General features: G+C 43.4%; 198 protein-coding genes, 3 tRNA genes, 14 pseudogenes and 1 riboswitch (2 of these 216 cut by a window edge). Of the genes and pseudogenes, 126 read left to right on the forward strand and 89 right to left on the reverse strand.

The genetic code is table 11. The annotated features are described in order from the left end of the window. From ACSJJG_RS06680 to ACSJJG_RS06690, 3 genes are all read right to left on the reverse strand, one after another. On the reverse strand, window positions 1–3,547 hold the 5' portion of the coding sequence (locus tag ACSJJG_RS06680; RefSeq protein WP_282885482.1) for a DUF637 domain-containing protein. 1,580 nt of this gene lie to the left of the window's left edge; 3,547 of the gene's 5,127 nt are visible here — the first part of the coding sequence; its start codon is at window positions 3,545–3,547; its stop codon lies off the left edge, out of view. A gap of 27 nt (window positions 3,548–3,574) precedes the next feature. Further along, window positions 3,575–5,272, reverse strand: a complete 1,698-nt coding sequence (locus tag ACSJJG_RS06685; RefSeq protein ID WP_189759318.1) for a ShlB/FhaC/HecB family hemolysin secretion/activation protein — start codon at window positions 5,270–5,272, stop codon at window positions 3,575–3,577. Window positions 5,273–6,035: 763 nt separating this feature from the next. After that, window positions 6,036–6,173, reverse strand: a complete 138-nt coding sequence (locus ACSJJG_RS06690) for a hypothetical protein (RefSeq protein ID WP_189759317.1) — start codon at window positions 6,171–6,173, stop codon at window positions 6,036–6,038. Window positions 6,174–6,788: 615 nt separating this feature from the next. Here ACSJJG_RS06690 and ACSJJG_RS06695 point away from each other — a divergent pair. Genes ACSJJG_RS06695 through ACSJJG_RS06725 form a run of 7 tightly spaced genes read left to right on the forward strand, consistent with a single transcriptional unit; the run spans window position 6,789 to window position 15,159 of the window. Continuing rightward, the gene (locus ACSJJG_RS06695; RefSeq protein WP_189759316.1) at window positions 6,789–8,000 is read left to right on the forward strand and encodes an aspartate aminotransferase family protein; all 1,212 of its coding nucleotides are present in this window, start codon (window positions 6,789–6,791) and stop codon (window positions 7,998–8,000) included. Window positions 8,001–8,023: 23 nt separating this feature from the next. Further along, on the forward strand, window positions 8,024–9,052 hold the full coding sequence (gene astA / locus ACSJJG_RS06700) for an arginine N-succinyltransferase (RefSeq protein ID WP_399478001.1): 1,029 nt from the start codon (window positions 8,024–8,026) through the stop codon (window positions 9,050–9,052). 58 nt (window positions 9,053–9,110) lie between these two features. Continuing rightward, a complete protein-coding gene (astD, locus tag ACSJJG_RS06705) occupies window positions 9,111–10,622 on the forward strand; it encodes a succinylglutamate-semialdehyde dehydrogenase (protein WP_189759314.1) in 1,512 nt (503 codons plus the stop codon). Continuing rightward, window positions 10,609–11,952, forward strand: a complete 1,344-nt coding sequence (astB, locus tag ACSJJG_RS06710) for an N-succinylarginine dihydrolase (RefSeq protein WP_189759313.1) — start codon at window positions 10,609–10,611, stop codon at window positions 11,950–11,952. Before astD ends, astB begins: the two co-directional genes overlap by 14 nt. A 12-nt stretch (window positions 11,953–11,964) precedes the next feature. After that, entirely contained in the window at window positions 11,965–12,972 is a 1,008-nt protein-coding gene (gene astE, locus ACSJJG_RS06715; RefSeq protein WP_189759312.1) for a succinylglutamate desuccinylase, read from the forward strand. A 35-nt stretch (window positions 12,973–13,007) separates the two neighbouring features. Beyond that, the gene (locus ACSJJG_RS06720; RefSeq protein ID WP_189759311.1) at window positions 13,008–14,432 is read left to right on the forward strand and encodes an amino acid permease; all 1,425 of its coding nucleotides are present in this window, start codon (window positions 13,008–13,010) and stop codon (window positions 14,430–14,432) included. Window positions 14,433–14,481: 49 nt separating this feature from the next. After that, entirely contained in the window at window positions 14,482–15,159 is a 678-nt protein-coding gene (locus ACSJJG_RS06725; RefSeq protein WP_189759310.1) for a hypothetical protein, read from the forward strand. A 113-nt stretch (window positions 15,160–15,272) separates the two neighbouring features. On the opposite strand, the gene pta is transcribed toward ACSJJG_RS06725, so the two are convergent. Next, window positions 15,273–17,417, reverse strand: coding sequence for a phosphate acetyltransferase (gene pta, locus ACSJJG_RS06730; RefSeq protein ID WP_481088860.1), 2,145 nt, complete (start codon window positions 17,415–17,417; stop codon window positions 15,273–15,275). A gap of 100 nt (window positions 17,418–17,517) precedes the next feature. Further along, a complete protein-coding gene (ackA, locus tag ACSJJG_RS06735; protein WP_481088861.1) occupies window positions 17,518–18,720 on the reverse strand; it encodes an acetate kinase in 1,203 nt (400 codons plus the stop codon). A 263-nt stretch (window positions 18,721–18,983) separates the two neighbouring features. Here ackA and yfbV point away from each other — a divergent pair, with 263 nt between their 5' ends. The 3 genes from yfbV to ACSJJG_RS06750 all read left to right on the forward strand — a co-directional run bounded on the left by yfbV (window position 18,984) and on the right by ACSJJG_RS06750 (window position 22,182). Beyond that, window positions 18,984–19,439, forward strand: coding sequence for a terminus macrodomain insulation protein YfbV (yfbV, locus tag ACSJJG_RS06740; RefSeq protein WP_481090395.1), 456 nt, complete (start codon window positions 18,984–18,986; stop codon window positions 19,437–19,439). 77 nt (window positions 19,440–19,516) lie between these two features. Next, entirely contained in the window at window positions 19,517–20,176 is a 660-nt protein-coding gene (locus ACSJJG_RS06745; protein ID WP_481088862.1) for a sugar phosphatase, read from the forward strand. 176 nt (window positions 20,177–20,352) lie between these two features. After that, window positions 20,353–22,182 (forward strand): SLC13 family permease, encoded by a 1,830-nt coding sequence (locus tag ACSJJG_RS06750; protein ID WP_481088863.1) that lies wholly within the window; start codon window positions 20,353–20,355, stop codon window positions 22,180–22,182. A 62-nt stretch (window positions 22,183–22,244) separates the two neighbouring features. On the opposite strand, the gene yfbR is transcribed toward ACSJJG_RS06750, so the two are convergent. Together yfbR and ACSJJG_RS06760 are read right to left on the reverse strand one after the other, a co-directional pair. Then, the gene (yfbR, locus tag ACSJJG_RS06755; protein WP_481088864.1) at window positions 22,245–22,826 is read right to left on the reverse strand and encodes a 5'-deoxynucleotidase; all 582 of its coding nucleotides are present in this window, start codon (window positions 22,824–22,826) and stop codon (window positions 22,245–22,247) included. 235 nt (window positions 22,827–23,061) lie between these two features. Next, complete coding sequence (locus ACSJJG_RS06760; RefSeq protein WP_481088865.1) at window positions 23,062–24,276, reverse strand: pyridoxal phosphate-dependent aminotransferase; 1,215 nt, start codon at window positions 24,274–24,276, stop codon at window positions 23,062–23,064. A gap of 793 nt (window positions 24,277–25,069) precedes the next feature. Here ACSJJG_RS06760 and hexA point away from each other — a divergent pair. The 14 genes from hexA (at window position 25,070) to nuoN (ending at window position 41,729) form a co-directional block, all read left to right on the forward strand. Beyond that, window positions 25,070–26,053 (forward strand): transcriptional regulator HexA, encoded by a 984-nt coding sequence (hexA, locus tag ACSJJG_RS06765; protein WP_481088866.1) that lies wholly within the window; start codon window positions 25,070–25,072, stop codon window positions 26,051–26,053. 709 nt (window positions 26,054–26,762) lie between these two features. After that, window positions 26,763–27,227: an NADH-quinone oxidoreductase subunit A gene (locus tag ACSJJG_RS06770; RefSeq protein WP_481088867.1), complete on the forward strand. Its 465-nt coding sequence runs from the start codon at window positions 26,763–26,765 to the stop codon at window positions 27,225–27,227. A gap of 15 nt (window positions 27,228–27,242) precedes the next feature. Further along, window positions 27,243–27,917: a NuoB/complex I 20 kDa subunit family protein gene (locus ACSJJG_RS06775; protein WP_047769419.1), complete on the forward strand. Its 675-nt coding sequence runs from the start codon at window positions 27,243–27,245 to the stop codon at window positions 27,915–27,917. Between the two features lie 75 nt (window positions 27,918–27,992). Beyond that, a complete protein-coding gene (gene nuoC / locus ACSJJG_RS06780; protein ID WP_481088868.1) occupies window positions 27,993–29,792 on the forward strand; it encodes an NADH-quinone oxidoreductase subunit C/D in 1,800 nt (599 codons plus the stop codon). Between the two features lie 2 nt (window positions 29,793–29,794). Then, window positions 29,795–30,340 (forward strand): NADH-quinone oxidoreductase subunit NuoE, encoded by a 546-nt coding sequence (nuoE, locus tag ACSJJG_RS06785; RefSeq protein WP_481088869.1) that lies wholly within the window; start codon window positions 29,795–29,797, stop codon window positions 30,338–30,340. Further along, window positions 30,337–31,701, forward strand: coding sequence for an NADH-quinone oxidoreductase subunit NuoF (gene nuoF / locus ACSJJG_RS06790; RefSeq protein WP_481088870.1), 1,365 nt, complete (start codon window positions 30,337–30,339; stop codon window positions 31,699–31,701). The genes nuoE and nuoF overlap by 4 nt, the downstream gene beginning before the upstream one ends. Window positions 31,702–31,762: 61 nt before the next feature. Continuing rightward, the gene (gene nuoG, locus ACSJJG_RS06795; protein WP_481088871.1) at window positions 31,763–34,486 is read left to right on the forward strand and encodes an NADH-quinone oxidoreductase subunit NuoG; all 2,724 of its coding nucleotides are present in this window, start codon (window positions 31,763–31,765) and stop codon (window positions 34,484–34,486) included. Then, on the forward strand, window positions 34,486–35,463 hold the full coding sequence (nuoH, locus tag ACSJJG_RS06800) for an NADH-quinone oxidoreductase subunit NuoH (protein WP_481088872.1): 978 nt from the start codon (window positions 34,486–34,488) through the stop codon (window positions 35,461–35,463). The genes nuoG and nuoH overlap by 1 nt, the downstream gene beginning before the upstream one ends. Before the next feature lie 15 nt (window positions 35,464–35,478). Beyond that, on the forward strand, window positions 35,479–36,021 hold the full coding sequence (nuoI, locus tag ACSJJG_RS06805; protein WP_047769406.1) for an NADH-quinone oxidoreductase subunit NuoI: 543 nt from the start codon (window positions 35,479–35,481) through the stop codon (window positions 36,019–36,021). Between the two features lie 12 nt (window positions 36,022–36,033). Next, a complete protein-coding gene (gene nuoJ, locus ACSJJG_RS06810) occupies window positions 36,034–36,564 on the forward strand; it encodes an NADH-quinone oxidoreductase subunit J (RefSeq protein WP_481088873.1) in 531 nt (176 codons plus the stop codon). Then, window positions 36,564–36,866, forward strand: coding sequence for an NADH-quinone oxidoreductase subunit NuoK (gene nuoK / locus ACSJJG_RS06815; RefSeq protein WP_481088874.1), 303 nt, complete (start codon window positions 36,564–36,566; stop codon window positions 36,864–36,866). Before nuoJ ends, nuoK begins: the two co-directional genes overlap by 1 nt. Beyond that, the gene (gene nuoL / locus ACSJJG_RS06820) at window positions 36,863–38,725 is read left to right on the forward strand and encodes an NADH-quinone oxidoreductase subunit L (RefSeq protein ID WP_481088875.1); all 1,863 of its coding nucleotides are present in this window, start codon (window positions 36,863–36,865) and stop codon (window positions 38,723–38,725) included. The genes nuoK and nuoL overlap by 4 nt, the downstream gene beginning before the upstream one ends. Window positions 38,726–38,744: 19 nt before the next feature. Further along, window positions 38,745–40,265: an NADH-quinone oxidoreductase subunit M gene (gene nuoM / locus ACSJJG_RS06825; RefSeq protein ID WP_481088876.1), complete on the forward strand. Its 1,521-nt coding sequence runs from the start codon at window positions 38,745–38,747 to the stop codon at window positions 40,263–40,265. Window positions 40,266–40,271: 6 nt separating this feature from the next. Continuing rightward, window positions 40,272–41,729, forward strand: a complete 1,458-nt coding sequence (nuoN, locus tag ACSJJG_RS06830; RefSeq protein WP_481088877.1) for an NADH-quinone oxidoreductase subunit NuoN — start codon at window positions 40,272–40,274, stop codon at window positions 41,727–41,729. A gap of 206 nt (window positions 41,730–41,935) precedes the next feature. Here nuoN and ACSJJG_RS06835 read toward each other — a convergent pair whose 3' ends face one another. The 3 genes and pseudogenes from ACSJJG_RS06835 to ACSJJG_RS06845 form a co-directional block, all read right to left on the reverse strand. Next, a complete protein-coding gene (locus ACSJJG_RS06835; RefSeq protein WP_189759290.1) occupies window positions 41,936–42,253 on the reverse strand; it encodes a hypothetical protein in 318 nt (105 codons plus the stop codon). A gap of 7 nt (window positions 42,254–42,260) precedes the next feature. Continuing rightward, window positions 42,261–42,716 carry an EndoU domain-containing protein gene (locus ACSJJG_RS06840; protein WP_399494499.1) on the reverse strand — a complete coding sequence of 152 codons (456 nt, stop codon included), beginning with the start codon at window positions 42,714–42,716 and terminating at the stop codon, window positions 42,261–42,263. Beyond that, window positions 42,696–42,779, reverse strand: a pseudogene (locus ACSJJG_RS06845) (RHS repeat-associated core domain-containing protein); the annotation flags it as partial. The pseudogene ACSJJG_RS06845 and the gene ACSJJG_RS06840, both read right to left, overlap by 21 nt. Window positions 42,780–43,165: 386 nt before the next feature. Between ACSJJG_RS06845 and ACSJJG_RS06850 the strand changes: the two are divergent. After that, window positions 43,166–43,450 (forward strand): hypothetical protein, encoded by a 285-nt coding sequence (locus tag ACSJJG_RS06850; protein ID WP_481088878.1) that lies wholly within the window; start codon window positions 43,166–43,168, stop codon window positions 43,448–43,450. 346 nt (window positions 43,451–43,796) lie between these two features. On the opposite strand, the gene ACSJJG_RS06855 is transcribed toward ACSJJG_RS06850, so the two are convergent. Both ACSJJG_RS06855 and ACSJJG_RS06860 read right to left on the reverse strand, forming a co-directional pair. Next, window positions 43,797–44,318: a tyrosine-type recombinase/integrase gene (locus ACSJJG_RS06855; protein WP_481088879.1), complete on the reverse strand. Its 522-nt coding sequence runs from the start codon at window positions 44,316–44,318 to the stop codon at window positions 43,797–43,799. Window positions 44,319–44,512: 194 nt separating this feature from the next. Further along, window positions 44,513–44,653, reverse strand: a complete 141-nt coding sequence (locus tag ACSJJG_RS06860) for a hypothetical protein (RefSeq protein ID WP_481088880.1) — start codon at window positions 44,651–44,653, stop codon at window positions 44,513–44,515. 103 nt (window positions 44,654–44,756) lie between these two features. Here ACSJJG_RS06860 and ACSJJG_RS06865 point away from each other — a divergent pair, with 103 nt between their 5' ends. Further along, window positions 44,757–44,927: a hypothetical protein gene (locus ACSJJG_RS06865; protein ID WP_481088881.1), complete on the forward strand. Its 171-nt coding sequence runs from the start codon at window positions 44,757–44,759 to the stop codon at window positions 44,925–44,927. Window positions 44,928–45,125: 198 nt separating this feature from the next. Here ACSJJG_RS06865 and ACSJJG_RS06870 read toward each other — a convergent pair whose 3' ends face one another. From ACSJJG_RS06870 to ACSJJG_RS06885, 4 genes are all read right to left on the reverse strand, one after another. Further along, window positions 45,126–46,088, reverse strand: coding sequence for a hypothetical protein (locus tag ACSJJG_RS06870; protein WP_481088882.1), 963 nt, complete (start codon window positions 46,086–46,088; stop codon window positions 45,126–45,128). A gap of 177 nt (window positions 46,089–46,265) precedes the next feature. Beyond that, the gene (locus ACSJJG_RS06875) at window positions 46,266–46,442 is read right to left on the reverse strand and encodes a hypothetical protein (protein ID WP_481088883.1); all 177 of its coding nucleotides are present in this window, start codon (window positions 46,440–46,442) and stop codon (window positions 46,266–46,268) included. 143 nt (window positions 46,443–46,585) lie between these two features. Further along, entirely contained in the window at window positions 46,586–46,918 is a 333-nt protein-coding gene (locus ACSJJG_RS06880; protein ID WP_481088884.1) for a toprim domain-containing protein, read from the reverse strand. A 234-nt stretch (window positions 46,919–47,152) separates the two neighbouring features. Continuing rightward, window positions 47,153–47,659 carry a CHC2 zinc finger domain-containing protein gene (locus ACSJJG_RS06885; protein ID WP_481088885.1) on the reverse strand — a complete coding sequence of 169 codons (507 nt, stop codon included), beginning with the start codon at window positions 47,657–47,659 and terminating at the stop codon, window positions 47,153–47,155. 538 nt (window positions 47,660–48,197) lie between these two features. Between ACSJJG_RS06885 and ACSJJG_RS06890 the strand changes: the two genes are divergently transcribed. The 4 genes from ACSJJG_RS06890 to ACSJJG_RS06905 all read left to right on the forward strand — a co-directional run bounded on the left by ACSJJG_RS06890 (window position 48,198) and on the right by ACSJJG_RS06905 (window position 49,488). Continuing rightward, window positions 48,198–48,602: a SymE family type I addiction module toxin gene (locus ACSJJG_RS06890; RefSeq protein WP_481088886.1), complete on the forward strand. Its 405-nt coding sequence runs from the start codon at window positions 48,198–48,200 to the stop codon at window positions 48,600–48,602. Next, window positions 48,599–48,820, forward strand: coding sequence for an IS66 family insertion sequence element accessory protein TnpA (gene tnpA, locus ACSJJG_RS06895; protein WP_481088887.1), 222 nt, complete (start codon window positions 48,599–48,601; stop codon window positions 48,818–48,820). The genes ACSJJG_RS06890 and tnpA (ACSJJG_RS06895) overlap by 4 nt, the downstream gene beginning before the upstream one ends. A 91-nt stretch (window positions 48,821–48,911) precedes the next feature. After that, on the forward strand, window positions 48,912–49,328 hold the full coding sequence (gene tnpB, locus ACSJJG_RS06900; RefSeq protein ID WP_481088888.1) for an IS66 family insertion sequence element accessory protein TnpB: 417 nt from the start codon (window positions 48,912–48,914) through the stop codon (window positions 49,326–49,328). Then, window positions 49,321–49,488, forward strand: a complete 168-nt coding sequence (locus tag ACSJJG_RS06905; RefSeq protein WP_481088889.1) for a hypothetical protein — start codon at window positions 49,321–49,323, stop codon at window positions 49,486–49,488. The genes tnpB and ACSJJG_RS06905 overlap by 8 nt, the downstream gene beginning before the upstream one ends. 20 nt (window positions 49,489–49,508) lie before the next feature. Here ACSJJG_RS06905 and ACSJJG_RS06910 read toward each other — a convergent pair whose 3' ends face one another. After that, window positions 49,509–49,712 carry a hypothetical protein gene (locus ACSJJG_RS06910; protein WP_481088890.1) on the reverse strand — a complete coding sequence of 68 codons (204 nt, stop codon included), beginning with the start codon at window positions 49,710–49,712 and terminating at the stop codon, window positions 49,509–49,511. Between ACSJJG_RS06910 and tnpC the strand changes: the two genes are divergently transcribed. Then, window positions 49,699–50,817 carry an IS66 family transposase gene (tnpC, locus tag ACSJJG_RS06915; protein ID WP_481088891.1) on the forward strand — a complete coding sequence of 373 codons (1,119 nt, stop codon included), beginning with the start codon at window positions 49,699–49,701 and terminating at the stop codon, window positions 50,815–50,817. The genes ACSJJG_RS06910 and tnpC overlap by 14 nt on opposite strands. A gap of 127 nt (window positions 50,818–50,944) precedes the next feature. Here the strand turns inward: tnpC and ACSJJG_RS06920 are convergent, their stop codons facing one another. The 4 genes from ACSJJG_RS06920 to ACSJJG_RS06935 are packed head-to-tail and all read right to left on the reverse strand — an operon-like array spanning window position 50,945 to window position 56,048. Then, window positions 50,945–51,316, reverse strand: a complete 372-nt coding sequence (locus ACSJJG_RS06920; RefSeq protein ID WP_189761409.1) for a hypothetical protein — start codon at window positions 51,314–51,316, stop codon at window positions 50,945–50,947. A 10-nt stretch (window positions 51,317–51,326) separates the two neighbouring features. Continuing rightward, window positions 51,327–51,887, reverse strand: a complete 561-nt coding sequence (locus ACSJJG_RS06925; protein WP_481088892.1) for an RHS repeat-associated core domain-containing protein — start codon at window positions 51,885–51,887, stop codon at window positions 51,327–51,329. Beyond that, window positions 51,794–52,267 (reverse strand): hypothetical protein, encoded by a 474-nt coding sequence (locus ACSJJG_RS06930; RefSeq protein ID WP_481088893.1) that lies wholly within the window; start codon window positions 52,265–52,267, stop codon window positions 51,794–51,796. The genes ACSJJG_RS06925 and ACSJJG_RS06930 overlap by 94 nt, the downstream gene beginning before the upstream one ends. Further along, window positions 52,254–56,048 carry a DUF6531 domain-containing protein gene (locus tag ACSJJG_RS06935; protein ID WP_481088894.1) on the reverse strand — a complete coding sequence of 1,265 codons (3,795 nt, stop codon included), beginning with the start codon at window positions 56,046–56,048 and terminating at the stop codon, window positions 52,254–52,256. The genes ACSJJG_RS06930 and ACSJJG_RS06935 overlap by 14 nt, the downstream gene beginning before the upstream one ends. 887 nt (window positions 56,049–56,935) lie before the next feature. On the opposite strand from ACSJJG_RS06935, the gene tnpA (ACSJJG_RS06940) reads away from it, so the two are divergent. Together tnpA (ACSJJG_RS06940) and ACSJJG_RS06945 are read left to right on the forward strand one after the other, a co-directional pair. Next, a complete protein-coding gene (tnpA, locus tag ACSJJG_RS06940; protein WP_189761458.1) occupies window positions 56,936–57,364 on the forward strand; it encodes an IS200/IS605 family transposase in 429 nt (142 codons plus the stop codon). Between the two features lie 95 nt (window positions 57,365–57,459). Further along, entirely contained in the window at window positions 57,460–57,777 is a 318-nt protein-coding gene (locus ACSJJG_RS06945; protein WP_189761480.1) for an SDR family NAD(P)-dependent oxidoreductase, read from the forward strand. A 7-nt stretch (window positions 57,778–57,784) separates the two neighbouring features. Here the strand turns inward: ACSJJG_RS06945 and ACSJJG_RS06950 are convergent. Continuing rightward, window positions 57,785–58,482, reverse strand: a protein-coding gene (locus tag ACSJJG_RS06950; RefSeq protein WP_223281913.1) for an IS1 family transposase whose coding sequence is annotated in 2 segments (ribosomal slippage) — window positions 57,785–58,233 and window positions 58,233–58,482 — 699 coding nt in all. Because the reading frame shifts where the segments join, the coding sequence is not laid out codon by codon here. A 46-nt stretch (window positions 58,483–58,528) separates the two neighbouring features. On the opposite strand from ACSJJG_RS06950, the gene ACSJJG_RS06955 reads away from it, so the two are divergent. The 5 genes from ACSJJG_RS06955 (at window position 58,529) to ACSJJG_RS06975 (ending at window position 61,649) form a co-directional block, all read left to right on the forward strand. Further along, window positions 58,529–58,987 (forward strand): SDR family NAD(P)-dependent oxidoreductase, encoded by a 459-nt coding sequence (locus tag ACSJJG_RS06955; RefSeq protein WP_481088895.1) that lies wholly within the window; start codon window positions 58,529–58,531, stop codon window positions 58,985–58,987. A gap of 196 nt (window positions 58,988–59,183) precedes the next feature. Beyond that, on the forward strand, window positions 59,184–59,459 hold the full coding sequence (locus ACSJJG_RS06960; protein ID WP_481088896.1) for a PAAR domain-containing protein: 276 nt from the start codon (window positions 59,184–59,186) through the stop codon (window positions 59,457–59,459). A gap of 221 nt (window positions 59,460–59,680) precedes the next feature. After that, on the forward strand, window positions 59,681–59,989 hold the full coding sequence (locus ACSJJG_RS06965; protein ID WP_481088897.1) for a hypothetical protein: 309 nt from the start codon (window positions 59,681–59,683) through the stop codon (window positions 59,987–59,989). 489 nt (window positions 59,990–60,478) lie between these two features. Further along, complete coding sequence (locus ACSJJG_RS06970) at window positions 60,479–61,054, forward strand: hypothetical protein (protein WP_481088898.1); 576 nt, start codon at window positions 60,479–60,481, stop codon at window positions 61,052–61,054. Next, a complete protein-coding gene (locus tag ACSJJG_RS06975; RefSeq protein WP_481088899.1) occupies window positions 61,047–61,649 on the forward strand; it encodes a type II toxin-antitoxin system HipA family toxin in 603 nt (200 codons plus the stop codon). Before ACSJJG_RS06970 ends, ACSJJG_RS06975 begins: the two co-directional genes overlap by 8 nt. A 25-nt stretch (window positions 61,650–61,674) precedes the next feature. Here the strand turns inward: ACSJJG_RS06975 and ACSJJG_RS06980 are convergent, their stop codons facing one another. From ACSJJG_RS06980 to pgaA, 8 genes are all read right to left on the reverse strand, one after another. Continuing rightward, window positions 61,675–62,598, reverse strand: a complete 924-nt coding sequence (locus tag ACSJJG_RS06980) for an EAL domain-containing protein (protein ID WP_481088900.1) — start codon at window positions 62,596–62,598, stop codon at window positions 61,675–61,677. 387 nt (window positions 62,599–62,985) lie between these two features. Continuing rightward, on the reverse strand, window positions 62,986–63,474 hold the full coding sequence (gene yfiB / locus ACSJJG_RS06985; RefSeq protein WP_481088901.1) for an outer membrane lipoprotein YfiB: 489 nt from the start codon (window positions 63,472–63,474) through the stop codon (window positions 62,986–62,988). Further along, window positions 63,471–64,733: a diguanylate cyclase DgcN/YfiN gene (dgcN, locus tag ACSJJG_RS06990; protein ID WP_481088902.1), complete on the reverse strand. Its 1,263-nt coding sequence runs from the start codon at window positions 64,731–64,733 to the stop codon at window positions 63,471–63,473. The genes yfiB and dgcN overlap by 4 nt, the downstream gene beginning before the upstream one ends. 5 nt (window positions 64,734–64,738) lie before the next feature. Next, complete coding sequence (gene yfiR, locus ACSJJG_RS06995; RefSeq protein WP_481088903.1) at window positions 64,739–65,353, reverse strand: regulatory sequestration protein YfiR; 615 nt, start codon at window positions 65,351–65,353, stop codon at window positions 64,739–64,741. Window positions 65,354–65,577: 224 nt separating this feature from the next. Continuing rightward, window positions 65,578–66,000, reverse strand: a complete 423-nt coding sequence (gene pgaD, locus ACSJJG_RS07000; protein WP_481088904.1) for a poly-beta-1,6-N-acetyl-D-glucosamine biosynthesis protein PgaD — start codon at window positions 65,998–66,000, stop codon at window positions 65,578–65,580. Beyond that, on the reverse strand, window positions 65,997–67,328 hold the full coding sequence (gene pgaC, locus ACSJJG_RS07005; RefSeq protein WP_481088905.1) for a poly-beta-1,6-N-acetyl-D-glucosamine synthase: 1,332 nt from the start codon (window positions 67,326–67,328) through the stop codon (window positions 65,997–65,999). Before pgaC ends, pgaD begins: the two co-directional genes overlap by 4 nt. Then, the gene (pgaB, locus tag ACSJJG_RS07010; RefSeq protein WP_481088906.1) at window positions 67,321–69,357 is read right to left on the reverse strand and encodes a poly-beta-1,6-N-acetyl-D-glucosamine N-deacetylase PgaB; all 2,037 of its coding nucleotides are present in this window, start codon (window positions 69,355–69,357) and stop codon (window positions 67,321–67,323) included. The genes pgaC and pgaB overlap by 8 nt, the downstream gene beginning before the upstream one ends. 11 nt (window positions 69,358–69,368) lie before the next feature. Further along, window positions 69,369–71,852, reverse strand: a complete 2,484-nt coding sequence (gene pgaA, locus ACSJJG_RS07015) for a poly-beta-1,6 N-acetyl-D-glucosamine export porin PgaA (protein WP_481088907.1) — start codon at window positions 71,850–71,852, stop codon at window positions 69,369–69,371. A gap of 876 nt (window positions 71,853–72,728) precedes the next feature. Between pgaA and menD the strand changes: the two genes are divergently transcribed. The 6 genes and pseudogenes from menD (at window position 72,729) to ACSJJG_RS07045 (ending at window position 78,956) form a co-directional block, all read left to right on the forward strand. Then, window positions 72,729–74,402: a 2-succinyl-5-enolpyruvyl-6-hydroxy-3-cyclohexene-1-carboxylic-acid synthase gene (gene menD / locus ACSJJG_RS07020; RefSeq protein ID WP_481088908.1), complete on the forward strand. Its 1,674-nt coding sequence runs from the start codon at window positions 72,729–72,731 to the stop codon at window positions 74,400–74,402. Next, entirely contained in the window at window positions 74,399–75,169 is a 771-nt protein-coding gene (gene menH / locus ACSJJG_RS07025) for a 2-succinyl-6-hydroxy-2,4-cyclohexadiene-1-carboxylate synthase (RefSeq protein ID WP_481088909.1), read from the forward strand. Before menD ends, menH begins: the two co-directional genes overlap by 4 nt. A 12-nt stretch (window positions 75,170–75,181) precedes the next feature. Continuing rightward, window positions 75,182–76,038: pseudogene (gene menB, locus ACSJJG_RS07030) on the forward strand (1,4-dihydroxy-2-naphthoyl-CoA synthase). A gap of 12 nt (window positions 76,039–76,050) precedes the next feature. Further along, the gene (gene menC / locus ACSJJG_RS07035; RefSeq protein WP_481088910.1) at window positions 76,051–77,028 is read left to right on the forward strand and encodes an o-succinylbenzoate synthase; all 978 of its coding nucleotides are present in this window, start codon (window positions 76,051–76,053) and stop codon (window positions 77,026–77,028) included. Further along, window positions 77,022–78,443, forward strand: coding sequence for an o-succinylbenzoate--CoA ligase (gene menE / locus ACSJJG_RS07040; RefSeq protein WP_481088911.1), 1,422 nt, complete (start codon window positions 77,022–77,024; stop codon window positions 78,441–78,443). The genes menC and menE overlap by 7 nt, the downstream gene beginning before the upstream one ends. Window positions 78,444–78,497: 54 nt before the next feature. Beyond that, entirely contained in the window at window positions 78,498–78,956 is a 459-nt protein-coding gene (locus ACSJJG_RS07045) for a YfaZ family outer membrane protein (protein ID WP_481088912.1), read from the forward strand. Here the strand turns inward: ACSJJG_RS07045 and tyrP are convergent. The 3 genes from tyrP to ACSJJG_RS07060 all read right to left on the reverse strand — a co-directional run bounded on the left by tyrP (window position 78,928) and on the right by ACSJJG_RS07060 (window position 80,705). Beyond that, window positions 78,928–80,073, reverse strand: coding sequence for a tyrosine transporter TyrP (gene tyrP / locus ACSJJG_RS07050; RefSeq protein ID WP_481088913.1), 1,146 nt, complete (start codon window positions 80,071–80,073; stop codon window positions 78,928–78,930). The two genes, ACSJJG_RS07045 and tyrP, sit on opposite strands and share 29 nt — an antisense overlap. Before the next feature lie 462 nt (window positions 80,074–80,535). Beyond that, window positions 80,536–80,611: transfer RNA gene (locus ACSJJG_RS07055), tRNA-Thr, on the reverse strand. 6 nt (window positions 80,612–80,617) lie between these two features. Next, window positions 80,618–80,705 (reverse strand) — tRNA-Ser (locus ACSJJG_RS07060). 211 nt (window positions 80,706–80,916) lie between these two features. Between ACSJJG_RS07060 and rcsD the strand changes: the two genes are divergently transcribed. The 3 genes from rcsD to rcsB all read left to right on the forward strand — a co-directional run bounded on the left by rcsD (window position 80,917) and on the right by rcsB (window position 84,312). Continuing rightward, window positions 80,917–83,313, forward strand: coding sequence for a phosphotransferase RcsD (gene rcsD / locus ACSJJG_RS07065; protein WP_481088914.1), 2,397 nt, complete (start codon window positions 80,917–80,919; stop codon window positions 83,311–83,313). Window positions 83,314–83,429: 116 nt separating this feature from the next. Then, window positions 83,430–83,660, forward strand: a complete 231-nt coding sequence (locus tag ACSJJG_RS07070) for an Hpt domain-containing protein (protein WP_481088915.1) — start codon at window positions 83,430–83,432, stop codon at window positions 83,658–83,660. A gap of 1 nt (window position 83,661) precedes the next feature. Then, window positions 83,662–84,312: a response regulator transcription factor RcsB gene (gene rcsB, locus ACSJJG_RS07075; protein ID WP_047769369.1), complete on the forward strand. Its 651-nt coding sequence runs from the start codon at window positions 83,662–83,664 to the stop codon at window positions 84,310–84,312. 81 nt (window positions 84,313–84,393) lie between these two features. Here the strand turns inward: rcsB and rcsC are convergent, their stop codons facing one another. Both rcsC and gyrA read right to left on the reverse strand, forming a co-directional pair. Beyond that, window positions 84,394–87,231 carry a two-component system sensor histidine kinase RcsC gene (rcsC, locus tag ACSJJG_RS07080; RefSeq protein WP_481088916.1) on the reverse strand — a complete coding sequence of 946 codons (2,838 nt, stop codon included), beginning with the start codon at window positions 87,229–87,231 and terminating at the stop codon, window positions 84,394–84,396. Window positions 87,232–87,395: 164 nt separating this feature from the next. Next, window positions 87,396–90,020 carry a DNA topoisomerase (ATP-hydrolyzing) subunit A gene (gene gyrA, locus ACSJJG_RS07085; RefSeq protein WP_481088917.1) on the reverse strand — a complete coding sequence of 875 codons (2,625 nt, stop codon included), beginning with the start codon at window positions 90,018–90,020 and terminating at the stop codon, window positions 87,396–87,398. 209 nt (window positions 90,021–90,229) lie between these two features. Between gyrA and ubiG the strand changes: the two genes are divergently transcribed. The 5 genes and pseudogenes from ubiG to ACSJJG_RS07110 all read left to right on the forward strand — a co-directional run bounded on the left by ubiG (window position 90,230) and on the right by ACSJJG_RS07110 (window position 96,089). Beyond that, window positions 90,230–90,964 (forward strand): bifunctional 2-polyprenyl-6-hydroxyphenol methylase/3-demethylubiquinol 3-O-methyltransferase UbiG, encoded by a 735-nt coding sequence (gene ubiG / locus ACSJJG_RS07090; RefSeq protein WP_481088918.1) that lies wholly within the window; start codon window positions 90,230–90,232, stop codon window positions 90,962–90,964. Between the two features lie 429 nt (window positions 90,965–91,393). Continuing rightward, window positions 91,394–93,685, forward strand: coding sequence for a class 1a ribonucleoside-diphosphate reductase subunit alpha (gene nrdA / locus ACSJJG_RS07095; RefSeq protein ID WP_481088919.1), 2,292 nt, complete (start codon window positions 91,394–91,396; stop codon window positions 93,683–93,685). A 12-nt stretch (window positions 93,686–93,697) separates the two neighbouring features. Continuing rightward, window positions 93,698–94,829 (forward strand): annotated as a pseudogene (gene nrdB / locus ACSJJG_RS07100) (class Ia ribonucleoside-diphosphate reductase subunit beta). A gap of 1 nt (window position 94,830) precedes the next feature. Beyond that, complete coding sequence (gene yfaE, locus ACSJJG_RS07105) at window positions 94,831–95,097, forward strand: class I ribonucleotide reductase maintenance protein YfaE (RefSeq protein WP_481088920.1); 267 nt, start codon at window positions 94,831–94,833, stop codon at window positions 95,095–95,097. Between the two features lie 218 nt (window positions 95,098–95,315). Continuing rightward, complete coding sequence (locus ACSJJG_RS07110; protein WP_481088921.1) at window positions 95,316–96,089, forward strand: N-acetylmuramoyl-L-alanine amidase; 774 nt, start codon at window positions 95,316–95,318, stop codon at window positions 96,087–96,089. A 153-nt stretch (window positions 96,090–96,242) separates the two neighbouring features. Here the strand turns inward: ACSJJG_RS07110 and ACSJJG_RS07115 are convergent, their stop codons facing one another. Beyond that, complete coding sequence (locus ACSJJG_RS07115; RefSeq protein WP_399477654.1) at window positions 96,243–96,635, reverse strand: DUF6693 family protein; 393 nt, start codon at window positions 96,633–96,635, stop codon at window positions 96,243–96,245. 673 nt (window positions 96,636–97,308) lie between these two features. Here ACSJJG_RS07115 and ACSJJG_RS07120 point away from each other — a divergent pair. Then, window positions 97,309–97,743 (forward strand): lysozyme, encoded by a 435-nt coding sequence (locus ACSJJG_RS07120; RefSeq protein WP_481088922.1) that lies wholly within the window; start codon window positions 97,309–97,311, stop codon window positions 97,741–97,743. 151 nt (window positions 97,744–97,894) lie between these two features. Here ACSJJG_RS07120 and ACSJJG_RS07125 read toward each other — a convergent pair whose 3' ends face one another. After that, entirely contained in the window at window positions 97,895–98,290 is a 396-nt protein-coding gene (locus ACSJJG_RS07125; protein ID WP_481088923.1) for a VOC family protein, read from the reverse strand. A gap of 145 nt (window positions 98,291–98,435) precedes the next feature. Next, window positions 98,436–99,029 carry a lytic polysaccharide monooxygenase gene (locus ACSJJG_RS07130; RefSeq protein WP_481088924.1) on the reverse strand — a complete coding sequence of 198 codons (594 nt, stop codon included), beginning with the start codon at window positions 99,027–99,029 and terminating at the stop codon, window positions 98,436–98,438. A 442-nt stretch (window positions 99,030–99,471) separates the two neighbouring features. On the opposite strand from ACSJJG_RS07130, the pseudogene ACSJJG_RS07135 reads away from it, so the two are divergent. Next, window positions 99,472–99,915, forward strand: a pseudogene (locus ACSJJG_RS07135) (AAC(3) family N-acetyltransferase); the annotation flags it as partial. A gap of 332 nt (window positions 99,916–100,247) precedes the next feature. Here the strand turns inward: ACSJJG_RS07135 and ACSJJG_RS07140 are convergent. The 3 genes from ACSJJG_RS07140 to ACSJJG_RS07150 all read right to left on the reverse strand — a co-directional run bounded on the left by ACSJJG_RS07140 (window position 100,248) and on the right by ACSJJG_RS07150 (window position 102,397). Beyond that, window positions 100,248–100,324, reverse strand: a tRNA-Pro gene (locus tag ACSJJG_RS07140). 75 nt (window positions 100,325–100,399) lie between these two features. Then, a complete protein-coding gene (gene yejM / locus ACSJJG_RS07145) occupies window positions 100,400–102,139 on the reverse strand; it encodes an LPS biosynthesis-modulating metalloenzyme YejM (protein WP_481088925.1) in 1,740 nt (579 codons plus the stop codon). 30 nt (window positions 102,140–102,169) lie between these two features. After that, complete coding sequence (locus tag ACSJJG_RS07150) at window positions 102,170–102,397, reverse strand: YejL family protein (protein WP_481088926.1); 228 nt, start codon at window positions 102,395–102,397, stop codon at window positions 102,170–102,172. 276 nt (window positions 102,398–102,673) lie between these two features. Between ACSJJG_RS07150 and yejK the strand changes: the two genes are divergently transcribed. Beyond that, complete coding sequence (gene yejK / locus ACSJJG_RS07155; RefSeq protein ID WP_481088927.1) at window positions 102,674–103,681, forward strand: nucleoid-associated protein YejK; 1,008 nt, start codon at window positions 102,674–102,676, stop codon at window positions 103,679–103,681. 98 nt (window positions 103,682–103,779) lie between these two features. On the opposite strand, the gene rplY is transcribed toward yejK, so the two are convergent. Next, entirely contained in the window at window positions 103,780–104,061 is a 282-nt protein-coding gene (gene rplY / locus ACSJJG_RS07160; RefSeq protein ID WP_481090396.1) for a 50S ribosomal protein L25, read from the reverse strand. A 178-nt stretch (window positions 104,062–104,239) separates the two neighbouring features. Beyond that, entirely contained in the window at window positions 104,240–105,997 is a 1,758-nt protein-coding gene (radD, locus tag ACSJJG_RS07165; RefSeq protein WP_481090397.1) for a DNA repair helicase RadD, read from the reverse strand. Window positions 105,998–106,267: 270 nt separating this feature from the next. Between radD and rsuA the strand changes: the two genes are divergently transcribed. The 3 genes from rsuA (at window position 106,268) to ACSJJG_RS07180 (ending at window position 109,151) form a co-directional block, all read left to right on the forward strand. After that, entirely contained in the window at window positions 106,268–106,960 is a 693-nt protein-coding gene (rsuA, locus tag ACSJJG_RS07170) for a 16S rRNA pseudouridine(516) synthase RsuA (RefSeq protein WP_481088928.1), read from the forward strand. A 49-nt stretch (window positions 106,961–107,009) separates the two neighbouring features. Next, window positions 107,010–108,200 carry a Bcr/CflA family multidrug efflux MFS transporter gene (locus tag ACSJJG_RS07175; RefSeq protein ID WP_481088929.1) on the forward strand — a complete coding sequence of 397 codons (1,191 nt, stop codon included), beginning with the start codon at window positions 107,010–107,012 and terminating at the stop codon, window positions 108,198–108,200. Window positions 108,201–108,806: 606 nt separating this feature from the next. Then, window positions 108,807–109,151 carry a YejG family protein gene (locus ACSJJG_RS07180; protein ID WP_481088930.1) on the forward strand — a complete coding sequence of 115 codons (345 nt, stop codon included), beginning with the start codon at window positions 108,807–108,809 and terminating at the stop codon, window positions 109,149–109,151. Window positions 109,152–109,243: 92 nt separating this feature from the next. Here the strand turns inward: ACSJJG_RS07180 and mepS are convergent, their stop codons facing one another. After that, window positions 109,244–109,831 (reverse strand): bifunctional murein DD-endopeptidase/murein LD-carboxypeptidase, encoded by a 588-nt coding sequence (gene mepS / locus ACSJJG_RS07185; protein WP_481088931.1) that lies wholly within the window; start codon window positions 109,829–109,831, stop codon window positions 109,244–109,246. 344 nt (window positions 109,832–110,175) lie between these two features. Further along, complete coding sequence (locus ACSJJG_RS07190) at window positions 110,176–110,880, reverse strand: phosphatase PAP2 family protein (protein WP_481088932.1); 705 nt, start codon at window positions 110,878–110,880, stop codon at window positions 110,176–110,178. Window positions 110,881–111,344: 464 nt separating this feature from the next. Here ACSJJG_RS07190 and ACSJJG_RS07195 point away from each other — a divergent pair, with 464 nt between their 5' ends. Next, window positions 111,345–111,680 (forward strand): type 1 fimbrial protein, encoded by a 336-nt coding sequence (locus ACSJJG_RS07195; protein ID WP_481088933.1) that lies wholly within the window; start codon window positions 111,345–111,347, stop codon window positions 111,678–111,680. Between the two features lie 287 nt (window positions 111,681–111,967). Further along, window positions 111,968–112,279: a type 1 fimbrial protein gene (locus ACSJJG_RS07200; protein ID WP_074022102.1), complete on the forward strand. Its 312-nt coding sequence runs from the start codon at window positions 111,968–111,970 to the stop codon at window positions 112,277–112,279. 77 nt (window positions 112,280–112,356) lie between these two features. On the opposite strand, the gene yeiP is transcribed toward ACSJJG_RS07200, so the two are convergent. From yeiP to ACSJJG_RS07215, 3 genes are all read right to left on the reverse strand, one after another. Beyond that, complete coding sequence (yeiP, locus tag ACSJJG_RS07205; protein WP_481088934.1) at window positions 112,357–112,929, reverse strand: elongation factor P-like protein YeiP; 573 nt, start codon at window positions 112,927–112,929, stop codon at window positions 112,357–112,359. Between the two features lie 130 nt (window positions 112,930–113,059). After that, window positions 113,060–114,304: a tryptophan permease gene (mtr, locus tag ACSJJG_RS07210; protein WP_481088935.1), complete on the reverse strand. Its 1,245-nt coding sequence runs from the start codon at window positions 114,302–114,304 to the stop codon at window positions 113,060–113,062. A gap of 141 nt (window positions 114,305–114,445) precedes the next feature. Continuing rightward, window positions 114,446–114,865 carry a nucleotide triphosphate diphosphatase NUDT15 gene (locus ACSJJG_RS07215; protein WP_481088936.1) on the reverse strand — a complete coding sequence of 140 codons (420 nt, stop codon included), beginning with the start codon at window positions 114,863–114,865 and terminating at the stop codon, window positions 114,446–114,448. Between the two features lie 220 nt (window positions 114,866–115,085). On the opposite strand from ACSJJG_RS07215, the gene fruK reads away from it, so the two are divergent. Further along, a complete protein-coding gene (gene fruK / locus ACSJJG_RS07220) occupies window positions 115,086–116,024 on the forward strand; it encodes a 1-phosphofructokinase (RefSeq protein WP_481088937.1) in 939 nt (312 codons plus the stop codon). Here the strand turns inward: fruK and nfo are convergent, their stop codons facing one another. Next, window positions 116,025–116,867, reverse strand: coding sequence for a deoxyribonuclease IV (gene nfo / locus ACSJJG_RS07225; protein WP_481088938.1), 843 nt, complete (start codon window positions 116,865–116,867; stop codon window positions 116,025–116,027). Window positions 116,868–116,962: 95 nt separating this feature from the next. Next, on the reverse strand, window positions 116,963–118,045 hold the full coding sequence (locus ACSJJG_RS07230; RefSeq protein WP_481088939.1) for a YeiH family protein: 1,083 nt from the start codon (window positions 118,043–118,045) through the stop codon (window positions 116,963–116,965). A gap of 188 nt (window positions 118,046–118,233) precedes the next feature. Here ACSJJG_RS07230 and yieE point away from each other — a divergent pair, with 188 nt between their 5' ends. The 8 genes from yieE (at window position 118,234) to dld (ending at window position 130,097) form a co-directional block, all read left to right on the forward strand. Further along, the gene (gene yieE / locus ACSJJG_RS07235) at window positions 118,234–119,097 is read left to right on the forward strand and encodes a DNA-binding transcriptional regulator YeiE (protein ID WP_481088940.1); all 864 of its coding nucleotides are present in this window, start codon (window positions 118,234–118,236) and stop codon (window positions 119,095–119,097) included. A 138-nt stretch (window positions 119,098–119,235) separates the two neighbouring features. Further along, window positions 119,236–120,723 carry an amino acid permease gene (locus ACSJJG_RS07240; RefSeq protein ID WP_481088941.1) on the forward strand — a complete coding sequence of 496 codons (1,488 nt, stop codon included), beginning with the start codon at window positions 119,236–119,238 and terminating at the stop codon, window positions 120,721–120,723. A gap of 261 nt (window positions 120,724–120,984) precedes the next feature. Beyond that, window positions 120,985–122,085, forward strand: coding sequence for an ABC transporter substrate-binding protein (locus ACSJJG_RS07245; protein WP_481088942.1), 1,101 nt, complete (start codon window positions 120,985–120,987; stop codon window positions 122,083–122,085). A 19-nt stretch (window positions 122,086–122,104) separates the two neighbouring features. After that, a complete protein-coding gene (locus tag ACSJJG_RS07250; protein ID WP_481088943.1) occupies window positions 122,105–123,190 on the forward strand; it encodes a FecCD family ABC transporter permease in 1,086 nt (361 codons plus the stop codon). Continuing rightward, window positions 123,187–123,975, forward strand: coding sequence for an ABC transporter ATP-binding protein (locus ACSJJG_RS07255; protein WP_481088944.1), 789 nt, complete (start codon window positions 123,187–123,189; stop codon window positions 123,973–123,975). Before ACSJJG_RS07250 ends, ACSJJG_RS07255 begins: the two co-directional genes overlap by 4 nt. A gap of 155 nt (window positions 123,976–124,130) precedes the next feature. Beyond that, window positions 124,131–126,098 carry a ligand-gated channel protein gene (locus tag ACSJJG_RS07260; RefSeq protein WP_481088945.1) on the forward strand — a complete coding sequence of 656 codons (1,968 nt, stop codon included), beginning with the start codon at window positions 124,131–124,133 and terminating at the stop codon, window positions 126,096–126,098. Window positions 126,099–126,780: 682 nt separating this feature from the next. Continuing rightward, complete coding sequence (locus tag ACSJJG_RS07265; protein WP_481088946.1) at window positions 126,781–128,166, forward strand: APC family permease; 1,386 nt, start codon at window positions 126,781–126,783, stop codon at window positions 128,164–128,166. 185 nt (window positions 128,167–128,351) lie between these two features. Continuing rightward, window positions 128,352–130,097: a D-lactate dehydrogenase gene (gene dld / locus ACSJJG_RS07270; protein ID WP_481088947.1), complete on the forward strand. Its 1,746-nt coding sequence runs from the start codon at window positions 128,352–128,354 to the stop codon at window positions 130,095–130,097. Window positions 130,098–130,189: 92 nt separating this feature from the next. Here the strand turns inward: dld and sbcB are convergent, their stop codons facing one another. Further along, complete coding sequence (gene sbcB, locus ACSJJG_RS07275; RefSeq protein ID WP_481088948.1) at window positions 130,190–131,620, reverse strand: exodeoxyribonuclease I; 1,431 nt, start codon at window positions 131,618–131,620, stop codon at window positions 130,190–130,192. A 382-nt stretch (window positions 131,621–132,002) separates the two neighbouring features. On the opposite strand from sbcB, the gene tmaR reads away from it, so the two are divergent. Continuing rightward, entirely contained in the window at window positions 132,003–132,323 is a 321-nt protein-coding gene (gene tmaR / locus ACSJJG_RS07280; protein WP_074018717.1) for a PTS system regulator TmaR, read from the forward strand. A gap of 64 nt (window positions 132,324–132,387) precedes the next feature. On the opposite strand, the gene ACSJJG_RS07285 is transcribed toward tmaR, so the two are convergent. Together ACSJJG_RS07285 and rne are read right to left on the reverse strand one after the other, a co-directional pair. Continuing rightward, on the reverse strand, window positions 132,388–133,020 hold the full coding sequence (locus ACSJJG_RS07285; protein ID WP_481088949.1) for an SDR family oxidoreductase: 633 nt from the start codon (window positions 133,018–133,020) through the stop codon (window positions 132,388–132,390). A gap of 164 nt (window positions 133,021–133,184) precedes the next feature. Continuing rightward, entirely contained in the window at window positions 133,185–136,433 is a 3,249-nt protein-coding gene (gene rne, locus ACSJJG_RS07290) for a ribonuclease E (protein ID WP_481088950.1), read from the reverse strand. Between the two features lie 554 nt (window positions 136,434–136,987). Between rne and rluC the strand changes: the two genes are divergently transcribed. After that, window positions 136,988–137,944 carry a 23S rRNA pseudouridine(955/2504/2580) synthase RluC gene (gene rluC, locus ACSJJG_RS07295; protein WP_481088951.1) on the forward strand — a complete coding sequence of 319 codons (957 nt, stop codon included), beginning with the start codon at window positions 136,988–136,990 and terminating at the stop codon, window positions 137,942–137,944. Here the strand turns inward: rluC and ACSJJG_RS07300 are convergent. Further along, the gene (locus tag ACSJJG_RS07300) at window positions 137,938–138,531 is read right to left on the reverse strand and encodes a Maf family protein (RefSeq protein WP_481088952.1); all 594 of its coding nucleotides are present in this window, start codon (window positions 138,529–138,531) and stop codon (window positions 137,938–137,940) included. The two genes, rluC and ACSJJG_RS07300, sit on opposite strands and share 7 nt — an antisense overlap. Before the next feature lie 145 nt (window positions 138,532–138,676). On the opposite strand from ACSJJG_RS07300, the gene yceD reads away from it, so the two are divergent. The 19 genes from yceD (at window position 138,677) to umoD (ending at window position 154,868) form a co-directional block, all read left to right on the forward strand. Continuing rightward, complete coding sequence (yceD, locus tag ACSJJG_RS07305) at window positions 138,677–139,201, forward strand: 23S rRNA accumulation protein YceD (protein ID WP_481088953.1); 525 nt, start codon at window positions 138,677–138,679, stop codon at window positions 139,199–139,201. Window positions 139,202–139,213: 12 nt separating this feature from the next. After that, window positions 139,214–139,384 carry a 50S ribosomal protein L32 gene (gene rpmF / locus ACSJJG_RS07310; protein ID WP_004240653.1) on the forward strand — a complete coding sequence of 57 codons (171 nt, stop codon included), beginning with the start codon at window positions 139,214–139,216 and terminating at the stop codon, window positions 139,382–139,384. A 29-nt stretch (window positions 139,385–139,413) separates the two neighbouring features. Next, window positions 139,414–140,466 carry a phosphate acyltransferase PlsX gene (gene plsX, locus ACSJJG_RS07315; protein ID WP_481088954.1) on the forward strand — a complete coding sequence of 351 codons (1,053 nt, stop codon included), beginning with the start codon at window positions 139,414–139,416 and terminating at the stop codon, window positions 140,464–140,466. A gap of 6 nt (window positions 140,467–140,472) precedes the next feature. Beyond that, the gene (locus tag ACSJJG_RS07320; protein WP_481088955.1) at window positions 140,473–141,426 is read left to right on the forward strand and encodes a beta-ketoacyl-ACP synthase III; all 954 of its coding nucleotides are present in this window, start codon (window positions 140,473–140,475) and stop codon (window positions 141,424–141,426) included. Between the two features lie 18 nt (window positions 141,427–141,444). Further along, window positions 141,445–142,374 (forward strand): ACP S-malonyltransferase, encoded by a 930-nt coding sequence (gene fabD / locus ACSJJG_RS07325; protein WP_481088956.1) that lies wholly within the window; start codon window positions 141,445–141,447, stop codon window positions 142,372–142,374. 11 nt (window positions 142,375–142,385) lie between these two features. Then, window positions 142,386–143,120, forward strand: coding sequence for a 3-oxoacyl-ACP reductase FabG (fabG, locus tag ACSJJG_RS07330; RefSeq protein ID WP_481088957.1), 735 nt, complete (start codon window positions 142,386–142,388; stop codon window positions 143,118–143,120). A gap of 149 nt (window positions 143,121–143,269) precedes the next feature. Next, entirely contained in the window at window positions 143,270–143,506 is a 237-nt protein-coding gene (acpP, locus tag ACSJJG_RS07335) for an acyl carrier protein (RefSeq protein WP_012989255.1), read from the forward strand. A gap of 74 nt (window positions 143,507–143,580) precedes the next feature. Further along, the gene (fabF, locus tag ACSJJG_RS07340) at window positions 143,581–144,822 is read left to right on the forward strand and encodes a beta-ketoacyl-ACP synthase II (RefSeq protein ID WP_481088958.1); all 1,242 of its coding nucleotides are present in this window, start codon (window positions 143,581–143,583) and stop codon (window positions 144,820–144,822) included. A gap of 68 nt (window positions 144,823–144,890) precedes the next feature. Further along, entirely contained in the window at window positions 144,891–145,718 is an 828-nt protein-coding gene (pabC, locus tag ACSJJG_RS07345) for an aminodeoxychorismate lyase (protein ID WP_481088959.1), read from the forward strand. A gap of 39 nt (window positions 145,719–145,757) precedes the next feature. Beyond that, window positions 145,758–146,783 carry an endolytic transglycosylase MltG gene (gene mltG / locus ACSJJG_RS07350; RefSeq protein WP_481088960.1) on the forward strand — a complete coding sequence of 342 codons (1,026 nt, stop codon included), beginning with the start codon at window positions 145,758–145,760 and terminating at the stop codon, window positions 146,781–146,783. Then, window positions 146,780–147,412, forward strand: coding sequence for a dTMP kinase (gene tmk, locus ACSJJG_RS07355; RefSeq protein ID WP_481088961.1), 633 nt, complete (start codon window positions 146,780–146,782; stop codon window positions 147,410–147,412). The genes mltG and tmk overlap by 4 nt, the downstream gene beginning before the upstream one ends. Beyond that, entirely contained in the window at window positions 147,405–148,421 is a 1,017-nt protein-coding gene (gene holB, locus ACSJJG_RS07360) for a DNA polymerase III subunit delta' (protein ID WP_481088962.1), read from the forward strand. The genes tmk and holB overlap by 8 nt, the downstream gene beginning before the upstream one ends. Before the next feature lie 22 nt (window positions 148,422–148,443). Then, entirely contained in the window at window positions 148,444–149,229 is a 786-nt protein-coding gene (locus ACSJJG_RS07365) for a metal-dependent hydrolase (protein WP_481088963.1), read from the forward strand. A 53-nt stretch (window positions 149,230–149,282) separates the two neighbouring features. After that, window positions 149,283–149,633: a purine nucleoside phosphoramidase gene (gene hinT, locus ACSJJG_RS07370; protein ID WP_047767386.1), complete on the forward strand. Its 351-nt coding sequence runs from the start codon at window positions 149,283–149,285 to the stop codon at window positions 149,631–149,633. Between the two features lie 53 nt (window positions 149,634–149,686). Beyond that, a complete protein-coding gene (gene lpoB, locus ACSJJG_RS07375) occupies window positions 149,687–150,256 on the forward strand; it encodes a penicillin-binding protein activator LpoB (protein WP_481088964.1) in 570 nt (189 codons plus the stop codon). After that, the gene (locus ACSJJG_RS07380; protein WP_481088965.1) at window positions 150,240–151,118 is read left to right on the forward strand and encodes a phosphotransferase; all 879 of its coding nucleotides are present in this window, start codon (window positions 150,240–150,242) and stop codon (window positions 151,116–151,118) included. The genes lpoB and ACSJJG_RS07380 overlap by 17 nt, the downstream gene beginning before the upstream one ends. A 39-nt stretch (window positions 151,119–151,157) precedes the next feature. Beyond that, a complete protein-coding gene (nagZ, locus tag ACSJJG_RS07385) occupies window positions 151,158–152,168 on the forward strand; it encodes a beta-N-acetylhexosaminidase (RefSeq protein WP_481088966.1) in 1,011 nt (336 codons plus the stop codon). A 201-nt stretch (window positions 152,169–152,369) separates the two neighbouring features. After that, window positions 152,370–153,674, forward strand: a complete 1,305-nt coding sequence (locus tag ACSJJG_RS07390; protein ID WP_481088967.1) for an NAD(P)/FAD-dependent oxidoreductase — start codon at window positions 152,370–152,372, stop codon at window positions 153,672–153,674. 711 nt (window positions 153,675–154,385) lie between these two features. Then, the gene (gene umoD, locus ACSJJG_RS07395) at window positions 154,386–154,868 is read left to right on the forward strand and encodes a UmoD family flagellar biogenesis regulator (protein ID WP_481088968.1); all 483 of its coding nucleotides are present in this window, start codon (window positions 154,386–154,388) and stop codon (window positions 154,866–154,868) included. 135 nt (window positions 154,869–155,003) lie between these two features. On the opposite strand, the gene mfd is transcribed toward umoD, so the two are convergent. Continuing rightward, window positions 155,004–158,450 (reverse strand): transcription-repair coupling factor, encoded by a 3,447-nt coding sequence (gene mfd / locus ACSJJG_RS07400; RefSeq protein ID WP_481088969.1) that lies wholly within the window; start codon window positions 158,448–158,450, stop codon window positions 155,004–155,006. A 197-nt stretch (window positions 158,451–158,647) separates the two neighbouring features. On the opposite strand from mfd, the gene lolC reads away from it, so the two are divergent. The 5 genes from lolC (at window position 158,648) to pepT (ending at window position 164,040) form a co-directional block, all read left to right on the forward strand. Further along, a complete protein-coding gene (gene lolC / locus ACSJJG_RS07405; RefSeq protein WP_481088970.1) occupies window positions 158,648–159,850 on the forward strand; it encodes a lipoprotein-releasing ABC transporter permease subunit LolC in 1,203 nt (400 codons plus the stop codon). After that, complete coding sequence (lolD, locus tag ACSJJG_RS07410; protein ID WP_481088971.1) at window positions 159,843–160,547, forward strand: lipoprotein-releasing ABC transporter ATP-binding protein LolD; 705 nt, start codon at window positions 159,843–159,845, stop codon at window positions 160,545–160,547. Before lolC ends, lolD begins: the two co-directional genes overlap by 8 nt. Next, window positions 160,547–161,794 (forward strand): lipoprotein-releasing ABC transporter permease subunit LolE, encoded by a 1,248-nt coding sequence (lolE, locus tag ACSJJG_RS07415; RefSeq protein WP_481088972.1) that lies wholly within the window; start codon window positions 160,547–160,549, stop codon window positions 161,792–161,794. The genes lolD and lolE overlap by 1 nt, the downstream gene beginning before the upstream one ends. A 106-nt stretch (window positions 161,795–161,900) precedes the next feature. Next, window positions 161,901–162,731: a Sir2 family NAD+-dependent deacetylase gene (gene cobB, locus ACSJJG_RS07420; RefSeq protein WP_481088973.1), complete on the forward strand. Its 831-nt coding sequence runs from the start codon at window positions 161,901–161,903 to the stop codon at window positions 162,729–162,731. Between the two features lie 64 nt (window positions 162,732–162,795). Further along, the gene (gene pepT / locus ACSJJG_RS07425) at window positions 162,796–164,040 is read left to right on the forward strand and encodes a peptidase T (RefSeq protein WP_481088974.1); all 1,245 of its coding nucleotides are present in this window, start codon (window positions 162,796–162,798) and stop codon (window positions 164,038–164,040) included. A gap of 52 nt (window positions 164,041–164,092) precedes the next feature. On the opposite strand, the gene ACSJJG_RS07430 is transcribed toward pepT, so the two are convergent. The 8 genes from ACSJJG_RS07430 to rluE (ACSJJG_RS07465) all read right to left on the reverse strand — a co-directional run bounded on the left by ACSJJG_RS07430 (window position 164,093) and on the right by rluE (ACSJJG_RS07465) (window position 172,150). After that, on the reverse strand, window positions 164,093–165,214 hold the full coding sequence (locus ACSJJG_RS07430) for a ribosomal protein uL16 3-hydroxylase (RefSeq protein WP_481088975.1): 1,122 nt from the start codon (window positions 165,212–165,214) through the stop codon (window positions 164,093–164,095). Then, a complete protein-coding gene (phoQ, locus tag ACSJJG_RS07435) occupies window positions 165,199–166,752 on the reverse strand; it encodes a two-component system sensor histidine kinase PhoQ (protein ID WP_481088976.1) in 1,554 nt (517 codons plus the stop codon). Before phoQ ends, ACSJJG_RS07430 begins: the two co-directional genes overlap by 16 nt. Next, window positions 166,745–167,428: a two-component system response regulator PhoP gene (gene phoP / locus ACSJJG_RS07440; protein ID WP_481088977.1), complete on the reverse strand. Its 684-nt coding sequence runs from the start codon at window positions 167,426–167,428 to the stop codon at window positions 166,745–166,747. Before phoP (ACSJJG_RS07440) ends, phoQ begins: the two co-directional genes overlap by 8 nt. 373 nt (window positions 167,429–167,801) lie before the next feature. Beyond that, the gene (gene purB / locus ACSJJG_RS07445; RefSeq protein WP_481088978.1) at window positions 167,802–169,172 is read right to left on the reverse strand and encodes an adenylosuccinate lyase; all 1,371 of its coding nucleotides are present in this window, start codon (window positions 169,170–169,172) and stop codon (window positions 167,802–167,804) included. A gap of 97 nt (window positions 169,173–169,269) precedes the next feature. Then, window positions 169,270–169,896 carry a high frequency lysogenization protein HflD gene (hflD, locus tag ACSJJG_RS07450; protein WP_481088979.1) on the reverse strand — a complete coding sequence of 209 codons (627 nt, stop codon included), beginning with the start codon at window positions 169,894–169,896 and terminating at the stop codon, window positions 169,270–169,272. Between the two features lie 2 nt (window positions 169,897–169,898). Further along, window positions 169,899–171,002, reverse strand: a complete 1,104-nt coding sequence (mnmA, locus tag ACSJJG_RS07455; RefSeq protein ID WP_481088980.1) for a tRNA 2-thiouridine(34) synthase MnmA — start codon at window positions 171,000–171,002, stop codon at window positions 169,899–169,901. 73 nt (window positions 171,003–171,075) lie between these two features. Further along, window positions 171,076–171,528 carry an NUDIX hydrolase gene (locus ACSJJG_RS07460; protein WP_481088981.1) on the reverse strand — a complete coding sequence of 151 codons (453 nt, stop codon included), beginning with the start codon at window positions 171,526–171,528 and terminating at the stop codon, window positions 171,076–171,078. Continuing rightward, window positions 171,521–172,150 carry a 23S rRNA pseudouridine(2457) synthase RluE gene (gene rluE, locus ACSJJG_RS07465; RefSeq protein ID WP_481088982.1) on the reverse strand — a complete coding sequence of 210 codons (630 nt, stop codon included), beginning with the start codon at window positions 172,148–172,150 and terminating at the stop codon, window positions 171,521–171,523. The genes ACSJJG_RS07460 and rluE (ACSJJG_RS07465) overlap by 8 nt, the downstream gene beginning before the upstream one ends. 140 nt (window positions 172,151–172,290) lie before the next feature. On the opposite strand from rluE (ACSJJG_RS07465), the gene icd (ACSJJG_RS07470) reads away from it, so the two are divergent. Next, the gene (gene icd, locus ACSJJG_RS07470; RefSeq protein ID WP_481088983.1) at window positions 172,291–173,544 is read left to right on the forward strand and encodes an NADP-dependent isocitrate dehydrogenase; all 1,254 of its coding nucleotides are present in this window, start codon (window positions 172,291–172,293) and stop codon (window positions 173,542–173,544) included. Here the strand turns inward: icd (ACSJJG_RS07470) and ACSJJG_RS07475 are convergent, their stop codons facing one another. Together ACSJJG_RS07475 and ACSJJG_RS07480 are read right to left on the reverse strand one after the other, a co-directional pair. Next, the gene (locus ACSJJG_RS07475; protein WP_481088984.1) at window positions 173,545–173,952 is read right to left on the reverse strand and encodes an Hcp family type VI secretion system effector; all 408 of its coding nucleotides are present in this window, start codon (window positions 173,950–173,952) and stop codon (window positions 173,545–173,547) included. A gap of 125 nt (window positions 173,953–174,077) precedes the next feature. Further along, window positions 174,078–174,242 carry a hypothetical protein gene (locus ACSJJG_RS07480; protein ID WP_481088985.1) on the reverse strand — a complete coding sequence of 55 codons (165 nt, stop codon included), beginning with the start codon at window positions 174,240–174,242 and terminating at the stop codon, window positions 174,078–174,080. Between the two features lie 16 nt (window positions 174,243–174,258). On the opposite strand from ACSJJG_RS07480, the pseudogene ACSJJG_RS07485 reads away from it, so the two are divergent. The 3 genes and pseudogenes from ACSJJG_RS07485 (at window position 174,259) to ACSJJG_RS07495 (ending at window position 178,681) form a co-directional block, all read left to right on the forward strand. Next, window positions 174,259–174,953: pseudogene (locus ACSJJG_RS07485) on the forward strand (IS1 family transposase). Window positions 174,954–176,184: 1,231 nt separating this feature from the next. Continuing rightward, a complete protein-coding gene (locus ACSJJG_RS07490; protein WP_481088986.1) occupies window positions 176,185–177,639 on the forward strand; it encodes an alanine/glycine:cation symporter family protein in 1,455 nt (484 codons plus the stop codon). A gap of 211 nt (window positions 177,640–177,850) precedes the next feature. Next, window positions 177,851–178,681: an N-acetylmuramoyl-L-alanine amidase gene (locus ACSJJG_RS07495; protein WP_481090398.1), complete on the forward strand. Its 831-nt coding sequence runs from the start codon at window positions 177,851–177,853 to the stop codon at window positions 178,679–178,681. Between the two features lie 115 nt (window positions 178,682–178,796). Here the strand turns inward: ACSJJG_RS07495 and ACSJJG_RS07500 are convergent, their stop codons facing one another. Next, window positions 178,797–179,183 carry a helix-turn-helix domain-containing protein gene (locus ACSJJG_RS07500; protein WP_099118784.1) on the reverse strand — a complete coding sequence of 129 codons (387 nt, stop codon included), beginning with the start codon at window positions 179,181–179,183 and terminating at the stop codon, window positions 178,797–178,799. A 185-nt stretch (window positions 179,184–179,368) separates the two neighbouring features. On the opposite strand from ACSJJG_RS07500, the gene mgrB reads away from it, so the two are divergent. From mgrB to thiD, 4 genes are all read left to right on the forward strand, one after another. Further along, window positions 179,369–179,524 carry a PhoP/PhoQ regulatory lipoprotein MgrB gene (mgrB, locus tag ACSJJG_RS07505; protein WP_099131379.1) on the forward strand — a complete coding sequence of 52 codons (156 nt, stop codon included), beginning with the start codon at window positions 179,369–179,371 and terminating at the stop codon, window positions 179,522–179,524. Window positions 179,525–179,832: 308 nt separating this feature from the next. Continuing rightward, on the forward strand, window positions 179,833–181,197 hold the full coding sequence (locus ACSJJG_RS07510) for an amino acid permease (RefSeq protein WP_481088987.1): 1,365 nt from the start codon (window positions 179,833–179,835) through the stop codon (window positions 181,195–181,197). Between the two features lie 779 nt (window positions 181,198–181,976). Further along, window positions 181,977–182,186 carry a transcription antiterminator/RNA stability regulator CspE gene (gene cspE, locus ACSJJG_RS07515; protein ID WP_481088988.1) on the forward strand — a complete coding sequence of 70 codons (210 nt, stop codon included), beginning with the start codon at window positions 181,977–181,979 and terminating at the stop codon, window positions 182,184–182,186. 122 nt (window positions 182,187–182,308) lie between these two features. Next, window positions 182,309–182,401: riboswitch (TPP riboswitch) on the forward strand. Between the two features lie 46 nt (window positions 182,402–182,447). Then, complete coding sequence (gene thiD, locus ACSJJG_RS07520) at window positions 182,448–183,242, forward strand: bifunctional hydroxymethylpyrimidine kinase/phosphomethylpyrimidine kinase (protein WP_481088989.1); 795 nt, start codon at window positions 182,448–182,450, stop codon at window positions 183,240–183,242. A gap of 56 nt (window positions 183,243–183,298) precedes the next feature. Here thiD and fbaB read toward each other — a convergent pair whose 3' ends face one another. The 3 genes from fbaB to ACSJJG_RS07535 all read right to left on the reverse strand — a co-directional run bounded on the left by fbaB (window position 183,299) and on the right by ACSJJG_RS07535 (window position 186,854). Further along, complete coding sequence (gene fbaB, locus ACSJJG_RS07525) at window positions 183,299–184,348, reverse strand: class I fructose-bisphosphate aldolase (protein ID WP_481088990.1); 1,050 nt, start codon at window positions 184,346–184,348, stop codon at window positions 183,299–183,301. A 603-nt stretch (window positions 184,349–184,951) separates the two neighbouring features. After that, window positions 184,952–186,316 carry a prephenate-dependent tRNA uridine(34) hydroxylase TrhP gene (gene trhP, locus ACSJJG_RS07530; protein WP_481088991.1) on the reverse strand — a complete coding sequence of 455 codons (1,365 nt, stop codon included), beginning with the start codon at window positions 186,314–186,316 and terminating at the stop codon, window positions 184,952–184,954. A 193-nt stretch (window positions 186,317–186,509) separates the two neighbouring features. Further along, a complete protein-coding gene (locus tag ACSJJG_RS07535; protein WP_481088992.1) occupies window positions 186,510–186,854 on the reverse strand; it encodes a YegP family protein in 345 nt (114 codons plus the stop codon). A 243-nt stretch (window positions 186,855–187,097) separates the two neighbouring features. On the opposite strand from ACSJJG_RS07535, the gene ACSJJG_RS07540 reads away from it, so the two are divergent. After that, window positions 187,098–188,276, forward strand: coding sequence for an MFS transporter (locus tag ACSJJG_RS07540; protein ID WP_481088993.1), 1,179 nt, complete (start codon window positions 187,098–187,100; stop codon window positions 188,274–188,276). A gap of 55 nt (window positions 188,277–188,331) precedes the next feature. Here ACSJJG_RS07540 and baeR read toward each other — a convergent pair whose 3' ends face one another. The 7 genes from baeR to ACSJJG_RS07575 form a co-directional block, all read right to left on the reverse strand. After that, entirely contained in the window at window positions 188,332–189,039 is a 708-nt protein-coding gene (gene baeR, locus ACSJJG_RS07545; RefSeq protein WP_481088994.1) for an envelope stress response regulator BaeR, read from the reverse strand. Beyond that, on the reverse strand, window positions 189,036–190,424 hold the full coding sequence (gene baeS / locus ACSJJG_RS07550) for an envelope stress sensor histidine kinase BaeS (RefSeq protein WP_481090399.1): 1,389 nt from the start codon (window positions 190,422–190,424) through the stop codon (window positions 189,036–189,038). The genes baeR and baeS overlap by 4 nt, the downstream gene beginning before the upstream one ends. A gap of 18 nt (window positions 190,425–190,442) precedes the next feature. Next, window positions 190,443–193,541: a multidrug efflux RND transporter permease subunit MdtC gene (gene mdtC, locus ACSJJG_RS07555; RefSeq protein ID WP_481088995.1), complete on the reverse strand. Its 3,099-nt coding sequence runs from the start codon at window positions 193,539–193,541 to the stop codon at window positions 190,443–190,445. Next, a complete protein-coding gene (locus tag ACSJJG_RS07560) occupies window positions 193,538–196,699 on the reverse strand; it encodes an MdtB/MuxB family multidrug efflux RND transporter permease subunit (protein WP_481088996.1) in 3,162 nt (1,053 codons plus the stop codon). Before ACSJJG_RS07560 ends, mdtC begins: the two co-directional genes overlap by 4 nt. Beyond that, window positions 196,699–197,928: an MdtA/MuxA family multidrug efflux RND transporter periplasmic adaptor subunit gene (locus ACSJJG_RS07565; RefSeq protein WP_481088997.1), complete on the reverse strand. Its 1,230-nt coding sequence runs from the start codon at window positions 197,926–197,928 to the stop codon at window positions 196,699–196,701. Before ACSJJG_RS07565 ends, ACSJJG_RS07560 begins: the two co-directional genes overlap by 1 nt. A 243-nt stretch (window positions 197,929–198,171) precedes the next feature. Then, a complete protein-coding gene (locus tag ACSJJG_RS07570; RefSeq protein ID WP_189760568.1) occupies window positions 198,172–198,648 on the reverse strand; it encodes a DUF1240 domain-containing protein in 477 nt (158 codons plus the stop codon). A 12-nt stretch (window positions 198,649–198,660) separates the two neighbouring features. After that, the gene (locus ACSJJG_RS07575; RefSeq protein ID WP_282885472.1) at window positions 198,661–199,677 is read right to left on the reverse strand and encodes a hypothetical protein; all 1,017 of its coding nucleotides are present in this window, start codon (window positions 199,675–199,677) and stop codon (window positions 198,661–198,663) included. Between ACSJJG_RS07575 and ACSJJG_RS07580 the strand changes: the two are divergent. Beyond that, window positions 199,676–200,635: pseudogene (locus ACSJJG_RS07580) on the forward strand (IS630 family transposase). The gene ACSJJG_RS07575 and the pseudogene ACSJJG_RS07580 overlap by 2 nt on opposite strands. 383 nt (window positions 200,636–201,018) lie before the next feature. Then, window positions 201,019–201,498 carry an Hcp family type VI secretion system effector gene (locus ACSJJG_RS07585; RefSeq protein WP_189759180.1) on the forward strand — a complete coding sequence of 160 codons (480 nt, stop codon included), beginning with the start codon at window positions 201,019–201,021 and terminating at the stop codon, window positions 201,496–201,498. A gap of 49 nt (window positions 201,499–201,547) precedes the next feature. On the opposite strand, the gene mgtE is transcribed toward ACSJJG_RS07585, so the two are convergent. The 6 genes from mgtE to purM form a co-directional block, all read right to left on the reverse strand. Beyond that, on the reverse strand, window positions 201,548–203,011 hold the full coding sequence (gene mgtE, locus ACSJJG_RS07590) for a magnesium transporter (RefSeq protein WP_481088998.1): 1,464 nt from the start codon (window positions 203,009–203,011) through the stop codon (window positions 201,548–201,550). A 258-nt stretch (window positions 203,012–203,269) separates the two neighbouring features. Then, complete coding sequence (gene ppx / locus ACSJJG_RS07595; RefSeq protein ID WP_481088999.1) at window positions 203,270–204,802, reverse strand: exopolyphosphatase; 1,533 nt, start codon at window positions 204,800–204,802, stop codon at window positions 203,270–203,272. A gap of 3 nt (window positions 204,803–204,805) precedes the next feature. Further along, window positions 204,806–206,875, reverse strand: coding sequence for a polyphosphate kinase 1 (gene ppk1 / locus ACSJJG_RS07600; RefSeq protein ID WP_481089000.1), 2,070 nt, complete (start codon window positions 206,873–206,875; stop codon window positions 204,806–204,808). A gap of 38 nt (window positions 206,876–206,913) precedes the next feature. After that, on the reverse strand, window positions 206,914–207,492 hold the full coding sequence (gene speG / locus ACSJJG_RS07605; protein ID WP_481089001.1) for a spermidine N1-acetyltransferase: 579 nt from the start codon (window positions 207,490–207,492) through the stop codon (window positions 206,914–206,916). A gap of 190 nt (window positions 207,493–207,682) precedes the next feature. Beyond that, window positions 207,683–208,321 (reverse strand): phosphoribosylglycinamide formyltransferase, encoded by a 639-nt coding sequence (gene purN / locus ACSJJG_RS07610; RefSeq protein WP_481089002.1) that lies wholly within the window; start codon window positions 208,319–208,321, stop codon window positions 207,683–207,685. Between the two features lie 99 nt (window positions 208,322–208,420). Then, window positions 208,421–209,464, reverse strand: a complete 1,044-nt coding sequence (gene purM / locus ACSJJG_RS07615; RefSeq protein WP_481089003.1) for a phosphoribosylformylglycinamidine cyclo-ligase — start codon at window positions 209,462–209,464, stop codon at window positions 208,421–208,423. A gap of 223 nt (window positions 209,465–209,687) precedes the next feature. On the opposite strand from purM, the gene upp reads away from it, so the two are divergent. Then, the gene (upp, locus tag ACSJJG_RS07620; RefSeq protein ID WP_481089004.1) at window positions 209,688–210,314 is read left to right on the forward strand and encodes a uracil phosphoribosyltransferase; all 627 of its coding nucleotides are present in this window, start codon (window positions 209,688–209,690) and stop codon (window positions 210,312–210,314) included. 554 nt (window positions 210,315–210,868) lie between these two features. Next, window positions 210,869–211,576, forward strand: a complete 708-nt coding sequence (hda, locus tag ACSJJG_RS07625; RefSeq protein WP_074019532.1) for a DnaA inactivator Hda — start codon at window positions 210,869–210,871, stop codon at window positions 211,574–211,576. A gap of 83 nt (window positions 211,577–211,659) precedes the next feature. On the opposite strand, the gene arsC is transcribed toward hda, so the two are convergent. Further along, on the reverse strand, window positions 211,660–212,031 hold the full coding sequence (gene arsC / locus ACSJJG_RS07630) for an arsenate reductase (glutaredoxin) (protein ID WP_481089005.1): 372 nt from the start codon (window positions 212,029–212,031) through the stop codon (window positions 211,660–211,662). A gap of 10 nt (window positions 212,032–212,041) precedes the next feature. After that, on the reverse strand, window positions 212,042–213,505 hold the full coding sequence (gene bepA, locus ACSJJG_RS07635) for a beta-barrel assembly-enhancing protease (RefSeq protein WP_481089006.1): 1,464 nt from the start codon (window positions 213,503–213,505) through the stop codon (window positions 212,042–212,044). Between the two features lie 171 nt (window positions 213,506–213,676). Here bepA and ACSJJG_RS07640 point away from each other — a divergent pair, with 171 nt between their 5' ends. Both ACSJJG_RS07640 and ACSJJG_RS07645 read left to right on the forward strand, forming a co-directional pair. Further along, window positions 213,677–213,808: a hypothetical protein gene (locus tag ACSJJG_RS07640; protein WP_481089007.1), complete on the forward strand. Its 132-nt coding sequence runs from the start codon at window positions 213,677–213,679 to the stop codon at window positions 213,806–213,808. Between the two features lie 78 nt (window positions 213,809–213,886). Next, window positions 213,887–214,108: a hypothetical protein gene (locus tag ACSJJG_RS07645; protein WP_481089008.1), complete on the forward strand. Its 222-nt coding sequence runs from the start codon at window positions 213,887–213,889 to the stop codon at window positions 214,106–214,108. Window positions 214,109–214,293: 185 nt separating this feature from the next. Here ACSJJG_RS07645 and ACSJJG_RS07650 read toward each other — a convergent pair whose 3' ends face one another. Continuing rightward, on the reverse strand, window positions 214,294–214,671 hold the full coding sequence (locus ACSJJG_RS07650) for a hypothetical protein (RefSeq protein WP_481089009.1): 378 nt from the start codon (window positions 214,669–214,671) through the stop codon (window positions 214,294–214,296). Window positions 214,672–214,877: 206 nt separating this feature from the next. Further along, window positions 214,878–216,175, reverse strand: a pseudogene (gene icd / locus ACSJJG_RS07655) (NADP-dependent isocitrate dehydrogenase). Window positions 216,176–216,315: 140 nt separating this feature from the next. On the opposite strand from icd (ACSJJG_RS07655), the pseudogene rluE (ACSJJG_RS07660) reads away from it, so the two are divergent. The 11 genes and pseudogenes from rluE (ACSJJG_RS07660) to ACSJJG_RS07710 all read left to right on the forward strand — a co-directional run. After that, window positions 216,316–216,940, forward strand: a pseudogene (rluE, locus tag ACSJJG_RS07660) (23S rRNA pseudouridine(2457) synthase RluE); the annotation flags it as partial. Then, a pseudogene (locus tag ACSJJG_RS07665) lies at window positions 216,929–217,386 on the forward strand (NUDIX domain-containing protein). The pseudogenes rluE (ACSJJG_RS07660) and ACSJJG_RS07665, both read left to right, overlap by 12 nt. A gap of 72 nt (window positions 217,387–217,458) precedes the next feature. Beyond that, on the forward strand, window positions 217,459–217,659 hold the full coding sequence (locus ACSJJG_RS07670; RefSeq protein ID WP_481089010.1) for a hypothetical protein: 201 nt from the start codon (window positions 217,459–217,461) through the stop codon (window positions 217,657–217,659). Window positions 217,660–217,672: 13 nt separating this feature from the next. Further along, window positions 217,673–218,007 (forward strand): annotated as a pseudogene (mnmA, locus tag ACSJJG_RS07675) (tRNA 2-thiouridine(34) synthase MnmA); the annotation flags it as partial. A 114-nt stretch (window positions 218,008–218,121) separates the two neighbouring features. Beyond that, entirely contained in the window at window positions 218,122–218,262 is a 141-nt protein-coding gene (locus ACSJJG_RS07680; RefSeq protein WP_481090400.1) for a tRNA methyl transferase PRC-barrel domain-containing protein, read from the forward strand. 40 nt (window positions 218,263–218,302) lie between these two features. Continuing rightward, window positions 218,303–218,556: pseudogene (locus tag ACSJJG_RS07685) on the forward strand (aminomethyltransferase beta-barrel domain-containing protein). A gap of 2 nt (window positions 218,557–218,558) precedes the next feature. Then, window positions 218,559–219,190: pseudogene (gene hflD, locus ACSJJG_RS07690) on the forward strand (high frequency lysogenization protein HflD). 97 nt (window positions 219,191–219,287) lie between these two features. Continuing rightward, a pseudogene (purB, locus tag ACSJJG_RS07695) lies at window positions 219,288–220,662 on the forward strand (adenylosuccinate lyase). 368 nt (window positions 220,663–221,030) lie between these two features. Continuing rightward, window positions 221,031–221,731, forward strand: a pseudogene (gene phoP, locus ACSJJG_RS07700) (two-component system response regulator PhoP). A 40-nt stretch (window positions 221,732–221,771) separates the two neighbouring features. Then, window positions 221,772–222,053, forward strand: coding sequence for a hypothetical protein (locus tag ACSJJG_RS07705; RefSeq protein WP_481089011.1), 282 nt, complete (start codon window positions 221,772–221,774; stop codon window positions 222,051–222,053). Window positions 222,054–222,830: 777 nt separating this feature from the next. Continuing rightward, window positions 222,831–223,163, forward strand: coding sequence for an ATP-binding protein (locus ACSJJG_RS07710; RefSeq protein WP_481089012.1), 333 nt, complete (start codon window positions 222,831–222,833; stop codon window positions 223,161–223,163). Between the two features lie 290 nt (window positions 223,164–223,453). Here the strand turns inward: ACSJJG_RS07710 and bcp are convergent, their stop codons facing one another. Then, on the reverse strand, window positions 223,454–223,933 hold the full coding sequence (gene bcp, locus ACSJJG_RS07715; RefSeq protein ID WP_481089013.1) for a thioredoxin-dependent thiol peroxidase: 480 nt from the start codon (window positions 223,931–223,933) through the stop codon (window positions 223,454–223,456). A gap of 14 nt (window positions 223,934–223,947) precedes the next feature. Continuing rightward, window positions 223,948–224,505 (reverse strand): glycine cleavage system transcriptional repressor, encoded by a 558-nt coding sequence (locus tag ACSJJG_RS07720; RefSeq protein ID WP_481089014.1) that lies wholly within the window; start codon window positions 224,503–224,505, stop codon window positions 223,948–223,950. A gap of 244 nt (window positions 224,506–224,749) precedes the next feature. On the opposite strand from ACSJJG_RS07720, the gene dapA reads away from it, so the two are divergent. From dapA to purC, 3 genes are all read left to right on the forward strand, one after another. Then, on the forward strand, window positions 224,750–225,649 hold the full coding sequence (gene dapA, locus ACSJJG_RS07725) for a 4-hydroxy-tetrahydrodipicolinate synthase (protein WP_481089015.1): 900 nt from the start codon (window positions 224,750–224,752) through the stop codon (window positions 225,647–225,649). A 17-nt stretch (window positions 225,650–225,666) separates the two neighbouring features. Next, window positions 225,667–226,713 carry an outer membrane protein assembly factor BamC gene (gene bamC / locus ACSJJG_RS07730; RefSeq protein ID WP_481089016.1) on the forward strand — a complete coding sequence of 349 codons (1,047 nt, stop codon included), beginning with the start codon at window positions 225,667–225,669 and terminating at the stop codon, window positions 226,711–226,713. Between the two features lie 92 nt (window positions 226,714–226,805). Then, a complete protein-coding gene (gene purC, locus ACSJJG_RS07735) occupies window positions 226,806–227,519 on the forward strand; it encodes a phosphoribosylaminoimidazolesuccinocarboxamide synthase (RefSeq protein WP_481089017.1) in 714 nt (237 codons plus the stop codon). A gap of 98 nt (window positions 227,520–227,617) precedes the next feature. Here purC and ACSJJG_RS07740 read toward each other — a convergent pair whose 3' ends face one another. Beyond that, the gene (locus tag ACSJJG_RS07740) at window positions 227,618–227,968 is read right to left on the reverse strand and encodes a hypothetical protein (protein ID WP_481089018.1); all 351 of its coding nucleotides are present in this window, start codon (window positions 227,966–227,968) and stop codon (window positions 227,618–227,620) included. A 348-nt stretch (window positions 227,969–228,316) separates the two neighbouring features. On the opposite strand from ACSJJG_RS07740, the gene ACSJJG_RS07745 reads away from it, so the two are divergent. Then, complete coding sequence (locus tag ACSJJG_RS07745) at window positions 228,317–228,769, forward strand: DUF441 domain-containing protein (RefSeq protein WP_099118539.1); 453 nt, start codon at window positions 228,317–228,319, stop codon at window positions 228,767–228,769. 72 nt (window positions 228,770–228,841) lie between these two features. Next, window positions 228,842–230,686 carry the 5' portion of a tRNA(Met) cytidine acetyltransferase TmcA gene (locus ACSJJG_RS07750; RefSeq protein ID WP_481089019.1) on the forward strand. 291 nt of this gene lie beyond the right edge of the window, so only the first 1,845 of its 2,136 coding nucleotides appear in the window; the start codon lies at window positions 228,842–228,844; its stop codon lies off the right edge, out of view.

Below are 230,686 nucleotides of genomic sequence, written 5' to 3' on the forward strand. Positions count from 1 at the left end.
CTTGATTTTCAACTAAGGCAACCGCTGCCTGCGAAGTCAACCCTATCATGCCACTATAAGCCGCCCCATAAACTGCGCTCGCCGTAACACCTGTTGCCCCGGTCGCTCCCACCGCAGCTTCTCCCGCCCAGGCAGCCATACCAGAGCCTGCGGTTACCGCCGCAACGGCAATCGCAATCACAGCCCCCACAACCGGATTCAGGCTCTGGCTTTTCTTGTCCCAACTACTGTAAGCATCCTTAACCAGACTCCACTGAACATCATGACGATTGTGCAGATCTTTCAGCCATTCCGTCCCCGGGGTATTGCCGAGCCTCACCAACGCGTCTTCAAGTAACTGCCCCTCTTTGACTTTTACATCCGCACTGACACCTTGCCCTGACTCCACCGTCAATGTCCCGCCAACACGCACTGACGGTATGGACCATACCTTCTCACTACTGCCTTTATCACGGTGTGTAACAAAAAAACCTTCTGACACGGAGACAGTTCGTTCAAACGCGGTATTTGGCATCGCCCTGAAGTTTACTTTTCCTGTTTGGCTGGTAATTTTCGCGTTTTTGTTGGTGTCAATCCGGCTCGCTTCCAATGTCACATCGTCTTTTGCCATCAGGGTAATATCACCACCCGCAATAAACTCAGCCGGTTTGCTCGTTGAGTTATGTTTTATCCGGGTTGCTTCCTTACAGCTCCTGAAGATTAAAAAACCGCCACATTTCCTTTCCTTATCTTCCCATTTATATGACTCTTCCATCGCTTGCGCATAGAGAACGCCCCCTTTGGCAGCAATATCCATTGCCCCTTTAGCCATCAACGCGGTTGCCTGAAATAAAATACTGCCCTGGGCATGCATCGTTAATGCACCGCCACTCTTAAGCTGGCTAACACGTTGTGTGAAGCGTTCACTGTTGCCGTCTTCGATATGTTCCTGTACCGACTCGAAGCGGATATTTCCGCCCGTGGAGAGCGTCATATCACGACCGGATGTCAGGCTTGAGCCATAGGTTAATAAATTCCCGGCCGCAGAGAGGGTAAGATTCTGGGCTGCATTCAGGGTGCTGATGCCAGCAGCGTAGGATTTATAATCTGCTGCGTGGTCAGGCGAATATTTTTGTGCCAGGAAGACCACGTCTTGCCCCGCATTAACGGAGATATCCCCTCTGCTCGAGGTTAATGTAGCAAACCGGCCAACGATATCCCGGCCTGCACTCAGTTTCAGGTGATCGCCGGCAGTAATACGGGCGCTACCCGCCAAAATTCTGGCGCTGGCTTCATCTAAAGGCACATCTTCGGCATCATGTGCATGCATATCAATATCACGCCCTGCGCCCAACGTGATGTGTTGTCCGGCGTCGATCTCTCTTCTGAGTAACTTAATATCATTGCCCGCAAACAAATTAATACTGCCCGTCGTCTTCAATGGACCCACATTCCAATTCTGAAGTGTGGGGGTAACATCCAGGTTATGGCCGGCGCTTAATGTCAGGTCATAGGACGCATTGGGCTGAGTTGCCGTGTAGAAGTACAAATCTTTACCCGCCGACACCCGTAAATTGTGAGTGGCTGAAATGGAGGGGCCATGACCGTTGCCTAATGTGATGTTGCCTTCGCGCACGGCATATTCAACATTGTCCCCTTTCAATACCACGTTTTTGGTATTGATGTATTGACCGGTAATTAATGTCAGATCATGCTTTGCTTCCCATTCTGCGTCTTGTGCATCAATGATATTTCCCGCATTTAACGTAATGTTATTTGCCTGATTTGACCGAAGCCCAATGACCTCGAGATTGTTACCCGCTGATATCCGTAAATTGTTATCAGCCGCGGTCACACCATTTTTCACCGTGATGTTTCCAGCACGCGCAACAAGTTCAACATCGTTCTTCCCTGTCAGGGTTGCGGAGTCCAGCTTGATATTCTCGCCGGCAACCAATACCAGATTATTATCTGCATGCATCATTCCCTGGGAAATAGCCATGTTACGGTCAGCGATGACTGACAGTTCATTGTCCGCTTTCACTTTAAGGTAACCGGGACCGGCCATTTCACCGGCATGAAGCAGGATATTTCTCCCGATGATTGATGTCATGCCCGATAACAAATCGAACCTGTTTTTAAAATCGACAACAATATTATGGCCCTGGAGTGAGGTGAGTTGTTTGTATTCCGTCCAGTCACGATGGTTACCCGTGAAAAAGTTGTTACCCGTTAGAATAAGATTATTACGTGCGCTTAACTGACTGGTGTTTTTGTTGGTGAGATTAGAGGCATTGATATAAGCATTCGCCCCTGAAGCGAGAAGGCCCCCCTCAATATTACTGAATTCTTTTGTACGCATGACGATATCGCCATATTGGGTTTGCAGCGTTCCTCGATTGTTGTTAACCCTACTCGCTGGATTGCCCACCCAGTCTTTTTGCAGCCACAGGTTGCGATTGGCCTGAATCAGGCTAACCTCTCCCCCTTGATTATCCAAACGATCAACAAATAAACGCATATCCCCGGCTGAAAGCACCTTACCTGCATTGTTCAGGGTATTAGCCGCTAATGTGATATCTTTCCCTGCTTTGACCTGACTGTTTTTAACGATGTCAATGTCTTTACTACTCACATTAATATCGGTTTTGGCGTTGACATTCCCAAGGGTGATTTTGCCATCCACAGTCAAACGGATACCATCTTGGTGAGTGGTCAAATTGGCGAGATTAACGCCAACGCCGGTTTCCGTTCCCACCAGGCTGATTTTATTCGCATACATGCCTCCCATCGCCCGTGTATCAATGGCAAGTTTGGGAACTTCTCCTGTTCCTTTAACGGGAAAATTTCCATGTTCAAAGTCAAACAGGTTAGCCCCTTGTACCAACGACAGGTCTTTGGCTTTTATTACGCCGTTAAGGGTCGTCGCACGACTGATAATATCAACATAGTCTGCTGACTGTGCATCCAATCCACGCTCGCCAATAGTAATGTGTCCTTCTCTCACGCCGATGGCGGCCAGTGCCCCATTTTTATCAACCATCGGCTCCCCGGTCGTTAATGTCACCCCGGCAGTATTGATAAAACGACAACCATCACAGGTAATACCATTCCAGTTGGCAATGACAACCCGGGCTTTTTGCCCCGCCACTTCCAGAGGGCCTGCCAGCTCAGAAGGGTCGGGACCCATCACCTCATTAATAATCAGGTCTGCTCCTTTACCGTTAATCAGGTTCGGATTTGCCCGAATTCTCCCGGCCAGTTCGGTTTGTGTGTCCGTGTTCGCGTTATTTAATATCACTCCCATGCCCCCAGGCACCACAAAATTACCGTAATAAATATGGCTCACACCTGCCGTATTCGGTTTGGGGATATTCATAACATGAGAATACATTTGGCTGCCTGTTACCGGGTCCTCGTAATAGTACTTCTCAATATCCCCTTCCTGTAGCCCGCGAGCGTCAGGATTGGTTTTCCCTATCGCGGGATGCAGTGGATACACCGCTGTCAGATAAGTAATTAGATAAATCAGGCACTTCATTTTTGATGAGTTTTGTTGAGACATCATGGGTTACCTTTTCTTATCAGGGTTAACTTAAAATTCGAGTGAAACGCTGGCATAAAACGACCATGCATCAGGCTTTAGCGTGTGCGGGTAATACAGTGGCTTACCAATCATGAGCTGGGATGACATCACCTGTTGTGTCAGCGTGACACCAAGAGCACCGCCCAATAAATGCGCCTTTGCCACGCCATAACGAGGCTGCCCAACCCGATGGCCATAATCCAATGCCCCCATAAACGTCAGTGCACCAATCTGACCGACGTCAAATTGATGGGTGACCTCCTGTCTCCAGTAGAACCCCTGGTCACCACTCAGGTATTGGGTTTTGTATCCACGTACCGAGTACAATCCCCCCAGAGACAGCCGTTCAGGGGAAGGCAGATCATCAGGACTCAACTGCCCATAAAATGAGGTTAAATACGCGGTATTGGGGGAGAGAGGGTAATAGTAACTGCTGCTTAAGTTGAATTTACGGAAGGTATTTCGGGTTGCGAGAGGAGGGGATGTGACCGCGTTTCCATACTCAAAGGCGGGTCTGAAGGTAAAATAACCGCCACCCAATAGGGTACTGTACTGGGCGCCTACAGAAGCTGTTTTTATCACCGGACTGCTTAAAAAGAGTTTTTGATCGGCAATTGCGTTTTTCACTGCCTTATAGCGTCCGCCGGCTTGTAAACCGAATTTTTGCTTTCCATCCCGATAAAGTGTGCGGGTGATGTCAAGCTGATGTGTCTGGTTTTCACTGTCATAGGGATAATTTTTTCCCATGATCGCCAGTTTTTGCCGCGAGGTATGGTAAAAATAGTGATAACGTGCGGTCCAATAGCCATAAGGAACACTCATTGACAGCGCCAGACTACGGCTATGTCCCGCCGGCCTAAAATCCGTATCCTGTAGCCAGGAGAATGACCATTGTTCCCCCAGCCCCAAAGGGGCATCCAATACCAATCCGGCACTTGCCTGATATTCGCCTATCCCTTTTTGACCGCTGTTATCGACGCTGATCAATCCCCTGCCCGGAAAGCGACGGGCTTGCTGCCGAATATGCACTGTAGAGTACCCGGGTTGTGCACCCGGTTTGATCTCAATGGTGAAACGGGACGAAGCCAGACGATTAAGGTGCTCCAGTCCCTGTTCAATATCGCGCAAATTTAGGATCTTTCCCACTATCCCCGGAAACAGCATCTTTGCCATACGTGGCGGTTTTCCATCAATTTCAATGGCATCAATCCGGCCTTCTATTACCGTAATACGGAGTTTGCCATCAGAGAGGCTTTGTTCAGGCAGGTAGGCTTGTGAAGTGATATAGCCCTCTGTGATATAGGCGTTGGTGACTGCCCGCACTAACTGCTTAAGTTCAGTCAGCGTCACGCAACGATGGACATAAGGCTGGGTCACTGTGTGCTGTACAGATATGGATAAGGACTCTGCGCCTTGGAATAGGATTTCGTTAATGTTAACGCACTGAGTATCAATGGTCTGCTCACTCTCCATGGTTTGTTCGGGAATAATCGATTTTTTCCGCAAATCTTCCCGTTGTTGCTGGGCATCATCCAGCAATATTTTTTGCTGTTGACGCTGACTGTCCAGTATCGCTGGCGGGGATGCCAGGTGCGGTTCTTGCGCTTGATGATTAAAAGGAAGTTCATCGGCTTGTGCGATGTGTACAACAAAGATAGCCCAGCCCAATAACCCAATTTTTATTTGGTTGAATATTCCTATTGTCATAATTTAATTGGTTAATCAGTTAATAAATACTTATAAAAGGAGAGATAGCCTATTCTGATATCTATTCTCTGATTTTCAATATGGTCTAAATCACAAAGAAATATTTATAGGTTATAAAACCAAAAATAGATTAAAAGATAATATTTTTCCTATCGTTTAAACTTATTAAGTTTGGAAATAAGCGTATTTTCCTATTTTTCCATTAATAAATGATTTGCTTCCAAGTAATAGAAGGCCAAAGATTATGAATGGTAATAAAAAAGTTAATAGATATGTTATTTAATATAAATAGCGTTTCAAAATGATAGGAGTATTCCTTACCCTGCGCAGGGTAAGGAACTCCAATATCTGATACTATCAGTATTATGAAAATCTATTTATACCAATCCAACTTTAAAATGCGTGTGATTTTTCCCCGCTTAGCGGGGGAGAAATCAGGTTTCATATCGTGTTGTAAATTGCAATTTGTTAATAGTAATAACCCCCGAATAAACCAGCAGAAGTTGTTCCGGATACAATAAGTGATTTATTGACTCCAGCCCAAAGAAAAACTGTAATTTCCCGAGCCGATTTCCAGGCGATTTCTACGCGCTGAGATGGCGGGGTGGATCATGTCTTCGGGTATATTATCACCGTTAAGTTTCCAGTTTCCTTGGGTTTCAGGCAGTTCTGCCTCTACGATACAATTTGACGGAAATTTCACATCCCACAACAGGCAATCTTTATCAAATAGCTACCAGCCTGAACATGACCTCCTGCTTCCTCAATGGCGCGCAACAGATTTCACGCGGGTGGGTTCATCCAGCAATTTGTAACTGATCGCTATCAGAGATGCAGTCTGTGTAATATCCACGCCACCAAAGTGCTCATAAATTCGCCATGGCAGAATACAGGTTATCATGTATGTTGATTGGCCAAAGTTGCCCTGAGTATTCATTAAAAATGGGTGCGATTATTTGTAATTTATTGATTTAAATGATTATTTTGTTTAGTAGGATAAAAATCATCAATTGCAAATACATTTTTTAACTTATTGGTATAACTTATAACTCTTGTTTTGAATAATTATTGAACAGAAAGACATCACTTCCACTGTCCTCAATTCCATACCTCTTTTTATTTATTTTTTTATGCATAAACGATGCATAAACTGAGAATAAAGGCATTTTTATAAATTGTGAAAAACATCATAAAGTAAATTAATTGTGACTTTATTGTGTTGACTTTGTTAAATCTCAGGGGGATTATGAGGTCAATTCATGAACAAACAAGATCAAAAAGAACCTTGTAATAATGCCATTGAGAACTTATCGAAACAATGAATTGATAATTTAAATAAGCCCCATCATTAAAGGTTAAATTTAATAATATATACCAATCTCACTTCAATATGCGTGTGCGCGAAGCGGGGGAGAGATCAGGTTTCATAGAGCGTTGTAAATTGCAACTTGAAGTTTAATACGTATATAAAATGATTCCTTATTTTTTTATATTTTAATCATGTGAGGAAACACAAATGTTGAACACGATCCAAAGAAATTGGTTTGACCAGTATATGGTTCCCTGTTTTTCACCGGCAAATTTTATCCCTGTCGTCGCTAAAGGCTCACGTGTCTGGGATCAGAATGGTAAGGAATATATTGATTTTGCTGGTGGAATTGCGGTGAATTCACTTGGTCACGCTAATGATGAATTAAAGAATGTATTAAATTTTCAAATGGAAAATATATGGCATATTGGTAATGGTTATACAAATGAACCTGTTTTAAAACTGGCGAAATCTCTGGTTGAAAATACATTCGCAGATAAGGTTTTTTTCTGTAATTCGGGAGCAGAAGCAAATGAAGCTGCATTAAAAATTGCCAGAAAATATGCATTAGATAAATATGGAGATCATAAGAACGAAATTATTTCATTTGAGAACTCCTTCCACGGCAGAACATTATTTACTGTGACTGTCGGAGGGCAACCTAAATATTCTCAAGATTTTGCGCCATTGCCGCAGCAAATTACTCACCTGCCATTTAATGATATCGATACTATCAAGGCCCATATATCAGAAAAAACTTGTGCTGTGATTGTTGAACCGATCATTGGGGAAGGCGGGGTGATCCCTGCCGAGCCGGCATTTTTAAAAGGATTACGGGAATTATGTGATCAATATCAAGCGTTGCTGATTTTTGACGAAATCCAAACGGGTATAGGCCGCACTGGGTATTTGTATGCCTACGAGGGGATTGGGGTAGAGCCAGATATCTTAACCAGTGCCAAAGGGCTGGGTGGTGGATTCCCGATAGGTGCCATGTTGGTCAGGCAACATATCGCAGAGGCTTTCCAGCCGGGATCACACGGTACAACATTTGGTGGAAATCCGCTGGCGGCAGCCGTTGCTAACAAAGTCGTCGAGTTGGTGAACCAACCGAAGTTTCTTGCTGGGGTGCAAGAGCGTCACCATGAATTTATGAGGAGGATGTCCAAGCTTAATCAACGTTATCAAGTATTCAGTGAATTGCGCGGTAAAGGGTTATTGTTGGGCGCTGAGTTGGTTGAAAAATATCAGGGTAAAGCGAAAAACCTGACTAATATCGCTGCGGAAGAGGGATTGATTGCTTTGATAGCCGGTCCCAATGTGTTGCGTTTTGCTCCTGCATTAAATATCGAACAGCAGGATATCAATGACGGTTTCATCCGCCTTGAAAACGCCCTCAGGCGATTTGTTCAGGAATAAAGCCGATTTGAGGTGATATCATGATGTTATTTAGACCCGTTCAATATGAAGATTTAGGGGATATCCTCAATCTTTCGTCCCGTGCAGGAATTGGCCTGACAACATTACCCAATAATCAGGAATATCTGGCAGCACGGATTTCACGCAGTATTGATTCTTTCAACGATGCAAAGGGACGAGCACAACAAGGATTTTTATTTACCTTGGAAGATACGGAAAAGCATCGTGTTGTTGGTGTCAGTGCGCTGGAAGTTGCTGTTGGGCTGGAAGAGCCTTTTTACAATTTTCGCGTACATCGATCAGTGCGAGCTTCCCGTGAATTGGGTGTCTATAACACATTTGAAACGCTGGTTGTCGGGCAGGATTATACCGGATGCACTGAATTGTGTACGTTATTCCTTGATCCCGATTATCACGGCGGAGGCAATGGTGTTTTTCTTTCCCGAAGCCGCTTGCAGTTTATTGCCGCATTCAGGCCTCTCTTTCCAAAATGCATTTTTGCGGAAATGCGTGGCGTTGCGAATCAACAGGGTGAATCGCCATTCTGGGATGCTCTGGGGAAACATTTCTTTAATGTCTCCTTTGCTGAAGCTGACTACTTGACGGGCATTGGCTCCAAAACGTTTATTGCAGAATTGATGCCATTTCATCCCATTTATGTCCCTTTGTTACCAGAAGAAGCACGCCAGACCATTGGTCAGGTACATGAAAATACGCTGCCTGCCCGCGCTATTTTGGAAAAAGAGGGATTTGCTTATCACGATGCGGTCGATATTTTTGATGCGGGCGCTATCCTTGATGCCGAAATTGACAATGTACGGACAATCAGAGCCAGCCGGCTTGTGCATGTTAAAAGAAACGATCAGGTTTCCCGATCGCAGGGCGGCGTACAATGCATTGTCTCTAACCTGAATTTTCAATCGTTTAAAGCACTCCTGTTGTCTGTTTCTGAATCTTTGGATAGCGATGAATTGCTGCTTACCTCCGCAGAAATGGCAGTACTGCATGTGGATGATGGCGATCCGGTACGCTTCGTTTCTCTTTTCTCTTAGCGGTTTTCACCATTAAAAACGTTGTCATTAAGCGCTGTTGCAATTGAGGAATTTCACAATGAATCATCAAGCAAATTACATTGGCGGTGAGTGGATAGCAGGGAAGGGCCTGCCTGTTATTAAATATTCTCCTGTAGATCAGCGGATCTTATGGCAGGCGAACGGTGCTGCTGAGCATCAGGTAGTTGAAGCCTGCCAATCCGCCCGTAAAGCATTTCCTGCATGGTCTGGATTGGCGGTTGAAAAACGGATTGCGATTATTCAGACATTTGCTGATTTGCTGACTCAAGAAAAAGAAAAAATCGCGCAGGTGATCAGTGAGGAAACCAGTAAGCCTTTGTGGGAAACACGGACAGAAATTCAATCGATGATAGGCAAGGTTGCTATTTCAATTGAAGCATGGTTACAGCGAACCGGGTATTCCGAAACACCGATGCCAGACGGAAAAGCGATATTACAGCATCGTCCTCACGGAGTGATGGCTATCTTCGGTCCCTATAATTTTCCGGGGCATTTACCGAATGGACACATTGTCCCTGCGCTCATTGCCGGTAATACATTGGTGTTCAAGCCCAGCGAATTAACGCCGCTGACGGCGGAAAAAACCATGGAATTGTGGATTAAAGCGGGATTGCCTGTAGGGGTATTGAATTTGGTTCAGGGAGGCAAAGAAACCGGTGGTGCCTTGCTGGATAATCGCGAAATTGATGGTGTGCTGTTTACAGGCAGTGCAGCAACGGGGTTCCACTTTCATCGCCTATTGGCAGGTCAGCCAGAAAAAATGCTGGCTCTGGAGATGGGCGGCAACAATGCCCTGATTGTAGACGATTATGATGATATTGACGCCGCGGTTTACACCATTATCCAGTCAGCCTTTATCTCCGCGGGGCAGCGCTGCACTTGTGCCCGTCGGTTGTTGGTGAAGCAAGGAGAGAAGGGCGATGCGTTGATCCAACAGTTAGTTGATGCCGCAGGCCAGATTGTGCCTGGTCATTGGAATGCTGATCCTCAGCCTTTTATCGGCGGCGTCATCTCTTTAGCGGCGGTGGAGAGTTTGCTGGACGCTCAGAATAAGTTATTGGCCCTGGGGGGGAGATCTTTGCTCACCTTAACCCAGCCTGATCAGCATTCGACGTTTATGACACCCGGCATCATTGATCTCACCAATGTTAAAGATATTCCTGACGAAGAATATTTTGGGCCTCTGTTGACAGTTAAGCGCTATACCACTTTCGATGAAGCCATCTCAATGGCAAATGATACCCGATTTGGACTGGCAACCGGGCTAATTTCTCCTGATCCCGGCCTGTTTGAGAAGTTAATGCAAGCGGCGAGAGCGGGGATCGTGAACTGGAATAAACCGCTGACAGGCGCATCCAGCAAGGCTCCGTTTGGTGGTATTGGGGCTTCTGGTAATCATCGCCCCAGTGCTTATTATGCCGCGGATTATTGCGCCTGGCCGATGGCTTCCCTGACGACGGAAAGTTTAGTGTTGCCTGAAACACCGGCACCAGGACTTAATTTTTTCATCAATCAATCGGATGTCAGAGGTGGTTATGTCAGGAATTGAAGCAAATTTTGATGGTTTGATCGGCATGACACACCATTACGCCGGCCTGTCAACGGGGAATAAAGCGTCCATCAATCATCAAGGGAAAGAATCTAATCCGCGTAAAGCCGCACTTCAGGGATTGATGAAAATGAAGGCGTTGTCTGATATGGGGTTAGTACAGGGGGTTTTGCCCCCGCAACAGCGTCCTAACCTGCCCGTGTTGCGACAGATCGGGTTTACCGGCAGTGACGAACAGGTATTAAATAAAGTCGCACAATATTCTCCGTTGTTATTGTCTAATCTCAGTTCCGCCTCTTCCATGTGGACAGCAAATGCGGCAACGGTTTCTCCTTCAGCAGATAGTGCGGATCAACGTGTCCACTTCACGGTAGCAAATTTAAATAACAAGCTGCATCGTTCGCTGGAAAGCACCACGACTTCACGAGCTCTGAAAGCAACTTTCCCAGCGCAAAACTATTTTGTTCATCATGATCCTCTGCCACAACATGTGGATTGGGGAGATGAAGGTGCGGCAAACCACAATCGTTTTTGTGGCGAATATGACGAAGCTGGTGTGCAGTTATTTGTTTACGGACGCAAGGCATTGCAGGAAGGGATTGTACCTAAGCGTTATCCCCCTCGGCAGACACTGGAAGCTAGCCAGGCAATCGCCCGCCTGCATCAATTAGAGGACTCCAGAACGGTATTTGCCCAACAAAATCCCGTAGCCATTGATAGTGGTGTGTTTCATAACGATGTCATTTCAGTGAGTAACCGTCATGTTCTTTTTCATCACCAGCAGGCTTTTTTAAATCAGCAAGCAGTATTGACCGAGTTGGGGGAGAAAATGGCGCGGCTTGGGCACAACTTGGTGGCGATTGAAGTGCCTATGGAGCAAGTCACCCTTCAGGATGCGGTCGAATCTTACTTGTTTAACAGCCAGCTGTTGAGCCAGCCGGATGGCAACATGATGCTGATTTTACCGGAAGAGTGCCGCCAAAATCACAATGTTTCAGCTTACTTGCAAGAGTTGATTGCAAAAGGAAACTCTCCCATCAATAAACTCCACTTTTTTGACTTGCGAGAAAGTATGCGCAATGGCGGTGGACCGGCTTGTTTGCGACTCAGGGTTGTTTTAAATGAACAAGAGTTGGCAGCAGTCAATCCAGCTACCTTGATGACACCAAAATTGTATCAACGCCTGGCGGCATGGGTGGAACGCCATTATCGGGATTCCTTGTATGTAGCTGATCTTGCTGATCCGCAGCTATTGAGGGAGGTCTATTTTGCCCTTGATGAACTGACACAGATCCTTAAGTTAGGTTCGATTTATGAATTTCAGAATTAATCAGGAGATGAAATGGATTTACTGACTTTATTGCTTGAAAACAAGATCGAAAATAACTTGGTTTTTCCGCCAACGATTCAGTCATCATGGCTAGCGGAAGGGGTATTACAGTTATTACCGCAAAAACGACCACAAGTAACAAGGGCCTCTTCACAAGAAAAATCTGTCGATACGTTGATTATCTCCGCCGGAATTCATGGCAATGAAACGGCACCGGTAGAAATACTTATCCAGTTATTATCACAACTGGCTCAGGGAAAATTGCCATTGCAACATAATCTTCTGCTGGTATTTGGCAATTTACCCGCCATGCGGGCAGGGCAACGATATATTGATTATGATCTCAACCGTATGTTTGGTGGCCGTTATCAAAATTTTCCTTTAGGGAATGAATCGAAGCGGGCAATGGAATTGGAGTCTGCTATCCAGCGATTTTTTCATGAAACGGCGGTGATGGCATCAACGCAATATCGGCACCTTGATCTTCATACTGCAATCCGAGGTTCCTGTCATGAACAGTTCGCCCTATTGCCATACCAGGCACGTGAATATGCTGCGGATTTTTTACAATGGCTGGAAGATAGCGATCTCGATGCCTTGGTATTTCATAACACAGCAGGGGGAACGTTCAGTCACTTTACCAGCGAACATTACAATGTGGATAGTTGCACGCTGGAGATCGGTAAGGCGCTGCCTTTTGGACAAAATGATTTAACCAGGTTCAGCAATATTACCACGGCCTTGCAGGATTTGATTGCTGGATTGCCTTCAGGTAAACGCGTTAAAGCGGCGTTTAAACGCTATCGTGTGGTTGATGCAATTATCAAACAACATGACAGTTTTCAGCTCAATATCCCAGAAGATACAAAAAATTTCACTGAATTGCCGCAAGGTTTTGATATCGCCCATCAGCAATATCAATCCTGGAAGATTGAATCGCCTGCCAACTTTATCCTGTTTCCCAACGCTCATGTTGCTGTTGGGCTACGGGCAGGACTGTTGTTAGAAAAATTAACCTAATCAATTCATAAAACAGCAAGCCGTAGAGGTTATTGATGACGAGATCATTAAAAACACCGGTGGAACAATCAGCCGATGAGCAAAAACTGCACCGTGGATTGGGTAAGCGCCATGTTCAGTTGATCGCAATTGGTGGTGCCATTGGGACAGGATTGTTTATGGGAGCAGGGAAAACCATCGCAGTATCAGGGACTTCAATTATCCTGACTTATCTTTTGATTGGCTTTTTTGCTTTTATGGTCATGCGGGCAATGGGGGAACTGTTGCTCACCAAATTGGATTACAGGACGTTTGCTGATTTTGTCGCGGATTATCTTGGGGATAAGGCCAGCTATTTTCTGGGATGGACTTATTGGATGAGCTGGATCGTCAGTTGCATCGCAGATGTGGTGGTATGTGGTGGTTATATCCAGTATTGGTTCCCAGACAGTTGGCTTTGGTTAACGGCACTGTTTATTTTGGCATTGATGTGCCTGTGTAATTTCTTCTCAGTACGGCTGTTTGGTGAAACGGAATTCTGGTTTGCCATGATTAAAGTGGTGACGATAGTGGCTTTAATTATCGTTGGCATTGGTATGGTTTTTGTCGGCTGGACTTCTCCCAATGGTGTGACCGCTTCTATAAACCATTTGACGGAGCCTGAAGTCTTTCTGCCCAATGGCGTATTGGGATTTCTGGCGGGTTTTCAGATTGCGATTTTCTCTTTTACCGGTATTGAGCTGGTTGGCACTGTGACGGCTGAAACCAAAGAGCCAGAGAAAATCTTACCCAAAGCGATCAACAGTATTCCGATCAGGGTCATTATCTTTTATGTGCTTTCCATGATGTGCATTATTGCTGTTACCTCATGGCCACAGATTTCATCGGAAGTGAGTCCCTTTGTGACGTTGTTTGCATTGGCAGGGTTGCCAGCAGCAGCAGCGGTGATTAATTTTGTTGCCCTGACTTCGGCGATGTCCTCGGCCAATAGTGGGTTATATGCCTGTACCCGTATGCTTTATGGTTTGTCCACGGAAAAGCTGGCGCACCGCAAATTTGGGCAACTTTCAATCAACAGTGCCGTTCCCATATTTAGCTTGATATTTTCGGTGCTTTGTATGGCAAGTGGCGTATTCTTGCTATTTATTATCCCCAATGTCATGAAATTATTCACTATTGTTACGACTGTGGCAGCCATTATGGTGATTTATAGCTGGTGTATGATACTGATTGCTTATCTGGCTTATCGCAAGAAACGTCCTGACCTGCATAAAAAATCTATCTATAAAATGCCAATGGGCATTCCTATGACATGGTGTACCTTGCTATTTTTTGCCTTTACGGTGGTGATCATGGTGTTTGATTATGACACCCGTATTGCTCTATATGGTACGCCGGTGTGGTTTGTGATATTGGAAATGTTGTGGCGAATGAGAAAACATCGGGAAAAACAGAAAATTCAGCAAGAAATAGTAAATTGAATTAAACAGATCCTATGAAGATATTTTTTATATTATTGGGAGATAGATCATGATACTTGAATCCAAATTTTTTAGCATCTTGGACCCAGATATAACGGGACCATTGACGCGTAGTGAGTCAAATTTAATAAATATGTCTTCCAGGGGATCTAATATTAAAGATTTTATCACTATCAGAGAGGTTGGGCTTCAAGAGGCTTTATGTATTGCTAATCAAATAAGAACGAACATGATTAATGCTGATTGGTTGATAAGTGCGAATCAGAACAGACAATTAAGTCGGGAGCAGGAACGATGGAATTCGAGGTATAAGGCTAGCTATAGAATACTTTCCCACATCTCTTGTCTCTTAGAAAGTAATTTTGCCGGTGTTTCCGCTTCAATAGAGTATTATTCCTTTGTTATGTTTTTTCAAGGAACACCAATTGGTATGTTGATATTTTCTAACAACAAGGAAAGAGTCACAGAACCTTCTTCTATTATAGAGTTTGCTACCCATATAGGTATTAGAAATAGTGGGATTTTTCTAATGGAATATGCGGTAAACAAATCAAAAACACTGGGTAAAAATGGGAATATCAAACTAATACCAGAGCCTGCTGCGAGAAATGTTTACTTTCAATATGGGTTTGGATATCAAAGAGGTTACATGGTATTAGAACCAGACAAAAGTGATAAATGGGGATTTTGGCGGGGAGAATACTATTTTAAGGCAAGTTGTGTATAAACAGAAAGTTTCTGCCCCCCTGAACCATTGAAAAGAATTACTGATCATCAGCAGACAAAAAATAGCCCTATGCTAACAGCGTAGGGCTATCTCATGTTTATGCAGCGAGAAAATTACGCGTTTTCTTGCTGAGTTGCCTGAATTGCAGTCAGTGCAACGGTATAAACGATATCATCAACCAGTGCGCCACGGGACAGGTCGTTAACGGGTTTGCGCATGCCTTGCAGCATTGGCCCGATAGAGACCAGATCTGCTGAACGCTGTACCGCTTTGTAAGTGGTGTTACCGGTGTTCAGGTCTGGGAAGATGAACACGGTTGCCTGTCCTGCAACCGGTGAGTTCGGTGCCTTGGATTTCGCTACATCTGCCATGATAGCCGCGTCGTACTGTAATGGGCCGTCAATGATCAGGTCTGGGCGTTTTTCCTGTGCTAAACGGGTTGCTTCACGCACTTTTTCAACGTCGCTACCTGCACCAGAGTTACCGGTGGAGTAAGAGATCATCGCAACGCGAGGCTCAATACCAAATGCTTTCGCCGAATCCGCAGATTGGATTGCGATTTCGGACAGTTGTTCTGCGGTTGGGTCTGGGTTGATCGCACAATCACCGTAAACCAGCACTTGTTCTGGCAGCAACATAAAGAAGACAGAAGAAACCAGAGAGCTATTTGGTGCAGTTTTAATTAACTGCAATGGCGGACGAATGGTGTTTGCTGTGGTATGAACCGCACCGGAAACCAGACCGTCAACTTCGCCTTGTTCCAGCATCAGGGTGCCCAGAACGACGTTGTCTTCCAGTTGTTCGCGGGCAACAACTTCGGTCATGCCTTTGTTCTTGCGCAGTTCAACCAGACGTGGCACATAGCGTTCACGTACTGACGCAGGGTTAACAAGCTCAATACCTGCGCCCAGTTCAACACCTTGAGCCGCCGCTACACGACGAATCTCTTCTGGATCACCCAGCAGGATACATTCTGCAATGCCACGTTCAGCACAGATAGCCGCTGCTTTGACGGTACGTGGTTCGTCGCCTTCCGGCAGAACGATACGCTTGCCAGCCTGACGAGCCAATTCGGTTAACTGATAGCGGAAAGCAGGCGGAGACAGGAGATTTGGACGCTCTGATGCAGCCGCCAGAGAATCGATCCACTCGCTGCTGATGTGCTGTGCAACGTAGTTTTGTACTTTTTCGATGCGCTCGTGGTCATCGGCGGGCACTTCCAGACTGAAACTTTGCAGGTTCAGGGAAGTTTGCCATGTATTGGTCTTCACAGTGAAAACTGGCAGGCCGGTGTTGAATGCACGTTCGCACAGTTCACGGATAGAATCATCAATTGAGTAACCACCGGTCAGCAATACGGCACCAATTTCAACGCCATTCATGGCTGCCAGACATGCCGTGATCAGTACGTCAGGACGGTCAGCAGAAGTCACCAGCAGAGAACCCGGACGGAAGTATTCCAGCATATTAGGAATGCTGCGAGCACAAAAAGTCACGGACTTGATGCGACGGCTTTCGATGGCACCTTCATTGATGATGTCAGCTTTCAGGTGTTTAGCCATATCAATCGCACGGGTCGCGATCAGGTCAAAATTCCACGGGATGCAACCGAGAATGGGCAGTGAGCTGTTTTTGAAGATAGTTTTTGGATCGACGTTGGTCATCGTCGCTTTGGTTGATTCGTCAAAGATCTCGGATAAATCTGGGCGAGTACGACCTTGGTCATCAACCGGTGCATTCAGTTTATTGACGATAACACCGATAATATTTTGGTTCTTGTTGCCACCGTATTCAGCACGGCTTAGTTCAATTCTTTCTTTCAGTTGCTCTGGGCTGTTAGTCCCCAGGGCAGTCACGAACACGATTTCAGCGTTCAGTGTCTTGGCGATTTCATAGTTCAGGGATTGGGCAAACGGATGTTTGCGAGTCGGAACCAAACCTTCGAGCAGAACCACTTCCGCATCTTTGGCGTTTTCGTGGTAACGCGCCACGATCTCTTCCATTAATACGTCTTTTTTGTTAGTGGTCAGCAGTGACTCCACATACGCCATATCCAGAGGTTCAGCTGCATGGATGCTGGAGTGTGAACGGATAATGGAAGTAGTTTGATCCTGAGAACCAGTGTGACGTGGCTGTGCGATAGGTTTGAAAACGCTCAGACGAACGCCTTTTTGCTCCATGGAGCGGATAACACCTAGGCTGACACTGGTTAAACCAACGCTGGTGTCAGTAGGGATTAACATAATTGTACGGGACACGGAAACCTCTTTAACGGTTGCTCGTCAGTCAATAAATGTGACTCAGTGCGATATCTTCGTGAAAACCGCCAGCATTGCTGGCGGTTCTAAAATCATCTGATTATGCGGTCAGACGTGCTGAATCCTGAGCAATAACCAATTCTTCATTGGTTGGGATAACCAGAGCAGGGCGGCTGTTATCTGTCGTGATAACGCCTGATTTGCCGAAGCGAGCGGCAAGGTTACGCTCGTGATCATATTCAAAGCCCAGCAGCGCCACTTTCTTCATAGTCAGTTCGCGAACCAGCGCGGAATTTTCACCGATGCCGCCAGTGAAGATAATGGCATCCAGACGACCTTCCATCAATGCGCTGTATGCGCCGATGTATTTAGCCAGACGGTGGCAGTAAACATCCATAGCACGTTTAGCGTCAGCTTTAGTTTCGTAGTTGTCTTCTACATAGCGGCAATCGCTGGTGACTTCGGTCAGACCTAAGAAACCAGACTCTTTGGTCAGTAGGGTGTTGATCTGAGCGATACTCATGCCCATGGCATCGTGCAGGTGGAATACGATAGCGGGATCGATATCACCACTGCGGGTTCCCATGACCAGACCTTCCAGTGGGGTCAGGCCCATAGAAGTATCAACACACTGACCGTTGACAATGGCAGAAACAGAACCACCGTTGCCCAAGTGGCAAGTGATGACATTCAGTTCTTCAACGGGTTTGTTCAGCATCTTGGCTGCTTCACGGGAAACATAGAAATGGCTGGTACCATGTGCACCGTAACGACGGATGCCGTGCTCTTTGTACAGGTTGTAAGGCAGTGCGTACAGGTAGGCTTCTTCAGGCATAGTCTGGTGGAATGCGGTGTCAAATACGGCAATATTTTTCTCAACTAAATGAGGGAAGGCTTTTTTCGCTTCAGCAATACCGATCAGGTGAGCCGGGTTGTGCAGTGGTGCGAATGGAATAGCCGCTTCAATGCCTGCGATAACTTCATCGGTGATAACCACGGAAGAAGTGAACTTCTCACCACCATGAACAATACGGTGACCGATGGCTGAGATTTGAGCAGAGAGTTCTGGCTTTTCAGCCAAGATAGTATTAACAATGAAGTTCAGTGCTTCGCTGTGTGCTGCGCCGGCACCTAAAGCAGCTTCGTTTTTCGCGCCATCCATTTTCCATTTAATACGGGCTTCAGGCAGGCCAAAGCACTCTGCTAAACCAGAAAGATATTCTTCACCATTGGCAGGATCGATGATAGCGAATTTCAGGGAGGAACTACCGCAATTAAGAACCAGTACCAGCTTACTTGACATGGAAATACCTATTATCTTGTTGTGATCTAATCTTAAATAAGAACAATGTTAAAAATAAAATAATTTGTTAACAAACCGAACCCAATTGTTGCGAAAAAGGGCAAAATTCCTGTTTTGCTACTGCAACAACATAAAAGTCTGTGTAGGATACCGTTTGCTAGCAATAAAGACAAAATATACTTAATAGTATTAATACTACAAAAAAGATTTTATCTTTTGTAGGGATTTTTTAAAAACTATACCTTTAATTGATTGAGGTCATGATGAACACGACACCGCCTGTTAGCCAGGGTTGGTTCAAGCGTATGCAATTAGGACAGCAATATTTGAAAACCTGGCCACTGGAAAAGCAACTTGCGCCTGTTTTTCCTGAGAATCGTGTGATTAAGGCGACTCGCTTTGGTATTCGGTTTATGCCGCCATTGGCAATTTTTACTTTGACATGGCAAATCGCTCTGGGGGGGCAATTGGGGCCATCGGTGGCAACGGCACTGTTTGCCTGTAGTTTGCCGTTACAGGGATTATGGTGGCTGGGAAAACGTGCGGCGACACCATTACCGGAAAAATTATTGCATTGGTTTTATGAAATTCGGGAAAAATTTGCCCGGGCAGGTATTGCAATGGCACCAGTAGAAAGTGTCCCGACCTACTTTTCATTGGCTGAATTGCTTAAACGGGCTTTTAAGCAATTGGACAACTCTTTTATTGATGATATTTAATCCATAATAATCATGTGGAATAAGTGTTTTATTATCACATAATGATTAACAAATAATGATGTTTAAAGGAGTCGGATTTGGTTCTGAAATGTAGAGGTTTTTTATTCGATTTGGATGGTACTCTGGTTGATTCATTGCCTGTGGTTGAGCGAGCATGGATTCAGTTTGCCGATAAGATGGGTATCGATAGGGATGAAGTGCTGAACTATGTTCATGGCACGCCAGCGATATTATCTCTCCGGCATTTTATGCCAGATGCGAGTGAAGAGGAGATCGCTGGCACTTTCAAATGGATTGAAAAAATTGAAACAGAAGATACGGCAGACGTTACAGCTTTACCGGGTGCTATCGCCCTGATTGATAAGCTGAATACGCTGGATATTCCGTGGGCCATTGTGACATCGGGAACGGTTCCGCTTGCTTCTGCGCGTCATAAAGTAGCGGCGTTACCGGAACCTGCTCATTGGGTGACGGCAGAATCTGTTACAAATGGAAAACCAAATCCTGAGCCTTATTTGTTGGGGGCTAAGAAGCTGGGATTATTGCCGGAGGAGTGTGTGGTGTTTGAAGACGCTGCTGCGGGGATCCATGCTGGGCTGGATGCGGGCTGTCAGGTTGTTGTGGTCCACGATTCACCGGATATTCCACGCCGCGATGAAATCCATTTGACGATTAATAATCTGGAAAATATTGAAATTGTTAAATCAGGCGGTTATGTATCGATTTATACCGATTGAGACACACTAAATCAGACGCTTCCTTGATCAGAACGAGGGATTTTCTCTGAGAAACATGGCCTACTGACTTTGTTAACGTTTGTACCTGTAGGCTTTTGATAGACAGCCAATCTGCTCATTGGCAGATTGGTCGTGCGGATAGTCATATTTGAAAGGTATCGTTGATAGAGGCCAGAGTGAATAGCGAACTGTTGTGGGTATTAACCCTGCTATTGATAGCCATTGTGCTTTTCACCACCAATAAAGTCAGAATGGATGTTGTGGCTTTATTGCTGATCATCGCATTTGTCTTGAGTGGCACACTGACGTTAAGTGAAGCTACTGTCGGTTTTAGTGATCCCAATGTGTTGTTGATTGCTGCCCTATTTGTTATTGGCGAAGGGTTGGTGAGAACCGGGGTTGCTTATCAGATGGGAGACTGGCTGGTTCGTATCGCGGGTAACAGTGAAACCAAGATGTTGGTTTGGTTAATGTTATCCGTTGCCGGATTGGGGGCATTCATGAGTTCTACGGGGGTTGTGGCAATATTTATACCTGTTGTTCTGAGCGTGGCCGCCAGAATGAAAACCTCTCCGGGGCGATTGATGATGCCATTGGGATTTGCCGGTTTGATCAGTGGCATGATGACCCTGGTAGCAACGCCACCCAATATGGTCGTCAATAGTGAGTTGGTGCGCGAAGGTCTGCGGGGGTTTAATTTCTTCTCCATTACACCGATCGGCATATTAGTGTTAATGGCTGGCGTGGTTTATATGTTAGTCGCGCGTCGCTGGCTAGGAGGAGCAAACCACCAGACAGCGGACGAGCGTTATCATCGGACATTTCGTGGTTTGATACGTGATTATAAATTGTCTGGTCGTGCTCGCCGTCTGACTATCCGTCAAGGTTCACCTTTGGTTGGACACACATTGGATGAATTAGGACTGCGCGCCCGTTATGGTGCCAATGTCATTGGTATTGAACGTTGGCGTAAATTCCGTCGAGTGATGGTGGCTGCCACTGGAGATATGGAATTGCAGAGACAGGATGTCTTGCTGGTGGATATGTCGGATAGTGATATTGATTTGCGGGAATTTTGCCGTGAGCAACAGCTAGAACCGATGGTATTGCGTGGGGAATATTTTTCCGAGCACTCGCGTAATGTTGGCATGGCTGAGGTTTCAGTGCTCCCTGAATCCGAACTTTTGGGGCAATCATTGCGTGATATGAAATTTCGCACACGTTATGGTCTCAATGTAGTGGGGATCCGTCGCGGGGGAAAAGCGTTAGAAGGGAAGTTAGTGGATGAACCTTTGTTGCTCGGTGATACACTGCTGTTAATTGGCGATTGGAAATTGATCCACGCGTTAAAAACAAAATCCCCTGATTTTATTGTGCTAAATCTGCCGGTTGAAGTAGAAAGTTCGGCCCCTGCTGCCTCACAGGCTCCTCATGCTTTATTCTGCCTTGCCCTGATGGTTGCCATGATGCTGACCAATGAAATTCCGAATTTTATTGCCGCGTTAATTGCCTGCCTGCTAATGGGAAAATTCCGCTGTATTGATATGGAAAGTGCTTATCGTTCCATTCACTGGCCGAGCATTATTTTGATTGTTGGCATGATGCCTTTTGCGCTGGCATTGCAGAAGACGGGAGGCATTGATCTCATTGTCCGGGGATTGATGGATATCGCAGGTAATATGGGACCACGGGTGATGTTGGTGAGCCTGTTTGTACTTTGCGCCATGATAGGGTTGTTTATTTCCAATACTGCGACGGCCGTGCTAATGGCGCCGATTGCGATTGCGGCGGCGAATGAGATGGCTGTTTCTCCTTTGCCCTTTGCGATGATTATTGGTGTGGCGGCTTCGGCAGCATTTATGACACCGGTTTCATCTCCCGTTAATACATTGGTGCTAGGGCCGGGTGGGTATCAGTTTGCCGATTTCGTGAAACTTGGCGTACCTTTTACGTTGATTGTGATGGGGATTAGTGTCGCGGTGATCCCAATACTTTTTCCATTTTAATGTTTCTATCGGGCAGCTCCGCATGGCAGGGAGCTGCGTTATGATTATAGTCGGATAATAATCTATAAGCTGATTTCATCAAGGGAGAGGCTGAAACTCGGTACAAACACATCGATAAAATAATCCATTTCTTCACTGCGACGTTCTGCCAGTGTCTTATCCAATCGTTTTTTGGCTTGATTGAATTCAGTATTGCCTGCTGAGAGTTCCTCCAGACATTTCAAGTAAGCACATAATGCGTCAGCTTGCTTGATAATATGGATTTCTTCTTCACTATGGAGATGCTCATCCAGGATGGTGCGAAAATCATCCTGTAATTCAGTCGGTAACATATCCAATAATTTTTGTTGGGCTATTTTTTCTATTTTCTTATATTCATGGGCAATTTGGGGGTTGTAGTACTTAATTGGTGTTGGCAAATCACCGGTGATGACCTCGCTGGCATCGTGATACATTGCCAACAGGGCGATCCGTTCAGGATTGACATTGCCGTTGCATTTACGGTTTTTGATTATTGCCAAAGCGTGTGCGACAAAAGCAACCTGCAAACTGTGTTCTGAAACATTTTCTGTACGCACATTTCGCATAAGAGGCCAACGGCTAATTAATTTTAGGCGAGATAATTGGGCGAAAAAATGACTCATAATTTCCTCTTGTAGCCGATTAATTTGTAGCAAAATTGTAGCGGAATAATATGATTAATTGTGAGCGGAGTATCTATAACTTGAAAAACGACGGGAATATTCACTCGCGGAAAATTCATTTATGGAAAAATAGCGGTAGAAGCGGTAAATAAGAAATAAGTATTTATCTCAGAGAAGAGTCATCCCATTAATTTATTAATATTAATGGGATGGGCTTTAATGATAAAGGTTACGGTTATTGGCGATAGTTACCGATAAATCGGGCAAATTTTTCAATTGCCATTTGTAGGTCAGAGACATGTGGCAGCGTAACAATGCGGACATGGTCAGGATCTGGCCAGTTAAATGCGGTGCCTTGAACCAGTAAAACTTTTTCCTGTAATAAGAGATCGAGTACCATTTTTTGGTCATCATAAATATTGAAACGTTTGGTGTCTATTTTCGGGAACATATAGAGGGCACCCATAGGTTTCACACAGGAAACCCCAGGGATCTGGTTAATCAGTTCCCATGCACGGTTGCGCTGTTCATAGAGCCTGCCACCCGGGAAAATAAATTCACTGATGCTTTGATAACCACCTAATGCTGTTTGGATTGCGTGCTGCATTGGCACATTGGCACAAAGGCGCATCGATGCCAGCATTTCTAATCCTTCAATATAATCCCCGGCCTGCTTTTTAGGGCCGTTCAGGACCATCCAGCCTTGACGGAAACCGGCAACGCGATAGGTTTTGGACAGACCATTAAAAGTAACAGTAAAGAGATCAGGCGCTAATGCTGCAATGGAGTGATGCTGGGCATCATCGTACAGGATCTTGTCGTAAATCTCGTCAGCAAAGATAATCAGATTATGCTGGCGGGCGATTTCTACTATTTCCAGCAACAACTCTTTGCTATATACCGCGCCGGTTGGGTTATTCGGGTTAATAATAACGATACCACGGGTACGCGGGGTAATTTTACGGCGTATGTCGTCTAAGTCAGGAAACCAGCCCTGTTGCTCATCACATAGATAGTGGACGGCATTGCCGCTGGAAAGTGATACTGCCGCAGTCCAAAGAGGGTAGTCAGGTGCAGGAACCAACATTTCGTCGCCGGTATTCAACAAAGCCTGCATGGATTGAACGATAAGTTCAGAAACACCATTACCAATAAAGATATCTTCAACGGTAACATCCAGCATATTTCTGGCTTGATAATGCTGCATGATGGCCTTACGCGCTGAATACAACCCTTTTGAATCAGAATAACCCTGGGCTGTTGGCAGATTACGGATAACATCGACTAAAATTTCATCAGGTGCTTCAAATCCGAATGGCGCCGGATTACCAATGTTTAGTTTCAGTACCTTATTACCTTCTTCTTCGAGTCGTTTAGCTTCTTTGAGGGTATTCCCTCGAATGTCATAGCAGACATTATCTAATTTACTGGATTTATTAATGGAAAACATAGGGTGCTTCGACCTCTTTGGCAAAATGGATACTACCCGGCATAAAAAGTGTGATGATCAATGTACTCTTCTCAGTCTGTATTTTGAAGAGGCTTTGATATCTTTGGTTAAAATGGTTGTTTTAAGAATAGATGAATCAGTTTGCTCTCTGAATTATTGTCTTTTATTGGTGTTTTATTTCAATTATATGTGTTAAATTGGAATTAAAATTTGCATAATGGCGGGTTTTTAGTTGGCAGGAGATGACATTTTGACGAGGCTTTTGGGTACATTTGCCGTTTTTTCAGGGACCCCAAATTGTCAATAAAAGTAAGAAGATTTGTATAATGTATTCTTATAATTTATCGTTACCGACCTAAAGTTAATTTAGGTTTTTATCATAGGATACTTTGACAAATTTTTTGAGTTTTTATCCATAACATTTCTGGGTCTATTCAATGAAAATGTTAATTTATTAAAAATGCTAATACTATCTGATAATGTTAAGTGTTCCTAATTCAGATTAGGTTATTCTTTGAAGCAAGTCAGAAAAAGGGTATTTGTACTGGAAATTCGTGATTATGTGATGTAAATAGGGTTTTATCTCTGACTTATTTTGGGATTGCATAAATTTTGTTAAGAAAGGAGAAAATAAAACCCATGATGATTTAAATAGTAAAAAAAGGCAGTAAACCTTTGCCCTATTTAATAGAGTAGAGTAATGTCACAATCGGTATTATTTTATTTGATACTGCTGAAGTAAAAACACCAGGTTAGTTAGTAATTAAAATCAAAAAAAAGTGATGAATAAACAATGATAAATGCAAATCGTCAGATAATAAACCTCGATCTCGATCTGCTAAGAACTTTTGTTGCTGTTGCTGACTTAAATACTTTTGCAGCAGCAGCGGCAGCTGTTTCTAGAACGCAGTCAGCTGTGAGTCAGCAAATGCAGCGGTTGGAACACCTCGTGGGGAGAGAGTTGTTTGCTCGTCACGGCCGTAATAAGCTTCTGACCGAACATGGTCTTCAACTTCTTGGTTACGCACGCCAAATTCTGCGTGCCAATGACGATGCAACAGCATCATTAACCTACAATGATGCAGACGGTGAATTGAGAATAGGTGTATCAGATGACGCTGTTGATACACTGCTTCCTTTCTTATTGAACCGTATTGCCTCTGTCTATCCACGTGTGGCTGTTGATGTGCGCATTAAGCGCGCTCAATTTATCGAAAGCATGTTGGATAACCATGAGATTGATTTGGCAGTAACCACAGCAAAAATCAACCACCATCCTAAAACACTCTTACGTTCTTCGCCTGTCTTATGGCACTGTGCACCAGATTTCCAATTGCAGACAAACGAATCTGTACCGTTGGTTGTGATGGATGAAACTAATCCTTTCCGCCAGATCGCTCAGGAAACGCTGGATATGGCTGGCATTTCATGGTGTATTGCGTATGAAGCTGCTTCTTTGTCCGCTGTTCGCGCCGCTGTGAATGCAGAAGTCGGTATTACCGCTCGCCCTCTGGAAATGCAGAATGCGGACCTGAGAATTTTAGGTGAAATTGAAGGATTACCACGTCTGCCGGAAATCCAATTCTTCTTATATCGTAATAGTAACGAACAGAATGAATCTGTTTTGACTGTTTTTGATGCAATAGAAAATAAGAAAACACCTTATACTGTAACAACTGTTGAATCCGACGAAATGGACGAATCTATCGACGTTATTGAACCCATCAAATCAACTGAATCAGTTGATGACAATTCCGTTGAAAATATAGACGAATAAGTATTATGTGTTTTATAGGCTAATATTTCCATTTTATTTATGGAAGTATTAGCCTGTTGCTAATTACTTATTAATAATCCTCCCAAGTTTTCATTTCCATTTCTGATATTTCTAACAAGAAATATACCCTACTAATTTTCCTGTACCTTTCGAATTTTAGTTAAGAGAATGTTGCTGTGTTAACAAATTTCATTTTCCTAACTTGATAAAATAAAACCATTTTCAGAAATAGTTCGCTTATCGCACTTTAATCGTTCTTTTTAGAAACGATTTATTAAGAATTGAATAAATTACATTCAAGTGTTGAATATTTTTCAATGAAACTGTGCACTTGATCATAAAAATACCCCAAGCAGTGCAGTGGAAAGACAGGTTTTTCCTGCGATAATGGTGTAGTAAAGTCGAGTTATCGGTTAGACTAGTTATGTCGGTAAGATGTTTTTTTATACGACTGACACGTTTTAGCGGCATGTCAGCACAATCCGTTAATTAATGGTTTGTAGTTTGTAAATAAACATGTAGGTGTTTTTGCCGTTATAGCGAATTTTGTTGAGAGGAATAAAAACCAAGACGATTCGAGCTATAAGATACATTGATTAGCGTTGTTTCAGATTTGGTTGTTATCCCTTCCCATGAATCGATGTGGTGCAACACTGCCAGCAAAAAGAGCAGACACTTTGACACCACTTTTGATGAGTAAGCAACGAGTATGTCGACATCCACTGGAATTTTAGCCCATCACTGGGCATTCGCGGTTTTTCTAATAGGTGCTCTTGGCTTGTGCGCATTCATGTTATTGGGTGGGTACTTCATGGGGGGCAGGGCGAAAGCCAGGGCAAAACACGTACCTTATGAATCAGGTATCGATTCTGTCGGCAGTGCACGTTTGCGTCTGTCGGCGAAGTTTTATCTGGTTGCCATGTTCTTTGTTATCTTCGACATTGAAGTCCTTTACCTGTATGCATGGGCCGTCTCAATCAAAGAGAGCGGTTGGCTAGGCTTTGCCGAAGCAAGCATTTTCATTTTAGTGTTATTGGCAGGTTTGGTTTATCTGGCGCGCATTGGGGCGTTGGACTGGACACCATCACGTTCAAAACGTCAGGTCAGTAAACCGAGTGTTGATACTTATATCAACACTACTGGCAACCATACCAACAACAGTCACATGCAGTAATAGCGAGGCATAAAGATGGATTATACGCTCACCCGCATAGATCCGAACGGTGAGAATGACCGTTATCCCCTGCAAAAACAGGAAACTGTCAGCGATCCCTTAGAGCAGCATGTTCACCGAAGTGTCTATATGGGGAAACTGGAACATGCTCTGCATAATATGGTGAATTGGGGGAGGAAAAATTCCCTGTGGCCCTATAACTTCGGGCTTTCTTGCTGCTACGTGGAAATGGTGACGTCATTTACCGCTGTTCACGATGTTGCACGTTTTGGTGCAGAAGTATTGCGAGCCTCTCCCCGTCAGGCTGATTTCATGGTGATTTCCGGGACCTGTTTCGTCAAAATGGCGCCCGTCATTCAACGCCTGTACGACCAATTGCTGGAGCCGAAATGGGTCATTTCAATGGGAGCCTGTGCAAACTCTGGTGGTATGTACGATATTTATTCCGTAGTGCAAGGGGTTGATAAGTTTATCCCGGTCGATGTTTATATTCCTGGCTGCCCTCCTCGCCCGGAAGCCTATATGCAGGCACTGCTGCTGTTGCAAGAGTCCATAGGTAAAGAACGACGCCCACTGTCATGGGTAGTTGGCGATCAGGGGGTTTACCGCGCCAATATGCAATCAGAAAGAGAAAGAAAACGCGGTGAACGTATTGCAGTGAAAAATCTGCGTACTCCAGACGAAATTTAAGGCTTTTAGCCATATAGCGTAACCAGAGCAATGTGTTGCGATCACAAAAAACCTGATCAAGCGTTGTGGTGAAGAATGATGACAGATCAGATAGCGCAAGAAAGCGCCCGGCCTGCCTGGGCAACAGGAGATCATCTTGATGATCCTGTTATCGGCGAGCTTAATCGTCAATTTGGCCCGGATGCCTTTACCATCCAGCCGACCCGTACTGGTATGCCAGTTGTTTGGGTCAAGCGGGAACAGTTACTGAAGGTAATAACGTTCCTGAAACAATTACCCAAACCTTATGTCATGCTGTTTGACTTGCATGGCGTCGATGAGCGTCAGCGCTCTCACCGGGAAGGCTTGCCGACGGCTGACTTTTCGGTGTTTTATCACCTCCTTTCCATTGAGCGTAACCGTGACATCATGCTGAAAGTCGCGCTCGCTGAACAAGACCTGAATATCCCTACTGTCACGTCAATTTTCCCAAATGCCAATTGGTATGAACGTGAAACGTGGGAAATGTTTGGCATCACATTTAACGGCCATCCCAATTTGCGTCGCATCTTAATGCCGCCGACATGGGAAGGCCATCCGTTGCGCAAGGAGTATTCTGCGCGTGCCACGGAATTTGATCCTTTCGTCCTGACTAAGCAGAAAGAAGATCTGGAAATGGAAGCGCTGACTTTCAAACCAGAAGAGTGGGGCATGAAGCGGGGTACAGATAATGAAGACTTCATGTTCCTTAACCTTGGCCCAAACCATCCTTCTGCTCATGGCGCATTTCGCATTATTCTGCAACTGGATGGCGAAGAAATCGTCGATTGTGTTCCTGATATCGGTTATCACCATCGTGGTGCCGAAAAGATGGGGGAACGTCAGTCATGGCACAGCTATATCCCTTATACCGATCGCATCGAATATTTGGGGGGATGTGTTAACGAAATGCCTTATGTACTGGCGGTTGAAAAGCTGGCCGGCATTGAAGTCCCCGATCGGGTGAAAACAATTCGGGTCATGTTGTCCGAGCTGTTCCGCATTAATAGCCATCTGCTTTATATCAGTACATTTATCCAGGACGTTGGTGCGATGACACCTGTCTTCTTTGCCTTTACTGACCGGCAGAAAGTTTACGATGTCGTCGAGGCGATTACCGGGTTCCGTATGCATCCGGCATGGTTCCGAATTGGGGGGGTTGCCCATGACTTGCCACGCGGTTGGGACAAGCTCTTGCGTGAATTGCTGGACTGGCTACCGAAACGTTTGAATTCTTATGTCAAGGCAGCGTTGAAAAACAGTGTCCTGAAAGGGCGTTCTGTTGGGGTAGCGGCCTACAATGCCAAACAGGCTTTGGACTGGGGGGTGACTGGTGCGGGGCTGCGTGCCACTGGTATTAGTTTTGACGTACGTAAATGGCGTCCTTATTCCGGTTATGAAAATTTCGATTTTGAAGTACCAACGGGCTACAACGGTGATTGCTATGATCGGGTAATGCTGAAAGTAGAAGAAATTCGTCAGAGTCTGCGCATCCTTGAGCAGTGCCTGAAAAATATGCCGGAAGGTCCATTCAAGGCTGATCATCCACTGACCACTCCGCCACCGAGAGAGCGGACTTTGCAGCACATAGAAACCATGATTAATCACTTCCTGCAAGTGTCATGGGGTCCGGTCATGCCCGCCAATGAATCATTCCAGATGATCGAAGCGACTAAGGGTATCAACAGTTATTACCTGACCAGCGATGGTAGCACCATGAGCTACCGTACCCGTATCCGTACACCCAGTTTTGCTCACTTGCAGCAAATTCCCTCGGTGATCCGCGGCAGTCTGGTTTCTGACCTTATCGTCTATCTGGGCAGTATTGATTTTGTTATGTCTGATGTGGATCGCTAACGATGCAAAGTGAATTTAACGCAAACAAGCAAGCACGCCTTGATGTGGTTAACCTAACGGACGCTCAGACACCGGATGAGTTTGTATTGAGTGCTGACGAACGTAATGCCATTGAGCAGGAAAAACACCACTACGAAGATCCGCGTGCTGCGTCAATCGAAGCACTGAAAATTGTACAAAAGCAGCGTGGTTGGGTGCCAGATGACGCCATTTATGCCATTGCTGAGGTATTGGGTATTCCGGCCAGTGACGTGGAAGGGGTGGCGACGTTTTACAGCCAGATTTACCGGCAGCCAGTGGGACGCCACATTATCCGTTATTGTGACAGTGTCGTATGTCACATCACGGGCTACCAGGGTGTTCAGGCAGCGATAGAATCGTGTCTGAACATTTGTCCGGGGCAAACCACGGCCGATGGGCGTTTCACACTGTTGCCAACCTGCTGCTTGGGTAACTGTGACAAGGGGCCAACGATGATGATTGATGAGGATACCCACAGTTACGTGAAACCCGAAGAAATTGAAAAATTATTGGAGCAATATCCATGACAACGCATTCAGGAGTGAAAGAAATTATCCGCACAGCGGAAACTCATCCCCTGACATGGCGGTTGCGTGATGACCAACAACCTGTCTGGCTGGATGAATACCGAAGCCAAAATGGTTATAAAGGAGCCGAAAAAGCACTGAAGGGCATGGCTCCTGATGAAATTACCGCACTGGTTAAAGATGCAGGCTTAAAAGGCCGTGGTGGTGCGGGCTTCTCAACAGGCTTGAAATGGAGCCTGATGCCAAAAGATGAAAGCATGAATATCCGCTATTTGTTGTGTAATGCGGATGAGATGGAGCCAGGTACTTACAAAGACCGCCTATTGATGGAGCAACTGCCTCATCTGTTGGTGGAAGGCATGTTAATCAGTGCCTTTGCATTGAAAGCCTATCGTGGTTACATCTTCCTACGTGGTGAGTATGTCGAAGCCGCTGTCCATTTACGCAAAGCCATAGAAGAAGCTAAAGCGGCCGGATTGCTTGGCAAGAACATTTTGGGCAGTGGTTTTGATTTTGAACTGTTTGTTCATACTGGTGCGGGACGTTATATCTGTGGTGAAGAAACAGCCCTGATTAACTCCCTTGAAGGGCGCCGGGCAAACCCACGTTCAAAACCCCCATTTCCTGCGACAGCTGGCGTATGGGGCAAACCTACGTGCGTCAACAACGTCGAAACCTTGTGCAACGTTCCTGCAATTCTTGAACATGGAAAAGAGTGGTATATCGGTTTGAGTGCCGGCAAAAGTCAAGATGCCGGTACTAAGCTGATGGGCTTTTCTGGTCGGGTCAAAAATCCGGGTCTTTGGGAACTACCGTTTGGCACAACCGCCCGTGAAATTCTTGAAGATTACGCAGGAGGCATGCGGGATGGCTTGAAATTCAAGGCCTGGCAACCCGGAGGGGCAGGAACCGATTTCCTGACTGCTGACCATTTGGATCTGCCAATGGATTTTGAGCACATCGCCAAAGCGGGTAGTCGTTTGGGAACCGCGCTGGCAATGGCGGTGGATCATGAGATCAATATGGTTTCCCTGACCCGCAATCTTGAAGAATTCTTCTCTCGTGAATCTTGTGGCTGGTGCACACCATGCCGTGATGGCTTGCCGTGGAGTGTCAAAATCCTCCGGGCTATTGAGAATGGCAAAGGCCAGCCAGGTGACATTGAAACATTAGAACAACTCTGTCGTTTTCTTGGACCGGGCAAAACGTTTTGTGCCCATGCGCCAGGTGCTGTGGAACCTTTGCAGAGTGCTATTAAATATTTCCGTGAAGAGTTTGAAGCGGGAATTGTCACCAAAGATTACGGTAATACCAACCTGATTGCGGGTATTCAACCAAACCTGCTCAACCAGCGTTGGTAACAAACAGCGCTAATTTTTGATTAACGCCTGCCACGGCAGGCCATTGGGAAGCATGCTGACTATGGCTACGATACATGTAGACGGCAAAGAATATGATGTAAACGGGGCTGATAACCTGTTACAAGCCTGCCTCTCATTGGGGCTTGATATACCTTATTTTTGCTGGCATCCAGCGCTGGGAAGCGTTGGCGCTTGCCGCCAGTGTGCGGTGAAACAATATCAAAATGCGGAAGATACGCGTGGTCGTCTGGTGATGTCTTGTATGACACCTGCATCAGATGGCACGTATATTTCCATTGATGATGATGAAGCTAAACAGTTCCGTGCCAGTGTTGTGGAATGGTTAATGACCAACCATCCCCATGACTGTCCAGTTTGTGAGGAAGGGGGTAACTGTCATTTGCAGGATATGACAGTAATGACGGGGCATTCATTCCGAAAATACCGTTTTACCAAACGCACTCACAAAAATCAGGAATTGGGACCATTTATTGCTCATGAAATGAACCGTTGTATCGCTTGTTACCGTTGTGTCCGTTATTACAAAGATTATGCGGATGGAACGGATTTTGGCGTTTATGGTGCTCATGACAACGTCTATTTTGGTCGTCCTGAGAGTGGCACACTGGAAAGTGAATTTTCCGGTAACCTCGTTGAAATTTGTCCAACAGGGGTATTTACCGACAAAACACATTCAGAACGCTACAACCGTAAATGGGACATGCAGTTTGCGCCAAGTATCTGCCAACAGTGCAGCATTGGCTGTAACACCAGCCCTGGTGAACGTTATGGTGAATTGCGCCGGATAGAAAACCGTTATAATGGCACTGTCAACCACTACTTTATGTGTGACCGCGGGCGTTTCGGTTATGGCTATGTCAACCGCGACGACCGTCCTCGCCAGCCACAACAATTGCGTGGCGATCAGTGGATTTCATTGAATGCCGAGCAAGTCATGCAAGGGGGCGCAGACATTTTGCGTCAGGCGAAAAATGCCATTGGCATCGGTTCACCGCGCGCCAGTATTGAAAGTAACTTTGCCTTACGTGAATTGGTTGGTGCGGAAAACTTCTACAGTGGTATTTCAGCGGAAGAACAACATCGCCTTGATACGATGTTAGAAATTCTCCAGCAAGGTGGCGTCTATACGCCATCTCTGCGTGAAATTGAAGATTATGATGCGGTGTTGGTGTTAGGGGAAGACCTGACCCAAACGGCTGCTCGCATGGCGTTATCTGTGCGTCAGGCAGTGAAAGGCGAAGCGCGTGAAATGGCTGCTGCTCAGAAAGTGGCAGACTGGCAGATTGCGGCTGTGATGAATATTGGCCAACATGCCAAGTATTCTCTTTTCCTGACCAGTGTTGATGAAACCAGACTGGATGATATTGCCGCATGGAGTTACCGTGCACCGGTTGATGATCAGGCTCGCTTAGGCTTTGCCGTGGCACATGCCCTGAACAATATCGCTCCTGCGGTTGATGGCCTGCCGGATGAACTGAAATCGAAAGTGGCAATCATTGCACAAGCATTACGTGATGCGAAAAAGCCATTGATTATCAGTGGCAGCAATTCAGGCAGTGATGCCTTGATTCAGGCTGCCGCTAATATCGCATGGGCGTTGAAAGATAAAGGCTCAGATGTCGGTCTTTCTTATGTTGCCGCGTATGCCAATAGTCTGGGGCTGGCGATGATGGAAGCGCAGCCATTGGATGTTGCTTTGCAGCGTATTGCTAAAGGAGATTCAGACACCGCCATTGTGATGGAAAACGATCTCTATCGTCATGCGCCGGCGGATAAGATAGATCGCGCGCTGGATAGCCTGAAAAACCTGATTGTCGTGGATCACCAGCGCACCGCCATCATGGATAAGGCGCATTTGATTCTGTCAGCCTCCAGTTTTGCAGAGAGTGACGGTACGTTGGTGAATCAGGAAGGTCGTGCCCAGCGCTATTTCCAGGTTTACGAACCTGCATTTTATGACAAATCTATCGTTATGCTGGAAAGCTGGCGCTGGATGCATTCCCTATATACCACTTATACACAGTGCCAAACCGACTGGACACAGCTTGATCATGTGATTGCCGCTTGTGTCAAAGTGATGCCGCAATTCAAAGGCATCGTAAATGCGGCACCCGATGCAACATTCCGTATTCGTGGGCAAAAATTGGCGCGTTCACCTCATCGTTACAGCGGCCGTACCGCAATGTTGGCTGATGTTAGTGTCCACGAGCAGCGCCAACCACAGGATATCGATACCGCATTTGCTTTCTCAATGGAAGGGAACAACAGCCCATATGCACCACGTCAGCAAATCCCATTTGCATGGGCACCAGGCTGGAACTCACCACAAGCGTGGAATAAATTTCAGGCGGAAGTCGGTGGCAAGCTGCGTTTTGGCGATCCGGGGGTTCGTTTGATTGAAACGGTTGATGGTGGATTAAACTATTTTGACGCGATCCCGACTGCATTCACTGCGCAAAAAGATCAATGGCATGTTGCGCCCTATTTCCATTTGTTCGGTAGTGAAGAACTGTCCCAACGTTCTGATGTAATACAGGAGCGTATGCCTGAGCCGTATGTGATGATCAATCATAAAGATGCGGAGCATTTGAATGTGAAAGAAGGTGCTGTGATGGCATTTGAGTGTGAAGGGCAACAGTTGCGTTTAGCCGTGCGCTTGAGTGACAATCTGGCTCAAGGGCAAGTCGGCTTGCCACTGGGAATACCGGGTATACCTCCGGTTCTGGCTGGTAAATCAGTCAATAACTTACGGGAGGTTGCATAATGAGCTGGTTTACTCCCGAGGTGATTGAAATCCTGATTGCTGTCCTGAAAGCGGTTGTCATTCTACTGGTCGTGGTTATCTGCGGGGCATTCATGAGTTTCTTTGAACGCCGTATCCTTGGCCTGTTTCAAAACCGTTATGGGCCAAACCGAGTTGGTTGGGGCGGTTCATTGCAGCTTGTTGCAGACATGATCAAAATGTTCTTTAAAGAAGACTGGGCACCACGCTTTTCTGACAGGGCCATTTTCACCTTGGCTCCTGTCATTGCATTCTGCTCAATGCTTCTAGCCTTTGTTATTGTACCAGTAAGCCCAACATGGATGGTTTCAGACCTGAACATTGGCATCTTATTCTTCATGATGATGGCGGGTCTGGCGGTTTATTCCGTGCTATTTGCTGGTTGGGCGAGTAACAACAAATATGCCCTGCTGGGTGCGATGCGTGCATCCGCACAGACATTGAGTTATGAAGTTTTCCTCGGTATGTCCATGATGGGCGTTGTGGCACAAGCCGGCTCCTTTAACATGGTGGATATCGTCAACTCACAGCAATATGTGTGGAATGTTATTCCTCAATTCTTTGGCTTCCTGACTTTTGCCATTGCGGGGGTAGCGGTATGCCACCGTCATCCCTTTGACCAACCGGAAGCAGAGCAAGAACTGGCTGACGGCTATCACATTGAATATTCCGGTATGAAATTCGGTCTGTTTTTTGTCGGGGAATATATCGCGATTGTGACGGTATCTGCTTTGATCGTCACGCTGTTCTTTGGTGGCTGGAATGGACCTCTCTTGCCGCCATTCGTCTGGTTTGCGCTGAAAACAGCATTTTTCATGATGATGTTCATCTTGATCCGCGCTGCCTTGCCGCGTCCTCGTTATGATCAGGTGATGTCGTTTGGCTGGAAAGTTTGTCTGCCGTTAACGTTACTTAATATGCTAGCGACAGCCGCAGTTATTTTATACAACGCTCAATAAAGGGGTGATTGAACCATGACATTGAAAGAATTAGTGGTCGGTTTCGCCACCCAGGTACGCAGTATTTGGATGATAGGGCTTCATGCCTTCCATAAACGCGAAACAAAAATGTATCCTGAAGAGCCAGTTTATCTGCCACCCCGTTACCGTGGGCGCATCGTCCTGACGCGTGATCCTGACGGTGAAGAGCGTTGTGTTGCGTGTAACTTGTGTGCAGCGGTATGTCCGGTAGGATGTATTTCACTGCAAAAAGCCGAGCATAAGGATGGGCGCTGGTATCCTGAATTTTTCCGCATTAACTTTTCGCGTTGCATTTTCTGTGGCCTGTGTGAAGAAGCGTGCCCAACTACCGCTATTCAGTTGACACCGGATTTTGAACTGGGTGAATTCAAGCGTCAGGATCTGGTGTATGAGAAAGAAGATCTGCTGATTTCAGGGCCGGGTAAATATCCTGACTATAACTTTTACCGTAAGACAGGTATGGCGATTGACGGCAAAGATAAAGGTGAAGCCGACAATGAGGCCAAGCCTATCGACGTTAAAAGCTTGTTGCCATAAGGAGCGATATTCATGGAATTTACATTTTATGTCGCAGGGCTGGTTGCTATTCTGGCAACACTCAGGGTGATAACCCATACGAATCCAGTACATGCACTGCTGTATCTGATTATTTCCTTGTTGGCATTGTCCGTTGTGTTTTTTTCAATGGGCGCCTATTTTGCAGGTGCTCTGGAGATCATCGTTTACGCGGGCGCTATTATGGTGTTGTTCGTCTTCGTCGTGATGATGTTGAATTTAGGAAAATCAGTTGTCGAGCAGGAACAGCGCTGGTTACAACCCCGAGCCTGGATTGGCCCGTCAATCCTGTCTATCGTGCTGTTAATTGTGCTGGTTTATGCCATCAGTACACTGCCATCCGCTGAAATCAGTGGTGAAGTGGTCAGTGCCAAAGAAGTGGGCATTAGCCTGTTTGGCCCTTATGTATTGGCGGTCGAGCTGGCATCTTTGCTGTTGTTGGCAGGATTGGTAGTGGCTTACCACATCGGTCGTGAAAATCGGCAAGGGGAAGTGATCAGCAATCGTACGGAGGACCAACAATAATGATAGCGTTACACCATGGCCTCATTTTGGCGGCTATTCTGTTTATATTAGGCTTCACCTGCCTGATTATCCGCCGCAATCTGTTATTTATGCTGATCGGGTTGGAAATTATGATCGATGCTTCAGCGCTGGCGTTTGTCGTTGCTGGCAGCTATTGGCTCCAGCCTGATGGTCAGGTGATGTACATTCTGGCCATTACTCTGGCAGCCGCCGAGGCGAGTATCGGTTTGGCACTGTTACTACAGTTGCACCGTCGTCGCCAAAACCTGAATATTGATACAGTCAGTGAGATGCGCGGATGAACTTACTCTATTTAACCATTCTGCTGCCACTGCTGGGATTTTTGCTATTGGCATTTTCCCGTGGCCGCTGGTCTGAAAATATGTCAGCCACCATCGGGATTGGTTCTGTTGGGCTGGCAGCATTAGTCGCATTCTGGGTAGCGCTTGATTTTCTTGCACAGGATGGGGCAGGGGGGCTGGTTTACAGCCAAACGTTGTGGAACTGGATGGCAGTGGATAATTTCAGCATTCCGGTTAATCTGGTGCTGGATGGTTTGTCACTGACGATGCTCAGTGTGGTGACAGGTGTTGGTTTTCTGATCCACATCTACGCGTCTTGGTACATGCGTGGTGAAGAGGGATACTCCCGCTTCTTCGCCTATACCAACCTGTTTATCGCCAGTATGGTGGTATTGGTACTGGCAGATAACATACTACTGATGTATCTCGGTTGGGAAGGTGTAGGCCTGTGCAGTTACCTATTGATCGGTTTCTACTACAAAAACCCTGCCAATGGCGCGGCAGCAATGAAAGCCTTCATTGTGACCCGTGTTGGTGACGTATTCCTTGCCATTGGTATGTTTATCCTTTACGACCAGCTTGGGACGTTGAGTTTCCGCGAATTAGCGGTATTGGCTCCACAACATATTGAAGTCGGCTCTGGCGCGATCACCTGGGCAACCTTGATGATTCTGGGGGGGGCTGTCGGTAAATCCGCTCAGTTGCCATTGCAAACATGGTTAGCCGATGCGATGGCTGGTCCAACACCAGTTTCTGCTCTGATCCACGCCGCGACGATGGTTACCGCAGGTGTTTATCTGATTGCCCGCAGCCATGCATTGTTCTTGATGGCGCCTGATATTTTGCATTTGGTCGGTATTATTGGTGCGATCACCTTGCTGCTGGCAGGTTTCGCGGCACTGGTACAGACAGATATCAAACGCGTACTGGCTTACTCCACCATGAGCCAGATTGGCTACATGTTTCTGGCATTGGGCGTACAGGCGTGGGATGCCGCAATCTTTCACCTCATGACCCATGCGTTCTTCAAGGCATTACTGTTCCTGGCTTCTGGCTCAGTGATTCTGGCCTGCCACCATGAGCAAAACATCTTCAAGATGGGGGGGCTGAGTAAGCGTATTCCATTTGTTTATCTCTGCTTCCTGGTGGGTGGCTCTGCGTTGTCGGCACTGCCATTACTGACAGCAGGTTTCTACAGTAAGGATGAAATCCTGTGGGGCGCGTTGGCAAACGGTCATATGAATCTGATGCTGGCGGGGCTGATTGGGGCATTGATGACATCACTGTATACCTTCCGCATGATCTTCATCGTGTTCCACGGTGAAGAAAATACCCGTGCTCATTCAGTCAAGGGCATTACCCATACCTTGCCATTGTCAGTATTGCTGGTGTTGTCCACTTTTGTGGGCGCGCTGATTGTGCCACCGCTGATGGGCGTCTTACCTGAGAGTGTTCTATCAGAAAACAGCGTGGCAGGGCATGATGGCAAAATGACATTGGAAATCGTTTCTGGTGTGGTTGCCGTTGTCGGTATCTTGCTGGCGGCTGCTTTGTATCTGGGCAAACGTGGTGTGGTCAATGCCACAGCGAACAGTGCTGCGGGGCGTTTCTTCTCCACATGGTGGTTCCATGCCTGGGGATTTGATGCGCTGTATGACTGGGTATTTGTAAAACCATTCAAGGGCATCACCCGCCTGTTGCAAAGTGATCCTTTGAACTCACTGATGAACATTCCAGCCATATTGTCACGTTGGGGCAATAAGGGGCTTCGTTGGAGTGAGAACGGACAAGTCCGTTGGTACGCTACCTCTATGGGGTTGGGTGCAGTGCTGGTTTTAGCTCTGCTGCTTTTGGTTTAATTAAGGGACACATTGCGCCATGCTACTACCTTGGCTAATTCTTCTGCCCTTCATCGGAGGCTTGCTGTGTTGGCAGGTCGAGCGCTTCGGCACCCGTATGCCGCGTTGGATAGCGCTTCTGGCGATGGGGCTGACGCTGTTACTCGCCCTGTACCTGTGGTTACAGGGCGGTTATACACTCACCAACCCACAGGGCATACCACAGTGGCAATCCGAATTCTTGCTTCAGTGGATCCCACGTTTTGGCATTAGCATTCATCTGGCACTGGATGGTTTATCCTTGCTGATGGTGGTGCTGACAGCACTATTGGGTTTGATGGCGATCCTCTGTTCATGGAATGAAAACCAGCCATACCAGGGCTTCTTCCACCTGAACCTGTTGTGGATACTGGGTGGTGTGATGGGGGTTTTCCTTGCCATCGACCTGTTCTTGTTCTTCTTCTTCTGGGAAGTGATGCTAGTACCCATGTACTTCCTGATTGCTCTGTGGGGACACAGAGGCTCGGAAGGGAAAACCCGTATTACTGCGGCAACAAAATTTTTCATCTATACCCAGGCCAGTGGCTTAGTGATGCTGATTTCGATTCTGGCACTGGCTTTCATTCACCATGATGCAACCGGCGAATGGACATTCAGTTATGAAAAACTGTTGCATACGCCGATGTCACATACCATTCAATACCTGCTAATGCTGGGTTTCTTCATTGCATTCGCGGTGAAAATGCCGGTTGTTCCTTTACATGGCTGGTTGCCAGATGCTCACAGTCAGGCACCAACGGCCGGTTCAGTTGACCTTGCCGGGATTTTGCTGAAAACCGCAGCATATGGCTTACTGCGTTTCAGTTTACCTCTGTTTCCACAAGCTTCTGCGGAATTTGCGCCGATTGCCATGTGGCTGGGCATCATTGGTATTTTCTATGGTGCGTGGATGGCATTCAGCCAGACTGATATCAAGCGCTTGATTGCCTATACCAGTGTTTCTCACATGGGCTTTGTGCTTATCGCCATTTACACAGGCAGCCAATTGGCTTATCAGGGAGCGGTGATACAGATGATTGCACATGGCCTGTCAGCCGCGGGTCTGTTCATTCTATGTGGTCAGTTATATGAACGCCTGCATACCCGAGACATGCGCCAAATGGGCGGATTGTGGGGAAGAATTCAACTCTTGCCTGCGATATCCCTGTTTTTTGCGGTAGCCACATTGGGTATGCCAGGAACTGGTAACTTTGTCGGGGAATTTATGATCCTGTTTGGCAGCTTCAGTCAATTTACCCTGGTTACTACGGTATCCGTGTTCGGTTTGGTTTTTGCCTCCGTTTATGCACTGTACTTGATGCAGAAGGCTTATTACGGTACGCCAAAAACTGATAACCCCTTACAGAGAATGGATATGCGTGAAATTTCCATTCTGTTGTTGTTGGTCGTCTTGCTGGTGATTCTGGGTATTTACCCGCAGCCAATCCTTGATACCTCAGCCGCAGCAATGGGTAACATCCAGAATTGGTATTCAGCTTCACTTTTAACTACAAGGCCGTAATTCGCCATGACAATAACTTCTGAACAATTGATCGCACTGTTGCCGCTATTGATCGTCGGATTGACGGTGGTGGTTGTGATGTTGTCCATTGCGTGGCGACGCGATCATTTCACCAATGTCATCCTGACGGTAATTGGTCTAAACCTGGCTCTGTTCTCTCTCTATTTTGTGGGACAGCAGGAGCCAATGGATGTCACACCATTGATTCATGTAGATCGTTTTGCAATGTTCTATACTGCCCTTGTGCTGATTGCGAGCCTTGCAACAACGACATTTGCCTACTTATGGTTGGAAAATTATCCCGATAATAAAGAAGAATTTTATCTGTTAGTGTTGATCGCGGCGGCTGGGGGAATTCTGCTCTCTTCTGCCAACCATATGGCATCACTGTTTATCGGAATTGAATTGATCACCCTGCCGCTATTTGGTTTAGTGGGTTATGCATATCGCCAGAAACGTTCGTTGGAAGCAGGCATCAAATATATGTTGCTGTCCGCGGCAGCATCTTCATTCCTGCTGTTTGGTATTGCATTGCTGTATGCAGAATCCGGTGATTTATCTTTCGCATCACTCGGCAAGAGTTTGAGCGATAGCAAACTGCATGAACCGTTAGTTCTGGCTGGCTTGGGGATGATGATCGTAGGACTGGGCTTTAAACTTTCTCTTGTGCCTTTCCAACTGTGGACGCCGGATGTTTATCAAGGTGCGCCTGCACCGGTATCGACCTTTCTGGCAACGGCAAGTAAGGTAGCGATTTTTGCAGTGATCATGCGCTTATTCATTGAAGCACCTGTGGCTGAAAGCACAACCTTACGTATTCTGCTAACTGTGATTGCTATTGCATCTATCCTGTTTGGTAACTTGCTGGCATTAACACAAAGCAATATCAAACGACTGCTGGGTTACTCATCCATTGCTCATTTGGGATATTTGCTGGTGGTATTGGTTGCCATCAAAGATCATACTTTGGCAGAAGAGACGGCAGGGATTTATCTGGTCGGTTATTTGCTCGCCAGTATCGGGGCATTTGGCGTGGTCAGCTTGATGTCTAGCCCATACCGAGGGCCAGATGCGGATTCACTGTTCTCCTATCGTGGCCTGTTCTGGCATAAACCGATCCTGTCAGCGGTAATGACTGTCATGATGTTGTCATTGGCGGGAATACCATTAACATTTGGTTTCATTGGCAAATTCTATGTTATCGCGACAGGTGTTGAAGCAAGATTATGGTGGCTGACTGGTGCAGTTGTCGTGGGTAGTGCCATCGGTCTTTACTACTATCTACGCGTGATGGTGAGCCTGTACCTGCCGGCACCGAAAGCACTGAACCGTGATACACCACGTAATTGGGCATTTACCTCTGGCGGGATTGTGGTGTTGCTCACTGCGTTACTGGTGTTGATCTTTGGTATTTGGCCACAACCGCTGATTGATATTGTTCAGCAGGCGAAAAGCGTTCTGTAAACAATAATCTAAAGAAACTATTTTAAAAACCCAGCCATCGTTGTCTGGGTTTTTTGTTGTAAATGTCTGACAGCAAGACCAGCTCAGTGAAATTGAGCTGAGAATGTGGGAACTGATTGGGGAGTATCAAAGCCGCTAAGAGCAAGGACTGAGCGGCCCTTAAAAAAAAGCCGGAAGATCTTGGGATCTTTCCAGCTCTTTAATGTTTATTCTCTACTTAGAAGTAATTCTTTCCATTTTTCAAGATAACCTTTGAATTCTTCTATGGTTGCGAGCTTAAGACTTTCTTCTGTATATTCGTTAAATATTTCGACACCATCCGGTTTAATGGTAACAGTATGAGCATTGCCAGTACCTTCCCATAGTGGTAATACGCCATTTTTGATAGATTCGCATAAATCAATAAGTTCGTTCACGCTATAAATACTACCCTGAATATCACCACTTAAAAAATCAGCTAATACATGGCGATCATAATCAATATCGACTGCTGGATATCCATCTTTATCAATAAAAAATTTCATATTTCCTCTACTTAGTGTATATAGGGTATGCGGTATTTATCTTACCCGAAGCGTCAAGCCATCCTTCTATTCTAACTCCGCTAGGTGCTTTTCCAGACCATTTCCCATTTGGCTGTATTGTGGCATTTTGATAAGCACCTTTAATCTCATCTAGAACTTTTTGCTGACTCCATGATTTTGGATAAAATGATGATTCGCGTTCTTTGGGTATCCATTGACCTGTCTTCGCATCGCGAATTTCTACTTTACCTGTATAAAAGCCCTGTGAATTAGGTGGATTTGTCATTTGAACAATTCGCGCTTTACCGTGATGATCTCCTTCATGATGAAATCCAACCGCCTTCCCTCTCCTGTTAACTTCACCGTGGAAAACATGCTCATCATTTATCGAAGGAACAGCTCTTTTGGAAGCCTGCTTAAGCAGTTTATCGCAATCTTCTCCTGCTAATCCCAGTGGATCGATCCATCTTGTGGGATTATGCACATATCCGTAAGGATTCAACCCGCCCGCCAGCCCAATGGGGTCTTAGGAACGATTCCGGTGCGGTCATACTGTTTTAAGCGATTTTTTCTTTGACTATCAGCTTGTTAAAGAACCATTTTTACCTGTTCCGTCCATCCCCGCGAACCTAAAACGCCGATGTGCACTTTTGGCCTGTTTTGCGATGTTGCCCCGGTGCGCTTTTTGCCCTGCTACCGCCGCAAGCCGTGGTGCAGTATAGCGCCCCTTTTCCCTTGTGATTGACTGAACAGCCGGTTTTTGTGCGGTTTTTCACTTTCGGCAACGGGCGAACGCGGCCCAACTTGTTGGGCGGCGGGCGGACGTTCTGCGGGTGCGGGTGGCATAGAGCCCGCAAGCGGCGCCTTGCGACGCTCTGATGCACGAAAGCCTAAGCAGGTGCTCGGTTTTGCTTGAGGGCGCCGGGTTTCCAAGGGAAGCCCCCTGCGGGGGCTGCATGGGGCGAAGATGGCGAGCACGGTAACGAGCGAGGAGCCCAGCGACTGCGAGCCGGGCGCAGTCAGTCGCAGCGGGGTTGGGGCGGGGGAGGTAAACGCGGAGGCCGCAGGCCGACTTGCCTACAGGGTTGTTGGCCTGAGCAAGGCAGGCCGCTAAAGAAGAAGGTGTTTTTGCCTATCGTCTGGCTCGGTGCTCAGGGTCTGGCGCGGTGTTTGGCAGGCATGGGTTCCGGCGGTTAGAGCAGAAGGCGCAGCCTTGTGCGGTGCACCTTGCGATGCTGATAAGCGGGGGCGCCAGACATAATGTAATTATACGTTGCGAGCCGCTTAACGAGCCGCTGGCTGGACGGTGTGGCTGCCCGGTGAGTGGCGTATAATCCCCCTACATTATGTTGAGTGGGCTTTGGGCGGCCTGCACTGACTGAATGGGGACACCATAGCCCATGCTGCCCATTGCCCACGTACCCCCGCGAGCACCGGGGCTAACGGGCAGTCCGGTCACGGTCTGCCCCCGCACCGATCCCAGCGAACTCAACGGGGACTGCCGGGCTGTCCGGTGTTCTGTGGCGTCGGTTCGGCATCCGGCTCACTGCTGGCACGGGCTGAGCGGCTCTGTTCTGGCATCACGCTCTGCCGGGTGGGTCTGTTTATGCACTTCTTTTAAGTGTCCGACGGCAACATGGGTATAAATTTGCGTCGTTTCCAGACTGGCATGACCCAGTATCGCCTGAATGTGCCGTGTATCTGCCCCATTTTCTAACATCTGGGTCGCCATGCCATGCCGGAACAGGTGACACGCGCCCGGTTTTTCAACCTGACGATGAAGCGCATTGCGGACTATTTGTGTCAGGCTGCCATCGGTCAACCCCTTACCTTTATTGGAGACAAACAGATAACCCGGATCTTTTTCCCACACCAGACGCGGGCGCACTTCCTCCAGATAGCTCTGTGTCCACTGCTGCGCCGATTTACCGAACGGCACAACCCGATCTTTGCGTCCCTTACCCAGCCGGATAAACAACACGCCGCGCCCGAAGTCCACATCACCCACCTGTAACCGCTGTAGCTCTGAACGCCGGATGCCGCTGCTCCATAACATTTCCATCATGGCCCGGTCACGCAGACCCAGCGTCGTTTACTGTTTGTCATAGTTCAGGATACGGGCGGTTTCTTCTTCACTCAGGATATGCCCCGGTAACCCTTCTCACCTGTCCGGTAGCTCCAGATCCCGCGCCGGGTTATACAGCAGGTATCTGCCGTTTTACCAGCCAGCCGAACAGAGGCGCACGTTCGTCAGTTTTTTCACAATGGTGCTGGCAGCAACGGGATAACCCTGCGGATCTTTTGCGCTGACAGATAACGTTGCCAGCTTTCCAGTTGGGCGAAGCTCACCTGTTGCGCGGTGGTGATCCCCCGTTCTTCACACCAGCGGACGAACTGCATCAGATTCGACTGATACGCGTGTAGCCGGGTTGTTCCCAGCGTATCTAACGCAAGGTATCAAGGTGTTCAATGTAATTTTGGATATGTTGTCTGAGAGTAATCGATGCCGTGGATAATCCTGTCTGTGTGGCAGCTATTGGCAGTACGGTATTACGGGGATAAATTAATGTGGTGCGGAACCGTGTTTTTTGAGGTTGTCCGACCGCTTTTTGGTGAAGCCTTGCTGTATCTGCCCTTTGCGATGATTTTGCTATGCCGACCGCCCGCCGACTGAACCCGACTGAGGGACGACTTGCGCTGTTATTAACTCCTACCTCAGTAAGTCATACCTGCCCTGTCACGGCACGATAAGGCCGCACAGGTACGCGGTGTCGCTGTCGTCACCATCAAACAGCAGTTCATAGGCGCACGTCAGCCCGCGCCGTGTGCAACAGCAGATATTCCATTTCAACCAGCCGCGAGAGATGGATTTTTAACTGGGTATCGCCCCACTGCACCGTACCTCGCGTAACTGTTTGCGGGTAAAAATCATCTCATTGCTCGTGGCTGACCGCTGTCCTGTATCCATGCCGCCCTGTATCAGCAGCAACAGCTTGCGCGTCTGCGGCGGCATTTCGTCGAGTGTCCGGCCTAAGATTTCATGCGCCAACTGATTGGCAAGCCGGATATCGTCTTTGGTCACTTCGATGTATTCAAGTCGTCTGCCGCGATGTTCGGCAGTCTTGATTTCCCGCTGGTACTGGTGCAACAAGGCGATACTCTGGATCAGGGTGAGATATTTCATATGATCGCGGCGGGTGCGGGTCTTATCGCTCATAAAGGTGAGCTGGCTGGCATACGGATTCACGACATTTAATGGTTTCAGCAACCGCTGGGCATTTTGATGAAGCTGCGTCAGATAATCGCGCTCGTTCTCAGCCAGCAAGCCTTCGAGTGTCTGCTTCTGGCGCTGTAACGCATGGATCGCTTCGGTCTGTTCGCGGGATTCGTTGACGGTCAGCACCAGACAACGATTGAGCAGTTCTTCGTCAATATCGATGGCCGTTGTGGTGAGCATCAGCATCACCGGGCCTTTGACGGTATAGCTTTTGGTGACCAGATTCCCCGTGGCTTCATCCTTGCCCGTGCTCGCCATCGTCAGCTCGCCGTCTGACTGCAACAGCTTGAGCGCATAGGCCGCCTGCCGCACCCCTTCTTCTTCCGCGATGGCTAAAATCTTGTGCTGGAGATGGGTTTCACCGAGATAAAACAGGCTCTGCCCGGTCATGGCGCTGTACTGGATACGCTCTTCTTCGGGGATCAGGTTTAGCACGGCATCCATCAGGCTGCTCTTGCCGGCGGCGCTGCTGCTCTGGATCAGGACGGCTAAGGGTTTGGGTAATTTTCGGCTCACCGCCGCCAAAAAGGCGGCCAACAGGTTGGTGGATTCACCCACCACGCCACAGGCGGCTAAGTCCGCCGTGATACGGCCTCACCAGCGCCGGGATTCTGCAACAAGTCCAGCGCGGCCGGCCGTTCATCGGCATTCAAAGACTCGGCGGCGTGTTCCGTTTCTGCGGCGACCCATGAATGTCCCTTGTTCCAGTACCAGATAGCGCCAGCTCACGCTTGATCAGCGTATCCGTAATGCCAGTTCCTGTGCGGCTTGACGCACGAACCCTGTCCGCGCACGGGCGCTCAGGATATCGAGACTGTCCACGAACAATGCCCCGCTCGTTTTTTTATCCAGCAACTGCACGTTGATTTTCATGACCGCACCGATTTTCGGCGGCACACCCGCGCTCGCCACTCCTGCCCGTCTTGCTAACAACGATATCCCCGTTGGCCTCCAGCGTTGTCACCACGCCCGGCTCTGGCACTAAGGGCCGCCGGAGAGACGGGGACGGCAACGGCAGCACTTGGGTCTGACAGCGGCTGTTTTCGTTGGTTTACTCAGCCATTGCGCGGATTCAAATACGTCACCGAAAGCCGTTTCCGGGTTTGCCACGTCGCAAAACGATCGGCATCACTGCCTTCCGGGAACACCACCCGCCAGACATCCAGCCCCATTAACTGCAACTCTGCCGCCAGTGCTGCGGCGGCTTCATTGTCTGCCTTGTCATTGTCATAGGCGATATGCACCTGCCGGATCTCATACTGCTGGATGCTGCCCGGTGTGCTTCGGTAAAGCCGTGAACCCCATACGAACAGCGTGACATTGCGATAACCCGCACACCAGAAGGACATGGCATCAATCAGAGATTCACACAGGATCACCGAGGGCACGCCACCCACCAGCCCGGCTTCATTCCAGACGCCGCCATGTTCCCCGGTAAATACAGATGCCGCGGTGTGCCTGCCCGCCAGCATCGGTGATTTTACGCCCGTACATTTCCTGCATTTGCCCGTCTAGACCGATCACCGGCACAACCAGCGAGCCGTTAAGTGTTCGTGCCCGCTGTCCCGCAATAGGCCAACGGCCTGCAACTACGGCGGATCTCCGCCCCGGCCTTGGTTTTTTTACTCCGGCAAGCCATAACCGAGTGTGCGGTTGGCAAAGCCCAGTTTAAAATGGCTGACCAGCTCAGGATGATCAAGGCGGCGTTTTTTCAGGTAGGCCAGCGCTTCCGGCGCATTCAGCAGTGTCTGGTGATAAAAGTTGATCACCCGCTGACAGCAGCGCCTGCCGCCCGTTCCATCACGGGCACCGCGGCCCGCTGCCAGCGGCTCCACCGCCGGATTGTGCCCCAGCACGGCCTTTAAGCGTTCGGCGGCATGGCGCAGGCTTAAATTCTCCGTTTTCATCACCCAGTCGAGCACCGACCCGCCCGCATCGCAGCCAAAGCAGTGATAGAGATTTTTCGACGGGGTAATGACCATCGAGGGCGTTTTCTCTTCATGGAACGGGCACAGCACGGTCATGTCTTTGCCGCGCTTAAACAACTGCCGTCCTTGCTGCTCAATAACGGCAACTAAGGAGACAGCGGATTTCAGGTGCTGTAATTCTGCGTCGGGAATGCGAGCCATTTCATAGTCCTTTAAAAACCTGTCAATAGATCATTGAAGTCATTATTAAAGTACTATTATGTATACATCGTCAAGGGTTTTTTAGAGGCAGGGTTACCATGACCGTATCATTTCAAAATTGGTTAAGTGAGAACGGTATGGAAGTCTTTTCAACTCGCCTCCGGAAGCAAGAGAAGTACGCAAGATGACTCAGGCACGATCTGGCGGATTTATTGGCAGTAAAAGGCTTATAATGAGCGTGGCTCATCAGTACCATACTTGATACGGTGGTAAAGATTGCTCAGGTACTCCAGATAGTGTTGATTTTTGATTATTTGAGAATTGAGCAACACAACCCTAAGATAACTATTTAACCCTAGAGTTTCGCCTTTGAGCAATTATTAGCTTTCACAAACAAGCGCTGGTGTTTTAATGGAGAGCTTGGTAACAAGGGCAAAAATGGAAAAACTGGCAAGTAGGACAATGAGATAATTTCGCGGCGATGGTGTGCTGGTAACACACCAACGCCGCTCACCACAACCAACTAATTAGGAGTTGAATGATGGCTAAGGCGCATTCTAAGCAAAACCGTGCAGTAAATAAAGCGACAAAAACAGAACGTTATTACACCGTGGGATACGTGCCGCAAAATAACAAGGCCACCGCTCCGCCTGCGATACACCTGAAAGGCCAGTGGCTTAAGGCGGCTGGGTTTGATAAAGGTTGTACCCTCACCGTCAAGATTATGGACGGCTGTTTGGTGCTTATTCCTGACAGTGACGACACCCGCACCATCAAGCAACAGTACCAGCGCCAGCAAGACCAGCTCAGTGAGATTAAGCTCAGAATGCGGGAACTGCTTGGCGACTACAACAGCGTAACCGCGCAATTAACCCCACAGACCCGGCGCATTAATCTTTTGCTCATAGTGCTTTTCTCTATTGAGAAAGGAAAACCACCATGACATTGACTGAAAACAACAACACTGGGCAGCGGTTATCGAATACCCAGAAACAGAGCGGACTGACGGTGACCGCGTTTTGCCAGCACCATGAGATTAATCTCGCCACCTTTTACTATTGGTCCAAAAAACTTCGGCAACAGCCTGAACCGCAGCGCCTGCATCCCGTCGTGCTTGATGAGTTCCCGGACAACCGCACATCCCGTCATACTCCTGCCTAACGGATTCGGGTTGAGTTACCCGCGGCGTTATCCACTGTACAGATGCCCACCACCGGCAAGAATACTCCCGCCACTGGATTGAGGCGCTGCGATGATACCGTCGTGGCACGATTATATAGTGTCCGGTCACACCGACATGCGAAAATCTATCGACGGGCTGGCGGGGATTGTTGATGCCCTCGGCCTCGATCCGCTCAGTGACGCCGGATTTATTTTCTGCATCCGCCATCGCGATAAACTCAAGATTTTATTCTGGGATACCAACGGCTTCTGGCTTTACTATCGCCGGCTGGAAAGGGGCCGCTTTCAGTGGCCTGCACCGAAAACCGACGGGACGGTGCACATTACGCGACCGCAACTGAACTGGCTGTTATCGGGGCTCACCCTCTCGCCTCCCCCTGCGCCATCAGCCCTTACGGGGATTAAAAGTGTGATCCGTGACCTTGATTTTACCGCCGGTTTGGCTGTCACACTCCGGCCTTTCCCCGAGAGCCTGAATAATGACTGACCTGCCGGATGATATTGACCAACTGAAAGCCCTCGTCTGCCAGCCTTCAGGCCGCGAATCAGGCGCAGGCGGTATTGTGGCTGAATCTGCGTGTTCAAATCAAACAACTGCTCGAACAGCTCAACCTGAGCAAATCGAAACGCTTTGGCAAACAAAGTGAAAAAACCGACAAAGGCACGTTCAACCGAGGCGGAACAGCAGGATGCCCTGCCCATCATAAAAAGGGCCGTCAGCCGCTGCCCGCCGGGTTAGAACGGGAAGTTCAGCGCCATACCCTGAATGCCCCGCATTGCGACTGTTGCGGGCGCACCGAGCCGCACACCTGCGGCGTTGACGCAGAAACCCTGACAAATCGTCCCGCAGAAAGTGAGTGTTATTCGTCACGAACGCAACTCAAATACGCCTGCCGGCAGTGCGAAAAGACGCAGACGCACAGCAAAATTATCACCGCCCCGGCACCGCCCAGTTTGTTGCCCCGCACAATAGCCAGCCCGGACCACAGGCCGCCATTGTCACGGCCAAATATGTCGATGCGCTGCCCCTGTACCGGCAAACCGATATTCTGGCGCGTTCCGGTATTGAGATCAGCCGCAGCACGCTGGCGAACTGGTGTGTGCAGCTCGGTCGCCAGGTCCATGTGCTGGTCAGGCTGATGCGGACTCACCTGCTTAATGGATCGCTGATTTGTGCGGATGAAACGCCGGTACAGGTACTCAACGAAGCGGATCGACCGGCGCAAAGCCAATCCTACATGTGGGTGTATCGCAGCGGTGAATTCGCGACGCAGCCGGTGGTGATTTTCGACTACCAGCCGAGCCGCAGCGGGCGTTGCGTCGCCGATTTTTTAGGCGATTATGCGGGCTATCTGCTGACGGATGGCTACGCCGCTTACGATACGCTGAAATCGGTTAAACACGCCGGGTGCATGGCACATGCCCGGCGCAAATTTACCGATGCCCAGAAAGTGCAACCGGGGAAAAAAGCCGGGCGGGCTGAGCAGGCCCTGACATTTATCGCTAAACTGTACGCTGTCGAGCGGGAAGCCCGGTTACTCAGCCCGGATGACCGACGACGATTACGGCAGGAAAAAGCCACACCGATACTCAAAAATTTCCATGACTGGCTAACCGAGGCCAGCCAGACAGCCTTGCCGAAAAGTGCCATCGGTACGGCGATCAGCTATACCCTGAACCAGTGGCCGAAACTGCTTGTCTATCTGGAGGACGGGCAGATCAGCATTGATAATAATGTCACGGAGCGGGATATCCGGCCGTTCACCACGGGGCGCAAAAATTGGATTTTTTCCACGTCCGCTGCCGGCGCGTTTGCCAGTGCTAACCTCTACAGTCTGGTGATGACCTGCCGGGCCAATGATCTCAATCCGTATTTTTACTTCCGGCATATTTTTACGGAACTCCCCAAACGTCAAGCCGATGATCCTCTGCATGATCTACTGCCGTGGAACGTGAGTATCAGTGATATGAGGTAAATTACACGGGTTAATTGGCCGCTTACACAACAGCAACTAAGGGCAGGGATTGAGCTGCTCTGAAAAAGAACAAAGCCGGAAGATCATGGGGATCTTTCCGGCTTCATATTTGTAAGCTATTTTTTACTTAACTTGGATATATTCTTCTCCAATGTTCAGAGTCTTCTAATTTTGACCAAGTTGCATATCGCCATTTTATTTTTCCGTCTTTTAGAATAGAGGTTATTTTATTTTCAAATTCAAAATTAAAGTATTTATCAGAGTCAACAATTATATACATAACATGATAATCATCACATAAAAAATCACCTAACTGGTCAATTCTATCAACAAGTTCAATATCAAATTCTTGCAATTTTGCTTTTGCAATATAACGTCCTTTAATATCTTTATAAGGCAAATTAATATTGAACGCCTTCTCTAATTTAGGTATTAACTCTTCGAAAGGAATATCTTCCAATAAAACAAAATTTAACTGTCTGGTTTTTTCTGTGTACATGTTTATCAACCTATTTACACTTAACTATCTGTTGAACATCGCCTTTTCTTGCCAGCTCATCTAGCTCATGAGATTTGAAGATTCTAAACCCGAAAGGCTCATCCCTTAATCCAGGAAGTGCAGCTCTCAATTTTTTATCTATAGATGCTTCTATTTGTTTCATTCCTTCAATTTTATAAGCATCACGACGTCTATTATCAAACACAGGGTTGTAAGCCAAATAATCAGACTTAATAAACGCATCTACATCAAAACTTTTTAAATTAACAGGTCTGGCTATGCTCGGATCATGAGCCTTACTAATCCCACTCGCTACACTACCTCGATAGCCAATTTCCGCATTTGGATCTATTTTGCGTATTTCCGGTAAATGCTCACGAAGTATTGCGTTGATCTTCTCCTGAGTCGCAATTAATTCTGAATTCAGTCCAAGTGGGTCAACACGCCCAACCGGATTATGCACATACCCGTAAGGATTTACCCCACCCAATAATCCAATGGGATCACTCGAGATGTACTGCCCGGTCTCCGGCGAGTAATAGCGGTACCGATTGTAGCATAACCCCGACATTCCTCATCGAAATACTGGCCCAAAAACCGGAAGTTGCACTGGACATGGTGATCAGGGTGATGGGACGGCACACCGCCCCGGTTTTCGGCTTTGCCCCAGGTGCTCAGCCGTTGGCTCCAGATCAGTTCGCCCTGCTCATCTAAAATCTCCCGTACCGTACCCTGATGGTCACTGATGGCGTAGTGCAGTTTGCCCCGCTCAAAACGCGCCGATGGTGTTAATGAACCGGGTTCATATAACCAGCGGACGCGTTTGTCTTCCCGCCTCGTACCGTCAAGCTGATACGGCACTTCCTCAATCAACTGATCACCGCTCCACAGGTAATCATAGCCGCCCAGCGCCTTCGGGTTGTCGGGTAAATCAGGCTTACCCGAAGCCACAACTGTAAATTCTCTGCGACCCGTTTTCCATCGTGGGGTTTTTTTGTTTCTGGATACGCCGCCCGAAAGGATCGTATTTGTACTGCCAGCGCGAGCCGTCCGGGGTTTCTAAATGGGTGAGCTGGTTTTGCGTATCCCAGCGGTAACGCCAGACCTGGGGACGAAAACCGTCACACTGCTCGATTTTTTCGATGAGCCTGCCGTTATCATCATAGTGATAATGCGAATCACCCCGTTGCACAACCCGTCCGGCCTGCTGGCGTTGCATGAACTGTTCCATCGCGCCCTGCGCATCGGTGGGCAAATGTTGGCGCAGGTTGCCGTTGGCATCGTAACTGAATTGCTCTTCATTTGAGCGGAACCCACTGAATTGGGTGTTCAGGATCTGGTCGTTGGTATTGTAACGATAACGGGTTTGCCCCCAGCGACTGTCGTCAATGACCAGGACGTTACGGGCACGGTCATATTGCCAGCTCCGGTTAACGGCAGTGGCCTGTGGCGGGAAGTGCGGGTCGTTTTGAGCCAGCGCTTCCCGGAAAAAGGCACTGTCCCGCCCGGCTGACTGATGGGCCAGCAAGCCGGTTGCGGTGTAGCGGCTGGCGAGGATAAACCCGTTGGCACTTTCGCGCACCGTTTCCTGTCCCAGCGCATCATGCCGGAGTGTCAGCGGCGCATGCTGGCTGAACTGGAAATGATTGAGTGCCCCCGATAGAGGGTGATAGCCGAAGTGCAGGGTGTGACCATCCAGGCTTTCACTGACCGGGCGCCCCGTCAGGCTGTCCCATTCGCGGGTGATTGCTCGCCCGTTGATACGCTCACAGGTCGGCAGGCCGGTAGTCTTGTCATACTCATATTCCACCACCGCATCGGCATTGGTGGCTTTCACCAGTTGATGCCGTGGGTTGTATTCGTAAGTGGTGGTCGCTTTCAGTACCCACTGATGCTCTTCCGGCTGCCAGCTTTCCTGTCTGACCAGCAAGCCGGCAGCGGAATAGTGCCAGCGGAGTTGCTGACCATCGGGATACTGCACTTGCGTGCGACGCCCCAGTTTATCGTACTGATACTCAAGGATACGTCCGGTAAAATCGATTTCGCGGGTAATCTGCCCGGCGGCATCCCGCTCATAACGGTAAGTTTCGCCGGTGGAGGCCGTCACTGAGTTTAAGCGGGTCAGGCGGTCATAGCCAAAGTGCAGCGTCGTGCCATCCGGCCGGGTCACCTGGGTCAGCAGGTCAAAGGCGCCGTAAGTGTAGCGTGTGGTGCGCCCTTCGCCGTCAGTCACCGCCACCACACGCCGTTCACTGTCATAGGCCAGTTGCTGCGTGGTGCCATCCGGCAGGGTGATTTCGGTCAGGCTGCCATTGAGACTGGCATGGTCGTCGCTGTAGCGGTAGCGGGTCTGTTGTTTCAGGGCATCAGTGAGTTGGCGCAGGCGACCCAGTTCATCCAGTTGTAAGCCGGTAGTCTGGCCGTCCGGCGTGATAACTGCGGCCAGCCGTTGTTGTTTATCGTAGGTATAGTGCCACTGGCGACCATCCGGCAGTAGGCGCTGGCGTAATTCGCCATGTGTACCGTATTGGTATTCCTCCCGGTGCCCCAGTGGATTGGTCAGCGCCGCCAGATTGCCCTGCTTATCATAGTGGAATTTCCAGCGCTCGCCGGTCGGCAGCACACTTTCGATAAGCTGCCCATGTTCATCATAACCGTAAGCAAAAATTTCACCTGTTGGCGACTTTACTTCCGTCAGCGCACCATCCGGGTTGTAACCGAAGGTGGTGACATTGCCAGCGGGATCTTCTTCCCACATTTTCTGGCTGTTGTGCCACTGTCGACGGGTGATCCTGCCTAATGGATCAATTTCACGGAAAACCAGTCCATGGTGATCGTAATGGTGCTGAGTTTCCCCGCCCTCAGCATCCCGGTAGGTCGTGATACGCAGCCGATCATCATAATAAAAACTGTCGCACCAGTAACCACTGGCCGTACTCGTTGTCAGCACCCGCCCCTGTTCATCATAAGTGAGGTTAACATCAGTCTGGTCGGTGTCATGCCAGCGGATCATCCGCCCCTGAACATCATATTCATGCCACAGGTGATGGTGCTGGAAGGCATCACATTCATTGAGATAGCCTTGCGGATCATAATGACAGGTGACTAATCGCTGCGGTTTCTGCGGGTCGAGATAATCGACCGTCTGGAGTTGCTGCCTTTGATAGCCCAGCCTTAACCGGAAACCATCCGTACGGGTAATTTCGATGAGTTGTGAGTGTTCATCATAGATAAACTGGATAGCGTTTTGGCGACGATCGGTGATCGCAGACAGCTTGCGGAGAGAGCCGATCGCGTAATTGAAATGGTAAATCAGTTGCGAGCGGCGATCGGTCAATTGCAGTTCGCCGTTCAATTCCCCCGTCAGCACGTAATGAGGAATATGCCGGTTACGGGCGAGCACGGTGTTATCCGGGGTGCTGAAATCGTAGAGCACGCCGTCCGCATCGGTGAAATTCACTTTGCCCTCGGACAAGGCTAACTGGCGTGACCAGTCATCCGCCCATTTCGGCCCAAACAGGCCGTTGTACCTGGCGGTGGAGCGATAGGTGCGGGTCAGGGTGATGGGCAATAATCCGGGAATGGCAATCACTGGCCAGACTTGCAGGAAGTCGCCGGTGGCCATATCGACAGGCTCACCTTTTGTACTGCACGTCCCGGTGCAACTGCCTTCCTTATTGCTGGACTGGTTGTCAACGGTCTCTTTTTCGGCATTTTTGGGTTTTTCAGGCGTGGGATTAGCCCTTTCCTGAGACTGGCCTTTGATTTTAGCCCCCGATGTTTCGGCGGCTTTGGCTTTTTCCCTCAACACTTTGCTTTCAGCTTTGGCTGTTGCTTTTGCGGTGCCTTTTGCTGCCTCTTTAAGTATCCCTGCCCCTCCCATCGCTATACTACCGATATCGAAAGCGAGGCCTCCCCCTTTTTCGGCATCGCTTTTCATTTCCAGCTTAATCGCATCAGTATTGACCGCCTCCACGGCTTTTTGCTGCATTTCAGCCATGCCGACAGGCGCGACCCCCATATACCCCAATACCTTTTCGGCTGTAACGGCGGGAGAGGTCGCGGCAATCACCATCCCCTTGCCAGCCAATTCCGCCATTTCAGGGACGGTATTCCAGAGCGCTTTTCCTGCCCCGATAGCGGCTTCGCCGGGATTGTCCCAGGCTGCTTTCAGATTGTGTTTACTCTCATCAAGCCAGTTGTTGACGTCATCGGTGGTTTCCTGAAACCAGTCAACGGTTTTATCCCACAGGCCCTTTTCTGCCGGCGTTTCTGCGGTTGGAATGGGATTGGCGTCTGCCGCTGACACTTGTGCCGGGGCGGACTGAGCGACAATTTTGCCCAGGGTATTCCCTTCCCCGGTCGGGCTGTCATCACGAACTTTGGCGGGTAAAGGGGAATTGGGCTGAGGATAGTCAGGTGCTTCTGTTTTTTCCTTTTCTTCCCACGCTTTCAGCGGAAACTCGCCGCTGTTGAATTTGTCAACGGCATCCTGTGCCGCTTTTTTAAAAGACTGCGCTTCGAATTGGGCGTCTTCGTGATTGTAGTATTCATCTAACTCCGGATCGTCTCCGTAAGCGCCATAATATCGGCGGCTTTGTGGATAGAGCGTATCGACCCTGCTCAGTGCGGTTTCCGCCTCAGCCTGGGTCCGAATATGAAACTCCTCACAAAATTCCTTGCCTTTATAAACCGTGGGCGTGACAACCAGCGTCGAAGATTTTTCTGCCATCGTTTTTTTCCTTATGCCCCGTTCATCCAAAACTCATCCCCGTGGCGCAGCATCAGTTTGTTGCCAGCGCGCACGGTCTGGGTGTGTGCTTTCGGGTGGCATTTGCCGCCCACGGTGCCGCTTTTGACGCCATTGGCTATTAGCCGAATATATCGGCTCATTCGTGGTGAATAAAATGAGGGAAATAATAAATAATGAAAAAGTAAAAACAAAATGAAATCCAGTGAAATAAAAAGTAACTTCTGACAATCACAGGATGAAAAATTAAAATCATTGCTTAATTAGCGTAATGCGCGGTGTTTTTATATATAGTTAACTTATTATTTCGCATAATTTAGCTGGCAGAAAAATAGTATTTAATTAACATATTGATTTAAATATGAAAATGAAAAAGCTGTTGCCTTTAAAATGATGATCATTTTAATTTTGTGATCATGATCGCAAAAATTATGTTTGAATGAATGGCTATGCGGGCATTCTATGGATACGCCAGATTCGACCGCCGCCTGATATCAAGTTGCAATTTACAATACGATATAAGACGCATCTTGAAAGATGATTGGTATAAAATACATGGCAAAAAAAGCAGAAAAAAATGGTTGAAATAATATTGATGATATCTTTTTTATGAATTAAATGCATTTTGGTTCTGATTATTTTTAACATATAAAATATAAGGATTTAGGCATAATATTCAAAATGTTCACTGTAAGAACAGATGAAAGTTTTATTATGGGAAAACGTCCATTCTAATTACAGTTGTGGTGTGTGGTAATTTGAAAGGATGAGGTGAAGTTAATTATTTATTCTTCCATATGAAAGGTTAAAACCACCGACTTTAGTCGGTCAGCTTTAGCTGCAATACTGTGTTGTACTGGAGGTGCAACATGGATTACAGATACGGCAGTCACACAGTATTCCAGATTGAATATCATTTTGTGTGGGTAACAAAATACAGGTACAAAGTGCTGACAGGTGAAGTGGCTATACGGGTACGGGAATTAGTCCGTCAGACATGTGAAACGTTTGAAATCAGGATATTAAAGGGCGTAGTAAGCAAAGACCATATTCACATACTGGTGAGTAGTCCTCCGACATTAGCGCCCTCAGAAATCATGAGGAGACTGAAGGGAAGGACAGCGAGTAAGTTGTTTGAAGAATTTTCGCATCTGAAAAAGCGATACTGGGGTCAACATTTTTGGGGTAGAGGCTATTTTTGTGCCACGGTGGGTCAATTAACGGATGAGATGATAAGGGCCTATCTGGAGCATCATTTTGAACCGAACCCGGATGATAATTTCAGAATGGACGATTGACGCGTCGTTTAGCCGACGCGTATCCGGACTTTCAGTCCGTTAATCACTAACCCACCGACTTTAGTCGGTGGTTGTTCAGTTAAAGGGGATAGGTTATGAATGCATTTGAAAATAAGGTGGTATTAATTACGGGAGGAACGGCAGGAATAGGATTGGCTACTGCTATTGAATTTGCGAAAAGGGATGCAACAGTCCTTTTGGTAGGGCGAAATGTTGATAAAGGCAGTAAAGCAATAGCACAAATGCCACATAATGCTAATTGCGCGTTTTATTCTGCTGATATGAGTAAACGTTCAGACATTAAACGGCTATTTGCATATATTAAAGCGTATTATGGTCGTTTAGATATTGCTGTTAACAATGCCGGAATGTTTGGTGCTTCGTTTACAAAAATAACCGAATATCGGTCATGATTCCAATTTATTGATAGTGACGAATGTTCAAATAATACCCAATGACTCTGTCATGCATTTCTATGGATTTTGAAAAAGATAAGGTCTTGCGAGTCAGTCTTGCCAAATGCTGACGAAGATTCAGGTTATGCCTCTCTATGCGTTGTGTATAACGCTTGCTGACCACATGCAGTTTACCGGCCAGTATTTTTTCATAACTTCTCCAACCATCTGTCATATAGACCACTATGTTAAAAGGCGCCAGCAAAGCCATCAGACGCCCCAAGGTCCTCTTTGTTCTCGGGCCAAAAACATGGGCGATCACTTTTCGTCTTATCCTGTCGTAGGCATAAAAGAGCCAGCGGGGCTGATTCTTTGACTTCACGTACGACCACTGCTCATCCATTTCACAGCAGACAATCACTTCAGTGCCAGGAGCAATGGTTTCGGTTACCGATTTGGGTTTGAGCTTTTTAAATGGCGAAGAACGGTATTCAGGCCAATTCCCATCACTCGTGCTGTCGCCCGACATCCCATGCCATTCATGGCCATATCGACGATTTGTTTATGTGTACCGGGACGACAAGCGGCATAAGTGAATTCGAGTTGCCAGGAGTGACGGCAGGATTGGCAAAGATAACGTTGCTGACCAGAACGTGAGCGCCCATTACGGTGGATCCCTTTAACTGCACAACAAGAGGGACAGGTCACATCAATCTTTGCCATCTGAATGTTCTCCAAATAGGCATACTATACATGATTCAATAAATTGATGTCACGACCCGAATATCCAGATGAAGTATGGGATGAGGTCATTGCGACGAATGTGACGGGCGTGTATCAATGTATGAAGTATGAGATACCGTTAATGGAGCAATCAGGTGGAGCAATAGTAAATGTCGCATCAGTTTCAGGTTTAAAAGCGAATTATGCAGGAGGATGTGCCTATACTGCTAGTAAACATGCGGTGGTTGGATTGACAAAGTCTGCAGCTTTAGAGATGGCAAAGTTAAATATTCGGGTTAATTCTGTGTGTCCAGGATTAATCAGGACAGATATGTCAGTCAATGTTTTTGGAGATAATTTAGATGCGTATGGTGACTCCCACCCAATTGGACGGATTGGGGAAGTGGAAGAAGTGGCTAATGCCATCGTGTGGTTATCTAGTAACAGAGCGGAATTCATTACAGGTTGTTGTTTACCCGTTGATGGTGGTTTAATGGTAAAATAAACTTTAAATACCGCTCTCTTGAATTGATACATAATAATATCCGTGACGGACAGGATAAGGTAGATTGATGTTTTCGGAAAATAATGCGTATAATAAATATACTGAAAAATAAAGATTATCTACAATATTTAAGTATTGAGTTAAACTATAATAAGTTATTTCACTATAAATTTAATCTAAAACAAGGGGAAATAAGATGGCAAAAGGAAACTTTTTGACAGTCGGCGACAAAACGACGTGTGGCGGTGCTATTCTGACTGGAACCCGCAATATTCAATTTTATGGAAAACAGGCAGCAATTGAAGGTTCTGCTGTGACTTGCGGGAGATATTCGGGAAATTATACTGTTGTTGGTGGAGTTAGCTCTTTCTTGGATAAAGGAACGAAATTAGCAGGGACTTTGGATAGCCGGACTACTTGTCCTTGTAATGCTGGCCTTATCCATTCTATTCCTGATACTTACCAAAAATAGGCCTAAAAATTTAGCGATTCAGTAGCAGTAATTTTGCAGTGATAACTCACCTTTTGATATTATTAGGAAATAGTAAGGGAAGCTATAAAAATTACATTATGGATAGGGCTGACTTGATGTTTCACTCTATTATTGGTGGAGGGTTGATTTTACTAAATTATGTCTGATTTGCACAAGAAAGTAGATTTAAATTTATAATAAAGATAGAGGCCTGGGATAGAATGGGTGATTCTGAAATATTAGAACTCATCAATTTAAAAGAATATCTTTGCAGTGATGTTTTTATAATTAATGAAGATTTTTATATAAAGGATGAAGTCTATTTGATGGATGCAAATAATCTTGATGATTTTGTTGGGAATTATTTAAAATTGAACTCTGTTTTTTTCGATGGTGATACATTTTTTATATCTCCTTTAAATAAGGTTCTGATTGGGTTTCAACATGATGGTTATGTATTTTTGCATAAACTCCCTATTTTGTTGAATAAGCATGGTAAGGCTAAGATTTTAAATAAGGCCGTGGATTAAAATAATAGGATGATTTGTTTAAAAATTACACAAAAATACTTGATGAATTACCATGCTTGTCTGTATTCACCATTATGCATCTTGAATTGCTATTATTGTGACAATTTTGCATTATAATTGCTAAATATTGTTATAATAGTAACATGGGTAACACCAATGCTTTCTCTCTACACCCTCTGTTGTGCAGCATGAAAAAAAAGATATTATCACGGGACAACACGAACAACAAAAAAAATATGTTGTAGACATAGAGCCACGGTTCCGTGTTTTGTGTAGAACACCATCGAGAATTTAGGGTACAGGGAAAAATTCCTTTCAGGAGGGTCTTATATTATTTTGGACGAGATATGTGTTATATCCGCTATCATAAATGACCAAAAGGAGTATAGGGGGGGGCAACCCAAGATGGTTGAGAAAGTAAAAAATACTAAATACTCCATTGAAGGAAAAAAGAAAATTTTTTGATGGAAGTACCTTCTTGGTAGGGCAGTGGGTAATAGAGAGGGCGTTTATTTTCAATATGATGAGTCATATCTTGCCATTCATCCGAAATCAATCTCTCCTTTTTTGATTAAAGCGGATACTTCATTACAAAAAGCCCCCAAAGAGCCTCATTATGGGTTACATGGTGTTTTTGGTGACAGTTCACCTGATGGTTGGGGGTTGTATTTAATGGATCGTGTGTTTCGGGCAAATAGCTATAATCCCACCATGGTGACCGCCTTAGAACGGTTAGCTTATATTTTTGAAGGATGTTGTTGGGGTGTTTTTTATGAGGCCCCAATATTTTTTTCTTATTTTATTAAAGGAGAGATGATTCTTTTATTGTTTGGCAAGAAGGAGATAAAGAATTTGAGGATTGGGGGTGATGATCTTTTTTGCCCTCTTTGTGTTATTGGTGCTTGTGGTGCTGGTCCTCCACTCCATAAAATAAAGTGTGGAGATGGGGGATTATTAACACATCAAAACAATATTGGGGGAAAAGAGTATATTATTGAGGTGGGGGCGGTTTTTTTTGTGTTGAATGTAGGGGGTCGTGTTATATGCCTACATGAAAATGGCTAGAAATGTTGGAATTGAAGTTCCTGATTTTGACTTATTGGAGGCAGGAAATGGACGTTTTTGGTTACAGCAAACTCGGTTTGATTGTTCGGAACGAGGTCGTTACCACATGATTTCAGCTTGTGGATTACTGGATGCATCATTTAGAGAGCCTTCTTTGGATTATATTGATTTGGTTAAAGCGACAAGACTCCTGTGTGGTGTAGAGGAAGCACAAAAATTGTTGAAACGTGCTTTGTTTAACTATCTCACCGTTAATCAGGATGATCATGCCAAAAATTTTGCTTATTTGGCTGATGATACTGATAACTGGCGGCTTTCACCTTTTTATGATGTGGTATATATGCCATCGCCTTATAACGAACATATGACCTCATTTAACGGTAATGGTAAAGTGATTACTCCTACAGCGCTGGAGAAATTGGCAGGGCAGGCGGGCTTCTCTAGCGCTATCCCTTTGATCAATATGCTTGAAGAAATTTATGACGAAACTTGTCGTTTTCAATCGATTGCTAAAGAGTTGGAAATCGATAAAACATTAGCAGCTACCATTGGACAGCATATGGACCAGAAATGGTCAGAGCTAAAGACCTCGTAAGGCGTTTTTGCAGGGAGAATTCTTATCATAACCATTTTTTGACAAACTCTTCCAACGGCATCGGACGGTCAAAGTAATACCCCTGCAAATAATCGACAGAATAGTTCGTCAACTGATTAACCTGTTTTTGGTTTTCAATTCCTTCTGCCACAATTTCCAGATGCAATCGCAGGGCAAGGTCAATGATATTTTCCACAATATTTTTTGAAATCATATCGGTATTCATTTTGCTAATAAAGTTATGCCCTATTTTCACTAAGTTAATATTAATTTTTTGTAAATAATTGTAATTAGAGAAATCTGTACCAAAGTCGTCTAATGCAATTAATACGCCTAATTCATACAATTTATTGAATAAACTAATAGTATGATTATCGAGTTCCAATACTTCTCGTTCGGTAATTTCCAAAATCAGTTTGATGGAATCTGCTGGAAATGATTTCAGAAACTGATGACAATCATCAATTAACCTAATATCTTTATAATGTTTTGCACTAATATTGAAATTAAAATGGAAATTTGTCGGTAATTGATGAGCAATAGGCGCAAAATAGTCTCTCACTTGGGTGATTAGGTTATGCGTTAAGGGAATAATCAAATCTGATTTTTCAATTTGTGCGATAAATTTATTTGGCGTCAATAAGCCATGAATGGGGTGTTGCCAGCGAACAAGGATTTCACATCCAATGATTTCATTGTTTTTACTACAAATAATGGGCTGTATATAGGGAATGAATTGCTTGTTTTTAATCGCTTTTTTCAAACGATATTCTGGGATAGTAATGGTTTTGGTATGTTTATAAAAAAACACCGCTGATATGAGTGTAAGCAGAGACAATAAAATAAATATACATGCAGACTCTACATCTGGTTGGATATTATCCTGATAATTGGAAAATAATCTCCAAAATATAAAGCCTGTATTGACAGTGATGGTGATGAATAACATCACAAACATCCGATACAGGGATCGGTATGATTTCAGATTCAGCTCCATCATATCTCCTTTCTTGATAAAGCCCATTACTTAACAGTAGGCTTGTTATCCAAACTATGCAAAATTTTATTAACTTATTGATTACAAAAAAAGAGGCTCTTTTTTGCGAAAACAACTTCGGCTATGTTACAGGAAGAATTTAAAGACGGGAAATAACTATATGACTATATGGCTAAATTGGGAGGGATTTTTTTATAATTGCTGAGGATGATCAAGATAAACAAATATTACTGCCATCCGTGGCTAAATTATTATTTGATTTATATCAATATATTATCAGGTTGCCCGTAATAAACCGGGCTGTTTTAAAACCCATATTGTCTGCTTCATGATATAGCTCTATTGCGGTGTCGTTATCACAATGGCAACCCGACGATTTTCTGCCCGACCTTTTGAGCTTCGGTTATCGGCGATAGGTTGGCTTGGCCCTAATCCACGAGTTGTCAGATTAGTGCGCTGCATACCTCCCTGTGTCAGTGCATCTGCAACGGTGTTGGCTCGTTTCAATGATAATTGATTGTTGTAACTCACTTCTCCGTAATTGTCAGTGTGACCATCGAGGCGTGCGTGGTGGATACCAACTTTGGATAAAATACTGGCGAGTTGTTTTAATTTTGTTTCACCTTCTGGGCGTAAGTGAAATTGGTTATTACCAAACAACACCTTTTCTGATATACCAAATAACCAACCTTCATCGGTTTGTTGAAATCCCTGTTGCTTAAGTGCGGCGATTTGTGCGGCTGTCAAAGCCTCTTTATTCTGGCAGGCGCTGAGGAAAAGTGCGCCAATAAACGCAAAGATAAATACACAATAACGATTTCTGCTCATAGAGGGTTCCTTGATAGATAGTTTAGTTTTGTTGTATCAGCGGAATACCAGCCACCGCCTCGCTGTTTTATGTGATACATCGCCGCATCGGCTTCAGAGAGTAGTTGTTCTGCCGTTAGTTCACCATTGGATAATGCAATACCGATGCTGAGTGTGATACGTAGGTGTTGTCCGTTGGGAAGGAGAATCGGGGTATCCATGGCATGAATGATATTTTTGGCAACGCGTTCTGCATCTTCTCGATTGGCGGAGGGCAACAGGATAGCAAATTCATCTCCGCCAAGTCGGGCAACGGTATCTGTTTTTCTTACCCTTCGTTTTAAGGTGGCGGCGATAGTGACAAGCACGTGATCGCCGGCAGCATGTCCATAAACATCGTTGACATATTTCAGCCTGTTACCATCAATAAATAATATCGCTGCACTTTCACGCATAAATTTATCGCTCATGACGGTTGAAAGAACACGTTCAAAAGTTGCCCGATTTGGTAAGCCGGTCAGGGAATCATGTTGTGCTTGCCAGGTTAAAGCGGCTTTTTCTGTTTGCAGATGGTGTTGCCACTCTTCCAGTTCTTCTAGCAGGTGATTGAAAACCTGGCTTAACTCATGCAGTTCAGCAATATGGGCAGAGGGCACGCGCCGGGAAAATGTCCGCCGTTGCCGCACATCATGGGCGACGGCCGTAATGTTTTGCAGAGCTCTGACAATACCATCATGCATACGCAACGAGAGGTAGAGTGAAATGACGGCGCTGAACAGCAGACAGACAAATAGCACCAGCAGGGCTTGATAAATAAATTTGATGATGTGGCAACTGTTACCAATTAACCAGACTGAGCCTACTTTTTGCTGATGGTGGTAAATTGGCAGGGTGAAAGGTTCAGGAAATAGCCAGTGCTTGATCAATTTCTTGAAATTGCCAGTACGGGTCTCTTGATTGGCTTGCCAACTGGCTAACACCTGTTGTTTAGCATCAAAAATCTTGGCTTCTGTAAAGCCATCGTGAACGGCAATCATTTCCAATATTTCGTTTGCTGCGGTTTTATCCTGAAAAACCACTGCTGCCTGTGCGGTATGGGCAATGGTCGTGGCAATCAGTTTTAAACTGTTTTCGGCATATTTCTGCATGGCAAGCAGTGCCAGCAACGATAAAAACAAGCCGACTACGGATAATATGATAAACGTAATGACCAAATGGATCCGGTGGAAAGCATGACGTAAATTCGGGCGTGATGGCATCCGTGAATAATGTTTTTTCATATAGATTATTCCACTTTACGAGCCAATTGCAGGACATTCGGATGTACGCGCACGCCGCTGCGCGTCAGAATATCAAGATTGAGGCTAAATGTTGCCGGAGTGCTGTTAATGTTGAGGCAAAATGCGCTGCCAATTTCACAGTTCAGATTATTTTCAGCAATGGTAAGCAATGGCTTGTCATTTTTCAGGTTGATCACCTGGTGTTGAAGTTGTGGATCAACTTGACCATAGTAAATGACATCACATCTTTCTATGAGTTGTTCTACGTTGAAATTTAGTGTTTCAACTTGCAGTTCTGTGTGATCAGAAATCATATCAATGTGAGTTAAGGCGCTAATGTAATTGGATGGAGGAACCAGACATAAGTGCAGAATAGTAGGTGTAATAGGCCAGTGGGTATAACTGATAATTCCAGAAACTACCCGCGCAACATTTTCGTTGCGTGCTGTTTTTTCATTGATTATTCGTTTTTCATTGGTGTCAGGCATAGCCATTACTGCTGAATTACATGTGACGGTGATTAAGCATAAGGTCATCAATACCCGTAGAAATACTCTGGAGACACAACGTTTAAAAATAGTGCGTTTACAAAGATGATGAATCCGTTCAATCACGTTCATATCGGGTTCCAGTATTTATTTTTCATCCAGTATTTGTTTTGCATATTGTAAATGGTCGTGTTGAAGTTATTGATAAAATCTGTTCTCAGCCAAGACCTATCTCATTCAGTGTTATTTCCTTAATGAGATAGGTTGTAAAATTGTTGCCTGCCAAATAAGATTATTGGCAATCTAATTTATACCTTAAAGGTATAATTTCATTATTAGTGAATAAATGGCTATTTCTATATTGAAACATCTTCATTGATTCCTATTATATGTCCATGATTGTCATAAGTGATACTGGAAACTTTGCTTTGCCTTAAGGTATCAAACAACCTTTGCTCCAAAGTAAAACTCTGCGCCACCTCAGCGTGGGTTAATGCAGGTCGATGACGACGACGTTCGATCCTAAATCGACGTTGGTTGTATTTTGCCCAGCCAATAAGCAAAAATGCATTAAATATGGCAATGGCAATATAAAGGGTGATGACGCCCAGTTCTGAAGTAAATAATGTCGAAGTAAAAGGCCTGGGACCATTATGGGAGGCGTAAAATAATCCCACCATGAATAAATAGATAAAACCTGCCCAAGCCAGGATGGTCAACAGAATATCAATTAAACGAGGCCATAACCTTTGTTCGGTAAAAATCAATGGTTCTTTCATGATTCGATTCTCTCTATTCCCCTGTCAGGGCTTTCCCAGCGAGCGCGTTTTCTGTGTACTTTAAGCATCACTTTGGGAAAAGATACCAACGTCGTAAATAGGTTCAGCATCCAATAAACCATTGGATACCAAATTACCCAGAACAGCGATGAGGCAACGTGTTTTTCATAGCGTCGCTCAATCACTAAACTGACGGTAAACTGGATCAGGCAGGTAGCTGCCAGAACTAACCCCGTATACCCAGGTGGAAATAAGGTATAGATGCGAATGCTTTCCGGTAATGTGATGAACATGCCGAGTAAAAATAAAATGATGGAAAGGGCAAATGTAAATGACCAGATAACGGAGCAGCAGAATTCAGCAAATAACCCCCACATGCGGCGATATTGCCATGACCACAATTGACGCAGGTTTTTCAGGAAAACTTCGGCTCCACCCTGTGCCCAACGTAACCGCTGCTTCCATAATCCCCGCAAGGTTTCAGGCATCAAAATCCAGCAGAGTGCGCGGGGTTCGAAAAAGATAGACCAATGGTGTAACTGGAGTTTCCAACTCACATCAATATCTTCTGTGATCATGTCATTACTCCAATATCCCACGTCGGCCAGTGCCCGGCGATTAAAGGCTGCAACAACCCCTGACACGGTAAAGACCTGACCATAAACCCGTTGGGTTCGTTTGATTAGGCCAATGATGGAAGAAAATTCCCCAACCTGAATGCGCCCAACTAAAGTGGATCGTGTGCGAATGCGGGGATTACCGGTAACAGCACCAACACGGGGATGATCAATCATAGGCTTGACCAGCCAAACAGCCGCATCGCGATCTAACAGGGCATCGCCATCAATACAGACCAGATAATCACTTTTCGCGGCAGCGGCACCTGCTTGAAGTGCAGTGGCTTTGCCTTGGTTCTGTTTTAGGTGTATCACTCTCAAGGCTGGATATTGTTTCGCCATCGCATTGAGTTCATCCGCGGTGCTGTCGGTTGAACCATCATTGATAGCGATCACTTCAATATTGGGATAGCGCTGGTTCAAGGCGGCCAGCAGTGTCTCGCGAACATTTGGCCCTTCGTTGTAGCAAGGGATCAAAATTGAAATTAGAGGTTTTCCTTCAAGATGCGGAGCTTCTTCGTCAACGATTTTCCAATGTCTTTCCCGATAGAGCCAGAAATAGATCCCGCCTGAGATCCAGATGGCCGACATGAACAAAGGCCAGAAAAAAACAAAGTTCAGCATGACTTCCCCGGTAAAGGTGATAGCAATACCGAGGGGGATGCTCAATACCAGGCAGAGCACGATAAAAGCAATAATACGATCAATCATGAAGTGGATACCATTCAGGAGAAAGAACAGGGCGAATCTCATTCATTTCTGGTTGATTGTTAAGAAAGTCATCAGGGTAGTAACCGAAGCTCTGCGCGCCATTGAGCTGCAATTGACGCATCCACTCTGCTAATTGGTGCCCTGGGATCGCTCTTTTATCCAGTGGCTTGCGCCAATCTACGGATTGCAATTCAAAAACAGTTTTGTCCAGTGCTTGTGGGCGTTGTGCAATGATTTTCACCAATCGGGATAACCACTGATTGCTTTTTGCTAGTGGCACATTTTCCATCAATGGCATTGCCATTGGGGCAACCCAATCGTAGTGAGCGAGGAAGTCATCCAGATTTTGGGCAAACCACGCTTCGCTGTCCGGTTCCAGAATGGGCAGGGCAAAAATATTACGCGCAGTTTTGATCTGATAACCCCGTATTGACTTGAGTTCTCTGGTTAACTCATGAGTGAAATCAATCAGGTATTGGCTTTTAAAGCGTGTCCAACGGGCGAATTGTTCTGTATCTTGCCGAATTTCTGCAATGGAAGCAGATAAACCTGCGGCCTGATAAGCTTTGATGGCATCTGTGCCAGCATCTTCAAAATCGGACATGATTGCATCATCGTGATACAGGATGCCCTGAAAAACGGCATGAGAGGCCAAATCTTGATAAATCTCTTTGATCCTGCGGCGATTTTCTGGGTTATAGGGCGATAAACGTCGATATTGTGTCGGGTTTACAATCAGTTTGTTATGACTTGCGTCATAGCTCATCACCCGCGGGAGTGAAGACTCCAGTTCAAAGGCCAGAACGGGCATCCACGCATAAACTTCAATGTTCAGGCGGCTGTGCAGTTGCCAGGCAACACGGTTAAAGAGATCAGCCCGCATCGGTAGCCAGCGATTAGGAAAGTAGAGTTCCCGTATATTGCCATCCCCTTTGGGATCAGCAAAGGCTTGCAGGAAAACGGTATTGACGCGCAGATCGGCAATGCGCTGGACCAGCTTGTCGAGATTATGGGCTTGTTGAACGGGGTCTGGATCATAAACATAGTCCAGATCAATATGGGCAATCCGTAAGATCGGTTTATTTTGTACCTGAATTACCTGCTCGGCGAACTCTTTCAGGGAAGGATTATGTGTGAGCAATATACGTGGCACATTATCAAGATTGTCGACGTTTGCCAGCCCATTATCCAAGGTCAGTGCCATTTTATAGCCGTAGCGTTTGGCTATTTCCAGCGTAACACCGTTATCGATACCATATGGCCAAATCCAGACCCGTGGCTGCTTGCCTGTGGCAGCGATAATTCTTTGGGTAATAGTGGTAATATCCTTTTCCATCCGCTGGCGAAACGCCTGCTCACTTTCATAGTTACCTGTTTTCGGATCGTAAATGCGAATGGCCGCGGCCGGCTCGGTATTGCCTTGTGGATTGGCGATAGCACCATAGTGATGCTGATAAGTATGGGAGCCTATTTCCACTAAACCAGAACGAGACATCTCAGCCACCTGTTGCCAGGTAGTGAAGCGCTCCCGCGCGACCATCAACCCACCAAAATCAACGGGTTTTTCGGCTGGTGCATCAACCCAGATCCCAACGGGAGCCAGAATGGCAGGCCAGTTATAAGCTTTCAGCAGCGGAAATACGCGATGGTAGAAACTGCTATAGCCATCATCGAAAGTCAGTAATACAGCCTTGGGCGGCAATGGCGTACCGCCCTGATTGGCAGTAAGAATTTGGTCGATGGTAACCGGCTGGTAGCCATTTTCCCGCAACCAGGCAAACTGATCGTTTAATGCGCTGGTACGGACTGACATAAAACGCTGATCTGCACCATCATCTTCGACATCATGATAAGCCAGAACTACAAAGCCATTTTTAGGCCAGGGGCGTTCATTCATGGCAAGCGGTCGTTGCGCTGGTGGAATAAAATCAGGTTTTTCTGCATATGCCAGCATGCCAAACTGGGGGATCAACAAGCTAATCAGCAGTGCTGATACCATCAACCAATGACGAAAAACAGTGTGTATCATAAAAAAATCCTTTAGAACCGATAGATTAAATCAAAAGCAGCTTGCAGATTACTCTCTCGTTTACCGTCATAAGGACGTTTATCCAGCGTGAGCCTTACCCCTGCGTCAATAACATCATTCCATTTAATACGCTGGCCATATCCCACCATTGTGATTAGGCCACTGCCGTATCCTTGCTGCCAATATTGCCCAATACCCGCCACAACTTGCTGGCTCCAGACGGTTTGATAGTGCCGGTATATGACATGGTCTGCTTCCAGCTCAGGCAGGAAGGTAAAGTCGCTTTTGGGATTGAAATAGGGTGTATTTTGCCGGGTATTGTGAGTTGTGCTCAGTTCCAACTGCCCATCAAGTTTGAGGTAAGGAGCGGTATATAGGCGTTGAAGACCGTCAATGCTATATTCAAAACGATGGTTGCCATCTGAAAAGAATGCAGGGGTAAAACGAGTGCTCCATTGGCTGCGTTCACTGTATCTCCAGCGGGCATAAATTTGTCCACCATTGGCATGAATATTATTGCTCAACGCCCGCAGGGGGGTATTACGGGTAAGACGTTCTGCGGAGCCACCCAGTCGCCATTGATCATTGAAGTCATACCAGGCTGCGATCCGTAATCCCACCTTGCTGCCATGACGATAATGACGCGCAGAAACTTCACCTTCTAGCCAAAGATCCCGCGAACGCCACTCTACACCGCCGCGTAAATCACGGTTCAACCCCCGGCCTTCTGAAAATTGGCCGCGATTGTAAGCACCACCGGCAAATAAGCGCCAATTATCCTCAAAGGGAGGGCTATAAAGTACTGTGTCAATATCTGAACTGTGTTTGCCACTTTCTGGATTATCTGAATTAAGGCCTTGATTGACCCTAATTTGCAGTTCTGACATATGATGCACATTACGCAGACGGTTAAGGCGTTTAACGAGCGAGTCTTCTGGTGCGCGGGTAATGACATCATCGGTCAGCAAGTTCAGCTGTCGCCATTCTTGCAAAGCCAGAGCGGTATAACCTTGCTGGATTTCCAACGCCAGATTACGGTGATCGAGTCCTTCAATTTGCTTTAATTCACTCTCAGCACGACGTGGCCAACCACGATCCAGCCAGATAGCCGCCAGGTCAATCCGTAATTTCTGGTTGCCAGGTGCTGTGCGGGCTAAATGGGTAAAGCGTTTTTCTGCTTCGGCAAGATCTTCACGTAATTGTGCAGACTCCGCTAAAAATTGCTGCCCTTGTAGCCAGTCATCATTCGGAACACGAATGGGAGACCCAAAGACATTAAGCATATAAGGGTTGCGTTGTTTGATATCGGTGGCAAGTTGTTGAGCGGCATCCAGACGCTCACTTTCCACATTCGCATAAAAAAGGACGATATCATCTTCAAGGGGAATATTGGGCGAGGATATTTTCCCTGACGACGAAATATTTTCATCAGGGTAATTCAAAGAGTGCAGAATATCCCGCGCTTTTTCTGGCTGGCGCAGATTAAGGTAGGCTGCTGCTGCCCATTTCTGTGCATATCCCGGGATAGGTATACCTTGTTTTTGCAACGTCTGGTATTCATCAATGACTGCTTGCATCCGATGGCGGGAAAGAAAAGCACCAAGCCGATCAATGCGCGCCCGTTGATAATCTTGTTGTGCATCGGGTAGGTTGTGCCATTGATAAAGCATATGTTCGTAGCGTGCAAGTGCCCTGTCAGCAATGTCAAAGCGCTCTTTTTCATTGCGATTAGGGATCATTGACAAGCGAACCAATTCTGCTGCGGCGTCAGCTTCCAGCCTGCGCAGTTGCGCCGTGGTTAATTGTGTAGCGTGCTGTTGTCCCAGGCGCCATGCAGGATCACTGACTCGATTGTTTTTGAGGCTGAACAGATAGTCTTGGGTGACTTCCTTATTGTCGGGAAACCGTTTATGTGCGATAGAAAGCACTTGCATGGCATGCCATATCCGGCCGGCAGCCTGGTCAACGTAGGCCAGCAAACGGTAATTAGCGGCGTCGGGTTGACGAGCCAATAAATCTTTTGCCAAACGACGGGCTTCTGCGTCTTGTTTGGCATCGGCGAGTGTCATGATAAAGCCAGCTTTGATGTCTCTGTTCTGCTTGTCCAGGGTCAGGGCTGTGCGCCATAGCTGTATTGCTTGTGACCATTGACGTTGGTTGCGATAGGCTCGGGCAACAGCCGCGATCCCTCTGGCAGGCATAACCATTGAGCGATAGCGTTTCCAGAGCGAAATGACTTCATCATCATGTCCAGTCCAGCTTGCAATTTGCAACCAGTCAGCAACTTGCGAGGAAGAAAGACGATGTCGTTTCTCCTCCTGACGAATATATTCGAGCATAGGATTGGTATTGCCATTTCTGGCTTGTTGAATTAATGCATCGTAATCTGCCTGAGCGGATTCCGTTGTGATTAAACAACTTAATGAAATAAATAACGATAACAGCTTATACCGATATCTATGAAAGCCTATCGGACGGAAATAAAGATATGACACGCTATCCCCTTTTTATACTGCTTGTTGGTTTTACAAATAGCAGGACCAGACGGAATTTAATTTAATTTAGATTAAGATGAATTTTTGCATTCTTCATTTTTGAAGAGGCAGAATAATACGTATTGCGTGAATTTATATCAATGGGAAAATTTTATGAAATAATTAAAGCTATTTGGTTTTATATTAGAACTATCTCTATATAAAATAATATATAAATATGATATTTATGTTTCGAAATTATTTTATTTGTTTTAGATCAATTGGTTATGTTTTTATTCCTCTGTCGTAAAAATGTTTTGAAAAATAAAGATGAATATTGGGATTGATTTCAATGAAAAAAACTTAGACTGAGTGTAAATATTTTTTATTACCGAAGACTGAATGTTATTGGTTGTTGGAACTTTTATTTTAAATAAATGCGTTAAAGTGAGATTAATTTGTTTTTCAGTATAAAATTGGGGTTTGTTAATCGTAATATGACTATATTTCAAAATTAAATACTATTTTTAATCACCATACCGAAAATGTTAGCGAAATTGACATTCGGTCATTCTCTTTTGTGTGTGAATTTCAAACAATATAGTATGAGTTATTTACATTAGTAATTATATGGATATTGTTATCATTTGTAGATAACGTTAGATGATCGTATTCAGATTTGTCTGAGAAGGTATTAGTTCAATCACTCATTAATTTTCAGTTTTGTTATCAATGGATTTTATATTTCTCATTTATAGCTGAAATATCGCCAATTAAATGACAATTCCTTGAACTAAGATAAGGAAATTGTTTTTATCCGCATTAAGATCAAGAGCGTCTTATATAATTATCTCTTATTCTTTGGCCTCATTTTTGAAAGAACTTTTTGGGCATTACATGTCAAACAGCGCACTCAACCGCCGCTGGGCGGAACTTTTATTGGAAGCATTAACCCGCCACGGATTGCGTCATATCTGCATTGCTCCCGGCTCTCGTTCAACATCATTGACATTGGCTGCCGCAGAAAATCATAAGTTGATCTGTCATACTCATTTTGATGAGCGCGGGTTGGGCTATTTGGCTTTAGGGTTGGCAAAAGCGGGCAAAGAGCCGATTGCGGTTATTGTGACGTCTGGAACGGCAGTTGCCAATTTGTATCCTTCTCTAATTGAAGCAGGATTGACGGGAGAGCGATTGGTATTTCTCACCGCGGACAGGCCGTCTGAATTAATCGATTGTGGTGCCAATCAGGCTATTCGTCAGGTAGGCATTTTTGCCTCTCATCCCGCGCAAACTTTAGCCCTGCCACGACCAACCAGAGAGATCCCTGCCAGTTGGTTGATTTCTTCCATCGATAATGCAATGTCAAACCTGAAACAAGGTGCTCTACATATTAATTGCCCGTTTGCGGAGCCTTTGTATGGTAATGAGATGACAGCGCATCAAGATTGGTTGCAAACATTGGGGGATTGGTGGCAAGGGAATGAACCGTGGTTGACCCTGCCAGAAATGCATACCACCATCAAGGCAGTTGATTGGGATATCTGGCAGAAAAAACAGGGAATTGTACTGGCAGGGAGAATGAGCGCAGAAGAGGGCAACTATGTTGCCCAGTGGGCAAAAGAGATGGGATGGCCGCTTATTGGTGATGTGTTGTCTCAAACGGGGCAGCCTTTGCCATGTGCAGATTTATGGCTGACTCACTCCCGCACTCAGGAGATTCTGGCGCAAGGGCAATTGGTGATCCAATTTGGCGCCAGCCTGACAGGTAAGCGACTGTTGCAATGGCAGGCTAAATGCCAACCTGAGCAGTATTGGATTGTCGATCCCATTGCCGGCAGGCTTGATCCTGCAAACCATAGAGGGCGCAAATTTACTTGCAGTGTGACTGATTGGTTACGGGAACATCCCGCATATTCACGAGTACCTTGGGCAGATGAATTGAATTCATGGTCAAAAAGCGCGTTTAAGTGTGTTGAAACAAAGTTGACGGGAGAATTCAGCGAGGCAGCGGTTGCGCATCAACTGCATCAATTGCTGCCAGGACAGGGACAATTGTTTGTCGGAAATAGCTTGATTGTGCGCTTAGTTGATGCTTTGGGGCAGCTTCCCGTGGGTTATCCGGTTTACAGTAACCGAGGTGCCAGTGGTATAGATGGCTTGATTGCGACCGCAGCAGGCGTACAGCGGGCGACAAATAAACCGACACTCACGATTATAGGTGATATCTCGGCCCTCTATGATCTAAATAGCCTGGCTTTATTACGCAATCTTTCTGAACCGATGTTATTGATCATAGTGAATAATAATGGCGGGCAGATTTTTTCTCTGTTACCAACACCGCAGGAAGAACGCCAGCGTTTTTACTGTATGCCGCAAGATGTCAATTTTGATCATGTTGCTGCCATGTTCGGCTTAAACTATGCGGCACCACAAAATTGGCCGGCATTAAAACGGTGTGCCCAACAAGTATGGGATCGTAAGGAGACGACATTGGTTGAGTTAAAAGTTCCAGGCAATGCCGGAGTGGTCTGCCTGCAAGAACTGCTCAAACAGGTGGCGTCTTTGTGAAACTAAATTTTCGGACATTTCATACACATAACCAAGGGACATGGTTAGTTTGGTTGCATGGATTATTGGGAACCGGCGACGATTGGTCTTCTGTCGTGGATGCTTGTGATCGATATCCTTCACTGGTTATTGATTTACCCGGGCACGGTAATTCTGCTGATGTAGCCTTAACCGGCGGTTTTGCTGAGATGAGTGAATTGTTGGGAGCAACCTTAGCGGAGTGTCCAATCAATGAGTACTGTTTGATTGGCTATTCACTGGGAGGACGAATTGCCATGTACCATGCGCTCTATGGCAAACAAAATGGCTTGCGCGGATTGCTGGTGGAAGGCGGAAATCCGGGTCTGTTTTCCCAGCAGGAGCGTGATGTGCGATTACGCAATGATCAGCATTGGGCACAGCGTTTTCGTCAGGAGCCAATGGCGTCAGTCTTGCCTGATTGGTATCAACAACCGATATTTGCTGATTTAACGACGGCACAACGTGAGCAACTTATTCATCTGCGCAGTCAAAACAGGGGAGATCGTATCGCAGATATGCTGGAAAATACCTCTTTAGGCCGCCAACCTTGGCTGGTTTCTGCTTTACAGCACATATCTATTCCTTTCTCTTACTTATGTGGGGAAAATGATCGTAAATTCCAGAGCATAGCGCAGCAATATACACTGCCATTAACAACTATTCCTCAAGTTGGACATAATGCTCATTACGGCAATCCTGCGGCTTTTACCAGTGCAGTGAACTGTTTTTTATCACTTTTTGGTTAAGGAAACACAATAATGCGTTACCCAAGCGAAGAAAAATTGTATGCCTCTATTGAATGGCAAGATTGTTCCCAAGGGTTTGAAGATATTCTCTACCATAAATCCACAGACGGCATTGCCAGAATTACGATTAATCGCCCGCAGGTACGTAATGCGTTCCGTCCCCTGACAGTCAAAGAGATGATTCAGGCGTTGGCAGATGCCCGTTATGACGAGGAAATTGGTACGATTATTCTGACGGGAATGGGGGAAAAAGCGTTTTGTGCTGGAGGCGACCAAAAAATCCGTGGCGATTATGGTGGCTATAAAGATGACAGCGGAGTACACCATCTGAATGTATTGGATTTTCAGCGGCAGATCCGTACCTGTCCAAAACCTGTCGTTGCCATGGTTGCTGGCTATGCCATTGGCGGTGGCCACGTCCTGCATTTGATGTGTGATTTGACCATTGCAGCGGATAATGCCATTTTCGGTCAAACAGGCCCTAAAGTCGGTTCCTTCGATGGCGGTTGGGGGGCATCGTATATGGCGCGGATCGTAGGACAGAAAAAGCGCGCGAGATCTGGTTCCTGTGTCGCCAATACAATGTCAAAGAAGCCTTGGATATGGGACTGGTTAACACCGTCGTGCCTTATGCCGAATTGGAAAAAGAAACTGTGCGCTGGTGTCGTGAAATGCTGGAAAACAGCCCAATGGCGTTGCGTTGCCTGAAAGCGGCATTGAACGCAGATTGTGATGGTCAGGCGGGTTTACAGGAGTTGGCGGGCAACGCTACCATGCTGTTCTACATGACCGAAGAAGGGCAGGAAGGGCGTAATGCGTTCAACGAAAAACGCCATCCTGATTTCAGTAAGTTCAAGCGTAATCCGTAAGTTGTCTCCATTATGCGTAAAGCCACGTTGTACCTATTCAGCCTGCCCATGGAGGCAGGCATTATTCTGCGTTATCAGCGCCTGAAAACCCGTGACGGTTTTTTGGTGCACTTGCAGGAAAATGGACAAGACGGTTGGGGTGAAATTTCCCCATTGCCTGAATTTAGCCATGAAACGCCTGAACAAGCTAAAGCGTCGGCGGTGGAATGGCTGCAACAATGGTGCCTGGGTACACAGCCAGAAGAGAGCGATCTTCCTTGCGTTGCGTTTGGCATAAGCTGTGCACTGGCTGAATTACAGGGAGCGTTGCCTGAAACAGCCAATTATTGCAAGGCGCCGTTATGTACGGGCGATCCCGATGATGTGATTCTGCGTTTGGGAAGTATGACAGGCCAGAAGATTGCCAAAGTGAAAATTGGGCTGTATGAAGCCGTACGGGATGGCATGGTCGTCAATGTAATGCTCGAGGCGGTGCCTGATCTCCGGTTGCGATTAGATGCTAACCGCAGTTGGACACGCACAAAAGCAGAGGGTTTCGCTAAGTATGTCAATCCAGATTATCGGCACCGAATTGCTTTTATTGAAGAACCCTGCAAAACCCGTGAAGAATCTCTGGCGTTTGCTCGTGAAACGGGCATCGCCATTGCATGGGATGAAAGTGTCCGAGAAGCCGGTTTTACAGTAGAAGCTCAGGAGGGCGTCTCTGCTATTATCATCAAACCGACATTGACAGGCAGTATTGACCGTTGCTGTCAATTAATTACCGAGGCACATCAGTTAGGGTTAGAGGCAGTGATTAGCTCCAGCATTGAAAGTAGCTTTGGTTTGACACAATTGGCTCGTCTTGCTCAATGGCTCACACCTGATTCACTTCCGGGCCTGGATACTTTGGATCTTATCCAGTCACAACTTATCCGTTGTTGGCCTGATAGTCATATTCCATGTGTCATGCTGGATAAGCTGACTATGGTGTGGAGTCATAAATGTTAGTAAGAGAGTGGACTCAATGGCCGTGGCAGCATTGGGCTGCGGCCTTACCTGAAAAACAGGCCATTCAGTTAGATGATGAGCAACTAACCTGGCATCAATTAACGCAAAGAATCAATGCTATTGCTGTCCATTTCCACCAACAGAGCGTTGTGGAAGGTAGTGGTGTGATCCTGAGAGGCAAGAACAGCGCGGAACTTCTGTTATGTTACCTGGCTGCCCTGCGATGTGGTGCCAGAGCGTTACCTCTTAATCCTCAGTTACCTGATCGGTTGCTGGCGGAGTTATTGCCTCATCTCAATATGGATTATGGGGTGGATTTCACGGACTCACCTTCGCATGTTATGCCAGTTAAGATACTTGACTGGCAACAAAAGTTTCCGGTCCAATATGATTGGCGGGCAAAAAACAACCTATTGGTGGAGTGGGAAAGTCAACGTCCTGCCAGCATGATCCTGACCTCTGGCTCTTCTGGGTTGCCCAAGGCTGCGGTACATTCCATTGGTGCTCATCTGGCCAGTGCACAAGGCATTCTTTCCCGCATGGACTTTCAGCCAGATGATAGTTGGTTACTGTCATTGCCCCTGTTTCATGTTTCAGGTCAGGGGATCCTTTGGCGTTGGTTACAAACAGGAGCAACATTAGTGCTGCGGAATTTATATCCGCTGGATCGCGCGCTGTCTGGTTGTACCCATGCATCACTTGTGCCTACTCAACTGTGGCGTTTGCTGGAACAACCCCATAAATATCCATTGACATTAAAAGAAGTGTTATTGGGAGGCGCTATGATACCAACGTCGCTGACTCAACGAGCTGAGGAACTGGGTATTCGTTGTTGGTGTGGCTATGGACTGACAGAAATGGCATCAACTGTTTGTGCAAAACGCGCTGATGGGCTGCCTGGGGTAGGCAATCCACTTCCTGGAAAATCCATTCGCTTAGTCGATGAAGAAATTCAGATCCGCGCTGATAGTATTGCGAATGGCTATTGGTTTAACGGGGAATTGCAGCCATTGGCAGATAATGAAGGATGGTTTTCGACACGGGACCGAGGCGTATTTGAACGGGGGGAATTACGGATCTTAGGGCGTCTCGACAACCAATTTTTCAGTGGGGGTGAGGGTATCCAGCCAGAAGATATTGAGCGGATCATTAATCAACACCCTCAAATTGAACAAAGTTTTGTTATTCCTATTCCTGATATTGAATTCGGTCATCGGCCAGTCGCGGTAATTGAAACTCAATATCCTGCGCTAACAGAAACAATGATTGATTGGCTTGCGGATAAAACTGCGGCTTTTCAGCGGCCTGTTGTCTGCTATGTGTTACCTGCACAACTGAAAAATGGAGGAATAAAGGTTTCGCGCCAACAAGTTAAGCAATGGATAACGGAAATAAATAGTAAATATCATAAATAGTAACGTTATTTACATATCTTTATAAATCTAAACATTTTCTTGCTTTTGTGATCTATGTCACCACGTTGGTTTGAGTACAATATCTTAGCCCATATGGGCAGTTACCAATTAAAGGACAAGATGATGAAAGGCTTTATTACTATTGGCGCCGCGAGTTTGCTTTTTATTGCTGACTCAGCAAATGCTCTCTCTATAGATGCTCAGCTGGGAAAACACAGCACAAGCACATCAGTGGGGATTGGTGATAAATATGCCGGTCTGTCTCTGACAGGTAACTGGACTCGCAGTGATCACAATGGCCAGCTAGGTAGTTTAGGTTTAGGCTTCGGTCTGCCATTTGGTCCATTAGCTGCAAACGTCGGTGCGAAAGGGCTTTATTTCCGATGGTTTTTATGTTGGTGCCGGTTTGCGTTTTTAATTAGACGAAAATGTTGCAAGGTTATCCGCATTAATATTGATGCGAATAACCTCAGACAGGATAACGTTACCCCACGTTTGGCAGTAGACCTGTGACAATGCCAATTTGAATGGCAATAACGGCGAGTCCACACAGGAAAACAAAGACTAATGCAGGTTTACCTCCTTTGACACGATAACCTTCCTTATTTTCTTCACGACTACGCCAAACCAACAGGGACGGCAATAATAGCGCGAGAATGGAGAGCGCAACCGCCGCAAATGTCAGTGCCATAACAAAATTAGGGTAATACAGAGCACATATTAGTGGTGGAACAAAAGTCATTAACCCTGTTTGTAAACGCCCTTTGGCGTGATTGCGGCGCTTAAAAAGGTCAGCAAGGTAATCAAATAACCCCAGGGCAACACCGAGAAATGAGGTGGCTAGCGCAAGATCGGCAAACAGATGAACGGCAAACTCTACTTTAGGTGCAGCGACAATTTCTCTGACTGCTTTCAATAATCCATTCAGGCCAGATTCCTGCGCAAGAATGCCAACAAACGTATTTGAAGAAATAGCCCCGAGCGTTACTAATTGCCACAGAATATAGGCTAACAGGGGAATGGCACTACCGATAACAAAGATTTTCCGTAGCTTGTTGGTATCTCCTCCCATATAGGCAACGATACTTGGCACACTACCGTGAAATCCGAATGAAGTAAAAATGACCGGGATGGCAGAGAGTGCTAATCCTTGCTCAATGGGCATGGAGATCAGGTTGATTTTATCAACATGAGGCATCATTACGCCGAGTACGATTATCAGAAAAACAATTTTAGCAGTAAACAGCAGGCGGTTAATAAAATCGACAGATTGGGTTCCAATACAGACTATCCCACCACCAATAATAGTAAAAATGCTGATCCCGGCAGAGACAGAAACCGGTTTATCCAACCAAGAAGAAAGGGAAGTCGCCAGTAACTCACCCGCACCACTAATATAAGCTGTTGTCAGGGCATACATAAGGAAAAGCATACTGAAACCAGTCAACACCTGCCCACCTAACCCAAGGTAGCGTTTTGCGATAGTTCCTAACCCAGTATTACATTTATTATGTTGATACACTTCCACGAGCAAGAGTGCTGTATAGCTCATTAAAGCCCACAGGATGACTAACATAGCAAATGTAGTTCCAAATCCCACACCTGCCGTTGCCAATGGCATTGCTAACATCCCTGCACCAATCGTCGTTCCAGCAACGATAAAAATACTGCCAATAGTGCGATTTTTCACGCGATCCTCATTTCTGAATATGTTGAGAAAAAGTTATAAGACTCGCAGGTTAAAGGATTGATTTATGTCTGTCAAATCTATGGTACACATAATGTAAATAAATAATTACACATTGGATGGCGCTTATAATTTGTTACTAAAATGTATTATTTATGTAATTCTAAGAGAAAATAGAAACATACTAAGTTAAAAAACAATCAGAAACTTCTTTGTCTGGTAACATGATTTATTAGTATGTTAAATAACTTTATAGCTTGGGTATGAGAGGTTAGTTAATCAGGTCAATAAAGGAGAAAATTGAGAAGATAGAAGGGGAATATATGCGGAAGATTTTAAATTGGGTATATAAAGTAAAAACCCGCTATTTCACCGGTTGGTTACGGGAAATAACGGGTTCTTGTATGGTGCCGGCTACCGGAGTCGAACTGGTGACCTACTGATTACAAGTCAGTTGCTCTACCAACTGAGCTAAGCCGGCGAAATTTGGCGGAAGGATAGAGATTCGAACTCTAGGATGGTTTCCCATCGGCGGTTTTCAAGACCGCTGCCTTCGACCGCTCGGCCATCCTTCCATGGCGCGAGATTATGCCTATATCATTTTGATGTGTCTAGCCCCTAAAGAAAAAAAATCGTGTTTTTTTACTGTTTGCTCAATCTTCGATCTGTAATGGCCTTTTCATTCGCTAACCTGCTAATATTAAGCGCAGTACACTGGCTTATTTATCGACGGGTTGATGTCGCATTGACCAAAATATATTCATACTAAAGGCAACCATCCAAAGAATGTATAAACAACCACCTATCAAGCCATCTGCTATTCCTCGTTTTTACGCGTTATTTTTTACTTTGCTTTTTACGTCTCTATTTTTATTCGGGTATAACTATTTTGATATTTGGCTGATGGAGAAAAAATATGCTATCAGTAGTGTAACCGCTAAGATGAGATTGCAGATTAAAGATTATCGTTACCATGCAAGTCATATTTTTGAACAGTCAAATACGCTGCCAATCTCCTCTCAGGAGAATATGCCCTTGTTTAAATTGCGTCCCGATGTCTATTGGCTAGAAAATCGTTATCAAACTGTTGATGCCATTATTTTTGGTCAATATAACGACTCGAGTGTCCAACTTGCTGAGCATTTATCTAGCTATTTGGATATTCTCTGGGGTGCTCATAATGAATACTTATCCATGTACTACCTCAATGGGCAGGATAATAATTTGTTATTGATAACAACCTATCCGATTCTAAAACCAGAAATCAGGTTCAAAGAGAGCTATCTGACTCTGAATTCTGAAACCAAACGCACCGAGATGTTGGATCAATCTTCTGCTTTGGAGGAAAAAGAGAGCATTTCCTCTATTAATGTATTACGTGGTGAAAATATTTATTTCTACACCTATAAAGCTGCATTTAATGCAACAGGGCAATTAACCACCATTATTGCTTTTGATTTACCCATTAATAACCTTTTGCCGGTTGATATGCCACCCGCAAACTTCCGTGTGAATGCGATCAACTTACATGAGCCTGAAGCTTCCGATAAAGCTGAGGTTTCATTAAACGGCTTTTGGCTAGAATTTTCTCAGCCTCTTGATGTCATGCCGTATAAATTGATTTATCAAGTCCCACTGAAGGTACTGATTGTAGATTTGTTGTTCAGGAATGTATGGCTTTTGCTTTCAATATTGTTTTTCTTTCTGTTTTCTTTAAGCGGGTTGTTTTATATTCGTAGGCGATATATTGCACCGAATGCTTCTATGGATCATGAACTGAAAATTAAGAATGCCCTAAATAGTGATATTATCTCCAATGTTCCTGTTGGAGTCGTGGTTTATGATTTTGAATCAAATCAGATAATGATAATTAATAAAATTGCGGAGCAGTTAATACCCTATCTGGATTTGAATAAAGTCAGAGCGGTGGCACAACAACATCATGGTGTAATTCAGACATCCATTGACGAAGCGGTTTATGAAGTAAAAATGTATAACAATAGCTTATTACCAGAAACTTACCTATTTTTACTACAAGACAAAGATCAGGAAGTCATGGCAAATAAACGATTGCAATTTGCTCATCGTGAATATGATAAAAGCATTCAGATTAGGCGTTCTATGCTTTCAAATATTAATAATGAAATAAAATATCCTATTAGCAATATTAATGATATTACCAACCAATTGAAGCAATTATCACAAGATGAAAATGGGCAAAAGTTATTAGATAGGTTATTAGATAAATCAAAATATATCACCGAATGGGTTGAAAATATTTCATTACTCAATGAGTTGGAGCTGGGCGATTGGCAGCCGGAAAGTGAAATATTTTCCCTATCTTCACAATTGGAACATATTTTGAAAATCTCTTTACCTATATTAAATGCCAAAGGTTTGAGAGTTTATTATCATTTTAATATTTCTCGTGAGTCTTTATTCATCGGGGATAGGGTAGCATTAAGTAAAATTGTTACATTGTTGTTTAATTATGCAATAACGATGACCAGCTATGGTAAAATATCATTGGTTGTTAATGGTTCAGGTAAATATGATAACCATATTCAGATTGAGTTGATAGATAGTGGCGTTGGTTTAAGTGAAAGAGATTTAACCAGCTTAACTTATCCTTTTCTGAACCAATCCGTGGAAGATAAGTACTCTACAAATTCTGGCATGACTTTTTATTTATGTAATCAGTTGAGCAAAAGAATGGGAGGAAGCCTTGATATTAAAAGTAAGTTGGGGTTGGGAACACATTATGTTATCAATCTGCCCCTATTGCAGCATGAAGATGAAAATAGCGAAACGCCCCCACTTTTGGAAGGGATCACGATTTTAATTGATATTAATAACCCTGAGATCAGCAAAATCGTCCATACTTATCTCAATAATTATGGTGCTACATACTTTGATAAAAGAAAAGAAGGCACTACGGAAGAATACGATATTATCCTTACGGATAAGCTGTATAAAGAGGAAAAGCGGTACAAACATGAAAAACCAACTATAATATTAGTGGGAAGTTTAGCAGGATTGAAGCAGTTGAAGCCGGGAATGGTTCAGTGCAATTACAATCTTGCTGATGATATTATCAATGCAATATCGTTTCTGATCGAAGAAAATTTCAGTTTAGATGAAATCAGGGAAATTCCTGAATTTCTAAATCAGCAGGTGATTTAGCTAAAGGTGTTGATTTATTTGAGAATGTTGATAGCAGTATTTGCAATATCCTCAAAATTTATCAAACGCAGTTGGCAGACAGTGACTACAGGAAATTGTTTATAGAGACAGTACCTATGGATATCACCAGACTGTATACAGATATAGAACGACATGATTTGATATCACTTTCGCAAACGGTACACCGCCTTAAGGGTGCGTTTGCTGTGTTGGATTTAAAATTTCTTAGGTCATCATGTGAGGCGTTGGAAAAACACATAGCAGACAATAATGAAGTAGAAATCAAAAGTAGCATCAGCCTCATTGATTCCTTTGTCACAAAGCTGTTGCAGCAAGGTAACCAATAATATGAATAACCTTAATGTCATTATTGCCGATGACCATCCCATCGTTTTGTTTGGCATCCGTAAGTCACTTGAACAAATTGAGTGGATTAATGTAGTCGGTGAATTTGAAAATTCAACGACGCTCATTAATAGCTTGCCACATATAGAAGCAAATGTTCTCATAACAGACTTGTCAATGCCTGGGGATAAATATGGTGATGGTATCACCCTGATAAAATATATTAAACGTCATTACCCAACATTGGCAATCATTGTTCTTACAATGAACAATAATCCGGCTATTTTAAGTGCTATACTTGAGCTTGATATTGAGGGAATCGTGTTAAAGCAAGGAGCACCAACAGATTTACCTAAAGCACTTTCTGCTTTGCAAACGGGGAAGCAGTTTACGCCTGAAAGTGTTTCTAAGTTACTTGAAAAGGTTAATGCTAATGGATATGGGGATAAGCGTTTATCTCCTAAAGAGAGTGAAGTCCTGCGTTTATTTGCTGACGGTTTTCTTGTTACTGATATTGCCAAAAAACTTAATCGTAGTATTAAGACAATTAGTAGCCAGAAGAAATCCGCCATGATAAAACTGGGGGTCGATAACGATATTGCATTGCTTAACTATTTATCTTCTGTCACTATCGATAAAGATATTGGTAACTAACCAATGTGTTATCTTTTCTAATGGAAAATCGGTAACTGCTGCTACCGATTTTCCATCATTCATAGCTCAATATGTATGAGTTTAAATATCGCTGTATTTAATTAATGTTTCTTTTAATATAGCCAATGTTACAGGTTTTGACAGGCAGTCATTCATGCCCACATTAGTACAACGCTGTTTTTCTTCTGCCAGTGCATTGGCAGTAATGCCGATAATGGGTTTGGTATAACCTTTGTCCCTTAAGTATTGGACAAGTTCATATCCATCCATATTTGGCATGTTAACATCCGTTAGAATAATATCTGGTGAGTTGTTTTTAAGATATTCAATGGCTTCAATACCATCATTAACCATTGATGCACTAAACCCTATTGAGTTTAATTGGTCGGCCAGTAAGTTCTGATTAATAGGGTGGTCATCAACGACCAATACTTTAACTGTATTTAAACAAATATCAGTTTGGACTGTTTTATCTGTAACAGGGATTGTTGATACAGAAATACCTGGCAAGAGAGCCTGTTCTGCCAGGAGATTATCCAGCATATTATCCAGTTCATTCAGTTCATAAGTGTTATATAACCAATAATTTTCTCTAATTTGTTCTGGCAAACCGATATGTTCCTCTGATATTTCTATAAAGTAACATACAGAAATGTTTGGTTTATTAGCTCGATCGCTAATTAGTATTTCTGTGCCATTTACTTGGCTTTCGTCATAGAGGGCAACTTGGAAATGATTTTGTGTAAGAAAATTTTGTAGATATTTTTCCAGAAAATCATTGCAAATATTTAACAGAATCCTCTTTTGTGTCCGCTGGTTGGATAATTGTTTGGCATGGTATTTCACACCATATAAAGGGAGACGGATAGTAAAGATACTGCCAACATATTTTTGTGAGATGAATTCAATATCACCATCCATCAAATTAATAAGTTTTTCACAAATAGCCAGCCCTAATCCTGTACCTTGTGAGGAACTTTCTTTATTGGCACTGATTTGGAAGAAAGGCTCGAATAATTGAAATTGTAATTTATCCTCAATTCCAAGCCCGGTATCTTTAATGCTGATATATAGATAGCCATGCCTTGAGCTGATTTCAATGACAACGTAGCCAGATGCCGTGAATTTGATCGCATTGTTCAGTAAATTGGAGATAATTTGTTGTAACCTTACAGGATCATTACGGATGATATCAGGGATATCTGGTTCAATATAACAGTACAAGCCTAAGCCTTTTTTGACAACCAGGGGAAGGTAGTTTGAAATCACATGTGACAGGATCTCTTTGCAACTGAAATCCTTGGGTTCAATTTTCAATTGCTTGGATTCTATCTTCGAGAAATCGAGAATATCACTGATGATTTTCAGCAATAGTGATGATGAATTATTCATTGTTGCCAGCAATCGGGTAGATTCTGGTGGTAATGTATGAGATTGCATCAGCTCTAGATTACCAATAATGCCATAAAGTGGTGTCCTCAGTTCATGGCTGACTGTGGCAAGAAACATTGATTTTGCCTGGTTAGCTTGTTCTGCTGCTGAGGCCATTTCCTGCAAAGATTTTTCCATTTTTACACGAGCGCTGACATCTATCAGTACACAGATTGCGACTTCTTCATTACGATAACGTGAGTGTACGAAACTAATTTGCAAGTGATTATTGTTACTGGTGACGACATCAATATAGCTACTGGTTTTATCACAAATGATATCGACAATGCGTTTTTGATCTTCATGCGTCAACATTCGAGTGTAATTATGTGCTAACTCATTACTCAAGATGTTAACGCCATCACTGATCCTTAAAATACTTATCCCCACAGGTGCAGAGGCGACAATTTTATGGTTAAACTGCTCATGTTCTTCAAGGCGAATAGCATTCTCTTCAGCTGGAGAAAACATTTTACGTTCAAACAGCCAAACGAAAAAGATAATCGCAATCGCAGAAATAATATTCAAGATGATACCATTAATTACACTGACTTTTAGTTCATCGTAAATATGTTTTAGCGGTATCGAATAGATAATGCGTAATGAAGAGGGGGATAAATTCCGCATTAAGACCAGGCTGGTAAAATTTTCATCGTAACCAAAATACATCGGTTGCGAATGCGGATTTATAACGAGGGGTTTATTATTATTTTTTATCGAAAATTGCAATTCGGGATGGCTTGATTCGTTTAACATCATGACGGTGACAGGTCGATCCCTTCTTTGTAAAAAAGTTTCTAATCTGATAGATTTTTCGATACCTATAATCCCTGTCATGTGACCATTAATATAAATGGGCGTAAAAACATAAAGATTACCCCCATCCGCTTTTGGGTTAGGCTGGATCCAAAAGAGCGTTCTTTCATTGTTTTGTTCCCTCATGTTGATCAACCTGCGAGTATTCTCGTCGATCATTTTTTTTAGTGCATTAGGCTCTATGATATTGTTATGAGGGAAAAAATTCACCATGCATTTGCTTTTTACTCCAATGAAAAAAGCCTGATTTACACTGCGTATAGCGGCAATATTATCTCGCCAAAAAGCGATCAACTGATCTAATGAATATAAATTATTATGGGTGGTTTTATGTAATAGTTCACAATCGGAATTTTCATTCAAAGGAATGTACGAGAGGACATCGTTATTATGTGATACGATGGTTTGATTCTTATCATTGTCTTGTGATAAATGTTTTTCCGCCATAAATTGAATATCTCGCAGGATATTGGCGATATGTCGTATGTGAGAAAAGGCTATATCATAGTTGGCATTATATTCTTGACGAATATCTGATTTGAGTGCATTAAAAAGATTTGTTAAATAAAAGCTGGTTAATAAGGCTCCAAGCGCCCATAGCATAAATCCAAGCACCCGAAAAAGATAACGTGATATCTTTAATGACGTCCGAAAAGAAGATAGATATCTCAAGAGATCGCCTGATGAAATATATGATTAAAAATAACTGTTCACAGCATATACTAGTGTAGCAGGGAATACAAAGCAGCATTTGTATCTTGCTAATTCTTCGTCAAAAAATTGAACAAAAAAAGCAGGCACTTAAATGCCTGCTTCTCTTTTAACTCACGGTCTTTTTATTCGCTGTTCCGTTCATCAGAAGGCACCGCTACATTGTCATTTTCATCATCGTCATCTGGCTCAGCTACGCGCTGCAAGCCAACGACTTGTTCGTTTTCGGCTGTGCGGATTAGGGTGACACCTTGCGTATTGCGGCCAACAACACTGACCTCAGAAACACGGGTTCGTACTAATGTTCCTGCATTCGTAATCATCATGATCTGATCAGTTGGTTCTACCTGAATTGCGCCGATCACATTGCCATTACGTTCGCTGACTTTGATGGAAATGACCCCCTGGGTAGCCCTCGATTTCGTCGGGTATTCGCTTTCGGCAGTACGCTTGCCATAACCATTTTCAGTGACGGTCAGGATTTCTCCTTGCCCACGAGGGATGATCAGGGAAACAACTTTATCACCTTCACTGAGTTTGATACCACGAACCCCAGTTGCGGTGCGTCCCATTGCACGTACACCTTTTACGCGAACCGTACCGTCTTCCAGCGTTTCTTCCTCTTCTTCAAAGAAACGAACCACTTTACCCTTTGCAGAGAACAGCATGACCTCATTGCTGCCGTCTGTCAGGTCAACGCCGATTAACTCATCCCCTTCATTCAGATTCACGGCAATGATACCGGCACTGCGTGGACGGCTGAATTCGCTGAGCCTGGTTTTCTTAACAATACCACTGGCTGTTGCCATGAAGATATTCAGCCCATCTTCATATTCACGCACGGGTAAAATAGCTGTAATACGCTCATTCTGATCCAATGGCAGCAGGTTGACGATTGGGCGACCGCGGGCTCCACGGCTCGCTTCCGGTAATTGATAGACCTTCATCCAATACATCTTGCCCTTATTTGAGAAGCAAAGGATGGTATCGTGGGTATTGGCTACCAGTAAACGCTCAATGAAATCTTCTTCTTTGGTACGTGCGGCTGATTTGCCTTTGCCGCCACGACGCTGAGCTTCATAATCGGACAGTGGCTGATATTTGACATATCCTTGATGGGACAGTGTCACGACAACATCTTCCTGATTAATCAGGTCTTCGATGTTAATATCTGCTGAATTCTCAGTCAGCTCAGTCCGGCGGGCATCGTTATATTGTCCTTTGATAACCAGCAATTCTTCACGAATGACTTCCATCAAGCGTTCTGGGTTTTCCAAAATGAACAACAGTTCCGCGATAGCTTTCAGCAGATCACGATACTCATCAAGCAGTTTTTCATGCTCAAGACCGGTCAGTTTTTGCAGACGTAGATCCAAAATAGCCTGTGCTTGCTGTTCGGTCAGGTAATATTTATCGTCACGGATACCGTATTCTGGTTCCAGCCATTCAGGGCGGGCAGCATCGTCGCCCGCTTGTTCCAGCATAGAGGCAACATTACCCAATTCCCACGCCTGGGCAATTAAGCTGGCTTTCGCTTCCGCAGGTGTGGAGGCTCTGCGGATCAATTCGATAACAGGATCGATGTTCGCCAGGGCAACAGCCAATGCCTCAAGGATATGGGCCCGTTCGCGAGCTTTACGCAGTTCAAAAATCGTCCGGCGTGTAACGACTTCACGGCGGTGGCAAACAAAAGCAGAAAGAATATCTTTCAGGTTAAGTAACTTGGGCTGTCCCTGATGCAGGGCAACCATATTGATACCAAATGAAACCTGTAATTGGGTCAGTGAATACAGGTTATTCAGGACAACTTCCCCAACAGCATCACGTTTTACTTCGATAACGATGCGCATTCCATCTTTATCGGATTCATCACGCAGTGCACTGATCCCCTCAATGCGCTTCTCTTTTACCAGTTCGGCTATCTTTTCGATCAGGCGGGCTTTGTTGACCTGATAAGGGATTTCATTGACGATAATGGTTTCGCGGCCATTTTTCTCATTAGTTTCAATTTCTGCGCGGGCACGGATATAAATTTTACCGCGACCTGTACGGTAGGCTTCCTGAATGCCACGGCGTCCGTTGATAATAGCAGCGGTCGGGAAGTCAGGACCCGGGATATATTCCATCAAGCCTTCAATGCTGATGTTTTCATCATCAATGTAAGCCAGGCAACCATCGATCACCTCAGATAAGTTATGAGGTGGAATGTTGGTTGCCATACCGACGGCAATCCCTGATGAACCATTCACCAGTAAATTGGGGATACGAGTTGGCATTACCTCGGGAATTTGTTCTGTGCCATCATAGTTGGGCACAAAGTCGACAGTTTCTTTTTCCAGGTCTGCCAGCAATTCATGGGCAATTTTTGCCATGCGCACTTCGGTATAACGCATCGCTGCCGCAGAATCGCCATCTACTGATCCAAAGTTCCCCTGACCGTCAACCAGCATATAGCGCATGGAGAATGGTTGTGCCAGACGAACAATCGTGTCATAAACAGCGCTGTCACCATGTGGGTGGTATTTACCGATAACATCCCCAACTACGCGGGCAGATTTTTTATAAGGTTTATTCCAATCATTTCCCAATACATTCATCGCGAAAAGTACGCGGCGGTGTACTGGCTTCAGTCCGTCACGAACATCTGGCAGTGCGCGTCCAACAATAACGGACATCGCATAATCCAGATACGAGCTTTTCAGCTCTTCTTCGATATTGACCGGTGTGATTTCTCTGGCAATGTCGCTCATGGAGCCACTGTCCCTCATACTCCGAATTCAAAGGCTTAGAATTATACCACAAAATGGCAGTTTTATAAAAATCTGACACGGGTATTTCAAGATTAAGGCATGTATAATGGTTTCCTATCACACATCCCCATAATACTGTTACATTTTCTGTGAACCAGTTTGCTGTGAACCAGTTTGCTGTGAAGCAGTTCCTAGGAGCGATATTGCTGATGAACGTCAAAACTCCCGATTCACACATTCAATCCCATGCCAATGTGGATCAGCAGGAAATCGAAAAATTTGAAGCCGTTGCCTCTCGTTGGTGGGATCTTGCAGGCGAATTCAAGCCATTGCACCGTATCAATCCACTGCGTTTGAACTACATTTTGCAACATGCTGATGGCCTTTTTGGCAAAAAAGTGCTGGATGTTGGGTGTGGCGGCGGTATCTTGTCGGAAAGCATGGCGCGTGAAGGTGCGGAAGTGACAGGGTTGGATATGGGTTTTGAACCCCTACAAGTTGCCCGTTTGCATGCATTGGAATCCGGCGTTTCCGTTTCTTATGTTCAGGAAACGGTAGAAAGTCACGCAGAACAACACCAACATGCTTATGATGTTGTGACTTGCCTGGAAATGCTTGAACATGTGCCCGATCCAGAGTCTGTAGTTCATGCCTGTGCCAAATTAGTCAAACCGGGTGGTCATGTTTTCTTTTCAACGATTAACCGCAACCGAAAAGCCTGGTTGATGGCAGTTGTTGGCGCTGAATATATATTGAACATGGTGCCAAAAGGAACACATGATGCGAAAAAGTTTATTCGCCCTTCTGAACTGATCAGTTGGATAGATAAGACTACGCTGAAAGAGCAACATATTATTGGTTTACATTACAATCCATTAACAGACAAATTTCGACTTGGACATAATGTAGACGTGAATTATATGTTGCATACTCGATCTGTCTGACAAAGACAGTTAAGGGATTAATAAAACAGCAACTAAATATTATTTTTAAGATTTTATTTTCCCTGTTTCGCCGATAGCCTTATGAAAGTAACATCAAGTAACTACGCAGGTTATCGGCTTTTTGCCAAAATTAATCCTCAAGTTATCCACAAAACTTCTCGATCTTGTACACTTGATAAAACCCGAAAATAACATTATCTTGTTATTACCGTTTTAATTACCCCCTATATATTGTGTTTCTTGTCATCTTGTAGTAGCAACTTGTGATGTAGTAAGTCTGTAGTAGCAAGTCGCAATAAGCAGTAGCAAAACAACAGTGAATTGTAGTTAAGCCCCAACTGGCTCTCAGCCATCTTGGGGGCATCGTGCTGTCAAGAGGTCAAGGAACAATATAGGCGGGATACGAAAAGAGAGAAGGTGTATTTCCCCATGAACCAGAGTCTGCTAGTTACCAAACGTGATGGACATAAAGAACAAATTGATCTTGATAAAATTCACCGGGTTGTTACCTGGGCTGCTGAAGGTCTGAAAAATGTCTCAGTGTCACAAGTAGAACTGCGTTCCCAGATTCAATTTTACGATGGCATCAAGACATCGGATATCCATGAAACCATGATCAAAGCTGCGGCTGACCTGATCTCCGGTGATGCTCCTGATTATCAGTATCTGGCGGCACGCCTGGCTATTTTCCACCTGCGTAAAAAAGCCTATGGTCAGTTTGAGCCACCTGCGCTGTATGACCATATCGTAAAAATGGTCAACCAGGGTAAGTACGACAAACATTTGCTGGAAGACTATGCCAAAGAAGAATTCGAGCAAATGGATAGTTTTATTGATCATTTGCGTGATATGAATTTCTCTTATGCAGCGGTCAAGCAGTTGGAAGGGAAGTATTTAGTACAAAACCGTGTGACTGGCGAGATTTACGAAAGTGCCCAGTTCCTCTACATGCTGGTTGCTGCATGCCTGTTTTCCTCTTATCCAAAAGAAACGCGTTTGGACTATATCCGTCGTTTCTATGATGCAGTGTCTACCTTTAAAATTTCGCTGCCAACGCCAATCATGGCGGGGGTTCGCACACCCACTCGCCAATTTAGTTCTTGTGTCCTGATTGAGTGTGGTGACAGCCTGGATTCTATCAATGCGACATCCAGCGCGATTGTTAAATATGTTTCCCAGCGTGCCGGCATAGGCATAAATGCGGGGCGCATCCGCGCATTGGGTAGCCCAATCCGTGGTGGTGAAGCTTTCCACACAGGCTGTATCCCATTCTACAAACATTTCCAGACGGCGGTGAAATCGTGTTCCCAGGGTGGTGTTCGTGGCGGTGCAGCAACGCTGTTCTACCCGCTTTGGCACTTGGAAGTTGAAAGCCTGCTGGTACTGAAGAACAACCGTGGTGTTGAAGGTAACCGTGTTCGTCACATGGACTATGGCGTACAAGTTAACAAACTGATGTATGAGCGCCTGATTAAAGGCGGAGACATTTCTCTGTTCAGCCCGTCTGATGTTCCGGGCTTGTACGATGCATTCTTTGAAGATCAGGAAGAATTTGAGCGCCTGTACACTCAGTATGAAAATGACAGCAGTATCCGTAAAGAGAGCATTAAAGCGGTTGAATTGTTCTCTTTGATGATGCAAGAGCGTGCTTCAACAGGCCGTATTTACATCCAAAACGTAGACCACTGCAATACTCACAGCCCGTTTAATCCGGCTATTGCACCTGTGCGTCAATCGAACCTGTGCTTGGAAATTGCATTGCCAACTAAACCACTGGACAATATTAACGATGAAAATGGTGAAATTGCGCTGTGCACGCTGTCTGCTTTCAACTTGGGAGCCATCGAAAATCTGAGTGAATTGGAAGAGTTGTCGGAGTTGGCCGTTCGTGCGCTGGATTCCTTGCTGGATTATCAGGATTATCCGATTGTCGCCGCAAAACAAGGCTCAATGGGGCGTCGAACTCTGGGTATTGGCGTAATTAACTTCGCTTATTATCTGGCGAAACACGGTGTACGTTATTCTGATAGCAGCGCTAACAACCTGACCCACAAAACATTTGAAGCGATGCAGTATTATCTGTTAAGAGCGTCAAACGAATTGGCGAAAGAGAAAGGTGCTTGTCCGTGGTTTGGTGAAACCACTTATGCACAAGGTATTTTGCCGATTGATACTTATAAAAAGACCCTGGATACCCTGACCAGCGAACCTTTGCACATGGATTGGGAAGCTTTGCGCCGTGACATTCAACAATATGGCTTGCGTAACTCAACTTTGTCTGCATTGATGCCATCAGAGACTTCTTCGCAGATCTCTAATGCGACCAATGGCATTGAACCACCGCGTGGTTATATCAGTGTAAAAGCATCCAAAGACGGTATTTTGCGTCAGGTTGTACCAGATTACGAGCTTCTGAAAGGTGCTTACGAACTGCTGTGGCAAATGCCGAGCAACGATGGTTACCTACAGTTAGTAGGGATCATGCAGAAATTTATCGATCAGTCGATTTCTGCCAATACGAACTATGATCCGGCGCGTTTCCCTAATGGCAAGGTTCCGATGAACCAATTGCTGAAAGATTTGCTGCTCGCTTACAAATATGGTGTGAAAACATTGTATTACCACAACACACGTGATGGTGCAGAAGACGTTCAAGGTGATCTGGAAGAAGTTGTTGAATCAGCAGATTCCGATTGTGAAGGCGGCGCGTGTAAGATTTAATTTGAGGAAACTATGTCCTATACCACTTTTTCACAAGTAAAAAATGATCAGCTACAAGAACCGATGTTTTTCGGTCAGTCTGTTAATGTGGCGCGTTTTGATCAGCAAAAATATCCTATTTTTGAGAAGTTGATTGAAAAACAACTCTCCTTCTTCTGGCGTCCAGAAGAAGTGGATGTTGCCCGTGATCGCATTGACTATAACGCATTGCCGGATCATGAAAAGCATATTTTCATTAGCAACCTAAAATACCAGACGCTATTGGATTCCATTCAGGGCCGTAGCCCGAATGTGGCTTTTCTGCCATTGATTTCCATTCCTGAATTGGAAACATGGGTTGAAACGTGGTCGTTTTCAGAAACGATCCACTCGCGTTCTTACACACATATTATCCGTAATATCGTGAACGATCCTTCTATCGTATTTGATGATATTGTGGAGAACGAAGAGATTTTAAAACGCGCCAAAGACATTTCCGCGTATTACGATGATCTGATCGAGATGACCAACTATTATCATCTGTTCGGTGAAGGAACGTATGATGTTGCAGGCAAAACTATTACCGTTAAGTTACGTGGATTGAAAAAGCAACTTTACTTATGTTTGATGAGCGTTAACGCCCTGGAGGCTATCCGCTTCTATGTCAGTTTTGCTTGCTCATTTGCTTTTGCTGAACGTGAATTGATGGAAGGTAACGCCAAAATTATCAAACTGATTGCTCGTGATGAAGCATTGCATTTAACGGGAACACAGCACATGTTGAACCTGTTGCGCTCTGGTCAGGATGATCCTGAAATGGCGGAAATTGCCAAAGAGTGTGAACAAGAGTGCTACGATCTGTTTGTACAGGCAGCAGAGCAGGAAAAAAGAGTGGGCTGATTATTTGTTTAAAGATGGCTCTATGATCGGCCTGAACAAAGATATTCTGTGCCAGTATGTTGAATATATCACCAATATTCGTATGCAGGCAGTTGGCTTGAAGTTACCATTTGAAACCCGTTCTAATCCGATCCCCTGGATCAATTCATGGCTGGTTTCTGATAATGTTCAAGTGGCTCCACAGGAAGTTGAAGTCAGCTCTTACTTGGTTGGTCAGATTGATTCGGAAGTCAATACTGAGGATCTCAGCGGTTTCGAACTCTGATATGGCTGATTACAAAGTTACCCTGCCGTCACGGCAGGGGTTATATATCCATTACTCTTCAGATTTGCACGACAATTTGTTGGAAGCACTGGAACATGGCAAAGTTCAGCTTGAATACCAATGTCGGCAAGGGTATTGCGGTTCTTGTCGTGTTCGCCTGGTGAAGGGCAAGATTGGATATCCTTGTAAACCACTGGCATTTGTTAATGAAGGGGAAATTTTACCCTGTAGCTGTTACCCACTGACAGATATTGAAATTGAGCCATAATTTCCTTTAATATTCCTGATCGTGGGCATATCGATTATCACGACGGTATGTCTATATCCTCACCATTTCTCCATCTGCCTCTTCACGATGTTCCAAAAATAAATAAACAAATACCTTTATTGCTATGTTTGTTCCTTTTATGCTGTTGGCAACAACGGATTGGAGGTAATTTAATACTTACAGTGTTAGACAGCAAAACCAAATAAAGGGGCACAATAATGTATAAAATTGATTATAATTCATATCGTTCAACCAAAAGTTTTAACAGACGTTCCCGCTTCTTAGTTATGCACTATACTGCTTTGAACTTTGAGAAATCTATTCAGGCGCTGACCGGGGAACTTGTCAGTGCTCACTACTTGGTTCCAAACCCAGATGATCCAACTTACCAAGCTGCTGGATTTGATAAAGTTCACATATTCAATTTGGTTGATGAACTTGAAAGGGCCTGGCATGCAGGAATAAGTTATTGGGATGGGCGAGAAGGGTTGAATGATACATCCATAGGTATTGAGATTGTGAATGAGGCCAGTGATGATGGTGGCGTTTTCACTTTCCCTCCTTATCACCCTGAGCAACTTGCAGCAATCAAAGAGCTGGCCATCAATATCTTACAACGCTACCCGGATATTAAACCGACTCATGTTGTAGGGCATTCAGATATTTCATGGCAAAGAAAAACCGATCCAGGCCCCTCTTTTCCGTGGAAAGAACTATATGATGCGGGAGTTGGAGCATGGTATGACGAAGAAACTAAGCAAAAATATATTGAACAATTCGGGCATTGCCTGCCTGATGTCACCAAGATTTTAGAAAAGTTCAAGCGTTATGGTTATGACATCACAGGGGCAGAAAAAGAAGAAAATTTTCAATCTTTAATTAAAGCATTTCAAATGCACTTCCGTTCGTCACATTATGATGGTGTATCAGATATAGAAACCATCGCCATTTTATATGCCTTGGTTGAAAAATACTTTGATAATAAATCCTGATTTCTGATGGATATCAAATTGCAGCTCATTAATTGGGTTGCAATTTGGAGTTTATCGAGTATAAGACAATATAGCTCATTGTTTCTCCCCACGAAGCGGGGAGAAATCAGGTTTCATATCATGTTGTAAATTGCAACTTGAAGTTTAATGCGTTTATGCAGAGATCACACGTGTATGATTAATGCAATGCGCTATGATTTTGTAAAGATAGACAAAATATAAAAGACCAAATGTAATAAAAGAGAGAATAGCCCAAATCACAACATATCCAATTATTTGGACTAAATTAATCTCACAATTTAATTTGCCTATAATTTGTCCGCTATCTCGATCGATAACATGTGTTTTACTAATGATAAATCGAGTCATATAGTAGGGAAACACGAAGGCACCTAACCCTAATGTCAATAAAATAATCAGGAACCAGATGACGAGATGTAAAATAATCTCAAGTATCCCTAATTCTGATTTTAACTTCAGACTGCGAAAGTCCATCGAATTCTCCTGATGTTTAGATAAATACGGCAAGCCAGTCAGTATAGACATTTCATGAACACTATGCCTTCATTTTGCTTTTACAGGTTGCCGCTTTGTTGGCTGTTCTCCCGCCTGATAACATATTCAATAAATTGGCTGTTATCTAAGCTACTGAAGGATGTTGCCTTGGCGCAGTATTGCGACTTGAAATTTATTAGGCATATAAGACAAATTTTTCGGAACAGAACTTCAATGAATAGCGTGTAAATAATGGAATAGACAAGAAAGCATTTACCTTAAGGCTGTAGCGACGATAAAAAAGCCAGTTTTGGACTGGCTTATTTTTATATTGAGCAGCTCTTACATAAAACGAGTTGCTGATAACCGGATAACAACGCAGTGTACATTTGAGAGGAAAGATTTTACAGATTTCATGATGATTTCCTTTGCCGGTTATAAATTGTGATTTACTTCACGAAAATCTAAATTCTGAGAACAATTTTATGCTCAAAAGCAAAAGAGTCAAGATATTTATTAAATTAATTTTTAAGAATTAAAAAAATTTTGTATAAAATAATAATTTATTGATATTTAAAGTTTTTTTTCATTTGTTTTTTTGTGGATGCTTTATCGCTCAGTATAATTGTAGCTTTGCTGATTGTTTTTTCATCTAAACTTGATTTCTAGATTGTTTTTTAGACCAAAATAATCTTGGTGCTCAATCTGGTAGCGGGGAAAATGAATGAAAATCAGTGAAAATGGTATTAATAAACTTAAAAGCTATGAAGGCTTGAAATTGAAAGCATACCCAGATCCTGCCACTGGAACAGCACCGTGGACAATTGGATATGGTCATACAAAAGGAGTAGAGCCTGGACAAGTGATAACTACGCAACAGGCTGAGGAATATTTACATCAAGATCTTATCCCTGTTTATGCCGCCATTCAGCAGTTAGTTAAGGTATCTCTAACACAAGGGCAATTTGATGCTTTATGCTCGTTTATTTTCAATTTAGGGATCGGTAATTTTACTCATTCAACATTGTTGAAAAAATTGAATACCGGTGATTACCAAGGTGCAGCAAAAGAGTTTGTGAAATGGGATCGTGCCGATGGGAGAGAGTTAGCAGCTTTGCGTATGCGAAGGGAATCTGAGCAAAAAACATTCTTATCGTAACATGATCAAATAAATATTATGGTGATTTTTTAGGCTATCAGGAATAAAAAATAGAAGTCTAATCAGATTATTACTAATAGCCTAATAAATAAACGACCAATATGGTAAGGACGTAATCCTGTGAATAAACACTTAATCGTAAAATAAATAACTAAATCTCTGATGTACCATGTTGTAATACAACACGATAGCCATCGCTATCTTCGAAAGTTTTTCCGCTTTTATCCCAATAAGGATTATAAGAAGGAATGAGAATAAACCCGGCATTTTGCATTGATTGTACGTGCTCTTGCCATTCAAGTTCATCTTCTATATAAAATACTAATAAATTATCTTTAGTTGGGGCTTTACCAACATGTGTATTGTGGTGATGAGTAAATTCAAGATGCCAGGAATGGTTGGGATGCCCTAGCATAATACCATCAAAACCATCGTGATCTTTGAATTCTCCTAGTATGATGAAATCTAAGCCGTGACAATACATTTCTGCAATTTTAGTAAGATTATCTGTTGGTCTGGCAATCCTAAGAATTGTTGATTTTTTCATATTTTTCTATATGTAGAGTTGTTTTGGGTGAATATATCTTATCTGAAAAGCATTTTCATTTCTTTAGGAAAAGTGCTGGTCATTTACCAGCACTTTTTGTGCTCATATAATATTTATAAATAAAATGTCAGTTTAATTAAAAATATTATTTAATATCAACATCAATAACTTGATAGAAAGCATTGGTGGTATCAGCAATTGTCCACACGCTGAGAATAACATGATAGCCTGAGCGATCGGGAATATCACAGTTCAGTGAGACAGTTTGGCCTGGCCTTTTTCCATCATCAAGGCGCTCACAGAAGGGTTTTAGATCAAATTGTGCACGTGTTAGAGGTTTATTTGGATCCCAGCCAGGTTTGGTAATATAGAATTGCCATGAAGTGGTGCTATGCCGGGCTGTTATTGTCCATTTAAATTGGTTGATTCCTTTATTGATAGTGACATGATGCCAGCGGTCTGTACTTTGTTCATTGAGTTGTTTGAATTGACCAACACCCCCACTGGCGATTTGTCCATCTGGTGGCCCCCCTTGTGGGAAGCCTTTGGGGCCTTCAACCGATTGTGGTTCATACATGACAGGTCCGCAGTTTTTATTGATGCCTTTTTGGCATAAAAGTGCCCTGCTTGGCGGTGTGTCGACATATCCATGATTTGAATCTGGTTCAGCAATACTAGAGAATGGGATAGCACCAAAGGCCGTTAATCCTACTAAAAGTAGAGACTTTTTAATATTCATAATGAATTTCCTATTTTTTCCTTACTTAACTGTAAAATAAGTGAATTTACTTTCTTATTATTATATTAATCACTAATGAAATTTAAATTTCTTATAATGGAAATGCACAGAAATATTTATAACAAAATTATATAATTATAAATACTTAATTTATGATAGAGGTATGCCAGAAAGATATAATTGTCGTTTACTCTGACGCGGTTACAGACAGTAGGAAACATTCGTTTTATAAAATTTTCAACGACAAAAATCCCTCCCTGAATCCAGGGAGGGGAAGAGCGAAATAAGAAGCAAATGAGGGTGTACTAAATTAAGTAGGATTTTAAGTACACATAGATAAGGTAGCTCCAAATGGAAGAATATGCAATAAACCAAACTTAAACAAAAAGTGAGGGTAATAAAATCAACATAGGGTTAGATATATGATTAAAGCCAAAACCCGGGTGCTTCTGTCGTCGCTATTGGAAATAATGCTGAATATTTCGTAGAAAATCATTCATTAGATTATGGTAATGATTCACCATTTGCAAAATTGGTAGAGCGTCAGGGAAAAATTCTTATGATTGGCGCTCCATATGAAACCATGAGTCTTTTGCACCATGCTGAACATTTGGCAAATATTCCCAACAAGCGTATTAGGAAAATGGAGATCCCACTATTGCAAGATAACCAAGTAGAATGGGTGATGTTAGAGGAATTTGATACTGTAGATCCTGTTTGTGAACGATTTAATCAAGATTATTTTAAAGATATCGTTGAACATTTTTGTCATGAACATTCAGAGGTTATTATTAAAGGCACTATTGGAGCGGCTAATACACTATTTGTGCCTGCTAAAGAGATATTGGATTATGCCGTACATTGGATGGAGAGTTATCGGTCGTAAAATCAATTCAAAAAATATATCAACGTCTACAAACTCACCTGACAACATCTTTTTTTGATCAAATGCAGCGTCTTTGGGTTCTGAAAATGTATATACCAATCTAACATCAGGATGCGTGTGATTTTTCTCCGCGAAGCGGAGAGAAATCACGTTTCATATAACGTTGTAAATTACAACTTGAAGTTTTATTCGTATAGAAAAGAATAAATAAGCAATTATTTTAATAAATTTTAATGTGAAATTTTCATCGGCCATTTTACCCCCATTTTGCCTCAGACAAATTTGAGGCATAAAAAAACCAACCGTAACAGGTTGGTTTTTCTAGGGAAATTTGGTCGGCATGATAGGATTTGAACCTACGACCCCCGACACCCCATGACGGTGCGCTACCAAGCTGCGCTACATGCCGATGACTTCTCTTATATTACCGTTTTTTATTTGTAAAGCAAGCCCCTAATTTAGTGAGTGTTTGATTTTTAAACGATTAATTTGCTAAAAATCGTTTCACTTCCGTTAATATCTGTAATAATTGGGCAAGGTTTGGTTTGGCATCCTGAATTTCATTACCCTCTAAATCATACAGATGATACTCTCCATCCTTGGAAAGATAGACAGTATTTTGGGCCATCGTAACAATTAATGAACCATTATCACCCGTAATAAGCCATGGATTTTCTCTTTGGGCATTAAAGAGATCCTCACCCTGGGAATAATCATCAGGAGAATTAGTAACGTGCAATAAACGGCGCATTAAGGTTGTCATGATATCTTGATGGCTGGTCAACTTATCGATAGTTTGTGCTGGAGTGCCAGGCCACTGAATTATAAGGGGAACATGGAGCTGTTCACGATTGAATTTGTCACCCGTAAACCATTTTGCTCTGTTATCTGCTGTTTCTTTACTCTGTTTAGCTGTAATCACAATGATTGTTTTATCTAAGGCGCCTTTAGTTTTCAGGGCTTCTAAAACATGGCTGATTTCAGTATCCAGCGCTTTCTTATCAAATTTACCGGAGGAAGGTACAAAACCATTAATATCCAGAAATGAGAACCATGGTGTGGAACCATTTCGTAGATCTAACCATTGGCTCCATTGCGTCACTGTTAAGTTATCGTTTTGTCTTTTAGCTTCTGGCAATGAATAGTCGGTCAGTATGGCCTGGCGATAAAGTGGTGTCTGGAATCCATCTGAAGAAAAGAGGCCAAATTGATATCCTTGATGTGTCAGGGCATCAATAAGTGCTGAGGATTTTCTGGCGTTAAGAATACCGTCCAGATAGCCTGATGATATGCCATAGAATAAACCAAACAATGCAGTGTCATCTTGAATGCCTGTACTGAAATGTTGAGTGAACTGGATATTGTTCTTCGCGAAATGTTCCAGAGTTGGCATATCATGGGTGATGGCTTGATGATCCAGCCCATCCACGACTAGCAGAAGTAAGTTATAACCGCGCCCAGTATCCTGATAAGATAAATTATTCAGCGGATAATTGACACTCAAGGCTGCGGGATTGCCTTGTTGGTTAATGCGGCGTTGAAATTCTTGCTGATCCAATAGGCCATGTTTTTCAAGGAACTTACGGGCGGTCATTGGATAAGAAATTGGTAAGTTTGAGCGCTGCATGGTAATCGGACGGTAGAAATTGGCATCTGCCCAGATATACATGAGATGTGAAGCGACAAAAGCAGTAATGAATACTGCTGCCAGTGGTTTACCAAATCGTTGACGGCTCAGGCTACGTAACTTTTGCCAACTCCATGTGCCAAAAAGCATCTGTATTAGAAAAATCAAAGGAATACAGATGAACATCAGTTGCCATTCTCTTGCTAATTCACCTTGTTCCGGGTTGGTGACTAAATCCCAAACCAATGGAGTTAAATGCAAATGAAAGCGAACATAGATGGAGGAATCGAATATTAGTAGTGTTAAACCTGCCGTTGCCAACGTGGCCGAAAGAAACCTCATTAGCCGCTGAGACATAACAATAAATGTTAGCGGAAATAAAATAAGTAAATAGATGGCAAAGACAATGAAACTGAAATGACCAAGCCAACTGACCAGCGCGTAGATGCGACCAAACAGTGAACCCGGCCAGTCAGATGCGAATAGATAGCGACTGCCCAGCACAAGACTGAACATTATGTTGAACAGTACGAACCAGTGTCCCCAACTGATCATTTGAGAAACTTTTTCGCGGTAATGCTGACAGCTAGTCACCATATTTTCTTTACGTCAATGTGTTAATAAAGATTAATGCGCTTTATCTTCGTTGACTGAAGATTGCAACGCGTGTGCAAACGAGTCTGCGATCTGTCTGCGTTGTGCAGGAGCAATACTCGTATTGATCAAATTTGTTACCATATTACCCAAAACCATTAAGGTCAGGTCAGTTGGAGTATGATCTTTCTCGAAAACATTTACTAATTCAGTTAATAAATGTTCAACTTTTTCATCGCTATAGCGAGATGTCTGTGGCATAAATCAAATATCCTGGATGTACAAAGCCCCATATCTTACCGTATAGAGGGGGGATTTTCTGCTTTTTTTATGACAAATTAACTCTCTGCTGCCGGAGTTGTTGCCAATATTGAATATACTGCCTCATTTTACTCTTTGATATGTAGGCTGTTGACCATTAAATGGTGAGTATTTTTGTCAATTGGGTTTTTGGTTGCAGCAGAAAGATAACGATGTTTGAATACGCCGCTAACCGCACGGCCCTATATGGCCAACGCTGCAAAAGGAGTATAAATAATGAGTCTGGAAATTACCCAGATTGCGCTACACCGGTTGATTAAACGTGATGAACAGACGTTGGAAGTAATTTTGCGTGATGCTTTGCTGGATACCAACCAAGTGGTTGAAGCGATGATGGCAGAGCTGCATCGTGTATATAGCGCGAAAAGTAAAGCTTATGGTTTGTTCAATGAAGAAAGTGAGCTGGCGGGATCACTTCGTCATCTACGTAAAGGAGATGACGATTTTCTCGGATTTAGTCGGGCTGCAACTGTTCGCTTGAAAGACGAGTTGTCAAAGTATCCGTTCGCAGAAGGGGGAACGGTGCTGTTTTGTCAATATCGTTATCTTGCTGTGGAATATTTACTGATTGCAGTTCTTAATAGTTGTAACAGCACGTCCGTCAACGATGAACTCGATGTCAATACGACGCAATATCTTGATATTCCCCATGCTGATATTATCGCAAGAATTGATCTGACTGAGTGGGAAACCAATCCTGAATCCAGTCGTTACCTGACGTTCTTAAAAGGGCGGGTAGGGCGCAAGGTTTCAGACTTTTTTATGGATTTCCTGGCTGCCAGTGAAGGCATGAATACCAAAGTCCAAAATAAAGGTTTTTTGCAGGCTTTGGATGATTATTGTGAGTCGGCACAGTTGGACCAAAATGAACGCCAGGCTTATCGCCAGCAAGTTTATGGTTATTGTAGTGAACAGTTACAGGCGGGCGAGGAAATTAAGTTACAAGCGCTATCCCAGGAGTTACCTTCGTTGGGTGAGCAAAATTTTCAGCAATTTTCGCAGGAAAAAGGCTATGAACTGGAAGAGAGCTTCCCAGCCGATCGCGGAACGTTACGCCAATTAACAAAATTTGCAGGTAGTGGTGGAGGATTAACCATTAACTTTGATGCCATGTTGATGGGAGAACGAATTTTTTGGGATCCCGTAACAGATACGCTGACGATTAAGGGAACGCCACCGAATTTGCGCGATCAATTGCAACGTCATGGTGGTGGTAATCGCTAGTATTGGCCACTGTGAAAAAACCAAGTTGTAAAAATAAATAACGCCGCAATTGCGGCGTTATTTACTCGGCGTCCCGATAAAAGCTCGACTGTGGCTAATTAAGCACGCAGGAAATCGATGTGCGTCAGTTTAGGTTTAAACGGATGACGCTGTACTGCCTGCACTTTAACTTTAGTTTCTTTACCATCAACAACCAGGGTCAGAACTTCGTAAAATTCTGGCTTACTTTCTTGGTTGATAACTGCATCGTGATCCAGTTCGATAGAAACTGGTTCTTGGTTACCACCATAGATGATTGCTGGAAACTTGTTAGCTCTACGCAGGCGGCGGCTCGCACCTTTTCCCTGCTCTTTACGTACTTCTGCATTAATAGTTAACATTATTTTTTCTCTGTAAAAGAAGAAAATAAATCCTGCTACAGGCGACCCAGCAGCAGGTTCGATACTTGGCTTAACATGAGTTATTACGTTAAGCGGGCGGCATTCTAGCGAAAAACCGATATGACAGCAAATAGAAATATGCTTTCCGGTTGGTGAGTGGATAGCCGGTTTGGCATATTTAGTACAAATCATCAGCCCGTCTAAATCGCCCTTGATAGTCAAAAACCTTTTCTCTAATTTGCCAAAATTGTCCTTTTTTACGCGCGACAACAAAATCAGGATGACGCAATAAAGGAAATTGATTAGCAACGTCTGTTGCTGTTTTCCAGCGAAAAACGGTTCCTGGTGCACGCTGATGCTGGCGAAGAAATTGCAGTTCAAATACTCTCTTTTGGGCTGGGGTCGATAAACGGAACAACTCAGATACATCTGCACCATCTTCGTCGTAATAGGTGATTTTGAGCCATTCTCCTTTATTGTCGTGACCTGGTGTTAGTTGCATGCCACCACAACGTAGCACCAGTGCATCTTTTAGTTTTAAGGCTGCTTTCAGCATATCATCGGGATCGACGAGTACTTCTTCACAACGATGGCAGCGTCGGGCCGCGATATCGTTTTCTGCACCACAATGGGGGCATGATTTAAAACGGAAACGAAAATCACATTGTTGACGTTTCCCATTTTCGTCTTCTTCCCAACCTTGGCAGCGTCGCCCAAAATGCTCAACGATCTCTCCATCTGTCGTGCATATTCCCCAGAAAGTATTGGCAAATTGGCAGATAGGGCAAAATACCTGAACGGGCTGGCTTTGTGAGTTGGGTTTACTATTACCGATTTCAGGCGTGTAAAGATCGTGGGGATTGCCAGCATAGTCCAAAATCAGGCAATCTTTTTTGTCAGGAAACAAACGTAAGCCGCGCCCGACGATCTGTTGATAAAGACTGACAGATTCTGTAGGACGCAATATGGCGATTAAATCAACATGGGGAGCATCGAATCCTGTTGTGAGTACAGCAACATTGACCATATAGCGGAGTTGCTGTTCCTTGAATGCCGTAATTAAGTGATCCCGTTCAGATGGTGGGGTATCTGCGCTGACTAGTGCGGCTTGTCCTGTAGGCAGCAATTGGAAGATTTCTTTGGCATGTTCGACTGTCGCGGCGAAAATCATCACACCTTTTCGATTTTGTGCATATTCAACGATCTGTCTAATGATATGAGGGGTGATACGTTTTTGTCGTTTAAGCTCCCGATTTAATTCCGCTTCATTGAATATCCCTTGTTGGCTGGTTCGTACCTGACTGAAATCATATTGCATTACAGGCATGTCCAATCTTTCTGGAAAAACCAGAAAATGATGCTTAATCATATAACGCAATGGGAGATCATAAATACAATCGCGGAAAAAACAGTGATCGTCACCACGGATCATACCATGATAATGATATTGATATATCCAGCCAGCGTTGAGGCGATAAGGTGTTGCAGTTAAACCCAATATGCGGATTTGAGGATTGTTTTTTCGAAGTTGCTGGATGATTTGTTGGTATTGGCTGTTTTCGTCATCGCTGATGCGGTGGCATTCATCGATGATTAGCAGAGAAAAATGGTGGTCAAAGCAATCCAGGTTGCGGGCAATGGACTGAATGCTGCCAAAAACGACTTTTCCTGCACTTTGTTTTTGATTTAGCCCTGCGGAAAAAATATCTGCATCCAATCCATAAGCACAATATTTGCTGTGGTTCTGCGCAACAAGTTCTTTGACATGTGCCAGTACCAAAACACGGCCATGAGCCAGCTTTGCCAATTCAGCGATGACAAGGCTTTTTCCTGCCCCTGTTGGCAAAACAATAACGGCGGGATCTCTGTGCTGGCGAAAATAGCGAATAGTTGCGTCTACCGCTTCTTGTTGATAAGGACGTAAAGTAAAAGCCATTTTTATGTTACTGTCACAAATATCAGGTAGAAGATAATTGCTATAGAGAATAACATTTTTCATTGAAGCCTGCCGTCGAGAAATAACTCGTTATTATTTTTCTAGGATCAGGTGGGCTATAACGTGTAGCTTATTGTTGCTATAGTTACTGGCATGATAATTTTTCTATGAATTATCTGTTTAATCTTGTATCCCAATAGTGGCCTTGAAGTTGTTCGTAATATCAAGGACATGTTCATATGTGTTTATTTTTGTCAGGTACATCTATTCATGCGATTGGATAAATTTTTATCACAACAATTAGGTATTAGCCGCAACGATGTGGGGCGCGAGTTGCGGGCAGGGCTAGTCACTGTCGATGATGAGATCATCAAAACAGGGGCCTATAAATTGAAGTCCGACCAGCAAGTTGCCTATGATGGTACGATATTGCAACAACTCAATGGTCCACGTTATTTCATGCTGAATAAACCCCAGGGATATGTATGTTCGACAGATGATCCGTCAAACCCGACAATTTTGTATTTTGTCAATGAGCCTGTGGCTCATAAATTACATTCAGCAGGGCGTTTGGATATCGACACAACAGGATTGGTGTTGTTGACTGATGATGGTCAATGGTCACACCGTATAACATCCCCCAAACATCATTGCGAAAAAACTTACCTTGTGACATTGGAATGCCCGGCGGCTGAAGATACCGAGCAAAAATTTTTGGCGGGGGTGCAGTTAAATGGGGAAAAAAAACTGACAAAACCTGCACAACTGGAAATTATCGAACCTCAACTTGTTCGTTTGACTATCAGCGAAGGGCGTTATCATCAAGTAAAACGAATGTTTGCCGCAGTAGGAAATCATGTTGTTGCGCTTCACCGGGAGCGAATTGGTGAAATTTGTCTCGATCCTGCATTGGAGCCAGGGGAATATCGGGCGCTGACTGATAATGAAATCAACAACATATAGATATCAATCCCCTTAATTTTTATCCTTCAATTGATTCAGGAGTAACTGCGTGCAACAACAGCGTTCGTCCTATTTGGGATTAGTGTTGATCCTTGGTTTGCTTTCTATGTTAATGCCATTGGCAATTGATATGTATTTGCCGAGTATGCCAACGATCGCTGAGAGTTTTGGTGTCAGTGATGGTTTGGTACAAATGACGCTGAGTAGCTATATTTTAGGCTTTGCTATTGGTCAGATGATTTATGGGCCAATGTCGGATAGCTTAGGGCGCAAGCCGGTCATTTTGGGGGGGGTCATTGTTTTTGCCATCTCTTCTGCTGCCTGTGCTTTGGCACAAGATATTGATACCTTCATTTCCATGCGTTTCTTACATGGATTTTCTGCTGCGGCTGCCGGTGTGGTTATCAACGCTCTGATGCGTGATAGGTTCACAAAAGAGGAATTTTCCCGCAGTATGTCTTTTGTGACATTGGTGATGATCATCGCACCTTTACTGGCTCCCATGTTGGGTGGGATGTTGATGGTATGGTTTAACTGGCATGCTATTTTCTGGTCGATTGCTCTGGTTGCAGTCATGACTGTTGCCCTGGTGGTTCTCTTCATAGAAGAGACATTACCTAAAGAGAAAAGGCAGACGTTTAACTTAAAAACGACTGTAAGACAGTTCGTCATGCTGTTTCGGCAACGCCAGGTACTGTGCTACATCTTAGCGAGTGGTTTCTCCTTTGCTGGAATGTTCTCTTTTCTCAGTGTTGGTGCATTTGTGTACATCAAACTGAACGGTGTACCTGCACAGCATTTTGGTTACTATTTTGGGCTGAATATTATTTTTTTGTTCATCATGGCAACTATCAATAGCCAGTGTGTACGCAAATATGGCCCATTAAAAATGTTGCATATTGGGCTGTTTGTTCAATTTGTCGTGGGATTATGGTTACTGTTTAGTACCCTGTTTGATCTGGGATTTATTTCTCTGGTTATGGGGGTTGCCATTTATATCAGCGGAATTTCCATGATTACGTCTAACACTATGGCGGTTGTGTTGGACGATTATCCCCACATGGCCGGAACCGTTTCTTCACTAGCAGGAACCATCCGTTTTAGTATTGCTGCATCGGTGGGCGCTATTTTGTCTTTATTGCCTGAGAAGAATGCCTGGCCGATGGTAGGCTCCATGGCATTATGTGTGACATTAGCAATGATGCTTATTATCTATGCACGCAATAAGTCGTATAAATAATCAGCATCATAAATAATCATGTTCTGAGAGTAATCAAGCTTAGGTATAAAATATTTTTAGGGGCCATCTGCCGATATGGGATGGCCTTTTGTCTTTCCTAAAGTACTCTGAACCTTTGGAGGGTTATTGATTAACCTGATAAACAGGAAATATCGAGTAATTATCAAAAAAATGTAGGAAATTTTTAATATTATCATATCCAGCCAGTGCTGAAATGTTGCTTTTTTGTTAATTTCTCATAATAACTTCATGACTATGGAAGGTTATAGGGTTGTCATTATTTAACCTATTGTAAATAAAAAGATTGTGGTTTTATTGGCTCATTGGTAATGTTTGAAAGAAACAAATATGTAAATAAATCTTGAAGTAAAGGTTGCTGTTTTGCATAAAAATAAGTTGAATTTTTTACCTAAACAGTATAAATATATATAAAATGCGAGCTGAATCGCACTTTTTTTAAAGCAGGAAGTGAAGTAAGTGCGGTAACCTAATTTTTATTTTAACCTTTTATTTACTTTTTTGTTGGATGGTTATTCGGTTTTGACGAATCGATAATCTACAGCTGGTGGTTAGATGTATTAATGTTGTTTCTGATAGGAATGATACGTGAATAATATCCAACTTTCGGTAGTACACAGACTGCCGCAAAGTTATCGGTGGTCAACTGGCTTCGTTGGTACAAAAGTTGAGATTTTACCAGCAGAAGAAACAGATTCAGGAAATAGCCTGATGGGGCTGAAATTATTAAGCCATGAAGGCGAAGAAGCACGGGAAATTTTGCATGTTATAAATCAGTCTATTGCTGATATGCAGATACCGAGTGCTGTGATTGAATGGGAAGGAGAACCCTGTTTGTTTTTTGCTAAGGAAGATGAGAGTGCAGTGATATGTCGTTTAAAGACGTTAGGCGCTGCAATTGCAGAAAATATAACTGCGCTGTATCCACTATGATTTTACCCATTGATAAAAAACGCTTCTTAAATGGAAGCGTTTTTTTAATGCTTGCAAGGGAAAATTTCAGTAATAAAAACGTTAGGTGTCGGTCAAACCGAGGTTTTTATGTTATCAGATAACACTCGCCTTGCACCATAATAGCGTTTACTCCAGTAAGTATCGGTCAATTTAGAAACGATAACCCCATTACTGGTTGAAGCATGGACAAATTGATTATTGCCAATGTAGATACCAACATGGCGCCTGCGAACCCCTGTCTTAAACAGTACCAGGTCGCCCGCCCGCAATTTAGAGCGACTAACGGTTTGTCCTATATTTTGTTGTTCTGATGTGGAACGTGGTAACTCCATACCAAATTGATCATGAAAAGTACGTTGCACAAAAGCAGAACAATCGATACCGCGTTTGGTATTTCCACCAAGCCGATAGGCCACACCTTTCCAGTCAGCGTATTGATTGAGTATCTTAGACTTGATATCTAACTTATTGACCAGAGTTTCAAATTCATCCTGAGATGCTTGCAGTAAATAATGCTTTCCAGTGTTTACTGCATGCGTCTCAGTTTGTTTATTGCGTAGGTTAGAATCTGGTGAACTACATGCGGTCAGTGTTATTGCCGCTATAATTGCGGGTATCAGCCGCAAGATGTATCTCAGTGTTGGTTTGGATTTAACCATTTATTGATTTTTCCTTGCAGTCCTTAACGTGACTTATCACCACCATGAAAACACTAAATGTTCTAAAGCCTAGTCAGAATAGGGTGAATTAACAAATCTTCTGTCCATAAAGTGTGCGAAGAAACACATTTTATTATTATCTTTACAAAACATATTATTTTAATAAACAGGACGCAGGAAAGATTACTGAAATCATGAGTAAAAAGCGAGAGACAAAAAGAGTTCTTTACAAAAAATCAGATTAGGAACTAATAGGTTAGAATGGTTTGTTGCTATTTTATACTGTTTTGATAAATATGAGATGATATTGAGGAGATAACAGCTATCTCCTCAATATTATGAGCTTAATTATCGCGTCTAATATGCGGTAATTTCTTGTCTAGCCATGTTGCCATAATATCACTTAATGGGGTTAGCAATATCCAGCTCATGCCGAGCAATGTTAAAGATAAAGAGCCTACGGCAATATCTGTAAACCAGTGAGCACCTGCCATAATACGGGGAAGAGCAAAAGCGACCATAATCAGTAGAGCAATGCAGAATGCACTGCGGGAGATATAACGCAGAATGAAGCTGCTGAAAATTAAGAGCATTAAACCGTGATCACCAGGGAAACTGTCTTTGGAGGAATCTTTTGTATGCCAACTGGTCATTTCGTTTATGCGATTAACATTTTCAAATGTCAGCGTTGGACTTGGGCGGCTGACGGGGATTTGATGGCCTATTTGATTAATGATAACGGCAGAGATAAGCATCACTAAACCAATCATGAAGAGTCGTCGCTTGCCAGCGTGATCTTGTTTGTGAAATGCGCTGTAATAAAGTAAGCCCATGCATAAAAGTGATATGACATCGAATGCCCTAACATTCACGATAGCGACAAATAGGGAAAATTTCGAATCTGGTAATAATTTTTCATTAAAAAAATAAAAGATAGCGGAATCAATATGGAACCAAAAGCCGTGATTCTCAGGCAAGTACCATGAGAGGAACAGGGCAATACCAAGGATATTGAGAATAAATATAGCGAACGGGTGACTGCGAGTCATGAGATACCTATTTAACACGTAAAGTGGAGTTTGGTAGACAAATTAACTTGGAAAAGGACTATAACAAAATTTATGAGAAAGCGTAATCACCATCAGATACTGTGGTTAAGGTGTGGTTATATCAGTATATTTGTATAGTTCACCGCTAAACTTTATTGTTGTCAAATGTGTAAATAGTTTTATGATATCGAAAAAATAGCTAAATCCCCACGGCAGTACCGATAATATATATTTGATGCAATGTCGGCACCTGACTATTATTAAATAACTACCAATTGATTTTATCATATTCTAACTTATTAGAATATTATATCGAATTGTGGTTAAAATTAATAAAAAGTATAAAGAAAAAGTTTCATTTGACGTTATATCGTTATATAGCAGAGCGTTACACCATTATCTGGTTTTCAAATTGGCGCGGGCTAAAGTTGAAAAAAGATAATAACACGTGTAGTGGAGGTTGAATGCTTATGTTGCGAATGTTACGAAAAATGACGACTTTTTTGTTCATGTCTTTATCTTATTATCTTGTAATGGTGAATTCTTCATCATCCTCCAGTTCTGGAACTATTTACTTTCATGGCGCTATCGTTGAGTCTCCATGCCAATTTAGTTGGGATAAAGAGCATACTGAAATGGTCTGCTGGTATAATGGTAAACAGTTAATTAAAGAAAAAAACATAGAATATCAAAAGGATAGTAAGTCTCCGTTATCTATTGTAAAACATATTGGAACAGAAGAAATAAAATGGGTCGGAAAAAATAAGGAATTGGGTATTGTTACTATAACTTATCATTAAATGTTACATGAAAGTATAATAATTATTTATTTCAGATAAATAATATAATATAAAATAAAATCAATGAACTTATCTGTGATTGAGTTCAAATAATGATTGTTAATAACAGTTTCGTTAATTAATCAACAAAAATAGTTTGCCTTTTTTTTAATTAAAAAATTACTTTTGATATTAATCAATAAAAGTTCTCAATGTCGTATTTTTCTCACGTGAAATAGTTATTATGGAGATGAAGGAATAAAAGGTAGCTGAGTTTTAGTTAATGGAAAAACGAAAGTGAGGTAACCATGAAAAATTATCTTAAGCTGTTAATGAGTTGTTTATTGGTTTCATGGCTTTCTTATGGATATGCTGAATCTAAAGGAGGAGTCATTCGGTTTTCAGGTGCGATTGTTGATCCAGGATGTCAAGTTGTTATATCAAACACTCAAGCCAATATCTCTTGCTATCGATTAGGTAAAAATCTCACTGTTAAACAAATTATTTCAACTCACAAAACGAAAGGCGATGTCATGCTTCCTGGTAACATAGGGGTTTCCAGAGTGAAGTGGACTGATAATCAGAAACGTGTGGCAATTGTTAATGTGGATTACTTCTAACTTCAAAGACGATGAGTTGTTCTTTGCATCAAGTGTTATTTTCGTCAAAAGAGCAACTCATATTTAAGGATAAAGAATTAGTCACAACGTCCCATATAGCGACGCTCTGCAATATGAATGCGGATTTTTTCACCAGAACTCAAGTATTCAGGAACTTGAATAGTCAATCCTGTACTCATTTTCGCCGGTTTAGTGCGAGCACTCGCTGATGCACCCTTAATACCTGGTGATGTTTCTTCAATGACCATATCAACAGTCTGTGGTAATTCAAGCGCTAACAATTGCCCATCCATTGTCAGAACCTGCATGCCTGATAAACCTCCTTCGGGAATAAATAGCAGTTCTTCTTCGATTTGATCTTTTTTGAAGTGGTAAGGGGTGAAATCTTCGTCATCCATAAAGATATATTCATCACCATCAATATAGGAAAAACTCACGCTACGGCGGGTCAATGTGATGGTTTCAAGAATGTCATCACCTTTGAAACGCTCTTCCACTTTCTGACCAGTACGAATATCAGTAAAACGCATCTTATATAGCGTGCTGGCACCGCGTGCGCTGGGTGATTGAATATCGATGTCTTTAACTAATAATAGCTTTCCATTGTAGTTGATTGCAGCGCCGCGCTTAATTTCATTGGCTTTAGCCATAGATACCTTCCGTAGAAACAAGGAAATAGTGGAATGAATATTTAAGTGGCGACAAAATTACTCGCAGTTGGCCTGTTAGGCAAGAGGTGAATGAATGCCCCAGTAAAAATACTGGGGCGGAAGGAAAACATTAACGATAAACTGGCAACAAATCAAACAAAGAGAGAATGTGTGCTAGCGCATTTATCAAACCGAATAGGATAACAAAGACAATCAAAAAATTACCGCCCGGTGCCTGATAGCTGGATGTCGGGAAGCGTTTACGGCTTGCTCGAGCCATTAAAGCAGGAACAATAACTGCCCAAATGGTTGCTGCCAGGCCAGCAAAACCAATAGCATAGAGGAAACCGTTTGGAAAAATCAGTGACAATGTCGTTGGGGGAACGAATGTAATCAGTGCTGTTTTAAAACGACCATTGCGTGTATCGTCAAATCTAAAGCAGTCTGCCAGATAATCAAACAATCCTAATGACACGCCTAAGAATGAACTCGCCAGAGCCATATATGAGAAGGTATTTAAGAATTGAGTTACTGTCGTATTATCAGAAGTATTATCCATCTGCTGCAATAAGTTACCAATATTACCGCCATCAGCAATGATTTGCTTAAAGGCTTCACGTGGAATATTTCCCTGAATGACGTACTGCCATAAAATGTAAATCGCTAACGTTATTAATGTCCCGTATAGCAAGCAGTGTGTGACGGCTTTACTGTCTTTATGGTAATACTTAACCAGCCCCGGAACGTTGCCATGATAGCCAAATGAGGCCAGCAAATAAGGCAAGGAGATTAAAGCATAGGGTAAATAGTCTGAATTAGTATTGGTTTGATCAAATAAGATGTCTGGCCCAACTTCGGTAAACATACCACCGACAGACATAATAAAGGTAATGACCATGCCGCCTATCAAAATAGTGCTTAAGCGATCTACTGCTTTAGTCGATACCCAAACAATAAAAGCAACGATAAAGGCAAAACATAAACCCGATATTGATTGAGGTAGGGGAATAATGCTCTCGATATTGTGAGAAAGTATTGAGCCACCTGCTGAAATATAAGCATAGGTTAATATATACAGAACGAAGGCAATAGATAAGTCATTGAGAGAACACCAGCCTTTGCCTAGTAAATCCTTTGTAACAGTATGGAAACTGGAACCAGCAGGGTAATTCATATTAGCTTCCAGAATCATCAGACCAGAGAAATACATACATGTACAGGTATACAACAGCAAAATGATTGATCCTGTAAACCAGACACCTGATGTGACAATCGGAATGGAAAACATACCTGCGCCGACAGCTGTACCGGCAATGATCATAGCGCCACCAAATATAGAGGGGCGTTTCAAATTTTGCGTTACCTCAATGGTCATATAGACTCCCTGATGAATGGTGTTACCTTGTACTAGCGCAACGATACATAAATAAATTATATGTGTAAACAAATAATTAAGAAAATATATACAAAGGTAGGACAGGTTATCTGAGAAAACCTGCCAGAAGGGAGTTTGGTATTAATTTGCGCAATAGAATTGCGCTTTTTGCCATAATTTGATGGCATTACGGCTAGCCTCAAAATGAGGTTCGGGGAGATAGTTAGGATCACACCACATTAATTGTTCACACTTCTCAGGTTCCATTAATTGAGGCTCACCTCCGGTATACTGTGCCAGCAAACAGACTGAAACTGTGTGCTTTCCTTCCTCGCGATAGGTTTCGAGATTATTGCAAATACCATAAACTTTGGGGTCTTGGATTGTTAGGCCAATTTCTTCTTTGATTTCACGAATCGCGCACTCTTCAAAGGATTCGCCGGGATCAACATGACCACCGAAGATTGACCAGTATGGCGCATGTTGGCTGGTACGTTTTCCCAGCAGTATTTCGCCCTTATCATTGATGATGATGACACCCACTCCAACAACGACTGACATTGATATATTCCTCCGGCTGGTTACTACTTAACTTTGGTTCAAATTGATTTTAGTCATCTAATAAGAAATTATTCCGTTGCATATTCTTACTTTTAGATTGCATTAACACAATGATCAATCGGGCAGTAATTTTAACTGAAACGATTCAATTTTGATGTTATAAATAACAGATAAAACTTAATATTACTTATGACTGTTTATTCAGGAGATACCGGGCAAGATGAGCCGCCGAGTTGCCACAATTACCTTAAATCCAGCTTATGATTTAGTTGGCTTATGCCCAGATATTGTTAAGGGAAATGTTAACCGTGTACAGACGGCAGGGCTTCACGCTGCTGGTAAAGGAAATAATGTTGCAAAGGTCCTACGTGATTTAGGTATTGATGTGACTGTCAGTGGTTTTCTGGGACGAGAGAATCAGGAAGGGTTTCAACAGTTTTTTAGCGAAAACAAGATGGTAAATCGTTTTCATCTAGTCTCTGGGCGAACGCGGATTAATGTCAAGCTGACTGAAAAACAGGGTGAAGTGACAGATTTCAATTTTTCTGGTTTCCATGTGACAGAAGAAGAATGGAATCGGTTTGTCAGTGATTCTCTGACATGGCTGGGGCAATTCGATATGGTTGTTGTCAGTGGTAGTTTGCCCGAAGGAATTACAGCAGAATCATTTGCGGATTGGATGATGCAATTACGACAGTCTTGTCCCTGCGTTATTTTCGACAGTAGCCGTGAAGCGCTTGTTGCTGGCCTTAAGGCATTACCTTGGCTGGTAAAACCCAATCGCCATGAATTGGAGATTTGGGCGGGTAAACCATTGCCGGATTTGGATAGCGTTATTGATGCAGCTCATGAATTGCGCAATAGAGGGATCGCCCACGTTGTTATTTCACTGGGAGAACAAGGAGCATTATGGGTCAATGCCTCTGGTTCATGGTTGGCAAAACCACCACATTGTGAAGTGGTCAGCACAGTTGGGGCAGGGGACTCTATGGTCGGAGGATTGGTTTATGGTTTGCTGATGAGAGAATCCAGTGAACACACATTGCGCCTGGCGACCGCAGTTTCTGCGCTTACGGTTAGCCAGCCGAATGTCGGGATTAAAAGCCGCACTGAACTTGCATCAATGATGGCGAAGATCGAGTTAATTTCAGTCAGGTAATTAACTTTGCTGGGATTTTAGCCAGGCAATTTCTTCAACCCATATGTCTGGATTGATCGTTTCAAGAACCAGAGGAATACCATTGAAACGGTCATCTTTCATGATATAGCTGAAAGGTGTTTTACCGATATTGCCTTCACCAAGGCTGTGATGTCGGTCAACACGGCTGGAAAATTCACTTTTGGCATCGTTTAGATGCATGGCCTTAAGATATTTGAATCCAACGATTTCATCGAATGCCTTGAAAGTCGCATCGCAATCTTTTTCAGTGCGCAAATCGTAACCAGCCGCAAAAGCGTGGCAGGTGTCAATACAGACTCCAACTCGGGTTTTGTCTTCGACACTATCGATAATTGCCGCCAGTTGTTCGAATTTAAAACCAAGGTTAGTGCCTTGTCCGGCGGTATTTTCGATAACGGCAGTGACACCTTGTGTTTTATCCAAAGTAATATTAATGGATTCCGCAATACGGGCGAGGCACTTATCAATGTCAACTTTGTTGAGATGGCTGCCCGGATGGAAGTTCAGCAGGTCGATGCCTAACTGTTCACAGCGCTGCATTTCATCAAGGAACGCTGCACGGGATTTTTCCAGACCGTCTGTTTCAGGATGTCCAAGGTTAATTAGGTAGCTGTCATGAGGGAGAATTTGTCGGCTATCATAACCGTAACGTTCACAGTTCGCTTTGAATTGATCAATAACTTCTGTCGATAACGGCGGGGCATACCATTGGCGCTGGTTTTTCGTGAACAAGGCAAATGCCGTTGCGTTTAATTCATGGGCACGGATCACGGCCTGATCAACACCGCCCGCAGCACTCACATGGGCTCCAATAAATTTCATCTTATTTTCTCCTGTGTTTTCGTCATTATGGCATTGTTCACCTGATTGATAAAATTTTGGCAGCAAAAGTCAATTTAATATTCTTTCATTCTGAATTAGCGCAATAAATGATGGATGCCTTGATTGACGATTAATCCTCCCACGACTAGCCAGACAAACAAAATAAGTGCCAACAAAATGGGTTTAACCCCAGCCTGGCGAATAGCACTAATATGGGTGGTTAACCCTAACGCAATCATCGCCATTGCCAGCATGATGGTATCAGCAGCAACGATATGATTAACAAAGGATTTAGGTAATAGGTGAAAAGAGTTGAAACTCGCAGTAGCAATAAAGAATAAAGCAAACCACGGAATAGTGATTGGGGATTTTTGGGGATGGACATTACAATTTTTAATTTCCACGCGGCTGAGGTAGCTGGAAAGCAGTAATAGAAAAGGTGCCAATAGCATAACGCGGATCATTTTACTGATAACCGCTGCATTTTCGGTCTCGTTTCCTAACGCATGCCCAATCGCAACAACCTGGGCCACTTCATGAACAGTTGAACCCGAAAAAATACCAAATGTTTCCTGAGTAAAATTAAACCACTGGTAGTGGGCATTGAGTTGATAAATCCACGGATAAATAAAGATTGCCAGTGTGCCAAAAATGACTACTGTAGAGACGGCGACAGCAACTTTGCTGGCAGGGGCTTTGACCACGGGTTCTGTTGCCATAACCGCAGCGGCTCCACAAATACCGCTTCCTGCGCCGATTAGGATCACGGTTTGGTTATCCAGTCGAAAAAAAGAACGCCCAATCCATAGAGCTATAAAAAATGTTGAAGAAAGCATGATGACATCAATTAATATCCCGCTTGCACCAACATCTGTGATTTGTTGGAAAGTCAGACGAAATCCATAAAGGATGATGCCAGCTCGTAGTAGATAGTGTTTAGAAAAATGGATACCGCTATCACAGGTGGATTTTAAGAGAGGGTACAGTGTATTGCCGATAATCATCCCCAATAATATGGCAAGCGTCAGAACACCTAATCCCATATTTATAAACCAGGGAATAGTCCCGATATAGAGAGCGAGTGCTGTCAGGACTGCGGCCAATATAAGACCGGGAATTAATGTTAATGCGGTATTGGGGTAGGCTTTGGTCAGTTCCCTTGGTTGATTTTCAGACATAATGGCGGCTCTATTAGCTTATGCATTTCAGATATAAGCATATAGAAGATTTTAAAATCAATAAAATTGATAATATTTATAGATATAATCATTAAAATAGGTTAATTAAGGGTGGCTTTTGTTAAGTTGCGTAATACTGTCTAGAATCAAGACTATCTTTCCCTTTTATTTGCTTCCCGCGAGGCCATATGCGTATCACTCTGAGACAACTGGAGATTTTTGCAGAAGTTCTGAAAAGTGGTTCAACGACACAGGCTTCTCAGCAATTAGCGTTATCACAATCTGCGGTGAGTGCTTCACTGACAGATCTTGAAGGACAGTTGGGAGTACAACTGTTTGATAGAGTCGGAAAACGTCTGGTCACCAATGAACATGGGCGTTTGCTCTATCCTAAGGCATTGGCATTACTTGAACAGGCTGGTGAAGTGGAACAGCTTTTCAAACTTGAATTGGGCGCATTGCGGCTAGCGGCCAGCAGCACGATTGGCAATTATATGTTGCCTGAAATGCTGGCCAGATACCGTCAGAATTACCCTGAGACACCATTGGAATTGAATATCAGTAATACTGGAGACGTAATCAAGGCAGTTGCTGAGTTTCGTGTTGATTTGGGATTGATTGAAGGATTGTGTCACGATCCTGAGTTGATCACCCAACCCTGGATGAAAGATGAGTTGATCGTTTTTTCCTCTCCAGAAAGCCCGCTGTTGCAACGTGAGCTGAACGTGGAAGATTTGATCAAAGCGCCCTGGATATTGAGAGAAAAAGGCTCAGGAACAAGAGAAATTTTGGATCATCTTTTGTTCTCACAAATGCCGAGATTCAATATTGCGATGGAGTTGGGTAATTCGGAAGCCATCAAACATGCTGTTCAATATGGAATGGGAATCAGTTGTCTTTCACGACGAGTTGTCCAGGAACAATTGAAAAATGGCACATTATCTGAACTTGTTATTCCTGGACTTAGCCTCAATCGCACCTTGTACCTGATTTACCATCGCCAAAAACATATATCCAATGCGTTACGGAAGTTACTGAGTTATTGTAACTAATATTGAAAATATAATCGTGTAGCTAATAATTGGCTGTGGATTATGAAGGTATCTAATAACCACGAATCGTTGCTATTCTGGAGACGAGGATTTGTTACAATTCCGCATTAAATTTATTTTAAATGATATAGGAATAGAATGTCTCGCGAAGAAAGTATGCCACGGGATCAGGCTCCAACAACCCTGCGCCGTGAATTAAAAGCACGACATATGGCAATGATTGCCATAGGTGGATCAATTGGCACGGGATTATTTGTTGCTTCTGGCGCAACAATTTCTCAGGCTGGCCCTGGTGGGGCTTTACTTTCCTATGCATTAATTGGCCTAATGGTCTACTTCTTGATGACCAGCTTAGGCGAATTGGCAGCGTACATGCCAGTTTCAGGGTCGTTTTCAACTTATGGTTCCAAATATGTTGATGAGGGTTTTGGCTTCGCTTTGGGATGGAACTACTGGTACAACTGGGCGGTGACGATTGCGGTTGACCTTGTCGCTGCGCAACTGGTGATGGGATATTGGTTTAATGATGTGCCTGGTTGGGTATGGAGTGCATTGTTTCTTATTCTGATTTTCCTGTTGAACTTCATTTCCGTCAAAGGGTTTGGTGAAGCAGAATACTGGTTCTCCTTGATTAAAGTCTCTACGGTCATTATGTTCATTATTATTGGTATTTTAATGATTGTTGGCATTATGAAAGGTGCCGAAGGTGCAGGTTGGCATAATTGGGAAATCAGTGACGCTCCTTTTGCCGGTGGTTTTTCAGCCATGATTGGGGTGGCAATGATTGTCGGTTTTTCCTTTCAAGGGACAGAGCTAATAGGTATTACCGCGGGGGAGTCGAAAGATCCGGCGAAAAATATCCCTCGTGCTGTACGCAAGGTATTCTGGCGTATCTTATTGTTCTATGTGTTTGCGATTTTAATCATCAGCCTTATCATTCCTTATACTGATCCTAATTTGTTGCGCAATGGCGTGAAAGATATCAGTGTTAGTCCATTTACGCTGGTATTTGAAAATGCTGGCTTATTATCAGCGGCTGCAATAATGAATGCAGTAATATTGACCGCTGTTCTGTCAGCGGGAAACTCAGGAATGTATGCTTCTACCCGTATGCTATTCACCTTAGCAAAAGAAGGTAAGGCACCGAGAATTTTTAGCCATCTGTCTAAAGGTGGTGTTCCGCGTAATGCGCTTTATGCGACGACCGTGGTAGCAGGGTTGTGTTTCTTTAGTTCCATGTTTGGTAATCAGACAGTCTATTTGTGGTTATTGAATACCTCCGGTATGACAGGGTTTATTGCGTGGCTCGGAATTGCAATCAGCCATTACCGCTTTCGCAAAGGCTATATTGCCCAAGGCTTGGATATGAATGATCTGCCATATCGCTCAGGTTTCTTCCCAATAGGGCCGATTTTTGCCTTTATTTTATGTTTAGTTATCACTTTGGGCCAAAATTACCAGGCGTTTCTACAGGATAATATCGATTGGTACGGAGTAACTGCAACCTACATTGGTATCCCGTTATTCTTGCTTATTTGGTTTGGTTACAAGCTGAAAAAGAAAACACGCTTTGTTAAGTACAGTGAGATGGAATTTCCAGCATTCAGATATACCGAGAAAGAATAGTTTGTTAACAAATTATCAATAAGTTGATATTTATTAATTAAAGCATTATTGATTTTGTTTTACAAAAAACTGCCTGTTCTGTGATGGAATAGGCAGTTTTTATTTTTCATCGGTTAGGGAAAAAATATCGAAGGTAAATTTCGGATATATCATGCCAATCGCATTGATAAGTATTCTTATTTGCTTTATTGTTAGCAGCACAATTGTTGCATGAAGAGGCTAACTAAAGTGAAGTTTGTATTTCGAGCAGTCGTGAAAAGTATGAGTATCAGTCTAATGGCGGGTTCTGCCATGATGGCAAGTTTTGCATCTTGGGCTGAAACAGTCACTGATGTTGCTGGACGTACTATTGAGGTGCCCGGGAAAGTCAATCGTATCTTGTTGGGTGAAGGCCGTCTATTCCATTCTGTTGCCATCTTGGAAGGGGATAAACCTCTGGCTCGTATCGCTGGTTGGCAAGGTGATTTCCGTAAACTGGACCCACAAACTTACGCTATTTATAAAGCTAAATTTCCTGAAATCGATAATATCCCCCTGATTGGTAACACGAGTGCTGACAGTATTAGCGCCGAAAAAGTGCTGACGCTTAACCCTGACGTTGCCATTTTTGGTCTGTCTGGACATGGACCAGGAAAAAACAGTGAATTGGTGAAGCAGTTGGAGAAAGCAGGTGTCCCTGTTGTTTTTGTCGATTTCCGCAATGATCCCCTGAAAAATACATTACCTAGCATCCGTATGCTGGGCAAGGTCTTGCATCGTGAAGATCAGGCTAATGCTTACGCTGATTTTTATGAAAAAAATCTAAAATTGGTCACTGATATTACGGATCGCATACCAGATGCTGAGAAGCCTTCCGTATTTATTGAGCTCTTAGCAGGTTTTAGTGAAGATTGCTGTGGTACGGCAGGTAACGGCAATATGGGGAACTTCATTGATTTGGCAGGTGGCAAAAACATCGCCAAAGAAGTACTGCCTGCTCCATTAGGAACCATGAATCTGGAAAAAGTCATTGCCGAAGATCCTTATATTTACATCGCAAGCGGCGCACAAGATCCGGGTGACAAAGGTAGCGGGATCAAAATGGGAGCTCAAACTTCTGCCGATACTGCCCGTGCTGGCTTAAAAGAAATCACCGAACGTAAAGGTATCAATAACTTAACTGCCGTAAAGGAAGGGCGTAGCTATGCAATTTGGCATCACTACTATAACTCTCCTTATAATGTTGTTGTTGCCCAAGTTTTTGCTAAATGGTTCTATCCTGAGAAATTCACTGATTTAGATCCGCAACAAACATTGAAAGAACTTCACAATAAATTCTTGGCTATTGAGCCGGTAGGCACATATTGGGTCAGCGAGAAATAAGCAGTAATAGGTAATAAAAATGAGCGTCACTACCGAGCCTATGCCAATGGTGAAAAAACAATTGAGTGAGTGCGATATAAAAGCACATTATCGTCATATCCTGCGCCGACGTATTGCATGGATATTATTCATCGTCTTGGCGATTGGCATTTCTGCTGTACTGGATTTTACAATAGGACCATCAGGGTTATCGCTGCAAACCCTCTGGCAAACCCTGTTTTCACCAGACAGTGTTAACGCAGCAACACGGGTGATTGTTTGGGATATTCGATTGCCCTATGCTTTGATGGCGGTAGTGATCGGCTTATCACTTGGGTTGGCCGGTGCTGAAATGCAGACAATCTTGAATAACCCACTAGCCAGCCCATTTACGTTAGGGGTTTCCAATGCGGCTTCTTTTGGTGCGGCATTAGCTATTGTGCTTGGCATTGGCATTCCAGGCATATCCGAACAGTGGTTTATTTCTGCAAATGCTTTTCTCTTTGCATTATTGGCCTCCTTGATGCTTGATGGCATTACCCGTTGGACGAGAGTTGCAACCTCAGGTGTTGTATTGTTCGGGATTGCGATGCTGTTTACCTTCGAGGCGTTAGTTGCGATGATGCAATTTATCGCTACGGAAGATACCTTACAGGGGCTGATTTTCTGGACAATGGGTAGCCTTGCCAGGGCGACATGGGAAAAATTGGGCATTATGATGTTAGTTTTCTCTGTCATTACCCCCATCTCATTGAGTAATTCTTGGAAATTGACCGCATTGCGTCTGGGAGAAGACCGCGCGATCAGTTTTGGCATCAATATTGGCCGCCTGCGTTTGGGAACATTGTTGCGTATCAGTATCCTGACCGCATTAGCGGTTGCCTTTGTTGGCCCTGTTGCCTTTATTGGATTGGTGGCTCCTCATATCGCCAGAATGATGTTTGGTGAAGATCACCGTTTCTTCTTGCCTGCGAGTGCGTTGATTGGTGCATTAGTTTTATCCATTGCTTCCATTGCTTCTAAGAACCTGATTCCGGGCGTGATCATTCCGGTTGGGATCGTGACATCGTTGGTTGGTGTGCCTTTCTTCCTGAGCATAGTTTTACGCCACAAGGGGAATGTATGAGTCAGGGGTTAAAAATCAATTGTCTGACGGCGGGATATCCGAAGTATCCCGTGATTGAAAATCTGGATATCAATGCATTACCGCGTGGTCAAATCACGGTATTGTTGGGACCGAATGGTTGTGGTAAATCCACCCTCTTGCGTTCGTTGGCGGGATTGAATAAAGCCAGTGGTGAACTGCTGTTGGATGAGCAGGATCTGATGAAGATGAATTTTGCCCAACGTGCCCAAAATGTCGTTTATTTGCCCCAATCATTACCAGCAGGTGTGCATCTTCATGTATTGGAATCGGTAATTGTTGCCCAACGAGCATTAGGTGGCGTGAGCAGTAGCCAATGTGAGCAGGAAGTCATGGAACTGTTGCGCCAGCTTGGTATTGAGCATTTGGCGCTCAATTATTTGGATCAACTATCTGGTGGTCAAAAACAGTTAGTTGGATTGGCGCAATCATTGATCCGCCGTCCGACATTATTATTATTAGATGAACCATTAAGTGCGCTGGATTTAAATTACCAATACCATGTAATGGATTTAGTCGCACGTGAAACGCGCCGTCGTAATATTATTACGATTGTTGTTGTTCACGATATTAATATTGCATTGCGTCATGGTCATCATGTATTAATGCTAAAAAAAGGGAAATTAGTTTCCGAAGGTATGCCTGAGCAGGTTATTACACCAAATAGTCTGGCGGAGGTTTACGGTATTAAAGGCCGGATTGAACGTTGTTCTCAGGGAATACCGCAAGTATTAATTGATGGTTTAGTGACAGAGTTAGCCAGTTAGAATAATAAAACCAATAAGTCGCTTTAGTAAAGCTAAAGTGTAATTTAATAAATATAACACTGACAGGAATAATTAAATTATTCCTGTATTGCGGGCATGCGTCGGTTACCTATATCGATTTAAATAGTTCTATTCTACCTTTTGGAGAATTGGGAATGACTGTCTTTGCAAAGAAAAAAGTTGTATTAGGTATTATTGCTGCTATCTCATCCAGCGCTGTTTTTGCTGCTAATGCTACTAATAATGGAGAAGATAAAATTGTCGTAACCACTGCGGCAGGTTTCCAACAAAAAATTGAAGATGCACCTGCGTCTATTTCGGTTGTTAGTCGCGAACAATTGGAAACAAAAGCCTACCGTGATGTGACAGATGCATTGAAAGATGTGCCGGGAGTGGTTGTTACTGGCGGTGGTAGTAGCAGTGATATCAGCATTCGTGGTATGGCTTCTAAATATACCATGATCTTAGTTGATGGTAGACGTGTTGATACACGTAGCACTCGTCCAAATAGTGATGGTTCGGGAATTGAACAAGGATGGTTACCACCATTAGCCGCCATTGAGCGTATTGAAGTAGTGCGGGGACCAATGTCTTCTCTATATGGTTCTGATGCTATGGGGGGAGTGATCAATGTTATTACTCGTAAGGCTCAGAAAGAATGGCATTTAACTCTGAAAACAGACTCTACCCTGACTGAGAGTAAAGATTCTGGTAACAGCTATCAGAGCAGTATTTATGCCGCAGGGCCAATAATTGATGGATTATTAGGATTAAGAGTGAATGGCTTATATTCTCATCGCAATGAAGATAAATTCTTAGGAGGATTTAGAGAGCAGGAAATGCGCAATGGTGCAGTAGCGTTCTCTCTGACTCCAGATGAGAAAAATGCTTTTACTTTTGAGGCTGGCCGCTATGAACAAGATCGCGATTCAACTATTGGTAAGACGCGTGATTGTCAGCCAAAATCTTGTGAAAATGATATAAGTCGTTATAAACGTAATAATTACGCTATTACACATCATGGTGTTTATGATTTTGGTACGATGACGTCTTATATTCAAAGAGACGAATCTCGTAACCCTGAACGTGCAATGACAAACAATGATACGGTATTTAATAACCATACGACATTTGTATTCGACGACCACACAGTAAGTGTTGGTGGACAATACCGTTATGAAGATTTGCGAGACAATAGCAATAAGTTACCTTCGGCTAAAGATGTTAATAAGTTAACCCGTTGGAGTTGGGCATTAGTCTTAGAAGACGAATGGCAAATGGTTAATGATTTTGCTCTTACTGGCGGAGTGCGGTTAGATAAAGATCAAAATTTTGGAACGCATTGGACACCTCGTCTATATGGGGTATGGCACGCTGATGAACAATGGACTATTAAGGGTGGCATTTCTACCGGTTATCGTTCTCCTGATATAAGGCAGGTTACTCCTAATTGGGGCCAAACAACAGGTGGGCGGTTTAGCAATGGAATGATCTTAGGGAACCCAGATCTCAAGCCAGAGAAAAGTATAAGTGAAGAGATTAGTATTATCTGGAATAACCAGGATAACTTTAATATTGGTGTAACTGTTTTTAATACTGCTTTTAAAGATAAAATTACTGAAATCAAAGACTGTGATAAGGACTGTAAGCTCGGTGGTGACGAGTATGATTTTATTAACAAACGTATAAATGTTGATAAAGCTGATATTAGAGGTATCGAAACCACCATAAATTGGAATATTATTGAAAGTTTGTCGTTTGCAGCAAACTATACTTATACTGATTCTGAGCAAAAAAGTGGTAATTTCAAAGGCCAGTCATTAAACAAGATGCCAACACATATGGCAAATGCAACCTTAAACTGGCAGCCGTTATCTGAATTAGATACATGGACACGTATTAATTTCCGTAGTAAAACAAAGAATTATCAGTACCGCTATAGTATGAGAGATGGAACTCCTTCTTATACTTTTGTCGATTTAGGGGTAACTTATAATTTAGCTAAAAATCTACGCTTGTCAGGTGGGGTTTATAACATTTTTGACAAACGAGTAACTGAAGAAACCCATGATGCAGTCCTGGATGGCCGCCGTTACAACATCGGCATTAATTATGATTTTTAATTAATATTTCGTTTTCTTATTAATATTAATCATTATATTTAACATCTGAACATCCTATAGAATCATCCCGTCATCAATTTTGTCATGATGGGATGATTTTTTACTATTAAAAAAATCATAATTGAATGGTAAATAGTTTTCCTCTGTGCTAAAAAATTATCAAAGGCCAATCGATGGATGTGATGGCATCAGGTGATGTGATGGCATCAGGTTTTAGCACTAACTCAGTAAGAGCCTGCTCCATAAGGCTCTGTAGTGTCGTAAAAAATAATAAATTTTTAGTGTTATCGCGCTTGCTATTTCTGGACTTGAAGTGCAAAATGCGTGCACTAAAAATAACTGGTGTGTAAATATGCACCAGTTATTTTTTTTGCTTTGAGTTATTTTTTACAACCCCAAGAGGCCGGATACAGTTCCGGATCGATATTGACCATAAGCAACCAAAATTAAACAGAGGTTGCTGTACTGAGGAATGCAAATATGGAGCAATTATTCTCTTTTGCACTTGTGCCAATTGGCGCTCGTTGCTGCAACGATGACTACGGGGCATGTTCCTCTGTCAATTCATTGTCCTCCAATTCTTCTTTCTTTTCTGTTTATAGACAGATGCGAAGTCAACCCAGTAACTATCGATTAAGTAGTTGTATCAGTACCCAGATCGAAGTTATGGGGGATTTCGCTCATGTTGCATAATACCACCACTCCTACAGCACTTGATATTAACCAAGCCAGTGCTGACAACCGTGTTCAACTGAGAAGAACATTGACTCTGTTTCAAGTAGTCATGATGGGGCTTGCTTATATGCAGCCAATGACTATTTTTGATACATTTGGTATTGTTTCTGGTTTGACCAGCGGGCATGTTGCGACATCTTATGCTATTGCATTGATCGCAATTTTATTTACAGCGCTAAGTTATGGAAAATTAATCAAGCGTTTTCCATCGGCGGGTTCTGCTTATACTTACGTACAAAAATCAATGAACCCTCACCTTGGATTTATGGTCGGTTGGTCTTCTTTGCTGGACTATATGTTGATGCCGATGATCAACGTGTTATTGGCAAAGATTTATCTGCAAACGCTGTTCCCCGGTATTGAACCGTGGATCTTTGTGGTCGTATTGACTGCAATTATGACAATTATCAATCTGAGTGGCATCAATGTCGTTGCTAATATTAATAGCATCGTCGTGATTGTCCAGATTGTTGTTATGGTAATACTCGTTGGGCTAATGGTTCGTGGTGTTTATAATGGAGAAGGTGCAGGAACGTTACTGAGTATTCAGCCATTTACATCAGAAGAAGCGCAATTAATTCCGATGATCACTGGTGCGACGATACTTTGCTTCTCATTTCTTGGGTTTGATGGTATTAGCTCTTTGTCTGAAGAAACACCAAATGCAGGTAAGGTTGTCCCTAAAGCGATTTTCCTGACCGCATTGATTGGTGGTATGATCTTTATCACGGTCTCGTATTTCTTACAGCTCTATTTCCCGGATATTTCTCGGTTTAAAAACCCGAACGCCTCCCAGCCTGAAATTATGCTTTATGTTGCTGGTGCATTATTCCAGTATGTGATTCTTATATTCTCCAGTGTCACGGTAATGGCTTCGGGTATGGCTGCACATGCGGGTGTATCTCGTTTGCTCTATGTTATGGGACGTGACGGCGTACTGCCTGAAAAAGTCTTTGCTTATGTTCACCCTAAATGGCGTACTCCAGCCATTAACGTGATATTGGTTGGTATTATCGCCTTATCAGCATGTTGGTTGGATTTGGTGACGGCGACGGCCCTGATCAATTTTGGTGCACTGGTTGCCTTTACGTTCGTTAATTTATCGGTAATTTCTCAATTCTATATTCGTGAACGTCGTAATAATACCTTGAAAGACACCTTGAATTTCTTGATATTGCCACTTCTTGGTGCTGCGACTGTGGGTGTTTTATGGATGAATTTAGAATCAAATTCGATGGAGTTAGGCTTGATATGGGGAGGTATTGGTCTTATTTACATGTTTTTCCTGACTCGTAGCTTCCGTCAACCAATGCCGCAGTTTACTGAATCATAATCAGAAAACATCTCAGTATTTTGTTCTAAAACAGCATCGTCAGGTGCTGTTTTTTTATTTGAAATGACAAAAGAGAGCGTAAATCATACAAATCTTATCAAAAAGCATCATATAATAAGAAAATTTCCATGCCTGTTTTCATTAAAAGCCTGTCTGGCTGGCTCAAATAAGGTAAGAGAACGATTATGAATGATGCCAAAAATCCCCCAAATCAGCGATTAATTGCCACTCTCACGAATATTGTTGGATCTTCTCATATTCTCACTGAACCTCGAAAAACGGAACGTTATCGTAAAGGCTTTCGTTCAGGACAAGGGGATGCCCTTGCAGTTGTATTTCCGGGGTCATTATTGGAACAATGGAGAGTATTCAAAGCCTGTATTGAAGCTGACAAAATTATTTTGATGCAGGCAGCCAATACCGGATTAACGGAAGGCTCGACACCAAGCGGCAATGATTATGACCGCGATATCGTCATTATTAGTACCTTACGAATGGATAAAATTCAGGTTCTTCAATCAACAAATCAAGTTATTGCATTCCCTGGTAGTACATTGTGGCATTTAGAAAAAGTATTGAAACCATTGGGACGCGAGCCACACTCAGTTATTGGTTCGTCTTGTATTGGTGCATCCGTTATTGGGGGGATTTGTAATAACTCAGGGGGTTCTTTGGTTCGGCGTGGGCCAGCTTATACTGAAATGGCTCTATATGGCCGCGTTAATGAGAAGGGAGAAGCTGAACTGATTAACCATTTGGGAATATCGTTGGGTGATCAACCTGAAGATATCTTGACTTGTCTGGAAGAGCAACGTTATCGAACCGAAGATATTCAGCATAGTGACAGGGTCGCTTCTGATCATGAATACTCACAGCGTGTTCGGGATGTTGATGCAGATACACCATCACGGTTTAATGCTGATGAGCGCAGGCTGTTTGAAGCCTCTGGTTGTGCGGGTAAATTGGTTGTTTTTGCTGTTCGACTTGATACTTTTCCGGCAGAGCCATCTTCACAGGTTTTTTATATCGGCACTAATCAACCCGAAGTACTGACAGAATTGCGGCGTCATATTCTATCGAATTTTCAGTATTTACCCGTTGCTGGGGAGTATATGCATCGGGATATATTTGATATTGCAGAAATATATGGGAAAGACACCTTTATTATGATTGATAAACTAGGCACAGATAAAATGCCAATGTTTTTTGATTTGAAAGGACGAATGGACGCACTTTTAGGTAAAGTGCCATTTTTACCCGCACATTTAACCGATCGTGTTATGCAGGGATTGAGTCGTTTATTACCCTCCCATTTACCCACTCGCTTGAAAGAATACCGAAATCGTTTTGAACATCACTTAATGCTGAAAATGTCAGGTGAAGGTATAAAAGAGGCGAATGAATGGCTGGAAAATTACTTTAAGCATGCTGATGGGGCGTATTTTGCTTGTACTCCAGAAGAAGGTGCGAAGGCATTCTTACATCGTTTTGCAGCCGCAGGAGCCGCTATTCGTTACCAGGCTGTTCACAGCGATGAAGTGGAAGATATTTTAGCATTGGATATTGCCTTACGACGCAATGATCGTGAATGGTTTGAAATTTTGCCAGCCGAAATCAGTGAGGCATTAGTCCATCGACTATATTACGGGCATTTTATGTGCTATGTATTCCACCAGGACTATATTGTTAAAAAGGGGGCAGATATCCATGCATTGAAAACAAAAATGCTGGAAATTTTGCATCAGCGCGGCGCTGAATACCCGGCCGAACATAACGTTGGTCACTTGTATCAAGCTAAACCACAACTTAAGCATTTCTATCAAGCGATTGATCCAACGAATACCTTAAACCCGGGAATTGGGAAAACCTCCAAGCTGAAAAATTGGGGCGGAGAGTGTGGTTGCTCTGTTGTCCGACATCAACATGATTAGTTTACTGTTATGACGGCATGAAAATAGGAAAAGACAAAACATCGGTGTTTGTCTTTTTCTTTCCTATTGGATGTTGAATTTACATCAAAGCCTTATTCGGCTATTTGGATTGTATAATCAACCAATGCTTTTAACTGGCGGCATTTTTCTTCATCAGACTGATATTCAATAAAAAGATCTTCAATAGTTGCAAGATATCGGCTGATGTATTCCTGTGTTAATGTATCCTGACGATGACGCAGCCAACGTTGTTGCTCGTCATCGTCCAATGTTGCTGGATAGTTTCTCGCACGATAGCGGAATAGCAGTGGCTTAATGCGCACATCCTGAAACGTTAAATCCAGTGCAGGCAAGTTTTGGGGAGCAGTTTCTCTGATAATTTCCATGGCAGTTTTATCGGCATCACTGAAAAAGCCACTATATAGTTTAGTATCGACATTATCAGATTCTGGAAACGCTTCTGGATGGGAGAACAGTTCAACGACTTTCTCCCTGATTTGCGGATTATTGCGCAAGATAGCCAGATTTTGCTCACATTGGTTGCGATCTAATCCTACTCGCTCTGCGTCTTTTGGCCGCAAGGTATTTTCTGGTGCTATGATGGGGCATTTATTAATGTGCACAAGTTTAATGGGTACAGGGCTTTGATCTGGCTGTAACTCATCCCGTCGAGTATACAAGCGTTCGCGTAATTCATCTGCGCTGAGTTCCAGAAGCGGAGCGATATCGCCTGCCAAATCGTACATGATAACCGCATTACGGTTAGTCGGATGCCACGCCAGAGGCGCGATAAGGCTAATATTGCTGCGTAAAACCCCAAACATGCCCGATACATGAACCAGAGGTTTCATTTGCGGGATATCGATTTGATTGCTGATTTTCTGTTTATTTCTTAACTGGAAAAAATAATCAAACAGTTTAGGTTGCGCTTTTTTCACTAGCTTTGCCATGGCGATAGTGGCATAAACATCGGACATGGCATCATGGGCGTGAGTATGCTCAATCCCATTGGCTTTTGTCAGATGTTCCAATTTGAAGCTAGGTAATCCATCTTCATTTTCTGGCCAGACAATGCCTTCTGGACGCAAGGCATAGCAGGCGCGTAATAAATCGAGCAAATCCCAGCGCGAGTTGCCTTTTTGCCAGCTATAGGCATAAGGGTCGTAAAAGTTACGATAGAAAATATTACGGCTGACTTCGTCATCAAAACGAATGTTGTTATATCCAAGAATACACGTATTGGGTTTGCTGAATGCTTCATGGATTTGTCGGGTGAATTCGGCCTCGTTGACGCCTTTTTTCAATGCCAACTGGGGGGTAATTCCTGTGATCATGACAGCTTCAGGATCGGGAAGATAATCATCAGCGGGAGCACAATACACCACCAAAGGTTCTTCAATGATATTGAAATTACTGTCAGTGCGAACTCCTGCAAATTGTGCGGGGCGATCTAAGGCCGGATGTTTACCAAAAGTTTCATAATCATGAAAATAGAAGCTTTGGTTTTCTTTACTGGTATTCAAGGTTGTGTATTCTCCGTTGTCGCCAATTTAATTATTACTAATCAATGAATTACATTTTAATTGGTGTCATAATTATCTAATTTTGTCGCTAGTTTGCACACCAAAAACGATCATTCTCGATGACGTTAAATGACGTGTTATAGATGGTAAACCATAATAAGATTTGAGCGAAGCAGTTCGTATGGCTATCCAAACTCAAACTGACCGTGGCAGTGGCGATTATTGTTCACCAGATAGTGGGAAAAGAAATTTGATTAAGAAATGTATCTGAAAGGTAGTTTGTATCAATAAATTGTCGAAACTGACTTGTCTATGCGCCACTTGAAATTGTATTGTGTAGTGAGCATAAGAAATTATCGGTCTGATTAAAAAGGTGTGAAAAATGGACAACACAAATAAACCAACATTCCAAAATGTACTGGAGTTTGTGCGTATATTTCGGCGCAAAAATAAATTACAGCGCGAAATTGTAGACAATGAGAAAAAGATCCGAGATAACCAAAAACGTGTACTGCTGCTTGATAACCTGAGTGACTATATAAAGCCAGGCATGTCGATTGAAGATATTCAAGGAATTATTGCCCATATGCGCAGTGATTATGAAGAACGCGTTGATGAATATATCATCAAAAATGCCGAACTATCTAAAGAGCGCCGTGAGTTATCTAAAAAACTTAAGGCAATGGATGGTGGAGTTAAGTAAGTTTTAGCTGTTTGAAAAGATGATTGTTTAGTACTTAACCACGCCTTATGGCGTGGTTGTTTTTTTAGTTTGAGTTCCAATAAGGTTTGAGTTCAGGATCAATTAAAGCATAGGTTTGATAGTAAGTTCGTTCATCTTCGGCCATTTGTGCTAATTGTTCTGCTACATCTTCTCGGCTTACCATGCCATGAATTTCCTCTTGATAACGTTTGCAATGTCCAGTGCCAGGTTGATCGGTAAGACCACCGGGACGGATGATGGTAAAATTCAGTGTGCTGGTTTGTAGGTAACTTTCAGCCAGTGACTTGTGTCTGACAGATTGCCCGAATAATGATTTGGCCCGTGCTGATAATGTCTTCCAACTTTCACCGCATCCAATGGATGTCACTAATAACATACGGGCAATTTGAGCTTGTTCCAATGCATCTATGATTGCCATGTTCCCATGATGATCCGAATTTCCTCCACCAATCGTTGAGAAGACAATAGGATTTTCTCCTGCCTGTGCAATTGCTTTTTCTATACTTTCTCTGTCACAAGCGTCACCGTGGATTACGTTAACTCCTGCTGCACTGAGTTCCGCAGCTTGTTGTGGGTTACGAATTAAGGCTGTGACAGGACGGTTTTGTTTTAGGGCAATGGTGACCAAATGGCGTCCAACACCTTTTCCAGCACCAAAAATTAACCAAGGTTTCATTGATGGGAAGCTCTCCATAAAATTAACTATTTTAAATGATAACCATTTAAGTTTATTGGAATAATTGATTGAAAGGAATGAAGGTAATTCGTTTTTGTTTGTGGGTAAGGTAAAAAAATGGCTCCCAATCCAGGGAGCCATTAAATTCAAATCACAGTATCCGATTATTTGAATAGCTGTGGTTTAGACATAGCAGAAGTTGCAATACTTGTTGCAGAATGCCCGCCAGCACCGCCTTTACCTTTGAATGGATAAGCAGGGCGTTGCCATTCAGTGATAATCACAGGCTTAGTCATCATATCTGGTGCTGGAGCCTTCGTCATTGGGGAATAAGCGTGATGATTTTTTTCCACGATAATCGAAGACTCAACAACTGTTTTCTTTTCCGTTTTAACTTCCTCTGCCTTAGGGCACATTTCCGTTGCAACAGTTGGCTGTTCTTCATGATGTTCCTGTTCAACAATCGACGTCATAATGATGGACTCTACCGTGTGGCGCATTTTTTCAGCATCCAGTGATACCAGAATATGTGATTCTTCATCCGCTAAAATTTCTGACCAATGTTTTTCATCATGATTGATGACAGGTTCCACGTTAGCTGATTCTGAAACGTTAGGCTTTTCTAATTCCGGCTCTGCTGGTGTCACGATGGAAACGCTATCAACAACAAATTTCACATTATCATCATGAGTAATGCTGTCTTGTTGTTCTGCTATTTCGACGTGAGACACTGTTGTCGTTGGTGCTGATTCTGTGATTGATGGCATCAGAATAACTTTTTCCGGTTGTACAGGTATTGTTTTTTCTTCAACCGTTTCGCTAATCACATCAACAGAAGCCGGGATTTCAGGTTCAGTAATGGTCACCGGAGTAACAGGATAACGAACCCATACTTTGCCTGATGCCAGTTCTGGCGATACAACAGCCATTCTCAATGGTACTGGCGATTGAGTCAGATTGCGTTCATCACGGTAGCGGCGACGACGCTGACCGCTGACACGTAAGTGACGTGGGGAACGGCGGGAACGACGCGGCATTATGTTGTCTTGCTGCTCATTATTTTGTGAAATAACAGCTTGTGATGCAGAGTTTTGTGAATCTGTATTTTGTGGCATTTCAGGTTGGTTAGCTGCTTCAACATGCGTATCAATAACGGCTGGTACAGACGTTTTTGTCTCTTTGTGAGCGTTTTCTGATACAGATACAGATACAGATTCAGGCATTACAGCCGGTAAGGCCACAATATTAGTTTCTTGTCTCAATTCGTCAGTGATACGTACTTTTTGCTCCAGCTGACGGCGCTGACGGCGAGGCATGACTGGCTGACGCTCTTCAACTTCTTCTTCGACAATGTCAGGTCGATTGATGGTCTGTTGAGCCTTAGCTTCCAGTTGCTGCTGCCGTTTTTCTTCTTGACGGCGACGTTGACGTTCAGCACGTTGTTCACGGCGTTGCTGCTGCTGTGCTTCACGAGCTTCGTTATCCAGCACAGTGCTATCCTGGACATTGTTCTGCTGGGCATTACGGCTCTTGCGCTGTTCATCACGTTCACGGTTATTACGTGCTTCACCTTCGCGACGCTGATTCTGACGGCGTGGGTTGCGACGCTCTGATGAGCGCCGATTATCATTACCAGACGATTTTTTGCCCCTTTCTTGGGTTTGTTTTTCTTCTTCACCACTGAACATCTTTTTCAGGGTACTCAAGAATCGGCTAAACAAACCGGGTTTTTCTGTCTGTTTTTGGTTACTGGTGACTACTTTTTTCTCTTTTGTTTTTACTTTTGTTGTTGCCGGTTCTGCTTCTGCTGGCAGATCAAAAGTTGAAATGGCTGGTTGCTCTGGACGTTTGCGTTCATGCTGAATATCGTCCTGAGCATTTATCATTTCCGCTTCATGCAGTTGTGGAAGTAAATAGCTCAACGTTGAAATTTCTTCGCCTTTACGTACACGTAAGACAGAGAAATGTGGCGTTTGCATTTGATCATTTGGAACAATGACAACACCAACACCACCTTGGCGATGCTCAATGGCGCTGACTGCCTGACGTTTCTCATTCAGTAAGTAAGAGGCGATCTGCACGGGAACAATGGCATGAACCTGATGTGTGTTTTCTTTTAGCGCTTCTTCTTCGATTAAACGCAGAATTGACAGGGACAGTGATTCATTATCACGAATAGTGCCGGTGCCGCTACAACGCGGGCAGACATGGTGGCTGGATTCACCCAAGGATGGGCTTAAACGCTGGCGTGACATCTCCAGTAAGCCAAAGCGGGAAATTCGGCCGATTTGAATACGAGCGCGATCTTGTCTTACTGCGTCACGTAGCCGATTTTCAACTTCACGTTGATGACGCACTGGAGTCATGTCAATGAAATCGATAACAATCAGGCCACCGAGGTCACGCAGACGCAATTGGCGTGAAATTTCATCAGCAGCTTCCAGGTTGGTATTAAATGCCGTTTCTTCAATATCACCACCACGAGTTGAACGGGATGAGTTGATATCGATAGCCGTTAAAGCTTCAGTCGTATCAATGACGACAGAGCCGCCGGAAGGTAACCGAACTTCACGCTGGAAGGCCGATTCGATTTGCGATTCTATTTGATAATGGCTGAACAGAGGGACTTCACCACTGTACAGTTTGATTTTACTGGCAAAATCCGGGCGTCCCAGGGCAGTGATGTGTTGGCGTGCCAAATCGAGGATTTTAGGGTTGTCAATCAAGATTTCCCCAATATCTGGGCGCAGATAGTCACGGAATGCGCGTACGATCACATTACTTTCCTGGTGGATCAGGAAGGGAGCGGTGTGGCTGTCGGCGGCTTTTTTGATGGCTTCCCAATGTTTCAGGCGGAAGTTTAAATCTCCCTGCAAAGCTTCAGCTGATTTGCCGACACCTGCGGTACGAACGATAAGCCCCATGCCTTCTGGAACTTCAAGAGAAGAAAGCGCTTCTTTTAATTCGATGCGATCATCACCCTCAATGCGGCGAGAAATTCCGCCTGCTCTTGGGTTATTTGGCATCAGGACTAAATAGCTGCCAGCCAAACTAATAAAGGTTGTTAAAGCTGCCCCTTTGTTGCCTCGTTCTTCTTTATCAACTTGGACGATGACTTCCTGGCCTTCTTTAAGGATATCCTTAATGTTAGGGCGACCATGGGAGTGATAATTACTTGGGAAATATTCGCGAGCAATTTCTTTTATGGGTAGGAAACCATGACGTTCCGCTCCGTAATCAACAAAAGCAGCTTCCAGGCTAGGTTCAATTCGAGTAATTTTCCCTTTATATATATTTGCCTTTTTCTGCTCGTGTCCAGGGCTTTCAATATCCAAATCATAAAGACGTTGCCCATCAACAAGGGCAACACGCAACTCTTCCTGCTGGGTTGCGTTGATTAACATTCTTTTCATTCTAACTTACTCATTATTTTTACATGAATATAGAGCTGCGAGTAAAAAAGAGGCGAGCTACTAGTTACCGATGGCCTCGTGTCTTTTACAAAACCGTCAGCCTCACGGCTATCGTTTGTATAGAGGCGCCTATTTGTCGGCGAGTCTGAATTTCATTTGAACACAGTACTCTTTATTGGGGCACTGTAATAAATAGGTACAGATTTTGCCCAATCCAGTAAGCTGCCACCCGCAGCCCATAAATTATTTGATCGAACATTACGTCTTATGCCATTGCTGCGTTTTTGCTCGATCAAACAGATAACAAACAATTTCAATCTTGCCATTCATAGTTTAGTAAACCGTGGCCAGAAAGCATTATTCCATTGCTATTGGGGTGATAGCAAGGTGACTTTATCGCTTTACAGGTTTTTTATTAGGAAATAGTGATAAGTTGTTAATATTTAGTCTTTATCCTAAGTCATCTGAAACAATGAGGTAGGAAAAATGGCTGTTATTTAGACATAGTTAAAAATGAGTGGCGCTCTGTTTGTTGGATTATTAGAATCTCACCCATGAAAACAGATAATCAAATTGTACAGTTTGTCACGATTGATGACGAATATGCCGGTCAGCGAATTGATAACTTTTTGTTGGCCCGTTTAAAAGGCGTACCTAAGAGCATGATTTATCGGATCTTGCGTAAAGGTGAAGTTCGAGTCAACAAAGGAAGAATTAAGCCTGAATATAAATTGACAGAAGGTGATGTCATCAGGATCCCGCCAATTAGAGTCGCAGAAAAACAAGAAACACCTATATCTGTCAAGCTGGATAAGGTTGCTGCTTTGGCGGAATGTATCTTGTATGAAGATGACCATATTTTAGTCATAAACAAACCCTCAGGAACCGCAGTACACGGGGGCAGTGGCCTGAGTTTTGGCGTGATAGAAGGATTGCGGGCTTTGCGTCCTGAAGCACGCTTTCTTGAACTGGTGCATCGGCTTGACCGCGATACATCGGGTATTTTGTTGATTGCGAAAAAACGTTCTGCATTGCGGGCATTGCATGAACAATTACGCTTGAAACAGATGCAAAAAGACTATTTGGCGCTAGTGCGTGGGCAATGGCAATCCCATTGTAAAGTTGTAGAAGCCCCTTTATTGAAAAACATCCTGCAAAGTGGAGAAAGGGTGGTTAAAGTCAGTAAAGAAGGCAAACCGTCTGAAACACGTTTTAAAGTTGAAGAACGATATGCGTTTGCAACATTGATGCGAGCAAGCCCAGTGACAGGGCGAACTCACCAGATCCGCGTGCACTCTTTACATGCCGGTCATCCTATTGCGTTTGATGGTCGCTATGGTGACAGAACATTTGATGCCCAACTTGCAGAAACAGGACTTAACCGATTGTTCTTACATGCCAGCTCATTAAAGTTCACCCATCCATCCACGGGGGAAACGCTGCGTTTCGAAGCCCCAATGGATGATAGGTTGCGGAAATGTTTAAGAATATTGCGGCATAATCATCATTGATAGCATACCGTCAGTGGGTTTATCCCCTGACGGATAAGCATTTCTGTCAACGTTATTAATGGTAAGCCGATCAGTGTGTTTGGATCTTTGCCGTCAAGTTTTTCGAATAATGTAATGCCTAAGCCTTCGCTTTTAAAACTACCTGCGCAATTGAAGGGTTTTTCTTTGTTGAGATAATAAGTAATTTCTGTTTCTGTCAGATCTCTGAAATAGACATGGAATAGCTCACAACGAGTATCAACCACTTCTGTTTTGCTATTGAATAAGGTAATGCCTGTATAAAAAGTGACACATTTTCCACTGGCTTTTTTCAATTGTAAGAAAGCATTCTCAAAATTATGGGGTTTGCCGGTGACTTTGTCATCCAAAACACAAACTTGATCTGACGCTATAATTAGGTGGCCGGAATACTCCCGCTGTAATGTGCGAGCTTTTGCATGTGACAGTCGCGTTACCAATTGTTTTGGACTTTCGTTTTCCAGCGGGCTTTCATCAATATTGGGAGAAGCACAGGTAAAAGGTAATCCTAGCTTTTCTAGCAATCGGCGGCGATATTCGGAAGTTGACGATAAAACAATCGGAAGCATCTTTTTTTCCATAAAATACGTAGAGAAATATTTGCAGGCATTTTAAACTATATGCCGCTTAATAAGCGAATATTTGACGGAAAGGCGCAGATGTGTGGCCTTTTTCTTTGACTATGTCTCATTACAAAGATAATATGCGCGCCTTATGCAAAAGGTAAAATTACCCCTGACCATTGATGCACTTCGAGCAGCCCAGAAAAGATTGGATTACCATGGTAGTTACTCTGCTGAGCAAGTTTCTCGTCTTGCAGAAACTGTGGTCAATGTGGATGGTGATGTAGATAGCTCATTATCATTTGAAATTGATAATCAGCGTCTGGCAGTTGTAAAAGGGCATTCCGAAGTGGATGTTACGCTTACCTGTCAGCGCTGTGGCAGTAATTTCAGTCATCATGTTCACACAACGTATTGTTTTAGCCCGGTCGTCAATGATGAGCAGGCTGAGGCATTACCGGAAGAGTATGAGCCAATAAACGTTAACGAATTTGGCGAAATAGATTTGCTGGCAATGATTGAAGATGAAATAATTCTATCTCTGCCGGTGGTTCCGGTACATGATTCTGAACACTGTGAAGTGTCCGACGCGGACATGGTGTTTGGTACGCTGCCTCCTGAAGCAGAAAAGCCAAACCCGTTTGCCGTATTAGCCAGTTTAAAGAAAAGTACTTAAGGAGTAAGGTCAATGGCCGTACAACAGAATAAACCAACTCGTTCTAAGCGTGGTATGCGTCGTTCTCATGACGCCCTGTCTGCAACACTTGTCTCTGTAGACAAAACTTCTGGTGAAACTCACCTGCGTCATCACGTGACTGCTGATGGCTACTACCGTGGCCGCAAGGTAATCAACAAGTAATTTCAGCTAATCATTAGCAAGTTGATATCTTGGCTAATCTAACCTTAGCGTTAGATGCTATGGGTGGGGACTTTGGTCCTCGCGTTACGGTGCCTGCTGCATTGCAGGCACTGGCATCTAATCCACAACTGAAGCTATTGTTGGTCGGCAATCCCGAAACCATCTTTCCTTTGCTTGCAAATCAAAATGCCGAGCTGCTTAGCCGCTTGCAAATTGTCCCTGCGGAACATATCGTTTCCAACGATGCAAGGCCATCTCAGGCCATCCGTTCCAGTCACGGTACTTCAATGCGTATAGCACTAGACTTAGTTAAGTCGGGCAAAGCACAGGCTTGTGTCAGTGCAGGAAATACAGGGGCTTTGATGGGATTGGCTAAATTGATGCTGAAATCCATTGAAGGTATTGAACGGCCTGCATTGATGACGGTGATACCTAATCTAAAACAGCAGAAGACAGTTGTATTAGATTTAGGCGCTAATATTAATTGTAATAGCAGCATGTTAGTTCAGTTTGCGATTATGGGTTCCGTAATGGCGGAGTATGTTGCTGGTGTGGATGATCCACGTGTTGCGTTACTTAATATCGGGGAAGAGGAATCCAAAGGGCTGGATAATATCCGCGAAGCCGCTATAACCTTGCGTAATATCCCAACGATTAATTACATCGGGTATGTGGAAGGAAATGAGTTACTGACGGGAAAAACAGACGTGCTCGTATGTGACGGCTTCGCAGGTAATGTTACGCTGAAAACAATGGAAGGTGCGATTAGAGTGATCTTATCTCTGGTAAAGTCACCGGATGGTCAGCAGAAAAAATCATCTTGGTTGATGAAACTATTCAAGATGAAGATAGTTAAAAAATGGTTACTAAGACAGATAACCAAACGGTTTGGCCATCTAAACCCTGACCAGTATAACGGAGCAACGTTACTAGGATTGCGTGGCATCGTTATAAAAAGTCACGGTGCTGCTAATGAACATGCTTTCAAGGCTGCTATTGATCAAGCCATTCAAGCTATAGAGAAGCAAGTTCCAGACAGAATCGCTGCCCGGCTGGATGCAGTATTACCCAAGAGTGAATAAACATAAATGTATACAAAGATCTTAGGTACGGGCAGTTATTTGCCTGCTCAGGTGCGTACTAACGCAGATTTAGAAAAAATGGTTGATACGTCTGACGAGTGGATTGTCACTCGGACGGGCATTCGTGAACGCCGTATTGCGGCTGAAGATGAAAATGTTGCAATTTTGGGTTTCAACGCTGCTGAAAAGGCCATTGAAATGGCGGGCATCGATAAAGCACAAATTGACTTAATCGTTGTTGCAACAACAAGTTCAACTCATGCTTTCCCAAGTGCAGCTTGCCAAATTCAGCAGTTGTTGGGCATTCCGGGCGTTGCGGCTTTTGACGTTGCAGCAGCTTGTGCCGGCTTTACTTACGCGTTAAGTGTTGTCGATAAATTTATTAAAACAGGTGCGGCTAAACATGCACTGGTGATTGGCTCTGACATTATTTCAAGAGTCGTCGATCCTAAAGATCGCAGCACAGTTATTCTTTTCGGCGATGGAGCAGGAGCCATGGTTGTCGGCGCTTCAGAGGAACCCGGCATTTTGTCCACCCATCTTCATGCTGATGGCCGTTATGGTGACTTACTGTCATTGCCTCATCAAAGCCGAGTGGAGTGTGATACTCCAGAATATGTGACTATGGCAGGCAATGAAGTCTTTAAAGTGGCTGTTCGTGAATTGGCTAATATTGTTGATGAAACATTAGAAGCGAATAATATTCCTCACTCTCAGCTTGATTGGCTGGTGCCACATCAGGCGAACTTGCGTATCATTGCAGCAACTGCCAAGAAATTAGATATGACTATGGATAAAGTGGTCATCACTTTGGATCGTCATGGCAACACCTCGGCAGCATCTGTTCCGACAGCATTCGATGAAGCGGTACGTGATGGAAGGATCCAACGCGGCCAACTTGTTTTACTTGAAGCATTTGGCGGTGGCTTTACCTGGGGCTCAGCGCTGGTACGTTTTTAATTTAACAGGAAAATAAACATGTCTGATTTTGCAATGGTGTTTCCCGGCCAAGGTTCTCAATCTCTGGGTATGTTGGCTGATTTAGCCGCACAATTTCCACTGGTTGAGCAAACGTTCGCAGAGGCTTCTGCGGTTTTGGGATATGATTTATGGACGTTGGTTCAGCAAGGACCGATAGAAGAACTGAATAAAACCTGGAAAACTCAACCTGCATTGCTGACAGCTTCAGTGGCGATTTGGCGTGTATGGCAGGAGAAAGGCGGTAAGGCGCCTTCCATAATGGCAGGCCATAGCCTTGGCGAATATTCTGCACTGGTCTGTGCTGGCGTGATTGATTTCCAGCAAGCCGTTAAACTTGTTGAATTGCGCGGGAAGTTGATGCAGGAAGCTGTACCAGAAGGGCAGGGAGCAATGTATGCCATTATCGGTTTAGATAATGAATCCATTGCAAAGGCATGTGAAGAGTCAGCACAAGGTCAGATTGTTTCGCCGGTTAATTTTAATTCACCTGGGCAGGTGGTTATCGCAGGTGAAAAAGAGGCTGTAGAGCGTGCGGGAGCGGCATGTAAGGCCGCAGGCGCAAAACGGGCATTGCCACTATCCGTTAGTGTGCCTTCGCATTGTGCATTGATGAAATCTGCTGCTGAACAACTGGCGGCTGCATTGCAAGACGTTGAGTTTAACCAGCCGCAATTCCCTGTCGTGAATAACGTCGATGTAAAAGTAGAAAAATCTGCTGATGCTATTCGGGACGCGTTGGTTTGTCAGTTGTATAATCCTGTACGTTGGGCAGAATCAGTTGAATATATTGCAGGGCTTGGGGTTGAACAATTGTTAGAAATTGGGCCAGGTAAGGTACTCACTGGGTTAACGAAACGTATTGTTGATACTTTAAGTGCTGTAGCAGTAAATGATGTATCATCACTCACAGTTGCTCTGAACAAATAACTGGGGAAAAAATGAGCTTTGATGGAAGAATTGCGCTGGTCACTGGCGCGAGCCGTGGCATAGGTCGCGCGATTGCAGAATTATTGGTTGAACGTGGTGCATGTGTTGTTGGTACCGCAACCAGTGAGAAAGGTGCTGAAACAATCAGTGCCTTTCTTGGTGATAAAGGTAAAGGTTTTGTACTAGATGTCACAGATTCAGAATCCATTGAAAATGCACTCTCGAATATTCGTGCTGAATTTGGTGAAATAGACATTTTAGTTAATAATGCAGGCATCACTCGTGATAACTTGTTGATGCGCATGAAAGATGATGAGTGGCAAGATATTATTGACACTAATCTTTCTTCGATTTTTCGTCTGTCAAAAGCAGTAATGCGCTCTATGATGAAAAAACGTTATGGACGTATTATTTCTATTGGCTCTGTTGTTGGAACAATGGGAAATGCGGGACAGGCGAATTACGCGGCAGCGAAAGCAGGAGTTATTGGTTTTAGTAAATCATTGGCTCGTGAAGTCGCTTCCCGTGGCATCACTGTTAACGTTGTTGCACCTGGTTTTATCGAAACTGATATGACCAGAGCGTTGACAGACGAACAACGTGCAGGCATTGCTGCTGGAATACCTGCTAATCGTCTTGGTGATGCAAAGGAAATTGCCAGTGCTGTAGCGTTTCTTGCTTCTGACGAGGCCGCTTACATCACGGGTGAAACATTGCATGTCAATGGTGGCATGTACATGATCTAAAAATGAGCGAACCTACTGTTTTTGATGTATTTTTTATACAAAAAAGCAGATCGTGGTTCGACCAGCCGGGATTTGGTTGCATCTTTTCCTGTATTTTATAAACTACGAAAACCATCGCAAAAGCGAGTTTTGATAGGAAATTTAATAGTATGAGCACTATCGACGAACGCGTTAAGAAAATCATCGTTGAACAACTGGGTGTTAAAGAGGAAGAAGTTGTGAACACAGCTTCATTTGTTGATGACTTGGGCGCTGATTCTCTTGACACAGTTGAACTGGTAATGGCTCTGGAAGAAGAGTTCGATATCGAGATCCCAGACGAAGAAGCTGAAAAAATCACTACAGTTCAAGCTGCTATTGACTACGTTGAAAACGCAGGTAAATAGGCACACATACCTAGGCGGTCGTTCGACCGCCTATGTTTTTCGTCCCAAATTTTTTCCCTCCCTGGAGGATAACCGTGTCTAAGCGTCGAGTAGTCGTGACCGGACTAGGCATGTTATCTCCTGTCGGCAATACAGTAGAGTCTTCCTGGAATGCTGTTTGTGCCGGACAGAGTGGTATCGGCCTTATCGAACATTTTGATACCTGTAACCATGCAACTAAGTTTGCAGGTTTGGTGAAGAATTTTAATCATGAAGATTTCAATATTTCGCGCAAAGAAGCACGGAAAATGGATCTCTTCATTCAGTATGGTATTGCTGCTGGCAAGCAAGCTATTGAAGATGCAGGAATCGAAGTAACAGAAGCCAATGCTGGCCGCTTTGGTGCTGCTATTGGTTCTGGTATTGGTGGGTTAGGGCTGATCGAAGAAAATCACAGCACACTGCTATCGGCAGGGCCACGTAAGGTTAGCCCATTCTTTGTACCTTCAACCATCATTAATATGGTGGCGGGCCATTTGAGCATTCTGTATGGCCTTCGTGGCCCGAGCATCTCCATTGCAACAGCTTGTACTTCTGGCGTACATAATATTGGCCATGCGGCTCGCATCATTGCCTATAATGATGCTGACATTATGCTGGCGGGCGGTGCAGAAAAAGCGAGTACTGAGTTTGGAGTTGCTGGATTTGGTGCTGCACGTGCATTGTCAACCCGTAATGATGATCCTCAAAGGGCAAGCCGCCCTTGGGATAAAGATCGTGATGGCTTTGTGCTGGGTGATGGTGCAGGTGTCGTTGTGCTTGAAGAGTATGAACATGCCAAAAAACGCGGTGCCAAAATCTATGCTGAAGTTGTTGGTTTTGGCATGAGCAGCGATGCTTATCATATGACATCGCCTCCTGAAGATGGCGCAGGCGCTGCTTTAGCAATGGAAAATGCCCTGAATGATGCGGGAATTTCACCAGAGCAGGTAAGTTACATCAATGCCCATGGTACATCTACGCAAGTGGGTGATCTTGCAGAAGCTCGTGCAGTGGAGGCTGTTTTTGGTGAAGGCACTAAAGTATTAGTGAGTTCTACCAAATCAATGACAGGCCACTTGCTAGGTGCAGCAGGCGCGATTGAATCTATTTTCACTATTCTTTCTCTGTGTGATCAGATTGTTCCTCCAACCATTAACCTGGAGAATCAGGATGAGAACTGTCGTTTGGATTTAGTTCCAGGCACAGCGCGTAACGTTGAAGGAATGGAATACGCATTGTGTAACTCTTTTGGTTTCGGTGGCACCAACGGGTCATTGATTTTCCGCAAGATCTAAAATCACTTTGTGTTTATGAAAAGCCCCGACAAATGTTGGGGCTTTTTTATCAAAAATAAGAAGTTAACATGACGTATTGGATTAATGGTAATCAGTGCGATCATATACCTGTTAATGATCGTGCGGTGCAGTTTGGTGACGGCTGTTTTACCACAATAAAGGTTGAGCAAGGGATACCGGTTTTGCTACCTTTGCATATAAAACGGTTGCAGAAAGGTGTTGAAAAACTCTTTATGCCAACACTGGATTGGTTCCAACTTGAGAACCATATTAAACAGGTAGTGAAAGGGTGTGATTCCGGTGTTTTGAAAATCATTCTTTCCAGAGGTACGGGAGGCCGTGGTTATGGTTTTGCTGACACGATTACGCCTACCCAGATCTTGTCTTTGAGTTCATATCCTGAACGATATGTAACTCAGCGTCAAAAAGGTGTGTCATTGACTCTTAGCTCCATTCCAATGGGAATTAATCCCTATCTGGCTGGTATTAAGCACTTAAATCGTTTGGAGCAGGTTTTGATCAAACGGTTTATTGAACAATCAGGAGCAGATGAAGCCCTGGTACTTGATAGTGATGGCTTATTGGTTGAATGCGGCACTGCCAATATCTTCTGGCGAAAAGGCAAAAATGTTTATACACCTGATCTCAGCCAGTGTGGGGTAGAAGGGATTATGCGACAAAAGATCATCGAATTGTTAGCGGAAAGTGATTATAGCTTATCATGTGTTATGCGCTATCCCGAAGCGTTGGCTTATGCAGACGAAGTGATTATCTGTAATTCCTTAATGCCAGTGCTGCCAGTAAGTCAAATTCAAGCGCATAAAAATCAACCTGCATGGAAATATCAATCAAGAGAGTTGCATGAATATTTATTACCTGAATGTTTAAAACCTTAGCGAATTAGTATTCAGAAGCACAAATAAAGTGATTACCGAATGAAACTAAAAAAGCACATTTTCATTCTGTCCGGATTATTTATTGCGATCGCTGTGATCGTCTTTTTTTCTTTTATGAAGAAAATAGAGAACTTTGCTGATCAAGAGATTAATCTTAGCCAGGAGCTTATATTTACGGTGCCGGCGGGAACTGGGCGCACTGGACTGCAAGCCTTACTGACCCAGTACAAATTGATTGAAGATAGTCAATTATTGCCATGGCTGTTTCGCTTTAAACCAGAGTTGGCAAAGTTCAAGGCTGGCACTTACCGTTTGCAAAAAGGGATGTCTTTGAAGTCTGTCCTGCAACTGTTTGCTAGTGGCAAAGAAACTCAGTTTACCATTCGCTTTGTTGAAGGCAGCCGTTTATCTGATTGGTCTAAAATATTGCAAAATGCGCCATACTTAAAGCATGAAATAGAAAATAAGACGCCGAAAGAGCTGCTTAATGCTTTAGGCATGAAAGAAGGCGAGTCACTGGAAGGTTGGTTTTATCCTGATACCTATTTGTATACAGCAGGCACGAGTGACTTGGAGTTGCTTAAACGAGCACATAACAAAATGAAAACAGTCGTCGGGCAGGAATGGGAAAACAGGGGAAAGAACCTGCCATATAAAAGTGCCTATGAAATGTTGATCATGGCCTCTATTATTGAAAAAGAGACGGCAATTGAATCTGAACGAACCAAAGTTGCCTCTGTATTCGTGAATCGTCTACGGTTAAAGATGAAACTGCAAACTGATCCAACAGTGATTTATGGATTGGGAGATAAATATGTGGGTACGATTTTTCGCAGTAATCTCAACACATTTACACCATACAATACGTATATGATTGATGGGTTGCCACCAACCCCTATTGCCATGTCAGGTTTGGCTTCAATTAAGGCCGCAGCACATCCCGCTGTCACAGAATATTTATATTTTGTGGCGAATGGCGATGGCGGGCATACATTCACCACCAATCTGGTAGCACATAATAAGGCAGTAAGTCTTTATCGCCAAAGGTTAAAGCAGGATAAATGAGTAGCAAATTTATTGTAATTGAAGGGCTTGAGGGTGCTGGAAAAACAACGGCAATCCAAACAGTGGTTGAAACCTTGAAACAGCAAGGTATTTCTGATTTGGCTCTTACCCGTGAACCTGGCGGGACGCCGTTAGCAGAAAAATTACGTGAGCTGATTAAACAAGGGGTTGAAGGAGAATCACTGACAGATAAAGCAGAACTATTAATGTTATATGCTGCCAGAGTTCAATTGGTAGAAAATATTATCAAGCCAGCTTTGATAAAGGGAACGTGGGTCATTGGTGATCGTCATGATCTCTCATCTCAGGCTTATCAGGGAGGAGGCCGGGGCATCGATCAGCACTTGATGGCGTCACTACGCAGTGCTGCATTGGGCGATTTCTCTCCAGATTTAACCCTTTATCTTGATGTACCACCAGAAGTGGGCTTACAACGTGCTCTTGAGCGCGGTGAATTGGATCGGATTGAAAAGGAGTCCTTAGACTTTTTCCACCGCACTCGTACAAAATATCTCGAACTTATGGCGAAAGATGACAGTATCAAAAAGATTGATGCGACCCAGCCACTGGAAAAAGTGCAGGGTGATATTCGCCATACCTTACTTGCCTGGTTAAAGAACATTGACTAAAAGCACAGGAAATTCAGACAAGAACTGGTATCCGTGGCTCAATCATGCATACCGTCAGTTAGTTGAACTCCATCAACAGGGGCGTGGGCATCATGCTATTTTGCTTCATGCTCATGCAGGAATGGGGGCTGATGCATTATTGTATGGTTTGAGTCGCTGGTTAATGTGTCAGAATAAACAGGGCATTAAAAGCTGTGGCAAATGCCACGGCTGTCATTTGATGTTGGCAGAAACTCATTCTGACTGGCATGTTCTTGCACCTGAGAAGGGAAAAAATGTCATTGGGGTAGATGCAGTCCGTCAGCTCAGTGAGAAGCTCTATGAATATTCTCAGCAAGGGGGAGCCAAAATTGCCTGGATCACATCCGCAGAATCCCTGACTGATGCTGCTTCTAACGCCTTATTGAAAACGTTGGAAGAACCGCCGCAAAACACCTATTTCTTGTTGCAATGTCATAGCCCTATAAATTTGCTGGCAACACTACGCAGCCGCTGTTTTTACTATTTTGTGCCAGTCCCTGAAGTCTCGACGGGGCTTTATTGGCTACAAAAACAGCTTCCAGCGATATCCTCTTTGGATGCACAAACAGCATTGAAACTTTCTCAGGGAGCGCCGTTGGCCGCGGAGCAACTACTCCAAACTGAAAAATGGCAGCAGAGGAATTCACTTTGCCAGGCGATTGAACAGGCATTGCATAAATGTGATACCCTGACACTTTTACCATTACTGAATCGTGATGATGTGCTGCAATCTTTGCATTGGTTGATCAGCTTATTATCCGATGCAGTAAAATGGCGGCAGCAGGCGCAGAATTACTGTATCAACCAAGATCAGCAGGTTTTGATTCATTATCTTGCTTCTCGCCAAAGTATGGAAACATTATTAAATACAGTTGATGACTGGGTACATTGTCGTCATCAATTATTATCTGTGGTGGGAGTCAATCGGGAATTGTTGTTAACGGAACAATTACTCAATTGGGAAAGGCAATTTTGTCCCGCACAGTAACTTAGTTAGATACGAGCCTATTATGTTTTTAGTTGATTCACATTGTCATCTCGATTGCCTTGATTATGAAACGCTGCACCAAAGTGTAGATGATGTTGTGGCGAAAGCGGCCAAACGGGATGTGAAGTATATGCTGGCGGTGGCAACCACGTTGCCTGGTTTCCGGCAAATGAAGGAATTGATTGGTAAGCGGGAAAACGTCGCGTATTCCTGTGGCATCCACCCATTGAATTTGGATGAAGGTTACGATTTCGAAGAGCTTGCCCGACTGGCTGCGGATGAAGAAGTCGTTGCAATGGGGGAAACTGGCCTGGATTATTATTATCAGCAAGAAAATGCTGAACTCCAGAGAACTTCATTTCGTGAACATATTCGCATTGGCCGTGAATTAAATAAGCCAGTGATTGTGCATACCCGTGACGCAAGAGACGATACATTGATGGTTTTGCGGGAAGAAAAAGTCCAGGATTGTGGTGGCGTGTTGCACTGTTTCACGGAAGATAAAGAAACGGCAAAGGCGCTGCTGGATTTGGGTTTTTATCTCTCTTTTTCTGGTATTGTCACCTTCCGTAATGCCGAACAGATCCGTGAAGCGGCAAGATATGTGCCACTGGATCGCATTCTGGTGGAAACCGATTCACCTTATCTGGCGCCGGTTCCCCATCGTGGCAAACAAAATCAGCCAGCTTATGTACGTGATGTTGCTGAATACATGGCAGTATTGAAAGGTGTCAGTATTGATAAATTGGCGGCAGTGACGACCAGAAATTTTTGTGAACTGTTTCATATCGATATTAAAGAAAACTAAGTTAGCTGTGCCACACTGTGTCTTTAGGTCTCATAACAAACAGGAGAAGTAAAATGGCAGAAGAAACTATTTTCAGTAAAATCATCCGTCGAGAAATTCCTTCTGATATTATTTATCAGGATGATTTGGTCACGGCATTTCGTGACATTTCCCCTCAGGCACCAACCCATGTTTTGATCGTACCCAATGTATTGATCCCAACGGTTAATGATGTTACTGCCGATCATGAACTGGCCTTAGGACGTCTGTTTACCGTAGCTGCGAAAATAGCAAAAGAGGAAGGCATTGCAGAAGATGGCTATCGCCTGATCATGAACTGTAATCGCCATTCTGGGCAGGAAGTTTTCCATATCCACATGCATTTAGTCGGTGGCCGTCCATTGGGACCGCTATTAGCAAAATAATAACCTAATTTGTGAATATCGGTACAAAGTAGTGATGTAACTGGAGTAGATTAATGAAAAGAATTCTCTTTGTTATGTTATCAGCAATGTTGCTGGCGAGTTGTGTCGTTCCAGAAACACAGCTGCCTGCTCCTGTTACACCGGTGGAGCCAGAGAAAAAACCGGAGTCGTCGGTAGGACCATCAGAAAAAGTGCCCCAGCCGCCTAAAATTCAATCTATTAATTGGGGTCGCATTGTTCAGCCGTTAGTTGATCAGATGGTTAATGCTAACGGTGTGGAAGCGGGAAAATTACTGTTGGTTGATTCTGTCAAGAACAACACTAATGGCTCATTGCGAACTCTGAAAGCCACAGATGCGATTACGAATGTCATCAGCAATAAACAGGTTTTTCAGGTTGTATCAAAATCTCAAGTCCATTTAGCCAGACAGGCGCTGGGGTTATCATCGGAAGATAGCCTGGGGTTGCGCAGTAAATCCATTGGATTGGCACGTTATTTAAATGCCGATTATGTTCTCTATTCTGTTGTCTCCAATAATCATGGTCAGCGTGACCTGGAGATGCAGTTAATGCTGGTGAAAACTGGCGAAATACTCTGGTCAGGCCGTGGTGACATTAACTAATGGCAACGTTTTGCTCAGGGTGTTGTGTCAGTTATGGCCTGATATTCCCGCCGACTCTTGGGAAATTAGGCCATTAACGGGTTTGACACAGGGAAGTTACTATATTGCTGCTAATACAGCTACAAATGAAGTGCATCAGATGGTTGGACGCGCCCAAACACCGCATAGTGAAATGCTCGGCGTGGATCGTCAACGAGAAAATCAGATCTTGCGGCGATTATCTTCCACCGGTATTGCGCCTAAAGTAGTGGCTATGCACGGAACCTGGCTGTTGCTTGAGTGGTTCACTGGAACAAAAGTAAAACCCGACACATTGGGTCAGCCGGTTTTACTGCAATCATTGGCCCAAACGCTTGCTATTCTTCATAGCCATTCTCCATTGGGTTATCTCCTTCAATTAAAAAAACAAATTGCATTCCAGTGGCAGCAGATTGACAGAAGACGCTTATCTCCTCGTTGGTTACGTCTGCACAAATTTTTTATGGTGAGTAGAGTACCCACCGCACTAAAGATAGCTCCGGCTCATATGGATGTTCACCCTGATAATCTATTAATGACTGAAAAAGGGTTAAAATTGATTGATTGGGAATATGCTGCGGATGTCGATATCGGCTTTTCACTGGCTGTATTATTCAAGGTAAATCAATGGGATGAGGTGAAGCAAAAAACTTTTTTAGATTATTATTGTACCCAGGCATCAGGATATTCAGATATCCACTTATTGCAGCAACAAATTAAGCGATGGGAACCGTGGGTCAGTTATATGATGTTAATGTGGTATGAAGTGCGCTTGCAGCAGACAAGAGAACAACAATTTTTATCGCTGGCACATCCCTTACGCCAGGCATTTAAATTGTCGTAATGAATCTAATAACCAATATAAAGAGAAGTGAGGAAGGCTATGGGGCCAGTAATGTTAGATGTTGTTGGCTATGAATTGGATAACGAAGAACGCGAAATTTTACAGCACCCATTAGTGGGTGGCTTAATTTTGTTTACCCGCAATTTCCACGATACAGAACAATTACGTGAATTGGTTCGCCAAATCCGCGCAGCTTCCCGCCACCGTTTGGTGGTTGCTGTTGATCAGGAAGGAGGACGGGTTCAGCGTTTTCATGAGGGGTTTACGCGTTTACCTGCGGCACAATCTTTTGCTTGTGTACATGACATGCTTATAGGAGCACATCTGGCAAAAGAGTCTGGTTGGTTAATGGCATCAGAAATGATCGCAATGGATATCGATATCAGCTTTGCGCCAGTATTGGACTTGGGACATAAATGTACAGCAATTGGTGAACGTTCATTCCATGAAGAGCTTGAACCTGCGATGGTAATGGCGGAAAAATTTATCCAAGGAATGCATTCTGCGGGCATGAAATCGACGGGGAAACATTTTCCGGGACATGGCGCCGTGACGGCAGATTCCCATAAGGAAACACCAAGGGATAACCGTTCCATGGATGCCATTAGTTGCCATGATATGGTGATTTTCCGCGATTTTATCCAACGTCATCTGCTGGATGCAATTATGCCTGCTCACGTTATTTATCCTCAGATAGATCACCGACCTGCAAGCGGTTCACCCTATTGGTTGAAAACCATACTTCGTGAGCAATTAGGATTTAACGGCGTTATTTTTTCCGATGATTTGTCGATGGAAGGCGCCGCCGTGATGGGCAGTTATGCTGAACGGGCTAAAGCATCATTAGATGCCGGTTGTGACATGATTTTAGTGTGTAACAATCGAGAGGGAGCAGTTAGTGTGCTGGATAACCTGCCGATAATTGAATCACCTAAAGTCAAACAGTTATACCATCAAGGCAAACAATTTAGTTTGGAAGAATTACAGCAATCTGAACGTTGGCAAAAGGCTAACCAGACGTTACAGGGTTTGTGTGAACAATTTTTGTGATTGATGTCTAATTAATCAAAAGAATTTAGTTGTGACTGTTTTTGGTATGACCAACTGACCTGCCATGATATTCTGGTGATATTTGCAATATGAAATTTGTTTAGCTTGAAGTTATTTAAGGACGTTATTCAAGGTTTTTTACTCAAAGAAATGAACTTAACGCCTTACATAACATTATGTTGTATTTTCAGTGGGGTATTCATGACAACGCCAAAGACAAGAATTGTCATCATTGGTGGGGGCGCTGGTGGTTTAGAGCTAGCAACGCGTTTGGGACACAAATTAGGGCGTAAGAAAAAAGCCGAAATTACTTTGGTGGATCGCAATAATAGCCATTTATGGAAACCACTATTGCATGAAGTTGCAACGGGGTCTCTTGATGATGGTGTTGATGCATTGAGTTATTTAGCTCATGCAAGCAACCATTATTTTAATTTCCAGCTAGGTACACTCACGAATATCAATCGTGAAGGGAAAAAAATTACTCTGGCTGGGATCAGTAATGAAGATGGTGATTTGTTGATACCAGAACGTGAACTGGCTTACGACATTCTTGTCATGGCATTGGGCAGCCAATCTAACGATTTTGGTACGGCTGGTGTGAAAGAAAATTGTATTTTCCTTGATAACCCGCAACAGGCACATCGTTTCCACAATGAAATGTTGAACTTGTTCCTGAAATATTCTGCAAATCACCGTGCAGAAGAAAAAGTGAATATCGCGATTGTTGGTGGTGGTGCGACGGGTGTAGAGCTTTCCGCGGAACTTTATAATGCGGTTAAGCAACTTAACAGTTATGGCTTTGAAAGCCTTAATACAGATGCCCTTAACGTGACGTTGGTTGAGGCAGGGGAGCGTATCCTGCCTGCGTTGCCGACACGCATTTCCAGTGCAGCCCATCAAGAGCTGACTAAATTGGGTGTTAAGGTATTAACCAAGACAATGGTGACCAGTGCTGATGAGCATGGGCTGAATACCAAAGAGGGTGAGCAGATCAAAGCTTCCTTGATGGTTTGGGCTGCGGGAATTAAAGCACCTGACTTTATGAAAGATATCGGTGGATTGGAAACAAACCGTATCAACCAATTGGTTGTAAAACCAACTTTGCAAACCACACGGGATGATCATATTTTTGCCATTGGGGATTGCGCATCATGCCCGAAACAAGAGGGGGGTTTTGTTCCTCCTCGTGCGCAGTCTGCTCACCAGATGGCAAGCCGTTGTTATGCCAATATCTTGGCATTATTGAATGAAAAACCATTGAAAGAGTATGTTTACAAAGATCATGGTTCATTGGTTTCCTTATCCAAGTTCAGTACTGTTGGTAGTCTGATGGGGAACTTGATGCGTGGTTCAATGATGATTGAAGGCCGTATTGCCCGTGTGGTTTATATCTCTTTGTATCGTATGCATCAGGTCGCTCTGCATGGATATATTAAAACAGGTTTGATGATGCTGGTCGGAGGAATTAACCGCGTTATTCGTCCACGCCTGAAGTTGCATTAATTAGCCCCCAAATGGCTCATCTTGACGTAATTAATTGAGGTGGGTCATTTACCTGTTCATTATATTTATTATTATACATATCATAATTATTCTTCTCTAAAGTCAACCTGGTTATTTACTATAATGAATAAAACTGTATTTGAATCAAATTTGGCTCTCATTTTAATTCATTATTGTTATATGTGATAATTTTTTTAAAGTAATGCTCCATAATTATATTGATATGTTATACAAGATAGATTTAATTGACTTAGTTATGCATACCTACCTAATAGAGAATCAAATAATTTATCAGCAGATTTAATTAATCGTTATAATAAAGCCTGTTTTAGTTAGGTTACCTTGGTATCACAATTTTACTACAGTCTGTAGGATCAGGTTCTTAGGTGGTATATCATTTATTTTTTGTGTTGTCTGTACTTTTTATGTGGCAACTTTTTATGTGATATGAAGAGAGAATATCACATAAATCTTCATGTACTAACTCTTAATGAAATAGGTATAGAAGCTGTTTTTTTCGTAAAGTCAACACTGAAATTATTCACAATAATAAATGACCACATGGATAAGTGCTTAATGATTTTACTGACTTAATGGAATAGGATTTTTCTCAATAATGAACGTAGCGCACTTTTAGTTTATTTAAAAATAGTTGCGAAATATTCTTTTAATCAAATTGTGTGGAAAACTATTAATATATCAAGGTGCTATGTGGTTAAGCTAACGATAAGACAGTATGTAATGAGTTCTATAATGACTATTATCGCTATTGCCATCATTGGTAAAGCGGCGACGTTCTATTTTGAATCTCCACGCCCCCGCGTTGCGCATGTATTATCTTCGGAACCTATCAGATCAACGGTTGTTTTTCGTCAATCCTATTGTCATATTGCAGTATTTCCCATTCCTGTTACAGTAAAAGGTATTGCGCATAATCATTTGATTAAATATGAGTATCGTATTTTAACTCTTATTAACCACTTGAAAATTAATAGAAAATACCCTGCTTTAATCCACTCGGCGTTAAAAAACTGTATAGAAATTCATTTTAAGAAACCACGTGTTGTTGCCTATGACGTAAATTATGTTATTGGTGAGCAACCAGGAAAAGTTAGGATAGAGTACAAACCCAATGACTCCATCCCTTTAAATGAGAAAGGACAATTGATCCTGAAATCGTATTCACAACAATGAGTTTCTTTGACTTCTTAACTGAAAGTAAAAAGGATTGCACTTTTTCGCGTTTAGTTCGCATTAAGTTGTAATTTGGCGGACTGGGCAAAATAGTGCAATCTGTGACATTACTTTTTTATCGCTCAAGTGGCTTGATTAGGCATCACTTTTGTGTAGATCGAAATTTTCTAATAATTGCTGGATAAACGATAAACGAGTAGCCCGCTCAATTAATTCAGTCATAAATTTCAATTTATAGGGTCCATCCAATCGGTAAATATTGGGCTGTGTTTGTAACAAACTAATTAGATAATTCGGATCGACTTTATTATTACTACCAAATTCAATAAAACCACCTTTTTCATGTGCTTCAATGCGTTTGATACCGAGTTGTTGAGCGATCAAGCGAATAGCAGCGGATTGCAGCAGCTGGCGTCCTGAATCGGGTAGAATACCAAATCGGTCAATAAGTTCGACTTTCAGTTCATCCAATTCGAGATTATTTTGTGCGCTGGCAATGCGTTTATAGAAAGATAAGCGTATGTTGACATCTGGAATATAGTCATCAGGTAAAAGCACAGGCATACGCAATTCTATCTCAGTCTGGTTGTTGGTGAGATCTTCAAGAGAAGGCTCCCGCCCATTTTTAAGGGCATCAACGGCACTTTCCAATAATTCCATATAGAGAGTGAAGCCGATGCTGGTCATCTGCCCACTTTGGTCTTCACCCAACAATTCGCCAGCCCCCCTAATTTCCAAATCGTGGGTAGCCAATGCAAAACCAGCCCCCAGATCTTCGAGAGATGCAATGGCTTCAAGCCGTTTTTGTGCATCGCCGGTCATGGCTTTTGGATGTGGCGTCAGCAAATAAGCATAGGCCTGATGATGGGAGCGCCCGACACGCCCACGTAATTGGTGTAATTGGGCCAGGCCAAAATGATCGGCACGTTCAATGATAATGGTATTAGCACTGGGAATATCGATACCCGTTTCGATGATAGTGGTACATACCAGAACATTAAAACGTTGACGATGGAAATCCGTCATAACGCGTTCCAGATCACGCTCACGCATTTGCCCATGTCCCACAACAATTCTGGCTTCGGGAACCAACTCTTCCAGTCGGTTTTTTGCCTTTTCGATATTTTCAACATCATTATATAGATAGTAAACCTGCCCGCCGCGCAAAATTTCACGCAGGATAGATTCACGTATCACCAGGCTATCATATTCACGTACAAAAGTTTTTACTGCCAGACGACGGGCAGGGGGAGTGGCGATAATGGAGAGATCGCGTATGCCACTCATTGCCATATTAAGCGTACGAGGGATTGGGGTGGCGGTGAGTGTCAGGACATCAACGTCTGCCCGAATAGCTTTGATACGCTCTTTATGGCGAACGCCGAAACGATGTTCCTCATCAACGATCAACAAACCGAGATCTTTCCAGCCCAAATCACTTTGCAGCAGTTTATGAGTACCAATAATGATATCTACTTTGCCCTCCGCTGCCATATCAATGACCTGCTGTTGCTCTTTTGCACTACGAAAGCGTGACATAACTTCAATATGCACAGGCCAATTTGCAAAGCGATCGCGGAAGTTATCATAATGCTGCTGTGCCAATAAGGTGGTTGGCACAAGAACGGCGACTTGCTTATTATTGATGACGGACAAGAACGCGGCACGCATTGCTACTTCTGTTTTGCCAAACCCGACATCACCACATACCAGCCTATCCATAGCAATAGGTTCGCACATATCATCAAGTACTGCATTGATGGCCTGTTCTTGATCCGGTGTTGTGTCAAATGGAAAACTTTGGCAGAACAGCTGGTACTGTTCGCGATCGTTTTGGAAAGCAAAACCCGGTTTGACGGCCCGTTGTGCGTAAACATCCAGGAGTTCGGCCGCAACATCACGCACCTTTTCAGCCGCTTTCTGACGCGCCTTGTTCCATGCCTCTCCACCCAATTTATGCAAGGGAGCGCTTTCCTCAGCACCACCCGCATAGCGACTGATGAGATGAAGGGAAGAAACAGGCACATACAATTTATCTTTTCCGGCATAAGTCAGGATAAGATACTCTGCCTTAATGCCACCCGCTTCTAATGTTATAAGCCCCTGATAGCGCCCAACGCCATGTTCAAGGTGAACAACAGGTTGTCCATGCCGTAATTCAGCGAGATTACGGATCAATGTATCGGTATTAATTGTGCGCCGATTATCCTGGCGACGACGGCTGACACGTTCGCCAAGCATGTCACTTTCACAAATCAGAGCGAGATTGTTATCTTCATCAACGAAACCTTGCTCTGCGGCACCAACCATCAAATAATATCCAGAAGTACTGGCATCGGTTAGCTGGTCTATTTTTTTCGGTTTGATTTTGATGCGAGATAATAATTCTTGTATGGATTCCCGGCGTCCTTCACTTTCCACTGAAAACACGATCTTGCCACTGAATTGCTCCATAAAACGGCGTAATTTATCCAATGGCTCTTTTTGCTGTGCAGCAACCGATAAATCAGGTAGAGAATGATAGGCTAAGTTGGTATTCCTGGCTTTTTGGGGAAGAGGTTCATTATCAACTTCAATACGAGGCCAATTTTTCAATCCTGAGAATAGTGTATTGACAGGCAACCAGAGCTGTTCAGGCGCGAGTAACGGGCGCATAGAATCAACTTTGCGGCTTTCAAAGCGTTGTTGGGTATCTTGCCAGAAACGTTCCGCAGCACTGACCAAATTCTGGGTAATCAACAGGGTATTTTCGGGCAGATATTCAAAGATGGCAGTTAAGGGGTGTTCAAAAAACAACGGCTGCCAATATTCAATGCCAGCAGGTAGCATTTTTTTACTGACTTGCTGATAAATATGTTCAGCATCACGACGGACTTCGAACTGTTCGCGCCATTGGCTGCGAAACCGCTCAATCGCATTTTGGTCGGTTGGGAATTCATGGGCTGGCAATAGATTGATCTTTTCCACTTCGGCCAGTGTGCGTTGGCTATCCACATCAAAAGTGCGCAGGCTGTCTATCTCATCATCAAAAAAATCAATGCGATAAGGATATTCGCTGCCCATAGGGAACAGATCAAATAAGGCTCCGCGTGTAGCAAATTCGCCATGTTCAAGTACCTGTTCAACACTGCGATAACCCGCTTGTTCCAGCTCTGCCCGCAGTTTATCACGTGAAAGACGTTGCCCCTTGTGCATGACTAATGCATGTCCTTTGAGATAATCGTGGGGGCAGACACGTTGCATCAAAGTGTTGACGGGAAGGATTAATGCCCCTTTCGTCATAAAGGGTAAGTGATAAAGCGTGGACAGGCGATTGGAGATAATTTCTTGGTGGGGAGAAAAACTATCGTAGGGCAAAGTTTCCCAATCTGACATAGTGTTTATTGGCACGTCGGTGAACTGTTGAATTTCATCACGCAATCGTAGGGCATTTTGCATATCTCTGGTCACCAGCAGTATTGGCCCTGGGTGACGTTCAATGATTTCGGCGCATTCAACGGCACAGGCTGCACCTGTTAAATGGCCTAAGTAGCGGGTATCGCCGCGGCTTTCAGGAAGTTGATAACGGTATTTTGCTGACATAAGCGTTTGATGTGTTCTCTAAGATTCAGTCCATTCCCAACACATTTTTAACCCAGTAGCCTTACAATAAATACGCTGGCAGGTTGAGAGAAAGTAAAAAAAACCACAGAACCGGGATACGGGTGGTTCCATAAAGTATTGCTACCCTTTATTATCCTCGAACACTTTGCTTTGGCAACAGGGGCGTAACAGATTTCATGTTTCAATCTGTCTCATTATTTATAGGATTGCGCTATATGCGCGGGCGGGCGGTCGATAAATTTGGCCGTTTTGTTTCATGGTTGTCAGCGATTGGCATTACGTTAGGCGTAGCGGCCTTGATTACAGTATTGTCAGTCATGAACGGTTTTGAGCGTTCATTAGAAAGTAGCATCCTGGGCTTTATGCCGCAGGCTATCATTACATCGGAAAAAGGCTCTATCAACCCGGTTGAACATCCGAATAGCCAGCTTGCGGGATTAAAGGGGGTTAATCGCATGACCTCCATCGTACAAGGGGATGTGGTGCTACAGAGTCTCCACAATGTGGGTGTTGGTGTCATGTTAGGCATTAATCAGGACGAATATGCGCCATTGGCAGAACATCTTGTTAATGTTGATCGAAGCCAACTCCAACCCGGACGTTATTTTGTCATTCTGGGAGAAAAATTGGCGGCCAGATTAGGGGTAAAACGGGGTGATCAAATCCGTATTATCGTGCCGAGTGCCAGCCAGTTAACACCAATGGGCAGAATTCCCAGCCAGCGTTTATTCACGGTAGCGGGTACATTTTTCGCCAACAGTGAAGCCGATGGTACGGAAATGCTAGTTAATCAACAGGATGCGGCCAGATTGTTGCGTTATCCCATTGGTAATATTACCGGCTGGCGTTTGTTCCTCAATGAGCCATTATCAGTAGATGAGTTAAGCCAGCAAATCTTACCAAATGGGTTGATATGGAAAGATTGGCGCGAACGCAAAGGGGAATTCTTTCAGGCGGTTCGCATGGAGAAAAATATGATGGGGTTATTGCTGAGCCTGATCATTGCCGTCGCTGCTTTTAACATTATTACCTCTCTCTCTCTATTGGTGATGGAAAAACAGGGTGAAATCGCTATCTTGCAGACGCAAGGGCTGACCCGCCGTCAGGTGATGGCTATTTTTATGATCCAGGGAGCGGGAGCCGGCATTATTGGTGCTGTATTGGGAACGGGATTGGGAATATTGCTTTCCAGTCAGTTAAATAACCTCATGCCGATTATCGGCCTGCTGGCTGAGGGCATTCAGTTACCTGTTGCGATTGACACTACGCAAGTGATACTGATCGCCCTCAGTGCCATGCTGATCTCTTTAATCTCGACGCTGTACCCTTCCTGGCGCGCGGCTGCTACCCAACCTGCTGAGGCTTTACGTTATGAGTAATCACCCTTTATTACTGTGTCACCAACTGTGCAAAAAATATCAGGAAGGAAAAATTTCGACAGAAGTATTAAAGAATGTCACTTTTTCCCTGCAACAGGGTGAAATAATGGCCATTGTTGGGAGTTCTGGCTCTGGTAAAAGTACCCTTTTGCACTTGCTTGGTGGTTTGGATTCACCTACGACTGGTGAGGTTCGGTTCAAAGGACAATCACTCAACCAAATGTCTTCGTCTGCGCGGGCAGAATTACGTAACAGTGAAATTGGTTTTATTTATCAGTTTCACCATTTATTGCCTGATTTTACTGCATTGGAAAATGTGGCGATGCCGCTCCTGATTGGTGGTCAAAAACGCCGTTCTCAACAAAAAGCGCTGGATATGCTGGCGGCGGTTGGGTTGGAAAATCGGGCACATCACCGGCCATCTGAGCTGTCAGGGGGAGAGCGCCAACGTGTCGCAATTGCACGGGCACTGGTAAATGAACCGTCATTGGTATTGGCGGATGAACCCACGGGTAACCTTGACCAACAAAATGCAGACAGTGTGTTTCGGCTCCTGCAAGAATTGAACCAACAGCAAGGCACTGCGTTTCTCGTTGTCACCCACGATCTGAAATTAGCTAATCAACTGGCTCGTCAGGTAGAAATGCGTGATGGGTATTTACAGGATGAATTAACCCTGACGACGGGGGAGAGGTAATGGTAAATCTGCCTCTTGCATTATTTACCGCATTACGATTCAGTCGGGGCCGACGTCGTTCAGGAATGGTTTCCCTGATCTCGGTCATTTCGACGCTGGGTATCATGCTGGGTGTCGCGGTGCTGATTATTGGCCTGAGTGCCATGAACGGTTTTGAACGAGAACTGAAAAACCGGATACTTTCCGTCGTGCCACATGGACAAATTTATGCTGTGGAGCAGCCTTTTCAGGATTGGGAAACCGCCCTTAAGCGGGTAAGGGGAACGTCAGGTATTGCCGGAGCCTCTCCCTATATTGAGTTTACTGGCCTGATGGAACGCGGTGAAAAACTTCATGCTATACAGGTACGTGGTGTTGATCTGGATACCGAGATGAAGGTGAGTACTTTACCCCAGTTTGTGCGTAATGGGGCATGGAAAACATTCAGGGCAGGAAAAAATCAGGTGATTTTAGGGCAGGGAGTGGCTCATGTACTGCGCGTGAAACAAGGTGATTGGGTGACTGTCATGATCCCCAATAATGATGCAAGCCTGAAACTTTTGCAGCCTAAACGTATCCGTTTACAAGTTGCGGGTATTTTCCAGTTAAGCGGCATGTTAGATCACAGTTTAGCCCTTGTTCCTTTGCCTGATGCCCAGAACTACCTGGATTATGGTCATGCAATAACAGGTATTGCCATTAAAGCAGATAATGTTTTTGCCGCAGAACAGCGTGTGTGGGATGCAGGTAACGCTACGGGAAAATATGTCTACATCAGCACGTGGATAAAAGATTATGGTTATATGTACAACGATATCCAGATGGTGCGTAGCATTATGTATTTGGCGATGGTTTTGGTTATTGGTGTAGCTTGCTTTAATATCATTTCAACACTGATTATGGCTGTGAAGGATAAAAGTAGCGACATCGCCATCCTACGTACACTGGGTGCCAGGGATAGCCATATCAGGGCAATTTTTTTATGGTATGGATCACTGACAGGCATGATAGGTAGTATAACCGGTGTCGTTGTCGGGGTTTTCACATCATTAAATTTGACGACTATCATTAAAGCATTGGAAAAGCTGCTTGGACATCAACTCCTTTCAGGAGATATCTATTTTATCGATTTTCTGCCGTCAGAATTGCATCTTATGGATGTGTTTTATGTTTTGTTAACGGCATTAGTATTAAGCTTGTTGGCGAGTTGGTATCCTGCTCGTCGGGCCAGTAAACTTGATCCAGCGCGAATTTTGAGTGGGCAATAGAATATTGGGGTATCAACGCGTATCTAAGCACGCTATCGTATCTCGTTGAATCGGTAAAATGGATCGGCTGAAAGAACAAACTAAAAACACATTAAGGAAATAATCTATGCGGGTTCTTCATCGGCACAGTAAATTTTACCGAATCAGGCGATTACGGCGACAGCGATTACATAGACAAAACTTTTACAGGGATATCCGATTGGCAAATAAAATAGAAAAACCTTATGTGGTAGTACTGACGGGGGCAGGCATTTCTGCTGAATCAGGCATTCAAACATTTCGCTCTTCTGATGGCCTGTGGGAAGAACATCGTGTCGAAGATGTTGCGACGCCAGAAGGTTTCCAGTGTGATCCTGATCTGGTTCAGGCATTTTACAATGCACGTCGAAAGCAGCTACAGCAACCTGACATCCAGCCTAATGCTGCACATTATGCTTTGGCGGAACTCGAACGTGAGTTTGGTGACCGTTTTTTATTGGTGACACAGAATATTGATGATCTGCATGAACGAGCGGGAAGCCGTCGGGTTCTGCATATGCACGGTGAATTACTGAAAGTTCGGTGTTGTCAATCAGGGCAGGTAGTTGAATGGACGACTGATCTCACTATGGAAGATCGCTGCCATTGTTGTCAGTTCCCGTCCCCATTGCGCCCTCATGTGGTGTGGTTTGGGGAAATGCCATTGGGGATGGAACCGATTTATTCTGCTTTAGCTGATGCCGATATCTTTATTGCTATCGGAACATCGGGCCACGTTTATCCGGCAGCGGGGTTTGTGCATGAGGCTAAATTGTCTGGGGCGCACACTGTTGAGTTGAATCTTGAACCTAGCCAGGTCGAGAATTTGTTTGATGAAAAACATTATGGGCATGCCAGTAAAATAGTGACGCAATATACCCAATCCTTAATTCAGCAGATAAAGGCAGATAAAAGCTGATTTGACGCAATACCAACGCTATCCATTTTTTCCATAATAAATTCATATGAATGAGGGGGAGAAGATGGATAGATTATTAGCGCGTTTTTTTCAATATATTGCCTTTAATACTCAAGCAAAACCATCCGCTAAAACCATTCCCAGTAGTAACGGTCAATTGGATCTTGCCAAAGTGTTATACGAGGAGCTGATCCCGCTTGGTTTTGCTGATGTGACTCTCAATGAGAGGGGTTGTGTTATGGCAACATTGCCAGCAAATGTTGCAACACCAGTGCCTGTCATTGGTTTTATTGCCCACCTCGATACCTCCCCGGATTTTTCTGGTAAGCATGTTAATCCCCAGATTGTGGAAAATTATCGTGGCGGCGATATTGCATTAGGAATGGGAGATGAGGTGTTGTCGCCAGTCGCGTTTCCTGTATTACATAGCCTATTGGGAAAAACATTAATTACGACTGATGGGAAGACACTGTTGGGTGCTGATGATAAAGCCGGGATCGCTGAAATCATTACCGCACTGGTGCGTTTGAAACAGGGAAATATTCCCCATGGTGATATTCGGATAGCATTTACGCCAGATGAAGAAATTGGCAGGGGTGTGCACTATTTTGATATAGAGGCTTTCGGCGCAGAATGGGCCTATACCGTTGATGGAGGCGGAGTAGGAGAATTGGAATTTGAAAATTTCAATGCCGCATCAGTGGCAATCAAGATTGTGGGTAATATGGCTCATCTGGGCAGTGCCAAAGGCGTCATGGTTAACGCATTGACATTAGCCATGAACATTCATCATGCCTTACCTGTTGAAGAAACCCCTGAACAGACGGAAGATTATGAAGGTTTTTATCATTTGCAGAATATGAAAGGCACAGTCGAACGAGCCGAGATGCACTACATCATTCGGGATTTTGACAGGGCTAATTTTGAAAAGCGTAAAAAAAACCTCATTGCTATTGCGGAAAATGCAGGAGAAGGATTGCCCCCAGACTGTTATATTGAGCTGGCGATAGATGATGATTATTACAACATGCATAGCGAGATGCTTAAATATCCCCATGTTATTGCCATTGCTAAACAAGCGATGCTGGATTGTCATATTGAGCCGATAATCCAGCCGATCCGAGGGGGCACGGATGGCGCACAGTTATCTTATCGTGGCCTCCCGTGCCCGAATATATTCACAGGCGGCTATAATTGTCACAGCAAGCACGAATTTATTTCACTGGAGGGCATGGAGCAAGCAGTTAATGTGATTATGCGGATTGCTGAACTGACGGTAAGTCACGGAAATCATGTCCCGCCTGAATAACACGCCGTCATTCAGAAAATAAGGGGCAACCCATCTTGCCCCTTAGTTTGGATTAATCATTAAAATACCAATAACCGCTATTGACCAAAGCCGTAAGCAGGCTGACAAATCGGACATCATCAATAGCGTCACCCAGAAGTTCAGCGTTGACTTTGTCATATTGGCAAATGGCATCAGTAGCATGGAGATGAGGAGTATCTATCAATTCGCCATTGGCGAAACATTGATCGCCAACCCGCAGGACGCGCAGGCCACTCAAGCGATTTAATTCTTCGCCTTGTTTTAGCAAATCATAAATCTCATCGCTTTCATAAGGAGGTTCAGGTGGTGCCAGATCTAATTCATGGCGCGATTGGGAGATAAATTCGCCAAACCAATGTTGGAAAGTTTCTGGTTGTTCCAACAATTCACGCATCATTGAGCGCAGTGTGTCCAACTCGTTTGTTTGGATTTGGGCTGGGTTATTACGAAATGTCAGTCCAGGATCACTGTAGCGATGGCTTCCCAGCTCGTTTGCCAGAATATAATCCGCAAATCCACTGAATAATTCACGGGCATTGGGGGCACGGAATCCCACTGAATAGTTCAGTGAAGCCTCAATAGCATAGCCTTCGTGTGGGAAACCCGGTGGAATATAGAGTATATCGCCCGGTAACATCTCTTCATCAATGATTGCCTCAAAGGGTTCAACCTGCAACAAATCAGGATGAGGGCAATGCTGTTTCATGGAGACCTTTTCACCTACCCGCCAGCGTCTGCGCCCTTTTCCTTGAATGATAAAAACATCATATTGGTCAAGATGGGGGCCAACACCACCGCCGGGTACGGAGAACGAGATCATCAAGTCATCCATGCGCCAGTCAGACAGCACACGGAATGGTTTCATCAGTGCAGAAGAGGGGAGATGCCAATGGTCAACAGCTTGTACAAGCAAAGACCAGTTTTTTTCGCCTAAATGGTCGTAGGTTTCAAATGGTCCGTGGGAAACGTCCCAGCGCCCATTTTTCTGACTGACCAAACGGCTATCGATTTCATTTTCCATCGCCAGACCCGCCAGCTCATCGGGGGAAAGAGGATCAACAAACTGATGGAAACCCTGTTTAATCAGCAATGGTCGTTTTTGCCAATGGCTTTGCAAAAACGCCTGCCAGTCCAGATTTAGCTGATAATCCATGGTGACATCCTGAAGTGAGAGGTGAATTTCGCGCTATTATAACGAATAGTCAATGACGATATCAGATTTGGCTGAAATATTTTGAGATTGTGATTGTGTTGGGCGCGAAATATCACGCTTACCCTGGCACCACCAAGTGGACTATCATCAATGCTGATATCACCTTCATATTGCTCGACAATTTCAGACGCTATCGACAAACCAAGACCTTGACCTGATCGCAATGTATCGGCGCGTAAACCACGCTGAAAAATCATTTCTCGCTTATCAGGGAGGACACCTAATCCATCATCATCGACAATAATAGTGACTGCATTTTCTCCCATTGTGGCGGTGATTTTGACCAATTTCAGGCAATATTTACAAGCGTTATCCAGAATGTTTCCCATCACTTCCAGAAAGTCATTTTTTTCCCCTAGCCATGTTACTTCAGGAGAGACATCGAGCATAATTTTGATGCCCTTATGTTGATATACCTTAGTTAAGGCACTGATTAGGCCATCCAGCAAGATTGGGACAGAAGAAATCTGCCTCAGAAGTAAGCTATGGTCACTGCGCATATTGGCTCTGTGTAGATAATAGCCGATTTGTTGGGATATCCGGTCAATTTGTTCAAGCATAATAGGTTCAGCTTGTTCAATGGTCAGCTTTTGAGGGGGGCGCAGAGAGCGCAGGGTTGATTGCAATACCGCTAGAGGTGTTTTCAGGCTATGCGTCAAATCCGAGAGGGTTGTGTGATATTTGGCATAACGTTTACGTTCATTGGATAGCAAGTTATTTAAGTTTCTGACCAGCCCTTTTAATTCAGTAGGAGGGTTCTCATCCAGTTCTTTCCTTTCTCCATTTTCTAATGAACTGATCTGGGTAATTAAGGATTTTATTGGCCTAAGACTCCAGTCAGCGGCAAGCCAGATTAATGGAATGATGAGAAGTAAGTTAGCGATGAGTACATATCCAAACCATTCCCATACTTTTGCTGATTCCTGTACATCTTGTGGAATGGTATCAATGATAACAATGGTCATGGCAGGCAGTTTGTCAGTGGCAGGATAAATATTTACAGCAACTGAATAGGTTAATAACACGTCCTTACTATTTTCTGCCTTTTTTGCATTATCTTGATTCGGTGTTGCTGTTGGATTATAGAAAAAATCCCCTTTTTCTTTAAAATACGCTTCTAATGTATATAAGCCATCTTTTTTCAGCCAGTCAGGATCAATCATTCTTTCCAATTCAGACACATTATTCTGGCGCCAAAGAATATTTCCACCATTATCATAGATCAGTGCTAATGAGCGGTAATTCATGGAAAAATCTTTGGGAACAAGGATTTCTAGCTTGTTATTTTCCCATCTGGCTAATGTGAAAAATAGATTACTTTGGCTACGGAGTATGGAATAGCTTGTTTTATCAAAACTGACTAAATATCCGGCAATAGCAACAATGCCATATGATAGGGTCAATGCAAGAATAATAGCAGCCGTAGCCATGAGAAACCGTGTTCTCAAAGAAAAAGGTTTTTCAGAGAACTTAAGCATTATAAGATTTCACATCAAAGCGATACCCTTGACCACGAACAGTGACAATGACCTCTTCCGGCCATTCATTCAATATTTTTTTCCTCAAACGCCCCATTAATACATCAATTGTATGACTCTCACGTAATTCAGCGTCTGGATACAATTGGCGCATCAGCGTTTCTTTACTGACAACTTTGCCATTATTGCGCATTAAGGTTTCGATAATAATGTATTCAAAGGCGGTTAATTTAATATTGGTTTCATTGATAGAAAACTCCTTTCTTGAGAGGTTGATTAAAAATGGTGATATCTCAACTAATTGTGATGCCAAACCACTATTACGTCGCATTAATGCTTGTATGCGGGCATTAATTTCTTCCAGATGAAAGGGCTTGGTAACATAATCATCTGCGCCCGCATTTAGCACGTTGACTTTTTCTTGCCAGCTCTCACGGGCGGTAAGAACAAGGATAGGTAAATTAACTTGCTCACTACGCCAGCGCTGTAACATGCTAAGGCCATCTTCTCCCGGTAACCCTAAATCAACGATAGCAATATCAGGGTGACTTTCTTTAAGATAATAATCTGCTTCTTTAGCATTCTCCGCAGCATCAACTTGATGTCCAATATCCCGTAATTGTACGGTTAAGTGATGGCGAAGCAATGCATTATCTTCAACGATCAATATCCGCATAATGATTCCTTATGCTAATCAGTAATTAATGTTTATCAAATAAATTTAAAATAGCTAAGTCATCAACTTCGTCAATAAAGATTAAATAAAAATATAGATATATGATTATGAGTAAACTAAGTATAGTAACTATTTATCTTTTGTTGGTATATTAATGATTGGTGCATTTAAAAACAAATGGTTAGGTTGAAATAGTAAATAAATTTACAATTTATTTAACTTCTATATAATTCATATACTCAATAGTATTCAGGTTGCTATGTGATTTGCGATGCAGAGCGTCTGCTGGGATTACGCAGCGGGCAGGAAATTGCAGCACAGAAATCGCGCATGGGCGGAATAGAACCCGCCCATCTGTATGGATAAACACAGATTATTTTAACTGGTCAACCAGCGAAGTAGCGTATCCAATGTAATTTGCTGGCGTCATGGATTTGAGGCGCGCTTTTTCCGCTTCAGGAAGCTCAAGGCCATCAATAAACGCGTTCATACCTTCAGCATCAACACGTTTACCACGAGTCAGTTCTTTCAGTTTTTCATACGGTTTTTCAATACCATAACGGCGCATAACAGTTTGGATAGGTTCTGCTAATACTTCCCAATTGCTATCCAGTTCATTCAGTAAGTGCTGTTCATTGACTTCCAGCTTATTCAACCCCTTCATCGTGGATTGATAAGCAATCAATGCATATCCCAGACCGACACCCAGATTACGCAATACTGTCGAATCTGTCAGATCACGCTGCCAGCGAGAAACAGGCAATTTGCTGGCAAGATGCCCCAGGACCGCATTTGCCAGGCCCAGGTTGCCTTCTGAGTTTTCGAAATCAATCGGATTGACTTTATGTGGCATGGTAGAAGAACCAATTTCCCCGGCGATGGTTTTTTGCTTGAAATGGCTCAAGGCGATGTAACCCCAGATATCGCGATCAAAATCGATTAGGATGGTGTTGAAACGCGCCACACAATCAAACAGTTCTGCAATGTAATCATGGGGTTCAATCTGAGTGGTATACGGGTTCCACTGAATACCTAAAGAGGTCACAAATGACTCACTGAATTGATGCCAGTCAACTTGTGGATAGGCGGATAAATGCGCATTATAGTTACCAACCGCCCCGTTGATTTTGCCCAGAACTTCTGCCTGCTCAAGCTGACGGAATTGGCGCTTCATCCGATAGGCAACGTTAGCAAATTCCTTGCCGACCGTGGAAGGTGTGGCAGGTTGACCGTGTGTACGCGATAGCAGTGGCAGATCGCGATAATCATGTGCCATGCGTGTGATGGTATCAATTATTTGGCGCCATTGCGGCAGCAGAACTTCCTCACGGGCTGTTTTAAGCATCAAGGCATGTGACAGGTTATTAATATCTTCTGATGTGCAGGCAAAATGAATAAATTCTGCAACCTGATGCAGGGCAGGAATATGCGCGACTTTCTCTTTCAGAAAATATTCAACCGCTTTAACGTCGTGGTTGGTTGTGCGTTCAATCTCTTTGATACGCAGTGCATCCTGCTCAGTGAAATTTGCAATAATTTCATCAAGGTAAGCGTTTGCGTTGGCGTCAAAAGCAGGAACTTCTTGGATTTCTGTGGTTGCAGCCAGTTTTTGCAGCCAACGTACTTCGACTTGCACACGGAATTTTAGTAAGCCGAACTCACTAAAAATAGCGCGTAGTGCGCTGACTTTATCGCCGTAACGGCCATCAATTGGAGAAACAGCGGTCAGTGAGGATAATTCCATTGGTAGCAACTCCCGGATTTTATTTAACAATGTATGTTTAACAGCTTTATGTTTAATAATTTAGATTTAACAATTTTTCGCTAACAGTCTTTACCATCTAACCGTTAGCAAGGATCTCTTTTGCCTGTCGGATCAGGCGTTGACGAGAAAACATGATTTGCAGGCGGCTACCGCCAACTTGTTGCCATAAAACGGCACTACGGATACCGGCCAGTAACACCGATCTGACTTTTGCCTGAATCAACGAATTACGTAATACATCAGGTGAACCCGTTACCTGAATGCGTGGTCCCAACGGGCTGATAACATCAACATAAATTCCAGCCAGAGCGTTGAACATTCCCTCTGACATAGGTTCAAAATAGGCTTGCTGGCGTTCTAATTGTTCGATGCGAGTTGCCAATTGATTGACGGCAGACGGATTTTTACTCAAGCGGCGTTCCAGTGCCACCAAACTCAGCATATAGCGGGTAAGATCGGCAGAAACGCCACTATGTGAACCATTGAACATACCCAACATGGCATCAAGACCAACACGCAGGTTGCAGGCATTATTGCCAAAGACATCCAGCGTAGAGGTTGGATTCATATTCAGGACACTGTTGATCATGATTTCAAAAGCATCAGTATCACACTGGCCTTCATGGGCAAGTTTTTGTACCAGACGGCCTGACTGACAGATACCTGCCAGCGCCAGTGTAATATCGTAATAATTTTTAGCCACAACTACTCCTGTATACGTTGTTCGATCACACCACCACCGAGACAAACTTCACCTTGATAAAACACAGCTGATTGACCCGGGGTGATAGCGGCAACAGGGCTATCAAAACGAACCTCAATGTTATCTTCGCCCAGAGGGACGACAGTGCAGGGAATATCATGCTGACGGTAGCGTGTTTTGACTACACAGCGTATTTCTGCTTGCAGTGGTTGGCGATCCACCCAATGCAGTTGCTGGGCAATCAAACCGACCGACATCAAACGAGGATGCTCATGGCCTTGGGCAACAATCAGTATGTTATTTTCGACATCTTTATCGACGACATACCAGGGTTCTTCACTACCGTTTTTCGTACCCCCAATCCCCAGTCCTTTGCGCTGGCCGAGTGTATGGTACATCAAGCCAGTATGTTGGCCGATGGTCTGTCCATCAACTGTCATTATCGGGCCAGGCTGGGCGGGTAAATAGCGCCCAAGGAAATCACGGAACTTACGCTCACCAATAAAACAGATGCCCGTCGAATCTTTTTTCTTTGCGGTAACCAGGCCAATTTCTTCGGCAATGCGGCGTACTTCGGGTTTTTCCAATTCCCCTACCGGAAACAGGCTCTTGGCAACTTGCTGGTGGCTTAAGGTATATAAGAAATAGCTTTGATCTTTATTATCATCCAGGCCACGGAGCAATTGGCTCATGCCGTTCACATCCCGACGACGGACATAATGCCCGGTTGCAATATAGTCAGCCCCTAAATCCTCTGCGGCAAACTCCAGAAATGCTTTGAATTTGATTTCTTTATTGCAAAGAATGTCAGGATTGGGGGTTCTACCTGCTTTATATTCAGCAAGAAAATGTTCGAATACATTATCCCAATACTCGGCTGCAAAATTAATGGTATGCAGTTCTATACCCAGTTTGTCACAAACGGCCTGGGCATCAGCAAGATCGGTAGCCGCCGAGCAATACTCTTCACTATCGTCTTCTTCCCAGTTTTTCATGAACAGGCCAGCTACCTGGTAGCCCTGCTGTTGCAGAAGGTAGGCGGAAACGGATGAATCAACACCGCCGGACATGCCGACAATGACTTTTTTCTGGCTGTTATCTGTCATGGATATATCTCACTGCGGAAAAAAACAAACGCAATACTTTAGCACGTTGGCAACCAAGGTGCACCAAGCGTCTTCATTTGGCGAAAGGTGAACCATAATAATCCAGTATCGAGAGTGGATAAGCTTTGTGCTCCAGGTAGCAAAGAAGACTTTCGGCGACCAGAGGGGAGCGTAACTGTGAACTGTTAAGGATTTCTTCTGCACCTAACCAATGGCAGCAATGGATATCGTTATCTTGTGGATTGGTATCTATGACTTTTTCCATTTCAACCAGGAATAAAAAACGGATAAATGGGGTTCTGTCCGGCGCAACCCATTGGTGCAATTTTAAAAATGCTTGTGGTTGTGCACGAATTCCGGTTTCTTCCCACAGTTCCCGTTCAGCAGCAGCCAGTAATGTTTCATCCGCTTCAAGGTGGCCTGCTGGTTGATTCCAGAGGGGCTTGCCGTTGATCAATTCTTCAACAATCAAAAATTTATTTTCTGCATGAACAATGCAGGCAACCGTGACGTGTGGGCTAAACAAGATTAATTTCTCTCCATTCTCCAGGGGATAATGAGTCTAATTGTATTGAACTCATACTAAAACGGATTAGGCGCAGTGTAGGATAACCCACATGAGCGGTCATCCTACGTACTTGCCGATTGCGTCCTTCATATAACGTAATTTTAAGCCAACTTACCGGAATACTTTTTCGTTCCCGGATAGGAGGCGTTCTCTCCCAGAGCCATTCAGGCTCTTCGACTAATTCAGCGCCAGCGGGCAAGGTCGGGCCATCTTTCAATAAAACGCCGCTACGAAGTTTATTCAGCGCCGTTTCATCAGGAATGCCTTCTACCTGAACATAATAAACTTTAGCGGTTTTTTTATCGGGTTGAGTCAATTTAGCTTGCAATTTGCCATCATTGGTCAACACCAGCAAACCTTCACTATCACGATCCAGACGACCAGCGGCATAAACATCAGGAAACGGGATAAAATCTTTTAACGTTGCTCTGCCCATTTCATCGGTGAATTGAGGTAAGACATCATAAGGTTTGTTAAAAATCAATACCCGACGAGGGCTGATTGTTTTTTTTATAGCTCTGTTATTTTTTCTCTGGCTGAATCGGTTAAGTTGGCGTTTTTTAAAAGAGATATTTGTCATGATAAGCCATCGTTAAAAATAGAGGTGCGTATTATACCTTAAATCTGTGACCGTTGGCGTTTGCAGAATATTCAAGTAGTATTGACACGTCCCTTACAAAAAATTAACAAGGCATTGCGCTTATTTGAAAGGAGAGGTTAATGGAAAGCAAAGTAGTTGTTCCGGCGGAAGGTAAAAAAATTACTATTGATGCCAAAAGTAAATTAAGTGTTCCGAATAACCCTATTATCCCTTATATCGAAGGGGATGGCATTGGTGTTGATGTTACGCCGGTCATGCTAAAAGTTGTTGATGCCGCGGTTCAGAAAGCGTATAGCGGTGAGCGCAAAATTTCCTGGATGGAAATCTACACAGGTGAAAAATCCACGCATGTCTATGGTAAAGATGTTTGGTTACCAGATGAAACGCTAGATTTGATTCGTGAATACCGTGTTGCTATCAAAGGTCCTCTGACAACGCCAGTAGGTGGTGGTATCCGTTCGCTGAATGTAGCACTGCGTCAGCAATTGGATCTGTATGTCTGCCTGCGTCCGGTTCGTTACTATCAAGGTACGCCAAGCCCTGTTAAGCAGCCTGAATTGACCGATATGGTTATTTTCCGCGAAAACGCTGAAGATATTTATGCGGGTATTGAGTGGAAAGCAGGTTCAGCGCAAGCGGACAAAGTGATTAAATTCCTGCAAGATGAAATGGGTGTTAATAAGATCCGTTTCCCTCAACAGTGTGGTATCGGTGTAAAACCTTGCTCAGAAGAAGGCACTAAACGTTTAATACGTGCCGCGATTGAATATGCTATTGATAATGACCGTGAATCAGTCACTCTGGTTCATAAAGGTAATATCATGAAATTCACTGAAGGTGCTTTCAAAGACTGGGGTTATGAACTGGCTCGCACTGAATTCGGCGGAGAATTGTTGGATGGTGGTCCGTGGGTTAAGATCAAGAATCCTAAAAATGGCAAAGATATCATCATCAAGGATGTAATTGCAGATGCTTTCTTGCAACAGATCCTGCTGCGTCCGGCAGAGTATGATGTTATCGCTTGTATGAACCTGAATGGTGACTACATTTCTGATGCTTTGGCTGCACAGGTGGGTGGCATCGGTATTGCTCCAGGTGCAAACATTGGTGACGATTGTGCACTATTCGAAGCAACACACGGAACGGCACCTAAGTATGCAGGTCAGGATAAAGTCAACCCGGGTTCGGTGATCCTTTCCGCTGAAATGATGCTGCGCCACATGGGATGGTTCGAGGCCGCAGACCTCATTGTTAAGGGAATGGAAGGCGCGATTGCCGCGAAGACCGTGACTTACGATTTTGAGCGTCTGATGAATGACGCTAAGCTTCTGAAATGTAGCGAGTTCGGCGATGCAATTATCTCGCATATGTAATTAATTGCTTAACTGAAACGGGGGCTTATGGCTCCCGAAATCATTTATAGAATTCGGATAGGCACAAGAAACTTCAGAAATAGTGGCTTCAGTGATTTTTACTTCATAGAATAATTCCAATTGTCCAGCTTGACCAGTTCTGAAAAAAATAAATTTACCATCTAGCGATTCGTTGGAATCTATTGCCATGGCTAATAGTGGTGATGATTTGTCTATGGGTTTAATAAATTGTATAGGACTGTGACTAACGTTTTGCTGACGAGTTATTGAGTGGTTTAAACTCAGTACCTGTATTTGGTTTTCGTGTCCGTTCTGATACCTATTTCCTATTGAATCGAGAGTTGAACACCCCGCAGATATGAGGCCTTGCTTTTTACCATTTAATGTTAGATAAATCATGTATGACATAAAATTACCATCCTAGTTATTTATAGATAATCTAAATTAATAATATATCACACAGGTTTTCTTTAAAAAAGAAATATAAATCCAAATAAACGGTTTGGTTTTATATTATTTTCTAATGATTTTTGTTAAATGCTCATTTTTATTTGATTATCCTCTTTAAATATGAAATGTAAAGCGACAACATTACGCCCATTTTTAACAATATCAACGGATACAAGCAGATTACTTTTTTGATTTAGTTCTTTTATAGACACGTATTCAACCCGTTGATGGTTGTGTATAATCGCCATTTTTTGGAGAGATTAAATGGCAACAGTTGAAGTAAAATGTCGATTTTGTCAGCAAACGGAATTCGTCAAAAAGCATGGTAAAGGCGATGCCGGTCACCAACGCTATCGCTGTTTCTCTTGCAACCGAACCTTCCAATTGGAATACGCCTATCGAGCGTGTCAAGCGGGTATAAAAGAACAAGTCGTTGATCTTGCCATGAACAACGCAGGAATTCGTGATACTGCACGTGCATTGCCTATCAGTATTAATGCTGTCGTCCACGTTTTAAAAAACTCAAACCGCGATGCGTAACGACACTCCCGCTGGATAATGTCAACGTTCAGCTTATTTGTGAAGTTGACGAAATGTGGTCATTTATCGGGAATAAAAGATGCCAACGCTGGCTATAGTATGCCTGGGAGCCTCGGTTGAAACGGATCATTGCGCATACGTTTGGAACGAGAAACAAGAAGACGCTCAGGAAACTTCTCAAGAAGCTCGCCTCGTTCAAGGTCGTGTTCTGGTGTACCGATAATTTCAAGGCTTACAACCTATTACCAGAAAGCCAGCACCTCATCGGAAAGACGTTCACTCAACGTATTGAGCGGGAGAATTTGACTTTGCGCACCCGAATTAAACGACGCAATCGCAAGACGCTGGGTTATTCTAATTCATCAGAAATACACGATAAAGTCATCGGAACCTTCATTGAACGTGAATACTATGTTTAATACCAATCAACGGTTGAACGCCCCAGTTATTTATTGGAAGCCTTTTACGCGGTTCAGAAGTCCATAATCTGTTTATTTTTTATAGTTAAGGGAAAATGCGATCTTTATGACAGAAAATAAAATTCTATTTTATAACACCAGCTGTTTTTGTTGTGATGACTGAATTTTATTCAGATAGTGGTTATGATGTTAGTATCAACGGGAGTGATGGCTCCCGTTTTTCATTAACTTCGACATATATTAGGCTCTATGTACTATCTTTTTCTATTTTTTCCACAATCTTATTGTATTCTTTCCAAACAACAGACATTGGTGAGTTCAAACAGCAGATAGAGATTGACCCCCCTGTTGCAGGGTGATATTCATACTTCGATTTTCCTCTATAAACTCTTTTGGGCAGTATATTGTCTGCGGGATTCTTTCTTTTTCGCTCTAACATCAATTATAACCTCACTTGCAGATTATCTGATGGCCAGATAGTGGATTATTAACATCTTATTAACCTGTTATTGTTGTTTCCTATTATAAAAATAACAACTGAAAATTTTAATATGCAATGGTGACTTTTTCCAACTATCACAGTATTAAAATTTAATAATCTCATCTTAAGTGAAATATTACTATATGTTTCCGAAAATATTAGAAATTTAAAGATTAAATTTTGTAATTACCTCAATTTTTTTAATGAATTTGGTTATTACTACATTAGTGATATAGCAGTGCGTGATTATCTAAATTTGTTCTATGTATTTTGTTTGATATGACATTAATAACTTTCAATTAACATATGCTCTATATATTGTGGGCATTGGAATAGGTATTAGATTGACGCTGGTTTTGATAGGTTGTATTTTAGTTGCCAACTGGTTTCGTATTTTAAGTCCAATTGTTAATTTATTTATGTTTCTTGCTTATATATGGGAAGAAAATTACTGCGCGTTTTTTGCGCTAAAAATATAATTAGGTGGCTTGAAATAAGAAATGAAGCGTTTATGGATATCAAAACAAATGTTCAATAACGCTAAAGTAAATGTAAAAATTTCATTAAAAGTTACCCATTGAAATAAATATTGTGTTACATTCTTTTCGCTTTAATGGCTTGTATCTCTGTGTTTTTCGTATACAGAATTATGTTACTTGTTAATTATAAAAGGAATTAAGCACAATAAAATTTCGCCGAATACGGCGCTATGGTCAGCTAATGTTTGCTAATTAGTAAGGGGAAAATATCTTGACGGATCTGATTAACTTCATTAACAACATTCTTTGGGACTATGTACTGATATACCTTCTCCTTGGGGTTGGTCTTTACTTCACACTGCGTTTTGGTTTTATACAACTTCGCCACTTTGGCCACATGTTTTCAGTTCTGAGAAATAGTAATAAGTCGGATGATTCTGGCATTTCATCTTTTCAGGCCTTGTGTACCAGCCTTGCTGCTCGTGTAGGAACCGGTAACTTAGCAGGCGTTGCTATTGCAATTACTGCCGGTGGACCAGGGGCTGTTTTTTGGATGTGGGTAGTGGCATTTATTGGTATGGCGACTGCCTTTGTGGAAAGCACGCTTGCCCAGTTGTACAAGACGAAAGACGATCAAGGAAATTATCGCGGTGGCCCGGCTTACTACATGGAAAGAGGGTTGAAGAAGCGATGGATGGGAATTCTATTTTCATTCTTCCTTATTATCGCGTTTGGTCTTGTATTTAATGCTGTTCAGGCAAACTCAATTGCGGAAGCGGCTGCCTTTGCTTTTAATATCAAACCAATTTATGTCGGTATCGTATTAGTCATTATCAGTGGTGTAATTATTTTCGGCGGGCTGCGTTCTATCGCTCGGGTCGCGGAATTGGTTGTACCCTTTATGGCAATTTCCTATTTTATCCTGGCACTTTGGGTTGTTGGTCACAACATTGAACGTATCCCAGCGGTATTTGCACTGGTTATCAAGAGTGCCTTTGGCATTCAGGAAGCGATAGCGGGAACATTAGGCTACGGCATCTCCCAGGCAATGCTTCAGGGGGTTCAACGCGGATTATTCTCGAATGAAGCGGGGATGGGTTCTGCACCAAATGCGGCAGCATCAGCTTCTCCATATCCACCCCATCCGGCCTCTCAGGGTTATGTGCAGATGTTGGGGGTATTTATGGATACCATCGTTATCTGTAGTGCGACGGCGATGATCATCCTCTCTTCTGGTGTTCTTAACGAAAACGTTACTGCGATCAGTGGAATTGAATTAACTCAGCGAGCATTATCATCCGCGGTTGGACATTGGGGAACGATGTTTGTTGCGATTGCTATTTTCTTCTTTGCCTTTACGTCGATTATTGCCAATTACGCTTATGCTGAAAGCAATATGATATTCCTGGAGCGTAACCACACTGCTGGCTTATTTATTCTGCGGTTGGCTGCGTTGGGTATGGTAATGTTTGGTACATTGGCAGACGTACCTCTGGTTTGGAATATGGCTAACCTATCAATGGCGTGTATGGCTATTGTTAACTTGATTGCCATATTCATGTTGTCAGGTATCGCGGTGAAACTGGCGAAAGATTATAACCAGCAGAGAAAATCAGGCAAATTACCGACATTCAATATTAATAGCTACCCAGAGATCCAACAGCAAGTTGAAAAAGGTATTTGGGATAATGATGCACCGCATAACGGTGAGAAGAGTAATTGCTGATACTGAAATGTCTATAGGATATCAGTAACACAAGATGACTCGTATCAAGTAACTTTATTAGCCAGCTATTCGTTCGTTCCGCGAATAGCTGGCTTTTATTTGTTCTTAAAAACATGCGGATAAGTAAAAGAACACCACATCTCTTTTTGTTTCATCTAATATATAATCATCATAATGTTATCTTTTTCCGTAAAATAGCTGACCGATCATGATAAAACGATTAATAATATGCATATTTATCACATTGTTGATTGGTTGTTCTTATTCCCCTAAGCTAAAAGATAGAAATGGTTATATTGTTGACTATTCCTATCCTTATTCGACCAAGCAAGGTATTGACTCAATTAGATTTCTTGTCCTTCACTATACCGCGTTAGATGATAAAAGATCTTTACGGGAATTAACGGGAGGCCGCGTTAGTATTCATTACCTTATTCCTTCGCAACCGAGATATCAGGATAAAGAGCCGATTATTTTCCAACTGGTTTCAGAAAAGGAAAGGGCATGGCATGCGGGAAAGAGTGAGTGGAATGGATACCAAAGCTTGAACCGCTATTCTATTGGTATAGAAATTGTTAATTGCGGCTTTAAACAAGAGTTTATTAAAAAAGAGTGGTGTTCATATCACCCATCACAAATTGACGCAATTATCAGATTGGCAAAAGATATTATGCACAGGCATAAGATCCAGGCTGTGAATGTTGTGGGTCATAGCGATATTGCACCACTGAGAAAAGAAGATCCTGGGCCTGTTTTTCCGTGGCGTGAACTTTATGAACAGGGGATTGGCGCTTGGCCCGATCATGCAACAGTGAATAAATATTTGGCGGGTAGAGCACCGGGTATGCTGGCGTCAGTAATATCAGTTCAGAAAGCACTGGCCCTTTATGGTTATAGTATTCCTCAAACAGGCGTTTTGGATAGCGCCACTTATAAAACGATTCAAGCATTTCAGATGCATTTTCGCCCGTCAGACATTAATGGCATTCCCGATGCAGAAACGGAAGCGATAGCTCTGGCATTGGTAGAAAAATATCAATAACGATTTATGCTTAATATATAGAAACAAAATGGTGTTTTTTGGAAAGAGAAAGTAGTGGATATAAGTAAGTTGAGACATGGCGGCCATGATGAATGGCCGCTAACGATACCAGGTTTTAAGATTCGCAGTTGTAAGTTAAATGTAGTGGAAGCTTAACTTCAAGTTCAATATCTGTACTTTGGCGAAAATCATAAGGCGTAATGCCGTACTCTTTACGGAACATATAGGTAAAATGGGATTGAGAGCCAAACCCGAAATCCAGGGCAATATCAAAAATAGGCAACGAACTATTTTTCAACAGATAAACAGCGCCAGCCAAGCGTCGTTGGCGGATGTACTTCCCAAGAGATATGCCGGTAACTTCCTTGAATATTTTCTGCATGTGCCAAAGTGAATAGCCAGAATAAGCAGCAAGCTCTTCAAGATGAATGACACGGCCAAGATGGTTTTCTATCCATTTACTCAGTGCGCATACAAGTGCTAAGTGGTTATCTTGTGCCATTACAATTTTAAATTGGTTGAAGGTTGGGGAAGTATACACAACTTCTTTTCAAGATGACAAAACCCATCATTAATAGGGAGGACAGTGATTAGATAAAAAATTTTAATACACTATTATCACTCTATCATATGATTACTCCCTATAATATTTTATTATAAAGTTAACTACAATGAAATAATCCTAAGGTGACCTCATTGAATACTAAAAAAATCCTTTTAGCTCTGTGCTTGATATTGATATGTCTGTTTTTGTATTTGTTAGCGTTGGATGTACATTGTGAGCAAGGTAATGATGTGTTCGAATTAGGTGTTTGTTCCATCACCCGATACTTGCCTTTTTGACATTCAATCAACCATATTTTGTCTGCATGTGTGTTAATATGCATCCGCAGTATTCATTCTTTGTAAATGGTGTTTTAATATCCACTTGATACGAATTAACAAACTCAATATTGCGTTAAATTAGTACATAACTCAATAACATATAATATGTTGAAGGAATTATGTTGAGAAAATTTGAACTCAACAAATTTTGCTCAATTTGAGAAGAGTAGGAGAATTTCTGGCTCTATTCAGGTACAAAGGTTCAAAACAACAAATAAAACAACTTCTAATGAGACGGGTTCTAAGCATCGTAAAAAGAGGATTAGATGGCAGAACAACAAGAACAACAATCTACGCTTAAGCGTGGTTTAAAGAACAGACATATTCAGCTTATTGCTCTCGGCGGTGCAGTAGGCACGGGGTTATTTTTAGGTGTTGCCCAAACCATTAAAATGGCAGGGCCTTCAGTGCTCCTTGGGTATGCGCTCGGTGGGTTTATCGCATTTTTAATTATGCGACAACTGGGCGAAATGGTTGTCGAAGAGCCAGTCGCGGGGTCATTTAGCCACTTTGCTTATAAATATTGGGGGAATTTTGCCGGTTTTCTGGCAGGCTGGAATTATTGGGCAATGTTTATTTTGGTTGGAATGGCAGAATTAACGGCTGTTGGTATGTATATCCAATATTGGTGGCCGGAAATTCCAACATGGATCTCTGCCGCAATATTCTTTGTACTGATTAATCTCGTCAATCTAATTAATGTTCGGTTATATGGTGAAACCGAATTTTGGTTCTCTATCATTAAAGTCAGTGCCATCGTCGGGATGATTATCTTTGGAAGTTATTTGCTGATTAGCGGTAATGGTGGCCCACAGGCAAGTATCACCAACTTGTGGCAGCAGGGCGGCTTTATGCCAAATGGGATTTCTGGCTTGATTATGGCGCTGGCTGTGATCATGTTTTCATTTGGTGGGCTGGAAATGGTAGGCATTACCGCAGCAGAAGCAGAAAATCCTGAGAAAAATATCCCAAAAGCCACTAACCAGGTTGTTTATCGCATCTTGCTGTTCTATATCGGTTCATTGGCTATTTTGCTGTCGTTGTACCCGTGGGAGAAGGTGGTAGAAGGCGGCAGCCCATTCGTTTTGATTTTCCATGATCTGGATAACTTCTGGGTAGCGAATGTGCTGAATGTGGTGGTACTAACGGCGGCGTTGTCTGTTTATAACAGTGGTGTGTATTGTAATAGCCGGATGTTGTATGGTTTGGCTAAACAAGGTAATGCGCCTTATGCACTCACAAAAGTTAACAAACGCAATGTGCCTGTCTTGTCTATTGGTTTATCAGCGCTGGCAACATCAATTGGTGTATTGATTAACTATGTTATACCCGGTAAGGCATTTGAGTTGTTAATGGCATTAGTGGTAACAACTCTGGTCATTAACTGGATTATGATTTGTTGTGCTCATTTGAAATTCCGTTCAGCTAAAGATAAAGAAGGTGTCAAGACGAAATTTCAGGCACTGTGGTATCCATTTGGAAACTATCTGTGTTTAGTATTCCTGGCATTCATTCTTGTTATTATACTAACGATGCCACCAATTCGTATTTCAGTCATCTTGATGCCGTTTTGGATAGGTGTCTTATGGATTGGTTATTTGATTGTTCGCTCAAAGAAAGCCAAGAGATAAGCAGATTAGTTGCCAATCCATGCCATGTTTTTTCAGCCGGGTATTATGCCCGGCTGATTGTTATTGTCAGTGCTAAATAATACATTAGCGTTATTTTATGTAACTAAACGCCATTATCTGGTGAATTCTATTTTTAATAAAATATTATTTCTGTATTTTCTCCATAATTCAGAATAAGAATATTTATACTCTTTTTTGACAATGTAGTTTCATTTTAAACGCTAACTACTCCAGCAAAATGTACTTTATGAAATCAATAAATCGTATAGATGAATAGTAAAAAATTATCCCACAAATATTATAATTGAATAATATTTAACAAATGATAAACAAAAAGTAAGCTGGTTACAGGTAAAACGACTATATTGTATGTTCAAAAATAATAAGTGAAATTAGCCATAATTTTTACAGCTATCTAAAATGAATTTTGTATAACGATAACTCTCTGGTCTACACCATAACTGATATGTAAAACAATATTATATATTAATCTTATTAAAGATATTGCTTTGGGTGAATTTTTCTTTTTACCTATATTCATAGGGTTACGTGACTTAAAGGTTATGGAGTAATTTCAATTCGGAATAGAAATTGAGAGTTTTAAATATGTGCGTTGTCTCCAGCACCTGAAAAAAATGGCTTGCGATTATATAAAGAGTATGTGATAAAACACATGGGTAAACGAAGTACAGTTCTGTTAATAAATAACAGTAACTAATACTGGTTTGTTTATTTTTATGCCAATAGGCTAATAAAGTGATTCAAAGGAAATTTTTGAAATGGCAAAAATCACTGGTACTGTGAAGTGGTTCAACGAGTCTAAAGGTTTTGGTTTTATTACTCCATCTGACGGTAGCAAAGATGTATTTGTACATTTTTCTGCCATTACGAAAGATGGATTTAAAACATTGTCTGAAGGCCAACAAGTTGAGTTTGAAATTCAGGATGGTCCTAAAGGTCCTGCTGCTGCAAACGTTAAAACTTTATAGTAATAAATTTAATTTAGCTGCTATTCGATTGCTGGTTAAATCTATTTATCGTTAGTTTAGTTTTATTATCTGGCGATAACCTATTGCAAATATCACTCTATTGGGGTACTAATGGAGTGATTTTTTTTGACTCGGGGCGTTCTTTATTGAACTGAGAAGTACCCGTATTACCTGATCTGGATAATGCCAGCGTAGGGAAGTCATGGTATATCTCTTATTCCGATACCCGCTTTTCTTTAGCTGGTGGTAGGAATCACCATAATGAGAATTAATTCACTGACTATCGCAGGAACCGATCCTGGCGGTGGTGCCGGCATTCAAGCCGATTTAAAAACCTTTTCTGCGCTTGGGGCCTACGGTACGACAGTTATCACTGCGTTGGTTGCGCAAAATACACTGGGTGTACAATCCGTTTATGAACTTGCTCCCCTCTTTGTTGCTGCCCAATTAGAATCCGTGCTTTCAGATGTCAGGATCGACAGTGCCAAAATTGGTATGTTGTCGAATGCGGCTAATATCGCTGTAATAGCAGAGTCGTTGCAGCGTTATCCTATTCCTTACATTGTATTGGATACTGTTATGGTAGCGAAAAGTGGTGATCCTTTGTTATCACCAGAGTCTGTTTCCGTAATGGTAGAGCAATTACTGCCGATCGTCTCTTTGATCACCCCTAATTTACCGGAAGCAGCAGCTATATTGAGATGTGATATTGCCAATACTGAAGATGAAATGTTATGGCAGGGGCGTGCATTACGTTCAATGGGATGCCAGGCCGTTTTATTGAAAGGCGGACATTTAAATAATGAGGAAAGCCCGGATTGGCTTTTTACCTCGGAAGGGGAGTGGCGTTTTAGCGCTCCCAGAGTCAATACACGGCATACTCATGGAACGGGTTGTACTTTATCCGCAGCACTTGCTGCATTGCGCCCCTACTCTGATTGGCAAAGTACGTTGCCGGTTGCCAAAACATATTTACAAAAGGCGCTGATGCAGGCGGATAGTTTGCAGGTTGGTCATGGCATTGGACCAGTCCACCATTTTCATCAATGGTGGTGAATTTTTGAATAATGGGGATGCGAGATCCCCATTTTGAACGTACTGAATCTAATGGATTAAGCGATGGTAATTTTCTTATCGAGATAAACATCCTGTACGGAGCGAATTAACTCAACGCCCTCTTTCATCGATTTCTTGAACGCTTTGCGGCCAAGGATCAATCCCATTCCTCCGGCACGTTTATTGATAACGGCAGTGCGGACAGAATCACTTAAGTCATTGTTTCCAGAAGCACCACCTGAATTGATTAATCCAGCGCGTCCCATATAACAGTTAGCAATTTGATAACGAACGAGATCAATCGGATGTTCAGAGGTCAAATTGCTATAGACGCGTTTATCTGTATGCCCGAACCCAATAGCAGTATAACCACCATTAGTTTCAGCCATTTTTTGTTTAACGATATCGGCGCCGATCGTTGCGGCCAGATGATTCGCCTGGCCGGTTAAATCGGCGCTGGTGTGGTAATCAACCCCATCTTTCTTGAAAGCGGAATTACGCAGATAAGCCCATAACACCGTGACCATACCGAGTTCGTGAGCGCGTTCAAAGGCGGCTGAAATTTCTTCTATTTGGCGGCGTGACTCGGGAGAACCATAATAGATTGTTGCACCTACCGCAACGGCACCCATGTTAAATGCCTGTTCGACACTGGCATACAACGTTTGATCATATTGGGCGGGATAGGTCAAAGTTTCATTGTGATTAAGCTTAACCAGAAATGGGATCTTATGTGCATAACGGCGAGAAACAGACGCCAGAACACCGTAAGTTGAAGCAACACAATTACAGCCGGCCTCAATCGCCAGTTCAACGATATTTTTGGGATCAAAATAGAGAGGATTGGTAGCGAAAGAAGCACTGGCGGAATGTTCAACCCCCTGATCTACTGGCAAAATTGAGAGATAACCCGTACCTGCCAGGCGTCCATGATTCAATAAGGTTTGCATGGAGCGAAGAACAGTATTGGGGCGGTTATTTTCGAGCATGATTCTATCAACGAAATCTGTACCTGGAAGATAGAGATTTTCACGTGGAATGGTATTACATTGATGTTCCAATAAACTCTCTGCGTCTTTTCCTAACAACTTAACGATATCAGTCATGATTAACTCCAGTTTGCAAAAGGCGCTACTGATTGTTGTTTATATTTGAGCAGATCACAAGACAAGTGGAAAGGGAAGCCGCAGTGGATCGCTCAGTTAAGACAAATGCTGCTAAAATTTAACCATGTTATATGACTATAAAGTAAAATAATATTTATCTGCTGTGGTGATAAATATTGAAGTTATTCAGAAATTGGATAATTTGGTTTATTTTTTCTCAAAAATTCCTTCATTAAACTGAATAAATTCCAACATTATTTATCAAAAGGTGTTTTTTTTGATTATTATAAACATGGTTACTAATAAAAGGCTAATAAACATCCAATAAGGATTTGTAAACATTAACTAATTTAATGTTTTTGGAGATGGGCCTTTTTATTAACTCTTTGAATTATTTTGATTTTATTTGTTTGTGTAAAAGAAAAGGCCAGCCCAAGGGAGATTGAGCTAGCCAAGGAGGTGGTTCCTAGTCTTACAGTAAAAATTTTTTAGTTTTTTATTTTTCAGAACTGATAATACGAGAAATAAATTAGCATTGATGTGATCTATTTCTAAAAAAATAGATCTATTTCTTTAAAATCCTATTTCGAATTATTTCACTTGTCATTCATATGGATGAGGTGCTCTGGTATTACCACCTTTTAAGTTTCGCACAAGTAAAGCATAATTCAGCTTAATTTCTTCAGGAATAGGGAGATAAACGAGATGCCCATCACCCGGCGCAATTTCCACAGCCTGGCCTTTTTTATTTGTCATGGATTCTAACGTGAAGTTAATATTGCCCGATGGCGTCATGAGTTCCAGATGATCCCCGACAAGAAATTTATTCTTCACGGCAACTTCTGCCAGTCCGTTGACACGATTGCCAGTAAATTCACCAACGAATTGTTGAGTGTCTGATACGGAATAGCCGTATTCGTAAGTTTGGTAGGCATCATGAGTATGACGGCGCAGGAAACCTTCAGTATAGCCACGGTGTGCCAAACCTTCTAATGTGGTCATCAATGTTGGATCGAAGGGTTTTCCAGCCGCAGCATCATCTATGGCACGGCGATATACTTGGGCGGTGCGGGCACAATAATAAAAAGATTTGGTACGGCCTTCGATTTTCAGTGAGTGAACCCCCATGTTGGTTAATCTTTCCACATGTTCAATGGCGCGTAAGTCTTTGGAATTCATGATATAAGTACCATGTTCATCTTCAAACGCTGACATATATTCGCCAGGACGTTTGGCTTCTTCTATCATGAAGACTTTATCCGTTGGTGCACCTTGGCCGAGCGTTGGTTCAATGTTTTTAACCGGAATAGGATCGTGCATATGGACAATATTACCAACACTATCTTCCTTGCCTTCCTGCACATTGTATTCCCAGCGACAGGCATTAGTGCAAGTGCCCTGATTGGGATCGCGCTTGTTGATATAGCCCGATAACAGGCAACGGCCGGAATAAGCCATGCAAAGCGCGCCATGCACAAAAATCTCAAGCTCCATATCAGGCACTTGCTGCCGGATTTCAGCAATTTCTTCCAGCGAGAGTTCACGGGAAAGGATGACTCGCGTCAGCCCCATTTGTTTCCAGAATTTGACCGTAGCCCAGTTAACGGCATTGGCTTGAACCGAAAGATGAATGTCTATTTCAGGAAATGTCTCGCGCACCATCATAATTAAGCCCGGATCAGACATAATCAAAGCATCAGGTCCCATTTCTACGACGGGTTTTAAGTCACGAATAAAAGTTTTCAGCTTTGCGTTATGTGGTGCGATATTGACAACGACATAAAAACGCTTACCTAATTCATGCGCCTCCTTAATGCCTTGTGCCAATGTCTCATGATTAAATGCATTATTACGGACACGCAAACTATAGCGAGGTTGTCCGGCATAAATGGCATCTGCGCCATAAGCGAATGCGTACCGCATGTTTTTCAAAGAGCCGGCAGGAGAAAGTAATTCTGGAGTAAACATATTTTTTAACGTTCTCGATCTGAGTTCAAGTCAGCCCTTACCCGGTCTTTATATCATTACTAAGGGTAAGGTTTAAAGGAGGGGGATTTTAACGCCTATTTTATCATTAGCACAAATATATTATGGAAAAGAAAGAAAGTGGAAATGAAAGAAAGTGCGCCGCAGATACGGCGCGAGTCATTAATTGTATCTGTTAATTTTGTTTGGTCAGGTCACGAATGCTTTCTGTTGGACCGATTTTCATGACAGACTGCATAGATTTCTTCATGCTTGCTTCATTGGTGTGAGTTTCACTGATAGCAATAATTTGATGGTTTCGGGCTTTCAGGACAAAATAAGGTTTGCCTGATTTGTTTTTTTTCACTTCATGGCGAGTTTTATCGGGAGAATTAACTTGCACAGAGTGAATGCCTTTATTGGCAGCCGCCTTGGTGGTATACATTTCACTGCTCAGAATAATGTCACCGTTTGCTGCCACCAGATTGAAATAAAATTGCCCGTTCTTTGCTTTCTTAAGATCATAATGCCCAGTAGACATAAGAAATTCTCCTGATTGGGTAATTATCAGCTTAATTTTAGCCTGAATTTTGTACAGTCAAGGGATTTGATGAGAAAAATTTATCCTCTGTCTCACTATTTTATAGAGCATGATAACCATTTTGTCTTGGTTGAACTGCTTCCCAATTGGCTGTTGTACGAATATATTACAGTCTCTCGCAGAGATAACGACACACCGTTGCAATATAACTCGATTAATACAGCCTATTATTAGGAGTTCTCCATGCCTGTAGCTATTTGGGCTTTAGCCATAGCGACATTTGGGATCGCGACAACCGAATTCATTGTCGCGGGTTTACTTCCTGAAATCGCAACCGAATTTAGTATTTCAATACCAACGGCAGGGTATATGGTAACCAGTTATGCGCTTGGTGTATTTGTTGGCGCGCCTGTTCTAATCATATTGGGGGGAGGTATAGAAAGGAAAAAGATGCTTTCCATGTTAATGATATTATTTATTATCGGAAATGCACTGACCACCTTTTCCCCGACATTTTATCTGGCAATTATTGGCCGGATTGTAGCTTCCTTAACCCACGGCGCTTTTATGGGAATGGGTGCGATTATTGCTGCTGAGTTAGTGCCAGACAATAAAAAAACCACTGCGATCGCCTTTATGTTTAGTGGAATGACACTGGCTAATTTGGTTGGAATACCGCTTGGAACATGGATAGGAAAAGCGATTTCCTGGCGCGTCACTTTTGCAATAATTACGACTATTGGCATCATCGCATTAGCTGGGATTTTAAAGTTTTTACCTAAATTCGATCAAAAAGCGCCTGCCAGTATTAAAAAGGAATTGCAGGCGTTCACCAATATCCATGTTCTTTTGGCTATGGGGATCACAGTCTTAGGCCCTGCCGCATTTTTTACGACGATTACTTATATCGCGCCATTGATGATCAACATTGCAGGATTCTCTGAGAGCGCAATAACATGGATCTTGCTGGTGTTGGGGCTAGGGTTTTTCTTTGGCAATATTGTGGGTGGAAAACTTGCAGATAAGGCAATGATGCCATTGCTGTATTGGACATTAGGATTACAGTCCTTAATTTTATTTATTTTCTGGCTTTATGGTGACAATCCGTTCATTGCTTGTTTTAGCCTATTTTTAATGGCAGCATCGGGCTTTGCCACCGTATCGCCAATCCAGCGTCTGGTGATGGATAAAGCTCAGGAGGCTGGTGCGCCTAATCTTGTTTCCTCTGTCAATATTGGATTCTTTAATTTGGGTAATGCAGTTGGTGCATGGTTGGGTGGTGTAATTATCGCATCTCATTATGGCTATACCTCTCTTAATCTGGCAGGGAGTTTATTAGCTTTAATGGCATTGTTATTAGCTGTCATTTCAGGTTTGCTTGATCGTAAAAGAACTCTGAATGTTGAAAAAAGGCAATCATAAGCAGCTAATGAGAGTTGCAGCAGTAACTGGCATGGTTAATGCCGGTTACTGTGCTTCACATCAAACGACAGATTTCAGCTTCCCAACGATAACCTAATCCATAAATGGAGCGGATAAAAGATTTATCCCCATCCAGCTGCTCCAGTTTTCGGCGCAAGTTTTTAATGTGGCTATCAATAGTACGGTCATTCACAATGCGATGATCGTTATAAAGGTTATTTAATAGTTGATCACGGGAAAAAACCCGCCCTGGTTGGCTGGACATAATTTTGAGCAGACGGAATTCAACCGGTGTTAATTCAAGCACCTGTTCAAAATAACGTGCCTGAAAGTGTTTCTCATCAATGGTCAGCGCACCTTGCTCACTGATGATCTCTTTCGGACGGTAACAACGGCGTAAGATTGTCTTTACTCTGGCTACCAATTCCCGCGGGCTATAAGGTTTACAGATATAATCGTCAGCCCCAATTTCTAAGCCGAGCAGTCGGTCAATTTCTTCCGTTTTTGCCGTCATCATGACAATCGGGATATCTGAAAATTTACTCAGTTCCCGACAGACTGACAATCCATCAAGACCAGGCAACATAAGATCAAGCAAGATAATATGGGGATGGAATTTTTGCACATGAGCGATGACTTCATCACCACGTTTGAGCCATTGGGTTTGGTAACCTGCGGATTGTAGATAATCAACCAGTAGTTGCCCCAACTTTGGTTCATCTTCAACGATGAGAACAGTATATTGTGTAAGATGTGTACTCATTGTGTTTCAAGTTCAGAAGATTTAATCAACGGTAATTCTACGTGAATTTTAATACCACCTAAAGGTGAGCTTTCCACGCGAATTATTCCATCATGGGCTTCAACAATATTATAGCAAATCGCCAGCCCAAGCCCTGAACCTCCGCTTGCGCGGTTACGGGAAGATTCGCAACGATAAAAACGTTCAAAAACCTGCTGGCATTGTTGAGCCGTCAATCCAGGCGCACTGTCCTGCATATCCAATATCCATTTTTGCTGATTTGAATATCCACAAATAATTACCTTTCCATGCTTATTTGTGTAACGCAGGCTATTTTCCAGCAAATTATTAAATAACTGTGTTAGCCGATTTGGATCAGCATGCAGTGTTATGTTTTCTTTTAAATTCAATGTCAACATGATTTGCTTATCCGCAAAACGGCCATGATAATTCGCTACGGAGATTTGCAGTAATTCACTGACATTAACAGACTCTTTTCTATAAGCTAGCGAACCACGATCAGAAAGGGATAATAAATGCAGATCGTCTACCAGTTTTGTTAAGGTAGACACTTCCGCAAGCAAGGAATGGAGTGTTTCCTGTGTTGGTTTCCGTACACCATCTTGTAAGGCTTCCAGTTCACCACGCAAAACAGAAAGTGGAGTGCGCAGTTCATGGGAGATATCGGCCATATAATCACGGCGCATCTGTTCATTTTTTTCCAGCGTGCTGGCAAGTTGGTTAAAATCCATTGCCAATTTACCGATTTCATCTTTACCGGATGGAACGACACGAATACTGAAATCGCCTGCCGCGAGTTTATGTGTACCTTCCACTAGCCGCTTAACCGGTCTTAAAAGGCCACGCGAGAGCAGAAAAGTAGCGATTAATGCCAATAAAGTAGAAAAACCGACAATAGCCCAACTGGTGAATTGTTGCTGGTGGGCAAAGCTAATATCAGCCTGACGGGTAATTTTGTCTGATGCACTGACAATGACCCAACCAACAATATTATTTTTATAGGTGACTGGCTCACGATAACTTTCCGCTGGAATGTCATTAGAATGCCCAACCAAACGATTCATGTGAGTATCCACAACCCAAAATTGGGGACGCCAGCCATGATGTTTGGTTTTTTGATAGGGATTGTCACTCTGTTCAATCGTACGGATAATGTGGAATATCGCGCGATCATTCTGGGTCAGAAAATGCCAGTTGCCATATTGCTGGTATTGTTCTGTCAATGCTCGTGCCAGCATATTCGTCCGATTTTGGCTATTTTGTTTAATATAGCCCATAAAACCGTGCTGAAAGCTGAGGTAAATGCCCCAATGCATTGTGATCAATACCAGCATACAAGTGGCAAAAATTGCCAGAAATAATTTACTGCTGATACCCATTTTTATCCTGAGTTTCATTTTGGTTCAACTACTTGGTTCAACTATCTGAGATGATGTGGCTTTGCGAAGGCGCCATTTTTCACGCAATCGGTCAAAAAACAGATATACAACCGGAGTGGTATACAAAGTGAGAAGTTGGCTCACCATCAGGCCACCAACAATCGTGATCCCCAGTGGGAAACGTAATTCTGCACCATCTCCATTACTCAGTACCAAAGGTAAAGCTCCAAACAAGGCAGAAAGCGTTGTCATCATAATCGGACGGAATCGCAATAAACTGGCTTGAAAAATTGCTTCCCGGGCACTGAGTTTGTCGTTTCGTTGAGCTTCAAGGGCAAAATCCACCATGATAATGGCATTTTTCTTGACAATACCAACCAACAGCATAATCCCAATCATGGCGATTAGACTAAATGGTGTATTGAACAGTTCCAAAGCCAGTAAAGCCCCTACGCCCGCAGAAGGCAGGGTAGAAAGGATGGTCAGAGGATGAATATAACTCTCATAGAGTACACCAAGTACCAGATAAACAGTGACTATGGCGGCCAGAATCACCAATAACTGGGAACGTTCACTCTCTTGAAAATCCTGTGCTGTGCCTGCAAAAGAGCTACGTACTGCTGAAGGAACGCCCAGTTCTGTTATTGTTCTTTCTATTGCACTGATTGCATCAGATAGCGTATAGCCTGGCGCCACATCAAAGGCAATAGTAGAAGAAGCTGAAAGTTCCTGGTGATAAATGTCCAATGGTGCATTGGCAGGGCGCCATTGGGCAAAGTAGGAGAGGGGAATGCGTTCTCCTTTGCTATTAATGACAAACATTTTCTCCAATGCACTGGGATCTTGGTTATATTGCGGTGCAACTTCCATGACCACTTTATATTGATTCAAAGGGGCGTAAATCGTGGAAACTTGTCTCTGCCCAAAAGCGTTGTTGAGCAAATTATTTGCCTCAGCAACATTGATGCCTAAACGGGCCATCACATCACGATCATAGGTAATCGCTATTTCAGCACCTTTAGCCTCTTCGTCTTCATCGGCGTTTACATCCACCAATTGAGGCAATTTTTTCAATGCTTTCTTGACGATAGGACTCCATTTACGCAGTTCGTCAAAATCATCCGACAGCAAATTAAACTGATAAGTCGATTTACCTCCTCGTCCTCCACTTCCCAGATCCTGAACAGGAACTAAATATAGACGCGCTCCCGCTTCATTAGTCAGTTTACTTCTTAAACGGGTGATAACTTGTTGGATACTTTCGCTACGCTCTTTCAATGGCTTTAGCGAAACAAACATAAAGCCCGTATTGATGCTGTCACCACCGGTAAAACCCACGACATTATCAACGGTTGGGTCATCATTGACGACCTGCATAAAGCGTTCCACTTTTTTCCGCATAGCCTGAAATGAAATATTTTGATCAGCGACCACAAACCCTAACATTTTCCCCGTATCTTGTTGCGGGAAAAACGTTTTCGGAATGTTGATATAGAGCCAGATATTCAGGGCAATAATGCCGATCAATGCCAACAATACCCAGCGAGTATGATTGAGTATCCATTTCAGTGAACGGGCATAGCCCTGCTGAATTCTCAGCAATACCTTACCGAATCCTCGAGCCTGCTTCTGGGCATTTTCAGGGGTGGATTTGAGCAAATGTGCACACATCATCGGGGTTAAGGTCAGTGAAATTAACAGCGAAATTCCGATGGCGGTTGCCAGTGTGACAGCAAAATCCCGGAATAACCTGCCGAGTAATTCATCGATCAAGACAAGGGGAATAAATACCGCAATAAGTGACAAGCTCATAGCCAGCACAGTGAACCCAACTTCTCTGGTTCCCTTAAGGGCTGCCTGCATAGGAGTTAAACCCGCATTCAAATGGCGGGAAATATTCTCCAGTACCACAATGGCATCATCAACCACAAATCCGGTGGCAATGGTTAATGCCATCAACGAAAGATTGTTTAAGCTGAAACCACATAAATACATGGCCGTAAAAGTACCAATCAGCGATACCGGAACGGCAATTGCCGGAATCAGCGTAGCCCGACCAGAACGTAAAAACAGGAACACGACCAGAATCACCAAGGCGACGGCAATGGCTAATGCACGTTCTACTTCTTGCAGAGAAGCATGGATGGCCGGAGAACGATCCTGGGCAACGTTTAACTGAATATTGGCAGGCAAGGAGGCTTGCAGGGCAGGAAGTTGAGCACGAATACGCTGCACGGTCGAGATAATATTTGCACTGGCTTCACGGCGGATAATAAGAACAATGGCAGACTTATTTCCAGACATGCCGGCGGCGCGGATATCCTCGACCGAATTCTTCACACTGGCAACGTCCTGCAACCTGACAGGTGCTCCATCATTATAATGAACGATAAGTGAGCGGTAACTGTCAGGTGTTTTCAATTCATCATTGGTGCGTAGCTGCCAAATGTGGTTATCGGAATCAACATGACCTGTCGGCAATCGGACATTAGCATTATTGATGGCATTACTGACATCGTTAAGAGAAACACCTTGATTGAAGAGGGCATTTGGATTGAGTTCAACCCGTATAGCCGGTAATGAACTACCGCCAACACTGACTTTGCTGACACCTTCTATCTGAGAAATTTTTTGGGCCAATCGGGTGGAAGCAAGATCATACAGTTGCCCCTCACTATAATTGTCTGACGTGAGGGTTAAAATCATGATTGGAGCGCTTGACAGATTCGCTTTATGATAGCTTGGTTTTCTTGGCATACCGGAAGGTAACAAGCTTTGGGCGGCATTGATGGCAGCCTGAACATCCCGTGCTGCACCATTGATATCCCGACTGAGATCAAATTCCAGGTAAATATAAGACGTTCCCAATGAGCTGGCAGAAGACATCTCTTTTACCCCCGCGATCCTACCTAATGCGCGTTCCAGAGGCGTCGTTACGGAAGAGGCCATCGTTTCTGGTGACGCGCCGGGCATGGAAGCCTGAACCGTTATCACGGGAAAATCAACTTGTGGCAGCGGCGATACAGGTAACAGGACAAAACTGAGCGCGCCACACAGGGTAATGGCTAAACTCAGTAATGTTGTGGCAACTGGCCGCTGGGTAAATAGGGCGAAGAATTTCACAGCGGCTCCTGATGATTAACTGAGGGTTTATCTGGCCTGATTTGTTTATCTTTCTTATTGTTTTTATTTCGACGGTAATGTGCTAATTGATCAAACAGCAGATAAATCACGGGAGTTGTGAACAAGGTTAGGATTTGGCTCATAATCAGACCGCCCACCATACTGACCCCTAGCGGACGGCGCAGCTCTGCACCAATACCCGTGCTCAACATCAGTGGCAATGCGCCCAGCAGTGCTGCCATTGTTGTCATCAATATCGGCCTGAAACGTAACAGGCAAGCCTGATAGATAGCTTCGTAAGGGGTCATTCCTTTTTCGCGCTCTGCTGCCAGGGCAAAATCGATCATCATGATGGCATTTTTCTTGACAATACCAATTAAGAGAATGATCCCAATGATGGCGATAATATCTAGCTCATACCCGCCAGCCATCAGAGCCAATAATGCACCAACACCGGCGGTAGGCAAGGTTGATAAGATTGTGACAGGGTGAATAAAGCTTTCGTACAAGATACCGAGTACAATATACATGGCGACGACAGCAGCCAAAATCAGCCAGAGGGTATTACTGAGCGCGTCCTGGAACGCCAACGTTGCTCCCTGAAATTGGGTAATGATGTCTTTTGGCATTTGGATCGCTTGTTCTGCCTCTTTGACGGCATTGACAGCTTGTTCAAGGGACGAACCTTTCGCTACGTTGAATGAAAAAATGGCAGCGGGAAATTGTTGCAGATGGTCGATAGACAAGTTCCCCAGCCGCTGTTCGACAGTGGCAATAGTTTTAAGAGGGACCATTTTTCCATCAGTACCGGTCAGATAAAGATTGTTTATCGCTTCCAGCCCCGATGAATTCTTCGTATCTTGCTCAAGGATAACGCGATATTGATTTGATTGAGTGTAAATAGTCGAAATCAAGCGTTGGCCGAAAGCGTTATACAAAGCATTATCTACGGCGGTCATAGAGATCCCAAAGCGACTGGCCATATCCCTATTCACATCAAGGTAAGCCACTAGCCCCTGATTTTGCCAATTGTTACCGATATCTATCAATTCTGACCGTTGTTTCAGGGCATGTTGCAATTTGGGCACCCAGACAGCGAGTTCATCAAGCGAAGCAGCTTGCAACGTAAATTGGTATTGCGTGCGCGAGATCTGAGTATCAATGGTCAAGTCCTGGGTTGGTTGCAGGTATAACTTGACATCGGGGACTTTAGCAATTCGCGCTTGCAGGCGTGGGATCACCTCGTCAATCCTATCGTCACGCTCCTTGAGTGGTTTCAACGTGATTTGAAGACGGGCATTATTCAATGTTGGATTGCTACCATCGACACCAATAAAGGTAGTGACATTGTCCACAGCAGGATCTTTTAATAACAGAGCCGTAACTTGTCGTTGCTTATCTGCCATTGCATTGAATGAAATAGATTGTGGTGCTTCCAGTGTACCCTGAATCAGTCCGTTGTCTTGCAAGGGAAAGAATCCTTTGGGGATCATGATATAGAGCAGGGCGGTCAGGGCCAACGTACCGAATGCAACACCAAGTGTAATCCAGGGATGATTCAACACCCGTTTCAGGAAGACTGCATATACCGCAATCATGAGTTCAAAGAAACGTTCGCACGCCTGTTCGAAGCGATTGTGTTTAATATTAGCTTCGGGTTTCAGCATCCTTGCACACATCATCGGCGTTAGCGTCAATGAGACAACGGCAGAAATTAAAATAGCGACAGCAAGGGTGATGGCGAATTCCCTGAATAGCCGACCGACGATGTCTCCCATAAACAGCAAGGGGATCAAGACGGCGATTAATGAGAAAGTCAGGGAGATAATCGTAAAGCCAATTTCTCCCGCCCCTTTTAGGGCGGCCGCCAGCGGTTTTTCTCCCCGTTCAATGTAACGGGAAATATTTTCTATCACCACAATAGCATCATCCACCACAAAGCCAGTTGCAATGGTTAATGCCATTAAAGTGAGGTTATTGACAGAGAAACCGCAAAAATACATCACGGCAAATGTACCTACCAGTGAAAGCGGTACGGCAATACTTGGGATCAAGGTTGCGGTGACATTGCGCAAAAACAGATAGATCACCATGATAACCAGCGCAATAGCCAGCAACAGTTCAAATTGTACATCCTTGACTGAATGGCGGATTGAGACGGTACGATCTGTCAGCATTTTCACGTTGACAGATTTAGGCAGGTTGTTGATCAATTCTGGCAACATGACGCGGATATTATCCGTAGTCTCAATCACATTTGCGCCAGGCTGGCGCTGAACATTGATGACGATGGCAGGTTTTTCATTTGCCCATGCACCCAATTTGCTATTTTCCACTCCCTGTTCAATGGTTGCGACATCACGTAAGCGAATCGGAGCATCATTTTTATAGGCCACGATTAAATTGCGGTAGTCATCAATAAATTTCATCTGGTCATTGGAGGATATGGTGATGGAGCGAGTAGGGCCGTCAAAACTGCCTTTTGCCGAATTCACATTGGCTTTCATGATGGCAGAACGGATAACGTCGCTGTCTAATCCTTGGGCAGCCAAAGCCTGCGCGTTCAATTTCACGCGCACAGCGGGACGTTGCCCACCCGCCAAGGTCACCAAGCCGACACCACTGACCTGGGAAATACGCTGGGATATGCGCGTTTCTACCATATCTTGTACCTGACTCATCGGCAGGGCATCAGAGGTTACGGCCAGCGTCAATATAGGCGGATCAGCCGGATTAACTTTGCTGTAAATGGGGGGATACGGCAGATCATCGGGCAACAGATTACTGGCCGAATTGATCGCCGCCTGTACGTCTTGTTCTGCCACATCCAAGGGCAGTGAAAGCTGGAATACCAACGTGATAACAGAAGCTCCACCGGAACTTCTGGATGACATTTGTTTTAAGCCGGACATCTGACCAAATTGGCGCTCCAGCGGTGCAGTGACAGCGGATGTCATCACATCTGGATTGGCACCAGGATACAGTGTAACCACCTGAATAGTTGGATAATCCACTTGCGGCAATGCAGAAACTGGCAGCATCCGGTAACCCATTAGCCCGGCCAGCAAGATCGCAATCATAAACAGTGTCGTGGCAACAGGGCGCAGGATAAACAGGCGGGATGGCCCTCCGCCGGTCATTGGAGAATCAGATTGCATCAGGAGTTCTCCATCTTACCGTTTGCTTGCTCTGGATTTTTCTTATTTTGATCCGCATCAAGTGCTTCGATTGTCAAAGGTTTGACAATCTCAACCTTGGCGCCTTCGGTCAGGTTGTCAATACCATCAGTGACGACATGCTCACCTGCTGACAGCCCGCTATTGATGACCGCTAATTGATTATCTTGCAGACCTGCAACGACCTTATGTTTACTAACTTTGTTCTCTTTATCCACTTTCCAGACGAAATTACCGCTATTTCCCATTTGTAATCCAGCCGTAGGGATCGCGACGACATCATTCAGCGTATTGACTTTCATCTGAATATTGACGAATTGATTAGGGAACAGCACATTATCTTGATTATTGAATTGAGCCTTCATCTTGATCGTGCCGGTAGTAACATCAATCTGATTATCGATACTGATGAGTTTTCCTTGTGCCAACTGCTGCTGATTATTGCGATCCCACGCAATGACAGCCACATTTTTGTGATCTTTTTGCGCCTTTAACACAGCACCAATATCGTTTTCAGGCAGGGAAAACACGACATCAATAGGATCGACTTGCGTAATAACGACGATTGGCGTTGCTCCTCCACCCGATACGTAGTTGCCGATGTCAATACGTTTTAATCCGACGCGACCGGAAATCGGTGCTGTAATACGGCTATATGCCAATTGCAGTTTGGCTTCGTCAATATCTGCCTGGTCGGCCTGTAAACTGGCTTCGCTCTGGCGAACCAAAGAAATTTGTTTATCCAGATCTTGCTGAGAGATAAGTTTATTTTTCGCTAATTGCTGAAAACGGAGCAAATCCTGTTTAGTGTTAGCTAATGTTGCTTGATCTTTGGCGTATTGTCCCTGTGCTCTTGCAAGTTTAACTTGAAAAGGACGAGGATCGATTTCTGCCAGCAAATCCCCTTTTTTGACGTATTGACCTTCATTAAAATGCAGGGCGATTAACTGACCTTCCACCTGGCTGGTGACAGTGACGGTATTGGCTGCCAGAACCGTTCCTAATCCTCCTAAGTAATGGGGTATCGATTTGATTTCAGCCGTCGCTACTTGCACCGGTGGTTGAGCGGGGTTAGGTTTTGATTCTGCATTCTGAGAGTCACCTGCTGATGAAAGTACGTTGAAGTATTTCCACGCAAAGAAAACTGCCCCGACGATCACGGCTAGCACTGCAGTGAGTCGGAAAAAGTAGGAACGGCTTTTATTATTCATTTGCTCGACATTCTCTTAGTGTTATGGCGGTAACCAATCATGCGGCATCTTATGCTAAATCAGATGCAAGAATATATTATTAGTGTAACCAACAGGAATTCGTCAATAATGAAGAAAATGTGGAGGTTGTGTCAAAAAGATAATGTTTCTGGTAGTGATTTTTCATGGTATTTGTGATGGGGTGTAGGAAAACCTCCTTTTGGTTAAATATGAACCACCAAGAGGATAAATGATGATAGAGAATTAATCGATATAATATGCACCATATTCACGGCATTGTTTGGGATCTTTCACATAAAGTTTGGACATACCGTGTGTACCACCAGTAGGTGTGCCAGAGCATCTAATATAGATTTTTTCATCAAGAGTATTTGTGTAGTACCAACTAAACGCGATATTAATGCAGATTGAACTAATAGTTAAAATACCAAATATATGAATACAAACGGTACCAAATTTTCCTACTACTCTTCCGGTGAAGAGCGCGTAAGTAAAAATTAAAAGAAGGGGAAATGTGAATAATGGGAATAGAACATAAAAGGTAATAAAGCTGTTGTAATTAATAACATCAGGATAAGACAACATTTCCAAAAGATCGCGAAATCCCCATGCTATAGCTGTATAGTCAAATGATATAAACATTAACAGAGCCCCAACACTTGACCAGCGTTGTTTGGCTGTAGGTGACAAGTTGTTCCAATATTCCTTTAATTTTGACACCAAGATCTCCTCTTATAATTTTTTATAAAGCAATTGAGAATCTAGCCCTAATTTACCGCTTATATCTTCTTTTACTACCCTGTTAGAATATTCTCTTAGGGCTGTTTGTAGTTTTTTTGTAATACTTAATTCACTATCAATCGCTGTAACTATATATGTTGCGGCAATACCAATAGCAACAACAGCAAAAACAAACCAGCCAGCGGACAATGCAGCTACAGAGCCAATTAATGCTACTCCACCTTTAGTCAATAAGCCAGCCACCAAAGCTTTCACTATATCTGTTGCTAAACCGCCAATGAAATTAGCTGCATCAGCTTCATCACTCAGAATTTGTTCTATCACTCTGAAAGCAGCTGCGGCATAAATGTTTAATTTTGTACCTTGTACTATGCCTTTGTTTACTCCATACTTACCCAATCCAGCCTCAATAACTTTCATATTATCCAGTCGGTAAACAGTTCCATTCAGGATCTTGCGTATGGCAGGATAACCAGTCAGTTTAATATATTCTGTTCCATTGCGAACGAAAGTAATGGCTTTAATACCAAACCCTCCAAGTTTAGAGATGAGGATTGTCACAGAATAAGTGTCTTTGACACTAACACCATAGGTTGCGGCAGTTTCAGCATATCCTAATGTATTTTTTCTGAATTCTCCTTGTCTTTCTGCTTCCGTACGCCCGAATGCGCCCCATGAATCCAAAATAGTATGCACTTCCATTTTCGTCAGCAACATAATGTATTGTCTGTTTTTTTCTAATTGGAGTTGGTATTGAAACTGCTTTTCTATGGCGGTTGATGGGAAGTTGCAAGTACCAGGATAATTTGATGCATTTCCTAATAAATTATCCCGTAATGAAAATTTCTCTCCATATGGGTTGAAGAAAGGGTCATAATAATGACTATCATTTTTTGTCATAGGGTTAAATAACTTTTCAAAATGGTAGGAGTGTCGAAGAAACTCAGTCCAATTTTTGCGAATTTTGATTTTCCACAAACAAAAAAGCAAAAGAGAGGACTGAGTCATGCTTATCTTACCACCAACTTTCCGTATTGAACGCCGTTTGATGAAAAAAATTGCCCAAAAAACGCAAGATAAAGCCTATGCTATCCGGGTTATGGCCGTGCTTGCACTTTACCGAGGTGAATCAGTTTCTGTCGTAGCTAAAGAATTTTGTATCGCTCAATCTTCTGTATGGCGTTGGATTAAGCGTTTTAGAACATATGGTTGGATAGGATTGAAAAGTAAGCCAGCGGACGGTCATCAGCGATGGAATTTAACCTGACTTTTGCCTTTTATTATTTATTTACTGGAACTTTTACCTCAAAGCATTTAATTATCTCCGTTCTCGTTGGAGTCTTGAACTTTTTATTAAACAAATCAATAAAATAATGAATGTGAAACTTTCAATCAGTACACTTTACCGATTCCTCCGTAAAAACAATATTGTTTGGCGCCGCGCCCACTGTGCATAAACCTGATCCTGAATATGAAGAAAAAATGGCTCAAATTAATCAAGTATTATCACAGGCATCAAAAGAAAACCCGGTATTTTATGAAGATGAAGTCAATATTAACTTTAATCCTAAAATCGGTTCAGATTGGTATCTTAAAGGTCAACAAAAACGAATTGTCACACCGGGAAAAAATCAAAAACATTATCTTGCCGGTTGTATTGATACTCAAACCAGAGAAATTTTTTACACCAGTTATGGCATAAAAAACTCTCAATTATTTCTCCCGGTTATTTCTCCCTGTTTATTCTCCTTGGCTGAATAAGATAGAGCGGCTATGGCAATCATTACATGAAACGGTGACACGCAATCATTGTTGCCAATATATGTGGCAACTGATCAAAAGAGTCAAAATTTTCTTAAACGCTACTTCAGAAAAATACATGGAAAGGAATAGGAAATATGAATCTCTCATAATTATGAAAAGTTATATAACATCCTATTTTACAGAAATCAAAATTCAATATTGATGGTGATGAATTTATAGCAAAGAGGAATGCTGCCGTAAAGTGATTACTTTCATAACTAATTTGTTGATGGATAGATAACAAATCAATAGTGGTATGCACTAATTTTTTATGGGAATTCACAGGCATTGAAAAATAATCTCACAAAAAATTTGCAAAATAAATTGTAAAAAAGCACGTAATTAAATAGTCTTAATATTTATTTTTTAGTATAGATACTAATCTAACTTCAAGATGCGTGTGATATCGTGTTGTAAATTGCAACTTGAAGTTTAATGCGTATAGTGATTTATACACGATTTTTTTTACAAAGCTGGCTGGATTTAGAGATGAATTAACACTTTTTTACCGTAATTAGTGAATATCAACCATAACGGGAAGTTATTATGGCAAATATGATTTATTTAACATTGCAGGGAAACAAACAGGGGCTGATCTCGCAAGGTTGTTCTTTTGCTGAGTCTATTGGTAATAAGTATCAGGCGGGTCATGAGAATGAAATTTTTGTATTAAAGCTACATCATTCAATAAATAGGGAACAAAATGTTAACCATAGTCCAATTGTATTTGTAAAACCGCAAGATAAATCATCACCACTATTAATGATGGCAATTTCAAATAATGAAACGCTAAACCTGAAATTCGATTTTTATCGTACAGCACAATCAGGGGCGCAGGAATTATATTATTCCATTGAATGCCGTGGTGCGACAATTATTGAGTTGTCGCCGAATTACCCGCATAGTCTCAACCATGCGGAAGCACAACCAGAAGAGATTGTCTCTATTAAATATAAAGATATTATTTGTCACCACCATATGGCGGGAACGTCAGGATATAGTGTTTGGGACGACAGGGTATATTAATAATTAAAAAAAAACGCCGATGCAATGATCGGCGTTTATGTAAACTTAATTAAACCAAAAATAATGTTGCCAATCCTAAAAAAATAAAGAAACCGCCTGTATCGGTAATGGCAGTAATCATTACACTGGAGCCGATGGCGGGATCTCTTCCCAATTTCATCATAATAAACGGGATCAAAACTCCCATCAGCGCGGCCATCAGCAGGTTTAATATCATTGCCATTGTCATGACTCCTCCCATAGCAAGATCACCATAGAGCAGATAAGTAATCACGCCCATCAGCCCACCCCAGATGATGCCGTTGATAAAGGCAACGCCAAATTCCCTTAATAGCAGGTAAGAAAACCCCCCCGTCTGGATTTGATGCAGCGCGAGTGCACGGACGATCATGGTGATAGTTTGGTTACCGGTATTGCCGCCGATACCTGCCACGATGGGCATTAAGGTCGCAAGCGCAACGAGCTGGGAAATGGTATGCTCAAAAAGCCCGATCACCCTTGATGCCACAAATGCGGTACACAAATTGATGGCAAGCCATGTCCAGCGGGTTTTGACAGCCTGGCCAACAGGAGCGAAAACATCTTCTTCGCGGCTTAATCCCCCCATACGGCGAATATTGGTGTCAGTTTCTTCGCTTAAGGTATCAACAATATCTTCAACAGTCAGGCGTCCCATTAGACGCCCGTTGTTGTCTACCACGGCGGCAGAAATCAGATCATAACGTTCAAATGCACTGGCGGCATCTTCACCTTTTTGCTCCGGTAAGAAAGTAACGGTATCCGTATTCATGACTTCGGAAACTAATTTATCCGGTACGTTGGTCAGCAAAGTGGTAAGTGGCAGCTCTCCCTGTAGACGATTTTTGCGGTCAATAACAAAGATCTTATCGGTTGTTTCAGGAATGGCGTCTCGGGAACGTAAAAAGCGCTGCACGGTGCCGAGTGTAACATTGCTTCGTACTGTCACGAACTCGAAATCCATCATTTGGCCGATACTGTCTTTGTGGTACTGCAATACTTCTCGGATACGATTGCGTTGGCCCGGCTCTAAATAAGTCAGCAAACGTCGAGTAGTATCACGAGGAAGATGTTCTGCAATATAGGCTTGTTCATCGACGTGCAGTTTACCGATGGCACGTAACAGCTCAACGTCAGTCATATCCTTGATTAGGTTATCCCAAACGGGAATGGAGGCTTCTACCAGAACCTCACCGCGCTGGTTATTGTCGATCAAACGCCATAAAGCGAGACGTTCATCATAAGGTAAGGCTTCCAAAATGTCGGCAATATCGGCGGTATGCAAGCTGGTTAGCAGCGCACTGACTTCCTCTATTTTTTCCAATAACTTTTCGTCACTGATTGCTGAATGTTCATCAGCCTGACCTAATAATGTATCGACAAAGAGCTTATCGTGGTTGAATAGAGAAAGCAGACGCTGACGAATATGTGCCAGTTTTTGGGAGTGCTGGTTGGCAACAATTGGATTATCAGGTGTAAAAGTCGGTTGTGACATAGTAAACCTTTAAGGCAGAAAATAGGGCTAACAACCGGCGATTGCAATAATATCGCCATAAATTTAACAGCTATTGGGTATTATATTCTGTTTTCGAACCACTTAAGGGCGTCACCAATTGCTGCTGAGTTTGCTGATGATGCTCTAATGCTGCCATAAATGAATAGATAAAGCGTCCAAAGAAAATAAAGAAGCTGATAAACAGGACCAATTTTATAATTTGAACAGTTTCTTTTTCTTTTTCATAACGCAATATCGTTAAGTCGATTCCTCTGCAATGTGTAAGTGCCAGCCAGCCACATCATCCCAGTAGCTTTGTTCTTGCTCCAAATCGAGCAACACAAGCGCATTTTGTTTTAGATAGTTTTTAGGTAAGTAGAGCGTCCAATGACTATGATCAGTTTCCAGCCTTAGTGTATCCGGTGTTGTGGTAGCCTGGCGTTGGTTATTCAACAAGGTAGCCAATCGCAATATCTTAAGCATGGGAAGATACTGTTTTTTCTTAAACAGATAGAAGCGGGGATGTTCATGGACTTTAACCGCTTTGCGATGATAACGTACCAGTGTTGCCAGCAACGATTGCTGCTCTTGGGTAAACCCCGGTAGATCGGTATTTTGCAGGATGTAAGCTGAATGCCGTTGCAGACCACTCAGATTGATGCTTAAACCGACTTCATGCAGCATGGCCGCCCACAGTAGAATGGATTCCAGTTGTGGATGTACGCGTTTGGGATGTTGTTCTGACCATTGGTCATAAAGATTTTTGGCGGTATTCCAAACGCGAGCTGCTTGTTCTCGATCGATATTATAGTGTTCGGCAAGACTCTTGGCAGTTCGTTGACGAATATCCTGATGGCGGAAACGATCTTCCATTTCATACAATACACCTTCCCGCAATGCGCCATGAGACAGGCGTAATTCTTGAATATGCAAAGCATCAAAAATACCGCACAAGATTGATAACCCGGGAACAAACGTTTGTTTACGGTCATTAGATAATCCCGGCAATTCCAGCGTATTGAAATTTTTGTATTTCAGGACACGTTTCACCAGCATGTTTAGGCGCTCTGGGGTAATCAGGCCATCTTTTTCACCCAGTTCGACCAACAGTTCGTGTATTGCCTTGATCGTTCCCGACGCACCTAAAGCAAAATCCCAGTTTTTTGTCCGAAATTGCCAGACGAGATTTTCCAATTTTTGCGCCGCCTGGAGTCGAGCCTTGCGAAAATTATGCTCATTAATGATACCGTCTGGAAAGAATTGGCGAGAAAAACTGACGCAACCCATACGGCGGCTTTCAATCAATAGCGGTTCAAAGTCTTCACCAATGACCAATTCCGTCGAGCCACCGCCAATATCAATCACCAATTTCCGGCCTTTTTCTGGCTGTGTATGCTCAACGCCCATGAAAATCAGGCGAGCTTCTTCATGACCAGAAATAATTTCAATTGGATAGGGGATAACTTCTTTTGCCTGTTGCAGAAATTCTTGTACGTTGGTCGCTTCACGTAAACTGTGCGTTCCCACCAAACAGACATTACTTGCGGAAAAACCTTGCAACCGCTCAGCAAACAGAGCGAGGCATTTCAGGCCACGGTTTATGGCTTCTGCGCTTAACTCATTTTTACTGTTTAAACCATCGGCAAGATAAACCCGTTTCTTTAAACGTCCAATAACCTGTAATGCACCGTTTACGATACGGGCGATGACCATGTGAAAGCTATTGGAACCCAAATCAATAGTGGCAATTTCTTGCGGTTTGGGCATTGGTGTGTCGTGTTTCAACGGCATAGATCAGGCTCTTGGTTCCGGTTGTTCAAGGTTTTTCAAATAATCATAAACAGCAAGCTGCGCGCGGATTTTACGCTTATTTCCTCGCGGAACATAGCGATTGCTCAATTCCTTATCAATATATCGTGCCTTGACGGTATCACTGAATTGTAGTTCAAGAATATCCATCACTTGTTGTTTTAGCCTGGGGTCGAGCAGACAAACGGCCACTTCAATGCGATAGTCAATGTTACGGGTCATCCAGTCGGCCGAAGAAAGAAAAACTTTTTCATTGCCTTTGTTGATGAAAACATAAACGCGATCATGTTCCAGAAAACGATCCACAATACTGGTGACTTGAATGTTTTCACTAAAGCCAGGTTGATTGGGAACCAAAGAGCACATTCCCCGCACCAGAATGCGGATCTTGACGCCCGCTTCTGAGGCATCATACAGGCGGTCCACCAACTCTTTATCTACCAGATTATTAATTTTCAGAGTGATGCCAGCCAATTCACCGGCTCGTGCATTTTCGATTTCCTGGGTAATCAGTTGATTGAGCATAGCCCGCGAATTTTGCGGCGATACCATTAAATTATCAAATGTGACGGGCCGATAAGGGTTTTCAATAAAGTTAAATACCCGGCGAACTTCATTGGTAACTTCAGGTTTGGCGGTCAGCAGAGAATAATCGGTATAGAGCCGTGCCGTTTTTTCGTTGAAATTTCCTGTACCAATATGGGCATAACGGATAATTTCTTCCCCTTCCAGACGCGAAATGATGAAGAGTTTTGCGTGAATTTTCAGGCCAGGGGCGGAGAAGATAACATGTACACCGGCTTCAGTGAGGCGTTTTGCCCAATGAATATTGGCTTCTTCGTCAAAACGTGCCTGTAACTCTACCACGACAGTCACTTTCTTGCCGTTGTATGCGGCGTGGATCATGGAGTCAATAATGCGAGAGTCTTTTGCGACGCGGTAAATATTAATCTTAATCGAGAGCACACTGGGATCGAAAGAAGCCTGACGTAGCAATTCCAGCACATGTTCGAATGTGTGATAAGGATAATAAAGCAGAACATCTCTTTCACGGATAGCGTCGAATCCGTTGCGGAAATGGTCGAACCAGGTATGGCGCAGTCGCGGCATGGGTTTATTCTGGAGATTCCGATTGCCTTCATTGGGAAATTTGATGAAATCTTTAAAGTTATGATAACGGCCACCTGCAATCACTGAGTCATCATTGGATAATCCCAGCTTGCTCCGCAGTAGTTCCACCATTTCATCAGACATATCACGCTGATAAACAAACCGTACAGGCTCCGCCGTCAGTCTCTGTTTCAGCGTGGAAGACATCAGTTCCAGCAGGCTGGATTCCATCTCGGTTGCCATATCATATTCAGAATCACGGGTCATTTTCATCGAATAGACGTTTAAGGTATCGTAATCGAAGAATCCTTTGAAAATTTCATCCAGCGTGTAACGCAGAATATTATCGAGTAATATCATTGATTTGCGTTTTTTGGGCATCTCTGGAGGCAAGTTGACGAAACGCGGGACTTTATCTGATGGAATTTCCAACAAAGCATATTGTGTTTCTTGCCCTTGGATAATTTCAACAGCCAAATAGGTGTAATCATCCTTGAGAAATTCAACCAAATTAGTTTCTGGGTTGATGACGATTGGCGTGATATGTGGCCGCAAATGCTGGCGAAAATATTGCCGCATCCAGATCTGTTGATTCGGTGATATCTGCCGTTCATTGATCAAGAAAATCTGGTTACGTGCCATTTCCAGCAGTAAATCGTTATAGAGAGCATCGAACTCTTGATCGATTTTGGCAACCTTAGTCTGAATCTTTTTCAACAATTGGCGGGCAGCGGTGGCTGAACCTCGCTCTTCACTGATAAGAATACGCCGCTTTACATCAGCAAAGCGTACTTTATAAAACTCATCTAAGTTGTTGGAGTAGATCCCTAAAAACCTCATTCTTTCAATCAGCGGGTTACTTTTGTCAGCTGCTTCCTGAAGTACACGTTCGTTGAAAGAGAGCCAACTGAGTTCTTTCTCGTTATAAAGACGATCGTGGGACATTACTACTCCTTTCAACTCCATTGGGTTTTCCACTTAGTTTAATGGTTGGCGTTTAATGAGTCGATGTTGTTGATTTGGGTTTCACGGGTTTTCTTGGCGAAATAGTGATGCTGGAAAGTACACATCCTGATAGCGGTATGATAAGAGCCGTTTACAAAAAACTCATCGATTAATTCACCTTCAGTATGGAATCCCAATTTATTGTAGATATGAATTGCTTTCGTGTTCTCTTTATCAACAATCAAATACAGTTTGTAAAGATTTAAGACAGCAAAAGCGTATTCCATCGCAAGTTTGACGGCTACCGCTGCGTAACCTTGTCCTTGATAAGCCGGAGCGATGATAATCTGAAATTCCGCACGACGGTGGACATAATCAATCTCGACCAGCTCCACCAAACCGACTTTGGAATTCAGGCTTTCGATAATAAAACGGCGCTCACGTTGGTCATGTATATGCTTATCATAGAGGTCGCATAATTCAACAAAGGCTTCATAAGGCTCTTCAAACCAGTAGCGCATAACACTGGCGTTATTATCGAGTTGATGAACAAAAGGAAGATCTTCTCGTTCAAGAGGACGTAAATTTACCGATGGATTTTCCGAACCACTGGACATTGGATACCTCAGTGTTTTGTAGTGAAATCTGTAGGGTATAAATATATTTGATATTGAATAAATAATTATTGCCAGATAAATCAATCCAAAATAGCAACTTACAGCAAAGTCTTACTGGAATATAGCACTTAAAAAATTTTATAACAAAATCCGTTAACACAGAGCCGTAAGTTGAAGTCAGCGAGTTAAACTATTCTGATGCATAACCTTGTGGAGGCAGAATCTTGCCATCCATAATGGCGTTATTGCCTTCCATAACCAAACGTTGCTCTAAAAACCAGCCGATGACCAAAGGATAAATATGGTGTTCCTGAGTTTGTACACGCCCGATGACTTCTGCTTCTTTATCTCCCGCAAAAATCGGTACTTTAGCTTGTAAAATAATAGGGCCGCCATCCAATTTTTCAGTAACAAAATGGACGGACGTACCATGTTCTTTATCACCATTTTCAATGGCCTTCCGATGGGTATGCAGACCGGGATATTTAGGCAAGAGGGAAGGGTGAATATTGAGCAGGCACCCATAATAGTGCTGGACAAATTCGGGCGATAAGATTTTCATATAACCGGCTAAGACCACTAAATCGGGAGCGTATTGATCAATAGCGCTGAGTAGGGCGATATCATAACTTGTACGATCCGCATAAGTTTTCGGGTTGATAAAGTGGGCAGGGATATCTGCTTGTTCAGCACGTTGCAGGCCATAGGCATCGGCATTATTACTGAAAACCGCAGCAATATATCCATTAATTCGGTTTTGCTGGCAGGCGTCAATGATGGATTGAAGATTGCTGCCATTGCCGGAGACTAAAACGACAATTTTTTTCATAACGGGTTTTCACTGAAGAAATTCATTGATTAATATGCGCTTCATTTTTTCAAGCTACAGCTTTATTGGCTGTAACTTGAAATCAATCAGACAAAATATTTATTTTGTAATAACGACAGGTTGTTCATCGGCATTAATTTCAGCAATTGTTCCAATTTGCCATGCATTTTCGCCAGAGGCAGTCAGATACGAAATCGCTTGTTCTGCCTGAGACTGAGGAAGTGCGATTATCATACCGACTCCGCAGTTAAATGTGCGATACATTTCATGCTCGCTGACATTACCGGCTTGCTGTAACCAGGTAAAAATCGCCGGCCATTGCCAACTGTCCGCTTTGATTCTGGCCTGCCTATTTTCTGGCAGAACACGTGGAATATTTTCCCAGAAGCCGCCTCCAGTCAGATGTGCAATCGCATGAACATCTACTTTTTCAATCAGCTCCAGAATGGATTTGACGTAAATTTGGGTTGGGGCAAGTAAGTGATCGGCGAGTGGTTTCCCTTCAAGTTCGGTAGCCTCTGGATCCGCTTGACTTACCTCGAGAATTTTACGGATCAAAGAATAACCATTGGAGTGCGGTCCGCTGGATGCAAGAGCAATCAGAGCATCACCGGTTTGAACCTGACTGCCGTCAATAATTGCCGATTTTTCAACAACACCAACGCAAAAACCCGCGACATCATAATCTTCACCGTGATACATGCCGGGCATTTCTGCCGTTTCACCACCGACCAATGCACAGCCAGCTTGTTTGCAGCCTTCTGCTATGCCCGTGATGACACTGGCGGCTGTGTCGACATCCAGTTTGCCGGTAGCATAATAATCAAGGAAGAAAAGAGGTTCGGCGCCTTGTACAACCAGATCATTGACACACATAGCGACCAAATCAATTCCGATCGTGTCATGGCGCTTCAAGTCCATGGCCAGACGCAGTTTAGTCCCCACGCCATCTGTACCGGAAACTAACACCGGTTCGCGATATTTCTGTGGCAGGGCACATAATGCACCGAAACCACCTAATCCTCCCATCACTTCGGGGCGACGGGTCTGTTTTACGACACCTTTGATACGATTGACTAAGACATTACCGGCATCAATATCGACACCAGCATCTTTATAGCTAAGAGAGGTTTTGTTGGTCACTGCGTAGCTCCCAGGCGGTTGCATTTTTATAAATAAAACAGAACGGCGATAATTCTAACAGCCTGAGCAAACGTTTGCGATAGCTTTATATCGGTTTCCTGTTAGATCGGGATCGAAGAAAATAATTCGTTAGTGATAAAAATTAATAGATTGGTAGTGGTTTGATGCTGAAAAGGAGTTATAATCCCGCGATTTTTTATCTGCCGGCTATTAGGAGAAACCCATGAAAATCGTTGAGGTTAAACACCCGCTAGTTAAACATAAACTTGGCCTGATGCGAGATCATGATATAAGCACCAAACGCTTCCGTGAACTGGCTTCAGAGGTGGGGAGTCTTCTGACATATGAAGCAACTGCTGATTTGGAAGTCGAGAAAGTGACCATTGACGGATGGTGTGGTCCGGTAGAGATAGATCAGATTAAAGGGAAAAAAATTACGGTAGTCCCTATCCTGCGTGCGGGCTTGGGTATGATGGATGGTGTACTGGAAAATATCCCTAGTGCACGAATCAGTGTTGTTGGTGTATATCGTGATGAAGAAACCCTTGAGCCAGTGCCTTATTTTCAGAAATTAGTCTCCGATATTAATGAACGCATGGCATTAGTGGTTGATCCGATGTTGGCAACCGGTGGCTCCATGATCGCTACCATTGATTTGTTGAAAAAAGCGGGATGCCCTGCCATTAAGGTATTAGTTTTGGTTGCTGCACCGGAAGGGATCGCAGCACTGGAGAAGGCTCACCCTGATGTTGAACTGTATACCGCTTCGATTGATAACTATCTCAATGAAGATGGATACATCGTCCCGGGTTTAGGGGATGCGGGTGATAAAATATTTGGCACCAAATAACATTGATAGCCGGCTAATAAGTCGGCTTTTTTTGGTTTCTAGTAAGGTGATATAAGAGGATATCAATAATGACCATTCGGACTATACCAATCCAACTTCAAGATGCGTGTTATATTTCCCCGCATAGCGGGAAAATATAAGGCCTCGCGTTGTCTTACGGATTGCAACTTGAAGTTTATCGAGTATATTCTTAGAGGCCATTTTTATTACTCCATTATTTTCAATTTTTCATAGTCATTTAAAATAAAATCTAACTTCCCTTCTAATCGTTCAAATTTTTTATAAGTAGCAACAATGGCATTTACAAATTATATCTGTCGCTAACTTCCATTGAAAATAACTTAGGATGGATAAGTTAAACTTTTTGGCATTACAGCATATTTTTACTTTTAGTTTTTACTATTGGTAATATTGACTATTGCTGGTCGTAATTTGCCCATTTTATGGAGGAGTGTGCTTTGATGATAATCTCCTGTTTTCACCGAAGCATTCGTTTCATTTATAGAGACTTTTTGTGGTAGACTTAGCGCTGTTCGTTATCCATTCTGTTTGAGGTGCTTCTGAATACACCGTCGCAGCTTTCACTACCATTATATTTGCCCGATGATGAAACTTTTGCCAGTTTCTTTGCAGGTGAGAATACTTCCTTATTAGCTGCAATAAAATTGGCCATTAGTCAGTCACACGGTAGTTATATCTATTTCTGGTCCCGCGATGGCGGGGGTAAGAGCCATTTGCTTCACGCAGCCTGTGCCGAATTGTCCCAACAGGGAGAAGCTGTAGGGTATGTACCATTGGATAAACGCGCCTATTTTGTCCCTGAAGTCCTTGATGGTATGGAACATTTATCATTAGTGTGCATCGATAATATTGAGTGTATTGCTGGTGATCAGGAATGGGAGATGGCGATTTTCAATCTTTACAACCGCATTGTAGAAATTGGCCGGACTTGTCTTTTGATCACAGGTGATCGTCCTCCTCGGCAAATTAACCTGACACTACCGGATTTGGCATCTCGTCTCGATTGGGGGCAAATTTATAAATTACAACCTCTGTCAGATGATGAGAAAATCCAGGCATTGCAATTACGGGCCAAATTACGGGGTTTTGAATTGCCGGAAGATGTAGGGCGTTTTGTGTTGAAACGACTCGATAGGGAAATGCAAACGTTGTTCAGGACGTTAGATGAACTTGACCGTGCTTCCATTGTGGCGCAACGTAAACTAACGATCCCGTTTGTAAAAGATATCCTTGAGCTTTGAGTAAATAAAGCAGTAAGGGAATGAGATCAAAATAAAAAAGTGATAGGAATTATGTTCTCTATCACTTTTTTATTGAAAAATATTTACCATAGAATTTCTTTAACTTGTTCAGGGGGACGCCCCAAACGAGCGTTATCACCGACAACAACAATCGGGCGTTCAATCAGTTTAGGGTTTTCAGCCATCGCCTGAAGCAATACTTCTTGGGATAAGGTAGTATCGTCAAGGTTTAATGTTTGGTAGAGATCTTCCTTAGTACGCATCAATTGGCGGGCATCGTTGAAACCCAATTGTTTTAATAGTACGGCAAGTTGTCCTGCTGTAGGGGGGGTATCAAGATAGTGAATGATTTCCGGCGTAATACCGAGTTCTTCAATCAGCTTAAGAGTTTCACGGCTCTTTGAGCAACGGGGATTGTGGTAAAAAGTGACTTTTCGTGCGTCAACATGTTGCATATAAAACCCTTCATTTTTTATATTGTTCATAACCTTGTTGTAGTTGGCGTAATTGATCAATACGGGCATCATATCGTTTTTGTTCATAACTGCCCAATTTTGCCAATGCACTGGCTTTGCTTAGTTGTTCTATCGCGGAGCTAAAATTACCTTGCAATGCTATAATTTCCGCGTAGGCGGCGAGTTCATCATTGTATTTCCCTTGCTCTCCGGCAGTCTTTCTTAACAGTATCCAGCCAGTAAGGTCGTCAGGGTAATTAAAGGTATAACGAAACAGAAGTTGTGATGCCAGAAAATACTTTTTATCCATCAAATAGGCATTGGCGAGGTTAATTTGCAATACCCGATGATTTTTCTGTTTCCTGAGTGCATCCTGCAAGCGGTTGATGGCATTAGTATACTGTTTTTGCCCGATATCAATATCCGTCATTGTATCAATAAACCAAATGTTATCTGGTTGTTTATCTAGCAATGGAGAGAGTATTACTCTGGCTTCAGCATACTTTTTATCTTCAGAAAGCAAAATAGCTCGTCCATAGGCCGCAGCAAGCTGTTCTTTGGCCGTTCCCTGACGATATGTCTTTAGCCATTGATCAATATAGGGACGTTGATCAGTTGAATACATGGTTAAAATACGGATACGGGCGAGCAGAAAATCCTGAGATTCTGGCACCGCTTTCGTTGGATATTGATTTGCCCGATTACGGGCGTCGGCCAAACGGCTGGCAGGGAGTGGGTGAGTATAGAGCATTTCAGGTAGCTTGGAGCTATAGCGAGACTGATCTACCAGTATTTGCATAAAATCAGGCATACCGTGTGGATCAAATCCTGCTCGACTGAGCGTTTGCATTCCGATACGATCAGCTTCTTGCTCATTCGATTGGGTAAAACTGATCATGCCTTGTTGGACGCCTGCCAGTGTGCCGCTGAGTGCAGCCATGCCAGCTTGTGGGTTGGCTATCATCAGTAGGATAGAACCCAATGTACCGGCCCATGCCAGAGGGCTGGTACGTTTTTGTTCTTCCATTGATCGTGCTAAGTGTCGCTGGGTAATGTGGGAAATCTCATGCGCCATGACAGATGCCAGTTCACTTTCATTGTTGCTATAGCGAAACAGGCCTGAATAAAGAACAACATTACCGCCGAAAAGTGCAAGGGCATTAATATTAGGGTTATCTAACAGATAGAAATGAAAAGGGGTTTTGACTGCATCGGCATGATTGGCTAATCTTTGCCCTAATTGATTAATGTATTGAGTCAGCAACGGATCATAAATCAACGGGGCTTGGCCCCTTATCGAGCGTATATAAAAATCCCCTATAGCCATTTCCTGATTAATGCTGAGGGTGGCTCCTGCTGTGGTGCCGATATCAGGTAGTGAATCTTCAGCCGGTGCAGAGAATACAGCAGAATTCCCCGATAATAACAGGCTGATAAAAAGAGTTATCAAAGATTTTCTGGATGTTTTTCTCATAAAGTGATTCTCATAAAATAGTGTGCTCCGTTTTAGCTATCAATTTCATGAATACTTTTATGATAAAAGAGTACCTTAAAACCATTAATTATAATAAATTTTAGTGAAAAATAATGAAATGAGTACCTCTCTTTCCCCTACGCAAAGTGCCGGCGGTAGCTTGGATGTGGGATGACAAAGAGGGTTGTGAATTGGTCAAGCGTACTCTTAGATGTGGATATAAGCTACATCCTGCCTCAACTTTCACTGGTTAATGGTGTAATGGCAACGGTTTTATCCGCTGAGATTCGGCACAAACGTTGAATTATGTACTATTGTTAATGTTGTCGTTCCTGTCAAAGTTGTTACTACTATCGTGGTATAGTCAATCAAGAGGAAATTATGAAACGTCTTTTATTGCCAATTTTCCTTACCCCATTCTTCTCATATGCGGCACATGTTAATGCAGATAAGACCGCAGAAACTTATTGTAATTTGTTCGGGAAAGCCTCTGTAGAAGCATTTAAAACCCATAACTCACCCGACACGATAGCGCAAAAGGCGTTCAATGAATTAACTGGCAAGGGATTTAGATCTAAAGAAATCCATAAGCAACAAGGATGAATTTATTACATCTATCAAACAAACTGTCACAGAAGTCAGAAAAAATAAGCAAGCCTTTCCAAGCACTCGTCATTTTGACGAATCACTGGATAAATCTGTTGAAGCATGTAAAGCACAAACAAAACATGCTTTATATTAGCAGTACAAAATAGACTCCTGTAGAGCGATTTACTTATGTTGTCGCTCTATTTTTTATTAGCTATGTAGTCAATGGAACCAAGCCGGATAGAAACATGGCTGTGAAGAAATATAGCATCAACTGATGACTCTTTATCGGGGTTGAATTTATTTAAATTAAATAGATTTTCCGAAAGGGATTTAATTTCAGCTTCTTTTAATGGCAATGCTATACCGAATATTAAAAACAATAAAAGGACTAAAAAAGTATTTATTAATTCAAAAAAATGATATGGAAACGATAATTTTTTCTCATTGTCCTGATTAGACTCTGTCTTATCTAATAAGAACTTATTATCCTCAATTTCAGTAAGTATCACTTTTGCGCGTTCTATATCAGCATAGTGGACAAGCAGTTTAACACCACCAAATGCCTGGGAATACATATAGAGTTATTCCCATACAATGTTTTCATCTATCACTACTGCATAAATATCTTCTGATAACATTTTGCCCAGGACAATGTGGGCATCTATTGGCGATAGAAAATTCGCTAATAACTGCATATTTCCTCTTTGCGGATGACTATTCCACATAAGCACACCATTCAGATGATTTATAAATGAGTATAGCCTAATTTAATAGTCAAAAATTAACGGGAGCCATAAGCCCCCGTTTCAGTTAAGCAATTAATTACATATGCGAGAAATAATGCATCGCCGAACTCGCTACATTTCAGAAGCTTAGCGTCATTCATCAGACGCTCAAAATCGTAAGTCACGGTCTTCGCGGCAATCGCGCCTTCCATTCCCTTTAACAATGAGGTCTGCGGCCTCGAACCATCCCATGTGGCGCAGCATCATTTCAGCGGAAAGGATCACCGAACCCGGGTTGACTTTATCCTGACCTGCATACTTAGGTGCCGTTCCGTGTGTTGCTTCGAATAGTGCACAATCGTCACCAATGTTTGCACCTGGAGCAATACCGATGCCACCCACCTGTGCAGCCAAAGCATCAGAAATGTCATCACCATTCAGGTTCATACAAGCGATAACATCATACTCTGCCGGACGCAGCAGGATCTGTTGCAAGAAAGCATCTGCAATTACATCCTTGATGATGATATCTTTGCCGATTTTTAGGATTCTTGATCTTAACCCACGGACCACCATCCAACAATTCTCCGCCGAATTCAGTGCGAGCCAGTTCATAACCCCAGTCTTTGAAAGCACCTTCAGTGAATTTCATGATATTACCTTTATGAACCAGAGTGACTGATTCACGGTCATTATCAATAGCATATTCAATCGCGGCACGTATTAAACGTTTAGTGCCTTCTTCTGAGCAAGGTTTTACACCGATACCACACTGTTGAGGGAAACGAATCTTGTTCGACACCCATTCATCTTGCAGGAATTTAATCACTTTGTCCGCTTGCGCTGAACCTGCTTTCCACTCAATACCCGCATAAATATCTTTAGCGTTTTCGCGGAAAATAACCATATCGGTCAATTCAGGCTGCTTAACAGGGCTTGGCGTACCTTGATAGTAACGAACCGGACGCAGGCAAGCATGCAGATCCAATTGCTGACGCAGTGCTACATTCAGCGAACGGATACCACCACCTACTGGCGTTGTCAGAGGACCTTTGATAGCAACACGGTATTCACGAATCAAATCTAGCGTTTCATCTGGTAACCAAACATCTTTACCATAGACATGCGTGGATTTTTCACCTGTGTAGATTTCCATCCAGGAAATTTTGCGCTCACCGCTATACGCTTTCTGAACCGCGGCATCAACAACTTTTAGCATGACCGGCGTAACATCAACACCAATGCCATCCCCTTCGATATAAGGGATAATAGGGTTATTCGGAACACTTAATTTACTTTTGGCATCAATAGTAATTTTTTTACCTTCCGCCGGAACAACTACTTTGCTTTCCATTAACCTCTCCTTTCAAATAAGCGCAATGCCTTGTTAATTTTTTGTAAGGGACGTGTCAATACTACTTGAATATTCTGCAAACGCCGACGGTCACAGATTTAAGGTATAATACGCACCTCTATTTTTAACGATGGCTTATCATGACAAATATCTCTTTTAAAAAACGCCAACTTAACCGATTCAGCCAGAGAAAAAATAACAGAGCTATAAAAAAACAATCAGCCCTCGTCGGGTATTGATTTTTAACAAACCTTATGATGTCTTACCTCAATTCACCGATGAAATGGGCAGAGCAACGTTAAAAGATTTTATCCCGTTTCCTGATGTTTATGCCGCTGGTCGTCTGGATCGTGATAGTGAAGGTTTGCTGGTGTTGACCAATGATGGCAAATTGCAAGCTAAATTGACTCAACCCGATAAAAAAACCGCTAAAGTTTATTATGTTCAGGTAGAAGGCATTCCTGATGAAACGGCGCTGAATAAACTTCGTAGCGGCGTTTTATTGAAAGATGGCCCGACCTTGCCCGCTGGCGCTGAATTAGTCGAAGAGCCTGAATGGCTCTGGGAGAGAACGCCTCCTATCCGGGAACGAAAAAGTATTCCGGTAAGTTGGCTTAAAATTACGTTATATGAAGGACGCAATCGGCAAGTACGTAGGATGACCGCTCATGTGGGTTATCCTACACTGCGCCTAATCCGTTTTAGTATGAGTTCAATACAATTAGACTCATTATCCCTGGAGAATGGAGAGAAATTAATACTGTTAGCCCACACGTCACGGTTGCCTGCATTGTTCATGCAAAAATAAATTTTTGATTGTTGAAGAATTGATCAACGGCAAGCCCCTCTGGAATCAACCAGCAGGCCACCTTGAAGCGGATGAAACATTACTGGCTGCTGCTGAACGGGAACTGTGGGAAGAAACCGGAATTCGTGCACAACCACAAGCATTTTTAAAATTGCACCAATGGGTTGCGCCGGACAGAACCCCATTTATCCGTTTTTTATTCCTGGTTGAAATGGAAAAAGTCATAGATACCAATCCACAAGATAACGATATCCATTGCTGCCATTGGTTAGGTGCAGAAGAAATCCTTAACAGTTCACAGTTACGCTCCCCTCTGGTCGCCGAAAGTCTTCTTTGCTACCTGGAGCACAAAGCTTATCCACTCTCGATACTGGATTATTATGGTTCACCTTTCGCCAAATGAAGACGCTTGGTGCACCTTGGTTGCCAACGTGCTAAAGTATTGCGTTTGTTTTTTCCGCAGTGAGATATATCCATGAATAACAGCCAGAAAAAAGTCATTGTCGGCATGTCCGGCGGTGTTGATTCATCCGTTTCCGCCTACCTTCTGCAACAGCAGGGCTACCAGGTAGCTGGCCTGTTCATGAAAGACTGGGAAGAAGACGATAGTGAAGAGTATTGCTCGGCGGCTACCGATCTTGCTGATGCCCCGCCGTTTGTGACAAACTGGGTATAGAACTGCATACCCCATTAATTTTGCAGCCGAGTATTGGGATAATGTATTCGAACATTTTCTTGCTGAATATAAAGCAGGTAGAACCCCCAATCCTGACATTCTTTGCAATAAAGAAATCAAATTCAAAGCATTTCTGGAGTTTGCCGCAGAGGATTAGGGGCTGACTATATTGCAACCGGGCATTATGTCCGTCGTCGGGATGTGAACGGCATGAGCCAATTGCTCCGTGGCCTGGATGATAATAAAGATCAAAGCTATTTCTTATATACCTTAAGCCACCAGCAAGTTGCCAAGAGCCTGTTCCGGGTAGGGGAATTGGAAAAACCCGAAGTACGCCGCATTGCCGAAGAAATTGGCCTGGTTACCGCAAAGAAAAAAGATTCGACAGGCATCTGTTTTATTGGTGAGCGTAAGTTCCGTGATTTCCTTGGGCGCTATTTACCCGCCCAGCCTCGCCCGATAATGACAGTTGATGGACAGACCATCGGCCAACATACTGGCTTGATGTACCATACACTCGGCCAGCGCAAAGGACTGGGGATTGGGGGTACGAAAAACGGTAGTGAAGAACCCTGGTATGTCGTGGATGAATATAGAAAATAACGACCTGATTGTTGCCCAAGGCCATGAGCATCCTCGTTTGATGTCGGTCGGTTTGATTGCCCAGCAACTGCATTGGGTCAATAGCCAACCACTGCAAGCAGAAATACGCTGTGTAGTCAAAACACGCTACCGTCAGCATGATATTCCCTGCACTGTCGTCCCTCTGGGCGAAGATAACATTGAGGTTCGTTTTCTGATAGCCCTGCCGCTATCACCCCGGGTCAATCAGCTGTGTTTTATCAAGGTGAAGTTTGTCTCGGTGGTGGTGTGATCGAACAACGTATACAGGAGTAGTTGTGGCTAAAAATTATTACGATATTACACTGGCGCTGGCAGGTATCTGTCAGTCAGGCCGTCTGGTACAAAAACTTGCCCATGAAGGCCAGTGTGATACTGATGCTTTTGAAATCATGATCGACGAGTGCTCCTGAATATCGATCCAACCTTCTACGCTGGATGTCTTTGGCAATAATGCCTGCAACCTGCGTGTTGGTCTTGATGCCATGTTGGGTATGTTCAATGGTTCCCACATAGTGGCGTTTCTGCCGATCTTACCCGCTATATGCTGAGTTTGGTGGCACTGGAACGCCGCTTGAGTAAAAATCCGTCTGCCGTCAATCAATTGGCAACTCGCATCGAACAATTAGAACGCCAGCAAGCCTATTTTGAACCTATGTCAGAGGGAATGTTCAACGCTCTGGCTGGAATTTATGTTGATGTTATCAGCCCGTTGGGACCACGCATTCAGGTAACGGGTTCACCTGATGTATTACGTAATTCGTTGATTCAGGCAAAAGTCAGATCGGTGTTACTGGCCGGTATCCGTAGTGCCGTTTTATGGCAACAAGTTGGCGGTAGCCGCCTGCAAATCATGTTTTCTCGTCAACGCCTGATCCGACAGGCAAAAGAGATCCTTGCTAACGGTTAGATGGTAAAGACTGTTAGCGAAAAATTGTTAAATCTAAATTATTAAACATAAAGCTGTTAAACATACATTGTTAAATAAAATCCGGGAGTTGCTACCAATGGAATTATCCTCACTGACCGCTGTTTCTCCAATTGATGGCCGTTACGGCGATAAAGTCAGCGCACTACGCGCTATTTTTAGTGAGTTCGAGCTTACTAAAATTCCGTGTGCAAGTCGAAGTACGTTGGCTGCAAAAACTGGCTGCAACCACAGAAATCCAAGAAGTTCCTGCTTTTGACGCCAACGCAAACGCTTACCTTGATGAAATTATTGCAAATTTCACTGAGCAGGATGCACTGCGTATCAAAGAGATTGAACGCACAACCAACCACGACGTTAAAGCGGTTGAATATTTTCTGAAAGAGAAAGTCGCGCATATTCCTGCCCTGCATCAGGTTGCAGAATTTATTCATTTTGCCTGCACATCAGAAGATATTAATAACCTGTCACATGCCTTGATGCTTAAAACAGCCCGTGAGGAAGTTCTGCTGCCGCAATAGGCGCCAAATAATTGATACCATCACACGCATGGCACATGATTATCGCGATCTGCCACTGCTATCGCGTACACACGGTCAACCTGCCACACCTTCCACGGTCGGCAAGGAATTTGCTAACGTTGCCTATCGGATGAAGCGCCAATTCCGTCAGCTTGAGCAGGCAGAAGTTCTGGGCAAAATCAACGGGGCGGTTGGTAACTATAATGCGCATTTATCCGCCTATCCACAAGTTGACTGGCATCAATTCAGTGAGTCATTTGTGACCTCTTTAGGTATTCAGTGGAACCCGTATACCACTCAGATTGAACCCCATGATTACATTGCAGAACTGTTTGATTGTGTGGCGCGTTTCAACACCATCCTAATCGATTTTGATCGCGATATCTGGGGTTACATCGCCTTGAGCCATTTCAAGCAAAAAACCATCGCCGGGGAAATTGGTTCTTCTACCATGCCACATAAAGTCAATCCGATTGATTTCGAAAACTCAGAAGGCAACCTGGGCCTGGCAAATGCGGTTCTGGGGCATCTTGCCAGCAAATTGCCTGTTTCTCGCTGGCAGCGTGATCTGACAGATTCGACAGTATTGCGTAATCTGGGTGTCTCGGTCTGGGATATGCATTGATTGCTTATCAATCCACGATGAAGGGGTTGAATAAGCTGGAAGTCAATGAACAGCACTTACTGAATGAACTGGATAGCAATTGGGAAGTATTAGCAGAACCTATCCAAACTGTTATGCGCCGTTATGGTATTGAAAAACCGTATGAAAAACTGAAAGAACTGACTCGTGGTAAACGTGTTGATGCTGAAGGTATGAACGCGTTTATTGATGGCCTTGAGCTTCCTGAAGCGGAAAAAGCGCGCCTCAAATCCATGACGCCAGCAAATTACATTGGATACGCTACTTCGCTGGTTGACCAGTTAAAATAATCTGTGTTTATCCATACAGATGGGCGGGTTCTATTCCGCCCATGCGCGATTTCTGTGCTGCAATTTCCTGCCCGCTGCGTAATCCCAGCAGACGCTCTGCCGCCACATAGCAACCTGAATACTATTGAGTATATGAACTTATATAGAAGTTAAATAAATTGTAAATTTATTTACTATTTTGACCTAACCATTTGTTTTTAAATGCACCAATCATTAATATACCAACAAAAGATAAATAGTTACTATACTTAGTTTACTCATAATCATATATCTATATTTTTATTTAATCTTTATTGACGAAGTTGATGACTTAGCTATTTTAAATTTATTTGATAAACATTAATTACTGATTAGCATAAGGAATCATTATGCGGATATTGATCGTTGAAGATAATGCATTGCTTCGCCATCACTTAACCGTACAATTACGGGATATTGGACATCAAGTTGATGCTGCGGAGAATGCTAAAGAAGAAAGCAGATTATTATCTTAAAGAAAGTCACCCTGATATTGCTATCGTTGATTTAGGGTTACCGGGAGAAGATGGCCTTAGCATGTTACAGCGCTGGCGTAGTGAGCAAGTTAATTTACCTAATCCTTGTTACTTACCGCCCGTGAGAGCTGGCAAGAAAAAGTCAACGTGCTAAATGCGGGCGCAGATGATTATGTTACCAAGCCCTTTCAATCTGGAAGAAAAAAAAAATTAATGCCCGCATACAAGCATTAATGCGACGTAATAGTGGTTTGGCATCACAATTAGTTGAGATATCACCATTTTTAATCAACCTCTCAAGAAAGGAGTTTTCTATCAATGAAACCAATATTAAATTAACCGCCTTTGAATACATTATTATCGAAACCTTAATGCGCAATAATGGCAAAGTTGTCAGTAAAAGGAAACAGCTGATGCGCCAATTGTATCCAGACGCTGAATTACGTGAGAGTCATACAATTGATGTATTAATGGGGCGTTTGAGGAAAAAAATATTGAATGAATGGCCGGAAGGAGTCATCTTAGCTGTTCGTGGTCAAGGGTATCGCTTTGATGTGAAATCTTATAATGCTTAAGTTCTCTGAAAAACCTTTTTCTTTGAGAACACGGTTTCTCATGGCTACGGCTGCTATTAAAATTCTTTGCATTGACCCTATCATATGGCATTGTTGCTATTGCCGGATATTTAGTCAGTTTAGTGATAAAACAAGCTATTCCATACTCCGTAGCCAAAGTAATCTATTTTTCACATTAGCCAGATGGGAAAATAACAAGCTAGAAATCCTTGTTCCCAAAGATTTTTCCATGAATTACCGCTCATTAGCACTAATCTATGATAATGGTGGAAATATTCTTTGGCGCCAGAATAATGTGTCTGAATTGGAAAGAATAATTTGATCCTGACTGGCTGAAAAAAGATGGCTTATATACATAGAAGCGTATTTTAAAGAAAAAGGGGATTTTTTCTATAATCCAACAGCAACACCGAATCAAGATAATGCAAAAAAGGCAGAAAATAGTAAGGACGTGTTGATGTAACCTATTCAGTTTGCTGTAAATATTTATCCTGCCACTGACAAACTGCCTGCCATGACCATTTGTTATCATTGATACCATTCCACAAGATGTACAGGAATCAGCAAAAGTATGGGAATGGTTTGGATATGTACTCATCGCTAACTTAAACTTTCTCATCATTCCATTAATCTGGCTTGCCGCTGACTGGAGTCTTAGGCCAATAAAATCCTTAATTACCCAGATCAGTTCATTAGAAAATGGAGAAAGGAAAGAACTGGATCAAGACCCCTCCTACTGAATTAAAAGGGCTGGTCAGAAACTTAAATAACTTGCTATCCAATGAACGTAAGACGTTATGCCCCCAAATATCACACAACCCTCTCGGATTTGACGCATAGCCTGAAAACACCTCTAGCGGTATTGCAATCAACCCTCGCTCTCTGCGCCCCCCTCAAAAGCTGACCATTGAACAAGCTGAACCTATTATGCTTGAACAAATTGACCGGATATCCCAACAAATCGGCTATTATCTACACAGAGCCAATATGCGCCATGACCATAGCTTCTTCTTAGAGGCAGATTTCTTCTGTCCCAATCTTGCTGGATGGCCTAATCAGTGCCTTAACTAAGGTATATCAACATAAGGGCATCAAAATTATGCTCGATGTCTCTCCTGAAGTAACATGGCTAGGGGAAAAAAATAAGGACTTTCTGGAAGTGATGGGAAACATTCTGGATAACGCTTGTAAATATTGCCTGAAATTGGTCAAAATCACCACCACGATGGGAGAAAATGCAGTCACTATTATTGTCGATGATGATGGATTAGGTGTCCTCCCTGATAAGCGAGAAATGATTTTTCAGCGTGGTTTACGCGCCGATACATTGCGATCAGGTCAAGGTCTTGGTTTGTCGATAGCGTCTGAAATTGTCGAGCAATATGAAGGTGATATCAGATTGATGATAGTCCACTTGGTGGTGCCAGGGTAAGCGTGATATTTCGCGCCCAACACAATATTCATCAACACAATACTCATCAACACAATAACTCATTAACATAAAGCAGCCAACACAGTGCGTTCACCATGCGATAATGATTAGGCGATTGCTAAGAATTTTCCATTGAAAAAATAAACAATAAACAAAATTTAATATTTTATTAACAGATGATATGCGGGTAGGAAATTTAAATTTGCTTTGAATAACAATGCAATAAATACCAAACGAATACACTGAGTTGCCACTTTGTTGATAAAGCGGCAACTCAAAACTTATTGTGTCTATATTGACAATGAATGTTGGTTTAGGTAATCCAGCACAACTTGATGATGATCACTGGTTTTGAATTTACTAAAAACGTGTTCAACCTCACCTTGTGGATTAATTAAGAAGCTGATGCGATGAATGCCGTCATAGGTTTTCCCCATGAACTGCTTTTCTCCCCACACACCAAACTGTTCGGCAACTTGGTGGTCAATATCAGAAAGCAGCGTGAAATTCAGCATGTCTTTTTCTACAAAGCGGGATAGTTTTTCAGGTGCATCTGGGCTGATACCCAAGACTTCAACATTGGCGTTTTTTAGCTCATCCATAGAATCACGTAAGCCACAGGCTTGAGTTGTGCAGCCTGGTGTCATTGCTTTGGGATAAAAATAAACTAAAACACGTTGACCTTTGAAGTCAGATAAATTAATGGGTTCGCCATCTTGGTCAGGAAGGCTGAATTGTGGTGCCTTGTCTCCGGCTTTCAATGGACTCATCACTTATTCTCCGGTTAATCGTTTTGATTTAAATGGTCTTGTACGATAATACTGCCTTGTGCATTTAATTCTGTACATAGATGATAAAAATTTTCTTTAAATATCGCGCCATTATCATCAACTGGGTTGTGACCAGTGATTTGGATTTGCAGACGAGCAGGGTGATTTCCTTCGGCTGGGTGAGTTTTTGATACCAGTTCCGCGATATTAAGATCCTGGGCTGTGAATAAACTGGTAAAACGCTCAACAATTCCCGGTGAATCAACTACGTCTACTTTAACGGTGATGGTCGAAGGAAATTTTTTCTGGACACCGCATCGGGTACGTTTCATCACTATGAGTAATTCAAGTTCTGCACCCTTTTGTGGCAAGGTGGATTCGATCAAAGTAATGGCGTTCCAGCTACCCGATAGCAACATGATAAAAGTAAATTCTTCGCCAAACATAGCTAAACGGCTGTCTTCAATATTACAGCCGCATGTGTTGACGAGGCGGGTAATCGTATTGACGATGCCGGGACGATCGGTACCGAGGGCAGTGATCACTAAAAAATGCTGTTCTGAGGTTGGCAAAGCGGTTTTCCTTTAATTTTAGTTGGAGTTTGCTGTGTATGTTGTGTTTTAACATAAAAAATGCTCAGGAGAAGGTCAATCGCCTTTATTAAGGGAACAAAATTATAATTTATGTTTAATCAGCTACACTTGATATTAATAAAATTCATTGAAATCGCGTGGTTAAAGAGTTTTCTTCTGTATAACAAGAAAGTACCATGAACTTCTCATTTGCAGTTTTAGGTTTAACTAAGGGGAAATGGCAATGGTAGGCAATCATTCTGGTTTTACAGGCAGTATAGTTGCATTGATAACGCCGATGGATTCAGCTGGTCAGATTGATAAGGCCAGTTTGAAAAAATTGGTTGATTATCATATCGCCAGTGGTACATCTGCGATTGTGTCTGTTGGAACAACGGGCGAGTGTGCAACACTTAACCATGACGAACACGTTGATGTTGTACTGACAACACTGGAAATGGCTGATGGGCGTATTCCGGTGATTGCCGGAACAGGGGCAAACGCGACAGCAGAAGCTATTTCTCTGACCAACCGTTTCGAAAACACGGGGGTTGTGGGTTGCCTGTCAGTCACACCTTATTATAATAGACCATCACAGGAAGGTTTATACTTGCACTATAAGGCAATCGCTGAGAATACTGACTTACCACAAATTCTGTATAATGTGCCATCTCGTACCGGATGTGATTTATTGCCGCCGACAGTCGCTCGCTTAGCGAAACTGAAAAATATTGTTGCGCTTAAGGAAGCGACAGGGAACTTAAGTCGTGTTAGTCAGATCCAAGCATTGGTTAGTGATGAAGATTTCATTCTTCTGAGTGGTGATGATGCAAGTTTTGTCGATTTCATGCAGCTTGGTGGTAAAGGGGTTATTTCTGTCACTGCAAATGTTGCAGCAGCAGAAATGGCGCAGTTGTGTGAATTGGTTGAGCAAAGTGAATTTTTACAAGCTCGTGAACTGAACAGCCGACTGATGGAATTGCATCATCAATTATTTGTTGAACCTAGCCCGACGCCAGTTAAGTGGGCTTGCCGTCAATTGGGGTTGATTGCCGATGATACATTGCGTTTGCCAATGGTTCCGCTAACGCAGGAAGGGCAAATTCCAGTTGGTAGTGCCTTGAAAATAGCTGGACTACTGTAAAATTTTAGGGAATTTTAATGGCAACATTATTGCAAAAATCGAAGGTCATGAAGATTGCTGGACTGTCATTGGTCGTTTTTTTGGCTGCCTGCTCCAGCGATCAGCGCTATAAACGTCAGGTAAGCGGGGATCAATCCTATCTTGACACGCCTCCTCTGAAACTATTGAACATCCCCGCGGGAATGACATTACCACTGCAAAATGGTGAATATAATCTTCCGACAACGACGACGACGGAGGCTGTGGGTAAAGATTTGGATATACGTCCTCCATTGCAAGCGCTTGCATTGTTGACGGGTTCCCGCGTTGAAAATAGTGCTAACAGCAGTAAATTGTTGCTTGAAAATACTCCTGAATACAGTGAATTATGGTCTCAGGTAAACAATCTGCTGGCGGAAAAAGGGTATAATATCAGCCAGAAAGATGATGCTGCACAAACCTTGACGACAGATTGGATTACATGGCAACGGGCGGATGAAAATGTTCCCTATCAAGGGCGTTACCGTATTTCAGTTTCCAAACAGGATTACCAAATAGCACTATCCGTTGCGAACGAAGGTTTGAAACAGGGAGAAAAGGAAATTACCGATCCGGCACAAATCCAGCGTTACAATGTTGTGATGCTGAATAAATTGGCAAGTGACTTAAGCCAGCAACAAGAAGCAGCGAGCCTGAGCGGTGCTAAAAATTCAGGTCCACTCTCTGTACAAAGCGGTAGTGATAATACCGGATTGCCACAAATTATCGTGCGTGCACCATACAACATAGTCTGGAACAGATTGCCATACGTGTTGGAAAGCATCGGTATGAAAGTCAAGGATCGTACTCGTTCTACCGGAGCGATAGAGGTGACTTATGAAGAACGTAGTTCTTCTGACTGGAAAGCGCTGGGAGTAGAAGCGCCTTCCATCCACGGAGGAAATTATAAGTTGCAGGTGGGTGATTTGGATAACCGAAGCAGCCTGCAATTTATCAGCGACAAAGGTAAGCCGCTGACTCAATCTGAAAATAATCAGATGGTGGCTGCGCTGGAAGCTGCGTTTAGCCAATCAAAGGATAAGTAATATATAAAAGGGGCCTAGGCCCCTTTTATATTTTGGATGTGTTTTTTGTTTAATTAGTTACGTTTAAAGACGTTATATTTCTGGAGTGTAAAATGCAGAAAAAAGCTGAGTTGTATCGTGGAAAGGCAAAAACAGTGTATGCCACTGACAATCCTGACTTACTTGTGCTGGAATTCCGTAATGATACATCAGCATTGGATGGTGAACGCATTGAACAGTTCGATCGCAAGGGAATGGTGAATAATAAATTTAATCATTTCATTATGAGTAAACTGGAAGAAGCGGGCATTCCGACGCAAATGGAACAACTGTTGTCAGATAATGAATCCTTGGTGAAAAAACTTGATATGGTGCCTGTTGAGTGTGTTATTCGTAACCGTGCCGCAGGTTCCCTTGTTAAACGTTTGGGGGTGGAAGAGGGAATGGTGCTTAATCCGCCACTGTTTGACCTGTTTCTGAAAAATGATGCCAAACACGATCCTATGGTTAATGAATCCTATTGTGAGACATTCGGTTGGGTGAGCAAAGAACACTTAGCTGAGATGAAACGTCTGAGCTACAAGGCCAATGAAGTATTGAACAAACTGTTTGATGATGCGGGTTTGATTCTGGTGGATTTTAAGTTGGAATTTGGCTTGTTCAAGGGCAAGATCATATTAGGGGATGAGTTTTCACCGGATGGTAGCCGCTTATGGGATAAGCAGACGATGGATAAAATGGATAAAGATCGTTTTCGCCAAAGTCTCGGTGGCTTGATCGAAGCATATGAGGAAGTTGCACGCCGTATTGGCGTTATTTTGGATTGATGACGCAAACGATTACTTAAAAAATATAATGTAGAAAAGGAAGGATGCTCCGATAATCAAAAGGGCATCCTGTCCCTGTCTTGCACGTCGGATAAACTTTAAAGCAGGGATTTGGTTTGCTGTTTCCAGCCTTTTTGTTGCATGCAGCTGTAATAATATTCTCTTCTGGAATCCCTGTTAACATCGATTATATAGCTTTCGGTCATGGGAACACTTTGGTAGAAGTAACCGTTTTTACATTGGTCTCCATTCACGCAGGGTTGTAGCACTCTCTTCAGCTCTGATTTTTGGGCAACTTCATTTCTTACAGGAAATAGCCTTAATGACGACTGATTACATTCAGCAGTAGCTTCACTGAAAGGAACAGGATTACTTGTTGCAGGGACCCATTGAGTGGTGCAACCCGCTAAAGAGAGACAGATTATCATGGAGGAGGTTAATTTTTTCATATTTATATCGCTTATACGAACGCATATTAGTTGCAAGGCACTTCTTACAACCTTTCTGCTTTTACCTTGGTAAAAAGGCGTTGGTGTTTAAAAGGCTAATTATCAAGAAACAGGGATTGTATCTTGGTCTATATGGCTAATTATTTATCAATGTGATTGTTTAAGGCAAGGATGTTAACAAACTACCCGTTGTTGCGCTATTACCCAATTTTGGGATGGCTCTTTATGAATATTTTTGATTAAGTGCAAAAATTTTAAGTTATCATCTTTTCCATACCAGAATTTATGTTGCCTGGTTTAAAAATAGTCAAACATTGTTCTATCGGAGTTTACAGGAAATAAAAACTCATGAGTCATATCGATCCTACTCTACTTATTTTACTCGTGCTTGCGGGGCTTGGTATCATCAGCCATAACATGACAGTGACACTTGCCATGTTATTTCTATTGGTAGTTCGTATCACGCCATTGAATCAGTTTTTCCCTTGGGTGGAAAAGTACGGCTTGACGATAGGTATCCTGATTCTGACTGTAGGAGTCATGGCACCTATCGCAAGTGGGAAAATTTCCGCACAGGAAATTTTTAGCTCGTTCTTAAATTGGAAATCACTGTTGGCTATTGCTGTTGGTGTCCTTGTGTCATGGTTGGGAAGCCGTGGCGTGACTTTAATGTCTGGCCAGCCTTCTACTGTGGCTGGATTATTGGTCGGCACTGTATTGGGAGTGGCTCTATTTAAGGGCGTTCCGGTAGGCCCTTTGATTGCCGCTGGCATTTTATCACTTATGATTGGTAAATCGTGACCATGCCGGTAGCCATTTTAGCCATCAGATATTTCACATGTTATACAGTTCATTTTATGGATAGTTCGCACTATGTATAGCGTATGGGCAATGTTGCAGGCACAAATGCAACAACAGGGACAGCGCCGTTTAGTTGTTTTGAGTGGTGATCCGCAATGGAGTGAATTGATTGTCAATCAGCTAACAAAACAGTTTCAAGGGGATTGGCTAACGGTTTCAGCCCATGTAGCTGGTGCTATTGATCCAACAAAAGCCGTCAGCTTGCTTGGGCGTGAATTCTTGCATGGTGTTTTTGATGCTACTCAAGGGGTTAATGCTGAAGCATTGGCGATACTGGCTGGCACATTAAAAGCGGGAAGCTGGTTGGTGATGCGCGTACCCGCCTGGTCACAATGGCCCGAACAGCCTGATGAAGATAGTTTGCGCTGGAATGAATCGTCAGGCGTCATTTCGACGCCTAATTTTATTCGCCATATTCAGCAGCAAATCCTCGCATTTCCTGAAGTATTATTATGGCGTCAGGAAATACCTTTTCAGATATCTCAGATACCACCATTGCCTGCAACCGGAATCTGGCAGATGCCTGATGGCAACCCAACGGTAAGCCAGCAATCTATTCTTGACGAATTGTTACAGGCCACACGAGGCGTTTGGGTGATCACCGCACCCCGGGGGCGGGGAAAGTCGGCTCTGGCAGGAATGTTAGTGCGATATTGGCAAGGAAAATGCTGGTTATGTGCCCCTGCCAAAATAACCACAGACGTTATTCGACGTTACTCCGCTATCCCAGATTCTGCTGAACAGAAATTTTTGGAGCAAGAAACGCCTTTTTGGTCAGTAGACAATTTGTTGAAATATTGCCGAGCGAAAAAAGGTCAACAAAAAAATAAAAGCGATGCTGATTGGTTATTGATTGACGAAGCAGCAGCGATCCCAACGCCACAATTAGCAGAATTAACCCGCTATTTTCCACGAGTATTGTTGACTTCAACAGTCCAGGGTTATGAGGGAACAGGACGCGGTTTTTTATTGAAATTGTGTGCGGAATTGCCTGACTGCCATATTCGTGAATTGGAAACCCCTATGCGCTGGGCTGAAAATGATCCATTGGAAGCGTGGCTGGATAGTGCTCTGTTATTCGATGATAAATCGCTCGTTTATGACACACGATTAAACGCAGAAGAATTGCATTTTCACCTGATAAGTCAGCCTGAATGGTTACAACACTCGACATTATTGCGCCAATTTTATGGCTTATTAACCAGTGCACATTACCGTACATCACCCCTTGATCTGCGGCGATTAATGGATGGTAACGGAATGACATTTTTGGCTGCCCTTTCGGGTTCTCCAGAACATCATCAACCATTGGTTGGCGCTTTGTGGATGGTGAACGAAGGTGGTTTGTCACAGACATTAGCACATGAGATCTGGGCAGGATGTCGGCGGCCAAGAGGCAATTTGGTGGCCCAATCCCTGGCGACACATAGTGGTTTTCCGCAGGCCGCAACTTTACGATCACAGCGAATCAGCCGTATTGCTGTACAAGCTCAATATCGCCGTCGTGGTATTGCACAACATTTGATCATCCAACAATGTCAAGAAGCCAGTAAACAAAAGCTGGATTTCCTTTCTGTTAGTTTTGGTTATACCGCTGATCTGTGGACTCTTTGGCAAAAATGTGGTTTTCGCCTGGTAAGAATGGGAACTCGCCGGGAAGCGAGTAGTGGTTGTTATACCGCGATGGCTGTTTTGCCTTTGAGTGAGCAGGGAGAGCGATTTGCCCAATCCGCACAACAGCGATTATCCAGAGATGCCAAAGGATTGGGATCGTTACTCGGCTTTGCCTTGCCAGTTGAGCATGATAGTGGAGAACAGCTCAATGACAGTGATTGGCAGGAATTGGCTGGGTTTGCC

Source organism: Xenorhabdus sp. SGI 60 (assembly GCF_056632175.1).

Coding starts and splice junctions, on each gene's coding strand:
- nuoF (WP_481088870.1), top strand. CDS start 30,337: ATGACAACGCATTCAGGAGTGAAAGAAATTATCCGCACAGCGGAAACT.
- yieE (WP_481088940.1), top strand. CDS start 118,234: ATGCGTATCACTCTGAGACAACTGGAGATTTTTGCAGAAGTTCTGAAA.
- lolE (WP_481088972.1), top strand. CDS start 160,547: ATGGTAAATCTGCCTCTTGCATTATTTACCGCATTACGATTCAGTCGG.
- pepT (WP_481088974.1), top strand. CDS start 162,796: ATGGATAGATTATTAGCGCGTTTTTTTCAATATATTGCCTTTAATACT.
- purN (WP_481089002.1), bottom strand. CDS start 208,321: ATGAAAAAAATTGTCGTTTTAGTCTCCGGCAATGGCAGCAATCTTCAA.
- purB (WP_481088978.1), bottom strand. CDS start 169,172: ATGGAATTATCCTCACTGACCGCTGTTTCTCCAATTGATGGCCGTTAC.
- arsC (WP_481089005.1), bottom strand. CDS start 212,031: ATGCAACATGTTGACGCACGAAAAGTCACTTTTTACCACAATCCCCGT.
- nfo (WP_481088938.1), bottom strand. CDS start 116,867: ATGAAATTTATTGGAGCCCATGTGAGTGCTGCGGGCGGTGTTGATCAG.
- thiD (WP_481088989.1), top strand. CDS start 182,448: ATGAGAATTAATTCACTGACTATCGCAGGAACCGATCCTGGCGGTGGT.
- ACSJJG_RS06945 (WP_189761480.1), top strand. CDS start 57,460: ATGAATGCATTTGAAAATAAGGTGGTATTAATTACGGGAGGAACGGCA.
- ACSJJG_RS07300 (WP_481088952.1), bottom strand. CDS start 138,531: ATGCTTCCGATTGTTTTATCGTCAACTTCCGAATATCGCCGCCGATTG.
- rcsB (WP_047769369.1), top strand. CDS start 83,662: ATGAATAACCTTAATGTCATTATTGCCGATGACCATCCCATCGTTTTG.
- ACSJJG_RS06890 (WP_481088886.1), top strand. CDS start 48,198: ATGATGGCTAAGGCGCATTCTAAGCAAAACCGTGCAGTAAATAAAGCG.
- astA (WP_399478001.1), top strand. CDS start 8,024: ATGTTATTTAGACCCGTTCAATATGAAGATTTAGGGGATATCCTCAAT.
- tnpA (WP_481088887.1), top strand. CDS start 48,599: ATGACATTGACTGAAAACAACAACACTGGGCAGCGGTTATCGAATACC.
- nuoG (WP_481088871.1), top strand. CDS start 31,763: ATGGCTACGATACATGTAGACGGCAAAGAATATGATGTAAACGGGGCT.
- bamC (WP_481089016.1), top strand. CDS start 225,667: ATGGCAACATTATTGCAAAAATCGAAGGTCATGAAGATTGCTGGACTG.
- yejM (WP_481088925.1), bottom strand. CDS start 102,139: ATGGTGACTAGCTGTCAGCATTACCGCGAAAAAGTTTCTCAAATGATC.
- rluC (WP_481088951.1), top strand. CDS start 136,988: ATGAAAACAGATAATCAAATTGTACAGTTTGTCACGATTGATGACGAA.
- ACSJJG_RS06860 (WP_481088880.1), bottom strand. CDS start 44,653: ATGCAGTTCGTCCGCTGGTGTGAAGAACGGGGGATCACCACCGCGCAA.
- tyrP (WP_481088913.1), bottom strand. CDS start 80,073: ATGTTAGCAATGCCATTGGCAACGGCAGGTGTGGGATTTGGAACTACA.
- purC (WP_481089017.1), top strand. CDS start 226,806: ATGCAGAAAAAAGCTGAGTTGTATCGTGGAAAGGCAAAAACAGTGTAT.
- menC (WP_481088910.1), top strand. CDS start 76,051: ATGCGTAAAGCCACGTTGTACCTATTCAGCCTGCCCATGGAGGCAGGC.
- menD (WP_481088908.1), top strand. CDS start 72,729: ATGTCAAACAGCGCACTCAACCGCCGCTGGGCGGAACTTTTATTGGAA.
- fabG (WP_481088957.1), top strand. CDS start 142,386: ATGAGCTTTGATGGAAGAATTGCGCTGGTCACTGGCGCGAGCCGTGGC.
- ACSJJG_RS07670 (WP_481089010.1), top strand. CDS start 217,459: ATGAATAACAGCCAGAAAAAAGTCATTGTCGGCATGTCCGGCGGTGTT.
- rluE (WP_481088982.1), bottom strand. CDS start 172,150: ATGACAAATATCTCTTTTAAAAAACGCCAACTTAACCGATTCAGCCAG.
- dld (WP_481088947.1), top strand. CDS start 128,352: ATGAATGATGCCAAAAATCCCCCAAATCAGCGATTAATTGCCACTCTC.
- ACSJJG_RS07560 (WP_481088996.1), bottom strand. CDS start 196,699: ATGCAATCTGATTCTCCAATGACCGGCGGAGGGCCATCCCGCCTGTTT.
- ACSJJG_RS06685 (WP_189759318.1), bottom strand. CDS start 5,272: ATGACAATAGGAATATTCAACCAAATAAAAATTGGGTTATTGGGCTGG.
- lolC (WP_481088970.1), top strand. CDS start 158,648: ATGTTTCAATCTGTCTCATTATTTATAGGATTGCGCTATATGCGCGGG.
- ppk1 (WP_481089000.1), bottom strand. CDS start 206,875: ATGTCCCACGATCGTCTTTATAACGAGAAAGAACTCAGTTGGCTCTCT.
- ACSJJG_RS06925 (WP_481088892.1), bottom strand. CDS start 51,887: ATGTCGGGGTTATGCTACAATCGGTACCGCTATTACTCGCCGGAGACC.
- yeiP (WP_481088934.1), bottom strand. CDS start 112,929: ATGGCTAAAGCCAATGAAATTAAGCGCGGCGCTGCAATCAACTACAAT.
- ACSJJG_RS07245 (WP_481088942.1), top strand. CDS start 120,985: ATGAGTATCAGTCTAATGGCGGGTTCTGCCATGATGGCAAGTTTTGCA.
- tnpA (WP_189761458.1), top strand. CDS start 56,936: ATGGATTACAGATACGGCAGTCACACAGTATTCCAGATTGAATATCAT.
- nagZ (WP_481088966.1), top strand. CDS start 151,158: ATGGGGCCAGTAATGTTAGATGTTGTTGGCTATGAATTGGATAACGAA.
- ACSJJG_RS07230 (WP_481088939.1), bottom strand. CDS start 118,045: ATGTCTGAAAATCAACCAAGGGAACTGACCAAAGCCTACCCCAATACC.
- ACSJJG_RS07285 (WP_481088949.1), bottom strand. CDS start 133,020: ATGAAACCTTGGTTAATTTTTGGTGCTGGAAAAGGTGTTGGACGCCAT.
- bepA (WP_481089006.1), bottom strand. CDS start 213,505: ATGAGAAAAACATCCAGAAAATCTTTGATAACTCTTTTTATCAGCCTG.
- tnpB (WP_481088888.1), top strand. CDS start 48,912: ATGATACCGTCGTGGCACGATTATATAGTGTCCGGTCACACCGACATG.
- yejK (WP_481088927.1), top strand. CDS start 102,674: ATGAGTCTGGAAATTACCCAGATTGCGCTACACCGGTTGATTAAACGT.
- upp (WP_481089004.1), top strand. CDS start 209,688: ATGAAAATCGTTGAGGTTAAACACCCGCTAGTTAAACATAAACTTGGC.
- ACSJJG_RS06720 (WP_189759311.1), top strand. CDS start 13,008: ATGACGAGATCATTAAAAACACCGGTGGAACAATCAGCCGATGAGCAA.
- gyrA (WP_481088917.1), bottom strand. CDS start 90,020: ATGAGCGACATTGCCAGAGAAATCACACCGGTCAATATCGAAGAAGAG.
- nuoN (WP_481088877.1), top strand. CDS start 40,272: ATGACAATAACTTCTGAACAATTGATCGCACTGTTGCCGCTATTGATC.
- phoQ (WP_481088976.1), bottom strand. CDS start 166,752: ATGCTTAAGTTCTCTGAAAAACCTTTTTCTTTGAGAACACGGTTTCTC.
- baeR (WP_481088994.1), bottom strand. CDS start 189,039: ATGAGTACACATCTTACACAATATACTGTTCTCATCGTTGAAGATGAA.
- cobB (WP_481088973.1), top strand. CDS start 161,901: ATGCGGGTTCTTCATCGGCACAGTAAATTTTACCGAATCAGGCGATTA.
- yfbR (WP_481088864.1), bottom strand. CDS start 22,826: ATGAGTCATTTTTTCGCCCAATTATCTCGCCTAAAATTAATTAGCCGT.
- ACSJJG_RS07110 (WP_481088921.1), top strand. CDS start 95,316: ATGTATAAAATTGATTATAATTCATATCGTTCAACCAAAAGTTTTAAC.
- ACSJJG_RS06935 (WP_481088894.1), bottom strand. CDS start 56,048: ATGGCAGAAAAATCTTCGACGCTGGTTGTCACGCCCACGGTTTATAAA.
- rcsD (WP_481088914.1), top strand. CDS start 80,917: ATGTATAAACAACCACCTATCAAGCCATCTGCTATTCCTCGTTTTTAC.
- ACSJJG_RS07265 (WP_481088946.1), top strand. CDS start 126,781: ATGTTGCATAATACCACCACTCCTACAGCACTTGATATTAACCAAGCC.
- ACSJJG_RS06980 (WP_481088900.1), bottom strand. CDS start 62,598: ATGTTATTCATCACCATCACTGTCAATACAGGCTTTATATTTTGGAGA.
- mepS (WP_481088931.1), bottom strand. CDS start 109,831: ATGGTTAAATCCAAACCAACACTGAGATACATCTTGCGGCTGATACCC.
- rne (WP_481088950.1), bottom strand. CDS start 136,433: ATGAAAAGAATGTTAATCAACGCAACCCAGCAGGAAGAGTTGCGTGTT.
- ACSJJG_RS07215 (WP_481088936.1), bottom strand. CDS start 114,865: ATGTCAGTCGTTGTTGGAGTGGGTGTCATCATCATCAATGATAAGGGC.
- ACSJJG_RS06905 (WP_481088889.1), top strand. CDS start 49,321: ATGACTGACCTGCCGGATGATATTGACCAACTGAAAGCCCTCGTCTGC.
- ACSJJG_RS07710 (WP_481089012.1), top strand. CDS start 222,831: ATGCTCGATGTCTCTCCTGAAGTAACATGGCTAGGGGAAAAAAATAAG.
- rsuA (WP_481088928.1), top strand. CDS start 106,268: ATGCGATTGGATAAATTTTTATCACAACAATTAGGTATTAGCCGCAAC.
- ACSJJG_RS07500 (WP_099118784.1), bottom strand. CDS start 179,183: ATGGCACAAGATAACCACTTAGCACTTGTATGCGCACTGAGTAAATGG.
- ACSJJG_RS06885 (WP_481088885.1), bottom strand. CDS start 47,659: ATGGCTCGCATTCCCGACGCAGAATTACAGCACCTGAAATCCGCTGTC.
- cspE (WP_481088988.1), top strand. CDS start 181,977: ATGGCAAAAATCACTGGTACTGTGAAGTGGTTCAACGAGTCTAAAGGT.
- ACSJJG_RS07260 (WP_481088945.1), top strand. CDS start 124,131: ATGACTGTCTTTGCAAAGAAAAAAGTTGTATTAGGTATTATTGCTGCT.
- ACSJJG_RS07070 (WP_481088915.1), top strand. CDS start 83,430: ATGGATATCACCAGACTGTATACAGATATAGAACGACATGATTTGATA.
- ACSJJG_RS06690 (WP_189759317.1), bottom strand. CDS start 6,173: ATGATAACCTGTATTCTGCCATGGCGAATTTATGAGCACTTTGGTGGC.
- nuoL (WP_481088875.1), top strand. CDS start 36,863: ATGAACTTACTCTATTTAACCATTCTGCTGCCACTGCTGGGATTTTTG.
- ACSJJG_RS07120 (WP_481088922.1), top strand. CDS start 97,309: ATGAAAATCAGTGAAAATGGTATTAATAAACTTAAAAGCTATGAAGGC.
- ACSJJG_RS07045 (WP_481088912.1), top strand. CDS start 78,498: ATGTCACCACGTTGGTTTGAGTACAATATCTTAGCCCATATGGGCAGT.
- astD (WP_189759314.1), top strand. CDS start 9,111: ATGAATCATCAAGCAAATTACATTGGCGGTGAGTGGATAGCAGGGAAG.
- ACSJJG_RS06775 (WP_047769419.1), top strand. CDS start 27,243: ATGGATTATACGCTCACCCGCATAGATCCGAACGGTGAGAATGACCGT.
- ACSJJG_RS07115 (WP_399477654.1), bottom strand. CDS start 96,635: ATGTCTATACTGACTGGCTTGCCGTATTTATCTAAACATCAGGAGAAT.
- ACSJJG_RS07645 (WP_481089008.1), top strand. CDS start 213,887: ATGAAACGTCTTTTATTGCCAATTTTCCTTACCCCATTCTTCTCATAT.
- tmaR (WP_074018717.1), top strand. CDS start 132,003: ATGGACAACACAAATAAACCAACATTCCAAAATGTACTGGAGTTTGTG.
- pgaC (WP_481088905.1), bottom strand. CDS start 67,328: ATGATTGATCGTATTATTGCTTTTATCGTGCTCTGCCTGGTATTGAGC.
- ACSJJG_RS07255 (WP_481088944.1), top strand. CDS start 123,187: ATGAGTCAGGGGTTAAAAATCAATTGTCTGACGGCGGGATATCCGAAG.
- ACSJJG_RS07390 (WP_481088967.1), top strand. CDS start 152,370: ATGACAACGCCAAAGACAAGAATTGTCATCATTGGTGGGGGCGCTGGT.
- ACSJJG_RS07190 (WP_481088932.1), bottom strand. CDS start 110,880: ATGACTCGCAGTCACCCGTTCGCTATATTTATTCTCAATATCCTTGGT.
- fabD (WP_481088956.1), top strand. CDS start 141,445: ATGTCTGATTTTGCAATGGTGTTTCCCGGCCAAGGTTCTCAATCTCTG.
- ACSJJG_RS06975 (WP_481088899.1), top strand. CDS start 61,047: ATGGCTAGAAATGTTGGAATTGAAGTTCCTGATTTTGACTTATTGGAG.
- yfaE (WP_481088920.1), top strand. CDS start 94,831: ATGGCTGATTACAAAGTTACCCTGCCGTCACGGCAGGGGTTATATATC.
- ACSJJG_RS06835 (WP_189759290.1), bottom strand. CDS start 42,253: ATGAAATTTTTTATTGATAAAGATGGATATCCAGCAGTCGATATTGAT.
- rpmF (WP_004240653.1), top strand. CDS start 139,214: ATGGCCGTACAACAGAATAAACCAACTCGTTCTAAGCGTGGTATGCGT.
- ACSJJG_RS07575 (WP_282885472.1), bottom strand. CDS start 199,677: ATGACTCAGTCCTCTCTTTTGCTTTTTTGTTTGTGGAAAATCAAAATT.
- bcp (WP_481089013.1), bottom strand. CDS start 223,933: ATGAGTCCATTGAAAGCCGGAGACAAGGCACCACAATTCAGCCTTCCT.
- dgcN (WP_481088902.1), bottom strand. CDS start 64,733: ATGAAAAAACATTATTCACGGATGCCATCACGCCCGAATTTACGTCAT.
- ACSJJG_RS06955 (WP_481088895.1), top strand. CDS start 58,529: ATGTCACGACCCGAATATCCAGATGAAGTATGGGATGAGGTCATTGCG.
- radD (WP_481090397.1), bottom strand. CDS start 105,997: ATGGCTTTTACTTTACGTCCTTATCAACAAGAAGCGGTAGACGCAACT.
- menE (WP_481088911.1), top strand. CDS start 77,022: ATGTTAGTAAGAGAGTGGACTCAATGGCCGTGGCAGCATTGGGCTGCG.
- ACSJJG_RS07650 (WP_481089009.1), bottom strand. CDS start 214,671: ATGTATTCCCAGGCATTTGGTGGTGTTAAACTGCTTGTCCACTATGCT.
- ACSJJG_RS07510 (WP_481088987.1), top strand. CDS start 179,833: ATGGCAGAACAACAAGAACAACAATCTACGCTTAAGCGTGGTTTAAAG.
- nuoM (WP_481088876.1), top strand. CDS start 38,745: ATGCTACTACCTTGGCTAATTCTTCTGCCCTTCATCGGAGGCTTGCTG.
- ackA (WP_481088861.1), bottom strand. CDS start 18,720: ATGTCAAGTAAGCTGGTACTGGTTCTTAATTGCGGTAGTTCCTCCCTG.
- ACSJJG_RS07680 (WP_481090400.1), top strand. CDS start 218,122: ATGACAGTTGATGGACAGACCATCGGCCAACATACTGGCTTGATGTAC.
- lolD (WP_481088971.1), top strand. CDS start 159,843: ATGAGTAATCACCCTTTATTACTGTGTCACCAACTGTGCAAAAAATAT.
- icd (WP_481088983.1), top strand. CDS start 172,291: ATGGAAAGCAAAGTAGTTGTTCCGGCGGAAGGTAAAAAAATTACTATT.
- ACSJJG_RS07745 (WP_099118539.1), top strand. CDS start 228,317: ATGAGTCATATCGATCCTACTCTACTTATTTTACTCGTGCTTGCGGGG.
- mltG (WP_481088960.1), top strand. CDS start 145,758: ATGAAACTAAAAAAGCACATTTTCATTCTGTCCGGATTATTTATTGCG.
- ACSJJG_RS06695 (WP_189759316.1), top strand. CDS start 6,789: ATGTTGAACACGATCCAAAGAAATTGGTTTGACCAGTATATGGTTCCC.
- nuoC (WP_481088868.1), top strand. CDS start 27,993: ATGATGACAGATCAGATAGCGCAAGAAAGCGCCCGGCCTGCCTGGGCA.
- nuoE (WP_481088869.1), top strand. CDS start 29,795: ATGCAAAGTGAATTTAACGCAAACAAGCAAGCACGCCTTGATGTGGTT.
- ubiG (WP_481088918.1), top strand. CDS start 90,230: ATGAACGTCAAAACTCCCGATTCACACATTCAATCCCATGCCAATGTG.
- rplY (WP_481090396.1), bottom strand. CDS start 104,061: ATGTTAACTATTAATGCAGAAGTACGTAAAGAGCAGGGAAAAGGTGCG.
- ACSJJG_RS07535 (WP_481088992.1), bottom strand. CDS start 186,854: ATGTCTACTGGGCATTATGATCTTAAGAAAGCAAAGAACGGGCAATTT.
- hinT (WP_047767386.1), top strand. CDS start 149,283: ATGGCAGAAGAAACTATTTTCAGTAAAATCATCCGTCGAGAAATTCCT.
- nuoI (WP_047769406.1), top strand. CDS start 35,479: ATGACATTGAAAGAATTAGTGGTCGGTTTCGCCACCCAGGTACGCAGT.
- ppx (WP_481088999.1), bottom strand. CDS start 204,802: ATGCCGTTGAAACACGACACACCAATGCCCAAACCGCAAGAAATTGCC.
- dapA (WP_481089015.1), top strand. CDS start 224,750: ATGGTAGGCAATCATTCTGGTTTTACAGGCAGTATAGTTGCATTGATA.
- nuoK (WP_481088874.1), top strand. CDS start 36,564: ATGATAGCGTTACACCATGGCCTCATTTTGGCGGCTATTCTGTTTATA.
- ACSJJG_RS06960 (WP_481088896.1), top strand. CDS start 59,184: ATGGCAAAAGGAAACTTTTTGACAGTCGGCGACAAAACGACGTGTGGC.
- yfiR (WP_481088903.1), bottom strand. CDS start 65,353: ATGAACGTGATTGAACGGATTCATCATCTTTGTAAACGCACTATTTTT.
- mtr (WP_481088935.1), bottom strand. CDS start 114,304: ATGACCATTGAGGTAACGCAAAATTTGAAACGCCCCTCTATATTTGGT.
- fbaB (WP_481088990.1), bottom strand. CDS start 184,348: ATGACTGATATCGTTAAGTTGTTAGGAAAAGACGCAGAGAGTTTATTG.
- astB (WP_189759313.1), top strand. CDS start 10,609: ATGTCAGGAATTGAAGCAAATTTTGATGGTTTGATCGGCATGACACAC.
- ACSJJG_RS06965 (WP_481088897.1), top strand. CDS start 59,681: ATGGGTGATTCTGAAATATTAGAACTCATCAATTTAAAAGAATATCTT.
- ACSJJG_RS07240 (WP_481088941.1), top strand. CDS start 119,236: ATGTCTCGCGAAGAAAGTATGCCACGGGATCAGGCTCCAACAACCCTG.
- nrdA (WP_481088919.1), top strand. CDS start 91,394: ATGAACCAGAGTCTGCTAGTTACCAAACGTGATGGACATAAAGAACAA.
- acpP (WP_012989255.1), top strand. CDS start 143,270: ATGAGCACTATCGACGAACGCGTTAAGAAAATCATCGTTGAACAACTG.
- ACSJJG_RS07195 (WP_481088933.1), top strand. CDS start 111,345: ATGCTTATGTTGCGAATGTTACGAAAAATGACGACTTTTTTGTTCATG.
- ACSJJG_RS07740 (WP_481089018.1), bottom strand. CDS start 227,968: ATGAAAAAATTAACCTCCTCCATGATAATCTGTCTCTCTTTAGCGGGT.
- hexA (WP_481088866.1), top strand. CDS start 25,070: ATGATAAATGCAAATCGTCAGATAATAAACCTCGATCTCGATCTGCTA.
- ACSJJG_RS07130 (WP_481088924.1), bottom strand. CDS start 99,029: ATGAATATTAAAAAGTCTCTACTTTTAGTAGGATTAACGGCCTTTGGT.
- ACSJJG_RS07365 (WP_481088963.1), top strand. CDS start 148,444: ATGTTTTTAGTTGATTCACATTGTCATCTCGATTGCCTTGATTATGAA.
- ACSJJG_RS06725 (WP_189759310.1), top strand. CDS start 14,482: ATGATACTTGAATCCAAATTTTTTAGCATCTTGGACCCAGATATAACG.
- ACSJJG_RS06760 (WP_481088865.1), bottom strand. CDS start 24,276: ATGTTTTCCATTAATAAATCCAGTAAATTAGATAATGTCTGCTATGAC.
- ACSJJG_RS07475 (WP_481088984.1), bottom strand. CDS start 173,952: ATGTCATACATGATTTATCTAACATTAAATGGTAAAAAGCAAGGCCTC.
- mfd (WP_481088969.1), bottom strand. CDS start 158,450: ATGTCAGCAAAATACCGTTATCAACTTCCTGAAAGCCGCGGCGATACC.
- astE (WP_189759312.1), top strand. CDS start 11,965: ATGGATTTACTGACTTTATTGCTTGAAAACAAGATCGAAAATAACTTG.
- pgaB (WP_481088906.1), bottom strand. CDS start 69,357: ATGATACACACTGTTTTTCGTCATTGGTTGATGGTATCAGCACTGCTG.
- ACSJJG_RS06865 (WP_481088881.1), top strand. CDS start 44,757: ATGCCGTGGATAATCCTGTCTGTGTGGCAGCTATTGGCAGTACGGTAT.
- ACSJJG_RS07540 (WP_481088993.1), top strand. CDS start 187,098: ATGCCTGTAGCTATTTGGGCTTTAGCCATAGCGACATTTGGGATCGCG.
- speG (WP_481089001.1), bottom strand. CDS start 207,492: ATGTCCAGTGGTTCGGAAAATCCATCGGTAAATTTACGTCCTCTTGAA.
- ACSJJG_RS07565 (WP_481088997.1), bottom strand. CDS start 197,928: ATGAATAATAAAAGCCGTTCCTACTTTTTCCGACTCACTGCAGTGCTA.
- ACSJJG_RS07200 (WP_074022102.1), top strand. CDS start 111,968: ATGAAAAATTATCTTAAGCTGTTAATGAGTTGTTTATTGGTTTCATGG.
- trhP (WP_481088991.1), bottom strand. CDS start 186,316: ATGTTTACTCCAGAATTACTTTCTCCTGCCGGCTCTTTGAAAAACATG.
- yceD (WP_481088953.1), top strand. CDS start 138,677: ATGCAAAAGGTAAAATTACCCCTGACCATTGATGCACTTCGAGCAGCC.
- phoP (WP_481088977.1), bottom strand. CDS start 167,428: ATGCGGATATTGATCGTTGAAGATAATGCATTGCTTCGCCATCACTTA.
- pgaD (WP_481088904.1), bottom strand. CDS start 66,000: ATGAAAGAACCATTGATTTTTACCGAACAAAGGTTATGGCCTCGTTTA.
- yfbV (WP_481090395.1), top strand. CDS start 18,984: ATGAACACGACACCGCCTGTTAGCCAGGGTTGGTTCAAGCGTATGCAA.
- ACSJJG_RS06770 (WP_481088867.1), top strand. CDS start 26,763: ATGTCGACATCCACTGGAATTTTAGCCCATCACTGGGCATTCGCGGTT.
- ACSJJG_RS07480 (WP_481088985.1), bottom strand. CDS start 174,242: ATGGCGATTATACACAACCATCAACGGGTTGAATACGTGTCTATAAAA.
- ACSJJG_RS07585 (WP_189759180.1), top strand. CDS start 201,019: ATGGCAAATATGATTTATTTAACATTGCAGGGAAACAAACAGGGGCTG.
- ACSJJG_RS07640 (WP_481089007.1), top strand. CDS start 213,677: ATGACAAAGAGGGTTGTGAATTGGTCAAGCGTACTCTTAGATGTGGAT.
- nuoJ (WP_481088873.1), top strand. CDS start 36,034: ATGGAATTTACATTTTATGTCGCAGGGCTGGTTGCTATTCTGGCAACA.
- yfiB (WP_481088901.1), bottom strand. CDS start 63,474: ATGAGCAGAAATCGTTATTGTGTATTTATCTTTGCGTTTATTGGCGCA.
- ACSJJG_RS07705 (WP_481089011.1), top strand. CDS start 221,772: ATGGCTACGGCTGCTATTAAAATTCTTTGCATTGACCCTATCATATGG.
- ACSJJG_RS07150 (WP_481088926.1), bottom strand. CDS start 102,397: ATGCCACAGACATCTCGCTATAGCGATGAAAAAGTTGAACATTTATTA.
- ACSJJG_RS06855 (WP_481088879.1), bottom strand. CDS start 44,318: ATGATGGAAATGTTATGGAGCAGCGGCATCCGGCGTTCAGAGCTACAG.
- nuoH (WP_481088872.1), top strand. CDS start 34,486: ATGAGCTGGTTTACTCCCGAGGTGATTGAAATCCTGATTGCTGTCCTG.
- lpoB (WP_481088964.1), top strand. CDS start 149,687: ATGAAAAGAATTCTCTTTGTTATGTTATCAGCAATGTTGCTGGCGAGT.
- mgtE (WP_481088998.1), bottom strand. CDS start 203,011: ATGTCACAACCGACTTTTACACCTGATAATCCAATTGTTGCCAACCAG.
- fruK (WP_481088937.1), top strand. CDS start 115,086: ATGAGCCGCCGAGTTGCCACAATTACCTTAAATCCAGCTTATGATTTA.
- ACSJJG_RS07250 (WP_481088943.1), top strand. CDS start 122,105: ATGAGCGTCACTACCGAGCCTATGCCAATGGTGAAAAAACAATTGAGT.
- mnmA (WP_481088980.1), bottom strand. CDS start 171,002: ATGACAGATAACAGCCAGAAAAAAGTCATTGTCGGCATGTCCGGCGGT.
- ACSJJG_RS07320 (WP_481088955.1), top strand. CDS start 140,473: ATGTATACAAAGATCTTAGGTACGGGCAGTTATTTGCCTGCTCAGGTG.
- ACSJJG_RS06920 (WP_189761409.1), bottom strand. CDS start 51,316: ATGTACACAGAAAAAACCAGACAGTTAAATTTTGTTTTATTGGAAGAT.
- pabC (WP_481088959.1), top strand. CDS start 144,891: ATGACGTATTGGATTAATGGTAATCAGTGCGATCATATACCTGTTAAT.
- ACSJJG_RS07125 (WP_481088923.1), bottom strand. CDS start 98,290: ATGAAAAAATCAACAATTCTTAGGATTGCCAGACCAACAGATAATCTT.
- tmk (WP_481088961.1), top strand. CDS start 146,780: ATGAGTAGCAAATTTATTGTAATTGAAGGGCTTGAGGGTGCTGGAAAA.
- ACSJJG_RS07430 (WP_481088975.1), bottom strand. CDS start 165,214: ATGGATTATCAGCTAAATCTGGACTGGCAGGCGTTTTTGCAAAGCCAT.